This is a genomic window from Erwinia endophytica (assembly GCF_009295515.1).
GTDB lineage: Bacteria > Pseudomonadota > Gammaproteobacteria > Enterobacterales > Enterobacteriaceae > Erwinia > Erwinia endophytica.
In genome coordinates this window covers 1-230,686 of sequence record NZ_RQVV01000057.1, presented here as the reverse complement: position 1 = coordinate 230,686, position 230,686 = coordinate 1, and the positions used below count along the sequence as shown (strand labels likewise).

Here is a 230,686-nt window from a genome sequence, read left to right as displayed (position 1 = left end):
CACGCGCTCAAGTGCGCTGTCCACTACCAGCCGGATCCCTTCAATCGTCAGGCTGGTTTCAGCGATATTCGTCGCCAGCACCACTTTTCGTCGGTGAGTCGGGGCCGGAAGCAGCGCTTTGCGCTGTTCAGCCAGCGGTAATGCGCCATATAAAGGACAGAGGTCAATATCGTTGGCGATCAATGCGCTAAGTTGATTTTGTACGCGTTGTATCTCCGCCACGCCAGGAAGAAAAACCAGTAACGATCCGCGTTCTTCACGCAGCAACTGACTGACCTGACGGGCCACCGCTTCATCAAAACGCAGGTGAGTCGGGAGAGAAGCATAGCGACGTTCAACCGGGAAAGTGCGACCGGCTGAACTGATCATCGGCGCCTCCGGTAGCAGCGCCTGTAACCGCGAATTATCGAGCGTCGCCGACATCAGCAAAATTTTTAAGTCGGGGCGCAGTCCCTGCTGGACATCCAGCAGCAAAGCGAGCGCCAGATCAGCCTGCAGGCTACGCTCGTGGAACTCATCCAGCATAACCAGCGACACGCCTTCCAGCATCGGATCCTGCTGCAACATCCGGGTCAGGATCCCTTCGGTCACCACCTCCAGCCGGGTATTGCGGCCACAGCGACTTTCCGAACGCATGCGATAACCCACGGTCTCGCCCGGTTGTTCACCCAACTGTTCCGCCAGACGTTGCGCCACATTACGGGCAGCCAGTCGGCGAGGCTCCAATAATAAAATTCGCCCACTGAAATCCGTCTGGTGCAGAATTTGCAATGGCAACCAGGTCGATTTTCCCGCGCCGGTGGGGGCCGCCAGCAAGACCTGGGGCGACTCACGCAAGGCGGAGAGTAGCTCAGGCAACACCGCGCTGACCGGTAATGAACTCACGTGTACTCCATAACGTCATGGTCTAACTGTGCCGAACATTGTAGCATCCCTCTTTCTGGAATACCGGAGAGCACCATGAGTGAGCAAAAAAGGCTGTTTTTTGGCATCAGCTTGCCGGAAGAGTGCAGGCAAAGCGTCATACGCTGGCGGGCTGAGACCTTTCCTGCTGAGGCGGGGCGTCCGGTCGTTGCCGCCAACCTCCATCTGACACTGGCATTTCTTGGTACCATCAGCACCGAGAAAACCCGCGCGTTACAGCAACTGGCGGGAAGAATTAAGCAACCCGACTTCACCCTGACGCTGGATGACGCCGGACACTGGCCACGCTCTGGCGTGGTATGGCTGGGCCCGAAACAGTCGCCACGCGGGCTACTGCAACTGGCGGACATGCTACGCGCGCAAGCGGCCCGATATGGCTGCGTTCAAAGTCCGCCGCCCTTTCATCCCCATGTCACATTACTGCGTAACGCGCTGAAAACCGTCACTTTACCGCCGCGCAATTTTCACTGGCAATTTCGCGTTGAACGTTTTGCTTTATTCGAGTCCGTTTTCGCGAAAGGCCGGACACAATACCGCGTTGTCGCGGACTGGGAGCTCAGGCAGGAATAACATGAATTTTAATCCCGCATTACAACCGGCCACGTTGATTTCGCGCTATAAACGCTTTCTGGCCGACGTGATAACCCCCACGGGTGAAAAACTGACCCTGCACTGCGCCAATACGGGCGCGATGACCGGATGCGCGACACCCGGTGATACCGTCTGGTACTCAACATCAGACAACCCGACGAGGAAATATCCGCACAGTTGGGAACTGACGGAAACACAGCAAGGGCACTGGATTTGTGTGAATACACTACGTGCCAACAACCTGGTCAAAGAGGCGCTGAGCCGCCAGATTATTCCAGAATTATCCGGTTATTCCACCCTGCGTGCTGAAGTGAAATACGGCGTGGAAAAAAGCCGCATTGATTTTCTGTTACAAGCAGAGGATCGCATCAACTGCTATATTGAAGTCAAATCCGTCACGCTTTTACAGCTTGGTAAAGGATATTTTCCGGATGCGGTCACCGTGCGGGGTCAGAAGCATCTTCGCGAACTGGCAAAGATCGCTGAAAATGGTGAACGCGCGGTGTTGTTTTTTGCCGTTCTGCACTCGGGGATTGAGGACGTAGCCCCGGCACGCCATATTGACGCACATTACGCAGAACTACTGGTACAGGCACAGATGAGCGGGGTTGAAGTACTTTGCTATAAAGCGCAGTTATCCCCCGTTGGACTCTCATTAAAAAAGGCATTGGTTATGGAGTTGTAAAGTGTGGCGCAATTTGCTGTTATAAGCATGGCCTTAGCGTTGCGTCGAATACGCTTTTACTCACAGGCTTGTCAAGGGATGTTCAGGAATAATTGCCAACCTTGATCGCTTCTGTTATTTATAGCGGCCTGTTTTTATCCCCTTTGGGGATCGATAGTGCGTGTTATCCAGGAGAAACAACATGCAAGAAGGGCAAATCCGTAAAACCTCGTCCCTGAGTATTCTCGCCATCGCTGGGGTGGAGCCTTATCAGGAGAAGCCGGGCGAAGAGTACATGAATGAAGCCCAGCGGGAGCATTTCAAGAAGATCCTGGAGGCCTGGCGTAACCAGCTTCGCGATGAAGTTGACCGTACAGTTTCCCATATGCAGGATGAAGCTGCTAACTTCCCCGATCCGGTAGACCGGGCTGCACAGGAAGAAGAATTTAGTCTTGAACTGCGTAACCGAGACCGCGAGCGCAAGTTGATCAAAAAGATCGAAAAGACGCTGAAGAAAGTGGAAGATGACGATTTTGGCTACTGTGAATCCTGTGGCGTTGAAATCGGTATTCGTCGCCTTGAAGCGCGTCCTACTGCCGATCTGTGTATCGACTGTAAAACGCTGGCGGAACTCCGCGAAAAACAAATGGCCGGTTAATGGCCTGTAGATAACGCAGTGAGGCGGTTTCTCACCCGCTTCACTGCCTGTCTAAACACCTATGCTATCTGCTTATATCGGGCGTTTTGCCCCATCCCCCTCTGGTGAATTACACTTTGGCTCGCTGATAGCGGCTCTTGGCAGTTACCTGCAGGCCCGCGCGCAACATGGTCAGTGGCGAGTGCGTATTGAAGATATCGATCCGCCCCGTGAAGTGCCTGGTGCCGCCAGACGTATTCTTCAACAGCTTGAGCAGTACGGCTTGCACTGGGATGGCGAGGTGCTGTGGCAATCACAACGCCATCAAGCCTATCGCGAGGCGCTGGCCTGGCTACAACACCACCATTACAGTTACTACTGCACCTGCACACGTAGCCGCATCCAGCAAATAGGGAGGATTTACGATGGTCACTGCCGTGAGCGCAACCATGGTCCGGCCCATGCCGCATTACGTCTGCGGGTCGATAACCCGGTCAGTCGCTTTCATGACACACTGCGTGGCGAGGTAATAGCCGACGCCCGACTGGCGCAAGAAGATTTCATTATTCACCGCCGCGACGGGCTATTCGCCTACAATCTGGCGGTGGTGGTCGACGATCATTATCAGGGCGTGACGGAAGTGGTCAGAGGGGCTGATCTGATCGAGCCGACCGTTAGACAAATCACCCTTTATCACCAGTTCGGCTGGCCGGTTCCCGGCTATCTTCATTTGCCGCTGGCGACCCATAGCACCGGCAATAAACTGTCGAAGCAAAACCATGCGCCTGCGCTACCCAAAGGCGATCCACGCCCGACGCTGGTGGAGGCCTTACGGTTTCTGGGGCAGCCCGTCAGCGCTGACTGGCAGGATTTGTCGCTATCATCCCTGTTGCAACACGCAGTGACACAATGGCAGGGGGCGGCGATCCCCCGTCAGGATGCGGTATACCCGAGCGTAGCGGCACCCTTAATGAACGCTGGCCGCTTGAAAGATCGAGAGGATGAGAGATGAGCATTCTCAAACGTCCCACACTGAGCTATGATTAGCCGCTGTTTTTTATCGCCCAGCTTTTAATGTCACTATCGAGGTGTCCTATTTTTACCCGAGTTGCTAATTTTTGCCGAAAAGTTTTAAGTCGTGAAGAAAAAACGCCAGCCGAGGTCGGTGAAGTGCATCAGATGACCGTTATCCCGCGCGACGGCCATCAGATTTCGCGTAAAGACATCAGTGAAAATGCCCTCAAGGTGCTGTATCGGCTGAATAAAGCCGGTTACGAAGCCTATCTGGTGGGAGGTGGCGTTCGTGATTTATTGCTGGGGAAAAAACCAAAAGATTTCGATGTCACCACCAATGCCACGCCGGAGCAAATGCGTAAGTTGTTTCGTAACTGCCGTTTGGTAGGGCGTCGCTTCCGCCTGGCTCATGTGATGTTTGGCCCAGAGATAATCGAAGTTGCCACTTTCCGCGGACACCACGAAGCCGAACAGGTCAGTGAAGATCGCAACAGTTCGCAGCGCGGCCAAAATGGCATGCTATTGCGCGACAATATCTTCGGTTCGATCGAAGACGATGCCCAGCGTCGTGATCTGACCATCAACAGCCTTTATTACAGCGTGGCCGACTTCACCGTACGTGACTATGTCGGCGGCCTGAATGATTTGCGGCAAGGCATTATTCGCCTGATTGGCGATCCGGAAACGCGTTATCGCGAAGATCCGGTCCGAATGCTGCGCGTGATCCGCTTCGCCGCTAAGCTGGAAATGTCCATCGCGACGGAGACGGCAGCGCCGATCCCCCGCCTGGCCACCTTGTTGCATGACATTCCGCCGGCCCGCCTGTTTGAAGAAACGCTGAAACTCCTGCAGGCGGGCTATGGCCATCGTACCTACCTGAAACTCTGCGAATACCAACTGTTTCAACCCCTGTTCCCCACCATCACCCGTTACTTTACGGAAAGGGGCGACAGCAATATGGAACGGATGATAATCCAGGTACTGAAAAATACGGATAACCGCATTCATAATAATATGCGTGTTAATCCCGCTTTCCTGTTCTCGGCCATGTTCTGGTATCCACTGCTTGAAAATGCCCAACGCATCGCGCAAGAAGGTGGCCTTGCCTGGTACGATGCCTTCGCACTGGCCATGAATGACGTACTGGATGAAGCTTGCCGTTCACTGGCGATCCCGAAACGTATCACCGCCTTAGTCCGTGATATCTGGCAACTACAACTTCGCCTGCCACGCCGCCATGGTAAGCGTGCATGGAAACTGATGGAACATCCTAAGTTCCGGGCGGCCTATGATTTGCTGGCACTGCGCGCTGAAGTGGAAAACAATCAGGAACTGCTACGCCTGTCAGCCTGGTGGAGTGAATTCCAGGTAGCGGCCCCGCCAGTGCAGAAAACCATGCTGAACACGCTGGGTGATGATCCGGCGTCACGTCGCCGCCCTCGCCGCCCTCGCAAACGCGTTGCTGGCCCGCGCCGTGACGGTAACGGCAGCAGCAATGCATGAACCGCGTTTATCTCGCGCTAGGCAGTAATCTGGCCGATCCATTACATCAGGTGCAGGCGGCACTTGATGCACTGGCAACCCTGCCGCAGACTGCCCGGGTTATCACCTCTTCTTTCTACCGTACGCCGCCTTACGGCCCCCCCAACCAACCCGACTATCTGAATGCTGCCGTGGCCCTGGATACTGAGCTGACACCGGAAGATTTGCTGGATCAAACCCAACGTATCGAGCGAGAACAGGGGCGTGTGCGTAAAGACCAGCGCTGGGGGCCCCGTACGCTGGATCTGGATATTATGTTATTCGGCAACCTTACGTTGAACACGCCGCGTCTGATCGTTCCACATTACGACATCCGTAACCGGGCCTTTATGCTGGTTCCCTTACTGGAAATAGCGCCGGATATCACCTTCCCTGACGGTTGCCGTGCTGCGGAAATCCTGGCGATGCTGGATGCCAGCGCCATTCGCCCCTGGTAGTGCAAAGCCCTTTTTCTTCCAGTAAGATACGCCCAACAAAACATATCTTCAGAGGTTGCGATGAAACCAACGACGGTCTCTACCCTTCGCCAATGGAAAAAGAGTGGGCGCAAATTTGCCTCCATTACCGCTTACGACTTCAGCTTTGCCCGCCTGTTTGCCGATGAAGGTATCCAGGTCATGCTGGTTGGCGACTCACTGGGCATGGTGGTGCAAGGTCATGACTCCACACTGCCCGTCACCCTGGCGGACATCGTTTACCATACCCAGGCGGTCCGCCGTGGCGCGCCTGCCGCATTACTGCTATCAGACCTGCCCTTTATGACCTACGCCACTCCGGAACAAACTTGCGCCAGCGCCGCGCAACTGATGCGCGCCGGGGCCAATATGGTGAAGCTCGAAGGCGGCCAATGGCTGGCGGAGACAGTCAGGCAGTTAACCGACCGTGCAGTACCCGTCTGTGGCCATCTTGGCCTGACGCCGCAATCCGTCAATATTTTTGGCGGCTACAAAGTGCAGGGACGAGAAAGCGAAGCCGCAGAAACCCTGCTGGCCGATGCGCTGGCCCTGGAAGACGCCGGCGCGCAAATGGTAGTGCTGGAGTGCGTGCCGGTCTCGCTGGCTCAGCAAGTGACCGAGGCGCTAAGCATCCCGGTGATTGGCATTGGTGCAGGCAATGTAACCGACGGACAGATTCTGGTGATGCACGATGCGTTCGGCATCACTGGCGGTCATATCCCGAAATTCGCCAAAAATTTCCTCGCTGAAAACGGTGATATACGCGCCGCAGTCAGGCAGTATGTCGCGGAAGTCGAAGCGGGAAGCTATCCTGCCGAAGAACACAGTTTCCACTAATAAGGAGAACACGGTGCTGATTATTGAAACGCTGCCGATGCTGCGTCGGGAGATCCGCCGTTGGCGGCAGGAAGGTAAACGCATCGCACTGGTACCGACCATGGGTAACCTGCATAACGGGCATATGACGCTGGTCGATCAGGCGCGGGAACACGCTGATATTGTGGTGGTATCGATTTTCGTTAATCCGATGCAATTTGAACGTCCTGACGATCTGGCCCGCTACCCGCGCACCCTGCAGGAAGACTGTGAAAAATTGAACCGCCGCAAAGTCGATCTGGTGTTTGCCCCCGCGCCAGCAGAAATCTATCCGCAAGGATTGAGCGACCAGACTTTTGTCGAGGTTCCTGGCCTCTCAACCCTGCTCGAAGGGGCCAGCCGGCCAGGTCACTTCCGTGGTGTTTCCACCATCGTCAGTAAACTCTTCAACCTGGTACAACCCGATCTGGCCTGCTTCGGTGAGAAGGATTATCAACAGTTAGCGTTGATCCGCAAGATGGTTGCTGATATGGGCTACGGCATTGAAATTGTCGGCGTGCCAACCGTCCGTAACAAAGATGGCCTGGCCCTGAGTTCACGCAACGGTTATCTGACTGCCGATGAGCGAAAAATAGCCCCAGGTCTGAGCAAAGTGATGAACAGCCTCGCTGATCGGTTGTCCAATGGAGAACGAGATATTGACACCATGCTGGCCGATGCAGAAACCGCTCTGGCAGAAAAGGGACTGCGGGCCGATGGGCTGGCAATCTGTGATGCCGATACTCTGCTACCGCTGAATGTAGACAGCCAGCGCGCGGTGATCCTGATGGCCGCCTGGCTGGGCAAAGCACGGTTAATTGATAACCAGCAGGTCGAGCTCTACGCATAATAATATGTCTGCCATTTGCAATATGCTGCGCATGACACCGTCACCGGGTCGTTATGCTCGAGCGATACTGGCGTGTTTTTTCTGATTTCCGGGAAAGGTAAATAAGGTAGAAGGTTATGAATCGTACAATGTTGCAGGGCAAACTGCACCGGGTCAAAGTGACGCTGGCGGATCTGAATTATGAAGGTTCCTGCGCCATCGATCAGGATTTTCTCGACGCTTCCGGTATCCTGCAGTATGAAGCGATCGACATCTACAACGTGACCAATGGTCAGCGTTTTTCCACCTATGCCATCGCGGCAGAACGGGGCTCTAAAATTATCTCCGTCAATGGTGCCGCAGCTCGTTGCGCCTGCGTCGGGGATATTTTGATTATCTGTTCCTATGTGGATATGCCCGATGATGAAGCACGCCAGTGGCAGCCAAAAGTCGCTTACTTCGAAGGCGACAACGTCATGAAACGCCTGGCGAAAGCCGTACCGGTTCAGGTAGCCTGATCCGCATGGGCTGACACATGTTCAGCCCATCCCTCCTTATTACTGCGCTGGCACGGGAATCTTCACCGACCGTTTTGCCGTGAACAGGAAATTCAGCCATCCGCGTTTGCGTAACCAGCAAACCAGCAGCGGAACAGTCAGCGCCGAAGCAAAAGCCAGCATAAACTTCAGATCACTCATTAGCATGCTCTCGTCGCCAGATCTGAGTACTTTGGCAAAAAGTTGTATCACCAGGTAATGCACCAAGTAAAATACAATTGAGTTTTGACCTATATAAAAAATCATCGGGTGTTTTATTTTCACCGCAACACAGATAAACAGCGGTATCGCCAGAAGCGCAAGCGGCGCCAACAGAGAAGGCGCAATCTTTTGTTCTATAAAAATATTCAGACATGATAACGCAATAAAAGCCGCCAGAGAGACTGCCTTCAGACTCTCTTTCTGACAAAACTGGAGGATATCGACCTTTTTCCTGATCAGAAAATCACCCAAATAAAAGAACATAAAGAGATAAATAGATTTATTTATATGCATATTATCAAAACTGGAGAAAAAGCCCTCAGGAATCGCAGGCAACCGCCAACTCAATAGCATACAGCCCAAAATGACCCAGTAAAAAGCAATACGTCTGAGTGGGATTATCACCATAAAAAATAAAAAGAGAGAATGCAAAAACCAGGTGATATCACCGCCGCCAGTCAGATGGGAAAGCAGGATAGCAAGCGGTGACTGGGGATGATTTGAATAATGACTAAAGAATATTTTTATTCCACCGTAAATGGCCACCCACACCACAAAAGGATACAAAATACTCTGTATTTTATTGCGCAGAAACAACCGCATCCCTTTTCTCAAACCACTTTCAACAAATAACCCGGAGACAAAAAACATCAGCCCCAGGCGCATGGGTTGCAACAGCGTGTTGATCAGCGTACTGAGACCACCAAAATGCCCCGTATGACCATTAACGGCGATAGTGCAATGCAGAAATATCACTGCAAGGATGCTAAGCCCTCGCAGGTTATCGATCCAGGTAATTCTGTTCACATTTCAATCCCTTGATTATATTCTTGCCTTGATAGCATTCTCAGGCGCGTCCTTATCGCTTGATTATATTACGCTTAACCTGTGCTAAAAAAAAGCTCACAAAAAACGGCGCTACGGTTATTTAATTTTTCCTGAGCAGTAAAAAAGCGAGCGGGTAAAAGCCCGCTTTTATTTTCATTATCAACATCGACGCTTACCCAGCCCCAGTGCGACCTGCGTCGCCTCTGCGCCACAGCCCCCCATCACTGGGATCGGTGATTAAGTCCGTAAACCGCGTCCTCGCTGGATAAGCCACCACACCAGCAGGTAAAACACCACGATAAAAGCCACCAGCACCGCCAGAGTAAACACCCGCGGGACATCGGAAATACCAAGGAAACCATAGCGGAAGCCGCTAATCATATACACGATGGGATTAAGCCTGGACACCTGTTGCCAGAATGGCGGTAACAAGGTCAGCGAATAAAAAACACCGCCCAGATAGGTCAGCGGCGTCAGCACAAAGGTCGGGATCAGGCTGATATCATCAAAGGTACGGGCAAAAACAGCATTCAGCAGCCCCGCTAACGAAAACAAAATGGCCGTTAACAGCAGCGTTACCCCCACCATCAACCATGAATGCACCTGAAACGACACGAAAAACAACGAAATAGCCGTCACCAGAATACCGACACAGATCCCCCGCGCGACACCGCCGCCGACATAACCCGCGATAATGATGTGGGTGGGGACCGGTGCGACCAGCAGTTCTTCAATATTGCGCTGAAATTTGGCGCTAAAGAATGACGACGCAACATTGGCATACGCGTTGGTGATGACCGCCATCATAATCAGCCCCGGCACAATAAATTGCATGTAGCTAAAACCATGCATATTGCCAATCCGCGACCCGATCAGATTACCAAAGATAATAAAATAGAGCGTCATGGTAATCACCGGTGGCACCAGCGTCTGGATCCAGATGCGGGAAAAACGGTTAACCTCTTTTCCCCAGATGCTCTTCAGGGCAACCCAGTACAAATGCATCATGCTGTTTCTCCTTTGCGACCATTCACCAGGTCGACAAACAACTCCTCAAGACGGTTGGCCTTATTACGCATACTCAATACCTGTATCCCCTGGTGACTGAGTTGGCTGAATACACTGTTCAAGCCCTGCTCACGCCGCACTTCCACTTCCAGCGTTGAGGTATCCACCAAACGATACTGGAACCCTTCCAACTGAGGCAGCGGACTTTTCGCCGCCAAATCGAGAATAAACGTTTCTGATTTCAGATTGGAGAGCAGTCCCTTCATGGTGGTGTTTTCCACCAGTTCACCACGCTGAATAATGCCGATATTGCGACATAGCATCTCGGCTTCTTCCAGATAATGGGTGGTCAGGATAATGGTGGTGCCTTCAGCATTCAGTTCCTGCAGAAACGCCCACATGGAACGTCGCAGCTCAATATCCACCCCGGCGGTCGGTTCATCGAGGATCAGTAGTTTTGGCTCATGCATCAGTGCACGGGCAATCATCAGGCGACGCTTCATCCCGCCAGAAAGCATGCGCGCCCGCTCATTACGTTTCTCCCAAAGATCGAGCTGCCTGAGGTATTTCTCCGCCCGTCCCACTGCAACCTTTTTCTCCACGCCATAGTAGCCCGCCTGGCTGACGACAATTTGCAGTACAGTCTCGAACTGATTGAAGTTAAACTCCTGCGGCACCAGGCCCAGTTGACGTTTGGCGTTGACCACATCCTGCTGCAAGTCATAACCGAACACCCGCACCTTGCCGCTGGTTTTGTTGACCAGCGAGCTGATAATACCAATGGTGGTGGATTTGCCCGCGCCGTTTGGCCCGAGTAGCGCATAGAAGTCACCGGCTTCGACGGTAAGATCAATCCCCCTAAGGGCCTGAACGCCACCCGCATAGGTTTTGGTCAGTTTTTCAAGCTCCAGAGCATAAGTCATAGGTTTAAAGAGGCCTTGTTTTCAGTAGATTTCTTATTTACCGTTTTAAATCGGGTTTTGATAGCCTATATTACGTCAATACAGCTACGCATTAACCGAGTAAATATGAACGATATTGATACCTTGATCGGTAATAACCGCGAGTGGTCCAGGCTGCTTAAAGAGGAAGATCCGGGCTTCTTTGAGCGTCTTTCTCTGGCGCAAAAACCCCGTTTCCTGTGGGTTGGCTGCTCTGACAGTCGAGTCCCGGCTGAACGCCTGACCGGCCTGGAACCGGGAGAACTGTTTGTTCACCGCAATGTGGCCAATCTGGTTATCCATACTGATCTAAACTGTCTTTCGGTGGTGCAGTATGCTGTTGAAGTCCTCGAAGTGGAACACATCATTATCTGTGGTCACTACGGCTGTGGCGGTGTGCAGGCAGCGGTAGAAAACCCTGAGTTGGGTCTGATCAATAACTGGCTGCTGCACATCCGCGACCTGTGGTACAAACACAGTTCACTGTTGGGCGAACTGCCGCCGGAAAAACGCTTCGATAAACTGTGTGAAATCAACGTGATTGAGCAGGTGTATAACCTGGGTCATTCCACCATCATGCAGTCCGCCTGGAAGCGCGGTCAAAAAGTAACCATTCACGGCTGGGTTTACGGCATCCATGACGGCTATATACGCGACCTGGAAGTGACTGCCACCAACCGTGAAATCCTCGAGCAACGCTACCGTCACGGTATTGCTAACCTACTGAACGACCTGCAAACCCCACACGATTAAAACTTGCCGCATGATATAACAGGCCGAAAAATCCGGCCTTAGTCGATTGTGCTGCATGGTTCTCCACCTGAAAACAGGCGTTTTATTCGTCCAGCAACACCACTTTGCCAACGTAAGGCAGATGACGATAACGCTGGGCATAATCAATACCGTAACCCACCACAAATTCATCAGGAATGGTGAAACCGACATACTCGACCAGCACGTCCACTTCGCGACGTTCGGGTTTATCCAGCAAAGTACAAATTGCCAGCGACTTTGGCTGACGCAGGCTGAGGATTTCACGTACCTTGCTCAGCGTGTTGCCGGAATCGATGATATCTTCAACAATAAGCACATCTTTGCCACGAATATCTTCGTCCAGATCCTTGAGAATTTTGACGTCCCGTGTGGTCGACATACCACTGCCATAACTGGAAGCGGTCATAAAATCGACTTCATGCGTCCTCTCAATCTTACGACAGAGATCCGCCATGAACATAAAGGAACCGCGTAGCAGACCGACCAGCACCATATCACTGCCGCTATCGCGATAGTGTTCCGTTATCTGCCTGCCCATCTCAGCGATGCGTTTGGCGATCTCGTCTTCAGAGATCATGACTTCTACAGAATGTTTCATTAATTATATATCTCACTGATTTTATTCAGTTTAAATCATATTTTTCGAGTATAAAGACCCGGGGTTGCACATCGATTTCCAGGCGGAGTATCGCATAATCATGTACAACAGCGATAGCATGAGAACCTTTAATCACCGTCATTATTTTTCAGATTTTACAGTCCGGCGGCATATCTTCCGTTTCAATAAACGGTGTCACTGATTTCAGACGACAGCCAGGAATATCGACATCACTGAAAGCCAGAATTTCCTGGGGGGGAGGCCATTAAATCTTTTTCTATATCACACAGGCGTCTACCTCGCGCAGCCTGACTTAACGGCCGGTGGCGGCTCACGTCTGAGTATCCCCTTTCAAGATATATGTACCTTCTGGTCTGAAGCTATGTGGATTGTATTCGTGTGATTACCAAGGGATACTTCCTGTTCAAGCCATTGCAGAAACAGATTGAATGCTGATGACTTGTCAACATCGGGGGCGATTAAAGCCACGTATTGGCTTCTCTTAACCTCAACAGGAAAGGGGCTCTTATTCGGTCCCCTCCCCCACGTTTAACGGAGGACTTAAGTCGAATCAGACCATACGCGGTATATGCTGCATCGGAATATAACCGTTCAGTGTCCTACTGGGTCTTTCGTGATTTTAAAACCATTGCCACTGCGTTGCATAAAGCTGTAGCTCATCCAGAGATGATTAAACAGACGCCGCCCAGATAATTCAGCTAACCTCATCAAGGCCTGCGCCAGCGCATCTTAAAAACACCAGATGTTTTCATCCTGAGAGGCAAATACTCAGGGTATAACAGTCGTCCGTTATTTAGCGATTGTTAACGGCCCTTCATGTAGAGTCAATAATGTATTCTATTCTCATGCCTTACGGGATCTTATTAGCATTATGAAGAAATTACCTCTGGCCTTATTCATTACCACCTTATGCGGCTGCGTCGATCTGGGGCGTGTCGGGCTACATCCCGACACCAAAACCGTTTACTTCGACGGTCATCCTTATCAGATTGCAAACTGTCTTGATACCGCTGCGCTGCGGCAACACCTCTCGTTAATGCCGGATGATCCTTTACCCGGAGGAACGAAAAGATACAAATTACAGGATAAGAATGATCAAGACGTGGCATGGATTGACGTTGCTGCGTTTAATGACCAACAGACGAATGTCGATTTCTTTTATGCCCCTCACGCTCCGGATGTCAGCGCGGCGATTGTTGCGATGATTTCTCAGTGCAAGAATTCACGTTACTGAGTCCCGTTCAAGAAAGCCCTGGTGGATGATAACCAGGGCGTTATACCTTCCGCACACCCGATGAATCAGAGCACAGTTATCCACCGATAACTGCTGTTGATTACGTTCTACAATATCATCTGTCGCAATCAACCAACGTTTACGGGGTAAAACATCGACGATTACTCCCTGCTCTGCAACAGGAAACGATAAATGAGTCCACCTAAAACCCCACCGACCAGCGGCACAATCCAAAAGACCCACAGCTGCTGCAGAGCCCAGCTCCCCTGGTAAACCGCCACCGCCGTGCTTCGTGCCGGATTTACTGAGGTGTTAGTCACAGGAATACTGATAAGATGAATAAGCGTCAGCGCCAGACCAATAGCGATGGGCGCAAAACCAGCAGGAGCGCGTTTATCTGTCGCGCCATGGATAACAATCAGGAAAAATGCGGTCAGGACCAGTTCAATCATCACCGCGGACTGAAGTGAATATCCGCCTGGAGAATGTTCACCAAAACCATTAGATGCAAATCCACTGGCGGTGGCATCAAAGCCCGCCTTACCGCTGGCTATCAGATACAACACGCCACCGGCCACGATGCCCCCGATAACCTGGGCGATAATATAAGGTATAACATCTTTAAAACCAATCCGTCCCCCCGCCCATAATCCCAGCGTCACCGCTGGATTGAAATGACCTCCGGAAATATGACCAACAGCAAATGCCATAGTTAAAACGGTCAGACCGAAAGCGAGAGATACCCCCACAAACCCTATGCCAAGCTGTGGGAACGCGGCGGCTAAAACTGCACTGCCACACCCTCCCAACACTAACCAAAAAGTACCGAAAAATTCGGCGGCGGTTTTTTTAAACATTTCATACTTCCTTCTGTTTGCTAACAATTAACAGCGCACTTATAACATTAGTTCATAATAGTCAACAAAAGGCAGCAGAGTACTCATTTATACAACTATAGCGATACCCTCATAATGGTTATGACATGAAGGCAGCAAAGCCGGTAGCCCGTAGCAACAAGGATAAAACGGTCGCTTATTGCGAATAATCGTAGTGGCCACACCCAACATCCCGTGGCAGAAGAAATAAAATACGGTGACGGAGATGACCGGATACACCCCACACCGCTGCAACGAACAGTATGCCGGGTATAACGCGCTGCCGGTTCAATCGACTACGCTAATCAGAGATGATGGGCAGAGCATTCCCCATGGCCGCATCCCTGCAACTATCTGCCCCCTGTCGGTCTCAACAATGTATTGAGCATGCCTCGATTGATGACGGAAATAAAAACAACACTATTTATAAAGCAAAGAACAGTCAATACAAAATGAAGTTCATTGTTGCAAAAAAAACACATTAACTCAAAATCATTAAAATAAAGATAAAATCAATAGATAAAATTGCATGATTAGTGTTTAAACCAGCGCGTCAATTGCATACATTGGGGGTTAAAATACTTCATTTATTTTATTAAACTTTAAAAAGTAAAATATATAAAAAAATCATATGTATTCTTCAATATGCCCCTGCCTCTCTATAAATACCCCTTTAAGACTTTTCTTGAAAAGAGCCATTACATCATTCAGAATACTATGTAATTTATAATCGAATTATAAAAACCACGTTAATCACACGGAAGTCCTGATTTATTCAGCGATGGAGAGGAAACTTAACCTCTGCAGATGACAGACCCACCATACTTCAAGCCACTGATTGCATAAATACCGGAGGATTGACTCGCAGAACATGTGATTTATTTTGATAGCTTTACCCCGCAGGGGCCAGTGCAGACGAGAGTTAAAATGCCTGACGTTTTGTCCCGTAAGCCAAATATTTTGGGGTCTAGCTCATGGAATAATTTTTAAGGATAACCATTTTGAAAATAAAAAATATTGCTTATTGTTGTTCTTTCTTTGTTACTTTGACTTCCTCAGCCGGGATATTAAACCCATTCGTGGCGGTTCAGGACTATCGTGATTTTGCAGAAAACCTTGGAAAATACACCGTCGGCACAACAAATATTCCCGTTTATAAAACAGATGGCTCGTTGGCGGGTTATCTGGAATTCCCAATGCCTGATTTCAGCTCAGTCGCATCATTGGGGTATGCCACGCTGGTTTCGCCTTCTTACATTGTTAGCGTAAAACACAATAGCGGCTATAAGAACGTGACATTTGGCAATGGAGCGCAATATGCCGCGACCTATACTCTGATTAATCGTAATGAATACAGTACACAGGATTTCCATGCCCCCAGACTGAATAAAGTCGTCACCGATGCTGCGCCGAGCGATACCGTAACACAATCGGATTTCGTCTCTAACCGGTCGCGTTATCAGTGGTACACCCGTGTGGGCGCTGGCGCGCAGAGCCAGGTCAACGAAGAGGGTACTAAACGAGTCTCCCTCTCAGGGGCTTATAACTGGAAGACCGGCGGCACCATTAGCAAAACAAGTCTTCTTAGCGTCACTAACAGTAATCGACTGCGTTATTACAATCTCGGCCCTGACGATCCCAATACCACTCTACTGTCCATTGGAACAAGTGGTGGAGACAGCGGCAGTCCAGTATTTGCCTGGGATGAGATTGATCAGCAATGGAAACTGGTTGCAGTGCATATGGGCTATGACCAGGATATCGGTATCTATCAGAAACGCGCCGTGGCAGGCTATATTCCGGATGACTTCATTGCTTCCATTCAGCAAGCCAATACCTCGCCTGACGTCACTGACAGTAGCGCAGACGGCATCATTTACTGGGGTGACACCGCAATTACCCAGGCTGACCATAGCTGGTCATGGCAGGGGCTGGCGGAACAATATAACAGCCTAGCGCCAGCCAATGCGACCAACGATGAACTCGATGCCACTAAAGATCTGCGCTTCAATGGTGATGGTGGCGTGATAACGCTGGAAGACGCAGTCAATTTGGGCGCCGGTAAGCTGCAGTTTTCTGCCGACTACACACTGAAATCAGCCGATGGCGTCAATGCCACCTGGGTTGGCGGCGGGGTGGAAGTCGATGCCGGTAAAGAAGTACTCTGGCAGGTTAATGGCCTGGCGGATGATGCGCTGCATAAAATCGGTGATGGCACGCTGCATATCAATGCGACCGGGATTAACGAGGGCAGCCTGAATACCGGGGCCGGTACGGTCATATTGGATCAACAAGCCGATGCTTCAGGGCAGAAACAAGCCTTCTCCTCCGTCACACTGGTCAGCGGCCGCCCAACGGTTGTCCTGGCGGATGCACAACAGGTCAGCACCGATAATATCTTTTTTGGCTATCGGGGAGGCACGTTAGATCTCAACGGCAACGCGCTCTCGTTCAAAAAAATCAATCATACCGACAGCGGTGCAACGCTGGTTAACCATAACAGCGAAGAAGCGGCAACGCTGACGCTGGCGGGCTATGGCGATGAAGATGTTACCTTTAATCGCTGGGCATCTTCAGGGACAGGGAACATCGGTGACATTTATAAATACGGCAACCCCTACTCAAAGCAGGCTGAATATTTTCAGTTACTGACCAGCAGTTATGGTGGTTATCCAATCAACCAGACCAGTACCGACATCTGGCAATATCTGGGGACAGATCGAGAGGTAGCGGCTGATCTGGTGTTGTCACAACTGAATCAACAGGTATTCCGCGGCTTTATTGGTGAGACCGACAGTGACAAAACCAATGGGAAACTGGACGTTAATGTCGATATCAGCGGAACCAACGCTAAAATGGCGCTAACGGGCGGCATGAACCTGAATGGCAACCTGAATATAGAGCAAGGTCTGGTTCTTCTGTCCGGTCAGCCCACAGCACACGCTGCCGGCGTGGTTGTGGACGATGACTGGGCAACGTCTTATTTCAAAGCCAACCAAATCGTGGTGAATAAGGATACAACATTCCAGGTGGGCGAATACGCGCAGGTCACCGCAGAGGTTATCGCGGGCGAATCCTCACACCTCATGTTTGGCTACAATAACAGCACGACTGAAGCGGACAAAATCTGGCGCTGCTATTCGGTAATTTACAGTGATACGGTGAGCTGCAGCCAACCCGAACGCAGTGAGCAACAGCAATCAACGCTGCCATCCAGCGCGGTAACCGGGGATGTTTCTCTGGCCAACGCCGCCAGCCTGTATCTGGGTAAAGTGGATTACCAGGGCAGTATCACCTCAACAGGCAGCACCTCTGTGACGCTGGACTCATCCGCTGACTGGACGATGACCGGCAACAGCAATATCACCACTCTCAATGCACTCAGTGGCTCTCACCTGTCCATGTTGCCATCCGGAAGTTGGTCGGCGAAACAACTTGAAGTGGATACGCTAAACGCTACCGCGATGACGCTGAGTCTGGGAGTGAAACCAGAAACAGCGGAGAGCGATAAGCTGACCATCAAAACCTCCGCCACTGGCGACAGCAATATTCTGGATGTCTCTCTGCTGCTGGATACCTCGCAATCGGTCACGCTGCTGGACGATGTGGTGATGATTGATGCGCCATCGGGAACGCCTCATGACTATTTCACCCTGCCGGATATTGCCATGGGATTCAGCCTCTATACGCCTAACTATGCGGTTGAAGAAAACAATGACCGCGTTTTATGGGTTCTGCAACATAATGCCGAGCCAGAACCGGAGGTCGTACCCGACATCACTCCTGACGAGCCTGAAGTAACGCCTGATGTTCCTGATAGTGAGCCGGACGAAGCAGAACCGGTGGTTGAAACACCGGACACCCCTGATCTGATCGAAGAAACAACCGTGGTTGCAACACCAGACACCCCCGAAAAGGCCGCAGACGCATCCGCGGTTGAAACGGAGGAAACACCTGATGAAACATCAACGACCGAAGACACCTCCCAGACTCAGCAGGAATTCTCCCCTGATGACTGGTTTACTATTCAGGATAATAAACCGCTTATCCGCAATACTCGCGCGCTGATGGCATCACGCCAGTATATCTTCAGCGAAGCGCTCAGCCAGTTGAATAGTCGTGCGTCGTTGTTGCGTCACCAGCCGGAGAAAAGTGGCCAGTGGGTAACCATTGAGCAAAACAAAGGTGGATATAAAGGCTTTGACGTCACCCAACAGACGTTGAGTCTGGGCTGGGATACCGTCCGCGACCAACAGATGTTTGGTTTCAACGCCAGCCATACCCAGGGGAAAACCAAAGGCCCTGGTCAGGCAACGCACCGCATGACCACCATTGGCGTCGACTATTCATGGTCATCGCCAACAGGCTGGTTCGTCGATGCCGCCAGTCGCTATATGCATCTGAATCAGGAATTCAGTTTCGACCCGCTGCTCGCTATCCATGGCGCGAGTCCCAATACTCATATCGTGGCCGGCAGCGTCAAAAGCGGATATGCATTTACCAACAGTGACAAAACACTCACCCTTTCACCTTATGTCGGTATCAGCGGCGGCTACCTCTCCGGTTATTCCGTACAGAGTGAAGAGGCGAAAATCGCGCTCAGTTCCAGCACGCCTTATGCAGCCATCGCCGGTTTGGAAGTGAAGAAACAGGCATTCTGGAGCCGTAACCCAAATGTGATGCTCACAGCAGGGATCGAATATCAGTACTCGCCGGGGCGATCTGGATCGGAACTGACGCTGGCGGACAGCCATTCACACCGGACCTTCAGTGCCTTATCGGATAACCGCTATCGAGCCCAACTGGGTATTGAAGGTAAAATCAGTGACAACTGGTCAGTGAATGCCAAAGTGAAAACCAGTTTTGGCGGCACATTCCATACCGACTACAGTGGGGTGGCCGGGCTGACCTGGCATTTCTAATCCCGGTGATGTTCTGCCGGGGTGACAATAAGCATAACGGGGAATCGCCGCCGCCATTCCCCTTACCTTACTCCGAGGCCCGCAAGGGCCTTTTCCCTTCAGGCGCTCACCGTGAACCCCAGCATCATTCCGGTATCCTCATGTTCCAGCAGATGGCAGTGAGCCATATAGGCCTGGTCTTTGGATGCAAGATGATTAAAACGAACCAGCACCTCACTGCGCCCTCCTTCAACACACACCATGTCTTTCCAGCCACAGCGATGGGCGACGGGCGGTTTACCATTTTCGGAAAGAATACGAAACTGCGCGCCGTGAATATGGAACGGATGCAACATGTCGTCACCTTCACCAGAAATCGTCCACTTCTCAAGCGCACCTTGTTTCACGTCGAACAAAGGGGTATTCATATCAAAGGCGACCCCATTGATTTTATTAATATTATGGAAATCATCAGGTTTCTGAGCGAGAGGGGTGTGCTCCATGCCGGGCATGGAACCATTATCCATCCCGGACATCGTGTTCTGAGCCATTTTTTTGCCAGTAGCCGATGAGGTATCGCCGTCAGTGCCATGAATCTCACTGCGCATCCCCGCCAGCGCTGAGCGGCCATATTTGTCCATCAACGCCTGCATCCCACGACGGTCAAGTTCTATATCCATCATCAGTTGCAACCAACGCTCTTTAACCCCGTCATACGAGGGCAATGCCGGCATATCCACCAGCTTATCAGGCAGAGTCCCGCTGGAGAGGATCTGCAATGGCTGAATAGTCAGCAGCGGCAGCGGCTGGTCAAACGGCGCCAACGTCATGCCCACCTGCCGAACGGGCAGCGTTTGCAGGTCAAAGGTTTTGCCATCGTGAGTGTTGACCAACACTTCAAAGCGTTCGCCCGGCATCATCGACAATTCGGTCAGTTTCACCGGTTCCGTCAGCAGTCCACCATCACTGCCAATCACGTACAGAGGACGCTGGTCACTGGTGGTCAGATTCAGCGATCGCGCATTACAACCATTCAGCAAACGTAAGCGTAACCAGCCTCGGGGTACCGCTTGCAGCGGATAAATCTCCCCGTTAGTCAGCATGGTATTGCCAAACCATCCCACCGCCGCGCTCATCATATCCAGCGCATAATCAATCTTACCGCCATCAGCACTCAGCCGTTTATCCTGCAGGATCACCGGAATATCATCCACTCCCCAGACTTTCGGCAACAGCAATTTCTCACCCACATCATCTTTCAGGATAACCAGCCCGGCCAGTCCCTGCGCGACCTGATAACCGGTACATCCATGCTGGTGGGGATGGAACCAGCAAGTCGCGCCGGGTTGATCAGGCGTAAAACTGACACGGCGGAAGGCGCCAGGGGCAATCACCGCCTGCGGTCCCCCGTCTGCCTCACCGGGTAGAGCAAGACCGTGCCAGTGAACCGTGGTCGCTTCCGGCAGTTTGTTATGCACATTCATCGTCACCGGTCTGCCGCGGTCCAGTTGAATAGCCGGCCCCAGCAGATTGCCGTTATAACCCCAGGTGGTAACAGATTTCCCTCGCCATTGCGTCTGTCCCTGCTGCACGGCAATATTGATCATCCCACGCGGGTCCGCCGTCAATAACGCCGGAACAGGGAGCTCCGGGCGTACCTGTTCCGCCATCAGCGAACGACTCCATAATGGCAGCGCGCTGGCTGCGCCCATCGCGGCACTCAATTTAATAAAATCACGACGTTGCATCAGCCTTTCCTTAACCTGCAATCATTTGCAGTCCGCAGCATAAACCTTGCCCTTGAGGGGAAGTCAAGTAAATTCCCCCACATTACCTGCTGTCGCCCTCCCTCCTTTTAAGACAGTCAACTTTCCATGTCACATTGCACGTACCACGCGAAAAAATCGTCGTCAGGGGGGATTTTCCTGGCAAAATTGTCTGTAGGCTGACGCTAACTGTGTTAACGTCAGGTTATTGCAATTGGTTGAGGGTAATTATGAAGAAAAGCATCAAGGCCCTGGTTGTACTGGGCCTGTTTAGCTTCTCATCGACAAGTTTTGCGCTTAGCGAATCGGAAGCGGAGGATCTGGCAGATTTGACCGCGGTGTTTGTCTATCTCAAAAATGACTGCGGCTATCAGAGCTTACCCGACAACCAGATCCGCCGGGCACTGATCTTTTTTGCCCAACAAAATCGCTGGGATCTGAGCAACTACAGCAGTTACAACATGAAGGCGCTGGGAGAAGACAGCTATAAGGATCTCAGCGGCATCGCCCTCCCGAACGATGCAAAATGCAAATCACTGGCTCGCGACTCTCTGAGTCTGTTGGCTTACGTGAAATAATCCTGCTTCAAACGTCCTTTCCTGCTGATAATTTGACCGTGCAACCACGGTCATTGTTAGCTATTATACCGCGCCCATTTTTCGTGGCTGTTTTGACCAGGAGAACTCTAATCATGGCCGAAAATGAAATGTGGTATGAAACGCTTCATGCCGGTTTCGGACAGTATTTTTCTGTCGACAAGGTACTGTACCGTGAGCAGACCGAACACCAGGACCTGATCATTTTTGAAAATGCCGCGTTAGGTCGCGTCATGGCGCTGGACGGCGTAGTGCAAACGACCGAACGCGATGAGTTTATCTATCATGAGATGATGACGCACGTTCCGTTGCTGGCTCATGGTGCGGCTAAGCGCGTGCTGATTATCGGGGGCGGTGATGGCGCCATGCTGCGTGAAGTCAGCCGCCATAAGAATATTGAACAGATAACCATGGTGGAAATCGATGCCGGCGTGGTGACATTCTGCCAGCAATTTCTGCCGAACCACAGCGCGGGAGCCTATGAAGATCCACGTTTCAATTTGGTAATTGATGATGGCGTGAACTTTGTCCGCCAGTGTAACGACAAATTTGACGTGATTATCTCTGACTGTACCGATCCCATCGGTCCCGGCGAAAGTCTGTTTACGTCGGAATTTTATGCCGGTTGCCGTCGCTGCCTCAATGAAAATGGCATTTTTGTGGCACAGAATGGCGTGTGCTTCCTGCAACAGGATGAAGCGGTAAACAGCCATCGTAAATTAAGCCATTATTTTGGCGACGTCAGCTTCTATCAGGCGGCGATCCCAACCTATTATGGCGGCATTATGACCTTTGCCTGGGCCAGTGATAATCCGGCGCTGCGTCAGCTGGATCGCGCCACATTACAGGCTCGTTTTGACGCCGCAGGTTTGACGTGTCGTTACTATAATCCGGCAATCCATACTGGCAGCTTTGCCCTGCCGCAATATCTGTTGAATGCGCTGGCCGACTGACCAGGCATCTTAAGGGGGTGAACGAAATTGCAAAAGCTTAAACTACATGGCTTCAATAATCTGACGAAAAGCCTGAGTTTTTGTATCTACGATATCTGTTACGCGAACACCGAAGCGGAGCGTGACGGCTACATTGCGTATATTGATGAGCAATACAATGCTAACCGCCTGACGGAGATCCTCAGCGAAACCTGCTCGATTATCGGCGCTAATGTGCTGAATATCGCCCGACAGGATTATGAACCACAAGGGGCCAGCGTCACTATTCTGGTCAGCGAAGAACCGGTCGATCCGCAAGATATCGACACCTCTGAACATCCCGGCCCGCTGCCTAATTCGGTCGTTGCACACCTGGATAAGAGCCATATTTGCGTCCATACCTATCCAGAAAGTCACCCCGAAGGCGGCTTGTGTACTTTCCGTGCGGATATCGAAGTATCAACCTGCGGCGTGATCTCCCCACTGAAGGCGCTGAACTATCTGATCCACCAGCTAGAATCCGATATTGTCACCATTGACTATCGCGTGCGCGGCTTTACCCGCGATGTCAACGGGGTGAAACACTACATCGATCATCAGATCAATTCGATCCAGAACTTTATGTCCGAAAGCATGAAATCGATGTACGACATGATGGATGTCAATGTCTATCAGGAGAACATCTTTCATACCAAGATGCTGCTGAAAGAGTTTGATCTGAAACACTATCTGTTCAACACCCGACCTGAAGATTTGAGTCCGCAGGAACACAAACGCATTACCGATCTGCTCTGGAAAGAGATGCGTGAAATTTACTACGGACGCAATATTCCGTCCGTCGGGTTGAAAACATTGTAAGACGCGAAGACAGACAGGAAGCGCGGGTGACCTCAGGGTCGCCCGTTTTTATTCGCCTTTCAGAACCCGGCGACGGGCATTGACCAGTAAATCCTCTTTCAGCCCCGCTTTTTCTTCCGTCGGGGTGGTGATACCTTTCACCAGGCTCCATGAGTTACAACTGACAAACGCCATCTCCGGATAGATACTTCTCAGCAATCGGCGACCATGATCGACTATCCGGCATGCTTCTCTGACTCTGGCACAATATTTCATTTTTATACTTTTTTTACACCCTGCCCCCGGACTTTTACGACATCTTTTCACCCTGAATCCTATTCTCCTGCCACAGGCTAAACACACTGTGGAGGTGGATTATGAATACAGGCGTACTCATCGGCATAACGTTGGTATTAGTGCTGTTAGGTTATTTAATTTATGCCTTGATTAATGCGGAGACGTTTTAATGGTCGTATCCGCATGTTTGTTGATAGCCAGTTTCATGCTGCTGTTGTTACTTCTCGCACAACCGTTGGGGAGCGTGTTAGCACGGCTGATCGCAGGCCCGCCCCTGCCAGTCATCGGGCGTCAGGAAAACATTTTATGGCGTCTGATTGGCAACCAAAATGATGATATGGATTGGAAGCACTACCTGACGGCCCTGCTGGTGTTTAACATTTTTGGCTTCATCATGCTGTTTACCATACTGATGCTGCAGGGATACTTGCCTTTCAATCCACAGCACCTGCCAGGGCTTTCATGGGATCTGGCGCTTAACACCGCCGTGAGTTTCGTTACCAACACTGACTGGCAAGCTTATAGCGGGGAAACCACGATGAGCTATTTCAGCCAGATGGTCGGACTGACGGTACAAAACTTCGCTTCCGCCGCGACTGGCATTGCCGTGGCATTCGTGCTGATCCGTAGTTTTGCCCGTCATTCCACTACGACACTGGGCAATGCATGGACAGATTTAACTCGCATTACACTGTATGTCTTGTTGCCCCTTTCATTGATTATTGCGCTGTTCTTTATCAGCCAGGGAACCGTGCAAAACGTTGCTGCCTGGCAGCCATTCACCACACTGGAAGGCGTTTCACAGCTATTACCTATGGGGCCCGTCGCCTCGCAGGAGGCGATCAAAATGCTGGGCAGCAACGGCGGTGGTTTCTTTAATGCAAACTCAGCCCATCCATTTGAGAACCCCACAGCATTAACTAACGTGGTGCAAATGTTGGCCATTTTCCTGATCCCAACAGCGCTGTGTATTGCGTTTGGCAAAGTGGTGGGAGACCGTCGACAGGGCCGTGCGCTGCTGTGGGTGATGTCGGTAATTTTCGTCATCTGTGTACTGGTGGTGATGTGGGCCGAACTGCAAGGCAACCCGCATTTCACCCAACTCGGCGCGGACAGTAATAGCAATATGGAAGGAAAAGAGAGCCGCTTCGGCATCCTCGTCAGCAGCCTGTTTGCGGTCATCACCACGGCCGCATCCTGTGGGGCGGTAAACACCATGCTCGACTCCTTTACCGCCACAGGCGGCATGGTCCCCATGTGGCTGATGCAGATTGGCGAGGTGATATTCGGCGGGGTGGGATCCGGGTTGTACGGTATGTTGCTGTTCGTGCTGCTGGCGGTATTTGTTGCCGGATTGATGATTGGCCGCACGCCGGAATACCTCGGTAAAAAAATCGACGTCGCGGAAATGAAGATGACAGCGCTGGCGATTCTGGTCACACCGGTGTTGGTATTATCCGGTTCCGCTCTGGCGATGATGACGACAGCGGGGCGTAGCGGAATGCTCAACCCTGGCATTCACGGTTTCAGCGAAGTGCTGTATGCCGTCTCCTCCGCCGCCAACAACAACGGCAGCGCTTTTGCGGGCCTCAGCGCTAACACCCCCTTCTGGAATGTGCTGCTTGCCGTATGCATGTGGCTTGGCCGGTTCGCGGTCATGGTGCCGGTAATGGCGATTGCCGGATCGCTGGTGACGAAAAAATCGCAGCCTGTCGGTAACGGTACGCTGCCGACTCACGGGCCGCTGTTTATAAGTCTGCTGATGGGGACGGTGCTACTGGTTGGCGCCCTGACCTTTATCCCCGCCCTCGCCTTAGGCCCGATAGCGGAATCCCTTTCCCCGGCTAATTTTTAATAACGAGGCAGCCATGAACCGTAAACAACCGACGCTGTTTGCCCCCGGATTGATCCACCCGGCGCTCATTGATGCTTTTAAGAAGCTCATGCCGCAGGTGCAGTGGCATAATCCCGTGATGTTTATCGTCTGGGTCGGCAGCATGATGACCACGCTGCTGGCAATCGCGATGTTCAGTGACAAACTGCAAGGCAATGCGCTGTTTACCGCCGCCATCAGCGGGTGGTTATGGTGTACCGTGTTGTTCGCCAACTTCGCCGAAGCATTGGCGGAAGGGCGTAGCAAAGCTCAAGCCAACAGTCTGAAAAACATCAATAAAACCAGTTGGGCGCGCAAGCTTCGCACGCCACAGTACCACGCGCCACAGGAACGCATTCCGGCGGCGGATTTGCGCAAAGGCGACGTGGTGCTGGTTATCGCAGGCGATATCATTCCGTGTGATGGCGAAGTGCTGGAAGGCGCCGCCTCAGTGGACGAAAGCGCGATAACCGGCGAATCCGCGCCGGTTATCCGCGAGTCAGGCGGCGACTTTTCCTCGGTAACCGGCGGGACAGGGATCCTTTCCGACTGGCTGATCGTACAGTGCAGCGTTAATCCTGGCGAAACGTTTCTCGACCACATGATTGCGATGGTTGAAGGCGCACAGCGCCGTAAAACACCGAATGAAATCGCCCTGACCATCCTGTTGCTAGCATTAACCATTATCTTTTTACTGGCAACCGCTACCCTGTGGCCATTTTCTCAATACGGCGGTACAGCCGTCAGCGTGACGGTGCTGATAGCATTGCTGATTTGCCTGATCCCAACCACGATTGGCGGTCTGCTTTCCGCTATCGGCGTCGCGGGCATGAGCCGTATGCTCGGGGCGAACGTCATCGCTACCAGTGGTCGAGCCGTTGAAGCCGCGGGTGACGTGGACGTGCTGCTGCTGGACAAAACCGGCACCATTACGCTCGGCAATCGCCAGGCATGCGCATTTCTACCCGCCCCCGGCATAGATGAAAAAATACTTGCTGATGCTGCACGACTGGCTTCTCTTGCCGATGAAACCCCGGAAGGCCGCAGTATTGTCGCGCTTGCCTGTCAGCGTTTTCATCCAGGTGAACATAACATACAGACCCGGCTCGCCACCTTTGTCCCCTTTACCGCGCAAACCCGGATGAGCGGTATCAATATGCAAGATCGCATTATCCGTAAAGGTGCGGAGGATGCCATTCGTCACTACATTGAGGCGAATAACGGTCTCTTTCCAGCACCGGTGACTAAGCTGGTTGAAGGGGTCGCACGCCAGGGCGGCACGCCGCTAGTGGTTGCCGAGGGCACGACGGTACTCGGCGTTATTGCGCTGAACGATATTGTAAAAGAAGGAATTAAAGAACGTTTTGCTCAACTGCGTCAGATGGGGATTAAAACGGTGATGATCACTGGAGATAACCGACTGACCGCCGCTGCGATCGCCGCAGAAGCGGGCGTGGATGATTATCTTGCCGAAGCCACGCCAGAAGCTAAGTTGGCGCTGATCCGTCAATACCAGACCGAAGGACGTCTGGTGGCCATGACCGGCGACGGCACCAACGATGCCCCAGCGCTTGCCCAGGCCGACGTCGCGGTGGCCATGAATTCGGGGACTCAGGCCGCTAAAGAGGCCGGAAATATGGTGGATCTGGACTCTAACCCCACCAAACTGATTGAAGTGGTGCATATCGGTAAACAAATGTTAATGACCCGCGGCTCATTAACCACGTTCAGTATTGCCAATGACGTGGCGAAATATTTCGCCATCATTCCGGCAGCCTTTGCGGCGACCTATCCGCAGCTTAATGTGCTGAATGTCATGCATCTGCACTCCCCCGACTCGGCTATCCTGAGCGCGGTAATTTTCAACGCGCTGATCATTATTTTCCTGATCCCTCTGGCACTGAAAGGAATCGGCTATCGGCCGCTAAACGCCGCCGCTATGTTGCGCCGTAACCTGTTGGTCTACGGCCTCGGCGGGCTGGTGGTACCGTTTATCGGTATCAAAATCATTGATGTAATGTTGACCCTGTGCGACCTGGTTTAAGAGGAGATTAAAATGGCGACGTTACGCCCGGCTTTACGGTTGCTGATCGTACTAACATTAATTACCGGTGGCCTGTACCCACTGGTAACCACCCTGTCTGCCCAGTGGTGTTTTGCGCAACAGGCCAACGGCTCGTTAATTATCGAACAGGGTCAGATTCGTGGTTCATCGCTGATCGGCCAAAATTTTACCGCGGCGAAATATTTCCAGGGTCGACCTTCAGCCACAGCGGGAAGCCCCTATAATACAATGGCATCGGGCGGCAGCAACCTGGCAGGCAGCAATCCGGAACTGGATCAGCAAATTAAAACCCGCGTTGCCGCCCTACGGGCCGCAAATCCGCTGGCGCCATCGGGTATTCCGATCGAACTGCTCACCACCTCCGCCAGTGGCCTGGATCCGCAGCTGACGCCCAGCGCTATCCTGTGGCAGGTAACACGGGTGGCGCAGGCAAGAAATTTGCCCGTCGGGCAGGTCTTACAGTTGGTGGCGGAGCAGACTTCAACACCGCTGGTGAATTTTATCGGCAACCCGGTGGTCAATGTTATTGAACTGAACCTGGCGCTGGATGATCTCCCGTCTCGCGCAACAGACGAATGATGGATGGCGCAACAGATTATCCCCCTGGCAATAAAGGATGTGTTATGACCGAGGAGCCGCTACGCCCCAACCCGGATAAACGGCTGGAGAAGGTCAGCCGCCAGCCGCGCGGAAAACTGAAAACCTTCTTTGCCGCCTGTGCCGGAGTGGGAAAAACCTACGCCATGCTCCAGGAGGCCCAGCACCTGCAATCGCAGGGTATGGACGTATTGGTCGGCGTCGTGGAAACACATGGACACCGGGAGACGGCCGCCAAAAGATCCGATACACGGAGTCTGAGCGAAAAATGGCGCGTTCAGCTCTGTGGCTGCGCGGTGGCGGTACTGCTTTGCACGGTTATCAGCTTTATCGCCAGTCAGTGGCTGGTCGCCTTTGACGCAGCCAATCTGGTGATGATTTATCTGGCAGGCGTCGTCATCGTCGCGCTGTTTTACGGGCGCTGGCCATCGGTCCTGGCGACCATCATCAACGTCATCAGCTTCGACCTGTTCTTTATTGCGCCCAGGGGCTCGCTGGCGGTTTTTGACGCGCAGTATCTACTGACTTTCGGCGTCATGCTCACCGTCGGGCTGGTGATTGGCAATCTGACCGCCGGGGTTCGCTACCAGGCGCGAATCGCTCGTTACCGTGAACAGCGCACCCGCCATTTATACGAAGTGTCCAAAGCCCTGGCGGACAACCGTACGCCGCAGGACATTGCGACCACCAGCATACAATTTATCAATAATACCTTTCAGGCCCGCTGTCAGGTGCTGCTTCCTGATAACCACGGCGTATTAAGCGCCCTATCGTCTCAGGACCCACCCACGAACTGGGATGAAGCCATTGCCCGCTGGAGCTTTGATAAAGGCCAGCCCGCCGGCGCCGGGACCCATACATTACCCGGCGTGTCCTATCAAATTTTACCGCTACGTACCCCCGAGAAAATATTCGGCCTGTTGATCATTGCTCCAGATAATCTGCGCCAGTTAATGCTCCCGGAGCAGCAGCGTCTGCTGGAAACCATTACGCTGCTGATCGCCACCACGCTGGACCGGCTGTTCCTGACGGCCAGCGAGGAACAGTCGCGATTATCCAGCGAGCGAGAACAACTGCGTAATTCGCTACTGGCAGCCCTCTCTCACGATCTGCGGACGCCGCTGACCGTGCTGTTTGGCCAGGCGGAAATCCTGACGCTGGATTTAACGCGCGAAGGTTCGAGACATGCGCCGCAGGCTAACGAAATTCGCCAGTACGTACTGAATACCACGCGGCTGGTCAACAATCTGCTGGATATGGCCCGTATCCAGTCCGGGGGATTCAGCCTTCACAGGGAATGGCTTACGCTGGAAGAGGTGGTCGGCAGCGCGCTGAAAATGCTCGAACCGGGGCTGGGCGGACGACACATCGCTCTCACCCTGCCGGATCCGCTGATGCTCATTAACGTGGATGGCCCGCTGTTCGAACGCGTGCTGATCAATTTGCTGGAAAACGCGGTCAAATATGCCGGTTCGCAGGGCGAGACCGGACTGCGCGCGACATCAATGGCGGACAAGCTGGACCTGGAAATATGGGATAACGGCCCTGGCCTTCCGCCAGGCAAAGAACAACTTATTTTTGATAAATTTACGCGCGGTAATAAAGAATCAGCCATTCCTGGCGTGGGTCTGGGACTCGCCATCTGTCAGGCAATCGTCGGAGTACATGGCGGTCATATTTACGCCGTCAATCGACCAGAAGGCGGAGCCAGCTTCCACGTGGTACTACCGCTCACCCCGTCCCCTGAGTTGCCTGAAATGAGTGAGATAATATGATATCGGTTCTGATTATCGAGGATGAAAAAGCGATTCGTCGCTTTCTGCGCACAGCTCTGGAAGATCAAGCGTTGCGCGTGTTTGAAGCGGAAACGTTACAGCGTGGTTTGCTCGAAGCCGCCACCCGCAAGCCTGATCTGGTGATCCTCGACCTCGGATTGCCAGATGGCGATGGTATCGACTTTATCCGTGATTTTCGCCAATGGAGCCCAATACCGATAATTGTCCTGTCGGCCCGCAGTGACGAACAGGTAAAAATCGCCGCGCTGGACGCGGGCGCAGATGATTATCTGAGTAAACCTTTTGGTGTTGGTGAGCTGCAGGCCCGACTGCGCGTAGCGCTTCGCCGCCATCCCGGCACACTTGATCCGCAACCGGTGTATCAATTTTCCGCCATTAACGTTGACCTGTCCTCCCGTCGTATCACCCGTGGCGAGGAACAAATCCATCTTACGCCTATCGAATTTCGCCTGCTCGCCACGTTACTCAACAACCACGGTAAGGTCCTGACCCAGCGCCAACTGCTAAATCATGTGTGGGGCCCTAACGCCGTTGAACACAGCCATTATCTGCGTATCTATATGGGCCATCTGCGTCAAAAGCTGGAGAGAGACCCAGCGCGTCCACAGCATCTGCTGACCGAAACCGGGATCGGTTACCGTTTTATGCTGTGATCCAGTCTGCCACCACCAATGAACAACCCGACATTAACGCATTAAACCGGACTAACGCCCTTGTAAAAAAGCCCGGTAAGCGGCGGCAACCGCCAGAAAATCTTCCACGCCACAGAAGCACAGGCTTTCTTCATCGTAGTAACTCATCCCTTCTTCCATCTCATCGCCCGTAAAACTGAGCTGATTGGCGCGGATAATCACTTCTTCTTCATCCAGCCACAGCGTGTACTCATGCCCTACCCGCTGCCACTGCCGCTCACTGCCTTTCACCGCCGCCACGGCGGCTTCCACCTCATCCAATACCGCCAGGTCGCCTTGCACCTCTTCATTAAACCAGTGAGCCGCCGCTTCATGCCCCATTGACATCGAGACCGTCACCCCACCGGCGAGGTCGCGTAAAAACTCATATTCCACTCTGTTGTCCTCTTGCCAGCCAACCGTAATGCACAGCCATAGTGCATTTTCTGCGCTCTTTGCGCGTTCAGTCAGGAATACCTCGCATTATCGCAGCCTGTCCGACGAATAACAGCGCTTGCCTGGCCTTTTCGCACAGTGGCGCGCTTTTTGCGTGTTGCTGATCTCAGTCGTCCCTTCCCTTTTCATCCAGAACGAGGCTTTATTATGGAATTGAAATGGTTTGAAGATTTTCTGAGCATTGCACGCTGTTGTACCTTCACCCGTGCCGCCGATGAACGGCACATTACCCAATCAGCACTCAGTCGCCGGATCCGCCAGTTGGAAGCGTGGTTGGGCGTGCCGTTATTCGATCGTAAAACCTACCCAGTGACCTTAACCCCTGAGGGACAGGCTTTCCTGCTCACCGCCAGTGAAACGGTATTCGCCATCAATCATCTGCGCAGCGATTTGCACCGGCGCTATGAAAAACGCACCTCAGTATTACGTTTCGCCATGTTAAACACGCTGTCGCTGACCTTTTTCCCCACCTGGATAGAGCAGCTTAAACAGCGACAGCCATTAGGCTACATCCGGCTCTGTGACCAGAAACCGACTTTCGTTGAACAGATAGCCCTACTTCATGGCAACGAAACCGATTTCCTGTTGACCTATGCCCATGACTCAGTGGCATTGATTCAGCAGTTGCAACACTACCCAATGTTGTCACTGGGGACAGAACGCGCCATTGCAGTGTGCCGCCCGGACAGCACAGGTAAACCGCTCTATGCCGTCGGCGTCAGCAACGAGCCGATTCCCTTTCTCAGTTATGGCGATCACTCTTTCTTTGCCCATGCCCTGGCGCGCTCGGAAGCCATTCAGTCGCTGCCATTGGTGGCTATCTATGAAAATGGGATGTCGATTAACCTGAAAGCCATGACCATGGCCGGGAGCGGGGTGGCATGGCTACCGGAAAGCCTGTTGCAAGCGGAGCTGGAAAGCGGCGCGCTGGTGCGGGCGGGAAACACCAGCTGGGATGTGCCGCTGGATATCCGCCTGTATCGCCAGCCGGTCCTGCGCGCCGAATCCGCCAGACTGTTATGGCAGTGCGCCGCGGACAGCGAGAAAATCCCGTCGCCCGCCTGATGCGGAAAAACTATGCAGTTTTGGAATGGGTCAGTCAAATTGCTCATTGGTATTTAACCGCTTTTCTCTTGCATGCTGAAACCAGCCGGGTCATCGCAGACCCGTTTCTTACCCAATCATCTTCTCTGGGGACAACCATGAAAAACAAAGCGTTAGTCTGGAAGTTAGTGGATAAGCACCGCACCGAATTCTGTGACCTGAGCGATCGGATCTGGGATATGCCAGAGATTTGTTATACCGAATATCGTTCTGTGGCGGAGCACACCGCCATGTTGCAGCAACAGGGCTTTCGCGTGATGGAAAATGTCGCCGGGATCCCAACCGCGGTCATGGGAGAAGCGGGCGAAGGCGGTCCGATTATTGCCATTCTTGGTGAGTATGACGCCCTGCCGGGACTCAGCCAGGCAGCGGGCGTGGCTTACCCATCGCCGCTGCCTGGCAATGGCCAGGGGCATGGCTGCGGACACAATTTGCTGGGTTCCGCCGCCATGCTGGCAGCCACCGCATTAAAAGAGTGGCTGGCTGAAACCGGTGTCCCCGGCCGTGTCCGTTACTACGGTTGCCCGGCAGAAGAAGGCGGCGCGGCAAAATCCTTTATGGCGCGCGCAGGAGCGTTTGATGGCGTTGACGTGGCGATTACCTGGCACCCCAGCAGCCAGCATGAAGTGGCCAAAGCCCGCTCGCTGGCGAATACCCGTATGGACTTCTTCTTTACCGGACGCGCTTCTCACGCCGCCGCCTCCCCCCACCTTGGCCGCAGCGCTCTGGATGGCGTCGAACTGATGAATGTTGGCGTACAGTACCTGCGGGAGCATATTCCTCAGGACTCGCGTATCCACTATGCGATGCTGGACTCTGGCGGCATTGCCCCCAATGTCGTCCAGGCCAAAGCCGCAGTACGTTATGCCATTCGATCACGCGATGTACACGCGATGTTTGAACTGAACGAACGGGTAAAACGGGTCGCGCAGGGCGCGGCGCTGATGACGGATACGCAGGTCGAGATCAGCATTATGAGCGCGGTATCAAATCTGCTGGGCAACCGCCCGCTGGAAGAAGCCATGCAGCGCAATTTTGAAGTACTGGGCACCGTGCCGTTTGATCAGGCGGATCTGGCCTTTGCCGCCGAGATCCAGGCCTCGCTCAGTGCCGAAGATATCGCCAATGATTACCGCAAAGCAGGCATTAAACCCGCCGCGCCTAAGCCGCTGAGCGATTTCATCATTCCACTGGATACACACGGTGAAGTAATGATCGGCTCCACTGACGTCGGGGATGTCAGTTGGGTGTTGCCGACCGTACAGGCGCATGTGCCAACGATGGCGATTGGTACGCCAGGCCACTCCTGGCAACTGACGGCTCAGGGAAAAATGCCAGCGGCACATAAAGGTCTGACGCATGTCGCTAAAATCATGGCCGCAACCGGCATTGATGTTCTTACCGACAAAATTCTGCTGGCGCAGGTGAAAAAAAACCATTTTGAGCAGACCCGGGAAAATCCTTATCACTGCCCGATCCCGGCAGAAGTTAAACCGCCGATACAGCCACGTCCGCAAACCTTGTAATTCGGAGTTAGCAATGCCAAAAATACCGATGATTACCGCCACTCTACTGGTCGTGGGTTGTTACAGTGCGGCTTCGCAGGCCGCCACGCCGCCAGATTCACTGGTAATGGCCTGGAATATCGATGCGATCAGCACCTGGGACCCGGCCCAGATTGGTGAAGTGGTCACCAATGAGTTAATCCTCAATACTTGCGATACCCTGGTGTCGTTTGACGCCAGGGACGAGAAGAAAGTCGTGCCCAGTCTGGCCAAAAGTTGGGATGTGTCCGCTGATCGCCAGCAAATAACGTTCCACCTGCAGCCCAACCTGAAATTCCCTGATGGTACCGCCGCCAGCGCCAGCGATTATGCCTGGTCACTACAACGGGTGGTAAAACTGGGCTATGGCAACGCCGCTACCCTGCAAGAGTATGGTTTCAACAAAGAAAATGTTGACCAGATGATCACCGCGCCGGATGCGACCACCCTGGTGATGAAATTCGATAAAGCCTATCCGACCAACCTGGTGCTCCAGGCCATCGCCGCCAATGAGGTCTCCACGCTGCTGGAACGTAGTTTGTTAGAAAAACAGGCGCTGAATAACGATCTGGGACATAAATATCTCTCCACGCATACCGCCTGTGTCGGCCCTTATCAGCTCATGAGCTGGAATGCGGGTGAAGGGGTGGTGCTACAAGCCACGGCGAACTATTGGGGTACCCCACCCAACCTGAAACGCATCCTGATCCGGCATGTTGCCGAAACCGGCACCCAACGCCTGTTGCTGACCCAGGGCGATGTGGATATCGCCCGCGACCTTTCCGCTGACGACCTGAAAAACCTGGATGCCGGCGGCAAGGTCAAGGTGGAAAAGGTCCTTAAACCCCAGTTGTTCTTCTGGACCTTCAACAATGAGGATCCTGTTTTCAAAAACGAAAACGTCCGGCTGGCCATGCGCTACCTGATTGATTATGACGGACTGGCGAAAAGCGTTATGCCGTATCTTGGCGTGCCTCGCGCCAGCTTTGTGCAACTGGGGGCGTTTGGCGCGCTGGATGCCAAAGCGGGTCAGCCATTCAAGCTGGATCTGGTCAAAGCGAAGCAACTGCTGACGGCAGCCGGTTATCCCGATGGTTTTTCAGCATCGGTGATTTTCGGCACGCTGCCTCATTCCGCGCCCATCGCGCAAAATATCCAACAGAATGCCGCGAAAGTCGGCGTGAAACTGTCGCTGGAACGCATGGCTAACGCCCAACTGTTCAGCCGGGTTCGCGGACGGGAGTTCCAGAGCGCGATGATGGCCTGGCAGACCTCCGTACCGGATGCTTACGGCAATGCCTCCCGTCTGGTCTATAACCCGGATAATCGCAAAGAGGCGCGCGCCACGCAGTATCCCAGTTGGCGTGCCGCCTATTACGATCCGGCGATGAACCACGCGGTCAAAGCCGCATTGCTGGAGCCGGACGATAATAAACGGGTCGCCATGTACGCCGACCTGCAACGTGAACAGATGCAGAAAGGCCCGTTAGCTATCATGTTCCAGATGTACAACACCGCAGGCATCAACCCGGCGGTGAAAAACTGGACCTGGAATGGTTTTCGCGTGTGGTACGGCGCGGCATCGAAATAAAGGGGACGGTTATGTCGCAACAAACCTTAACCGAAGCCGCCGGGCCAGCCCCCTGGCTCAGCGGCCTGAAACGGGTGCTTAAAGGTATTTTCTCGTTATTCTGCACCCTGCTGGGACTGGCGGCGCTGACCTTTTTTATCGGCCGCCTGTTGCCAATCGATCCGGTAGTGGCGGCGATCGGCGACAACGCCAGTCAGGAAGCCTACAACCAGATGTTTCATCAGTTAGGGCTGGATCAGCCGCTATGGCGACAGTTTAGCGACTATCTCTGGCAATTGGCGCATCTGCATTTGGGCATCGCCCTGACCACCAGCCAGCCAGTAGCCCATGATATTGCCCGTGTTTTTCCGGCCACGCTGGAGCTGGCGACTGTCGCGGCGATCATGGGCGTGGGGTTAGGGATCCCCGCTGGCGTGCTGTCGGCGATGTACCGCAACTCGTGGTTTGACAATCTGATCCGTTTTGTGGGTCTGCTCAGTTACTCCACGCCGCATTTCTGGCTGGGGTTGATGGGACTGTTGGTGTTTTACGCCACCCTGGGCTGGATTGGTGGACCCGGCCGCATTGACTTTATCTATCAATTCGACTTGCGCCCGGTGACCGGCTTCTGGCTTATCGACAGCGCGCTGAGCGGCAATATGGCGATGTTTAAAAACGTCTTCAGCCATCTGATCCTGCCCGCGTCGATTCTGGGGCTCAGTTCACTCGCCTGGATCAGCCGGATGGTGCGCAGTTTTATGCTGGAGCAGCTCTCCCAGGAGTACATCATTACCGCACGGGTCAAAGGCCTTTCCTGGGCGCGCTGCGTCTGGGGTCATGCCTTGCGCAATATTGCCGTGCCGACCCTCACCGTCGTCGCCCTCTCCTGGGCCTGGTTGCTGGAAGGCGCGGTCCTGACCGAAACCGTCTTTGCCTGGCCGGGTTTTGGTCGTTACCTGACCAATGCCCTGCTCGCTGGCGACATGAATGCGGTCATGGGCTGTACCCTGCTGACCGGGACTATCTTTGTGGCGCTTAATCTGATCTGCGATCTGCTCTACCGCCTTTTCGATCCCCGTACACAGTTGGAGAACGCATGACTGACACGGTAAAACGATCATTATCCGCGACAGGCTGGTCAGCGTTACGCCACTGGCTAAGCGCTCCAGTCCCCAAAACGCCTTTCCAGGCCCGGATGCAACAACTGTGGTTGCAGTGGTTGCGCTTTTGCGCCAATCACTCCGCATTATTTGGTTTGGCAGTACTGGCGGTTATCGTCTTCGCCGCGCTGTTTGCCCCCTGGCTAAGCAACCACGATATCTATACGCAAAATCTGGCGCATCGCCTACAGCCCCCCAGCGCCGATTTCTGGCTGGGGACCGATGAACTGGGCAGAGATATTTACAGTCGCCTGTTGTATGGCGCCCGCATCACCCTGTATATAGCCAGTCTGACCGCCGTGATTATCACTCCACTGGGTCTGTTAATCGGCACCAGCGCTGGCTATCTCGGCGGCTGGGTGGATACGGTATTGATGCGCCTGGTGGATATTTTCCTCGCCTTCCCCAGCCTGATCCTGGCGCTGGCGTTTGTTGCCGCGTTAGGCCTCGGTATTGAGAATGCCATTATCGCTATTTCGCTCTCGTCCTGGCCCGCGATTGCCCGCCTGGCAAGAGCCGAAACACTGTCGGTCCGTAAAATGGACTACATTGCCGCCGTGCGATTGCAGGGCGCCAGCGCATGGCACATCATTCTGCACCACATTATCCCGATGTGCCTGCCCTCGGTGGTCGTTCGCGTCACGCTGAATATGGCGGCAATTATCCTGACCGCTGCCGGACTGGGTTTTCTTGGACTCGGCGCCCAGGCGCCCAGCCCGGAATGGGGCGCGATGCTGGCCTCGGGTCGTGAGTTTATGCTGAGCAACGGCTGGATTGCCGCGATCCCGGGTTTAGCGATCCTGTTTACCAGCCTGGCTTTTAACCTGCTGGGCGATGGCCTGCGTGACATCCTGGACCTCCGCCATGAGTGATACCCTGCTGCAGGTGCAGAACCTGAATATCGTTTTCACCGGGCCGCATGAAAACCACCATGCCGTCCGCAATGTCTCTTTTACTGTGGGGCGCGAAAAGCTGGCGATTGTCGGCGAATCCGGATCCGGCAAATCGCAAACCTGCCGGGCATTACTAAAACTGACACCGAAATGCGCTCATCTCAGCGCCGGGATGCTGCGCTTTGGCGATATCGATCTGTTACATGCCAGTGAGCGACAGATGCGCGCCATCCGCGGCAACCGCATCTCAATGATCTTGCAGGATCCCAAGTTCTCGCTTAACCCGCTCATGCGTGTTGGCGATCAAATCAGTGAAGCCTTCCGCCTGCATAACAAAACCGCCAGACGAGTCGCCAAAGCACGCGCGCTGGCGATGCTTGAGTCGGTACATATTCGTAATGCAGAGCACGTTTACCGTCTCTACCCGCATGAAGTCTCTGGCGGGATGGGACAGCGGGTGATGATTGCGATGATGCTGATCCCCGAGCCAGACCTGATCATCGCCGATGAGCCCACTTCCGCGTTGGATGTCACCGTGCGTCAGCAAATCCTGAGCATTCTTGATGAACAGTTGTCGCGACGAAATACCGGACTGCTCTTTATCACCCATGATCTCAATCTGGTTGCGCGTTTTTGCGATCGGGTACTGGTGATGTATGCCGGACGGATTGTCGAGGAAATTGCCGCCAATCGTCTGCACCTCGCACAACACCCCTATACTCAGGCCCTGCTCGCCAGCCAGCCACGTTTGCATCACCCGGTTGAAATGCTGCAGGTGCCAACACGTGATCCCGCCTGGCTGGATGGCCCGGTTTATCGCCATGGAGTCGCCTTATGATCCCCCCACAACAACGTAGTATCGAAACGGTGGATCTGACCATCGCTTTTGGCCGGGGCAACCAGCGCCGCCAGGTCGTGGATAAGGTCAGCTTCACACTGGAAAACGGTGGTTCCTACGGCTTGATTGGCGAGTCCGGTTGTGGGAAGTCCACTATTTTGCGCGCGCTGGCTGGGCTGAACAGCGATTATCAGGGCGCAATATTGTTCGCTAACCAGGAGCTGCCGCCGATCCGCGCCAAACACTTCTATCGCCAGGTACAGATGGTCTTTCAGGATCCTTATGCCTCATTGCATCCGCGTAAGATGGTGTACAACACCCTGCTTGAACCATTGAAGTTGCACCGGCTCGATTGCCATGAAGATCGCATCACCGAGGTGCTACAGGCGGTTGGACTGAGTAATGCGTTCCGTTACCGCTATCCACACCAGCTCTCCGGCGGGCAGCGCCAGCGCGTGGCTATCGCCCGGGCGCTGATCAGCGAACCCTCCGTCCTGCTGCTGGACGAACCCACCTCGGCACTGGATGTCTCGGTGCAGGCCGAGATCCTCAACCTGCTCGTCCGGATGCGCCAACAACGTCAACTCACCTACCTGATGGTGACGCACGATCTGGCCGTGGTGACCCATCTGTGCCAGCGTATCGCCATCATGCACCAGGGAAAACTGTTGGAAGAACTTAGCGCGGATGCCGTACGCAATGGTCTTGCGCATCAGGCCTACACCCGGCAATTCCTTGCGGCCAGTGAAACCTGAAGGAAAAAATATGTTCACTCGATTAACCACCTACCTGAATACCATCAATACCGAGGCGATGCTGGTGCTGCAACATGGCAAGCCCCTCTTTTGCTACGGCAATCTTACGCAGCGTTATCAGTGCCACTCAATGCGTAAAAGTTTTCTCAGCGCGATGACAGGTCAGGCAGTGGCTGAAGGCCGTATCGACCTGTCGCTCACTCTGGCTGACCTTGGGATTGATGATCGACAACCGCTGTCAGCGGTGGAAAAAACCGCCACACTGTACGAGCTGCTGACCGCGCGTTCAGGCATTTATCATCCGGCCAATTATGAAACCGCCTGGATGAAACGCATTAAGCCCGCGCGCAACAGCCACGCTCCCGGCGAAAACTGGTGTTACAACAACTGGGATTTTAATGCGCTGGGTACCGCGTGGCGTCAGTTGACGGGAGAAGATATTCATCCGGCTTTCGGCCGGCGCATTGCCCAGCCGATTGGGATGGAAGATTTTCGCCCGGATGAAGATGGCTGGTATGAGCCCGGCGAATTTTCCGACCATCCCGCTTACCCTTTCCGCCTCTCAACGCGTGATTTAGCCCGCTTTGGTCAGCTTTTTCTGCAAAAAGGAGACTGGAATGGACAATCGGTGATCCCCGCGGCCTGGGTGCAAACCAGCACGCTGCCGATCTCGCATGCCGGGGACCGGGGAGCTTATGGCTATATGTGGTGGGTAAGCCGCGATGGCGTGGCGTGGCCGGAAGTGGTGCTGCCGACAGGCAGTTATGCCGCCAGGGGGGCAGGCGGCCATATCTGTCTGGTGATACCAGCGCTCCAGATGACGGTGGTCCACCGGGTCAATACCGATCTCCCCGCCAGGGAAGTGAATCGCTTCCAAATCGGAAAGTTGCTGCAACACCTGTTGAACTGTCTTGAGGAACCACAGTGATGACCGCGATTGAAACCATTGCCGCCTGGTGCGCCCGCGAGCCACGCTTCAGCCCTACAGCCCGTCGCCTGGCGCGGGAAGCGATGAGCGACACGCTGGCCTGTCTGTATGCCGGACGGGATGATTTTTCCACCCGCGCCGTACAACAGGCCTGGGCCCACTATACCAGCCAGCCAGCCGCCGTGGTGGCGTTGCTGAACGCCACCGCCGCCCATGCGATTGACTACGATGATAACTTTAGCCCGGGAATGTCCCATGCCTCGGCGGTGCTGGTTCCGGCCCTGCTGGCCGTGGCGCTGGCAGAATCGGCGAATGGCGAAGCCCTGGTGAATGCGTATCTGATCGGCCTGCAGGCGCAGGCTTTTGTTGGGGCGGTGGTCAGCCCAACGCACTACACCGCGGGCTGGCACGGCACCTCCACCGTTGGCTGCATTGGCACGGCTGCCGGTGTCGCCTGGCTCAAAGGACTGGACCAGGCCGGGATCGCCCGCACGCTGAGCATTGCCGTCAGTCTCGCCAGCGGCGTGAAAGGCCAGTTCGGCACCGCGCTTAAACCTTTCCATGCCGGGATGGCGGCCCGCAATGCCGTGGATGCCGCGGAACTGGCCGCCTGCGGGATGAGTGGCAGACTGGATATCCTGGAAGGCGAAATGGGCTTTTATCAGTTGTTTGCCGGGAGCGGTTTTTCGGCAGAAAAAAGCGCCGACTGGCTGCGTACCCCGCAACATATTATCGAAACGACGGGCGTTATGCCGAAAAAACACCCCTGCTGCGGCTCCACGCACCGGATACTGGATGCGATCGCAGACTTGCAAGCCGCCAGGGAATTCAGCGCGGCGGATATTGTCTCGGTCAGTTGTAAAGTGGGCGTCTCTAATTTTCGTAACCTGGCCTACCCTGCGCCCAAAGATGAGATGCAGGCCAGATTCTCAATGAATTATTGCGTCATGCGCATGCTGGAAGCAGGTTCGCTCAGCGTGGCGGACTTTACCCAGGAACGGGTAAAAGCGCTGGCTGACCACCCGCAGATGACACGCATCACCATGGAGAGCTGGCAACCAGAAGAGGAAGCGCTGGCGGTGAATCTGCCCCATATTGTGACCCTGACACTGCGGGATGGCACGGTGCTGCGACAGCAACGCCTCAGTGCTAAAGGCTCACTGGCTGAACCGTTTAGCGAGGAAGAGCGCCGACAGAAATTTACTGACTGCTGTACAACGTTAGCGACCGCCGATGCTATCTATCAGCGCCTTAGCCAACTGGAGCAACAGGACAGTCTGCACTTTCTACAGGCAATGATGGTGTAGGGAGAGGGCATAAAATAAATAAGGGAGACCGGTTGATCTCCCTTGTTGGCCATTATACGGCGGTCTGGAATATCACGCCGTCAGCTTTGTCAGTGTACTGACTCAACTGGTCGAAGTTGAGATAGCGATAGGTGTCCACCGCGGTCTTATCAACCTGCGCCATAAACTGCTGGTACTCATCCGGGGTGGGCAATTTACCCAGCAACGCCGCCACCGCCGCCAGTTCAGCTGACGCCAGATAAACATTGGCTCCGGTGCCAAGACGGTTCGGGAAGTTACGGGTTGAAGTGGACACCACCGTCGCCCCGTCCTGTACCCGCGCCTGGTTCCCCATACACAGCGAACAGCCCGGGATCTCAATACGCGCCCCACTCTTACCGAAGACGCTGTAATAGCCCTCTTCCGTCAGTTGCGCCGCATCCATCCTGGTCGGCGGCGCCACCCACAGACGGGTGGGTAGCTGGCCTTTGTGGCTGTCCAGCAGTTTACCTGCCGCACGGAAATGACCAATATTAGTCATGCAGGAGCCAATAAAGACCTCATCGATCTGCTCACCCTGTACTTCTGACAGCAGGCGGGCATCGTCCGGATCGTTCGGCGCGCACAGGATCGGTTCGTTGATCTCCGCCAGATCTATCTCGATAACCGCAGCGTATTCCGCATCCGCATCGCCTTCCAGCAATTGCGGGTCAGCCAGCCATTTTTCCATGCCCTGGATACGACGTTCCAGGGTGCGACGGTCACCGTAGCCTTCGGCAATCATCCATTTCAACAGCACAATATTGGAGTTCAGGTACTCGATGATCGGCGCTTTATCCAGTTTGATAGTACAACCGGCGGCAGAACGCTCAGCGGAAGCATCGGAAAGCTCAAACGCCTGCTCGACTTTCAGATCCGGCAGACCTTCAATTTCCAGAATGCGGCCGGAGAAGATGTTTTTCTTCCCTTTCTTCTCAACCGTCAACAGCCCTTGCTTGATGGCATACAAAGGGATGGCGTGCACCAGGTCTCGCAGGGTGATCCCCGGCTGCATTTTTCCTTTGAAACGCACCAGCACTGATTCCGGCATATCCAGCGGCATCACGCCGGTCGCGGCAGCAAAAGCAACCAGACCGGACCCCGCAGGGAAAGACAGCCCAATCGGGAAGCGGGTATGCGAGTCACCGCCAGTCCCCACGGTATCCGGCAACAGCATACGGTTCAGCCAACTGTGGATGATGCCGTCGCCCGGACGCAGGGACACCCCGCCACGGTTCATAATAAAATCCGGCAGCGTGTGGTGAGTCGTGACGTCAACCGGCTTAGGATAAGCGGCGGTATGACAGAAAGACTGCATCACCAGATCAGCGGAGAAGCCCAGACAGGCCAGATCTTTCAGCTCATCACGGGTCATTGGCCCGGTGGTGTCCTGAGAACCGACGGAGGCCATTTTGGGTTCGCAATAGGCGCCAGGACGAATACCGTCAGTGCCACAGGCGCGACCAACAATTTTCTGCGCCAGCGAGAAGCCACGACTGCTGGCCGCCACGTCTTTCGCCTGACGGAAGACCTTGCTGTGCGGCAGACCGAGAGACTCACGCGCTTTGCTCGTCAGGCCGCGACCAATAATCAACGGAATACGACCGCCGGCACGGACTTCATCCAGCAGAACGTCGGTCTTCAGCGCAAAGGTCGCCAGCACTTCACCGCTCTCGTGGTGCTTCACTTCGCCTTGGTATGGATAAATGTCGATAACATCACCCATATTCAGTTTTTGTACGTCCAGTTCAATCGGCAGCGCGCCTGCATCTTCCATGGTATTGAAGAAAATCGGCGCGATATTGTTGCCCAGCACCACACCGCCGCTTTTTTTATTCGGCACATACGGGATGTCATGCCCCATAAACCACAGTACTGAGTTAGTCGCGGATTTACGCGACGATCCGGTGCCAACCACATCGCCGACATAGGCCAACGGGAAACCTTTTGTCTTCAGGGCTTCGATCTGTTTGATCGGACCGATATTGCCAGGCTCGTCTGGTTCTATGCCTTCACGGGCGTTTTTCAACATGGCCAGCGCATGCAATGGGATATCAGGACGGGACCAGGCATCAGGAGCGGGAGACAAGTCATCGGTATTGGTTTCGCCGGTGACTTTGAAAACGGTGACAGTAATTTTTTCAGCCAGTTCAGGGCGGGAAAGAAACCATTCGGCATCGGCCCATGACTGCAGGATTTTTTTCGCGTGCGGGTTACCGGCTTTGGCTTTTTCTTCCACATCGTAGAAGCTGTCAAACATCAGCAGCGTGTGAGACAACGCTTTTACTGCAATGGGCGCCAGTTTTTCATCATCCAGCGCCTCAATCAGCGGGTGAATATTGTAGCCGCCCTGCATGGTGCCCAATAGCTCTACGGCTTTTTCTGGCGTCACCAGCGGAGAGGTCGCTTCGCCTTTGGCCACCGCCGCCAGGAAGCCCGCTTTCACATAGGCCGCTTCATCAACACCTGGCGGGACTCGATTAACTAACAGATCGGTAAGAAATTCTTCTTCACCCGCTGGCGGGTTTTTCAGCAGTTCAACCAGCGCGGCCATTTGGGAAGCATCTAATGGTTTAGGAACGATCCCCTGGGCTGCACGCTCGGCAACGTGCTTACGGTATTCTTCTAGCACGACGTTCTCCTCGCTCACATTGTATTGGCTTACCAGGCGCCCTCTGGTTCAGTGTGACGTGATGTGCTCATGCTGTAGGGTAAAGCGCCCGGTTCCGCGTGGGCCAGCATAGCAGGATTTCCTCGCCATGTTAATCCGTTTACAAAAAAGCAACATTATTTCGCCGCCAGGCCCCAGCGCAGAGGCAAAGCATAACCTGACGCTATTTCCAGTGGGAAATACCTCCCGGTGAGTGAGGGTGATTCACTACGCGCTATCAGGTACGCAAAACCCCAAAACATCAAACGGCTCATAATCCGTCTCTGGTTTAACTTTCGCCGGTTACCGCAATAACAGAGAGCATCCGCCAGCCTGTTCCTGGTGTGGGGAACGCTGTCGATTTACGTGATGAATTAGCTAAAAACGCGGTTTATCCCCGCTGGCGCGGGGAACACGGTATTATCGAGCACCACAACAACCGAAAACCCGGTTTATCCCCGCTGGCGCGGGGAACACCAAAAGCGTGGCCGCATTGGCTGAATAAATATCGGTTTATCCCCGCTGACGCGGGGAACACGTCGCATATCCAGCCTGGAGACCGATCTGAGGCGGTTTATCCCCGCTGGCGCGGGGAACACTGTTTCAGCAGACAGAGAGCCGCTTTTTCTCGCGGTTTATCCCCGCTGGCGCGGGGAACACCCCTGCGGGTGCGCGTGAATAACAATTACGCATGGTTTATCCCCGCTGGCGCGGGGAACACTTCGTCGTTAGATGGAAACGTGACGGGACTAACGGTTTATCCCCGCTGGCGCGGGGAACACGGTAAGATAACGGCCACTCGCGAACATGCGCCCGGTTTATCCCCGCTGGCGCGGGGAACACAGTCGTTCTCTTCCTATTTTAACCCTCGGTGGCGGTTTATCCCCGCTGGCGCGGGGAACACATACGTCCACGCCCGGCTAACTCCGGCAATTTCGGTTTATCCCCGCTGGCGCGGGGAACACACCGCCCTCCGATTAAGGCTGATGACAACGACCGGTTTATCCCCGCTGGCGCGGGGAACACGATTTCCGGCCTTTTCTTTTGCCTAAATAACCCGGTTTATCCCCGCTGGCGCGGGGAACACGTGAATAAAGTGGCTTATGCGTTCGGTGTTGGCGGTTTATCCCCGCTGGCGCGGGGAACACAATGGCGCGGCTGAACTCGCGACTCTGCCAGGCGGTTTATCCCCGCTGGCGCGGGGAACACGAATGTTGGCGAGTCTTCCCAGTCCCGCCGAGCGGTTTATCCCCGCTGGCGCGGGGAACACTCTAAATATATATCACTGATCTATAATGCTTTTTATAACGACATAAATTCTACCGATTTTTCCTGATTTTTAAAGATCGCTAACTTATTGATTATTAATGGGACTAAAAGATACTAATCTGATGCCATCCATTTCCACCGGCAAACGTCGGTTTTCCCCTAATGTCTGAAACTCAAAACCAGATTCATTATTACTTGCCCAGGCCATAACGACATTGCCTGACTCTGACAGGGAAGTGATCTGCTGCCAGATCATTTCCCTGCTACGCCGCGAAACATCTCCAACATAAACTCCAGCCCGCACCTCCAGCAACCAAACGGCCAATCGCCCTCGCAAACGAGGAGGAACGTTTTCAGTCACTACCATTAGCATGCTCATACTCATGCACTCCGGTGACCTGAATCACCAAAAGGCGCAGGTTCAGGAATGGCAACAGGCTGCGCATCTGCAGGTGGTGGCGGCGGCGATATCCCCCCTGCCGCGAGTACCTCTTCGATTAACGGAATAAGACGAGCCAGTGTTTTACTGGTCCGAAACAAATCACGACAAGCCAGCCTGACCTGCTTTTCCGGATCTTCTGGCTGGCGAGTCGCAATTTCAAATGCAGCAGGTACGACGGTTTCAAATTTAATAATATCAGCAATATCATAGATAAAAGACAATGGTTTACCACTATGAACAAACCCAATTGCCGGAGCATACCCAGCCGCCAGTACCGCTGCTTCAGTAATGCCATACAGGCAAGCAGTGGCAGCACTGATGCACTGATTAATTATGTCGCCTTTCTCCCAGTCTTTAGGATCATAGCGCCGTCCTTGCCACTTTACGCCATATTGTTTTGCCAGTAGCTGATAAATACCTTTAACCCGGACACCTTCAATACCTCTCAATTGTTCAACAGAACGTCGGGCTGGCGCTTCTTCACCAAAACGTAATTCAAACATTTTACGCACAACTTTAAGCCGTAAGTTTTCGTCAAGCGCCAGTTTGGCCTGATAAAGAAGTTTATCTGAACGCGCTCCTCCTGGCTGTCCGGAGGCATATAAACGCACACCCGCTTCGCCAACCCATACCAGTAATGTGCCAACTGTTGCTGCCAGTCGTACAGCAGCATGTGATACCCGAGTACCCGGCTCCAGCATGATGCAAGCCACTTTCCCTACCGGTATATGAGTTCGGATACCTACCGCATCGATCAGCACAAAGGCCCCATCAAGGACATCAATCTGACCAAACTTGAGAAATATCAGAGAAATACGATCTTTAAGAGGGAGTGGAACTAATGGCACAAAGGTCATACATACATCCTGTAAAAGTAGCATCAAAGCGCTTAATCTTTATTTTCAGGCCCGGGCAAGGGAAAGCAATCCGCACCCCATACTTTTGGCTGGGCCGATCCCAGAACGGACCAGTGAAATAAATTCTTCTACATGATTAACGACCAGCATTCCCTCAAAACACACGGTCTGAATTTTGCCGCTCATCCCTTTTTTATGAAATAACAGGGCGGGTTCTTTCACCATCCGGGATGATTGAAGCTGTGCGGAAACGGCCATTTTTCTCGCCAGCCACTGCATACATTCTTCCTCACTGAGTAAGGGTACACGGCAAGTTTTAATCTCTCCCCGACAATTCAATCGTCCTTGCTCGTCTTTAATACTTTTTATCGGATTAGCGCGTAAGCGAAAATAACAACGCATTCCCGCGGACAAAGACAGCTTGATCTCCTTACTGACTGACACAGTGGCGACCTTAGCTGACCGCGGTGAATGAATGGACTGAAGTAATACGTTAAGCCCACCGCTAACACTCCCCTCTTCCACTCTGAACAGGAAATCACGCTGATCCTGCGGACGATCAGGGAACAATTGCCACAGTGCGCGGTGTAACTGATAGGGATCTTTTGCCCAGCGCCAGTCAACAATCACTTTACTCAGAAACATTTTCTTCTCCCTGAATGACAAACCATGAACGTCTGGCAAACTGTCTTGGCAGCATGATTATCGGTTCATCCCGTACCGATAATCGTTGTTCATGACCGGTTAATGGCTCCTCACTATAAATTACCCCTCTGCCCGGCGTCCCAATCGCTAATGCTGAGACAGGGTTCTCAGCCATCTGAATCGTGTGAAACAAGGGTCGTGACAACGGACAACTTCGTCGCCCGAGGTAGGGGGTATAACGAGGTCGCTGCACCGCTTCACTAAGCTCAGACAATGCATAATGTTGCTCCGATGAAACAACTGTCCAGACTGCGACAGTGAAACTCGCGTCATAAAGATATTCACGCCGGGTGATGATGGTATCGTGCATCTTCAGACTTCCCTGTTTTTCTCTGGCATCTTTAACCGTATGGAAATCCGTCAGGTTAACGCAAACATAGTCAGTATGACTGTCGCAACGAACAGCAAACCGCGTGGTTTCAGCCAATTTTTGTAATGAAGCACCATCATTACGTTTAATACCGAGGCAGGCTGCCAGTAACCCCAACAGACCGCTACGGCCAGGAAAAGGAGCACTGGGACGAATGCCTTCAAATGTCGGTAGCCCCCAAGACTGCATCGGCCCGCTTAACTGCAAAATCAGATAATCTTGCATCTCAGACCTCGCCGTCTTTTCCTATCCACTGTTTAATCGCCTGCAAATCCGGCATAGATACCACCTGTTCTACCGGGGTCACCTCATCTAACACAAACTGGGCTGCTGGCCCGTTCAATCCATAACCACGAGATACTTTTGTCCAGTAGGCATTGAAAGCCTCAATGGAAGGATGGAGAAAACCTTCTTTTTTAGCTGCCACCGGTTTCTCAAAGGCATTGGCCATGGAAACCGGTAAATCAGAAAAATTAACCATCACTAAATCCGCCGGGTTAAAGGCGGCAAAGCTATGCTGTTTGGCACCGGGAATTTCCGTTGCCAGCAAATGCGCTAAATGAGCCGCAATCTCCAGTGCCTGCTGCCTTGTCGCCCCGCCCAGATTCTCCTGAAGTTGCGCCAGATTCAGGCTGGCATAACGATAAAATACGCCCGATGAAAACTCCTGAGTGCCCAGATGCGCCGCTCCGGTGCTTTCCTGCAAGTCATCAACAGCGGTAAACCAGTCAATATCCGACTCAACCGCATGAGTGGTAATGGCATGGGCCAGCGACATCGCACCGTCGACTTTACCCAGTTCACTCATCAATCCGCTGGTCGCCATCCGGCCGCTCAGCGCAACATCCACTGCGCTATTCAGCGTGGCACGGAGTCCCATTACCTGATCCTTCAGGGTCTTAGCCCATTTCTTTTCATCAGTTCCCAATGCGGCATTTTCAGGCGCACTGATTTGCTGACAAAACCAGTCGATCTCATCAATTAACCAGGGAGAAATCGCATCGTCAGCGATTTTCTCTTCATGCACCATTTTTTTGCCGCTTAGCAGGCTCAGTGTCGTATCAATAACTTCAGCAGAATATTTGTCTGACAGTTCCTGATGTACCCGATCACGCAATAACTCCAGATGAATAGTCCGGATGCTGGATCCGCTAATATGACGCTGGTAATACTCACTTTTACGAATAGCCCGTTTCAGGCTTTGACTGGAAATGCGTACACGGCGTTTACCGCCAAATACCGCATCTTTTTGCATGTTCATGTCATCACGGTTAAGACATGAAGGGCTGTGAGAGATCAGAATATGGAAATTGATAAAGTTATTCATTGCGTGTCCTTACCGGGTTATTTTTTGGAAAAAGAGAGTACAAAATCTTCCATTACAGTACGGCGATCATATTTGCTCCACCATTGCAGCTGTTTCGCCAGTGATGGCCAGTGCAATACAGGTTCTGCATGGTTCAACAGACGCCGCAATTGCACCATATCGTTGGGCGATTCCTGGCGGATTAATTGAATTATCCGCTGCATAGAAATTTTTTCGTTTTTCGCCAGCGCCTTACCCAGGCTCAGATCTTTATCATCGCTATGCTTGATAACGCCAGCGGCAAGACAAAAAATCATTCTTTGCAAAGCATAACGCTGCTCCGGCCAGCCAAACTGGCCTGCCAGCAGATAAAAAACGGGGATCTCCATCAGTTTATCTGGCGTGTCGGCTCGCCTTAATTTCGCTTTACTCCCTTTATCCAGGTCAGACCAGGCGTTATATAACGCCATTGCATCAATGGTTCGCTCCATCGTCTGGCTCTCCTTACATTTTTAAAGCGGACAATTGCTTAATTAATACTCTGCGGGCAATCGCCAGAGTAAGAATAAGTTTGGGATGATGGGTATAAGGATCAGTGATACGTTCAAATAACTGCAAACACAACATCGAAAGATGTTGATGTAACGTCTCCAATCCTTTCAGCGGTTGTTCATAATTAATCGTCGCCAGAATACGGGACACCGTTGCATCGCTTTGACGATAATACTGGCGATCCGCGACTTCATGCAGGGGTAAACCTGCACCAATGACATTGCTTTCCCGCATTCCTTCAACAAAAAGATACAGCGCTTTACGCAATGCGCTACGATATGCCAGACCAACATCAACAATCTCATTAATAATATCCAGATGGCGGTCCCAACCCTGATTAAATACCATCACTTCATGACGCCTTTCGATAATCGCCGCCTGGTTATTACGGTAACCGCCAATACTCAGATGCAGTGTTTTACCATTAGCCAGTTGCCGCCCCTGTTTAACCACCAGCGCCGGACTCCGGCCTTCCTGTTTCTTCTCTAATTGCTGAGTGATCAACAGCCGACTCACTTGTGTCCAGCACGGTACTGGTTGCGTGAAACCAATATGGCGTGTTTCTGTTATTCCCTTTTTTATTTGCATAACAACCGGAGAATGAGGATGAAGCCAGAATCCTTCAATGGTGTAATTGAATTTAGCTTTCAGAAAACTCAGATAACGCGTTTCAACTATCGCGCCACAGCCGCTGCACTGGCCGCCAGATGCGGGTGGCGATAATTCAATATGGGCAGGCTGCCAGAACAGGCCGCGCGCCAGCCCGATACTTTGCGCATGAATTTTTTCATTACTGGCTATCGGCTGCTGCCAGGTGAACGAGTGGTGAAGTTGTTGCTGCCAGTCAGGATAATGTTTATCCAGATTTTCTGCGGTTAATACATTCATCCATAGCGTCGTACGCAGGCACCGTTGCTGAATCAACGTTGTCATCGGGGCCCCACCCCGCAGACCACTTTTAAACCCGCCGCCAAAGCCCGGCGCATTATTCGCCTGATTAAACAAGGCGATGGCAGCGCAGCCACCGCAGAGTGCGTCTCCCTGTCCGGGTTGATTGACGAAAGCACAACTGGTGGATCCGGTTAAACCAACCAGTAATTTATCCATCCCGGTTAATTCTTTGGCCGTTACCCCTCTGACCTGCATAAAAGGATGCTCTGGATGGTTTAAATCGAAGCTTTGCTCCCAGCCCGCAATGCCAGCGATAAATTCATGTTCAGAGAGCGGCTGCTGGATATGCTGTAATATCTGCGCCAACTCTTCGGGCGGCCAGAGCAGCTGTACCATGCTGATTAACAACTGGCAAGCCGCCATTTCCATATCGTCACGAGGGAGAGCAAGTAACCACGGCTGTGGATCACACAGCAGGGTCTGTAAGTTGATCTGCCTGAATTCCCCGCCAGTCAATGGCCTGACCGGGATCCAGCTGTCGGTAAGTAAATTCATGAAACTCCTCCCTGAGGATTAATGTTGCCAGCCGTCATGCCCACTTCTTCCGAATAAACCAGTCGGCAATCAGTGATTTCGGCGATCCACTGATTTTGCTGTATGGTTCCGGCAAGCCACACGACACCGTCCTGATCAGGCTCCAGTCTGAATTTTCGTTGCCAGCTTCCCGGCACATTAACCCGATTCAACGCCAATTCTTCCGGCATAGAGAACTCTGGCAAGCTGTCGAAAATTTGCCCATTGAGCAATTGTCTGCCACTGGTTGTTGCCACATAAGGGATCAGTGGCAGGCTCATCTCGCCATCACGGGTGACCGCACGAATATGGCTGTCATCATCTGCAAAAGGAATAACCTGCGCAGCCTGATTCAATACCAGCCTGGCGTTATAGCGTTTCGCCAGCTCCTGGTTTGCAAAACGTTCCATTCCTTCCGCCACCCAGGTTGGTTCCTCATCCTCACTATCATCCTGATAAACGTCATCGATCCAGTCCCGGTATGCCTGTGGAAATACCAGTGGTGATTGATCCAGCCGCTCCAGTAACTGCTGGGTACGCCACATGGCGCGAGTATTGGTGTAGATATAATTACTGTTGCCATAATCATCAGTCGGGGGAAGGATTACCGTCAGCACCGGTTGCTGACAGCCCTGGGGTCGGGACGGGCGAAAATGGCGGTGCAGACGCCCGGCGCGCTGGAACAGCAAATCGGCCGGACAGTGTTGCGTCATCAGCCAGTCAAAATCGACATCGAGAGATTGTTCCACCACCTGTGTTGCCACCAGAATACGTCCACAGCTGCGATCTCCCGATGCACCAAAATAATCCAGCGTGCGCCGTTCTTTTTTCTCGCGATCAATTAAGGTAAAGCGGGAGTGGAACAGGATTATCTCCAGTTCCGTGCTGGCGCACAGTTGCTGATATACCTGTTGAGCGACATCGACCAGGTTACAAATAAAACAGACCTGAGCACCTGATTGCGCGGCAGCTATCATCTCTTGCAATAGCTCATCGTCAGGTTGCATATCGGGAAGGTAACGTCGATCGATATTGAGATTAAAAGGCGTCGGCAGATGTTGCGGTGTCGCATTGAGATCAAAACACCGCCACTGTTCTTGCTGCTGCCAGGTCACTAATGGATATTCAACCGAGGGAGGCACGGTATTTTTATTACCATAAGTCGCCAGTAGCCGCTGTTTCAGGCCAACCGGTAAGGTAGCGGATAATAGCAGCGCACTTTGCCCAACTAAATATTGCTGCCGTAAGACTTCTGCTAACAGGTTGTGCATATAAGTGTCGTATGCATGTACCTCATCCACCAGCAAGATACTACGACCAATGCCGAAACCACGAATAAAACGGTGTTTTACCGGTAGCACAGAAATCAGCACCTGATCGATAGTGCAAACGCCTATCTGCCCTAAAAATGCACGTTTATTACTGCGACTAAGCCATTCACAACACTGTACCCAGGCTTCCTCATCCTGCACGTTTTTAGCACGTGATTTAATCGCAGCAAAATCACTACTGAGACGGGAATGACCATGAGCCAGAATTAAATTGGGATGCTTAAACAACCTTACCGCCAGTTTTTCCAGACGATTTAACATAGCGTTTGCTGTCGCCTGGGTGGGGAGCGCAAAGATAATACTGTCGGCATTACCGCTGGCTAACAACCGCCAGGCATAGGCCAGGGCCGTTTCCGTTTTTCCCGACCCGGTCGGGGCTTCAATAATGGTCAGTCCCGGCTGTTGCGGTAAATCATCAACCAGTGTCTGGAGCTGGCGAGGCTGCTGCCCCTTATCCAGTAATCCCGCCAGACCGCGCCAGGGATTGACAATCCCGAGCAGGCCGCTGCGTTGCAACACGGCTGGCGCATCCACTGTATAGCGGCGAGAGAAATACTCATCCAGGGGGGCCGGCTCCGACTGATAGCAAAACGTATCTTCAGTGCTCCAGGAACCCAGCCAGTCAGAGACAGAACAGAACCCTGCCAGTAATGGTGAGCAGTCAGGGGGATCGTCATTTAAAGAAAGATCTGCCGGGTGTAAAAATAACGCTGCCAACGCGTCCACCCATGCCAGACGGGCCTGTTTATCCTTTTCACCCGGTGATTTCTGCGAGAAAGGAAGGGCCAATTCAGCAATATCGGTATCGGTATGCCGATAGATATAGCCATGATGCCCGGCGACAGCTTCCATCCAGAAAAGCCATTGCTGTTTAGGATGAAGATTAAACGAAATAAGAGAACCGTCGTAATCATCATCACTGTCAAAATCTTTTTTGAACCAGTACAATCCGCCCAGGCCATGATCCCATTTTGTTCCAGCCGCTTTTCCCCCTGCCTGCTCTGGGTTTAATGCCGTCCACGCAGACCAACATTTCGCCTGGAAACGTATATCCCATTTACCCAAATCATGTAACGCAACAAAAAAAAGTAGCCATCCACGATATTTTTGCTCGGAATAACCACGGCAAAACTGTTTTCTCAGCGCAGGGGCATGATCCCACCAATATGCAGCAACTGACGCAACATCCAGGCAATGGTAAGGTAATAAATGACAATTAACAGAGCCATTATCATTATCCCGAACTGCTTTCCCCCAATAACGGTAAAGCGCCATCGCCGCAGACATCATAAAAACCCCATTTTTATGCAATGAGATATTTATAAACAAAACAAAAAAAATAATCAATAAGGAAAACTCTTCCTCAAAAAATAAATTAATTTGACATAGTTACATTTTGGAATGAAGATTGCGTACAGAAACTTCGCATTTATTGTTATTTATTTAAACGTATTTAGTTTATTTGTAGTTTGTGCATTTCCAGATAGTAAAAAGAAAATAGTATTTTTCAGGCGCCGGTTCTGGTGTAACACTTTTCGTTCTGTCAGCATCTCATCTTCGATTTCATACGCCAGCCGGAAGACTTCGTTTTCCTGGATTAGCCTGGCGTGACCATGCCAGCTGAACCGGAAGGTGCCTGGTCTTCATTTTTCTCCGCAGCGGCAGTTGCGGTGATCCAGTCGCGAAAACGTCGGCTCATCCGCTGCAATATCGCCGACTCGTCATAGACCAGGTAGTAAGCAATCGGTGAATCTATCGCCATCCGTAAAGGATTAACCAGCGTTCCATTGTTCAATTCCTCCTGGATCAATGCACTGCGGATTAGTGCGATTCCTTTCCCGGCAATAGCGGCTTCCAGTACACCATTTGAATCGACAAAAACAGGGCCTTTATCCGTGTCTGCATCGGGAATATCGACAGCATTAAACCAGAGCGCCCAATCCATCCGATGTTCATCGTGAAGCAATGTGTAGCCTGTCATCTCAAGGGGCGATGAAAGCCGGTACTCTGGCGCAATCAGCCTTGGGCTACATACGGGTCGGAGCCGGTCATTCAGCAAACATTCTGATTCCAGACCAGGATAGATACCACGGCCATGCCTGACGGCAAAATCTATTCCCTCAGACAACAGATCAACCCGCCGATTTGTTGTGTTGATCTGTACTTCCACGCCTGGATTGGCTTGCTCAAAAACCGGGAGGCGTGGCAACAGCCACTGAATCGCAAAACTACTGGTGCAACTGACGGTTATTTTATTTGATTTCCCTTCGTTCATGAGACGCTGCGTGGCTTCTGCAATCTGACCGAAGGCAGGACGAATGGCCCGCAGATAAATGCGCCCTTCGGTGGTCAGCTCAAGGCTTCGGGGACTGCGGATAAACAGACGAATATTGATCATGCCTTCCAGCTTGGCTATCTGCTGGCTGACCGCGCTGGAAGTCACACACAGCTCTTCCGCTGCTTTTTTCATACTCATGTGCCTCGCAGCCGACTCAAAACACATAAGTGCATGTAAAGGTGGTAGTTTTATCATCAGCCCAGTTTCATGCGTTAGGAAAACTTAATCGTGAAAGAAAAACTTGTTTGTCTGCTGTTCAGTCCCGGCTTTAAAGTTACGGGGACGGTTAAATTCCATCAAAACTGACATTATATCTCTTTCCTGACTAATTCAAGTTACAGGCAGGCGATAAATGAAGGGATCCTGAATCACTTACCCGGGTAAGTGATTCGGGTGACTAAACGCAGCCAATATATCTGTAGTCTGAAATATGACGGGCAGACTCTCTATTTCTTTACATAAAAAGGGTAACAGGTTCGCTATGCGTATATCAGACTATATCCGATTATTACTTCTTGCCGCGATATGGGGAGCCAGCTTTCTGTTCATGAGGATTACCGTTCCTGAGATTGGTGCAATTAATAGCGCATTTCTAAGAGTATGCTTTGGATTTTTGGGCCTGGCCATTATTCTTTTTATACTTAAATGTCCATTTAGTTTCTCAGGAAGGTTTAAATTTTCATTAGCTATTGGGATTATTAATTCAGGATTACCGTTTTTTATGTATTGTCTTGCGGCAAGGTGGTTGCCTGCGGGATACTCTGCTATTTTAAATGCCACCACCCCATTAATGGGGGCATTAATTGGCTGCTCATTTTTTGGTGAACGGTTAACTGTCAGAAAATGGACAGGCGTTATACTTGGACTGGCCGGAATAATGGTTATTACCACAATTGGAAGAACGCAGTCAACCAGTGGAACCATTGCCGGGATTATTACCTGTCTGGTTGCAACGGCCTGCTATGGTATTGCGGGCTTTCTGACTCATCGATGGTTTTCTGACCAAAAGGAACTTGACCCAAAAATAATCGCATTGGGTAGCCAGATTGGCGCCACGCTTTTTTTACTGCCTTTTTTTGCCTGGAGTGTCGTCAACAACGGTTCGTCGATAAACTGGCTACAGCGTAACATCTGGCTAAGTATTCTGGCGTCAGGCATTATTTGTACCGCTTTGGCTTATATTATTTATTTTCGCCTGATTGCTGATATTGGGCCTTTACGCTCTTTAACCGTAACATTTTTAATCCCACCATTCGGTATTTTATGGGGTTATATTGCGTTAGGAGAAACACTCAGTAGTGGGTATATTTTGGGGGCATTGATTATCTGCATCTCTGTCTGGCTTGTTGTCAGCCCCCCAAAATCGCATAAAAAGATGAAATAATAACATCATCACCTGATAACTATAGATAATGATACTGCACGAAAATAACAGATAAGGCAGGTTTCATCCGTTCGTGGGCCAAAGGTCCAGGCCAGTAACCACCATTTTTGGTGTTATATGCACACCAGAGCCCGTGTTGTCGGACTTATTGCCAACAAAACTCCCCTGCTCATCAAGTTCACAAATGAGCTCCACGTCACCATATTGGAAGATACCGCTCAGACCACAAGATTGATCATCAGGTACATCCGCCGCTGAAATGCCCCAAAAACTGTTTACACATAAAACATAAAAACACATAATAACGTTGGTTAATCAGAGTATTAGAGAGTCCCTTTCCTGCCACCAATAAGTTGCCATCCAGGCGCTGTCTGAAGATTCAGTAACACTCAATTCATGAGGGATCATGGCGAAGGGATTTTTTCTGTATCACCTGGATGAAACCACCTGTGGTGGGCGCGTCCGACGACACCTACACCATCGGCGGCGTCGTACGGCAGCAGGCGACCCGGTGACCTGTGGGATACATGAAGGGGTATTCCGCGTCTGTGGCGGAATGGGGGACACCTACTCAGTGAATGAGTGCCCCGAAAGAGTGGGCGGGCTCTATTGAAAGTTTCAGCTCCTGCCCGTGTCGCGCCCGGTTTATTCCCACCGTCCGTACACACACCTATGATTACAATTGTAATGCTGGACGGGCGGCTGAGCGTGCACGCGAAGCTGAGAAAAAGATACAGAGAGACAGTGATGGTACGCAGTCCGGTAACGCCTCCTCTCCTGGACAGGAGCAGGCACCAGTAATACCGGTCTTTGCAAAATCGTGCCTGCGGGGCGCGGGCTGTACGGACGCAGGAACGGAAGAAGAGCCGCAGGATAAGAGAGATTGTTTTCCCTCTTCAGTGACATATTCCACTCGCCCGCCATTGACCAATACCCGACAATATTGCAGATAATAAATATTGCTGCGTTTTGAATGAAGAATAGTTTTTAAGTCAGATGGTTTAATAAATTCCAAATGGCATTCCTTTACCCAGAGGAACATTCTTAATATTGCGCGAAATAATAACGTTATTTTATTTTTATTCTGCGAGCGTTATAACACATTCCACCTTTTTCGGTCGGGTCAGCCGACCTCCCGCCACGCACGGTGATAAAACATTTCGCGCGCATTCATATCACCGTCTGAGCGAATCCAGCCACTGTTGTAAATGTTTCTGGCGTCCACGCCACAGGTCTTCCGCTTTCTCAACCGTCACCGCTTCAAAGCTCAGCTTATCGCCCGGTTTCATCTGCCCCAGGCGGGCATGATCTGCACGAATAATGGTGGCGATTTTGGGATAACCGCCGGTGGTCTGGCGATCATTCATGGCGATGATCGGTTGCCCATTGCCCGGGATCTGAATACTGCCGCGCGCGATGGCATCCGAAACAATGTTATAGCCCTTCAGGTGCGATAACGGCTGGCCCGTTAAACGATAGCCCATGCGATCACACTGACTGGAAAGCGCCCAGGTCTGCGTGGTGAACAGGTGTCGGGCCTCAGGGGAGAAATAATCATCCTGTGGTCCCCAGACTACCCTGACTGGCCGCTTCTCCTGCTGCGGTAAAATACGTTGCACGCGCGTATGGCTGAGCACGGGTTTTCCGCTGTTGTTGAGCGGAAGTTGATCGCCTTTCATTAACGGGCGTCCGGCAAAACCGCCTAATCCCGCGCGCGTCAGCGTGGATACACTGCCCATCACCGGCGTGACGGAAAAACCGCCTGCGATCGCCAGGTAACCGCGCGCGCCACTCAACACGCGCGGCACAGCCAGCACATCGCCCGGCATCACCTTAATACATTGATAGCCAGACTGTGGCTCACCATTAAGTGTGATAGCCAGGTCGCCGGTCAGGGCGACAGATACTGCCTGCTCCCCCGTCAGGCGCAGCGTCGGTCCGGTCAGGGTGATTTCCAACACGCCATAATCATCCGGGTTATTAACCAATGCATTAGCGATGGCGGCACTGAATTCATCCATCGCACCCGCCGGCGGGATGCCCTGATCTTCAAAACCAAAGCGCCCGGAATCCTGCAACGTGGTCAATAAGCCGGAAGAAAGCACCTCAAATGTCAGCATCTTGCCAACTCCATTGCGGAACATAGTCTGGTTGTGCACTTAACGCGGCATATTCCTCATCATCGATGACATAAAAATTCACCGCATCGCCCGTTTGTAATAATACCGGCGGCTCCCGACTGGGGAGAAAACTGCGGAACGGCGTGCGGCCAATCAAATGCCAGCCGCTGGGGGCCTCCACTGATCCCACTGCCGTTTGCATACCGCCGATGCTGATGCTGCCAGCTGGCACCTTAAGCCGTGGCGAGTCTCTACGCGGCGTATGCAGTGCCTCATGCAATCCACCGAGATAAGCGAATCCAGGCATAAAACCAATCATATAGACCTGATATCGGCTGTTTATATGCAGATCAATGACCTGCTGAGGCGATAAATTATGCCGCTCAGCCAGTGCGGTCAGATCAATACCATATGACCCGCCGTAACATACCGGTATATGCCAGGATCGTACCGGTGGTGATGTTCTGCATGGCTGGTCCAGTAAATGTTGCAGATAGTTAATCACGGCCTGCTGACGAATCATCAGCGAATTATAATTAACCATCAATGAACGGTAAGTGGGGATCGCTTGCGTAACCCCGGCCAGCGGATTTTCCTTTATCAGCATGGCAAGCTCGGTTACACGCTTATTTATCTGCGGATCAATATATTCACCAAAATCAATGTAAACAGCCTGATCGGCAACCGAAAATATTTGCCACGAGGGAGCCTGTCCGCTGCCTTTCACTCAACATTCCTGCCAAAAGTTAAAACGATTTGTCGATGAAATACATTTGGCATACCATCGGTACGGTGTCAACTGATTCCAAAAACCGGTTATATTGTTGTCATAACCAAATTATATGATCGCTTAATGAGCACGACGGTGAGGCGTAATGAAATTAGATCTGAATTGCGATATGGGCGAAAGTTTTGGCGCCTGGACTATGGGGCGCGACAGTGAAATGTTCGAAATCATTACCTCAGCCAATATCGCCTGCGGCTTTCATGCGGGGGATCCTGATGTCATGGCAAACACCCTGGCAGGCGCGGCAAATAACCAGGTGCATGTCGGCGCACATCCCAGCTTTTTTGATCTTTATGGCTTTGGCCGTCGGCCCATTCTGGGAGAAAGCCCCCGTCAAATTGAAAATCAGGTCATTTACCAGATTGGCGCATTACAGGCGCTGGCACACAGTCAGGGACTCGTCTTATCCCATGTTAAAACCCATGGCGCGCTGGGTAATATGGCGGCGGAAGACCCTGAACTGGCCTGCGCAGTGGCCCAGGCCATTTATAAAGTGGATAAAGATTTAATGATGGTGGTGATGCCGGGCATGGAAACGGAACGCGCCGCCTTAAAAAGGGGATTGGCCGTCGCGCGGGAAATTTATCTCGATCGTGCTTATGCCGATAACGGTAATTTATTATCGCGTAAACTGCCTGGCGCGGTATTGCACGACGCAGAACAGGCCAGTCGCCGCCTGGTGCAAATGCTGGATGCCGCGGCCATTATTACGGTGAGCGGCAAAAAAATACCGGTCTCCATTGATACCGTCTGTGTCCATGGCGATACCCCTGGCGCGGTTGAGATGGCGCGCCAGGTTCGGCAAAGTCTGGAAAAACAGGGCGTCACGTTCGCGCCGATGCGAGAGGTCGTCGCCCAACGCTAAGACGGTATTATTGCCTGCGTTGCGGCCAAACCGCCGGGTTGATCAACGACAGCGGCGGCGTATTCGCCATCACCCGTAGTACGCCATCGACGGCGGCGGTCGCCATATTGATCAACGCCTGCTCTGAAGACGCGGCGGTATGCGGCGTGACGATCAGATTCGGCGCCGCCAGCAGCGGATCATCCGCCGGTAACGGCTCACAATGAAACACATCCAGCGCCGCCCCCGCGATCTGTCGATTAATCAAGGCATTCGCCAGCGCCTGCTCATCCACCAGCGCCCCCCGACTGGTGTTGATGAGAAAGGCATGTGGCGGCAGGTATGACAGCGTTTCGGCATTGATCAAATGATGGGTCTCCGCGACCGCTGGCAAATGCAGGGAGACGGCGTCGCTTTCCGCCAGCAGCGCGGTAAAATCCGCCGCTTTGCGGTAACCCGCCTGCTCAATGTCCTGCTGCGACTGACGGCTGTGTACCAGCACCTTAATACCGATAGCCCGGGCGAGCGCCGCCGTGCATTGACCAATCGCGCCAAACCCAACGATGCCTAAGGTCGACCCCTGTAGCTCACGCAAGCCACCAACAGATTTAAATGCCTGATAACGGTTTTCTCTGATCGCCTGATCACTGGCCAGCAGATGTTTATTTAAGGCAAACAGTAACGCGATGGCATGTTCAGCGACTGAGCGAGTGTTCGTTCCTGGCGTATTTAACACCACGATCCCCTGCTGCGTCGCGAACGGAATATCAATGCCATCGGTACCAACACCGTGCACAGCGATCACTTTAAGGTGCGGCAATTGCGCCATCATCGAGCAGGAAAATGTGCCGCTACGAAAAATAACGGCCTCAATTTGTGCGCATAAATCTGCGGCCGGTAACGTCGGCTGTCGCAATGGTACGAAATTATTTTCCGTTAACTTATTGATTCCAGATGAATGTATCGCCTGTGGTATCCAGCATATCTTTGCCAATTGGAAATCCTCTGCGTTGGTATACTTTTGGCATTCTCTTTGCTTTTTAATTGAGTGCCAAGAAAAAACGTTAGTCTTCACCACGTTGAGCGATGACCTTCCATGATGAAAGAACAAAACCGTCTTGATCCGTTCTTACTCCTCAAAGCCAGCCATGGTATTGCGCTGCCGTTGAATAAAGGGCAGGAAATCATTATTGAAAATATTTCAGGTAATCAGGTTGTCGATACCTGGGCAATCAATCAGCACGACCGGCATGAATATATGGCGATGGAACACACTCGTTCCCTTAATAGCCATATTTTCTTTGAGCAGGGCATGAAAGCCTACAGCAATTTACGCCACCCGATGTTTACGCTGCTGTCTGATCAGACGCCAGGTCATCACGATACGCTGCTCTGCCCCTGTACCGAACAACTTTATCAGCAACTGGGCGTTAAGCAGTATCACCGCAATTGCAGCGATAATTTCCACGAAGCACTGAGAGAGGTCGGTATCGAACTGTCATTTACGCCAGCATCACTCAATCTGTTTATGAATGTGCCTTTTAAAACCAGCGGCGAACTGGATCGTCTCCCGCCGGTATCACAAGCCGGAGAATGTATTACGCTGGCCGCCGACATGGATATCTGGCTGATCCTCTCCGCCTGTCCGCAGGATATTACCCCGATCAACGGCGCCAGCCGCACCCCTCAGGATATTGCCTTGTACCTGCCAAATACCCCGGAGGGAAAACATGAATAGCGCCAGTAAACCGTTACTGCATATCAGAGAGCTGAACAAAAGCTACGGTGATTTGCATGTTCTTAAAAATATCGATCTGGCTATCTGGCCCGGTGAAGTTATCGCAATCATCGGCGCCAGCGGTTCAGGAAAGAGCACCTTTCTGCGCTGCCTGAATGTCATGGAAATGCCGCAAAGTTGCTTTATGGACTTTGCCGATTTCTCTTTCGATTTCCGCGAAGGCGCCCGGGCCAGACCGGACGTACAGCAGTTGCAGCAGTTGCGCACGCAAATTGGCATGGTGTTCCAAAGTTATCACCTGTGGCCACATATGACGGTGCTCGAAAACGTGATTGAAGCTCCGGTCCGGGTGAAAAAAATGCCACGTAAGGCAGCGATTGAACAGGCGGATGCGTTACTGACGCGAGTGGGAATGTACGCCAAACGCGACAGTTATCCGGCGAAGTTGTCCGGCGGCCAACAGCAGCGCGTGGCGATTGCGCGGGCGCTGGCGATGAAACCCCAGTTAATGCTGTTTGATGAGGCGACCTCGGCGCTGGACCCAGAGATGGTTGGAGAAGTGTTGTCGCTGATTGCCACCCTGGCGGAAGAAGGCATGACCATGCTGCTGGTGACGCATGAGATTGCTTTTGCCCGGGAAGTGTCCAACCGCGTGCTGTTCTTCGACCAGGGCGTGATTGCCGAGGATGGGCCACCAGAGGAACTGCTGGTTAAGCCGCAGAGCGCCCGGTTACAACAGTTCCTGCGTCGGATTTTGCATGAGGATATTATTGCCAGTCAGGAGAATAGCCGATGAATCAGATTTTGCAGGATGTACAGGTTTACGGCATGGGTTTTCTCGACGCTTCATTGACAGTGTTGTGCATTACCATTTTGACCATTTTTTTGAGTTGGATATTCGGCCTGCTGGCCGCGTTAGGCAAATTATCATCAGTAAAGTTTTTCCGGGCTATCGCCCGTTTCTATATCTGGTTTATCCGTGGAACACCGGCGCTGATTCAGGTTTTTATTGTCTATTTCGGTGTTCCGCAATTTGGCATCCACTTTTCTCCCTTTTTTGCTGGCGTGGTTGCACTGGCATTAAACAGTGGCGCTTATGTGGCGGAAATTATTCGCTCTGGTCTTAATGCGATCCCTCGCAGTCAGATGGAATCTGCCTTTGCATTAGGCATGTCGCAACGAGTGGTGATGATACGCATCATTTTACCGCAGGTGTTTCGTATTATCTTGCCTCCGCTGACTAACGAAGCGATATCGGCATTAAAAAATACCTCTCTGCTTTCCACCATTACGGTCATTGATATCACCCTGTATGCTCAGACCATTATTTCCGCCACCTTCAGACCGTTTGAATTCTATATTGCCGCATCGCTGATCTATTTGCTGCTGACCACCGTTCTGACCGAACTGGCCGCGCGTATTGAACGCAGTCATGAAAAATATCATTGATTTGGGAGCTACTATGACCGCTTTACTTTCGGATTCACTGCTCACGCCGCGCTTTTGCGGGTTACCGACTTTTATGCGCCTGCCGCTACGCGATGACCTGTCAGGATTGGATGCCGCTATTGTCGGCATTCCCTCCGACTCCGGTGCGCCTTATCGCAGCGGCGCCCGATTCGCGCCGAATGCGGTACGCTCAATGTCAGTGATGCTGCGACCAATTAACCCCTCGCGTAACAATATTAATGTGTTTGAGACCCTGAATGTCGCTGACGTCGGTGACTCGCCGGTGGTGCCGGGCTATGAAGTGGAGTCATTAGCGTTAATTGAAGAGACCATTCACCATATTGCCGCAGCCGGCGTGGTGCCTTGTGCCATTGGCGGCGATCATTCAGTCACGCTGGCGGAATTACGCGCCCTCGCGCGAGTCCATGGCCCACTGGCGTTGGTGCAATTTGATTCACACAGCGACACCTGGGATAAATACTTCGCCGATCAGCGTTACAGCGCCGGCACCCCGTTTCGCCGGGCGGTCGAGGAAAATATTGTCGATCCTCACCATTCAATACAAATTGGATTACGTGGTTCGCTGTTCCGTACCACGGATATTACCCAGTCGATTGATCTTGGCTATAAGGTATTAACCACCGACGCGCTGTTCCAGTGCGGTATCAGCGCGGTGGCTCGTCAAATTGCTGAACATACCGCCGGACGCCCGGTGTTTATTACCTTCGATATGGATTTTGTCGATCCGGCATTCGCCCCGGCAGTGGAAACGCCGGAAGCGGGCGGCCCGTCATCCCGTGAAGCATTGCAGTTATTGCGTGAATTAAAAGATATCAATTTAGTGGGCTGCGATGTGACTGAAATCAGCCCGGCCTATGATGGCCCAGGACAAATCACCTCATTACTCGGCGCTACCGTGATGCTCGAATTACTGTCGCTACTGGCCAGTTATCGCTCAACACCCCGGACTTAAATAACCCATCCCCCATCAGGAGTTGCTGTTCATGAAATTAAAATCCATCCTTTTATTTGCCACCATGGTGACCGCCAGTCTGCCATTTTTCGCCGCGAATGCGGCCAGTGACGATCTTGAATTACTCAAACCCGGCGTCTTACAGGTCGCGACGGAAGGGACTGACCCACCGTACAGCATGCGGATGCCGAATGGTCAGTTGGATGGTCTGGAGATTCGGGTGATGAAAGAAGTCGCGCGCCGTCTCCATCTGCAATATCAACCCGTTATCACCAAATGGGATTCGATCCTGGTCGGTTTGCAGGCCAACCAGTTTGATATGAGCAGCGCCGCGATGGATATTACCCCGGCACGTCAGAAAGCGATTGTCTTTTCCGATGGCTGGATTGAGTCTGGCGGACGCATTATCATTCCTAAAGATTCCGCGATTAAATCAGCGCAGGATTTAAAAAATAAACGTATTGGCGCGCAGGTCTCTTCCACCTATGCGCAACTCGCGGTTGATCATGGCGCGATATTAAAGAATTACGTCGATGTCACGGCGGCGGTTCAGGATATGGTGAATGGCAATATCGATGGGGTGATTAACGACTCGATTGGCAATGCTTATCTCATCCAGGATATGCATCTGCCCTTTACCCAAACCCCGGATTATGTCAGCCGCATCCAAAAAGGTTTTGCGTTTAAAAAGGGTAAACCGCATCTGGTCGCCGCTGTGAATAAAGCGCTGGCAGAGATGAAAGCGGATGGCACTTACGCCAAACTGGTCACACCGATTGTCGGCTTTGATCCCGCACCGAAAAATCCGGTACGGACGCTGCCACAGTAAAATGCGCGTATCGTCTGAAGTCTGAAGCCATCGCCAGTCAGACAATTTAACAGGTGAGCCCCTCAACAGGCAGCCGAATATATCTGCTGCCTGTTATTCATTTGCTAACGCAGAAGACTATTTATGAACGATATCTATCGCTTAAATAATGAAGAAAATGAACCTAATTTAAGCCGGAAAGCGTATGACACCCTGTTACAGATGATCATTAACCGTGAATTACCCACCAATACGGTGCTGCTGGAACGTAAGCTGGCCGAATTGCTGAACATTTCACGGACGCCCGTGCGTAATGCGTTAACCCGGCTGGAAAATGAAGGTTTTATTGTGCGCAATGGCGGCCGAACGCCGGTGGTAAAAGAATTCTCCATTCAGGAACTGGTGGAAACCCTGCATGTCAGACGCACGCTGGAAGGTGAGGCCGCCCGACTGGCGGCGGGGCGCATACCGCCCGCCATACTGGATGAGATTACCTCGCAAATTAACGTCTTGCTGCAACAAGATATTCCTGACCCCAATGACGACTGGGCGGTCGACAGTCGTCTGCATGACGCTATCGCGCATTACAGCGGCAACCGGCTGTTAAAAGACTATATCCAGGCACTGCGCTTAAAAACCCGGATGTTCAACCTGCGCCAGGTACCGGAACGCTTTACGATTGGCCATAACGAGCATCTGGCCATTATTACGGCATTGCGCAATAACCATCCCGCCGAGGCGCAACGTCTGCTGATGGCGCATATCGACAATGTGCGTGAAAGTATTATTAAGCGCTTCAGTTCGTTCTAACCCATCAGCATGTTCCACAGGGCAAGGTTCAACACCTGTACCGCCTTCGCCAGGTCAGGCAGGTTCATGGCTTCTTCCGGGTTATGACTACCGTTTTGGTTACGCACAAAAAGCATGGCGGTGGGTACCCCACTGACAGCAAACATGGCGCTGTCATGCCCCGCGCCGCTGGGCAGGGTCAGTACGGGGATCGCTAATGCATCAGCCGCCTGCTGCAGTCGCGCCTTGAGTTCTGTTGACATCGTCGCCGCCTCGCTACGGCTTTGTTCGCCAGGGGTAATCGTCACACCATAACGTGTGGTTAAGCGGGCAATACAGTGCGCCAGGTAACTATCGATCGCCTGCAGGCTGGCGCGATTTTCAGAGCGGAAATCAAGGCAGAAATCCACCGTGCCACTCACTTTGCTCATGTCTGCGGCCAGTGGATCGGTAAAGAAACGACCACAGGTAAAGGTCAACTGATGCCCCTGACGCTCCATCTGTCGCCATTTTCGCTGCAACAGGCTGATCAACATGGCGGTTGCCACGACCGCATCCTGACGCCACTGGCGTGGGGTCGCGCCAGAATGTGCATAACGCCCCTGCGTATGGGCGAAGCGATAACGCAAGCTGCCGCAGATGCCACTCACCACCCCTACCGGGATCTGCTGTTCTTCCAGCTGCGGCCCCTGTTCAATGTGAATTTCAAAAAATGCCTGAATCCTCTCTGGCGGATAGAGTGCATGGCCTTGCGCCACCGCCGCCGGATCGCCGCCACATTGCCGCATATGCTGTGCCAGACTGAGCCCACTATCGCGCCTTGTCACCGCGAGATCTCGCTCGGTTAAGCGGCCCAGCGCCGCTTTACTGCCCACATAAGAAACGGGGAACCACGCGCTCTCTTCAGCCCGGATGGCCAGGACAATCACATCCACCGGCGGCTGCACGCCCGCGGCTCGCCAGCCAGATAAAATCGCCAGACCGGCCAGCACCCCTATCGCTCCATCATAGTTGCCGCCATTAGGCACCGAATCAAGATGTGAACCGATCATTACCGGTTTCTGCTGGCGATCCTCGCCCGGTAAAATCAGATACATGTTCAGTGCCGCATCTTTTTTGACTTCAAGCCCCAGCTTCAGCGCCAGTGCTTCCGTTAACTGGTGTGCCTGCTGTTCCCCCTCGCCATAGGCGTCACGCGTGATGCCGATACCATCAAAACTCTGTTGTTTTAATACCCTGAGCATCTCTTCACACAGGGTGATATCCGGCTCAGGGCACGCTGTCGCGTGATTCATTGCAGTGTCTCCAGTAACCGGACTATCTGTTCGCAGGCGTTGAAAACGTCCTCATCGGCCAGACTGAAGGTCAGCCGCACATAGCCGGGCGCACCAAAGGCACTGCCTGGCACGGTCGCCACGCCCGCCCGTTCCAGCAGATAGCTGGCCAGTTGCTGATCACTTTCCAGCCGGTCACCTTCCGCGGTACGTCGGCCCAGGACGCGCTGGCAATCCACAAACAGATAAAACGCGCCGGCTGGCGAGGTCAGGCGTAAATACGGGGATTGTTGTAAACGCGCGACGGCACCATCACGACGCTGACGGAGTATTTTTTGCCAGCCCGGCAGAAATTCCCGCTCGCCGTTCAGTGCGGTTAATGCGGCCATCTGACTGACGGAACTGGGATTAGAGGTGCTTTGGCCCTGCAAGGTGCCCATGGCCTGGATAAGTGATTGCGGACCGGCGGCATAACCGATACGCCAGCCAGTCATCGCATAACTTTTGGACACGCCATTTAAGGTCAGCGTACGCGCAAACAGTTCAGGCGCCGCCTGGGAAAAAGAAATAAAATCGCCGTCCCAGCAGAGATATTCATAGATTTCATCGGACAGAATTAACACCTGCGGCCAGTTTTTCAGTACCTCTGCCAACGCCTGATATTCTTGCTGACTGTATAGCGAGCCAGAGGGATTACCGGGAGAGTTAAGAATAATCCAGCGGGTTTTACTGCTGATGTAACGGGATAAACCGGCTGGGGTGAGCTTGAAATCAACGGTCTCCTTCTCAGGGATAATAACCGGCGTGCCGCCCGCCAGCGTCACCATGTCCGGATACGAGACCCAATAAGGCGCCGGGATCAGCACTTCATCCCCCGCATCCAGGGTTGCCATAAAGGCGTTGAAGATAAGCTGTTTGGCCCCGGTGCCCACGATGACCTCATCTGGCTGATAGCGAAGATGATTATCAACCAGAAACTTTCGGCAAATGGCCTCTTTCAACGCGGGGATACCACTGACGTTGGTATAGCGCGTGGCTCCGGCATGAATAGCCTCTATCGCCCCGGCGCAAATAGTGTCTGGCGTGTCGAAATCCAGTTCGCCGGAGGCCATATTGATGATTTTATGGCCCTCCTGCTGTAACTGCCTGGCGCGCTGAGCAATGGCCACCGTCATCGAGGTGCTGACTTTCTTCATCCGGGCTGACAACTTCAGCGCCGTGGCTCCGCTAATCTTTAAATCCATACTGTATATGCCCTGTTTGTTCTGAATATTTTTGACATACAAACGGCATACCATATGTATTTCACAGCAGATTAAATTTTTATCTGATTGTTTTAAAATGAATTTAATACGTTATGCAGTACAGACACCGGCAGAAAGCCATCAGCAATGTCGCGTCATATTGCCCGGTAATAAGGCGGGTTGCCTCAGGGTGGTGCGCAAAGTGGAGAAAAAGATGCTTTGCGCGTGAGGGAGAAAAACAGCAAGGCATTGGTTGGCGGTAAAAAAATAGCCAGTCAGTGGCTTCACTGACTGGCGTGGCTCCGCGACAGAGGGGCTTTCACCCGTAGCGAAACTTACTTTTTCTTCGCTTTCGCATTTGGCAGGTCGGTGATACTGCCTTCAAAGATTTCCGCGGCCAGGCCAACCGATTCGTGCAGCGTCGGGTGAGCATGGATTGTCAGCGCGATATCTTCAGCGTCACAACCCATCTCGATAGCCAGCCCGATTTCACCCAGCAACTCGCCGCCGTTAGCGCCGACAATCGCCCCACCGATGACGCGGTGAGATTCTTTGTCGAAAATCAGTTTGGTCATGCCATCCGAGCAGTCAGAGGCGATAGCACGGCCCGATGCCGCCCACGGGAAGGTCGCCGTTTCATAGCTGATGCCCTTCTCTTTCGCTTCTTTCTCGGTCAGACCCACCCAGGCAACTTCTGGCTCAGTGTAGGCGATAGAAGGGATCACTTTCGGGTCAAAGTAATGTTTCTTACCAGAAATCACTTCTGCCGCTACGTGGCCTTCGTGGACCCCTTTGTGCGCCAGCATTGGCTGACCGACGATATCGCCGATAGCATAGATGTGCGGCACGTTGGTACGCATCTGTTTGTCAACGCGGATGAAACCACGGTCGTCCACTTCCACGCCCGCTTTGCCCGCATCCAGACTCTTACCATTTGGCACACGGCCAATGGCCACCAGCACCGCGTCGTAACGCTGTGGTTCCGTTGGCGCATTTTTGCCTTCCATCGACACGTAGATGCCGTCGTCTTTTGCTTCCACCGCGGTGACTTTGGTTTCCAGCAACAGATTAAATTGCTTACTGATACGTTTGGTGAACACTTTCACCACATCTTTATCCGCGGCAGGAATAACCTGGTCAAACATCTCGACCACATCAATCTCAGAACCCAGCGCGTGATACACGGTGCCCATTTCCAGCCCAATAATCCCGCCGCCCATAATCAGCAGACGCTCCGGCACTTCTTTCAGTTCCAGCGCATCGGTAGAGTCCCATACGCGCGGATCGTCATGGGGAATAAAGGGCAACTGAATCGGACGGGAACCTGCGGCGATAATGGCGTTATCGAAATTGATGGTCGTCGCGCCACTTTCACCTTCAACCACCAGAGTGTTAGCGCCAGTGAATTTGCCGATACCAGTGACCACCTTCACTTTGCGGCCTTTCGCCATTCCCGCCAGACCACCGGTCAGTTGGGTGATCACTTTTTCTTTCCAGGTACGAATTTTATTGATATCGGTTTGCGGCTTGCCGAACACGATACCATGCGCTTCCAGCGCTTTAGCTTCTTCAATCACTTTCGCCACGTGCAGCAGCGCTTTGGAAGGGATACACCCCACGTTCAGACAAACCCCGCCCAGGGTGCTGAAACGTTCAACGATGACGGTCTCCAGACCTAAATCAGCGCAACGGAAGGCTGCAGAATAGCCTGCAGGACCTGCCCCAAGTACCACGACCTGAGTGTTAATTTCTGTACTCATCATGACCTCTTAGTTAACTGGAGGATGTCCATCCACCGGCCCGTATCAGGGCAAGAGTTTACAGAATTGTTAAAAAACTGCAAACAACTTGACTTCGCTGACTGCCGGTACCTTGATCCATGTCAGGTTAGACAGCCCGGTAAACCTGCTATGCGAGAAGGCCGGCATCAGCCGGCCTTGTTGCGGTTACATCACCAGACGGCGGATGTCCGCCATGACAGTGGCGATGTAGGCCGCAAAGCGCGCACCCGCAGCACCATCAATCACCCGATGGTCGAAGGAAAGTGACAACGGCAGCATCAGACGCGGAACAAACTCTTTACCGTTCCAGACCGGTTCCATCGATGATTTGGACACGCCGAGGATCGCCACTTCCGGCGCGTTGACGATCGGGGTAAACGATGTGCCGCCAATCCCACCAAGACTGGAAATGGTGAAACATCCTCCCTGCATATCGCCAGCGGTCAGCTTGCCGTCGCGGGCTTTCTTCGAAATCACCGCCAGTTCCTGCGACAGTTCAACAATACCTTTCTTGTTAACGTCTTTGAACACCGGAACCACCAGACCGTTTGGCGTATCCACCGCCACACCGATATTGATGTATTTCTTCAGCGTCAGTCTCTGACCATCTTCAGACAGTGAACTGTTGAAACGCGGGAACTCTTCCAGCGCTTTGGCAGCCGCTTTCATGATAAACACCAGAGGGGTTATCTTCAGATCCAGTTTCTTCTTCGCCGCTTCCTCGTTCTGCTGCTTACGGAAAGCTTCAACGTCGGTGATATCAGCTTTATCGTGTTGGGTCACGTGCGGAATGACCACCCAGTTACGGCTCAGGTTGGCGCCAGAAATTTTCTGGATACGGCCCAGTTCGACTTCTTCCACCTCGCCAAACTTGCTGAAGTCTACTTTTGGCCATGGCAACATGCCCGGCAATCCGCCGCCGGTCGCTGCCGCAGGGGCTGTCTCGGCACGTTTCACCGCGTCCTTCACGTAAGCCTGGACGTCCTCTTTCAGGATACGGCCTTTACGCCCCGTCCCTTTCACCTTCGCCAGATTGACCCCAAACTCACGGGCCAGACGACGAATAACCGGAGTCGCGTGGATATAAGCGTCGTTCTCAGAGAACTCGCCCGCAGATTCCGCTTTCGCCGGAGTTGGTGCTACTGGCGCAGCCTGCTTCGCTGGCACGGCGGTTTCCTGTTTCGCCGCAGGCGCTGCTGCTGGAGCCGCGCCCTCCACCTCGAACACCATGATCAACGAACCGGTTTTCACTTTATCGCCCGTGGCGATTTTGATCTCTTTAACCGTACCGGCGAATGGTGCAGGCACTTCCATTGAGGCTTTATCGCCTTCAACCGTGATCAGTGACTGCTCGGCGGCCACTTTATCGCCCACCTTCACCATCACTTCCGTCACTTCAACTTCATCACCGCCGATATCCGGCACCGCCACGTCTTTCGTACCGCTGACGGCGGCAGGTGCAGGCGCCGCGGCTTCCTGTACTGCAGGTTTAGCGGCAGCGCCTGATCCGGCCGTTTCGAATACCATGATCAGCGAACCGGTTTTCACTTTATCGCCCGTGGCAATTTTGATCTCTTTGACCGTACCGGCAAATGGCGCAGGCACTTCCATTGAGGCTTTGTCACCTTCCACGGTGATCAGCGACTGCTCGGCTGCCACGGTGTCGCCGACCTTCACCAGCACTTCCGTGACTTCCACTTCGTCCGCACCGATATCCGGTACGTTAACGTCTTTGCTTTCTGCTTTGGCCGCCACCGCAGGTTGCGCTTCTTGTTGCGGCTCTGCGGCTTTAGCCGGTGCCGCTGCGGCACCGTCAACGGATTCGAAGATCATAATCAGCGATCCGGTTTCCACTTTGTCACCGATCGCGACGTTGATCTCTTTCACCACGCCAGCCTGGGGCGAAGGAACTTCCATTGAGGCTTTATCACCTTCCACGGTGATCAACGACTGTTCTGCCTCAACCCTGTCACCCACCTTGACCAGGAGTTCGGTGACTTCCACTGCGTCTGCACCGATATCCGGTACTTTGATTTCGATACTCATTAATCTTTTACCTCTTATGCCAGACGTGGGTTGACTTTATCGGCATCGATATTGAATTTGGTAATGGCGTCAGCCACCACTTTCTTATCGATCTCACCCCGTTTAGCCAGTTCACCCAACGCCGCGACCACCACATAAGACGCATCCACTTCAAAGTGGTGACGCAGGTTCTCACGGCTGTCGGAACGACCGAAGCCATCCGTGCCCAATACGCGATAATCACTGGCGGGGATAAAGCTACGGATCTGCTCGGCGAACAGTTTCATGTAATCGGTTGATGCCACTGCTGGCGCATCATTCATGACCTGAGCGACATATGGCACGCGTGGCGCTTCCGTCGGGTGCAACATATTCCAGCGCTCACAGTCCTGACCATCACGCGCCAGCTCAGTAAAGGAGGTGACGCTGTAAACGTCAGAGCCGACACCGTAGTCCTTCGCCAGGATCTGCGCCGCGTCGCGTACGTGGCGCAGGATGGAGCCTGACCCCAACAACTGCACTTTGCCTTTACTGCCCGCGACCGTTTCCAGCTTGTAGATACCCTTACGGATACCCTCTTCCGCCCCCTGCGGCATCGCAGGCATGTGGTAGTTTTCATTCAGCGTGGTGATGTAGTAGTAGACGTTTTCCTGCGCTTCGCCATACATCCGCACCAGACCGTCATACATGATAACCGCCACTTCATAGGCATAGGCCGGATCATAAGAGATACAGTTAGGGATGGTCAGCGCCTGAATGTGGCTGTGACCGTCTTCATGTTGCAGACCTTCGCCGTTCAATGTGGTACGCCCGGAAGTACCGCCAACCAGGAAACCACGCGCCTGCTGATCGCCTGCGGCCCAGCACAGATCGCCGATACGCTGGAAACCGAACATTGAGTAGTAAATATAGAACGGGATCATCGGCAGGTTGTTGGTGCTGTAAGACGTGGCCGCCGCCAGCCAGGAGGCGCCAGCCCCCAGTTCATTGATGCCTTCCTGCAGAATCTGGCCTTTCTCGTCTTCTTTATAGTAAGCCACCTGCTCGCGGTCCTGCGGGGTGTATTGCTGACCGTTAGGGCTGTAGATACCAATCTGACGGAACAAACCTTCCATCCCAAAGGTACGCGCTTCGTCGGCGATGATCGGCACCAGACGATCTTTAATCGACGGGTTCTTCAGCATCACGTTCAGCGCGCGAACGAAAGCGATAGTAGTGGAGATCTCTTTGTTCTGCTCCTCCAGCAACTGGCGGAAGTCTTCCAGCGCAGGCAGTTCCAGCTTCTCGCTGAACGTCTTCTGACGGGATGGCAGGTAGCCGCCCAGCTTTTCACGCTGACCGTGCAGATATTGGTATTCTTCCGAGCCTTTTTCGAAGGTGACGTACGGCAGTTTTTCAAGGCTGGCATCATCAACCGGCACGTTGAAACGATCACGAATGTAGCGTACGCCATCCATGTTCATTTTCTTCACCTGATGGGCGATGTTTTTACCTTCCGCAGTGTCACCCATACCATAACCTTTGATGGTATGCGCCAGAATCACTACTGGCTTGCCTTTGGTGTCCTGCGCTTTTTTCAGGGCTGCGTAGACTTTCCTCGGATCGTGACCGCCACGGTTCAGCGCCCAAATCTCGTCATCGCTCATATCGTTGACCAATGCGGCGGTCTCCGGATATTTGCCGAAGAAGTGCTCACGGACATAAGCACCATTACGGGATTTAAAGGTCTGATAATCACCGTCAACCGTTTCATTCATCAGTTGAATAAGCTTGCCGCTGGTGTCTTTACGCAGCAGCTCGTCCCAACGCCCACCCCAAATAACCTTGATAACTTCCCAACCGGCGCCGCTAAAGATGCCATCCAGTTCATTAATGATTTTGCCATTACCGGTAACCGGACCATCCAGACGCTGCAGGTTACAGTTGATAATGAACACCAGGTTATCCAGTTTTTCACGGGTAGCGATGGTGATCGCCCCTTTGGATTCCGGTTCATCCATCTCACCGTCGCCAAGGAAAGCGTAAACCGTCTGCTGTGAAGTATCTTTCAGCCCACGGTGTTCCAGATATTTCAGGAACTTGGCCTGATAGATTGCGCCCAGTGGCCCCAGGCCCATTGATACGGTCGGGAACTGCCAGAATTCAGGCATCAGTTTAGGATGCGGGTAAGAGGACAAACCTTTACCATGCACTTCCTGACGGAAGTTGTTCATCTGCTCTTCGGTCAGGCGACCTTCCAGGAAGGCTCGCGCGTAGATACCTGGCGAGATGTGCCCCTGGAAGTAAACCAGGTCGCCGCCATCTTTTTCGCTGCGCGCACGGAAGAAGTGGTTGAAGCACACTTCATAGATGGTCGCGGAAGACTGGAAAGAAGACATGTGTCCCCCCAGTTCCAGATCTTTCTTCGATGCACGCAGAACCGCCATGATGGCATTCCAGCGGATCGCGGAACGAATGCGTCGCTCCAGTGAGATATCACCAGGATAATCTGGCTCATCCTCAACAGAGATAGAGTTAATGTAGTTGCCCGCTCCCGCGCTCGCAGCCACTTTCACACCGCCTTTGCGTGCTTCGCTCAGTACCTGGTCAATCAGGAACTGCGCACGCTCAACACCTTCTTCTCGGATGACCGATTCGATCGCCTGTAGCCAGTCGCGAGTTTCGATCGGATCCACGTCATTGAGCAAACGTTCTGACATGGGGGATTCCTTATCTGTGCCTAATACGTTGAATTGTCCGGGACCTGTCTCCGTGTGTTCTGGTTGAAAAAGCACAAGGAGACAGGCCCATCGTTATACCCAAATCCCTGACGTGACCTACGCCGGTGAATTTGGGCCGAGTTGCCGCGTATCTTTACGCGTTTTATTCGTTACGTTGCTGTAAACGTCGCAAGGAGCGTTCTCTACGGCTCTGCTCCCGACTTCTGTCCAGCAATATTTCCTCGATAAACGCCAGGTGGCGGTGTGAGGCCTCACGGGCCTTTTCAGGTTCGCGTGCCACAATCGCCTCAAAAATACTGGCGCGATGACCGCTCACTTTTGCCAGCATTTCGCGGCGCGAGTAGAGCAATTCAAAATTCTGTCGGACGTTCTGTTCCAGCATCGGCCCCATTGAGCGGAGCAAATGCAGCAGCACCACATTGTGCGCGGCCTCGGTGACGGCTATCTGGTACTGCATGACGGCATTCGCCTCGGCGTCATGGTCGCCGCTGTCCTGCGCGGCCTGAATCTGTACATGGCAGTGGCGGATCCGCTCAATATCATCTTCCGTCCCACGCAACGCGGCATAATAGGCGGCGATCCCTTCCAGCGCATGACGCGTTTCCAGCAAATCAAACTGGGATTCAGGATGACCCGCCAGGAGCGTCACCAGCGGATCGCTCAGACTTTGCCATAAATTTTTTTGTACAAAAGTGCCACCGCCCTGACGGCGCAGTAGCAAGCCTTTTGCTTCCAAACGTTGGATAGCTTCACGAAGAGAAGGGCGAGAGACATCAAACTGTTTAGCCAGTTCGCGTTCAGGGAGCAGCTTTTCACCCGGGCGCAGAGTTCCTTCCATGATCAGGGATTCGAGTTGTTGCTCAATTGCGTCGGATAGCTTTGGTTGGCGGATTTTACTGTAGGCCATCGTCCCTTCTTCTACTATCTGCCAGAGTAAATTGGTAATACCAATTGCAAAAAGATGCTCGTAAAGTAACAAAGTATTCACCTGATGTCTATATGGCAACTCACCAAAATCGGACGATAGTATTGTTATTTCTTCACAATAGCCGGGATTAAAACAATCAGGGTCAGAGCAATGTTGAATGTTAAGTTTTTATTAATTTCCTGAAACACTGCAAATAGTTATGACAAAAAATCGCCCGGTTATAGCAGGGGGTACCGCAACTTCTTTTTTACCCCAGGTTGATGACCGGAAGACCGTGGCTGGATGGCGGCTGTTTTTTTAAGCATTCCCCCGCCCAACAAAGAGAAAGCGTGTGCAATGCGCCGCACTTATCACTATTCTTGTCGCGAAGATAGCACCCTCTCATTTTTATTACTGACAGTACTGTACATATTTCAGTACATTGGCTAATTAAAAGACCGACAAAGGCATGTCCTGAGTTAAAAAAAATAACGAGATAACGAGGTTTATTATGCAACAACAGCAGGGTGATACGCTGAAGCGCGGGCTTAAAAACCGCCATATTCAGTTGATCGCGTTGGGAGGTGCCATCGGTACCGGCCTGTTTCTGGGGATCGCACAGACGATAAAAATGGCCGGTCCCGCCGTACTGTTAGGCTATGCCATCGGCGGCTTCATCGCCTTTATGATTATGCGGCAACTGGGCGAGATGGTGGTGGAAGAACCTGTAGCCGGTTCCTTCAGCCATTTCGCCTATAAATACTGGGGGAATTTTGCTGGTTTCGCTTCTGGCTGGAACTATTGGGTCCTGTATGTCTTGGTTGCGATGGCCGAGTTGACCGCGGTGGGTATCTACGTACAGTACTGGTGGCCGGAAATCCCTACCTGGGTTTCAGCTGCTGTGTTTTTCCTGCTGATCAACGCCATTAATCTGACTAACGTTAAAGTCTATGGCGAGATGGAATTCTGGTTCTCCATTATCAAAGTGGTGGCAGTAGTCGGGATGATCCTGTTCGGCGGCTGGCTGCTGTTCGGTGGCCGGGCCGGCCCTGATGCATCAGTGTCTAATCTGTGGGATAAAGGCGGCTTCTTTCCGCATGGTCTCTCCGGCCTGGTGATGGCCATGGCGGTCATTATGTTCTCCTTCGGCGGACTTGAGCTGGTCGGTATTACCGCAGCTGAAGCGGATAACCCGGAAAAAAGCATTCCCAAAGCGACCAATCAGGTACTGTACCGCATCCTGATTTTCTATATTGGCTCATTGACCGTGCTGCTTTCTCTCTATCCGTGGACCAAAGTGATTGAAGGCGGCAGTCCGTTTGTAATGATTTTCCATGACCTCGGCGACAGTCTGGTGGCCAACGCGCTAAATGTGGTTATCCTGACGGCCGCCTTATCGGTTTATAACAGCTGCGTGTACTGCAACAGTCGTATGCTGTACGGTCTGGCGAAACAGGGCAATGGCCCTAAATCATTGCTGAAAGTGGATGCGCGTGGCGTCCCGGTCGTGGCGATCGGCGTTTCCGCTGCGGCAACCGCGATTTGCGTGCTGATCAATTATCTGATGCCGGGAGAAGCCTTTGGCCTGCTGATGGCGCTGGTGGTTTCAGCGCTGGTGATCAACTGGGCGATGATCAGCCTGGCACACCTGAAGTTTCGCCGCAAAAAGCAACAACAAGGCGTACAAACCCGCTTTAAGGCACTGTTTTATCCTGTCGGCAACTGGATCTGTCTGCTGTTCATGGCCGGAATCCTGCTCATCATGGCGCTGACGCCGGATATGGCGATCTCAGTCTGGCTGATCCCGGTCTGGCTGGTAATTCTGGCTATCGGTTATGCGATTAAAAATCGCGCCGTAACCGTTAAATCTTAAAGCCGGTCAGGATCACTTCTTATACCGCCATTAACCCCACGCATTAACGTGGGGTTTTCTCGCCCGGTATCGCCGGAAATGAATACCACACAACATGTTATACCGTTCATCCTGCACGCGGCAGATTCATTGACCGCACGAAAGTCCGACTCTCACTTGCCAGGGTAAGCGCCTTGATATTTGCTCACTCTCCCCCTTTCCGATAGCTTAAATTATTCAGATTATAACGATAAAAGTCAGAAAATATATTTCTTGAACGCATAAGAAAATAATAAATCAATAACTCCAAAAGAGATTAGATAATATTTATTTCAGCCGAGTAATTAAATTTTAAGATAAGTAAACATTGTACTTAGGTACAATATTGCACTATAAAACAGTCTTCATTTTCACTTTCACTCCTGGAAAATAACTTCCGGGAACATTAGCAATGTAAATAATACAAGGCGGTCATTAAATGAGAGAACTCTCTACGCAGGAAATTGAAGTTATTAGTGGTGCCGGTACTGACTCTGATACCTCTGACTGGGTGATAGGCGGCGTTATTATTAGCAGTCTGATCGTTATTCCTGTGATTGGCACTGTGGTGTCAAATCTTATTAGCTCTGTCGGCGAAACAATTAGCAGTGCGTTTGGTAATACCATCGGGGCATTTGTTGATGCTCTGTTCAATAGCGATAGCAGTAGCAGCAGTAGTAGCAGTAGCAGCAGTAGTAGCAACAGTGGCAGTGGCTGTAAGGGCAGTAAAACTCATTGAGGTGCTGTTCAGTAACAATGAAAATACATCAACCTGATTTACCCTGTTGACTGAAACAATAAATCACTGATTTTATTATTTGGATCGCTTTTTTCTCATCTCCGGCCCGGTGGGCCGGAGATACCTGTTAAACCAGCGTGCCATATATCGTCAGCAGCGCAACAGCCACCACCACCACCAGTGACACTTTCTTAGCCAGCGCAACGGCAACACGGGGAGTTTCCACTTTATCCATGTGCGGATCTCGAGCCAGTGAAAACTGTGCTAATCGGGTCAATACCTGATATTGCGGCGTATGACGGTCTCCCAGAGAAGCGAGCCAGGCGGGCAATGCACGTTCACCATGTCCCAATAAAGCATACGCTGCCCCCACCAGACGAACCGGGATCCAGTCAATAACATGGAGGATGGCATCAACACCCGACTGGGAACGTTCAAGGGGAGAATGATGACGCGCCAGCCAACTCTGCCAGGCGCGCAGAAAAGCATAGCCGACCAGTAACACAGGCCCCCAGGCCCCACCGACGACAAACCAGAACAACGGCGCCAGATAGAAGCGATAATTAATCCACAATAAGGCGTTTTGCAACTCGCGGAGGTATTCACGCTCATCACACTCTACGGGTAAACCATGGATCAACGTCAGTTCTTCAGCCATGGCTGTGTGGGCTGCAATATCATTATCACTGGCCGCTTTGAGATAGGCGTGATAATGCAAGCGTACTGAACCCGCACCAATACACAGCAGACCCACGCCCACCCAGAAAATCAGCAGCAAAAAGCCAAAAAACAGCCCCTTTAACACCACCAGGCACAGCACAATGATTGCCATGGTCAGCAGCAACATGATCAACGTCTGCGACATTGAAAAGTGCTTTCTTCTGCGGAAAATAACCGCCAGATGGTGATCCAACTGCCAGTGCTCACCCATTTTAAACAGGCGCTCCCAACCTAACACCAACAACAAACTAAAAAGCGTCATGCCTGCTACTCCTGCTTTGACGTACAACCGGGATGGGTCAGAGCTTGCCGGAATCTTGTCCAGTCAAACGCTGGGCCAGGATCCGTCTTTCTTCCCGGTGCAATATCACTATGCCCGGTTATATGTTCTGCAATTAGCGGATAATGCTTAATCAGCAACCGGGTCAACTTTTCCAGCGCCAGGTACTGTGCATCGGTATAAGGCAGTGTATCCGTTCCCTCAAGTTCAATGCCGATTGAAAAATCATTACAGGCTTCACGTCCCCGGTAACAGGACACACCAGCATGCCAGGCACGAAGATGGAAAGGAACATACTGGACAATTTCACCATCGCGATGAATCAAACAATGAGCAGAGACCCGCAGATGCGCAATCTCCGCAAAATAAGGATCGGCTTCAGGATCGAGATTACCGGTAAACAACGCGTCAATCCACGGTCCGCCAAACGTCCCCGGTGGCAGGCTAATATTGTGGAGCACCAGAAGCGATGGCGGTTCGTTTTCCGGACGTTCATTGAAATGGGGAGACACAACCCGCTTCACTCCGCGGATCCACCCTGCTTGCAGTTGCATGCCCTGCTCTCCTTTTATAAAGATTTCATCAGAGTAGCATGATTCTCTTTTTCGAAAAGCACATTGCGCGGTCAGAAAAATCCAGCCAACTGGCATGCCACAGATAAACAGGCTAGCATGGGCGAATTCTCTATCCGGCCTTTCGGAGTTCAATTATGACCACTCGTCGCTACGATCCAGACAGCCGACGCATCACCCTGCTCGATCGCGTTAAAGATGATATTCCACCCAGCGTCGCTCAGGCTCTACGTGAAGATCTGGGGGGAGAAGTGGATCCCCATAACGATATCACCGCCGGTCTGTTACCGGCTGATTCCACCTCCCGCGCAGTGGTTATCACCCGGGAGAACGGCATTTTCTGCGGTAAATGCTGGGTGGAAGAAGTCTTCATTCAATTGGGTAACAAAACGCAGATTACCTGGCATGTTGAAGATGGCGATGCCATTACCGCCAATCAACCACTATTTGAAGTCAACGGTCCTTCAGCCCTGCTCCTGACAGCTGAACGTACCGCCCTGAACTTTGTCCAGACACTTTCTGGCGTGGCGACTGAAGTCAGCCGCTATGTCGCACGCCTGAAAGGCACCAGAACCCAGCTACTGGATACACGCAAAACACTACCGGGGCTGCGTACCGCGCTGAAGTACGCCGTACTGTGCGGAGGTGGCGCCAACCACCGCCTTGGGTTGTCCGATGCTTATCTGATTAAAGAGAACCACATCATTGCCAGCGGTTCAATCCGCCAGGCGGTGGAGAAAGCCTTCTGGCTGCATCCTGATATCCCCGTCGAAGTGGAAGTCGAATCACTGGAAGAACTGGACCAGGCAATTGATGTCGGCGCCGATATCATCATGCTGGATAACTTCAGCGTAGAGCAAATGCGTGAAGCCGTTAAGCGAACGGCGGGTCGTACCCTGCTGGAAGTCTCCGGCAATGTGACCGATGAGACGCTACGCACTTTCGCCGAAACCGGTGTCGATTACATCTCTGTCGGCGCGCTAACCAAACATATACGTGCATTAGACCTCTCCATGCGCTTCTGTTAAGCCCGCCCTCTTTATACCCCAACGCCATCGTGCAACGATGGCGTTTTCCTCCTTCCTTTGCCACGTTGCGAGCCATATTCACCCGACGATGTATTTTTATGCAACATACTGAAAGGTTTTCCATGCCTGCTCGATAAACGACTTTCATCTGCTGGTCACAGGCTGCCACTGACGCTACCTTGCAAACCTCTTATCAATAAGGAGGTCCGTGATGGAAAAGCAACAAGGATTTACCCTGATTGAACTGATGATTGTCATTGCCATTATCGCCATTCTCAGCGCAATTGGTCTGCCTGCCTATCAGGGTTACCTGCAGAAAGCCGCATTGACCGACATGTTGCAAACGGCCATGCCGTTTAAAACCGCCGTTGAACTTTGCGCAATTGAACACGGCGGGACCGGGGATTGCAGTGAAAACAGCAATGGTATTCCGTCCGCTAAAGGTTCCCGTTACGTTTCTGCCGTGACGGTCCTCGCCGGGTCAGTCACGCTAACCGGGCAAGAAAGCTTGAGTGGCCTGACCGTCACGATGTCCCCCCTTTGGGATGGCGCAGCAGGGCAAATGAGCTGGCAACGAAGCTGTACCGCCACGCAATCAGGGTTACAAGAAGCATGTGAAAATGTCTTTCGTTTTGCTGACCAGGCCAGCGAGGCCAGCCAATGATCACGCCAGCGACACGTCACGCTGTTGAAAACCTCTGCCAGCGCAATCAGGCAGTGATCCTTGACTTCACCACTGAACGGCTGCATATCGCCGCGGTGGAACCACTCCCACAGGAAATAATAGCGGCGCTGCGCTTTGCCGCCCACTGCGCCATTGATGTCGAGTACTGGCCACCCGCGCGTCTGGAACAGTTCCGCCAGGAACAGGGGCATCCCTCTTCAGGACACCGTACCGATATCACCGAGAGAAACAGCGAAACGGCAACAGAGCGGATTGATCACCTGCTGTATTTAGCGATCGAGCAGCGTGCTTCTGATGTGCATATTGAACCACAAGCAAATGACCTGCGTATCCGCTTTCGAGTGGATGGCGTGCTACAAACTGTCTCGCCGAACGGTAGCGACAATGGCAACGCACTACTGGCCCGACTGAAGATCATGGCCAGTCTGGATATTGCCGAGCGTCGGATGCCACAGGATGGGCAATTCACACTGACATTAAGAGGTAAACAAGCTTCATTTCGCCTCGCCACCCTGCCCACCGGTTTTGGCGAAAAAGCCGTTGTCCGCCTGCTGCAAAGCGAAACACAGTCCGTCGCGCTGGAGAATCTCGGGATGTCGCTAACCTCACTGCGGCGTTTTCGCGAGGCGCTGGCGCGACCGCAGGGGATGATCCTGGTGACCGGACCAACCGGCAGCGGTAAAACTTTCACATTATACAGTGGGCTGAGCTCGCTTAACGAACCGGGCCGGAATTTATGCAGTGTGGAAGACCCGATCGAAATCCCGTTACCCGGTGTCAATCAGACCCAGACCCACCCCAGAAACGGACTGGATTTCAATCGCGTACTGCGCGCCTTGCTACGTCAGGATCCGGACGTAATCATGGTGGGCGAAATCCGTGACAGCGAAACGGCGGAGATCGCTATCAAAGCGGCACAAACAGGCCATCTGGTTCTGTCTACTCTGCATACCAATTCCACTACTGAAACGCTAACGCGCATGGGACAACTGGGCATTCCCGGCTACTTACTGGCTTCAGCCTTGAAACTGGTCATTGCCCAACGCCTGGTTCGTCGTCTCTGCCCGCACTGTCGGGAACCCGCGGAGGCTTTAGCGCATTTTCCCAGGGCTCTCTGGCCTGGAACAGTACAAAACTGGCGAGCAGTAGGCTGTGAACACTGTTACTCCGGCTATTATGGGCGACTGGCGCTGTTTGAACTGCTTCCCATTACCGCACAATTACAAAATGCTATCGCTGCGGAATGCTCACACGAACAGTTGCTGGCACTGGTACACCAACAGGATTTCAACTCGCTGTTTGTGGAAGGATTACACTGTGTTAATCGTGGAGACACCACACTGGCGGAACTGAACCGTATTGTGGGGACTGACGATGGCTGATCCGTTGCTGTTTCGCTGGCAGGCTGTCAGTAACGAGGGGCAGTTACAGCAAGGCGCTTTTTTCTGCCTTCACCGGCACGAGGCAATGGAACGGCTGGTGGCCCTGGAGTTACTTCCTCTTAAGCTGACCGCTGGACGGCGTTACCGTGCCAGCGACTGGAAATGGCAGGATAAAATCATCTTCTTTCGCCAATTAGCCACTCTGCTGAAGGCGGGGATGACACTCTCCGACAGTCTGCAACTGACTGGTGAAGGACACCGAGAACCGGGCTGGCAGGCGTTGCTCGGTCATATTCAACAGCGAGTAACAGAAGGAATGCCTTTTTCACAGGCGCTGGCGGACTGGCCGACCGTCTTTCCTGCTCTGTTCCCCGCACTGATGGCGGTTGGCGAGTTAACCGGGCAGTTGGACGAGTGCTGCCTGCAGCTTGCCCGCCAGCAGGAGCGGCAACAACAGTTGCAAAAGAAAGTGATCAAAGCGCTGCGCTACCCGGTGTTCGTATTAGCTATCGCCCTGCTGGTCAGCATCGGGATGCTACTCTTTGTCCTGCCTGAGTTCATCGCCATTTATCAGACTTTTGACGCACCTCTGCCGCTATTCACTGCGGCAATCATTTCTCTCTCCACGGGAATACAGCGTTACGGCCTGCTTCTATTGGCCATACTGTTTACAGCACTGTACTGCTGGCGCTGGAAAAGCCGACATTCGCCGGACTGGCAACGCTGGCAGCAGCGACTATTGCTGAAGCTACCACTGATTGGCGAGCTTTATCGCGGCGGACAATTGAGCAGGATCTTTACCACCCTGGCGCTGACTCAGCAGGCGGGACTGACACTGCTACAAAGTTTACAGGCTGTGGAAAAGACCCTGAGTCAACGGCTGTGGCGAGAGGCGATTGCCGATCTACAGCAGCATATCTCGGGTGGCTATCCTCTGCACCAGGCTCTGAGTGGGCACCTGTTGTTCACGCCGTTGTGCAGTCAGTTAATCACCGTAGGCGAAGAAGCAGGATCGTTAGACAGTATGCTGTCCCGACTGGGAGAACTGTATGATAATGCCACCCACGAGCGGGCGGATAATCTGGCTGCCGCGCTGGAACCGCTGATGATGGTCATCACCGGAGGGATTGTCGGAACACTGGTGATTGCCATGTACCTGCCTGTTTTCAATCTTGGCAATGCTCTGGGTTAATAATTCAGCATGCCATAGCGTAATGGGCGAAAAAATTCAGATTTTTACGGTTAAACACCCGGTTCTCCTGCTCTGTGATACAAATGAACGTGGTACATTTGGTCAGTTCTTTCAACGACTCTGCGCCGACACAAGTACGGGCTGAACGCAAACCACCGGGAATATCACCGGTGCGATTGTCAGCGCCAGTAAAGTGACCATTCGCGCTAAAAACCCGCCGACAAAACTGCGATAACCGATTTATTTACACTACAATCGTATCAATTTATCTGGCATTCTCTTATCTGAAACGGATCGTATTCTTGCGCCAGTATTCGTTGTGGTTCGTCGCAACCAATACTGGCGATACTCTATCAGAGCCGCAGGAAAAGAGGCCTATGCGTTATACTGTTGCGCTAACGGGTGGGATCGGCAGTGGGAAAACGACCATCGCCAATGCCTTTGCCGCGCGGGGTGTGGATATTGTCGATGCCGATGTCATCGCTCGTCAGGTCGTGGAACCTGGCCAACCAGCCCTCGCGGCTATTCGAGCCAGGTTTGGTGAAAATATATTACACCGCGATGGCACACTAAACCGGGCCGCGTTACGCCAGTGCATCTTTTCCTCCCCAACGGATAAAAACTGGCTGAATGCCCTGCTGCACCCGCTGATCCATGCGGAAACACGCCGTCAACTGGCGCTCACTCAATCCGCCTGGTGTTTGTGGGTAGTACCACTGTTGGTGGAAAATAATTTACAGCATCTGGCTAACCGGGTGCTGGTAGTGGATATTGATCGCGACACGCAGTTGACGCGAACCATAGCCAGGGACGGTATCAGCCGCGAACAGGCTGAACATATTCTGGCTGCTCAGGCAACGCGCGAACAGCGTCTTGCCGTAGCTGATGACATAATTTATAACGGCGGTTCGATTGATGATGTGACCGCCCGTGTTGCCCTGCTTGACCAGCGTTATCGTCAACTGGCTGGGGCAACAGACCAGGATTAACAGCATGAGCACAACTGTTTTATTTGAATATCCCCTGAATGAAAAAATGCGTACCTGGCTGCGAATTGAATTCCTGCTCGCCCAGTTGGAAAGCAGCCGGGCGATTACCGATCATCGTGACGCCTTGACCTTTTTCCGTAATACTGCGGAATTATTAGACGTTTTTGAACGCAGTGAATTACGTACCGAAATCGCGAAAGAGCTTGATAAACAACAACAGAAACTACGCGCCTGGGCTGAAGTCCCTGGGGTGGACATGGATCTGATTAACCAACTGCGTAGTAGCCTGAAATCACACTCAACCACGCTGATGGCCGCACCACGCATAGGGCAAATGATGCGAGAAGACCGTCTGATTGGACTGGTGCGCCAACGCCTGAGTATTCCCGGCGGCTGCTGTAGCTTCGATTTACCCACACTGCATATCTGGCTGCATATTGAACAGCAAATACGTGATGCCCAGGTGACGCAATGGCTGGACTCGCTGACCCCCATCCGCGACGCATTGACATTGATCCTCAGCTTGATTCGTCAGTCTGGTGAATTCCGTAGCCAGACCAGTCTGAACGGTTTTTTCCAGGATAACGCCGAAGGCGCTGAATTGCTACGTCTGCGGTTGCAACTGGGCGATTCACTTTATCCACAAGTTTCCGGCCATAAAAACCGCTATGCTATCCGCTTTCTCCCGCTCGACAGCGAACGCGGTGAAGTGCCGGGACGTCTCGATTTCCAACTTGCCTGTTGCTAAGGTTTTTTTGCTGATGAATGATGAAGTCATGATTGTGAACTGCCCAACCTGCTCGAAAAAGGTTATCTGGGACGAGTTAAGTCCGTGGAGACCGTTCTGTAGCAAACGTTGTCAGTTGATAGACCTGGGTGAATGGGCTAACGAAGAGAAACGCATCCCCAGCGAAGGGGAACACTCAGAAAGTGATGACTGGAGCGAACTTCCCCGTGAGCGTGACTAATCCCACCCCGCCACTTTTTCAATGGCGGGAGTGAATCATTCGGCTTCAGCTAACAGACGGGCGACAATCGGCACGTTAGCGGGCGGAAACTCCGTCGCGACCAGATCCCGTTGCGCCACCCAGCGCTGAGGCTGCCCCTCTCGTCCATAAGGGGTGCCCTGCCACTTTTCTACCATAAAGAAATGCAGCGTCACCCGCAGTTGACTGTCCTCATGTTCGGACTGATCCCAGGCAACGGCGCTCATGACCTCAATCCCGGTCTCTTCGTATAGCTCACGTTTCAATGCCTGTTCCGGCGTTTCGCCTGGCTCGATTTTACCACCAGGAAACTCCCAAAGATTGCCCATATGCGACTGAGCTGAACGCTTCGCCAGCAAAATATTTTGCTGTTGATCGCGGATGATGCCGACTGCCACTTGCAGATGCTTCATTGACGGTTTCTCTGAACGACTTTACACCCCGTCACTATTCCAGCGATCTCGCTGGATAACAAGCCTGAAACAGCGTGTTACGCGCCTTATCGCAGATTTTTTATGCAACGTCCTGTAATACCGCATAGCCGCCGTCCGCCATAAAGATCCGGTGTATAGTCCTGGCTCAAGGGAACGCTCAGTTGCGACATCAAGGTCAAAAGGAGTAATAACAATGCGCTTTACATGGCGACAGGTTGGGGTTTTCTGGCGCGTGCTGCTGACCCTCCCGGTGGCGTTATTCGTTATCTGGTACATTCCTGGCGACATGCTTCTACAGACTCTGCTGCTAAGCGGGATACTGCTGTACTTATCAATGATCGATATCCGTTTTTTGTTATTACCGGACACGCTGACATTACCGCTGCTGTGGCTGGGACTGCTCAGCAGCGCCCTGGGGCTGTTACCAAAATCGCCACTGGATGAGGCAATTTTCGGTGCTGCGGCAGGCTATTGCTCACTCTTTTTGCTGGCAAAGGGCTATCAACTGTTAAGAGGTCGGGCAGGACTGGGATTGGGAGATGCCAAGTTGCTGGCGGCTCTTGGCGCCTGGCTGGGGCTATACTGGCTTCCCTGGCTGCTGCTGATTGCCTCAGCTATGGGGCTGCTTACGATTATGGCTACCCGTGTGGCCACGGGGCGGCCATTGAATCAACCACTCGCTTTTGGACCATTTTTGGCGCTGTCAGGATGGTTACTGTTTCTCTGGCAATACAGCCGATAACGCGTGGCAATAAAAAAGGGCCGGAAAAAATCTCCAGCCCCTTTAGCCTCACGACCTGCAGTTATGCCAGGCGACCATGGCACTGTTTGTATTTTTTACCGGAACCACATGGGCAAGGATCGTTACGTCCGACTTTACGCTCGCCGGTTTGCTCCGCCAGCGCGATCGCCGCTTCAGTTTCAGTGTCGATGTGACTCAACTGTTGCCGCTGCGCCAGACGCTCAGCTTCTTCGCGACGATGTTCTTCCATCGCCTCCACTTCTTCCGGCATCCGAACCTGAACCTTGCTCAAAGTGCTGATCACTTCATACTTCAGTGATTCCAGCATCGCAGCAAACATCGCGAAGGATTCTCGCTTGTACTCCTGTTTCGGATCTTTCTGCGCATAACCACGCAGGTGGATCCCCTGACGCAGGTAGTCCATCGCCGCCAGGTGCTCTTTCCACAGGCTGTCCAGCGTCTGTAGCATCACCCCTTTCTCGAAGTTACGCATCATCTCGCTGCCGACAATTTCTTCCTTACGCTGATACTGCTCTTTCGCCTGTTCCATGATCCGCTCACGCAGCGTTTCTTCATGCAACTCGGGCTCTTTATCCAGCCATTCAGCAATCGGCAGCACCAGATCGAAATCGTTGCTCAAACGCTCTTCCAAACCAGGAACATCCCACATTTCCTCCAGAGACTGTGGTGGAATGTAGTTGTCTATAGTCGTCTTGAAGACATCGTCACGGATGCTGGCAATGGTTTCAGACACATCAGCCACATCCAACAGCTCGTTACGTTGCGCATAGATCGCCCGACGCTGGTCGTTGGCCACATCATCATATTCCAGCAGTTGCTTGCGAATATCAAAGTTACGGCTTTCTACTTTGCGCTGTGCGTTAGCAATAGCTTTGGTCACCCACGGATGTTCAATGGCTTCACCTGGCTTCATACCCAGTTTCCGCATCATGTTAGTGACCCGGTCAGAAGCAAAAATACGCATCAGCGCATCTTCCATCGACAGGTAGAAACGGGAAGAACCATTATCCCCCTGGCGACCAGAACGACCACGTAGCTGGTTATCAATACGGCGGGATTCATGACGCTCGGTACCGATAATGTGCAGACCGCCTGAAGCGAGTACCGCATCATGCCGAACTTGCCAGGCGCTCTTAATCGCTTCGATCTGTTCGGCAGTGGGTGATTCCAGCGCGGCAATCTCCGCCTGCCAGCTTCCCCCCAGCACAATATCCGTACCACGACCCGCCATGTTGGTGGCTATCGTCACCGCCCCCGGTTGACCCGCCTGCGCAACAATATCCGCTTCACGGGCATGGAACTTGGCATTCAGAACTTCATGCTTAATGCCTTCGCGGGTCAGCGCTTCTGACACGACTTCGGATTTCTCGATCGATATGGTACCCACCAATACGGGCTGGCCCTTGCCGGTACGCTCACGGATATCTTCGATGATCGCATCGATCTTCTCTTTTTCGGTCATGTAGACCAGATCTGGCAGATCTTTACGCACCATTGGGCGGTTGGTCGGTACCACAATGGTTTCCAGCTTGTAGATCGAGCTGAATTCAAATGCTTCGGTGTCAGCAGTACCGGTCATACCCGCCAGTTTCTTGTACAGACGGAAGTAATTCTGAAAGGTAATGGAAGCCAGTGTCTGATTTTCATTCTGAATTTCCACACCTTCTTTGGCTTCCACCGCCTGGTGTAAGCCGTCAGACCAGCGACGCCCCTGCATGGTGCGCCCGGTGTGTTCATCAACGATGATCACTTCACCGTCTTTCACAATGTAGTCAACATCGCGGGTAAACAGTACGTGGGCTCGCAGTGCGGCGGTCACGTGGTGCATCAACATAATGTTGCCTGGTGAGTACAAAGACTCCCCTTCTTCCATGATGCCTTCGCTGACCATCAGTTCCTCAATCGCCACCAGGCCGCGTTCAGTCAGGTGGACCTGCCGCGATTTTTCGTCAACCGAAAAGTGACCTTCCCCCTGGAAGGTGTCGGAGTCTTCTTTGTCCTGACGGATCAGATTCGGAATGATTTTGTTAACTTTGATATACAGTTCAGAACTGTCTTCTGCCGGACCAGAGATAATTAGCGGTGTACGCGCTTCATCGATCAGAATCGAGTCAACCTCATCCACCAGCGCATAATTCAACTTACGCTGCACCCGATCTTCCGGGCTAAAGGCCATATTGTCACGCAGGTAGTCAAAACCGTATTCGTTGTTGGTACCGTAGGTGATATCTGCAGCATAGGCTTCGCGTTTAGCCGGAGCGGGCATACCCGGCAGGTTGATGCCAACCGTCAGTCCGAGGAATTCGAATAAAGCGCGGTTGTTTTCCGCATCACGCTGCGCCAGATAATCGTTCACGGTTACTACGTGAACACCTTCTCCGCTCAGGGCATTCAGATAAGCTGGCAACGTTGCGGTCAGCGTTTTACCTTCCCCGGTACGCATCTCCGCAATGCAGCGATCATTCAATACCATCCCGCCCAGCAACTGGACGTCAAAATGGCGCATACCGAACACGCGTTTACTGGCTTCACGTACTGTCGCAAAAGCTTCCGGGAGCAGGTTTTCCAGCACTTCCCCTTGTTTCAGACGTGCCCGGAATTCACTGGTTTTCACTTTCAGCTCATCATCAGAGAGCTTTTCGAAATCCGGTTCCATCTTGTTAATTTGCTCTACGACTTTGCGCATACGGCGCAACGTACGGTCATTGCTGCTACCAAAAACTTTGGTTAATAATTTGATTAACATAGTAAATACATTCTCTTAGCCACCGCGTTCCGCGGTAAAGCACTAAACCTGGATAGGATAGACAAACAACCTTATGCACCAGAAGTCGGTCCGGCGCGAATACCCCGAACCTCGGCCAGCCACCGGCCAGCCTGATAGTTAGTTTGTACCGTCGCCGGGAGCTGTTCTGTCTGACGGATGATCGCCGGTGGCTTCGCCTCATGGGTCAGCAATGCGTTGAGTGAATCCAACAGCGCCAGCTTCTGCGCGTCGAGCGGCATGACCAGCTCAGCTATGGGCAGGCTGGCAGGTGTTAGCGTGAAGGAGAGATGACGGATAACGGTGCGGATGGCATGCTGATGCCAATAGTCCACATTAAAATTCGGTCGGCGGGCGCTTTCCTGTAGCAAAGCAAGGCTGTCAAAACGCACTACACTGCTAATATTCAGGCTTCGGGATGCGGTTTCTGGTAAGGTAGAGCGATCACTATCCGCGACGTGAGGCAGACCAAGGCTCGCCGCGACCATCCCCAACAAGAGATGCGGCCAGAAATAACGTCTGCCAAATTGTCGCCAACGATTTAGAATACCGATCACTGTTTTCCGCCGGAGTCTGCTATGCGTGATAGTCGCCCGCAATCTATAGAAAATTTATTCGAAGCAACTGAAGGTCAGGGAATGTTGCTATCCATTCAGCAACGCGCCATCGCGCTAAACAAGCTGAACCGTGCGGTGCAGGGGATTCTCCCGGCACAGTTGCATCCCTGGTGCCGCGTGGCAAACTTCCGCCAGGGCATTCTGGTGCTCGAAACCGCTAATGCCAGTTGGATGATGCGCTTACGTTATGAACAATCCAATTTGCTGTCAGCTTTACGAGCGCAAATATTACCATCATTGACGGCAATCGACATCAGGATAAATCCATCATTAGCCGCAAAAGGTCAGGAAAGCAGCAAACCGTCCACCACTGAAAGCCAGTCAACAGGACCAGGACGTCAGCTCAGTGAGCACAGTGCGGAAATTTTACGGAGTGTCGCGAGCCAAAGCCCGGAAAAGTTGAAAAGGACAATAGAACGACTGGCCTCACTGGCCGGAGAGAGTACCAACTCAACCAGTCGTAATAAATAGCGCTGACTTCTTATGCCAGAACCAGATTGGGTGCTCTGAAAGTCACCGGCAGCTCAGCTTCATCTTCGAAGGTTGCCCATTCCCAGGCTTCCTGCTTAGCCAGAACAGCTTGCAGCAACTTATTGTTTAAAGCATGACCACTTTTGAATGCGGTAAACGCGCCAATGATATTATGACCACACATAAACAGATCACCAATGGCGTCCAACATTTTGTGACGGACGAACTCGTCTTCAAAACGTAAGCCATCTTCATTCAATACACGGTAATCATCAACCACGATGGCGCAATCGAAGCTGCCGCCGAGACACAGGCCACGGGATTGCAGTGCTTCAATGTCATGCATAAAGCCGAACGTGCGGGCGCGACTGATTTGACGCGCAAAAGCTTCAGCAGAGAAATCCATACTGTAGCGTTGCGAACTGGCGTCAATAGCCGGATGTTTAAAGTCGATCGTAAAATCCAACGTAAATCCGTTATGCGGCTTCAGTTCAGCCCATTTGTCGCCATCTTCAACCTTGACAGGCTGCTTGATGCGCACAAATTTTTTCGCGCTGTTCAGTTCTTCAATCCCGGCATCCATAAGCAGATAGATAAAAGGGGCGGCGCTACCATCCATAATCGGGATCTCAGGCGCGTCCACTTCCACTACGATATTATCAATGCCAAGGCCCGCAAGCGCTGCATTCAAGTGTTCGACTGTCGAAATACGTACGTCATGCTCATTAACCAGGCAAGTACAGAGCATGGTATCACGCACGGATTTTGCATCAGCCGGGAAATCAACCGGTGGATTCAAGTCAGTGCGACGATAGATGACCCCGGTATTAGCCGGCGCAGGGCATAACGTCAGTGTGACCTTTTTGCCGGTATGTAAACCGACGCCAGTCGCCTGAACCATACGTCTTAATGTCCGTTGTTTGATCATCGCATTATCTCGCAAAGTTACTGATCCGCTCGCCAGCATCATTATAATGCCTGGCGGGCGAGCATTTTAGCACAAAGAGCGGGGAATTCAAATTCCCACTAAACGCCTAGTCCGCCTGCTTGCGCAGGAAGGCTGGAATATCCAGATAATCAGGCTCTTTGTTCGGTTGCGTGCCCGGATCGTTGACCACTTTAGCCGCAGGCTTCTGCTCCTGAGGCAGCGGCGCCATACCGTGCTGCTGGTAGCGATGATCCATCACTGGCTGAGGTTGCTGCTTGTTGGTCACCAGGGTGATTTCAGGACGCTTGTCCATGCCGATACCGGTAGCCACCACGGTGACGCGCAGTTCGTCGTTCATTTCCGGATCCAGCGAAGTACCAATTACCACCGTCGCATTGTCGGAAGCAAACGCACGGATGGTGTTACCCACCGTTTCAAACTCGTCCAGACGCAGATCAAAGCCCGCAGTGATGTTAACCAACACGCCACGCGCGCCAGACAAATCGATGTCTTCCAGCAGTGGGCTGGAGATCGCCATTTCGGCCGCTTCTTCAGCACGATCTTCACCACCCGCCACGCCAGAACCCATCATCGCGTAACCCATTTCAGACATTACAGTGCGCACGTCAGCAAAGTCGACGTTCATCAGCCCTGGACGGGTGATCAACTCGGCAATCCCCTGCACCGCGCCTTTCAACACGTCGTTGGCGGCACCGAACGCATCCAGCAGAGAAATGCCACGGCCCAGCACTTTCAGCAGCTTGTCGTTCGGAATGGTAATCAGAGAATCGACATGCCGGGACAGTTCAGCAATACCTTGTTCGGCAAACGCCATGCGCTTTTTGCCTTCAAAATTGAAAGGCTTGGTCACCACCGCAACCGTCAGGATGCCTAAGTCTTTTGCCACTTCAGCAACAACAGGCGCCGCGCCGGTACCGGTACCGCCCCCCATACCTGCGGCAATAAACACCATGTCGGCGCCTTCAAGTGCCTGACGCAGCGCTTCTCTATCTTCTTCCGCAGAGGTACGGCCCACTTCCGGGTTCGCGCCAGCGCCCAGACCTTTGGTAATCCCGTTACCGATCTGGATAGTCTGACCCACTGCCGTCTTACGTAACGCCTGAGCGTCGGTGTTAACGGCAAAGAACTCTACACCTTCGATGCGTTCACGCACCATGTGCTCTACGGCGTTACCGCCGCCGCCGCCGACGCCGATGACTTTAATCACCGCGTCATTGGTTAATTCCATAGGTTCAAACATAATTTCTCTCCGTTATGTGCCTGTCGCCGGGAGATCATCAATAAGTCTAGCATGATCCCCTTTTCTCAAAATTAAAACTCTTTTCTCAGCCAGCTGTTGATTCGCTTAAACCAGTTGCCCACTGAGGCTCTTTTTTCTACATCAGCCTCACCGTTCAGGTGAGACTCTTTTCCATAATGCAGTAAGCCAACTGCCGTTGAGTAATACGGCTCCTGCGCGTAATCCGTTAATCCAGTAATATTCAGCGGCTGTCCGATACGCACCTGCGTGTGAAACACACGCTGGGCGCACGCTGCCAATCCTTCAATCTGCGCCGCGCCCCCCGTCAGAACGATACCCGCCGCCAGATGATGCTTAACACCTTGCTGGCGCAACTGTTCCTGTAACTGCAGAATCTCGTCATTGACCAGATTCAGCAGTTCGGTGTAACGCGGCTCAATCACCTCTGCCAGCGTCTGACGTTGCAGGCTTCTTGGTGGACGGCCGCCGACGCTCGGAACCTCGACATTTTCGTCTTTACCGACCATTGAACCCAGCGCACAGCCGTGACGAACTTTGATCGTTTCCGCATCGGTTGGCGGTGTACCAAACGCATAAGCGATATCGCTGGTCACCACGTTGCCGGCATATGGAATCACCTTGGTATGACGCAGCGCGCCACCGGTATAAACCGCAATATCCATGGTGCCGCCACCAACATCCACCACGCAGACCCCCAACTCTCGCTCATCTTCTGTCAGCACGGAAAAGCTGGAGGCCAGACCGGCAAAAATCAGTTGATCAACTTTCAGGCCACATCGTTCAACCGCTTTAACGATGTTTTTCGCCATATCGTTGTGGCAGGTGATCAGATGCACTTTCGCCTGCATACGCACACCGGACAAACCCACCGGATTCTTGATCCCTTCTTGATAATCGATCGCGTATTCTTGCGGGATAACATGAAGAATGCGGTGTTCATCACGAACACGGACAGATTTAGCGGTATGTACCACATTCTCCACATCTTCTTGGGTCACTTCCTCTTCGGAAATAGGAACCATCCCTATTTCGTTCTGGCAACTGATATGTTTTCCCGATAATGCAAGGTATACCGAAGAAATCTGGCAGTCTGCCATCAGCTCTGCCTGATCAATCGCGCGCTGTACGCACTTCACGACAGATTCCAGATCGTTTACACCGCCTTTGTCCATTCCACGAGAAGGACAACTGCCCACCCCAATGATGTTAACCATACCATCGGGCAGAATTTCCCCAACCAAAGCAGCGACCTTCGCGGTGCCGATTTCGAGTCCAACTACCAGTTTTCTGTCCGTCGCTTTGATCATTGTTGTTTAGCCTGTGCCTGATTCTGTTGCTTATTACCGTCAGTGGTCTGAATTAATGGCGGTGCCCATCCTACTGCCGCGCCAGAGTCATATCGCAGGTCCACGTAACTGATACGCTTATTTCCTGCCTGTGCCTGTTGTTGCAACGTAGGATAGAGCTGGATAAAGCGCTTCAGCCGCTTCATATCCTCGTTACGCCCCAATTCCAGACGCACATCGTCGCTCAACACCAGTTGCCAGGACCGCCGGGCCGTCATCGACGCCGCTTTTAACTTAAATTTATTGGCTGCCAGCAGGTCGCTCATCTGGTGATATCCGGCCAGAACCTCTGATTCGCTGCCTTCCGGGCCATACAACATCGGCAAATTTTCTTTGGCGATACGGTCCGCCGGCACACTGAAAGATTTTCCTGTAGCATCAACCATATGCAAATCATTCCAGCGAGCTACCGGCACATACTCGACCAGGTGAATTTTTAATTCGTCCGGCCACTGCTTGCGCACACTCACCTGCTGAATCCATGGCAGGCGCTCGATTTGTTGCTGGATAACATCCACGTTCTGCGACATGAATGTTCCCGGCGAACCAAGCGATAAAATCGCCTGGCGGATATCATCATCGGTGGTGAAATGCATCTGCCCGGTCACCACCAACCGTGACAATGGCAGGCGAGAAGCATCGTTCATCCACTTCAGCACCACCAGGCCTCCCGCCAGCATCACTCCCAGCACCATCAATAGAAAAACGATCCCCGCCAGCCGTGTACCATTACTGCGACCAGAGCGCGCTTTTTCCTGCGCTTCGCGGTTGCGGACATTCAGAGCAGCCTGTGACATATCAGTCGGCCAGCTCCAAAATGCGGGCAACCAGTTGCGAGAAACTCATGCCTGCCTGCCTGGCCGCCATCGGCACCAGGCTGTGGCTGGTCATGCCTGGAGAGGTGTTAACTTCCAGCAAGTAAAACTGGCCGTCCCCCCCCATCATCACATCCACCCGTCCCCAACCACTGCAGCCAAGCGCACGCCAGGCCTGCAACACAATGTTATTCAATTCCGCTTCTTTTTCTGCTGACAAACCGCTGGGACAGAAGTATTCAGTCTGGTCAGAAAAGTATTTCGCTTCATAATCATAGAACTCAGAAGCAACCTGAATACGAATAGACGGTAAGATCTCATCGCCGATCACACCAACGGTGTATTCCGGACCGCTTAAAAAAGCCTCGATCAATACCTCATCATCGTGACGGAAAGCTTCATCCAGTGCCGCCTGCAGCGCATCAGCCTGATTGACACGGGTGATACCGACGCTGGAACCTTCACTGCCAGGCTTCACGAACAACGGCAATCCCAGCGCCGCGATACGCGCTTGTGTCTCGCGGCTCAGCCCCGCATCCATTTCCTGACGGTTGATGGCCACGTAAGGCGCAATCGGCAATCCACAGCCCTGCCAAAGCAACTTGGTACGCAGCTTATCCATGGTGATAGCGGATGCCATTACGCCACTGCCGGTATAAGGGATAGCCAGGAACTCGAGCACCCCCTGCAGCGTACCGTCCTCACCACCACGACCATGCAGCGCGATAAAGGCTTTATCGAAGCCTTCTTCTTTCAGACGCATGACCGGGAAATCACGAATATCTACCGCGTGCGCATCGACCCCGGCTTCTTTCAGCCCGGCCAACACCGCGTTGCCTGACATCAGCGAAACTTCTCGCTCAGCAGAAGTCCCCCCCAGCAATACCGCTACTTTCTCAGCCATGATTTTCCCCTTCTTGACTCTGCGGTCGTAATTGCTGATCGGCCAGATTGCGCGCGATGCGCCCAATATTGCCAGCGCCCTGCACCAGGATTAAGTCATTACCGCTCAACTTCGGCGCCAACATTTCCGCGACCGCATCATGATCAGACACCATAATCGGGTCGACCTTGCCACGCCCCCGAATAGTGCGGCACAGTGAACGACTGTCTGCGCCAGGGATTGGCGTTTCACCTGCGGGATAAACATCCAGCATCAGCAACACATCGACCTGCGACAACACGTTAGCAAAGTCATCGTAAAGGTCACGGGTACGCGTATAACGATGCGGCTGAAAAATCATCACCAATTGACGATCAGGCCAGCCCGCACGCGCGGCTTTAATCGTCGCATCAACTTCCGTCGGGTGATGGCCGTAGTCATCCACCAGCATCGCGGTGCCTGCCACGCCATTCACTTCCTGCAATGGATATTCCCCCAGGAAATCAAAGCGACGACCGGTCCCCTGGAAGCTCTCCAGCGCACTGAGGATTTCATCATCATCAATGCCTTCTTCCGTTGCCACCGCAACGGCCGCCGCCGCGTTGAGCGCGTTATGGCGACCCGGCGCATTCAGTGTGACACGCATCAGCGGCTTATCGTGGCGAGCCAGGGTAAAATGTCCCTGCGCGCCATGCTGCTCGTAACTGGCAATCCGCACATCGGCATCTTCACTAAAACCGTACGTGGTAATTTGACGCCCGACACGGGGGATTAAGTCGCGGATAACGGCATCATCGATACAAAGCACAGCACGACCATAAAACGGCAGGTTGTGCAGGAAATTGATAAACGTCTGCTTCAAATTTTCGAAGTCGCCCTGATAGGTGTCCATATGGTCGGCTTCGATATTGGTGACAATCGCCACCATCGGTTGCAGATGCAGGAACGACGCATCACTCTCATCCGCTTCCGCAATCAGGTAACGGCTGCAACCCAGTTTCGCATGGGTACCTGCGGCTTTTACCAGGCCACCGTTCACAAAAGTCGGATCCAGACCACCTTCAGCGTAAATACTGGACACCATCGCGGTAGTGGTGGTTTTCCCATGGGTGCCCGCCACTGCAATGCCATGACGGAAACGCATCAGTTCGGCCAGCATTTCTGCCCGACGAATAACCGGGATACGGGCTTCCCGAGCCGCAATAATTTCCGGATTATCCTGCGCAACGGCGGAGGACATCACCACCACGCTGGCATCACTGACATTCTCCGGTCGGTGGTTAAAATAAATGGTCACGCCAAGTGCGGTCAGATGCTGAGTCACCGCATTAGGAGCCAAATCCGAACCGCTGATTTCATAACCTTCATTCGCCAACACTTCGGCAATACCGCCCATGCCGGCACCACCGATGCCAACAAAGTGAATGTGCCGGACGCGACGCATCTCGGGCACGATAGAACGCAGTTTTGCCAATTGTTGTGTATTCATCTCTTCTGCCTGTCGATATCTCCTGCGCCTTTCACGTGGCCAACACATGGTGCCGCGCGAAATCGCCGGGAGAACACTGCTCGTATAACCATTTTCTGGTCGGCATACCCGACCCTACTCATCCTGTTTGCCGTGCCGCTTTGCTGACGGCCACCGCCACCCGTTCGGTCGCATCGGGAATCGCTACTGCACGCGCTTTTTCAGCCATTTGCCGTAAAACTGGACGATCCCAGCCCACCAGCGTTTCCGCTACCGCCTCCGCAGAAAACTGCGGTTGTTCATAAATCTTCGCTGCGCCGGCTTTTTCAAGCGGCAGCGCATTCCAGTATTGCTGACGATCTTTATGCTGGAACGGAACAAAAATGGCAGGTAGCCCTGCTGCTGCCACTTCACTGACCGTCAGCGCACCTGAGCGACACACCACTACATCAGCCCAGGCGTAAGCCGCAGCCATATCATCAATAAACTCGGTCACTTTATGACCGGTTTGGTTTACCTGCTGGTAAGCCTGATTCACACTGGCCAACGCGCCCTTCCCCACCTGATGCCAGAGCGTAATTTTATCGCCAAGTCGCTCAGCCACTTTGGGCATAGTCAGGTTCAACACGCGCGCGCCCTGACTGCCACCAACCACCAGGACGCGAATCGGACCGGTACGTTCAGCCAGCCGTATTTCAGGCGGAGGCAACGCCAGCACATCCGTCCTCACCGGGTTACCCACTACTTCTGCATTAGGGAAAGCCCCCGGGAACGCCTGCATCACTTTTTTGGCAATCCTGGCCAGCCATTTATTGGTCAGCCCGGCGATACCATTTTGTTCATGCAACACCACGGGAACACCGCAACTCCACGCCGCCAGGCCTCCGGGTCCGGAAACATAGCCTCCCATCCCCAGCACCACATCCGGCTGATAGGACTTGATAATCGCCCTGGCCTGCCGTACCGCGTTGAAAATACGCCAGGGGGCGGCGACCATCGCCCGCAAACCTTTACCGCGCAGACCGCTAATGCGAATAAAATCAATCTCAATACCGTGCTTCGGCACCAGTTCGGCTTCCATACGATCCGCCGTACCAAGCCAACGCACTTGCCAACCCTGCGCCATCAAATGGTGCGCAACCGCCAGCCCGGGGAACACATGTCCGCCTGTTCCCCCCGCCATCACCATCAAACGCTTCCCTTTCATCGACTACCTCGAGTAAACGCCTGCGCTTTGGTCAGTCGCGTTTCATAATCTATACGCAACAAAAACACGATGGCGGTCGACATGATGATCAGGCTGGATCCCCCATAGCTGATCAAGGGCAACGTCAGACCTTTAGTCGGCAACATCCCAGCTGCGGCGCCCACATTAACCAGCGCCTGGAAGCTAAACCACACGCCGATGGAACAGGCAAGAAAACCAGAAAAACGCTGGTCAATCTCCAGTGCGCGACGACCGATGGACATCGCACGAAAAGCGACGAAGAATACCATTAACAACGCTAAAACCACACCGATATAACCCAGTTCCTCGCCAATAATGGAGAAGATGAAATCGGTATGCGCTTCTGGCAGATACTCCAGTTTTTGCACCGAATTACCCAGCCCCTGGCCCCAGAACTCACCGCGACCAAACGCCATTAGCGATTGGGTCAGCTGGTAACCACTGCCGAATGGATCTTCCCAGGGATTCCAGAAAGATGTTACACGGCGCATACGATAGGGCTCAGCCATAATCAGCAGGCAAACCGCAAAAATTCCCGAACCGATAATTGCCAGAAACTGCCACAACTTCGCCCCCGCGAGGAACAACATCGCCAGCGTGGTGACAAATAACACCACTACCGTACCCAGATCCGGTTGTGCCAGCAGCAGAACAGCCAGTACCACCATCACACCCATTGGTTTGCAGAAGCCCCAGAAGTTATTTCGCACTTCATCAACCTTGCGCACCAGATAGCTGGCGAGATAACAAAACAGTGACAACTTCGACAATTCCGCCGGCTGAATACGCAGCGGCCCCAAAGCAATCCAGCGGGATGCGCCGTTGACTGAACTCCCCACCGCCAACACAATCAACAGCATCACCATGGCAACCAGCAGCATGATGTTGCTGTAACGTTGCCAAAAGTCCATCGGCACACGCAGCGTTACCAACGCCATGACAAATGCCAGCGCGATATAAAAAGCATCGCGCTTGGCGAAATAGAACGGATCATCCGACAGACGCTGCCCGACCGGCATCGACGCTGACGTCACCATCACGAAACCGAAAATGGCCAGGCCCAACGTCAACCACAACAGGGTACGATCGTAGAGCACCATTGCGTTGGTATCGTTTTCGCGCGATCCCATTACCCAATCTTTCACCCGGGTGCTCAACCCGCTCACAAGGCTTAGTCCTGTCAAGCGCATCAGCCAAGCTCCTTAGCCAGTTGAGTAAACACATCGCCACGCTGCTCAAAGTTTTTAAATTGATCCAGGCTGGCGCAGGCTGGAGACAGTAAAACCATGTCCCCCGGCTGCACCTGGGCAGCAATTTTCACCATCGCGTCAGCCAGTGTCGCTGTTTGTACCGCTTTCTCTGGGCGCAATGCTGCCAGAGCGGCGCCATCGCGACCAAAACAATAAATCTGCAGGTTATCGGCCTGTAAAAAGCGGGACAACGGGCTGAAATCAGCCGATTTACCGTCACCGCCCAGCAGCAGCCAGAGCGTGCCTTTGACCTGTAGCCCGTTCAGCGCCGCCTCAGTGCTGCCGACATTGGTCGCTTTGGAATCATTAATCCAACGCACACCGTTATGCTCATAAGCCAGTTGGAAACGGTGAGCCAGTCCGGTGAAGGCGGTCAGCGCCTGCAGGCTGGTATTGCGTGGTAAGCCCACCGCATCCGCCAGCGCCAGTGCAGCCAGAGCGTTAGTGAAGTTATGCTGTCCCACCAGCGTCATCTCGTCGGTATTTAACACTTTCTCGCCGTTAACCCGCAGCCAAATGCTGCCCTGTTGATGGTTAAGATGATAGTCGCCCACATCCACCCCAAAGCTGACGCACCGCTTATCCGCACCGCGAACCGGCATAGTCATCGCATCATCAGCGTTAACCACGCACACGGTCGCCTGCTCGTAAATTCGCAATTTGGCGGCGCGGTATTGCTGCATGCCCAAAGGATAGCGATCCATATGATCCTCGGTCACGTTGAGGATCGTGGCGGCGGCGGCCTTCAGGCTACTGGTGGTTTCCAGTTGGAAACTCGACAGCTCCAGCACGTAAAGCTGCGCGGGTTGCTCAAGCAGACTCAACGCAGGCAGGCCAATATTCCCCCCCACGCCGACTTGCCAGCCGGCGGCTTTCGCCATCTCGCCCACCAGAGAGGTAACCGTGCTTTTGCCATTGGAGCCCGTAATCGCCACAATCGGCGCCTGCGCTTCACGGCAGAAAAGTTCAATATCGCCGACAATTTCCACACCGGCATCAGCGGCATCCATCAGGGAAGGATGCGTCAGAGCGAGACCCGGGCTGGCGACAATCAGGTCGGCTTCCAGCAACCAGTGGTCATTCAACGAACCGAGCCAGCATTCAACACTGGAAGGTAATTTGTTCAGTCCTGGCGGCACGACACGGGTATCCATCACGCGTGGCGTCACGCCACGTGCTAAAAAGAAATCAACACAGGACTGGCCAGTAAGACCAAGCCCGATAATGACGACTTTTTTACCCTGATAGTCAGCCATAGTTACCTTACCTTCAGCGTTGCCAGGCCAATCAGCACCAGCATCAGCGAAATAATCCAGAAGCGCACGATAACGCGCGGTTCCGGCCAACCTTTAAGCTCATAATGGTGATGAATCGGTGCCATGCGAAAAATACGCTGACCACGTAATTTGAACGACCCGACCTGCAAGATAACCGACAGGGTTTCCACCACGAACACCCCGCCCATAATCACCAACAGGAACTCCTGACGCAGCAGTACCGCGATAGTTCCCAGCGCCCCGCCCAGTGCCAGGGAGCCCACATCGCCCATGAAGACCTGCGCCGGGTAAGTGTTAAACCACAGAAAACCCAGCCCTGCCCCGACAATGGCGGTACAGACAATCACCAACTCACCGGCGTGGCGCAGATAAGGAATATGCAGGTATTCAGCAAACTTGACGTTACCCGTTGCCCAGGCCACCAACGCAAAACCCGCCGCGACAAACACCGTCGGCATAATCGCCAGCCCATCCAGACCATCGGTCAGGTTGACCGCATTACCGGTCCCCACGATGACAAAATAAGCCAATACCACATAGAGCAGCCCCAACTGCGGCATGATGTCTTTAAAGAAGGGCACCACCAACTCAGTGGCCGGCGTCCCCTTACCGGCGATGTATAACGCAAATGCGACGCCCAGCGAGATAACCGACATCCAGAAATATTTCCAGCGGGCAATCAATCCCTTCGTATCTTTGCGAACGACTTTGCGGTAATCATCGACGAAGCCGATAATGCCAAACCCCACTAACACCACCAGAACACACCATACATAAGGGTTGCCAGGATAGGCCCACATCAATACCGACACTGTGATGGAGAACAGGATCATCACCCCGCCCATGGTTGGCGTACCGCGTTTACTGAAATGTGATTCCGGGCCATCGTTACGCACCACCTGGCCGAAAGACAATTCCTGTAAACGGGCGATCATCCGCGGCCCCATCCACAATGAAATAAACAGGGCAGTCAGCAGGCTGACAATGGCGCGAAACGTCAGATACGAGAAGACGTTAAAGCCAGAATAAAGATTGACCAAATGTTCGGCCAGCCAGACTAACATGTTCCTTTCTCCTGTAAGCTCTGTACTACCTGCTCCATGGCGGCACTACGCGAACCTTTAATTAAAATGGTAATAATGGGCTGCTGCGAGAGCAGGGTTCTGAGACGCGCCGTGACAGTTGCCTTATCGTTGAAATGCTCACCAACGCCGCTGGTATCGCTAATGACTTTACTGAGTGTTCCCACGCTGAGGACTTTATCAATACCCGCCTGACGAGCCGCTTCACCTACCTCACGGTGGCACTTTTCGGCCTCGTCACCCAGCTCAGCCATATCGCCCACCACCATCACACGATAGCCCGGCATGTCGGCCAGTACCTGTACGGCGGCGGTCATTGAGCCAACATTGGCGTTATAACTGTCATCCAACACCAGTTTGCCGTCTGCCAGCGGCAGCGGAAACAACCGCCCCGGCACAGCTTTCAGGCTGGATAATCCTTGCTGGATAGCCTGGAGCGGCACATCAACAGACAGAGCCAGCGCCGCTGCCGCCAGGGCATTCGCCACATTATGGCGACCGGGTAGCGGCAGTTGGATATTGATGCTGCCAGCCGGGGTCATCATCACGAAATGCGTCCCATTGCTGCCCACCTGAATATCGCTGGCTGAGAAATCACTGTCAGCCTGCGGCTGCACCGAGAAGCGCCAGACTGTTTTGCCGTGCAGCACAGACTGCCAGTGTGACCAGTCATGACTATCCGCATTGATGATTGCCGTGCCGTTAATCGGCAATCCCTGAAAAATTTCACCTTTCGCTTTCGCCACGCCCGCCAGCGAGCCAAACCCGGCTAAATGAGCCGCGGCCAGGTTATTGACCAACGCGGTTTCGGGACGCGTAATATGACTGGTATAAGCAATCTCGCCCTGATGATTAGCCCCCAGCTCAATGACTGCGTACTGATGCTGCGGGGTCAGGCGCAACAGCGTAAGAGGCACGCCGATATCATTATTCAGATTACCGGCGGTATAGAGGGTCTCGCCGCATTCACGCAGGATGGCGGCAGTCATCTCTTTGACTGAGGTTTTGCCAGAAGACCCCGTCAGGGCCACCACCCGGGCAGGGGATTGCTGGCGAACCCAGCCAGCCAGTTGGCCGAGCGCGATACGGGTATCGGCCACCACCACTTGAGGAACCGTCACAGGTAAGCGCTTACTGACCAGTAGAGCTGCCGAACCAGCGGCAATCGCCTCACCGACAAAATCATGGGCATCAAAACGCTCGCCCACCAAAGCGATAAACAGGCAACCCATGCTGACGTTACGCGTATCGGTGGTGACTTCAGTGATGTTCAGGTCAGCACCGAACAATTTGCCGCCCGTCAGTTCAGCCAGAGTTTGCAGAGAAAGTGCAATCATGCCAGCCCCCCGATCAGGTTAGCGACCGTAAGCCGGTCTGAATAATCCAGTCGGCGGCTGCCAACAATCTGATAATCTTCATGGCCTTTCCCGGCCACCAGAACAATGTCGCCATCCTGCGCCTGCATTACCGTGTGAGTCACCGCTTGCGCACGTCCCGGCATCACACGCGCCCGTCCGGGATCCAGCAGACCGCTCAGCACGTCAGCCACTATCGCCGCCGGATCTTCACTGCGCGGATTATCATCTGTAATCACCACCACATCTGAGAACTGCTCAGCAATAGCGCCCATTAGTGGGCGCTTACCTTTATCACGATCGCCACCACAGCCGAACACACACCACAGTCGCCCTTTACAATGCAAACGTGCAGCCAGCAGCGCTTTTTCCAGCGCGTCCGGCGTATGCGCATAATCCACCACCACAGTAGGCTTGTCCGGCGCGGTGAATACTTCCATCCGCCCCATGACCGGTTGCAACTGGCGGCTACTGGCAATCAACGACGCCAACGGGTAACCCAGCGCCAGCAAAGTAGCAAGTGCGACCAGCAAATTGCTGACGTTAAACGCGCCCAGCAAACGGCTGTCAATGACGCCATGACCCCAACTGGATTCAAACATCACGCTAGCGCCGTTAGGACGATAATCGACGCGGGTCGCCTTCAACCAGCGCCCACGGCAACCTGGCTGTAAATTATTTTCCATAGTGACGGCAACCGCATCCGGCAGTTTTTCCAACCAACGGCGCCCCACTTCATCATCGGCGTTAATGATAGCCTGCCCCACCTGATGCTCAGAAAACAGCCGCCATTTCGCCGCTTCGTAATGCCTCATCTCACCATGGTAATCCAGATGATCACGGCTGAGGTTGGTAAACGCCGCCGCGGCAAATGGCAACGCGGCCACACGATGCTGGACCAGACCGTGAGAAGAGACTTCCATCGCCGCCAGCGTCGCACCCTGCTCAACCAACGTGTGCAATGTATGCTGAATGTCTACCGCCGAACCCGTGGTGTTCTCTACTGGCACCAACTGGCCATACAGGCCATTGCCGACCGTGCCCATCACTGCCGCGGTTTCACCCAGTAACTGAGCCCACTGCGCCAATAGTTGGGTGGTGGTAGTTTTACCGTTAGTTCCGGTCACCCCAATCAGACGCAGGTTCTCGCCAGGCTGCTGATAAAAACGGCCAGCCAGCGCAGAAAGGCGCTGAGAGAGTTGGGCCAGATAAATCACAGGTACGCCGTGCATCAATGTGATGTCGCCGTCTTCCGCTTCGCCTTCCGCATCCGCGACCACCGCCGCCACGCCCTGGGCGATGGCCTGGGGTATAAAGCGTCGGCCATCCGCCGCATGGCCTTTAACAGCCACAAACAAATCACCGGACGCCGCCAGACGGCTGTCCAGTATCATTTCACGCAGTATCCGCTCCGGGGCGCCAGACACCCAGGGAGCCAGTAAATCGCGCAGATTACGATCGGTCACTTGGTCCCTCACGTCGGTTCTCTACCATGTCGTTTTTGTCATTTTGGGGCAGTGCATCAGGCTCGATGTTCATGGTGCGTAAAACGCCGCCCATAATGGCGCCAAAAACCGGTGCAGAAACTGCACCACCGTAATATTTACCGGCCTGGGGGTCGTTAATCACCACCACCAGCGCAAAACGAGGATGACTTGCTGGCGCTACGCCAGCCGTGTACGCGATGTACTTGTTAACGTATTTGCCGTCCGGCCCAACCTTTTTAGCCGTACCGGTTTTAATGGCGATGCGGTAACCCTTGATGGCCGCTTTCACACCGCCGCCGCCAGGCAACGCCACGCTTTCCATCATGTGCATGACGGTGCGCACCAGGCCTTCATCAAATATGCGCTGACCCGCTACTGGCGGGTCGACTTTGGTAATTGACAGCGGGCGATAGACGCCATAACTGCCTATCGTTGCATAGACTCGCACTAACTGTAACGGCGTTACCATTAGTCCATAGCCGAAAGAGAAGGTGGCCCTCTCTATGTCAGACCACCGTTGTTTTTGAGGATATAAGCCACTGCTTTCTCCGACCAACCCCAAATTGGTCGCCTTACCCAATCCAAAGCGTGAGTAGGTATCCACTAACGCTGAGGATGGCATCGCTAATGCCAGCCTGGAAACGCCGACATTACTCGATTTCTGCAAAACCCCGGTCAGGGTCAGCTCGTTGTAACGGGCCACGTCTTTAATCTCATGGCCGTTAATACGATAAGGAATGGTATTCAGCACACTGTTCTCTTTCACCACACCGCGCTGCAAGGCAGTCATAACCACCATTGGCTTCACCGTTGAACCGGGCTCGAAGATGTCGGTGATCGCCCGGTTACGCATCACATCTTTGGTGACGCCGGACAAGTTGTTCGGGTTATATGACGGACTGTTCGCCATCGCCAGCACTTCCCCGGTATTCACATCCACCAACACCGCCGTGCCTGATTCCGCCTTGTTAAACGCCACGGCATTGTTCAATTCACGGTAAACCAGCGCCTGTAGGCGCTCATCAATGCTCAAGGCAAGGTTATGCGCCGCCCGGCTGTCCACCGAAGAGATATCTTCAATCACCCGGCCATTGCGATCTTTACGCACGGTACGTTCACCGGGCTGACCGGTAAGCCATTTATCAAAACTTTTTTCAACACCTTCGATCCCCTGACCATCGATATTGGTGAAACCGATCAGTTGCGAGGTGACCTGTCCGGCAGGGTAATAGCGGCGGGATTCTTCACGCAGTTTGATGCCGGGGAGCTTAAGCTTTTTGATGTAATCGCCAATGGCTGGATTGACCTGGCGGGCCAGATAAACAAAACGGCTTTTCTGATTGGCGTTAATTCGTGCAGCCAGTTGATCCAACGGGATAGATAGCGCATCCGACAACGCCTTCCAGCGGCTGTCCATGGTAATGCCGCCTTTATCGTTAAGTTCTTTCGGATCCGCCCAGATTGCATTAACCGGCACACTGACCGCCAGGGGACGTCCGGATCTATCGGTTATCATGCCGCGAGAGCTGGGAACAGCCTGCACGCGTAAGGAACGCATATCCCCTTCACGCACCAATCGGTCAGGGTTAATCACTTGCAAATAAGCCATACGAACCAACAATCCTGTCAGTCCGAGGGTGATACAGACGCAAAGCAACGCAAAACGCCAGCTGACAAAGCTGGCTTGATCTTCCGGGCGTTTTAACTTCAGTGTCTTGGCTGCGGCTTTCATTCAGTCCCTAATGGCTGTACCACGATGTTTTCCTGCGATGGATCGACATGCTGCATTTGCAGCTTTTCCGTCGCCATCTTCTCAACCCGGCTATGATCACCGAGAGCATTCTCTTCCAGGATCAAGTTACGCCATTCAATATCCAGCGCATCACGCTCCAGTACCAACTGTTCACGTTGGGCGGTCAGCAGACGGGTTTTATGCGCCGTGGTCACCACCAAAATCGACGAAACCAGTACAGCGACAGCGAGGATCAGTGGAATTTTGCCATGGCGTAACAGATCGCCAGCAATGACTCCCGGCAGGCTATGCCTGTCGTTACTAATCATCTGTTGATCCTCTCAGCGATGCGTAACACTGAACTACGGGCTCGCGGATTTTCAGCCACTTCAGCTTCGCCTGGCATCATCTTACCCAGTACCTTCAGTTGACGACCCCCTAACTGATTTAACTGTTCCTCTGTCATCGGCAAACCTGCGGGAACCTGCGGTCCCCGGCTCTGCTCACGCATAAAACGCTTCACAATACGGTCTTCCAGCGAGTGGAAGCTGATCACCGATAAACGCCCCGCCGGTGCCAACACTGACACCGCGCCTTGCAGTACCTGCTCGACTTCTTCCAGCTCGCTGTTCACCCAAATGCGGATCGCCTGAAAACTCCGGGTCGCCGGATGTTTGAATTTGTCTTTTACTGGCGTAGCGGCATAGATAACCTCCGCCAGTTCTTTAGTGCGTGTCATCGGCTGTTCACGGTTGCGCTCAACGATAGCGCGAGCAATACGCCTGGCGAACCGCTCTTCACCAAAGGTTTTCAGGACGAAAGCGATATCGCTCTCTTCGGCCTGAAGTAGCCACTGCGCGGCCGACAATCCCCTGGTCGGGTCCATGCGCATATCCAGCGGTCCGTCACGCATAAATGAGAAACCCCGCCCGGCATCATCCAACTGCGGCGAAGAAACGCCCAGATCCAGCAAAATACCATCGATCTTACCGGTCAGTCCCCAGGCATCGACATAGTCCGCCAACGCAGAAAAAGGCCCATGGGTGATAGTAAAACGCGAATCGGTAATACCGGCAGCGACTTCTATAGCTTGCGGGTCACGGTCGATGGCATACAGACGCCCTTGTTCTCCCAACTTCGAGAGGATCAGGCGTGAATGTCCACCCCGGCCAAAGGTGCCATCAATATAGATGCCGTCAGATTTGATATTGAGGCCGTTAACCGCCTCGTCCAACAGCACCGTGATATGTTTGAAATTATTTGGCATAGCTATAGTGACAAGCCCTGCAAACGCTCAGATAACGGTTCCTGAGTCGACTGCTCCGCGTCAATATCCTCCCTGACTTGTTGATACCAGGTCTGTTCATCCCACAGTTCAAACTTGTTGAACTGCCCCACCAGCATCACTTCTTTGGTCAAATTTGCATGCTGACGTAAAGTATTCGCCACCAGCAGACGACCTGCGCTATCCATCTGACATTCACTGGCATGCCCAAGTAAAAGGCGTTGAACGCGACGCTCAGCCGGGTTCATGCTGGATAAACGGGCCAATTTACGTTCAATAATTTCCCATTCAGGCAAGGTATAAAGCAGCAGGCATGGCTGATGGAGGTCAATGGTACACACCATTTGCCCTTGAGACTCCCCGATCAGCGTTTCGCGATAACGCGTAGGCACGGCCAGCCGCCCCTTGCTGTCGAGATTGACTAACGTTGCTCCACGGAACATGCCAGTCTTATCCTCCAGTTACCCCGTTTCACCACTTTCCACCACAAATTCCCACTAAAGGAGTTTACGGAGCGAAGGAAAACATTGTCAAGCTACAGCGGACGCCGAATAGAATTATTTCTCAGTAGATAAAAACGCAGAAGAGTTAAAAAAACGCGGTTTACTCAGAAATTTTAAATTAAGCCGATGAATAATAGTAGGAAATTTCGGAAGAATTTTACATTGTTCAAAAATATGCCAGTTTATGGCCACAAAATTCGTCAGCCTGACTTTGCGACGCGGGCGGCATTTTAGGCTATTTCCTAAAAAAATCCCAGCCCACTCACCTAACCTCGGTACTCACACGCAATGTCGAAGTACAAGTCTCTAATAAATATGATGGGTTATATAAAAAAGATTAATCCTCCGGGTTTTATTTACGCAACAAGCGGAGAGGATCATGTTAACAATTAAAAATGGATACTGGATTGCCAAAGGGAAAGGGAAAGAGAAAGGGAAAGATAAAAGGGCAGCGGGTTTAACTGCCTTTTTAGTCAAACGACTAACTGAGCTTACGGCTTAATCGGCCACGACGATAGAGATTACGGCGAATTCGGGTCAAACCGGGTTTCGGCTTACGCGGTTCATCCAGACTGGCCAACACTAATTCCAATACGCGCTCTGCCACGTCGCGGTGACGTTGCCCCACAGCCAGTACCGGACATTCCAGGAAATCCAGCAGTTCATGGTCACCAAAGGTGGCTATCGCCAAATCAGAAGGCAGGCGCCCTTCACGCTTGAGCGCCACATCCATCACGCCCTGCAACAAACCAAAAGAAGTGGTGAACAACGCATCCGGCATCACATGCGTTTCCAGCCATGTTTCAAACAACGCCGCAGCAGCAGTCCGCTCAAAACTATTGGCATAAATAAAATCTATCTTACGTTCATCATCTTTCCACGCCTCGCGAAACCCCATTTCACGCAGGAAACTCACTGACAGTTCGGGTAACGCCCCCAGAAAGAGTATCGAGTCAACTGGCTGCTTACGCAGTTCCGCCGCCAGCATGACGGCGTCATCCTGATCCGCACCCACCACGCTGATAAAGTGTTCGCGATCCAGCGCGCGGTCCAGTGCAATAATCGGTAACGGATCGTTAATCCAGCGCTGATAGAAAGGGTGCTCCGGCGGCAAAGAGGTCGACACAATGATGGCATCCACCTGACGCTGCAGCAGATGCTCAACACAACGCATCTCGTTATCAGGCTGATCTTCTGAACAGGCAATCAACAACTGATAACCGCGCTGACGGGCCTGCCGCTCAAGATAGTTGGCAATGCGGGTGTAGCTGGTATTCTCCAGGTCGGGAATAACCAGGCCGATTGAGCGGGTACGACCTGCTCGTAATCCTGCCGCCACCGCATTGGGATGGTAATTATGCTCACGCACAACCGTCATCACCTTCTCAACGGTTTTGTCACTGACACGATACTGCTTAGCTTTACCATTGATAACGTAACTCGCCGTTGTACGCGATACACCGGCAAGGCGCGCAATTTCATCCAGTTTCACAAGAACCCCACGCATCAGGCACCAGAACGGCGCAAAAAATAGCCGCGGCGCGGCTATGAATAAGATATTTGTTACATCTAACAGTAGAACAGTTTAGCGAGCAACTGCTTTTATTTCCGTACCGAAATTTTCTGACAAAAGTAAAAAAACCCGACCTGATGCCGGGTTAGTCAACCACAGTGAACGTCACCCAACAGCATTAGCGCATAATGCGATCGCCTCGGGAGACGCCGACAATCCCGGAACGGGCAACTTCAACAATTTCAGCCACCTCGCGCACCGCGCCGAGAAAAGCATCCAATTTGTCACTGGTCCCGGCGAGTTGCACCGTATACAACGATGGCGTTACGTCGACAATCTGACCACGGAAAATTTCCGCACTGCGCTTAACTTCTTCACGGCCGTAACCGGTCGCCTGAATTTTAACCAGCATAATCTCACGTTCGACGTAATCCCCCTGTCCCAATTCGCTGACACGCAGGACATCCACCAGCTTGTGCAGTTGCTTTTCGATCTGTTCCAGTACCTTCTCATCGCCGACAGTCTGGATGGTCATTCGCGATAACGTGGGATCGTCAGTCGGTGCAACGGTAAGGCTTTCAATGTTATAGCCGCGTTGGGAAAACAGCCCCACCACACGCGACAATGCGCCGGATTCGTTTTCCAGCAGTACCGATAAAACTCGACGCATAATTAAGTCCTCTCCGTTTTGCTCAGCCACATTTCGTCCATCCCGCCACCACGAATCTGCATAGGGTATACGTGCTCAGTGCCATCAACATTAACATCAACGAATACCAACCGCCCGGTGCCCAACGCTTCCAACGCCTGGGTCAGCTTCGGCTTCAGCTCATGCGGATGGTCGATGCCAATGCCGACATGACCATAGGCTTCCGCCAGGCGGACGAAATCAGGCAGCGACGCCATATAAGATTGTGAATGGCGTCCCGAGTAAATCATATCCTGCCACTGCTTAACCATGCCAAGAAAGCGGTTGTTCAGGTTCAACACCAGTACCGGCAGATCATATTGCAATGCGGTGGACAGCTCCTGAATATTCATCTGGATACTGCCATCACCAGTCACACAGATAACCGTTTCTTGCGGCAGCGCCAACTTAACGCCCAATGCCGCAGGCAAACCGAATCCCATGGTGCCGAGGCCGCCTGAGTTGATCCAACGACGCGGCTTATCAAACGGGTAATAGAGCGCGGCAAACATTTGATGCTGCCCCACATCAGAGGTGACGTACGCTTCGCCTTTGGTCAGCTGCCAGATGGTTTCAATCACCGCCTGCGGTTTGATCTTCTCGCTACTACGATCAAATTCCAGGCAATGGCGTGCACGCCACTGATCAATCCGTTGCCACCAGTCGCGCAGGCTGTCGAAATCCTGCTCATTCTCTCCCTGCGCCAGCAGCTCAAGCATCTGGCCCAGCACCTGCTTCGCATCGCCGACGATCGGCACATCTGCCGGCACGGTCTTCGAAATTGACGTCGGATCGATATCAATATGCAACACGGTAGCATTCGGGCAATATTTAGCCAGATTGTTAGTGGTACGATCATCAAAGCGTACGCCAATAGCAAAAATCACATCGGCGTTATGCATGGTCATGTTGGCCTCAAAGGTGCCATGCATCCCCAGCATCCCTACACTCTGGCGATGCGTTCCTGGAAATGCCCCCAGTCCCATCAGTGAACTGGTCACCGGCAGATTCAGTTGTTCGGCCATCTGACGCAGTTCAGCATGGCATACCGCGTTAATCACCCCGCCACCGGCATAAATTACCGGTCTTTTCGCCGCGAGAAGCACTTGCAGCGCTCGCTTAATCTGCCCCTTATGCCCCTGGGTCGTTGGGTTATAAGAACGCATACTGACCGATGTCGGCCAGACGTAGGGCAGCTTATTCGCTGGGTTCATCGCATCTTTTGGCAGGTCAATAACCACCGGCCCCGGACGTCCGGTAGAAGCCAGCCAGAAGGCTTTTTTCATCACCGTGGGAATGTCTTCGGCCTGTTTAACCATAAAACTGTGCTTCACCACCGGACGAGAAATCCCCACCATGTCGCATTCCTGAAAAGCGTCATAGCCAATCAGCGAGGAAGGTACCTGACCAGAGAGCACCACCAGCGGGATGGAATCCATATAAGCAGTAGCGATACCCGTGATAGCATTGGTGGCACCGGGGCCGGAAGTCACCAGCACCACGCCCACTTCGCCAGTGGCCCGGGAATACCCATCGGCCATGTGTACGGCGCCTTGCTCATGGCGCACCAGCACGTGCTCAATACCGCCGACGGTCTGCAACGCATCGTAGATATCGAGAACCGCTCCGCCGGGGTAGCCGAATACATGTTTAACGCCCTGATCGATCAACGATCGGACGACCATCTCGGCTCCTGACAACATCTCCATTTTTGCCTCCAGGCTTTTAAGGTGCTGAGTTATCCGCAAATCGCAAGCCCCCACAGGATTCGCGTGCGGATAAGGTCAAAACCGGTGTTTAGTAAGGGTAAGAAATCATTTCCAACATCCAGGCGTAGCCTGGCACTCTGGTTTTTTTGCTTTTAGTTGAGAAGTACCATAACCGCAGAAAAGTTAGCAGGCAAACGCCATACCACGCACTGGAGTCAGTTGCTGCATGGAAAGACACGCCTCCTGACGGAGCATCGACGACAATTACACTGAAAAGTAAGCAAAATAGCAGTAATTTACTCTGCAATTTAATTCATTTTCAGTTCATCATCTTACTTACCAAAACAAAGCTAAAGAGAACAAACGCTCACCTGTTCAAATATCAAACAAATTTTAGTTTTATATACTTAATTTTTAACAACCAATAAAATAATCAACCAACCTTAAGGTTATTATCACGCAGGCAAATTCATAAGATTTACCGATATAACAGATAAATTAAAAAGTTTTTACCGCAAACCGCCGCAGGCTTACGACCCGTTTCAGCAAACGGTAAACCGGGACATTCCCCCGACAATGGGAAGAATGACGGCGAGATGCCTTACTGTTTATGGTTGACATTCCCCCCCTGTTTCAAGTATCAATATGGGAACAGCAAATTTATGAGGTCTGATTCAATGATTCATATCACTCGCCTACCAGGTCTACTACTAAACGCATTTTTTGTGCGCGGTAGGCTGGTGGGCGAAATGAATCACTGATTCAGGCTTGCAAACTAAAAAACCCGCGCCAAGGCGCGGGTTTTTTTATGCCCGCTGTTATGGCGAAGCAAATATGACAAGGAATACCCGATGAGCCAACAAGTTATTATTTTCGATACCACTCTGCGAGACGGTGAGCAGGCATTACAGGCAAGCCTGAGCGTAAAAGAGAAACTGCAAATAGCGCTGGCGCTGGAACGCATGGGCATTGACGTAATGGAAGTGGGTTTTCCTGTCTCTTCTCCCGGCGACTTTGAATCAGTACAGACCATTGCCCGCCAGGTTAAAAACAGCCGTGTTTGCGCGCTGGCCCGTTGTGTCGAAAAAGACATTGATGCCGCCTATGAAGCCCTGAAAGTCGCCGAGGCTTACCGTATCCACACCTTCCTGGCAACCTCACCAATGCACATCGCCACCAAACTGCGCAGTACGTTGCCAGAGGTGATTGAGCGCGCGGTAGCCATGGTGAAATACGCCAGAAATTACACCAATGATGTCGAATTCTCCTGTGAAGACGGCGGGCGTACGCCGATTGATGATCTGTGCCGCGTGGTGGAAGCCGCGATTGATGCCGGAGCGACCACCATCAACATCCCGGATACCGTGGGTTATACCCTGCCAGGCGAATACAGCAACATCTTCGCTCAGTTGCGTAACCGCGTCCCCAATATTGATAAAGCCATTTTGTCTGTCCATACCCATGACGATTTAGGCATGGCAGTCGGTAACGCGCTCGCCGCCGTACAGGCTGGCGCGCGCCAGGTTGAAGGCACCCTCAATGGACTGGGCGAACGTGCCGGTAACTGTGCGCTGGAAGAAGTGATTATGGCGATCAAAGTCCGCCATCAGTTGATGAAGGTACACACCGCTATCAACCATCAAGAAATTTATCGTACCAGCCAAACCGTCAGCCAGATTTGTAATATGCCGATTCCGGCGAATAAAGCGGTAGTCGGTACCGGCGCCTTCGCCCACTCCTCCGGTATTCACCAGGATGGGGTGCTGAAGAACCGTGAAAACTACGAAATCATGACGCCGGAATCCATCGGCCTGAACCAAATCCAGTTAAACCTGACCTCCCGCTCCGGTCGCGCCGCGGTAAAACACCGTATGGATGAAATGGGTTATAAAGAACATGACTACAACCTGGATGCGTTGTATGACGCCTTCCTGAAGCTGGCGGATAAGAAAGGCCAGGTATTTGATTACGATCTGGAAGCGCTGGCCTTCATCAACAAACAGACCGAAGAACCGGAACACTTCCGCCTGGATTATTTCAACGTGCAGTCTGGCTCCAGCGTGATGGCGACCGCCTCGGTGAAACTGGGCTGTGGTGAAGAAGTGAAATCCGAGGCTGCTACGGGTAACGGCCCGGTCGATGCCGTTTATCAGGCGATCAACCGCATTACCGATTTTGATGCTGAACTGGTGAAATACCAGTTAACCGCGAAAGGCCACGGCAAAGATGCGTTGGGTCAGGTCGATATTGTCGTGAACTACAATGGCCGTAAATTCCACGGCGTCGGTCTGGCAACCGATATTGTGGAATCTTCAGCCAAAGCAATGATTAATGCGCTGAACAACATCTGGCGTTCCCGTCAGGTTGAGCAAGAACTGCAGCGTAAGGCAAAAGCTAAAGACCAGAAGGAAGCAGTGTAATCATGTCCAGGACTTATCATATTGCCGTGTTACCCGGAGACGGCATCGGCCCAGAAGTGATGGCTCAGGCCAGTAAAGTGCTTGATGCCCTGCGTCAGCGTTTCGACATGCGCATCACCACCAGCGAATATGATGTGGGTGGCATTGCCATCGACCGTCACGGTGAACCACTGCCGCCAGCGACGATTGCCGGTTGCGAACAGGCTGATGCTATTCTGTTCGGTTCAGTCGGCGGCCCGAAATGGGAGCATTTACCGCCTGCGGAACAACCTGAGCGCGGCGCCCTGCTGCCATTACGCAAACATTTCAAACTGTTCAGCAACCTGCGGCCAGCCAGTCTGCATCAGGGACTGGAAGCTTTCTGCCCACTGCGCAGTGATATTGCCGCCCAGGGTTTTGATATCCTGGTGGTGCGTGAACTGACAGGCGGTATCTATTTTGGTCAGCCTAAAGGTCGTGAAGGTAGCGGCCAGCACGAACGCGCGTTCGATACCGAGGTATATCACCGCTTTGAAATTGAGCGTATCGCCCGAATCGCCTTTGAGTCAGCCCGTAAACGCCGTAACAAAGTCACCTCAATCGATAAAGCCAATGTGTTGCAATCTTCGATTCTGTGGCGGCAAATCGTCAATGAAGTGGCGGCGGATTATCCGGACGTCGAACTGAGTCATATGTATATCGACAATGCCACCATGCAACTGATCAAAGCGCCGTCTCAGTTCGATGTGATGCTGTGTTCAAATCTGTTCGGCGACATTCTCTCTGATGAATGCGCCATGATAACCGGCTCCATGGGTATGTTGCCCTCTGCCAGCCTTAACGCTCAGGGTTTTGGCCTGTTTGAACCCGCCGGTGGTTCCGCCCCGGATATCGCCGGTAAAAATATTGCCAACCCGATTGCCCAAATCCTGTCGTTGTCGCTGTTGCTGCGCTACAGCCTGGAAGCGGCCGACGCCGCCGACGCAGTCGAGCAGGCCGTTAGCCGGGCGCTGGCGGAAGGTTACCGCACCGGTGATTTAGCCGGTAATGGTCCCGCCACCAGCACCGAGGAAATGGGATCAATCATTGCCCGATTTATCAGCGAAACCTGATCATGAAAACATTATACGAGAAGCTGTTTGATGCCCATGTCGTGTATGAAGCGCCCAACGAAACGCCGCTGTTATATATCGACCGGCACCTGGTCCATGAAGTAACGTCAGCGCAGGCCTTTGATGGCTTGCGGGCGCATGGTCGCGCCGTTCGTCAGCCATCAAAAACCTTCGCGACGATGGATCACAATGTCTCCACGCAAACCCGTGATATCAACGCCAGCGGCGAGATGGCCCGCATCCAGATGTCGTTGCTGATCAAAAACTGTGAAGAATTTGGCGTCCGCCTGTACGATCTTAAACATCCTTTCCAGGGCATCGTGCATGTCATCGGCCCTGAGCAGGGGATGTCTCTGCCTGGCATGACCATTGTCTGCGGTGACTCGCACACCTCCACCCACGGTGCTTTCGGCGCGCTGGCTTTTGGTATCGGCACCTCGGAAGTAGAGCACGTGCTGGCGACGCAAACGCTGAAACAGGCCCGGGCGAAAACCATGAAGATTGAAGTGGTGGGTCAAACCGCGCCGGGGATCACCGCCAAAGACATCGCATTGGCCATTATCGGTAAAACCGGCAGTGGCGGCGGTAACGGTCATGTTGTGGAATTCTGTGGCCCGGCGGTGGAAGCGTTGAGTATGGAAGGCCGCATGACCCTGTGTAATATGGCGATTGAACTGGGCGCGAAAGCGGGACTGGTGGCGCCGGATGACACCACATTTAACTATGTCAAAGGTCGCCAGTTCGCGCCGACAGGCGAGGCATGGGATCAGGCTGTCGCCTGGTGGCGTACCCTGAAATCCGACAGCGGCGCGCATTTCGACAAAGTTATCACCCTGAATGCCGCGGATATTGCACCGCAAGTGACCTGGGGCACCAATCCAGGCCAGGTCATCGCCGTCAATGAATGCATTCCTGATCCGGCCTCGTTCAGCGACCCGATTGAACGCGCTTCGGCGGAAAAAGCGCTGGCGTATATGGATCTCAAACCCGGTGTCAAACTGACCGACGTTAAAATTGACAAAGTGTTTATCGGTTCCTGCACCAACTCGCGTATCGAAGATTTACGGGCCGCTGCCGCAATAGTGAAAGGGCATAAAATCGCGACTGGCGTACAGGCTTACGTCGTGCCTGGCTCTGGCCCGGTAAAAACCCAGGCGGAAGCGGAGGGTCTGGATAAAATATTTCTGGATGCCGGTTTCGAATGGCGTTTACCCGGTTGCTCCATGTGCCTGGCGATGAACAATGACCGTCTCAGTCCCGGCGAACGTTGCGCTTCCACCAGTAACCGTAATTTCGAAGGTCGTCAGGGACGTGGTGGCCGTACTCATCTGTTGAGCCCAGCGATGGCGGCGATGGCGGCAATCGCCGGACACTTTGCTGATATTCGCGAGTCAAACAACAGGGCGCCGTTGTCTACTGTAACGTCCCCTTCCCTGACTTAAGGAGCCGTATCATGGCGAAAAAATTTACCCAGCATACCGGTATCGTCGTACCGATGGATGCTGCCAACGTGGATACCGATGCCATCATCCCCAAGCAGTTTCTGCAAATGGTGACACGTACCGGTTTTGGTCGCAACCTGTTCTATGACTGGCGTTATACCGATGCGGAAGGGCAGATCCCTAACCCCAATTTTGTCCTGAACAAACCCGAGTTCCGTGGTGCCAGCATTATGCTGACCCGTGAAAACTTTGGCTGTGGTTCTTCCCGCGAGCATGCGCCCTGGGCGTTAACCGATTATGGTATTCAGGCCATTATCGGCAGCGGTTTTGCGGATATTTTTGCTAATAATTCCTTCAACAACCAGTTGTTGCTGGTGACGCTGAGCGAAGAGGAAGTCGATGAACTGTTTCAACGGGTGGCGGCCGAGCCGGGGGGCAGTTTTACCGTCGACCTGGAAAATCAGCAGGTGATCGCCGGAGAAAAGCACTACGCGTTTAGCATTGACAGCTTCCGCCGTCACTGCCTGCTCAACGGACTGGATAACATCGGCCTGACGTTACAACATGATGCTGCTATCCGCGCTTATGAGCAGAAACAGCCGGCATTTTTGCGCTAATCCGGGACAGCACAGTGCCTGGCGCGCAGGAAAAATATCAGGTAAAAGCCTCTCTCAGCGCCGCAATAAGCCGTGAACAACGGTTGGGAATAAGCCTCCCGCCATGGACGGCGAGGGTTGGGCGGTGATGGATGACGCCTGTCGACTCTGATGAGTTTCTGTACTCCCCCTGTTCAGCGGGCTGATCTTTCTTTCAGACATCCTTCACTTTCACCACCATCGCCAACGATAGCAGCGAGAGGATTAATGCTGCCCAGTACACCGAGTAGTGGCCAAACATCTCTGCCAACGCCCCCTGCACCACCCCTGCCAGGATCATTCCAGTGGAGATACTGTTGGTAAACAACGTCGTCGCGGCTCCCGGCCTTCCTGGCATCAAATCCTGAAACCAGAGCATGCCAATCCCCGCCACAATCCCGATGAACACGGCATTGAAGAGCTGCAAGACCAGCAATGCCATCCGTGAGTGGAACAGTACCAGCCCGAGGTAAAACACCGCCCCCGCCACCACGGCAAATAACATCATATTTCGCTTACCCAAACGCTTAACATAATGCCCGGCCAACAACATGGCCGGAATTTCCAGCCCAGCAGCCACCCCCATCAGCAGCCCGGCCAAACGATCAGACAGCCCTAACACGCTGCTGATATACAGCGGCATGTCAATGATATACATCGTATTACAGGTCCACATCAGCAATGAGGCGACAAACAGCCACCTGACGTCCTTATTCTTCCACACCTGAATCTGCGTACTGACCGCTTCCGTCGGCTGTTCAACCCGCGGCACTGAAGGCAATGCAACCCAAATCAGCACCATACAGATCACAAACAACCCAGCGGCAATCACAAACATGGTGGTGAAACCGTAATTCAGCGCCAGTGCGAAAGAGAGCGGCGGCCCGACAACCCATGCCAGAGAGAGTTGCGCACGCATCACTGAACTGAACATCACCACTTCTCGTGCCGAGCTGTCGGCATATTCCCGGGCCAGCGCGAAGATTTGCGGCATTGATACGTTCGCAATCGCCGATAGCAACACCCCCACCGTGATCAACGTGAGATAATTCCGGCTAAACGCAAACAGCAACGCATTGCCCACCGCCATCAGGCAGCAAAACAGGATCAGCATCCGGCGGTCGCCACGGTTATCAGAGCGTTTGGCCACCAGCAAGCTGACCACGATGCCCGCAATCGCGTTGACGGTATAAAACAGCCCCACCCAGAATGGACGCACATCCACCTCACGGGTGAGAAACAGACTGAGAGTGGGTGCCTGTAGCGCGCCTGCCACACCCACCATAAAAGACACCACCATAAATGCGAAATAGACCGGATTGAGACGACGGCGAGGTAAAAGAAGCGATTTCATAGCGGGTCCTTCAAGGAAATATCTCGGTACAAGGCGTACAGCAAACAAAGAGGATGCATATATCCCCGCCATACTTCAAGTCACCGGGAGGCACCTCCATTTAGCACAGGTGCGTTGGTATCCCACAGGCACGGCAAACTAGCGGCCTCACACCACATCGCGACGGAGCTGTTGGAGAACATGACAGGAACAGGTGTAGCAGGCACAGAGTCAGCATAAGTTGCTTTCAAATCCGCCAGGTTGGCGTCGTCTGTATCACGACGCTTTCGCTATCGCCGGGAAATCACTAGAATAAGCCGTTCTCAACGGGGTGCGAAAAAAGATGCCGCGAGCCGGTGTGTAATCAGTGAAGGACAGCGTACAGAAACCGCCTCATGCCGCGTATGTGAGGATTTCGAACACAGTCCAACGTTATTAACACACCCGATGCTGACCGTTTTTTCGCTGAGACAGACCCGTCGAACCTGATCCGGTTAATACCGGCGTAGGGATTTGAGAGTGTTTCGTCTGCTCAGATCCTTTGCGATACCCTCACTGTTAAGGAACGCAAAGTGTTAAACAAAGTCATTCCCCTGCTGATGCTGTGTGCCCTTCCTGCTTTTGCAGCCAAACCGACACTGACGATTTACACCTATGATTCATTCGCGGCTGACTGGGGCCCCGGTCCGGCGATTAAAAAAGCCTTTGAAGCCGACTGTGATTGCACGCTGAAATACGTCACGCTGGAAGATGGGGTATCACTGCTTAACCGACTGAAAATGGAAGGGAAAAACAGCAAAGCTGATGTCGTGTTGGGGCTGGATAACAACCTGCTGGATGCGGCCGAGAAAACTAACCTGTTTGCCAAAAGCAACGTCGATACCCGTAAAATTACCATTCCCGGCGGCTGGAAAGATCTCACGTTCGTGCCTTTTGACTATGCCTGGTTCGCCTTTGTTTATGACAAAACCAAACTGCCGAATCCGCCAAAGAGCCTGAAGGAACTGGTTGAGACTGACCGACCGCTGAAGGTGATTTATGAAGACCCTCGCACCAGTACACCGGGTCTGGGCCTGCTGCTGTGGATGCAGAAAGTGTACGGTGACCAGGCACCTGATGCCTGGCAAAAACTGGCGAAGAAAACGGTCACGGTCACTAAGGGTTGGAGCGAGGCTTATGGCCTGTTCCTGAAGGGGGAAAGCGATATGGTGCTGAGCTACACCACCTCTCCGGCATACCATCTGATTGCCGAGCATAAGTCGCAATATGCGGCGGCCAATTTCAGCGAAGGTCACTACCTGCAGGTAGAGGTGGCTGGCCAGTTGAAAAGCAGCCAGCAACCGCAACTGGCGCAGGCATTTATGCGCTTTATGCTGGATAAACCTTTCCAGGACGCCATTCCAACCGGCAACTGGATGTATCCAGCCGTGAAAAGTCCGTTGCCGGCTGGCTTTGCCACTCTGACTATTCCGGCCATTTCATTGCAATACACGCCGCAGGAAGTCGCCCGCTATCGCAGCCAATGGATCAATGCATGGCAACGCGCCGTCAGCCGCTGAATATCGCAGTCTTAGTCCCCGGCGTCCTGACGGCAATAGTGCTGGTCGCCGTGGCGCTGTTGGCGTTATTCGCCCTCTGGCACAATGCGCCAGAGATCAACGGGCTTGATGTCTGGCGTGACGACTATCTGTGGCACGTATTGCGTTTTTCCTTCCTGCAAGCGTTTCTTTCCGCGACTCTGGCCGTGGCGCCTGCTATTCCCCTCGCCCGCGCCTTATACCGGCGTCGTTTCCACGGCAGGGAAACACTACTACGGCTGTGCGCCATGACCCTGGTATTGCCGGTTCTGGTGGCGGTATTTGGCCTGCTCAGTGTTTATGGCCGTACTGGCTGGCTGGCCACGCTCTGTACCCTGCTGGGTGTGAACTATACCTTCACACCCTATGGTCTGTCGGGCATCCTGTTAGCTCATGTCTTCTTTAACCTGCCGCTGGCGGCACGCCTGCTGTTGAAGACGCTGGAACACATTCCTGGCGAACAACGCCAACTGGCCGCCCAGTTAGGCATCACCGGTTGGGATCACTTTCGCATTGTGGAATGGCCGTGGCTGCGTCGCCAAATCCTGCCCACTGGCGCGCTGATATTTATGCTGTGCTTTGCCAGTTTTGCCACCGTGCTGTCACTGGGCGGGGGGCCGAAAGCGACCACCATCGAATTGGCTATCTTTCAGGCGTTGAGCTTCGATTACGATCCTGGGAGAGCGGCGCTGTTGGCACTGATTCAAATGACCTGCTGCCTGGGGTTGGTGTTACTCAGCCAACGCCTCAGCAAAGCGATACCCTCCGGCACCGCCAGCATTGAGGGTTGGCGCAATCCACAGGACAGTCGATTGGCCAGAGCTATCGATAGCCTGCTGATCGGGCTCACCGTGTTGCTACTGCTGCCCCCTCTGCTGGCCGTGATAGTTGACGGCCTTAATCGCGATTTACCCACCGTTCTGCGGCAACCCGCACTGTGGCAAAGCACATTCACGTCAATACGTATTGCCGTGGCCGCAGGCATCCTCTGCGTAATCCTCACCACAATGTTGCTGTGGAGTAGCCGGGAGTTACGCCTGCGCCAGCGGGTATTCGCTGGTCAGATGCTGGAACTGAGCAGTATGCTGATCCTCGCTATGCCGGGCATCGTGCTGGCAACCGGCTTTTTCCTGTTGCTCAATCAAACCGTCGGCCTGCCGCAATCGGCGGATAGCATCATTATTTTCACCAATGCGTTGATGGCGCTGCCTTACGCAATGAAAGTGCTGGAGATCCCGCTACGCGACATTGCCGAACGCTATAACCGTTTATGTCTGTCGCTGGATATTCGTGGCTGGAACCGACTGCGGTTGATCGAACTACGGGCGCTGAGGCGGCCGCTGGCTCAGGCGCTGGCTTTCGCCTGTGTGCTGTCGATGGGTGATTTTGGGGTGGTGGCGTTATTTGGCAACCAGGACTTCCGTACGTTGCCGTTTTATCTCTATCAGCAGATAGGCTCTTATCGCAGCAATGATGGCGCGGTCACCGCCCTGCTGCTGCTGCTGCTGTGTTTCATTTTATTCACCGTGATTGAAAAACTACCGGGCCGCCATGCTGACACTGAGTAACCTTACCTGGATCTATCACCACCTGCCGATGCGCTTTTCATTCAGTCTGCAGGCAGGGGAAAGACTTGCTGTACTGGGGCCGAGCGGCGCAGGCAAAAGTACCCTGCTAAACCTGATTGCCGGTTTTCTGACCGCAGACAGCGGCAGTCTGTTACTTAACGGTGAAGAGCATAACAAGACGCCACCGGCCAGGCGCCCGGTCTCAATGCTGTTTCAGGAAAACAATCTCTTTCCCCATCTGACCGTGGCGCAAAACATTGGTCTGGGGCTTAATCCGGGGCTGAAGCTGACTCAGCAGCAACATCAGGAACTGCAAACTATCGCGCAGCGAGTCGGGCTGGGAGATTACCTGTCGCGCCTGCCGGCGGCGCTCTCAGGCGGGCAACGTCAGCGTGCCGCGCTCGCACGCTGTCTGGTGCGGAAACAACCGATACTGCTGCTGGATGAGCCGTTTTCCGCACTGGACCCCGCACTGCGTCAGGAAATGCTGCAACTGGTGGATGAAGTCTGTCTGGAGCGTAATATCACCCTGCTGATGGTCTCGCACAGCATTGCCGACGCGGTGCGCATTACGCCGCGCAGCATGCTGATTGTCGATGGCCGGGTGTACTGGGACGGCAGCACGACCGCACTGCTGAAGGGAGAAGTCAGTGAGGCGGGCATTTTAGGCATCACTACCCATGCCCAATAAAGACCTGCGACAGTAACTGACGGAATATCGGCATCATCGGATCAAACTGGATAGCCACCACGCTGGCGATAGCAAGCATCACCATCAGTGGCGCCAACCAGCGCAGACGAGTGGCAGGTAGCCAGGCCGATGCCCAGTCCGCCGTTTTTTTCACCCGACCCCAGCGCCAACACAGCCAGCCGCTCAACCATATCAGCAATGCCACCGCCAGCAGCAACCATTTAAACATGCCGCTACTGGTTCCCTTCGGCACATCAATCGCCACTCCGGCCAGAATCCCCGGCAACAGGTACAGCGGTGGCCACAGCAGACACCCGATAATATTCGGCGGAATAAATTTCCTCACGGGGAGTTCAAGCATCCCCGCCATCAGCGGGATCAACGGACGGGTCGGGCCGACAAAACGCCCCACAATAATGGTAAACACGCTATGCTGATACAGCGCGTGTTCCGTTTTATCCATCAGCGCCTTATGCTTTTTAATAAACGCCCAGCGATGTAGCGGCCCTTTAAATTGCCAGCCAAGCAGATAAGAGATCCAGTCGCCCACCAGGCAACCTACGCTACCCGCGATCCAGGCTGGGTACAGTCCAATCTGTCCGCTGCCAATCAACGCGCCAAACGAGGCCATCAATACCGTTCCGGGGAGCAGCAGGCCAACCAGCGCCAGCGACTCAAAAAAAGTAATCAGCCCTACAGCCAGCAGTGACCAGGCAAGAGACTGCGTTATCAAATGTTGTAGCCAGGCTTCCATACTTTTCACATTCTGTCTTTCAGAAGGACGGATTGTCCAGAGACGCTCTGAATCCGTCAAGCGTTGATTTGTATGCGAATGCGGCCAGGCTGACTCACTGACCAACAGACACTCAGGACTCTCCCTCCCGCACCTCCCGGTATTGCGTTCGTCCACGGTGATTTTGTTGGCGATCATCTGGTCAGTGGTCGGTGCGACTGACAAAATTTTCTGTGGTTTTCGTTTACGTTGGATACTGTATAAATAAACATGTTATTATTACGTATTAATTACCGTCACAAGGACGCCCGTTGAACGACACGCGCGCAGGTTTTCTACTTACCCGACACTGGCGGGATACGCCTTCAGGTACGGAAGTGGTGCTGTGGCTGGCGACAGATACTGGGCCGCAGCGCGTGGTGCTGCCGCCGCAAGAGTCTGTCGCTTTCATTCTACAAGAATCCCTGACGCAGGTGGCCACGCTACTGCAACAGGAGCGTAATTGCCGCCTGGCACCACTGGAGCTGAAAGATTTTCGCCACCGTCCTGTCGCGGGTCTTTACTGCAAACAGTATCGTCAGTTGCAAAAACTGGAAAAACTCCTGCGCGAAAACGGCGTGAAAGTTTATGAGGCGGATATCCGCCCGCCGGAACGTTTTCTGATGGAACGCTTTATCACCGCGCCAGTATGGTTCAGCGGCCAGCCCGCAGGCAGCAGCCTGATCAATACCCGTCTTAAACCCAATCCCACCTATCGACCACCGCTGAAGTGGGTCTCACTGGATATCGAAACCAACCGCCACGGCGAGTTGTACTGCATCGGGCTGGAAGGCTGCGGCCAGCGCGATGTGTATATGCTGGGGCCGGAAAATGGTGAGGCCAGCAAACGGGATTTTCATCTGGAATATGTCGCCAGCCGGCCACAATTACTGGAAAAACTTAATGCATGGTTTACACGGCACGATCCTGATGTCCTGATTGGCTGGAACGTAGTGCAATTTGATCTCAGGACGCTGCAAAAGCATGCTGATCGCTACGCGATCCCACTGCGCCTGGGCCGCAATAACGAAAATCTGGAGTGGCGCGAGCATGGCTTCAAACCCGGCGTGTTCTTCGCCCAGGCCACCGGTCGCCTGATTATTGACGGTATTGAGGCGCTAAAATCAGCCTTCTGGAATTTCGCCTCGTTCAGTCTGGAAGCGGTCGCACAGGCATTGCTGGGCGAAGGCAAAGCCATCGACAATCCGTGGGACAGAATGCAGGAAATCGACCAGCTCTTTGCCGAAAATAAGCCTGCGCTGGCACGGTATAACCTGAAAGACTGCGAACTGGTCACGCGCATTTTTCAGCATACCGAACTGATGCCTTTCCTGCTGGAGCGGGCCACGGTTAACGGACTGGCGGCCGACCGTCACGGCGGCTCCGTCGCCGCCTTCAGCCATTTGTATTTCCCCCGCATGCATCGGGCTGGTTTTGTCGCGCCCAATCTGGGAGAGGTCACGCCAGAGGCCAGTCCCGGCGGTTATGTGATGGATTCTCGTCCTGGATTGTATGACTCCGTACTGGTACTGGATTACAAAAGTCTGTATCCCGCCATTATTCGTACTTTTCTGATCGATCCGGTTGGACTGGCTGAAGGTATGGCGCATCCTGATGATGCTGATTCAGTCAGCGGTTTTCTCGGCGCGCGCTTCTCGCGCACCCGCCACTGCCTGCCAGAAATTGTCAGCCAGATTTGGCAGGGGCGTGAAACAGCCAAAAAACACGGCAACCAACCGCTGTCGCAGGCGTTGAAAATCATCATGAACGCCTTTTACGGCGTGCTGGGCACCAGCGCCTGCCGCTTCTTCGATCCCCGCCTCGCGTCTTCTATTACCTTGCGCGGCCACGACATCATGCGTCAAACCAAAACGCTGATCGAGGCCGAGGGATATGACGTCATCTATGGTGATACCGACTCAACGTTTGTCTGGCTGAAAAAAACGCACGATGAAGCGCGCGCCACGGCCATTGGTCGCCGCCTGGTGGCAAAAGTCAACACCTGGTGGCAAGATCACCTGCGAGAAACGCTCGGCCTCGACAGCGCGCTGGAGCTGGAATACGAGACGCATTTCAGCCGTTTTCTGATGCCAACAATCCGCGGTGCCGAACAGGGCAGTAAAAAGCGTTATGCCGGGCTGATCCGTGAGAGTGAGCAAGAGCGAATGGTGTTTAAAGGTCTGGAGACCGTACGTACCGACTGGACACCGCTGGCACAAAATTTCCAGCAAGCGCTGTATCTGAAGATCTTCAAAAAATTGCCTTACCAGGATTATATTCGCGAAACCGTACGCCAACTCCTGGACGGTGAACTGGACGACCAACTGATCTATAGCAAAAGGTTACGTCGCCCGTTGAAAGACTATCAACGCAACGTTCCCCCGCATGTCCGGGCAGCACGTATCGCGGATGAACAAAACCAAAAACTTGGACGGCCACTACAGTATCAAAATGGCGGAAAAATTCGTTATGTCATGGCGACATCCGGTCCGGAACCTCTGGAAGTTCGCCTTACCCCTCTGGACTATGATCACTATCTGGCAAAACAGCTGCAACCCGTCGCCGATGGCATACTACCTTTTCTCCAGGATGACTTTGCTACACTGGTCACTGGTCAATTGGGGCTTTTTGACAGGTGACGAACGCGTTGCCTTCCAGTACCATAACGCCCTTCCTGATGTTCTGAATTTTTCTGCCGGGCAATGACTGCCAGGCGGAAGTGCTGTTGCCTGCAACAACCTCTAAGAGAATCGAGCCGAATATTTATGCCTTTTACACTTGGTCAACGCTGGATCAGCGATACGGAAAGCGAACTGGGATTGGGAACCGTTGTCGCAGTAGATGCGCGCATGGTGACACTGCTTTTCCCCGCCACTGGCGAAAACCGCCTTTATGCTAAAAATGATTCACCGATAACCCGTGTGATATTTAATCCAGGCGATACCATCACCAGCCATGAAGGCTGGCAGTTGGAAGTGAGCGAGGTCCTCCACGATAACGGCGTGGTGACCTACACCGGCACTCGCCTGGATACCGAAAAGACGGGCGAGCTACTGCGGGAAGTGATGCTCGACAGCAAGCTGGTATTCAGCAAACCGCAGGACCGACTGTTCGCGGGGCAGTTGGATCGGATGGATCGCTTCGCCCTGCGTTTTCGCGCTCGCAAATATCAAAGTGAACAGTATCGTTTGCCGGTCAGCGGACTACGCGGAATGCGTACCAGCCTGATCCCTCACCAATTGCATATCGCCCACGATGTGGGTCGCCGCCATGCTCCTCGCGTTCTACTGGCTGATGAAGTGGGACTGGGTAAAACTATTGAGGCGGGGATGATTATCCACCAGCAGTTGCTGGCAGGCCGTGCCGAACGTGTACTGATTATTGTACCGGAAACGCTACAGCATCAGTGGCTGGTCGAGATGCTGCGCCGTTTCAATCTGCATTTCTCCCTGTTCGACGATGATCGCTATACCCAGGCGCAGTTGGACAGCGATAACGCCTTTGAGACCGAGCAGTTGATCATTTGCTCACTTGATTTTGTACGCCGTAATGAGCAACGCCTGACAATGCTGGCTGCGGCCGCCTGGGATCTGATGGTTGTTGATGAGGCACATCACCTGGCCTGGCAAGAAGGACAGCCCGGGGATGAATATCGGGTGATAGAACAACTGGCTCAACAGATCCCTGGCGTGCTGTTATTGACCGCCACACCTGAGCAACTGGGAATGGAAAGCCATTTCGCCCGTCTGCGTTTGCTCGATCCGAACCGCTTCCACAACTTCACCGCCTTCGTGGAGGAACAGCAACATTTCCGCCCGGTCGCTGACGCGGTAGCAGGCCTGCTGGCCGATAAAGCGCTTAGCGAGCAGCAAATGAACCTGCTTAACAATCTGCTGGCCAAACAGGACATTACCTCCCTGTTGCAAACCGCCAACGGCAATGACCACGACACGCTGGCCGCGCGTCAGGAACTGGTCAGTATGCTGATGGACCGCCACGGTACCAGCCGCGTCCTGTTCCGTAACACCCGTAACAGCGTAAAAGGTTTCCCACAGCGCAAACTGCAGACGGTCCGTTTAGCATTGCCCCCGCAGTACCAGACCGCCTTCAATGTTTCCAGCATGATGGACGCCGGTAAAGCGCCAGAGGCGCGCGCACGCGATATGCTCTATCCGGAACAGATTTATCAGCAATTTGAAGGCAACAGCGGCACCTGGTGGAATTTCGACCCACGCGTCGAGTGGCTGATGAATTTCCTGACCAGCCACCGTGAGCATAAAATACTGGTGATCTGTGCCAAAGCCGCCACTGCCCTGCAACTGGAACAGGTGCTGCGTGAGCACGAAGGTATCCGTGCTGCCGTCTTCCATGAAGGCCTGTCAATTGTTGAACGTGATCGGGCTGCAGCCTGGTTCGCTTCTGAAGAAAACGGCGCTCAGGTTTTGCTGTGTTCGGAAATCGGTTCAGAAGGTCGTAACTTCCAGTTTGCCAGCCAGATGGTGATGTTCGATCTGCCGTTTAACCCGGACCTGCTGGAGCAACGTATTGGTCGCCTGGATCGTATCGGTCAGGCGCACGATATTCAGATCCATGTACCGTATCTGGAGAACACCGCCCAATCCGTGCTGGTACACTGGTACCACGAAGGGCTGGACGCGTTTGAGCACACCTGCCCGACCGGCCGCGCGGTCTATGACCGGGTTTACCCGCAGTTGATCGGGTTTCTGGCTGCGCCGGAAAACCCACAAGGGCTGGACGCGTTTATCACCGAATGCCGCCAGCAGCATGAAAGGCTGAAAAACCAGTTGGAGCAAGGCCGTGATCGCCTGCTGGAACTGAACTCCAATGGCGGTGAACAGGCTCAGGCGTTGGCAGCGCAGATTGGCGAGCAGGACAATGACGTCGAACTGGTCAACTTCGCGCTGAATCTGTTTGATATCGTCGGGATAAACCAGGAAGACAGCAGTGATAACCTGATCGTGTTGACGCCAGGCGATCATATGTTGGTACCGGACTTCCCGGGGGTGCCGGAAGATGGCTGTACGGTAACATTTGACCGCAATCAGGCGCTGTCTCGTGAAGATACACAGTATCTCACCTGGGAGCACCCGATCATTCGTAACGGTCTGGATCTGATCCTCTCCGGCGATACCGGAAGCTGCGCGCTGTCACTGCTGAAGAACAAGGCCCTGCCAGTGGGAACGCTACTGGTTGAATTGATTTATGTTGTGGAAGCGCAAGCGCCTAAGCACCTGCAATTAACCCGTTTCCTGCCGCCAACCCCGGTACGTTTGCTGGTTGACCGCAAAGGTACCAATCTGGCCGATAAAGTTGAGTTCGAAAGCTTCAATCGCCAATTGAATGCCGTTAACCGCCACACCGGCAGTAAACTGGTGAATGCGTTACAGCAGGACGTCTATGCCATTCTGCAATTGGCAGAGAGCAAGGCGTCGGAGCAAGCTCGTCAGTTGATTGATATTGCCCGTCAGGAAGCGAACGAAAAGCTGAGTGCCGAGCTGTCGCGTCTTGATGCGCTTAGCACCGTCAATCCCAATATCCGTCAGGATGAAATTGACGCGCTGGAAAGTAACCGTGAGCAGGTGTTAGCTGCGTTGGATAAGGCTGGCTGGCGCCTTGACGCATTGCGTCTGATTGTCGTCACGCATCAGTAAACATTAATGGGATAGCGTCTCCCCTGACAGGCAAAAAGATGGAACCCTACAACCCACCACAGACCCCCTGGTTACATATTTTGTATCAGGATCAACATATTATCGTGGTCAACAAGCCCAGCGGCCTGCTGTCCGTACCCGGCCGCCTTGCTGAACACAAGGATAGTGTGATGACCCGTATTCAGCGTGATTTTCCCACGGCGGAATCGGTTCACCGACTGGATATGGCCACCAGCGGGGTCATGGTGGCGGCGCTGACCAAAGCGGCTGAGCGTGAGCTTAAGCGGCAGTTTCGTGAACGCGAGCCGAAGAAAACGTATGTGGCGCGCGTGTGGGGCCAGCCTGATAAGGAGAAAGGGGTTATCGATTTACCCCTGATTTGCGACTGGCCGAACCGACCGAAGCAGAAAGTGTGTTTTGAGAACGGAAAGGCGGCGCAAACAGAGTATGAGGTGCTGGAATATGAGGCGGGAAACAGCGCCCGTGTACAACTAACGCCGATCACAGGCCGTTCTCATCAGCTCAGGGTCCATCTGCTCGCGTTAGGACACCCGATCCTCGGCGATAACTTCTATGCCCATGAACAGGCCCGAGTCATGGCGCCACGCCTGTTGCTCCATGCCCAGACATTGACTATTACCCATCCGCAGTACCAGACGTCGATGACCTTCCGGCAACCAGCAGATTTTTGATGGTGATTCGTAACGGGCGGAATACATCCCGCCCGTCCACTATTTAAACCCCTTTTCACGCTTGATCAAATCGTAAGCGGCCTGAATTTCCTGTGCCTTCTGCTTGGCCATTTCCATCATCTGCGGCGGTAATCCTTTCGCCACCAACTTGTCCGGATGGTGTTCACTCATCAGTTTACGGTAGGCGCGTTTAATGGTGGCGGCATCATCGCTACTTTTCACCCCCAGTACGCTACAGGCATCCTCCAGCGTCGGCCCACGTTGTCGGGCATTGAAACCGCCTTGCGACCCCGAACCGCCCCAGGACTGGCTGCCGCCGCCAAATTGCTGGCCACCTTCCATCATGCGCAAGAACTGATCAAACTGCAGGCGGGAAATCCCTAACTCTTCAGCTATCACATACAGTACCTGGCGTTCATTCGGATGAAGCGAACCATCGGCGAAAGCGGCCTGGATCTGAATTTCCAGAAACATCCTAATCAGATCAAAGCGACCAAAGCAGGCGCTGCGTAATTCACGCAACTTAGTGCGCAACGGATAATCGCCCTCTTTTCCTTCACGAAAGGCGCGCTGGGCGGAGAGTCTGGCCTCACCGTGCAATTGCATGCGATCCATTAGCAGAGAAGCCATCTGAATATCCGCATCGGTCACACGACCTTTCGATTTGGTCAAATGCCCCATCACCTGAAAAGTGGTACGGAAAAACAGCGCCTGTCGGGTCTGTTGATTGGTAAAATAGCCCTGCCCCTGAACCGCTCGCGCTTTATCAATCAGGTGCCCAATCAGCAGGCCAAACGCTAATCCCCAAAAGCCGGTACCGCTTAATAAACCCAACACCAACCCAATTACTTTTCCCCAATAGCGCATATACTCCTCAATTCGCCATGCTGAAGGCTAAAAATTGCATTATCATACCTGTCATTTATCTCATAGCCTAACGGCAACGCGGTCAAACTGTCAGGAGTTACCCTACATTTTCATCCACTCAATTTGAAAGATGAAGGGTATAACACTAGCGCAACTCAGTTGAGTACGTTAGTCTCTGACCGTTTGTCGGCATGATGCCTGCTATCACGGAATTTTCGATACCGCGTATGAAAAAACGATTACCTACTTTGCTGGCCTCGCTTATCGGTTCAGCATTTTATAGCCAGCAAGGCCTGGCCGATGACCTGGCATCGCAATGCATGCTGGGGGTACCAAGCTACAACCGTCCTTTGGTGCAAGGAAAAAATACCAACGAATTGCCGGTAACGATTAACGCAGATAGCGCGAAAGGCACTTATCCTGATAATGCGGTTTTCACCGGCAATGTTGATATTATGCAAGGCAACAGTCGTCTACAGGCCGATGAAGTGCAACTGCACCAGAGGCAGCAGCCGGGACAAACCACGCCCGTGCGTACTGTCGACGCGCTAGGTAATGTGCACTATGACGACGATCAGGTCATCCTGAAAGGTCCGAAAGGCTGGTCGAACCTGAACACCAAAGACACCAACGTCTGGAACGGAACCTACCAAATGGTGGGACGTCAGGGACGTGGTAACGGCGATCAGATGAAACTGCGCGGAGACAATCGCTATACCATTCTGGAAAACGGCACCTTTACCTCTTGTTTGCCGGGTGATAACAGTTGGAGCGTGGCGGGGACCGAGGTCATCGAAGACCGCGAAGAGCAGGTGGCGGAAATCTGGAATGCCCGCTTTAGAATCGGCTCGGTTCCGGTGCTGTACAGTCCATATCTGCAACTGCCCATTGGCGACCGTCGCCGTTCCGGTTTCTTGATTCCCAATGCGAAATACGACAGTAAAAGCGGTTTTGAATTCATTCTGCCTTACTACTGGAATATCGCGCCGCAAGCCGATGCCACCATCACGCCACACTACATGAGTGAGCGTGGCTTGCAGTTGCAGAATGAATTCCGCTATCTGTCTAAAGCGGGAGCCGGTCTGATGGAGTTCGATTATCTGCCGTCAGATAATCAATATGCTAAAGATGCCCCCGCCCGTAATATTAACAGTGATAAAGATTCCGATCGCTGGTTGTTCTATTGGAGACATTCCGGGGTCTATGACCAGAACTGGCGTTTCAACGTCGACTATACCAAAGTCAGTGATGTCTATTACTTCACTGACCTTGATTCGCCCTATGCTAACTCAACCGATGGCTATGTAACGCAGAAATTCAGTATCGGCTATAGCGATACAAACTGGAATGCGACACTGTCAAGCAAACAGTTCCAAATTTTCTCTACCCAGAGCAATAACGACGTTTATCGCGCTGAGCCGCAATTTGATTTTAACTATTACCAGAACAATGTCGGACCATTCGACACCCATCTGTACGCACAGGCAGTGAGATTCACCAATGTTAACGACGAGTATCCGGATGCCACACGTCTGCATCTGGAACCGACGATTAATCTGCCGCTGTCTAACCGCTGGGGTAGCCTGAATACCGAAGCCAAATTGCTGGCGACGCACTACCAGCAGAGTAACATCGATTACTGGAACGAAAGCGTTGACACCACCAAAGTTAACCAGCTGAAAAGCAGCGTAAACCGGGTAATGCCACAGTTCAAAATTGATGGCAAGATGGTCTTTGATCGCGATATGGACTGGTCTCCGGGTTATACACAAACACTGGAACCGCGTTTACAGTATCTGTACCTCCCTTATCGCGATCAGAGTGATATTCGCGCTTACGACTCCACCTTGCTGCAGAACGACTATACCGGTCTGTTCCGTGACCGCACCTATAGCGGTCTGGATCGTATCGCTTCTGCTAACCAAATCACCAGCGGTATCACCACGCGAATATTTGATGATGATCGGGTTGAACGTTTTAATGCTTCTGTTGGTCAAATCTATTCGTTTACTCCATCCCGTACCGGGCTGGAGACCGCCGACTCTGACAATCGTGGCAGTATTGAGTGGGCCGGAGACACTTACTGGAAAATCAGCGATCACTGGAATGCGCGCGGTGGCGTGCAGTACGACACTCACCTTAACGAAATTTCACAAGGGAATGCGGTGCTGGAATACCGTCGTGATGCAGACCGCATGGTGCAGTTGAACTATCGCTACACCAGCCCGGAATACATCCAGCAGACGTTAAGTCAGATAACCAATCCAGGCTACCAGCAAGGGATCTCACAGGTAGGCGCGACGGCCAGTTGGCCGATTGCCGATTCCTGGGCGGTAGTGGGAGCGTGGTATTACGACACTAAAGCGAAACAACCGGCTGATCAATTGCTTGGCGTGCAGTACAGCTCCTGCTGTTATGCTATCCGCCTTGGATACGAACGTAAAATCACCAGTTGGGATAGCCTCAACAGTAAAAGTAATTACGACAATAGAATCTCATTCAACATTGAGCTTCGTGGCCTGAGTCCGTCTTACAGTCTGGGCACCGGTGAAATGCTGCGTCAGGGCATCTTGCCTTATCAGCGCTCTTTCTGATGTTGTGATAAAAATAGTAGGCAAACCCGCAAGAATGGAAAATGTATGAAGAACTGGAGAATGCTGATCCTTGGTGCCGCGCTGACAGCCAGCACCGCGTTTGCAGCCCCACAAGTAGTTGATAAAGTCGCCGCCGTAGTGAATAACGGCGTGGTCTTAGAAAGTGACGTCGACGGCATGATGCAATCGGTAAAAAGTCAGGCTCAGGAAGCGGGTCAGCAACTTCCTGACGATAAAACCCTGCGTCATCAGATAATCGAGCGTCTGGTGATGGATAACATTTTGCTGCAGATGGCTAAACAGGCTGGCATCCAGATTCAGGATGACCAGCTTGATCAGGCGATCAGTAATATTGCCCAACAAAACAAAATGACCGTCGATCAGTTGCGTAGCCGCCTGGCTTATGACGGCGTAAACTATGCCTCCTACCGCGAACAGATCCGTAAAGAAATGACGATTGCGGAAGTGCGTAACAACGAAGTTCGCCGTCGCATCACCATTCTGCCACAGGAAGTCGACTCTCTGTCGAAGCAAATTTCTTCTCAGAACGATGCGTCAACCGAGCTAAATCTGAGCCATATCCTGCTGCCTCTGCCGGAAAATCCGACCCAGCAACAGGTTGATGAACAAGAAAAATTAGCGAACCAACTGGTCAGTGAAGCGAAAAACGGCGCTGACTTCGGCAAGCTGGCGATCACCTACTCCGCAGACCCGCTGGCGCTGAAAGGCGGCACCATGGGATGGGGACGTATTCAGGAGTTGCCTTCCCTGTTCGCTCAGGCGCTGGTCACCGCTAAAAAAGGCGATATCATTGGTCCGATCCGTTCCGGCGTGGGCTTCCATATTCTGAAAGTCAACGATGTACGCGGCGATAATCAGAGCATCTCCGTCACTGAGGTGCATGCCCGTCACATTCTGCTGAGGCCGTCACCGGTGATGACCGACGATCAGGCACGTCAGAAACTGGAGCAGATTGCGGCAGACGTTAACAGCGGTAAAACCACCTTTGCCCAGGCGGCGAAGGATTTTTCACAGGACCCTGGCTCCGCTAATCAGGGCGGCGATCTGGGCTGGAGCTCTCCGGAAATCTTCGATCCCGCGTTTCGTGATGCCGTGTTGAAGCTGAAAAAAGGCCAGATGAGCGCGCCGGTTCACTCTTCCTTCGGCTGGCATCTGATCCAGTTGCTGGATACCCGACAGGTTGATAAAACTGATTCGGCGCAGAAAGAGCGGGCTTACCGTCTGCTGTTCAACCGTAAATTTGCTGAAGAAGCGCAGACCTGGATGCAAGAACAACGTGCCTCGGCCTACGTGAAAATTCTGGATGCCAATGCTCAGTAACCCGCGTGTGGTTTTAACCTGCGGCGAACCCGCTGGGATTGGTCCGGATGTCACCCTGCAACTGGCCCAGCGCGACTGGCCGGTTGAGCTGGTGGTGTGTGCCGACCCAGCGTTGCTGCGCCAGCGTGCAGCAACGCTGGGACTTCCCCTGACGTTGCGGGAATATCGCCCCGACGGTGCAGCACAGCCGCAAGCGGCAGGCACGTTGACCGTATTACCCATCGCCACCTCACAGCCGGTTAAAGCGGGTGAACTGTGTGTGGCAAACAGCCATTATGTACTGGAAACGCTGGCGAGAGCCTGTGACGGTTGTCTGAACGGTGAGTTTGCCGCGCTGATTACTGGTCCGGTGCACAAAGGGGTGATCAACGATGCCGGGATCCCGTTCAGCGGTCATACGGAATTTTTCGCCGAACGTGCCCATTGCTCACGCGTGGTGATGATGCTGGCGACAGAGGAACTGCGTGTTGCCCTGGCAACCACTCATCTGCCGCTGAAAGAGGTATCTGCCGCCATCACGCGCGAAAGCCTGCATGAAGTGATCAGCATCCTGCATGCCGATCTGCAAAGCAAATTCGGCCTTACCGCCCCCCATATCCTGGTGTGTGGTCTGAATCCTCATGCGGGCGAAGGCGGTCATATGGGACGGGAAGAGATTGATGTTATCATTCCCGCGCTGAATGAGTTACGCCAACGTGGTATGCAACTGACCGGCCCGTTGCCGGCGGACACCTTGTTTCAGCCCAAATATTTACAGCACGCCGATGCGGTTCTGGCCATGTACCACGACCAGGGGTTGCCGGTGCTAAAATATCAGGGATTTGGTCGTGCGGTAAATATCACCCTCGGCCTGCCCTTTATCCGTACGTCTGTTGACCATGGCACTGCTCTGGAGCTGGCAGGTCAGGGCAACGCCGATGCGGGCAGCTTTATTACGGCGCTTAACCTCGCCATCACCATGATCAAAGAAGTCAATGAATAATCGTGTCCACCAGGGCCACTTCGCCCGTAAACGTTTCGGACAGAACTTCCTTAACGACCCATACATTATCGACAGCATTGTCTCGGCTATTTACCCGCGGCCCGATGAGGCAATTGTTGAGATTGGTCCCGGTCTGGGTGCCTTAACCGAACCCGTGGGCGAGCGTCTGGACGCCATGACGGTTATCGAACTCGACCGTGATCTGGCCGCTCGTCTGCAGACCCACCCTTTTCTGGGATCCAAGCTGACCATTTACCAGCAGGATGCCATGACCTTTGACTTCGCCGCATTAGCCCAGGAAAAAGGCCAGCCCTTGCGCGTATTTGGTAACCTGCCGTACAACATCTCAACCCCGTTGATGTTCCATCTTTTCAGCTATACTGAGGCTATCCGTGACATGCATTTCATGTTGCAGAAAGAAGTGGTTAACCGTCTGGTTGCCGGCCCAGGTAGCAAAGCCTATGGTCGTCTAACGGTAATGGCGCAGTACTACTGCCAGGTGATCCCGGTACTGGAAGTACCGCCGGAATCGTTTACGCCAGCTCCTAAAGTAGACTCCGCCGTTGTGCGTCTGGTTCCCCATACCAACATTCCTCATCCGGTACAGGACATTCGCGCCCTCAGCAGGATAACCACAGAAGCCTTTGGTCAGCGTCGCAAAACGCTACGTAACAGTCTCGGTCATCTGTTCTCACCGGAGACGTTACAGGAGATGAATATCGATCCGATCTTGCGGGCAGAAAACATCTCCGTGGCACAATACTGCCAACTGGCCAACTGGCTGACTGCGCATCCCCAGCCGTAGGAGAGCGACTACCATGATCGATACACCCCGGATTTGTGTTCAGGTACAAAGTGCCTGGATTCCGTCGCAATCTGTTGCGGAAAAGGATCGTTATGTGTTCGCCTATACGATAACCATCCGTAATCTGGGGCGTACCACCGTGCAATTGCTGAGCCGTTACTGGTTGATAACCAACGGCAACGGTCATAAAACCGAAGTTCAGGGCGAGGGCGTGGTCGGAGAGCAACCGCATATCCAACCCGGCAGCGAGTTTCAGTACACCAGCGGCGCGGTACTCGAAACCCCAATGGGCACTATGCAAGGACATTTTACGATGATCGACAGCGAGGGGGAGACATTCCTGGCCGAGATCCCGGTATTCAGGCTGGCCGTCGCCAGCCATATCCACTAATTCATCCTCAGCGACTGACCCTGACAGCATCGCGATACAGGCCGGACGATTTATGAGTACTTATCTGATTGGCGACATTCACGGTTGCTACGATGAACTGCAATCTCTGTTAGCACAGGCTGATTTCAATCCTGTGCAGGATACGCTGTGGTTGACCGGCGATTTAGTCGCGCGTGGACCGGATTCGCTAGAAGTCCTGCGCTTTGTCCGTTCACTTGGCGATGCGGTGAGGATGGTGTTGGGTAACCACGATCTGCACCTGCTGGCGGTTTTTGCCGGGATCAGTCGCAACAAACCCAAAGATCGTTTGACGGCCCTGTTGCAAGCAGAAGACGCCGATCAACTGATCAACTGGCTGCGGCGCCAGCCACTACTACAGGTTGATGAAGAGAAAAAGTTGGTTATGGCGCACGCCGGGATTACCCCGCAGTGGGATCTGGCGACAGCACAAACCTGCGCTCAGGAAGTCGAAACGGTACTTGCCAGCGATACCTATCCGTTGTTTCTGGATGCCATGTACGGCGATATGCCAAATAACTGGACGCCGGAGCTGAGTGGCCTTGCGCGCCTGCGTTTCAGTACCAATGCGCTGACCAGGATGCGTTTTTGCTTCCCTAACGGCCAGTTGGATATGATTTGCAAAGATACGCCGGCGTTAGCCCCACCGCCGCTGAAACCGTGGTTTACCCTACCCGGCCCAGTCTCTCGCGACTACACCATTGTCTTTGGCCACTGGGCGGCGCTGGAAGGTAAAGGAACGCCGGAAGGCATTCTGGGGCTGGATACCGGCTGCTGCTGGGGAGGCTCGTTGACGATGTTGCGCTGGGAAGATAAAGCGTGGTTTGTTCAGCCCTCGAACCGGACGCAGAGTGTGGAAGTGTAAAAACCCGCGCGGAACATTCCGCGCAGGTGGGAGGATAACCCGCATCGGTGTAGCACTCCGCTCAGGATGCGGGTTATCATCAATAGTTATGCCCGACGACGATCGAGGATTTCCCAGCAGCAACTGTGGCTATTGTGCTCATCCGCATCGTGGAACTCGCTAAACGTCGACTGCCATTCGTCTGGTTCATAGTCCGGGAACGTGGTATCACCTTCCACTTCTGCATCAATATGGGTCAGATAAAGCCGGTCCGCCCGCGGCAACAGTTGTTCATAGATACGGCCACCGCCGATCACCATGATCTCTTCAGCCTCTCCCGCCGCACGGAGAGCGTCGTCAATTGAACTCACCCAGGTTACCCCTGCCGCCGTCCCTTTCTGACGACTAATGACAATATTCAAACGTCCCGGCAACGGACGACCAATCGATTCAAAGGTACGACGCCCCATGACGACGGGCTTGTCCAGCGTTTGACGTTTGAACCAGGCCAGATCGGCTGGCAGGTGCCAGGGCATGGCATTTTCCATCCCAATAATGCGATCGGCCGCCATGGCCGCAATAAGGCTTATCATCTGAAATACTCAACAGGGTACAAAATTGGCGACATCATACGGAAAGGTGAAAGTTTCGTCGATAGCAAAGCGCCAGGAAATGCGTAAAGGTTCTTAAAGAGCGTATTGGCATGTTATTTACCGATGCACCGCGCTAAAATAAACGCGATTTCTGACACCCATTGCGCTTTTTTAATCGTTACCGAGAATACCATGGTAGAAACCAGTTTATTCGTTGCCACTATCGCGATGCTGGGGATGCTTTCACCCGGCCCCGACTTTTTCTTGATCATCAAAAATGCGTCGCGTTATCGCCGTAGTGCGGCACTGATGACCACCCTGGGAGTAAACTGCGCCGTGGCGACCCACATGACCTACTGTGTGGCGGGTCTGGCCGTGGTTATCACCACCACTCCCTGGCTGTTTATGCTGCTGAAATATGCCGGTGCGGCCTGGTTAATCTATCTCGGTATACAGGCGCTGTTTTCCCATAACAACAGTAAAATGAATCTGAGCAATATCACGCCAGAATCAACCTCGCTGAAAACAGCTTTTCTGCAAGGTTACTTGTGTAATCTGCTGAATCCGAAAGCAACGTTATTTTTCCTGGCGATGTTTACTCAGGTACTGAACGTTAATTCCAGCCTGGATGAAAAGGGGATTATCCTGACGCTCTCATCCCTGTGGTGGCCTCTGCTGGTCTTGCTGATCCAGTGTGCGCCGGTGCGTCGCGGGCTGGCGAAAGCGCAGAAGTGGCTCGACAAACTACTCGGCGGCGTGCTGATCGCTCTGGGGATCAAAGTCGTCCTTTCCTGACGGTTTCCCATCCCGGCTTCTGAACCGGGATGAGGTGTCCTATCGCTCTCACCGGCCAGACAACAACCTGAAAGCCACAGCGATCACTTATGACGCCACAACAGGCAGGTGTTTAAATTCCTCTTTCGCTTTCTGCAATTGTTGCGCGAAACCGTCATCGGCATGCAATCGCGCCACAATAGCGGCACCGACAATCCGCGCTGCCGTCACATCGCTCTGCCAGTGATAGCCACAAATCACCCGGCTTTGCCCCAGATCGTAACCCCGTTTGAGGATGATATCTTGTCGGGTCGGATTGATTTCCGCCAGCACCAGCGCTGTCGCCCACCCTATGGTGGTGTGACCGGAAGGATAAGAGCCATTTTTGGACAGCTTACCCTCATCATCGGCGCGGCAGGTTGGCTCATGGTAATAAGCGAAGGGACGGATACGCATATAATGTTGCTTGGCACTGCGGGTCGCGAGATCGCCCGCATCCTCACGCATTTTAACCACCAGACGATAAATTTCCGGCGTGGTTCCCGGGCTGATGGTATGACCAAAAGCAGCGGAAAACGCCTCTGCCACACCGTTACCCTCGACATACGCATCCCGCCATGCCTGCTTACCACGCGGCGTATCCCGCAGTAATTTAGCAGCTTCATACTGGGCTTTGTCATTGAGAAAATCGATACTGTCTCCCGCCGGTGGCGGTGGCAGTAAGGCCTGGCTGTCAACAGACTGTGATTCCTTCAGGAAAAAAACATCTGGGTTAGTCGTAACATCCATAGTGGCAAAAGCCGGACACATCACCGCCCAGGTCAGCGTGGCCAGTAAGACTTGTTTCATTTATTCAATCCCTTTAATTTCTGCATGATGCGCAAGACACTTTACGCCCAGCAATAATAAAGGATTAGCGACTGATACGCTGTTGCTAAGCTCACAAATTCAACAGCGGATAACACGGGGCATGTCAGTAATAACAAAATCCCCGCCGAAGCGGGGAGGATCTCACGACTAAACTAACCGTTAATCTGCGCATGCATTTCCTGTACGGAAATCACCTTATCGGTCGGATCGGCATTCAGCGACATCGTGGTGGCGAAACCGCCGTTCAGCGTGGTGTCATAATGCACTTTATACTGCAACGCACTGCGGCGAATCGCCCGGGAATCTTCAATCGCCTGACGCCCAGCGGTGGTGTTAACAATATAGGCATATTCACCGTTCTTCAGACGATCCTGAATGTGTGGACGACCTTCATGCACCTTATTGACCAGACGTGGGTTAATCCCCGCTTCGCCCAGGACCACCGCGGTACCATGAGTGGCATCCAACTCAAAACCGAATTTCTGTAGTTTCGCCGCCAGATCCACGATGCGTTTCTTGTCGCCGTCACGGACTGACAACAACGCCCGCCCCGTTTTCTTCATGTTGCTCTGCGCACCCAGCATCGCCTTGGCAAAGGCTTCAGCGAAGTTGCGTCCCACCCCCATAACTTCCCCGGTAGAACGCATTTCAGGCCCAAGGATCGGGTCGACGCCCTGGAATTTATTGAACGGTAGAACCACTTCCTTCACCGAGTAGTACGGTGGAATAACTTCCACGGTCACGCCCTGCTCAGCCAGCGTTTTACCGGTCATAACCCGGGCAGCCACTTTAGCCAACGGTACGCCCGTCGCTTTAGAGACGAAAGGTACGGTACGCGCGGCTCGTGGATTGACTTCAATCAGGTACACTTCGTTATCTTTTACCGCGAACTGCACATTCATCAGGCCACGTACGCAAAGTTCAAAGGCCAGCTTCTCAACCTGATGACGCATCACGTTCTGGATCTCTTTGCTCAGGGTATAGGCAGGCAGAGAACAGGCGGAATCACCTGAGTGTACGCCAGCCTGCTCAATATGCTCCATGATGCCGCCAATCAACACACGCTCGCCATCGCAGATAGCATCGACATCCACTTCCACCGCATCATCCAGGAAACGATCCAGCAGCACCGGGGCATCGTTAGAAACGGACACCGCGGTCTGAAAATAACGCTTCAGGTCGATTTCATCATAAACGATTTCCATGGCACGGCCGCCCAGCACATACGAAGGACGTACCACCAGCGGGTAGCCAATGCTCGCCGCCCGCTCAACGGCCTGCTCCAACGCGGTAACCGTGGCATTGGCCGGTTGTTTCAGGCCCAGGCGCTCCACCGCCTGCTGGAACCGCTCACGGTCTTCCGCACGGTCAATCGCATCCGGGCTGGTACCGATAATCGGCACCCCCGCCGCTTCCAGTTCACGGGCCAGTTTCAGCGGAGTTTGACCGCCGTACTGCACGATGACCCCCCTGGGCTGCTCAATGCGGACAATTTCCAACACGTCTTCCAGGGTTACCGGTTCGAAGTACAGGCGGTCAGAGGTATCGTAGTCAGTCGATACCGTTTCAGGGTTACAGTTGACCATAATGGTCTCATACCCATCTTCACGCAGCGCCAGCGACGCATGCACACAGCAGTAGTCAAACTCGATACCCTGGCCAATACGGTTCGGACCACCGCCCAGCACCATGATTTTTTCACGATCATGATGCGGATTAGCTTCGCACTCTTCTTCATACGTTGAGTACATGTAAGCCGTGTCAGTGGAGAACTCCGCCGCACAGGTATCCACACGTTTGTAAACCGGATGAAGATTATACTGCTCACGCCGCTTACGCACTTCAGACTCGGCCACACCGGCCAGTACCGCCAGGCGCGCATCGGCAAAACCTTTACGCTTAAGCGTACGCAGAAAGTCAGCCGTCAGGCCGTTCACACCTTCACGGGCGACCTGCTCTTCCAGCTCAACCAGCTCTTCAATCTGCACCAGGAACCAGCGGTCGATATTGGTCAGGGTGAACACCTCGTCGACTGACATCCCCGCGCGGAACGCATCGGCCACATACCAGATCCGATCAGAACCCGCATCCTTCAGCTCACGACGGATGGTGGTCAGCGCCTGGGCATCATGCAGATCGACTTTCGGGTCGAAACCATGTACCCCCACCTCCAGACCACGTAACGCTTTTTGCATTGATTCCTGCAATGTGCGGCCAATGGCCATGACCTCGCCGACCGATTTCATCTGCGTGGTCAGACGGTCGTTGGCGCCGGCGAATTTCTCAAAGTTGAAGCGTGGGATCTTGGTAACCACATAGTCGATAGAAGGCTCGAACGACGCCGGAGTACGGCCCCCGGTGATATCGTTCATCAACTCATCAAGCGTGTACCCCACCGCCAGCTTGGCGGCGATTTTAGCAATCGGGAAACCAGTCGCTTTTGACGCCAGCGCGGAAGAACGGGAAACACGAGGATTCATCTCGATGATTATCAGGCGGCCATTCTGCGGATTAACCGCGAATTGCACATTAGACCCGCCCGTTTCCACGCCGATTTCACGCAGGACCGCCATCGAGGCATTACGCATTACCTGGTATTCTTTGTCGGTCAGGGTCTGCGCAGGCGCCACGGTAATGGAGTCTCCGGTATGGATCCCCATAGCATCGACGTTTTCAATAGAGCAGACAATGATGCAGTTGTCGTTTTTGTCACGCACCACTTCCATTTCATACTCTTTCCAGCCGATCAGCGATTCATCAATCAGCAGCTCGTTGGTAGGCGACAGATCCAGCCCTCGTTCACAAATCTCTTCAAACTCTTCACGGTTATAAGCGATGCCGCCCCCCGTCCCGCCCATGGTGAAGGACGGACGGATGATGCATGGGAACCCCACCTCTTCAGCGACTTTCAGCGCGTCTTCCATGCTGTGTGCGATACCGGAACGCGCGGTTTCCAGACCGATTTTTTTCATCGCCACATCGAAACGGCGGCGGTCTTCGGCCTTATCAATCGCATCCGCAGTGGCGCCAATCATGGTGACGCCGAACTCAGCCAGCACGCCCTGCCGTTCCAGTTCCAACGCACAATTTAGCGCCGTCTGGCCGCCCATGGTGGGCAGTACGGCGTCAGGACGCTCTTTCTCAATAATTTTGCGTACCACTTCCCAGTGAATCGGCTCAATATAGGTCGCATCGGCCATATCGGGATCGGTCATGATGGTGGCCGGGTTGGAGTTAACCAAAATAACGCGGTAGCCTTCTTCACGCAGCGCCTTGCAAGCCTGGGCGCCAGAGTAATCAAATTCACAGGCCTGGCCGATGACTATCGGACCAGCGCCAAGGATCAGGATACTTTTTATGTCGGTACGTTTTGGCATGGTCTCGCTCCTGATTATTTTGCAGTAGAACGGTAGGCTTCGATCAACTCGATAAAGTGATCGAATAACGGTGCCGCATCGTGCGGTCCCGGGCTGGCTTCAGGGTGCCCCTGGAAGCTGAACGCGGCTTTATCAGTACGATGGATACCTTGCACCGTCTGGTCAAACAGCGAGATATGCGTTACCCGCAGGTTGTCCGGTAAATGACTGCCATCGACGGCAAAACCATGGTTTTGCGCGGTGATCATCACGGTATTGTTATCCAGATCTTTCACCGGATGGTTACCACCGTGGTGTCCCAATTTCATCTTGACGGTTTTCGCCCCGCTGGCCAGCGCCAGCAATTGATGCCCCAGGCAGATGCCGAATACTGGCACGTCGGTTTCAAGAAAGCGCTTAATCGCCGCTATCGCGTAGTCGCAGGGCTCCGGATCACCCGGTCCGTTGGAGAGAAAGATACCGTCCGGATTCATTTTCAGTATCTCTTCCGCTGGCGTTTGCGCCGGAACGACGGTCAGGCGGCAACCACGATCAACCAGCATACGCAGGATGTTGCGCTTCACGCCGTAATCACAAGCGACCACATGAAAAGGCAATTGCTGCTCTTTCTTTGCGGTCGGCAATCCGCCAGCCAGCGTCCAGCTACCTTGCAGCCAGTGGTAGGTTTCAGCGGTAGTCACTTCTTTTGCCAGATCCATGCCTTTCAGACCCGGGAACACTTGTGCTTTCTGCAATGCCAGTGCGGCGTCCGGCGCATCACCAGCAATAATGCAACCGTTCTGAGCCCCTTTTTCACGTAGCAGACGAGTCAACTTACGTGTATCGATATCGGCAATAGCGACAATGTTGTGGCGTTTCAGGTAAGCAGACAAGCCTTCTTCATGACGGAAATTGCTGGCTATCAGCGGCAGGTCACGAATAACCAGCCCTTGAGCATGTACCTGAGAAGATTCATCGTCAGCGGAGTTGGTGCCGACATTGCCGATATGGGGATAAGTAAGAGTAACGATTTGGCGGGAATAGGAAGGATCAGTGAGGATTTCTTGATAACCGGTCATTGAAGTATTGAAAACCACTTCTCCCACTGCCGATCCTGTCGCCCCGATGGCCCGACCGTGGAATTGGGTTCCGTCTTCCAGAACCAATAGCGCTGACTTAATCAAAACATCCTCCAGGGAATAAACAGTCACATTATTTGCATATTAATTCATATTAAAGCCTTAAATCAATGCAAAAACCGCCTGACTGCTCGATTTTTGGCAAATTGCGCGCATTCTAATGATCGCCTCAGTTATTGTCTACCCTGCATCATGGTTTTCCTTATATTTTCACTGCATTGAGCGGTAATTAGGATGATTCACGCTAAAAACAACAACCTTCCTGGTCATTTAACCGGTTGCTTTGATCACCATGCATAAACAGGGAGTCTGACAGGGGGAAAAGTGGACCAAATGGTCAAAAACAGCATTTTTAATGGTTAAAAAACAATAAAAAAAATCACAAATATCAGTTTAATAGTAAAAACACAAACTAAGCATTAAAAACAAAAAACAAAATGGGCAACATAAATATTGCCCTTTAAAATCAATTCACTAAAAAACAAACCATCACAAAATCAGGACAAATAAAATTATAAATTATCGAGATCAAGCACATTTCTCATGTCATAAAGGCCTTCTTTACGTGAACTTAACCACATTGCTGCCTTTATTGCCCCTTTTGCGAAAGTCATACGACTTGAGGCTTTGTGGCTAATCTCTACACGTTCACCTGTATCCGCAAACATCGCCGTGTGCTCACCAACAATATCGCCAGCCCGAACAGTAGCAAAACCTATAGATTGTGCTTTACGTTCACCTGTGTGACCTTCACGGGCGTATACCGCGTGCTGGTTTAAATCCCAGTCCATCGCATCAGCAATCGCTTCTCCCATTGCCAGGGCGGTGCCGGAAGGCGCATCCACTTTATGTCGGTGATGAGCTTCAATAATCTCAATATCAGCATAGTCCCCCATCACTTTGGCGGCTTTTTCCAGCAACTTCAGGACCAGGTTGACCCCCACACTGAAGTTAGCCGCAAACACGATGCCAATCTCTTCAGCCGCGGTTTTAATCGCCGCTTTACCCGCTTGATCAAAACCTGTGGTGCCAATCACCATCGCCTTATGGTGCTGACGGCAGATAGCCAGATAGCCCAGCGTCCCTTCCGGACGGGTGAAATCAATCAGCACGTCAAAATCATCCATCACGGCGGCAAGATTATCGCCAAGCTTAACGCCCAGCGGACCGGTTCCCGCCAATTCTCCCGCATCCACCCCCACCAAAGAGGATCCCCCACGAACCAGCGCGGCACCCAGACTCACCCCTTCCGTCTGCTGGGTAGCCTGGATCAACTGACGCCCCATGCGTCCGTCGGCGCCAACGATAGCAAGGCGGATTTGTGCATCTTTCATAATGAATCCTTTAAGTCTGTGCATGCAAAACGCAGTCAGGTTAACCACGCGTTAAATCGTGCGCCACCATAAAAATGAGTAATAAGAATTTTATGCCATGCGCAATGGATTATCAGTAAAACAAATTCAGCCGCAGAGCGTCAGACCAGGACGTACGCAGTTAGCGGGATGTCGCCATGCATCGCTACCGTGATTGACTCGGAGAAGAAGATAATTGTGGGGAATTGTCCCCACAAGACGGTGCCCGCCAGACCAGAAGGGCCGCAATACCCACGATTATCGCCGGGCAGATAAATCAGGCCGCAACCGTGATCCTGGTTTGCACCGCACCGCTGAGCAAACCAGGATCACACCGGAAGGGCAATACCGACAATCATCGTGGCCCCGGAAAGCGCCGTGCCGACAATGCCTAAAACCATAGCGACAAAGGCTAACCCCAGCGTTGGGACGCGCCGAGGATCGCGCCGCCGACAATCACCGGGACAGACACCAACAGGCCCAGTCATCCAACGACCAACAGCCCTCCTGCACCACTTACAGATTGAATTTCTACTAAAGTCAGATCTCTCATCATTAACGCCTTTTAAGATATGAAACCATCCATCGTATTAACTATGAAAACAAAACAGTCAATATGTAGAAAAATCATACAAACAGTGTGGCGATGAAAATATAATCATAAAGCTATTTTAATGAATCAGGAAGATATCAACCACAGCCATTCCGCCGTTGACCCGCTATCAGTTGACCATTTTAACGTCAACGCGTAGCTCTTTGGGCACTTCGAAGACAATATTCTCTTCACGACCCATCAGCTCGACAGCTATGTCTCCCCCCAAATCACGCAGGCGCTGGATCACTTCCTGCACCAGGACATCAGGGGCGGAAGCGCCCGCCGTTACACCAACACAGCTGATCCCCTTGATCCATTCTTCCCGAATATCATCAGCAGAGTCGATCAACCGCGCCAGTTTGCCCGCTCGCTGCGCCAGTTCCGCTAAACGGTTGGAGTTGGATGAGTTACGGGACCCCACCACCAGCACTACATCAGCCTCTTTTGCCAACGTACGCACCGCTTCCTGACGATTGGTAGTGGCGTAGCAGATATCATCTTTACGTGGTCCGACGATCTTCGGAAAACGCTCGCGCAGGGCATCAATCACGGCGGAAGTATCATCCACCGAAAGGGTGGTCTGCGTCATAAAACACAGGTTTTGTTCATCCTTCACCTGTAATTTATAAACGTCTGCCGGTGATTCAACCAGGTACATGCCCCCTTGTGGGTTACTGTACTGGCCCATAGTGCCTTCCACTTCCGGGTGGCCGGCATGACCGATGAGAATCGCCTCTGTTCCTTTGCGACTGGCGCGCGCGACTTCCATATGTACTTTGGTGACCAGTGGACAGGTCGCATCAAACAGCATTGTCAGATTGCGAGCCCGGGCTTCAGCACGTACTGCCTGAGAAACACCATGAGCGGAGAAAATCAGGATCGAATCGTCCGGCACTTCGTCAATCTCTTCGATAAAGACCGCCCCCCGTTCACGCAGAGTGTTAACGACATACCGGTTATGTACCACTTCATGACGCACGTAGATCGGCGCACCGTACATTTCCAGCGCCCGTTCCACGATGCTGATGGCGCGATCGACTCCCGCACAAAAACCACGGGGATTAGCCAACAGGATTTGCATTCGTCGCCTCCCGTGCCGGATCTATCTCCAGCACTTCAACATCAAAGTGGATAACTTGCCCAGCCAGAGGATGGTTAAAATCTACGGTAATCGAATCACCGGAGATTTCACGGATCACCCCCGGCATCTCATTACCATCCATCCCACTGAACAACATGATCGTCCCGATTTCCGGTTCTCCCGCCTGGATAAAGTCCCGGCGAGAGAAATACTGAATCAGATCCGGACTGGACGCCCCGAAAGCCGCTTCCGGCTGCAGTGAAAAGGCTTTTTTATCGCCCACCTTCAGCCCCAGCAACTCGGCCTCCAGTCCTGGCGACAGGCTACCATCGCCCAGGTTGAACAGCGCTGGCTTGCCATGGCTACGCGTGGATTCCGCCGTTGAACCATCCGCAAGTTTCAAGGTGAAATGCACCAGCACCGCGCTGTCTCGCTGTACAGAATCAGTCATGCCCTGCCCTTAACTTTTAGCGTGTTTGCCTGCCGGACTGAGAAAACCCTCCAGCACAATCAGCGCAGCACCGATACAGATAGCGCAGTCAGCAACATTAAAGGTAGCAAAGTGCCAGTCGCCAACATAGAAGTCGATAAAATCGACCACAAAACCGTGATAAGCCCGATCAAACAAGTTACCCAACGCACCGCCAATGATCAGCGCGTAAGCAATGTTATTCAACTTCTTGCTGGCCTCGGTGCGATACATCATCACCACCAGCGCGATGACAATTGCCACCGCAATGCCGGCAAAAAACCAGCGCTGCCAGCCCCCTTTATCCGCCAGGAAGCTGAAAGCTGCACCGTAGTTATGCGCATAGAAGAAGTTGAAAAACGGCATCACGGCCATCGACTCATGCAACATCAGCGTATTCATTATCCACTGCTTGCTGGCAAAATCGATGGCGATCACCACCAGCACCAGCCATAGCCAGCGCAATCCGGTTGAAAGAACAGGCTTCATCATGCGAATTTACGCTGTTCACCAGCCCCGGCAATGTTAGTGACACAACGGCCACAAATCTCCGGATGTTCTGCACTCTGACCGATATCCGTAGTGTAATGCCAGCAGCGTGGACATTTATCGCCTTCTGCCTGGTGCAGCGCAATTTTCAGACCTTTCAGCAATTCGCTCTGCTGAGCGTCTGCCGTTGCCTGGGCGTAATCCGCCACCTGAGCGCCAGAGGTCAGCAGGACAAAACGCAGTTCATCACCCAGACTGGTCAATTTTTCAGCCAGCGACGCATCAGCATACAATGTCACCGCCGCCTCCAAAGCCCCGCCCACGCGTTTGTCAGCACGAGCCTGTTCGATAACTTTGTTTACTTCGCCACGGACTTTCAGCAACTCGTCCCAATAGCTGTCGTTCATCGGCTCGTTTTCTGCCAGACCGAACAACCCGCCGAACCACTCTTCAGTGAAGACATACTTTTCACGCTTACCCGGCAGTTCATTCCAGATTTCATCGGCGGTGAACGAGATAATCGGCGCCATCCAACGCACCAGCGCTTCAGCAATAAAATACAACGCGGTCTGGCAGCTACGGCGCGCCAGGCCATCAGCCTTCGCGGTGTACTGGCGGTCTTTAATGATGTCCAGATAAAACGAGCCCATCTCAACTGAGCAGAACTGCATCAGGCGCTGGACGACTTCATGGAAGTCATAACTGGCGTAAGAGGCGATAATAGCGTCCTGCGCGGCCCGGGCCCGCCCGACAGCCCAGCGATCCAGCACCACCATTTCTTCCGGCTTAACAATATCCGTTTCAGGATTAAAGCCATTCAGGTTGGCCAGCAGGAAGCGGGCGGTGTTACGGATACGGCGATAGGCGTCGGCAGACCGCTTGAGGATCTCGTCAGAAACCGCCATTTCGCCGGAATAGTCGGTTGACGCCACCCACAGACGCAGGATGTCGCCCCCCAGCTTATCCATCACCTCTTGTGGTGAAACGGTGTTGCCGATTGACTTCGACATTTTGCGACCCTGGCCATCGACGGTGAAGCCATGTGTCAGTACCTGACGGTAAGGAGCGTTGCCCTTCATCGCTGTCGAAATCATTAATGAAGACATAAACCAGCCACGGTGCTGGTCCGAACCTTCCAGGTACATATCCGGCGTATGCCCTTCAAATTCCGGGCGTACATCCACCACTGAGTAGCTGGTTGATCCTGAGTCGAACCACACATCCAGGGTATCCGGCACTTTAACGTAGTTTTCGGCATCGGCTCCCATCAGATCTTTCACCTCCAGATCCCACCATGCCTGGATGCCGTCCTGCTCCACGCGCTGCGCGACTTTTTCCATCAACGCTAACGTATCCGGGTGCAATTGCTCGGTTTCTTTATGCACGAACAACGCCATCGGCACGCCCCAGGTACGCTGACGCGAGATGCACCAGTCTGGACGGTTAGTCACCATGGATTCGATCCGCGCCTGCCCCCAATCCGGGATCCACTGCACGCCTTTAATCTCTTTCAATGACTGCTCGCGCAGACCTTTCTGATCCATGCTGATGAACCACTGTGGCGTCGCGCGGAAGATGATTGGCGTTTTGTGACGCCAGCAGTGAGGGTAGCTGTGCAACAGTTTTTCCACATGCAGCAACGCGCCTTTTTCACGCAGCAGCGCCACAACCATGTCGTTGGCTTTAAATACGTTTACGCCATCCAGCGTTGGGTAAGTCCCCGACAGATAGTTACCATCAGGCCCAACCGGATTCGCCGCTTCAATGCCATATTTTTGGCAAATCACATAGTCATCCGGACCATGGGCGGGAGCGGTATGTACAGCCCCCGTACCGGCATCCAACGTTACGTGCTCGCCCAGAACCACCGGCGAGGTTAAATCGAGGAATGGATGCTGGAATCCCATCAGCTCAAGGTCGGCCCCTTTCGCCTCACCCAGTATCCGCCAGTCGGTAATACCGGTGCGTTTCATCACGCTGTCGACCAGATCTTTCGCCAGGATCAGCGCACGCCCTTCAATCTGCACCAGTTGATAATCGAACTCCGGGTGCAAAGAGATGGCGCGGTTAGCCGGCATAGTCCATGGCGTAGTGGTCCAGATAACCATGGAGACAGGGCCGTCAACACTGCCAGCGCCAAATTTGGCCTGTACCGCATCCTGATCAACAGCATTAAACATCACGTCGATGGACAGCGAAGCCTTGTCGTCATACTCCACCTCCGCTTCCGCCAGCGCTGAACGGCAATCCAGACACCAGTGCACCGGTTTCGCGCCTTTGTGCAGATGACCATTACCGATGATTTTACCCAGCGCACGGATAATGTTGGCTTCAGTTTTGAAGTCCATCGTCAGATACGGATGCTCCCAGTCGCCCAGCACCCCCAGACGGATAAAGTCTTTCTTCTGACCTTCAACCTGCTTAGCCGCGTACTGACGGCACGCTTCACGAAACTCAGCCGCCGTCACTTTCTCGCCAGGCTTACCAATCATCTGCTCAACTTTGTGCTCAATGGGCAAGCCATGGCAGTCCCAGCCTGGCACATAAGGTGAATCGAAACCTGCCAGCCCTTTGGACTTAACAATAATATCTTTCAGAATCTTGTTAACGGAGTGACCAATATGAATACTGCCGTTGGCGTAGGGAGGGCCATCATGCAGGATAAAGATTTTTTTCCCTTTTTTGGCTGCGCGGATAATGCCGTACAGATTGTCTGCATACCAGCGTTGCAACATTCCCGGCTCGCGTTTGGCCAAATCGCCACGCATCGGGAACCCCGTTTCCGGCAAGTTCAGGGTGGATTTATAGTCACTCATCAGCTTCTCGATTCCGTATTTCGATTCTGTTTAAACTGGTGTTTTCAGCCCAAAAAACTGTCGGGCCGTCACCACATCTTTAGCAATTTGCTCTTTAAGCGCATCCAGTGAAGCAAATCGCTGCTCATTACGTATTTTTTCACGGATCACCACATCTATATGGCGACCATACAAGTCCATCACAACATCCAGCAAATGAACTTCCAGTTGCTGACGCATTCCGGACACCGTAGGGCGGGTACCAATATTGGCAACGCCGGGCAAAGGCTTCTCGCCGAGGCCATAAACCTCAACAGCATAAACCCCTTTAACTGGCGAAACATAGCGCCTTAGCGGCAGGTTAGCGGTAGGGAAACCTATAGTCCGGCCCAGCGCGTCACCGTGCGTCACCCGGCCTGAAATGCTGAAAGGATGCCCCAAAAAAGCGGCCGCCAGCGGCAAATTGTCTTCTGCTAACGCCTGACGTATCGCGGTACTGCTGATACGCCGACCATCATCACAAAAGGTCTGGGTACTGATGACATCAAAGCCATATTCAGCACCCGCATCCTGTAATAACAGGAAATCCCCCTGGCGACCAGCGCCAAAGCGGAAATCATCACCCACGGCGAGAAATTTGACGCCAAGCTTGTCCACCAACAAATCAGCGACAAAACTTTGCGCGGTCTGTGCGGCAAAACGACGGTCGAAGCGCACACACAACACCGCGTCTACACCCGCGTCACTCAGATAACGGACTTTTTCACGCAGACGCGTCAACCGGGGCGGCGCTTTATCAGCCGCAAACAACTCCTGTGGTTGCGGTTCAAACAACATCACCACCACCGGCAGGTTGCGTTGACGTCCTTCTTCGCACAGACGGAGCAACAGTGCCTGATGGCCGCGATGAACCCCATCGAAATTACCGATAGTCAATACGCAACCGCGATGCTGCTCCCTGAGATTATGTATGCCGCGGATAAACTTCATGGCTGGCTCAAATTTGTGGAAATCGGCGGATTATACCTTGTACAGCGATGAAGGTTAACCCGCGAATGTGGCTTTCCCATGTTCCCGGAAGCATTTTCTGCGGCAAAAAGCGCGCTGAGCCCGCAAGAGACATTTATCTGCTGAATAAGCTGTATTCATCTGCACGAAGCTGGTAGAATCCTGCGCCATCGAAACGTAACCAGGTGCCGTTTTTTTATCGGCGCTTATTTGCACAAATCCATTGACAACCACAGGCTAAAAGAGGCATATTCCTCGGCCTTTGAATTGTCCTCATAGAACTATTTGGGAGTTGGACCTTGGCTAATATCAAATCAGCTAAGAAACGCGCAGTAACGTCTGAGAAGCGTCGTAAGCACAACGCTAGCCGTCGTTCAATGCTGCGTACTTTTATCAAGAAAGTGTATGCAGCTATCGCTGCTGGCGATAAAGCAGCTGCACAGAATGCATTTAATGAAATGCAACCTATTGTGGACCGCCAGGCTGCTAAAGGCCTGATCCACAAAAATAAAGCAGCGCGTCATAAAGCAAACCTGACAGCACAGATCAATAAACTGGCTTAATCGCCATGTTGTTAATTGTGCGTTGATAAAAAAACCGGCCTGGCCGGTTTTTTTATTGGCTGGACAAACATCTCCGCTCAGAACACACGCCCCGTGATTAGCGAAGTTTAATCCGCAACAGCGTATACCCCACCACGGCGGAAATCACCGACCCCGTGAGAATACCAAGCTTCGCTAACTTAACCATTTCAAGGTGCTCTGCATCAAAAGCCAGCGAAGCGATAAATATCGACATAGTAAAACCGATACCGCACAGCACCCCGATGGCTGCAATGTCCTGCATACGGGTGTTTTCCGGCAACGCAGCCAGTCGCAGCTTTACCGCCAGCCAACAAATCACGGTAATACCTACCGGCTTGCCAATAAACAGACCAAGGATAATGCCCACCGACACGGTAGGGAGTCCCCCATCCAGAGAAATACCGCTTAGCGAAACCCCGGCGTTAGCAAAGGCAAACAACGGTAAAATCAACCAACTGACCCACGGCGCCAGGCTACGAGCAAGGTGGATAGCGGGGGAATGCCCATTCTGTTTCTCAAGAGGGATAAACAAACCGACAATCACACCAGCAAGCGTCGCGTGAATGCCCGATTTCAGCACGGCGACCCACAACACCATCCCGACCAACATATAGACCGAAAGGTTGCGCACGCCAGAACGATTCAACAATGCTAATATCACTATCGCTCCGGCAGCCACGCACAATGAGACGACAGAAAGGTTCTCCGTATAGAAAAAGGCGATAATCAGGATCGCGCCAAGATCATCAATCACCGCCAGCGCCATCAGAAACATCTTCAGCGCCGGCGGCACACGACTTCCCAGCAAGGTCAGGATCCCCAGCGCAAAAGCAATATCAGTCGCGGTAGGGATCGCCCACCCCTGGATCGCCTGCGGATCGCTATGGTTCAGCAGCGCAAAGATGGCCCCCGGCGCGATCATCCCACCAATCGCCGCTATCAGTGGAAATATCGCGCGCTCACGCGTAGCAAGAGAACCAGACACCAGTTCATGTTTCACTTCCAGCCCAATCATCAAAAAGAACAAGGCCATCAACGCATCATTGATCCACAACTGCAGGTTTTTGCTAATATCCACCGCGCCAAAACGGAATTCGACGGGCATATTAAGCATCGACTGGTAGGCCGGTTGTGTACCCGTATTGTTCGCCAGGAACATCGCTACTGCCGCGGCAACGATCAACACCACACCGCCGGTGGCTTCATTTTTCAGTAGTCGTTTAAGCACTGATTGCATTGGAACCGTCCCTGTACAAAGAGATAATTGAAGGAGCTCAGCATACCGATTTTTCTCTCACCTAAGAAACCGTTTGTCCGTGGTCTGCGGTATAACAAAACATCCATCAGCAATAGATGGAAAGAGGTCATAAAAGTGAGATCCCGACGACAAAAAAATGGGCAGCGTATCAGGCTGCCCGATTTGGCTATTGGCGTTAAATTAACGGGTCAGATCGTCAAAGAATTTCTTCACACCGTCGAAGAAACTTTTAGAACGCGGGCTGTTTTTCTCGCCGCTCGGACCACCAAAGCTCTCTTCCAGCTCACGCAGCAGCGCTTTCTGCTTCTCGCTCAGGCTCACCGGGGTTTCCACCACCACCCGGCACAGCAAGTCGCCCTGCACGCCGCCGCGCACGGATTTAACCCCCTTGCCGCGCATCCGGAACAACTTGCCCGTCTGCGTTTCTGCCGGCACTTTCAACTTCACGCGGCCATCCAGGGTCGGCACTTCAATTTCCCCCCCTAATGCAGCCATCGCGAAATTAATCGGCACTTCGCAGTACAGGTTATTGTCTTCACGCTCAAAGATAGGATGTTTGCGCACCGAGACCTGCACATACAGATCACCCGCTGGCGCGCCATGCTCACCCGCTTCACCTTCTCCGCTCAGACGAATACGGTCGCCGGTATCCACACCCGCCGGAATTTTCACCGACAACGTTTTGGAGCGCTCCACGCGCCCGTGACCATGGCAGGCATGACAAGGATCTTTGATCATCGAACCGCGTCCGTGACAGGTTGGACACGCCTGCTGCACGGTAAAGAATCCCTGACGCATCTGCACCTGTCCCTGACCATGGCAGGTTGAACAGGTTTGCGGCTGTGTCCCGGGTTTCGAGCCACTGCCGTGGCAAACGCCACACTCTTCCAGCGTAGGGATACGGATCTCTTTGGTCACGCCGCGGACGGCTTCTTCAAGCGTCAGCTCCATGTTATAGCGTAAATCGGCCCCTCGCGCGGCTCGCTGCTGACGGCGGCCCCCGCCAAAAATATCGCCGAACACGTCGCCAAAGATATCACTGAAATCGGCTCCGCCGCCGCCAAAACCGCCGCCACCGCCCATACCACCTTGTTCAAAGGCAGCATGACCGTACTGATCGTAAGCCGCACGCTTCTGCGCATCGGTCAGGATTTCATAAGCTTCCTTGACCTCTTTAAATTTGGCTTCAGACGCTTTATCACCTGGATTACGGTCAGGATGGTATTTCATCGCCAGGCGTTTATAGGCCTTTTTGATTTCACGCTCTTCCGCTGATTTGGAAACGCCTAAAATCTCGTAATAGTCTTTCTTCGCCATTCTGGTGGTCCTGCCCTTAACATGCGTGCACGGGCGTGGAAAAACTCCGACGCCCGTGGGTTTAATCGGTGGCCTATCATCAGCCACCGTGCCCGCTCAAGGGCGATTATTTTTTATTGTCTTTGACTTCTTCAAATTCAGCGTCAACAACATCGTCATCTTTTTTCGCGGAAGCGTCGGTCGCCTCTGCGCCGCCAGCCGCCGCAGCTTGCTGTTGAGCAAACTCCATCAGCTTACTGGAGACTTGCATCAACGCCTGCATCTTCGCTTCGATTTCAGCTTTGTCTTCACCTTTCAACGCAGTATTCAGTTCAGTCAGGGCTGCTTCAATAGGCGCCTTGTCGTCTGCCGGCAGCTTATCTCCCGCTTCATCCAACTGCTTACGAGTACTGTGCGCCAGATGATCGGCCTGGTTACGAATCTGTACCAGTTCTTCGAACTTACGGTCGGACTCAGCATTCATCTCCGCGTCACGAACCATTTTTTCGATTTCATCATCGTTCAGACCAGAAGAAGCCTTAATGGTGATTTTCTGCTCTTTACCGCTGTTTTTATCTTTCGCCGACACATGCAGGATACCATCCGCATCAATGTCGAAGGTGACTTCGATCTGCGGCATACCGCGCGGCGCCGGCTGGATACCGTCCAGGTTGAACTGGCCGAGAGATTTGTTATCTGCCGCACGTTTACGCTCACCCTGCACCACGTGAATGGTCACCGCCGACTGGTTGTCTTCTGCCGTGGAGAACACCTGACTGTGCTTCGTCGGGATCGTGGTGTTCTTGTTGATCAGCGGGGTCATCACGCCGCCCATGGTTTCGATACCCAAAGACAACGGCGTCACATCCAGCAGCAGCACGTCTTTCACATCACCAGCCAGCACACCACCCTGCACCGCCGCACCCACAGCAACGGCTTCATCCGGGTTCACATCTTTACGTGGCTCTTTACCAAAGAACTCGGCAACTTTCGCCTGTACCAGCGGCATACGCGTCTGACCACCGACCAGGATAACATCATTGATGTCAGACACTGACAAACCGGCATCCTGCAAAGCCACTTTCAGTGGATCGATAGAACGCGCCACCAGGTCTTCTACCAGCGATTCCAGTTTCGCACGAGTCACTTTAATGTTCAGGTGTTTAGGACCGGTGGCATCAGCCGTGATGTACGGCAGGTTAACGTCGGTCTGCTGAGCGGAAGACAGCTCAATTTTCGCTTTCTCCGCCGCTTCTTTCAGACGCTGCATCGCCAGCGGATCATTGTGCAGATCGATGCCCTGATCTTTCTTAAATTCTGCCACCAGATAGTTGATCATACGGCTGTCGAAGTCTTCACCACCCAAGTGGGTATCGCCGTTGGTCGCCAATACTTCAAACGTTTTTTCGCCTTCAACTTCATCGATTTCAATGATAGAAATATCGAAGGTACCACCCCCCAAGTCATAAACCGCAATAGTGCGGTTTCCCTGGCCTTTATCCAGACCATAAGCCAGTGCAGCAGCGGTGGGTTCGTTGATGATACGCTTCACATCCAGACCGGCGATACGCCCGGCATCTTTAGTTGCCTGACGCTGCGCATCGTTGAAGTAGGCGGGTACAGTGATAACCGCTTCCGTTACCGGCTCGCCCAGATAGTCTTCCGCCGTTTTCTTCATTTTTTTCAGCACTTCTGCAGAAATCTGCGGCGGTGCCATTTTTTGGCCCTTCACATCCAGCCAGGCGTCGCCATTGTCAGAAGCGATAATCTTGTAAGGCATGATTTTGAGATCACGCTGTACTTCTTCATCCTGGAAACGACGACCAATCAGGCGTTTGATCGCAAACAGGGTATTCTGTGGGTTGGTCACCGCCTGACGTTTAGCCGGCTGACCGACCAGGATCTCACCATCCTGCGTATAAGCAATAATGGAAGGAGTGGTACGATCGCCCTCCGCATTATCCAGTACGCGAGGTTTGCCGCCATCCATAATCGCAACACAAGAGTTAGTCGTACCCAGGTCAATACCAATAATCTTACCCATCTAAACGTCTCCCACTTAAATTCATTTCAAATCAGGTATGCACACTAAATGCGGTCTGTTTTCGCTGTTTCAACGCCTGACGCCGCGCTTTTTTCCGGGTACATATCCTCGGATGCCAAATAAGATGGGGCCATCCCTTCAGGCATCAAGGGGGAAGGTAAAAAAAATTTCAAATTTATCATTCTTCAGATCAATGTTTCCCTCCCGGCGGCTCATTATCATGCCGCGTACACAGACAAAGCTGGCCGATTTTGCCTTATGCAAACCAGCGGGGACGTGACGATATTATTCCATTTGTTCTTTGAAAATTGAGGGAATATGCACATTAACAAACTGGCGAACCCTGGCCCTTTAGGGCTGATGGGCTTTGGAACCACAACCATTTTACTGAACCTGCACAACGCCGGTTTTTTCCCGATGAACTCGGCCATTATCAGTATGGGCATTTTCTTTGGCGGGCTGGCGCAGATCCTCGCGGGCCTGCTGGAATATAAAAAAGGCAATACCTTTGGTCTGACCGCGTTTACCTCTTACGGCTGTTTTTGGTTAAGTCTGGTCGGTATTTTTGTGCTGCCGAGAATGAATCTGGCTGAACCGGCCGATGCCACTATGTTGGGGATGTATCTGGCGCTGTGGGGCGTATTCACCCTGTTTATGTTTTTTGGCACCCTGAGCAGTAATCGCGCGTTGCAGTTCGTTTTTGCCAGCCTGACTGTCCTGTTCGCCCTGCTGGCTTATGGCAACATCAGCGGTAATCATCGTGTGATCATTTTCGCCGGTTATGAGGGCATTCTCTGCGGTGCCAGCGCGATTTATCTGGCGATGGCCGACGTGATCAATGAGCAACGAGGTCGTCAGTTGCTGCCGATCGGCGAATTGGTTCACGCCACGCCGCTAAGCGAAGAAATGCGTCAGGTATAGAACCCGGCAGCGCAGTTTCAGAAACTGTCGCGCATAAAGCGCTCTGTTGCCCGGGTCATGGCTCGTTCTGCGGGCCATGACCCGGTGCTGAATCAGTCCACGCAAATTTATTTTAACTGTAACTGTCGACTCGCTCACCCCGGTCACGATAAGCAAAATCACGCCGTAGCCAGCTCCCCAGCAGTACCCCGATAACGGACAACGCCAGTATATAATAAGCGGGCGCCAGTGGCGTCACGGCCATGATTAGCGTGACGAAAATAGGGGTCAAACCACCAAAAATGGCATAGGCGACATTGTAAGAGAAGGAAATACCGCTAAACCGCACTGCTGCCGGGAACGCCCGCACCATCACATAAGGTACCGCACCCACCACTCCCACGCTGTACCCCACCAGAGCATAACTGGCGAAAAGCCAGTGCGGATGCTCACCTACCGTCCGGTAAAACACCCAGCTACAGACCGCCAACAGCACGCTACCAAAAACAAATGTCTTGCTGGCGCCAAAGCGATCAGCAGACAGTCCCGCACTGAGACAACCGGCGATCAGGGCGATAGTCGCGAGGCTGTTAGCCTGCAGTGCCTGAGCCGTGGCGATACCGTACACTTTTTGTAGCCAGGCTGGCGTCATCAGAATAACCACCACAATCCCCGCCGAAAGCAGCCAGGTCAACAACATACACACCACGACTTCTTTCTTGTGATTCACTATCACTGCTTTCAGCGGCAGTTCTCTCGCCAGGGCCTTACGCGCCTCAAGCTCAATAAAAATCGGGGTTTCCTTGAGCCAACGGCGCAGATACATCGTGATCAGTCCAAACACGCCGCCCAGCAGGAAAGGTATACGCCAGCCGCCTGCAACAATACCATGCGGACTAAAACCTTTATTAATCAGGGTGGCGACCACCGACCCCAACAGGATCCCGATCGTCAACCCCGCGGTCAGCATGCCACAGGCAAAACCGATGCGCTTCTCCGGCACGTGTTCGGCAACAAATACCCAGGCGCCGGGGACTTCACCGCCTACCGCAGCCCCCTGTAGCACACGCAGCAACAGCAGCAGAACCGGCGCCGTAATACCGAGCGTGTCATAAGTGGGCAGCAAGCCCATCGCCAGTGTTGGCAACGCCATCAGCAGGATACTGAGGCTGAACATCTTCTTACGCCCTTTACTGTCGCCAAAATGCGCCATAATTATTCCCCCCAGGGGACGGGCTAAATAACCGGCGGCGAAAATCGAAAAAGTCTGCACCTGACGGAGCCAGTCGGGAATATCCGCAGGGAAAAAGAGATTGCCAATCACCGCGGCGAAAAATACAAAAATGATGAAGTCGTAGAACTCCAGCGCGCCACCCAGCGCCGCCAGAGAGAGGGTTTGGTAATCCTGCCAGTTCAACCGGCGCATATTGTCGGCTTTCATATTGATTCAGGCGCATCCCGAAGTGGAAAAAAAGTCTCATCAGAAACTGTAAAGCTGAACGTACTATAGCGTTCATTTTTCGCCACACCAGAGGTGCTGAATTTTATGCCTGAATCAGATAATTTTTAGCTGTTTGTCTCGCGTCGGGCGCTTTTAGGACGAAATGCTGCTACCACCGCCGCATTGGTCTCCACATAGGGCCCCTCCAGCAGTTGGATACAATACGGTACGCTAGCAAAAATACCGTGAACGTGTACCCGTCCTTCCGCGTCCTTCAACCCTTCCAGAGTTTCTTTGATCGATTTCGGCTGGCCCGGCAAATTGATGATCAACGACTGTTTACGGATGACCCCCACCTGACGTGAAAGGAGCGCGGTCGGCACAAAGTGTAAACTTATCTGGCGCATTTGCTCACCAAAACCCGGCATCTCCCGATCGGCGATCGCCAGTGTGGCGTCGGGTGTGACATCACGCCGTGCCGGACCTGTACCGCCCGTGGTCAGTATCAGATGGCAGAACAACTCATCCACCAGCTCACAGATCGTCTGCTCAATGATTGATTGCTCATCCGGCACCAGGCGCTTTTCCAGGGTGAACGGGGTAGTCAGAGCCTGGGCCAGCCATGCTTCCAGCGCAGGCAACCCCTGGTCCTGGTAAATGCCATTGGCGGCGCGATCGGAAACAGAAATTAATCCTATGCGTAATGTATTCATCGTGTCGTCACCGTGATTGCGACCATCTGAGGTACGCGGACGCGGGATTATAAGGGGAATTGAAGAGAAAGCATAAACATTGCAACGCAGGATGTACAGCGAGGGAAAAGCGTGGCCGGGAATCCCCAGCCACGACATACTTTACTTACAGCAAGTCAGCGATCATCTTGTCCAGTTTGCCCTGGTCGATGGCAAAGTTACGGATGCCCTGCGCCAGTTTGTCCACTGCCATTGGATCCTGATTGTGCTGCCACAGGAATTCAGATTCGGTCATTTTCGCCGGACGCGCTTTCACGTCTCCGCTCCAGAACAGTTTACGCTCCAGCGTACCTTCGCTCTCGGCCAGTTCTTTCAGTAAGCCTGGGGAGATAGTCAGACGGTCACACCCCGCCAGCTCGATGATTTCGCCAATGTTACGGAAGCTGGCACCCATCACCACGGTCTCGTAACCATGCTGCTTATAATATTTGTAGATTTCAGACACCGAAACCACGCCGGGATCTTCATGCGCGGCATACTCTTTCTTGTCGGTATTGGCTTTGTACCAGTCCAGGATACGGCCGACGAACGGAGAAATCAGATACACGCCGGCTTCTGCACACGCCCGCGCCTGAGCAAAGGAGAACAACAGCGTCAGGTTACAGTTGATACCTTCTTTTTCCAGTTGCTCCGCCGCGCGGATCCCCTGCCAGGTTGAGGCCAGTTTGATCAGGATACGATCGTTACTGATACCGGCGTCGTTATACAATTTGATCAGAGAACGCGCTTTATTAATACTGCCTTCAGTATCATATGACAGACGGGCATCCACTTCGGTAGAAATGCGACCAGGCACCAGCTTGAGGATTTCCAGCCCGATGTTCACGGCCAGCTTATCCGCAGCATACTGAATCTGCTCTTCCTTCTTGCTGCTCTGCTGGCGAGCCCAGGCTACCGCCTCGTCAATCAACTTACGGTATTCAGGAAGCTGTGCGGCGCTCAGGATCAGGGAAGGGTTGGTGGTGGCATCTTGTGGCTGGTACAGCTTCATCGCGGCAATGTCGCCGGTGTCAGCAACCACGGTAGTGAGTTGACGCAGGGAAGTCAGTTTGTCCGTCATAGTTGTCATTCTCATCAAAGTAGCGTTATCGGGGTCTTGAATATCTCTGTAATGGATGATATCACGCGCCACCTGCCATGCAAGGTAAGGTTGCCATGAGGCCACTGAGTGCTAAATTAGCCTGACAGGCACCTCATCCGTCGCCGGAAATAAGTGGCGGCAATGGCAGCGATTTATCTTTTCATCGCCCTTTTTTGTTACAGTAGCGCCTTGCTCATTGTTGCCTTATCGGGCGTTGTTATAAGGATCCTGTCATGTTGATGGTTATCTCCCCGGCTAAAACGCTGGATTTTACCAGTCCGCTGGCCACCGACCGTTTCACCCAACCGGCGCTGCTGGATGATGCCCACAAACTGATTGCGGTGGCGCGAAAACTCACGCCCCGGCAGATTGGCTCACTGATGAGCATCAGCGACAAGCTGGCTGATTTAAACGCGGGACGTTTCCAAAACTGGCAAACGCCCTTTACGCCGGACAACGCTCGTCAGGCTATCCTGGCGTTTAAAGGGGACGTTTACACCGGCCTGCAGGCTGAAACCTTCAACGAAAAAGATTTCGATTTCGCTCAGCAGCATCTGCGCATGTTATCTGGCCTGTATGGCCTGCTACGCCCGTTGGATCTGATGCAGCCGTACCGTCTGGAAATGGGCGTCAAACTGGAAAATCCAGCCGGGAAAGATCTCTACAGCTTCTGGGGAGAACGCCTGACTGATGCGCTGAATGCGGCGCTCGCCGAGCAGGGGGACGATATACTGATAAACCTGGCTTCCGACGAATATTTCAAAGCCGTGCAGCCGAAAAAACTGCAGGGTCGCATCATCAAGCCGGTGTTCCTGGATGAGAAAAACGGCAAATTCAAGGTAATCAGTTTCTATGCCAAAAAGGCGCGCGGCCTGATGAGTCGTTACATTATTACCCACCGTCTGACGAAACCAGCGCAGCTGCAGCAATTCGATGTGGATGGCTATTGTTTTGCTGCGGACGAAAGCAGCGACCATGAGCTGGTGTTCAAACGCCCAGAAATGGCCTGATGCTCCCCCTCATGCGACAGAGCACCGGTGCTGCTGGCTACGGTCCGGCGGGACAGCGCACCTGCGCATACTGCGTGATTCAGCCTGCTGACCTCGCTTCTTCGGGGTCAGATCTGTTCACGCTTTTTATCCTGAGGCTGAAATGATTCAAGAAATACCGTGCTGAAAAGGCCCTGACCAGATAGTCAGGGCCGGCGGGCTTATTTGTGCAGCAAGAACGCACGCAGTTCAGCAAAATTCGCCGCCATCTGATGTGACAATAGCGGCAGATTAGCGCGTTCAGCTAATGCTTCTGGCAGGGACAATGTCTGACCGAGGATCGCTTCCACGCTCTCCTTAAATTTCGCCGGATGAGCCGTTCCCAGGAACAGACCAAACTCCCCTTCCTGCAGTTGATCGCGTAACAGACGATAAGCGATAGCCGCATGAGGCTCAGAGATATACCCCAGCGAGGCCAGTTCACGAAGGGTGGTTTTGGTGGTTTCATCATCTACCGCACCGTAGCCCAAATCAGTCAACCGCCAGGTTTTACGACGGAAAATTTCCTCCACGCGCGGCCAGTTGTTCGGCTGGCTGACATCCATCGCATTCGACAACGTGGCAACCGTGGCATTGGGTCGCCACTCACCCTCAGCCAGGAACCGGGGAACGGTATCGTTAGTGTTGGTGGCGGCGATAAAACGCTTCACTGGCAATCCCAGGGATTTCGCCAGCAAACCTGCCGTCAGATCGCCAAAATTACCACTCGGGACGGAAATCACCAGTTGGTTACGTTTTTCCTGTGGTAGCTGGGCCACGGCTTCGAAGTAATAGCAAATCTGCGCCAGCAAACGACTGATATTGATTGAGTTGGCGGAGTTGAGGCCAATAGCTTTTTTCAACAACTGATCATCAAAGGCTTGTTTGACCAGCGCCTGACAGGCGTCAAAATCGCCATCAATCGCGATGGTCTGGATATTGCCGCCCAGCGTACAGAACAATTTTTCCTGCAACGGGCTGATTTTGCCTTGCGGATAGAGGATAACCACGCGCACGTTATCCATCCCGTAGAAAGCATGGGCGACAGCGGCCCCGGTATCGCCAGAGGTCGCGGTCAGAATGGTTATCTTCTCATCGGCTTCGCTAGCCCAGGACAGCATCTGGGCCATAAAGCGGCCACCGAAATCTTTAAAAGCCAGCGTCGGGCCATGGAACAGTTCCAGCGAAGAGATATCATCGGTGACTTTGGTCACCGGGGCGGGGAAAGTAAACGCACTTTTCAGGCGCTCATGCAATTGATGCGGCGCAATTTCGTCACCGATAAAAGCCGAGAGAATTTTGCTACTCCGGCTGACGAAATCCATGTCGAGCATCTCGTCAATATCGGTCAGCTCAAACTCAGGCAACTCAAGTGGGAAAAACAGCCCCTGCTGTTTGCCCAATCCCTGTTTCACCGCCTGCGAGAAGCTCACCTGCTCGTTATGATCCTTTAGATTATACAGTTTCATGCGTTATCCCAGTTTACGTGCGCCTGCCGTGTCAATGCGGCAAATATGAACGAAGCCTTCATCATTTTGTAGATAGTGCTGACGAAGCCAGTCTGCCATGTGCTGAGCCGTATCCGCTTGATCGCTGACGGCAAACAACGTTGGACCGGAGCCAGAAATGCCGCAGGCCAGAGCGCCGATATGATTAAGCGCCTGACGGGCTTCAGCAAACCCCGGTAAAAGTTTAGTGCGGTATGGCTCGGCGATCACATCCCGCATCAGCTTCACCGCCAGTTCAGGCTGCTGTGTATGGCAGGCATGAATAAATCCGCCCAGATAGCGACCATGTTTAATAATGTCTTCTTTGCGGTATTCCGCTGGCAGAATAGCCCGAGCTTCCGCTGTGGAAACCTTGATGCCTGGGTAAGCCATCACCCATAACCAGTGCTCAAAATCCGGCACTTGCTGGCTGATAATGCCATTTTCTTCCAGCATCAGTTGCATACCGCCAAGGAAGCAAGGCGCGACGTTATCATAATGCACACTGCCGGAAATCCGCCCTTCCAGTTCGCCCATCAGTACCAGCAGTTCAGTCTCATTCAGCGGCTTACCACAGTGTTCGTTCATCGCCATTAAACCCGCCACCACTGAACAGGCGCTGGAACCCAGACCGGAACCAATTGGCATGTTTTTTTCCAGCGTCATCGCCACCGGAACCCGTTTGCCAATAGCGTTACAGAAACGGTCCCAGCACTGCCAGACAATATTTGCCTGCGGGTTCGTCGGCAGCTTGCTGACAAAGCGCCCCTCGTTGCGTAAGCTGAACTCACTGGCCGCTTCCACCGTCACACAATCCCCCAGCAACGAACCATCCACCGGGGAAACGGCCGCGCCCAGCACATCAAAGCCCACGCTCACATTGCCGATTGAGGCAGGGGCATAAATCTTGACCATTGTTAAACTCCCAACTTCCATGACAAGGTTCGCAGTAGATCGGCGAACACACCTGCGGCAGTCACATCATTACCCGCACCGTAACCGCGCAGAACCAACGGAATAGGCTGATAATAACGACTATAGAAAGCCAGCGCATTCTCGCCGTTTTTCACTTTATACAGTGGATCATTGCCGTCCACCGCATCAACTTTTACCCGACAGCGCCCACCTTCTTCAATGACCCCGACGAAACGCAGCACTTTACCCTCTTTTGCCGCACTGGCCACACGGGAAGCAAAAATATTATCGAGCTCCGGCAACCGGGCCATAAAGGTTTCCACGTCGTTAATGGCGATGAACTCTTCTGGCAGGATAGCCTCAATCTCAATGTCGCTCAGTTCCAACTGATAACCCGCTTCACGCGCCAGGATCAGCAGTTTGCGCGCCACATCCATTCCGGAAAGGTCATCACGCGGGTCCGGCTCGGTAAAGCCCATTTCACGCGCCATTTTGGTGGCGTCTGACAGTGAAACGCCTTCATCCAACTGACCAAAAATAAAGGACAGCGAACCGGAAAGAATACCGGAGAAACGCAGCAACTCATCACCGGCATTCAACAGATTTTGCAAGTTTTCGATAACCGGCAGGCCCGCGCCCACATTGGTATCGTACAGGAATTTTCGACGTGATTTCGCCGCCGCCGCACGTATTTGCTGATAGTAATGATATGAAGACGTGTTGGCCTTTTTATTCGGCGTCACCACATGGAAACCATCCGCGAGGAAATCCGCATACTGGTCGGCTAATGCCTGGCTGGAGGTACAGTCAACAATCACCGGATTAAGCAAATGATACTCTTTCACCAGGCGGTTCAGACGCGGCAAATTAAAGGGTTCTTTCGCTTGCTGTAATGCCTCTTTCCAGTTATCCAGTACAATGCCATGAACATGGGTCAGCAACGCTTTTGAGTTAGCGATGCCGCAGACTCGCAGGTCGATGTGTTTATTCTTCAACCAGGCCTGCTGACGATGCAACTGTTCGATCAGCGCCGCACCCACGCCACCCACGCCGATAACAAACACTTCTATCACTTGATCGGTAGCAAACAGCATCTGGTGTACAACCCGCACACCGGTAGTGACATCTTCGTTATTCACCACCACTGAAATGGATCGCTCAGACGAGCCCTGCGCAATCGCTATGATATTAATATTGGCCCGCGCCAGCGCCGAGAAGAATTTAGCCGAAATCCCCCGCTGAGTACGCATGCCATCACCGACCACGGAGATAACCGCCAGATTTTCCATCACGTCCAATGGCTCCAGCAGACCATCTTTCAATTCCAGATAGAATTCATCTTCCAGCACGCGACGCGCCCGCTGCAAGTCGCTCTGCGGCACGCAAAAGCTAATGCTGTATTCAGAAGAGGATTGCGTTATCAATACCACGGAAATACCGCTGCGTGACATGGTCGCAAACACCCGGGCCGCCATGCCGATCATGCCTTTCATCCCCGGGCCGGAAACGTTGAACATCACCATATTATTGAGGTTGGTAATCCCCTTCACCGGATTATCGTCATCCGGACTATTACCACCGATTAACGTACCCGGCGCCTGCGGATTAGCCGTATTTTTAATCCGGCAGGGGATCTGGAACTGGGCAATTGGCGCGATGGTACGGGGATGCAACACTTTTGCGCCAAAGTAGGACAGCTCCATTGCCTCCCGATAAGACATCGATTTGAGGAGTCTGGCATCTGGCACCTGGCGCGGATCGCATGTATACACCCCATCAACGTCAGTCCAGATTTCGCAGCAGTCGGCGCGCAGGCAAGCCGCCAGCACAGCGGCAGAATAATCGGAACCGTTACGTCCCAGCACCACCAGTTCGCCTTTATCATTACCGGCGGTGAAACCCGCCATCAATATCATGTTTTCTGCCGGGATTTTACTGGCGGCGATTCGCCGGGTTGATTCAGGAATATCAACGGTGGATTCCAGATAATGCCCTACAGCCAGCAGCTTCTCGACGGGATCGATAACGCTGACGCCATGACCTCGCGCCTGCAGCAGAGCCGCCATAATCGCGATAGAGAGCTTCTCGCCGCGGCAAATAATAGCGGCGTTCACACGGTCCGGACACTGGCCCAGTAGGCTGATACCATGCAAAACCTGTTTTAACTGGACGAACTCCTCGTCCACCACCGCTTTCAACCTGTCATAGTTGAACCCCGGTTGCGCCGTCGCCAGCCCCTGCAACAACGCCGCGAAAATGCCCTCCGCATCGCGAATATTCGCTTGTGCATCCTGTCCGCTGATGGTCTTCTCAATCATCGCCACCAGATGGTTAGTAATTTTTGCTGGCGCAGACAATACGGTAGCAACTTGTCCCTGCTGCGCATTACTTTCCAAAATGTCAGCCACGCGCAAAAATCTTTCCGCATTGGCTACTGAAGTTCCACCGAATTTCAGCACTCGCATTTTCAAACTCTCCTGAATTTTCGCCGAAAAAAAAGCCCGCACTGTTTAGGTGCGGGCTTTTTTTTGTTTTTCCTGAATGCGTCAGCCCACACCGTTACCTGTAGTAATGGTGGTGATAATAATGATGGTTGTCATCCGGCTGTTTGTACGCATGGTAAATTTATCGTCTGTCTGTGAATTCTGTCGAGTATCAGAAGTAAAGCAAACGCCCTTACAAGTCAATTTTTTTATCGCCCGACGACCGTCCAGTGCTAATAGCCGGCCCCCGAAATCTTGTCATATTTTTGCTCAAAATCGTCACGACACATTAAAAAAATAAAAAAAAACAGAATATTTTTCTAAAAAATACGAACTCACCAGGCCTTTTATCCAAACACTTTTCTGCTCACCACGACGCCTGTGGACCGGCCATTCCAATCACTGGGCGAGGCCATCAACGCCTCTTCGGGCATGGCATTATCCTGATCCAGAATTTATCCATTTCAGTATGATCAGAGGATAGCCGTAATTAAGAAGAACACAGAATTGCCTGCTGGTCGTTCAAAGGCGGCAATATTGACACGGACGAGAGATTAAAAAAACACGATGTACCATTTAACAATTTTTAAACATGAGTCAAAAATACTAATCTGTTATAACCAAAAGATATGACATATTTTCTCTTAAATCAGAGATAAAAACATTTATCTCTCTATAATCCTATTTACTTCAAACAATTAATAAATGTTAAATTTTAGCTATCCACTCTCCAGAAGAGTCCGACCCAATACCCACTAAATAATCAATTTTGTGAGCTAAACCAGCATTCCATGAAGGGTTTTTCATAAATGAGTTAACGTGCTACAATTGGTTTGATATAAGTCAATTAAGCCTTAATTATCGCTGGTTGCTTGTGGCTTGTGCTGTTATGTCGCTGTTAATGAGGTTAGGATATACGCCATTTTGATCGTGCCGTGACGGGGATAAGCCCTTATCGACAGATTACACTGCCCGGTCTTTGATGGCTTTTGAACATATTCTGTACGACGACTGAAATACGCATGATAATGCCCCTGTTTTATAGCAGGTTATTTAGCCGTTGTATGCCCCATATCGTTTTGTTGGCAATTTAGGTAGCGAACACATGCAGACCCCGCACATACTTATCGTTGAAGACGAACTAGTTACTCGTAATACTCTCAAAAGTATTTTTGAGGCCGAAGGCTACATGGTTTATGAAGCTACGGATGGCGCAGAAATGCATCAGGTCTTGACTGAAAATGATGTCAATCTGGTAATCATGGATATCAATTTGCCTGGTAAAAATGGCCTGCTGTTGGCACGTGAATTACGTGAGCAAGCCAATGTGGCCTTGATGTTTCTGACCGGACGCGATAACGAAGTCGACAAGATCCTGGGTCTGGAAATTGGTGCTGATGATTACATTACCAAACCGTTCAACCCACGAGAACTGACTATCCGCGCCCGTAACCTACTGTCGCGAACCATGAATCTGGCACCGCAAAGCGAAGAGCGTAAACTGGTTGAAAGCTATCGCTTCAACGGTTGGGAGCTGGATATCAATAGCCGTTCGCTGATCAGCCCACAGGGCGAGCAGTACAAGTTGCCGCGCAGTGAGTTTCGCGCCATGCTGCACTTTTGTGAAAACCCAGGCAAGATCCAGACCCGTGCAGACCTGTTGAAAAAAATGACAGGCCGCGAACTGAAGCCGCATGACCGCACTGTAGATGTGACTATCCGTCGTATTCGTAAGCATTTCGAATCCACGCCGGATACACCAGAAATTATCGCCACCATCCACGGCGAAGGCTATCGTTTCTGCGGTGATTTACAAGACTAAGTCTCAGCATTGAGCTTGACAGCAAAAGGGCCATTCTTCTGGCCCTTTTCTTTCCAGATTATTTATTCCACGGAATAATGGGTACGGCACTCAGGGCATTTTTAGGCGACCCATCCACAACCTTATCGGAATAACTCAGATAAATCAGCGTATTACGTTTTTTATCATAAAACCGTACCACCTGCAGTTTTTTAAACACCAGGGACGTACGCTTACGAAATACCACCTCGCCCTCTGATTTCCCCTGGACAATATCATCGCTGAGTTCGACCGGGCCAACCTGCTGACAGGAAATGGCTGCGTCGGCGGTATCTTCCGCCAGACCCAGACCTCCCTTGATACCACCGGTTTTTGCCCGACTGATATAACAAGTTACATTTTTTACGTCCGGGTCATCAAACGCTTCAACAACAATTTTATGATCTGGCCCAAACATTTTGAATACCGTATCAACAGACCCCACCTCTTCTGCCTGGGTGGAAAAGGATGTTAATATTACCGAAGTGACTATTAACAATTTTCTCATTGCCATAACGTTACCATTGTAAAGAAAATAGAGGACATTGTAAGTTAAAACCGCCTTAACACTTAAGGTTTTCGCACAGGTGGAGACAATCACTGCAGATTTGGCTCATACTGGTATAACATAGTTAGCGCTGTAAAAAACCGTGTGTATGTGACGTTAGTGCGACGTGAAATTTTTTCCATTGCACCAATTTTGAGTAGGATGAGGACGATTTATGGATCAAGCCGGTATCATCCGTGACTTGCTAACCTGGCTTGAAAGCCACCTTGACCAACCCCTGTCCCTGGACAATGTGGCCACTAAGGCTGGTTATTCAAAATGGCATTTGCAACGCATGTTTAAGGAAGTCACAGGACACGCGATTGGTGCTTATATTCGCGCCCGTCGACTGTCAAAAGCCGCTGTGGCACTCCGTCTGACCAGCCGTCCAATTCTGGACATTGCCTTACAGTATCGCTTTGACTCACAGCAGACGTTTACCCGTGCGTTCAAGAAACAGTTCAACCAGACCCCGGCTTACTACCGCCGTTCGTCAGACTGGAACTCATTCGGGCTGCGTCCGCCCATTCGACTGGACGACTTCAACGTGCCGGAAGCGACCTATGTTACCCTGCCGGAAACCGTGCTGATCGGGCAAACACAGAACTACACCTGTACTCTGGAGCAAATCTCCAGCTACCGGGACGAGATGCGCCATCACTTCTGGAATCAGTTCCTGACGGAAAGGGATAAGGTGCCTCCGGTGTTATACGGCCTACATCAGGCTCGTCCCAGTGTGGAAAAAGACGACGAGCAGGAGATCCTGTATACCACCGCGGTACCTTCAGACCAGTTGTCACAGCCGATGCAGTCAACCCAGACGGTATTACTGGAAGGCGGAGAATACGTGCAGTTTACTTACGAAGGGCCCCGCAAAAATTTGCAAGATTTTATCCTGTTGCTCTACGGCACCTGCATGCCGACATTACAGCTGACACGCCGCCAGGGCCAGGATATCGAGCGCTTCTATACCCATGGGGGGATAACCCCCCACGAGCCGCCAGCGGATATCCACTGCGAGTATCTGATCCCAATCCGTACGCTGGCAGATTCAAAAACGGCGTGATCATGGCCAAAATAATTCGGGTGATAAGAACAAAATACTCACTGCGTTTTTGAACAGGTCTGCTCGTCAGCTTCGCAAGAGATAAGGCCGTCAGAATGAATCAGAATCTGACGGCAGCGAACAACAAACCGATCAGTACGCCCCCATCAGAATAAATTCATGGCAGGTGTATGGCCCATTGATCATGGCGCGTTTGCTCAAATAAGTCCCGTGAACATCCAGGCTACAATCAACGTCCCTGCCACTGGCAGTATGCAGAGTATTTCAACGCTGTAATTCGTCCAGCGCAGGCAACGCCAGATGCGAGACATCCCCTGCGGTTTCTACCACCCACCCCTCAGCCAGCCAGGCGCTTTTTTGGTGATCCACGCGGGAAATTGAGCAGTTGCGTAAACGTAGACGACGCTCAGCATGGGCCGGCAGCCCCAGCAATGTACTGACCAGCACGCCCAGCGCCATCCCGTGGCTAACCAACAGCGGACGACTCCCCTTAGGCAGCTTGAGGCAGGCATTCAACGCTTCATGCATCCGGGCCGCCATTTCCGCCATCGATTCACCATTGGGGATACGGCCATTTTCCGTTCCATCCACCAGCGTCTTGCGCCACCGCTCTTCTTCTTCCGTTAGCGAATCAATCGGCCGTTGCTCCAGCACGCCCATGTTCAGTTCGCGCAGACGCGGGTCAAACGTAACATTGCAACCACAAGCATCAGCAATAATTTCAGCCGTACGCTTTGTGCGTCCCAAATCACTGGAGATAACGTGGGTGATACCGAGATTCTTTACCCGCTCCCCCACCTGATATGCCTGCTGCTCTCCTTTTGCAGTCAGCGCGCTGTCCGACTGCCCTTGAATGCGTCGCGCTGCATTCCATAGTGTTTCCCCGTGGCGAACAAGATAGACCTGTAACATTGCTATTTTCCGTTATACTGCGACAAATTTGCGTAAAGGGTTCAAACAATTATGTACCATGTTGTCGCTGCTACCACCAATCCAGCCAAAATTAAGGCAATTTATCAGGCATTCAGCGATATCTTCGGAGCGGGATCTTGCCAGATTGAGGGGGTCGAGGTCGACAGTGGCGTCGCACTCCAGCCCCTGACAAATGGTGAAACGAGAACTGGCGCACGTCAGCGCGTCATGAATGCTCGCCAGGTCCGTCCGGAAGCCAATTTCTGGGTAGCCATTGAAGCCGGTATCGAAGACGACAACGCCTTTGCGTGGATAGTCGTGGAAAACCATAAACTGCGCGGAGAATCTCGTTCCGCCAGTTTTACACTACCTGCCGTGGTGATGAAAGGCATCCATGAAGGCCGTGAACTGGGTGAAGAGATGGCACATCTGACCGGCATTGAAAACATCAAGCACCAGGGCGGCGCTATTGGGGTATTTACCGCCGGACATCTGACGCGCACCAGCGTGTATCATCAGGCACTCATCCTTGCATTGTGCCCGTTTCATAATGATATCTACCAATGGAAAGCGCACGAATCAGAGCGTATCTGAGCCACTGAGCAACTGCGCCTCCAGCCACGCCTTCAACGCTGGCGGCGCGCTTTTCAGACTGTTCGAACCTCGCGTAATCGTCGCAATGCCCACGCCCAGATCATTTTTCAGCTCACGCTGACTTAATGCGCCGCGCATCAATTCTTCAATAATCCGTAGACGCGTACCCAGCGCTTCGCGCTCATCCGGCGTCATCATCAGTTGCAACAGCGGCAAATGCAGCTCGTCTTTAAAAGCACGTTGCAGCAGCGTTACAAAACGCTGCCACTCTTCATTGTGCGGTTCCATGGTTAAGGGTACGGAAGATTCGCTCATGTGTAGCCCATACTCGTCAACGAGTACATCAGCATAGCACAAGCCACCGCAGATCAATAGCGGCGCTGCCACTCGCTGTCGGATAGAATTTTGTCCTGTTTATCCATGAAATGACGGTAGTAAGCGTCATAGGCCAGCACGTTCTTCACGTAACCACGCGTTTCCGAGAATGGAATCGTTTCAATAAAAGCCACAGAATCCAGCCGTCCGGCACTGTTGCTCAGCCAGCGTCGGACGCGTGACGGCCCCGCGTTGTAGGCTGCCGAGGAAAAGATACGGTTCTGGCCGAACTGCTGGTAAACCGATTCCAGATACTGCGTACCAATCTGAATATTGGTTTCCGGATCCAGCAACTGACTACTGTTACTGTAGCCAGGCAAACTGTAAACCTTCACCGTATGCTGCGCCGTGGCAGGCATGATCTGCATCAGACCAGAAGCGCCAACCGGCGAGCGGGCTTTCGGATTCCAGGCGCTTTCCTGACGGGCGATGGCCATCGCATAGCTAACCGGAATCGCTTTTCCCTGACTGTAACGGTTGAATTGCGGCTGATACGCCAGCGGAAAGCGCTCCTGCAGGCTGTTCCACAACTTACCCACAATGGTCGCCTGCACACTCAGATCCCACCAGTTTTGCTCACGAGCATAGTGTGCCAGTTGCTGTTGCTGGCGACTGGTTTTACTGGCAACAAGGTAACGCCACTCCGTACGGGCCAGGTTGTCCATTCCCCAGTACATCAACTCACGCACACGGGCAATTTCTGTCCCCTGAGTCAGGCTGCTGTCCGGCTCCGGCGCTTTATCGATTTGCATGGTGTAATCCACCCCCAACCGTTGCGCGGCCACCATTGGGTAGAAACCCCGCTCCTGCATTAATTTACGCAGGATGGTCTCAGCCTCATCTTTACGGCCTTCGCCGAACAATAAGTCGGCCTGCCAGTACTGCCACTCATCCTTCTCTTTCGCTTCCACCGGCAGACGAGCTATCCAGGTGTTCAAGCCTCGCCGGTCATTATTGCCCAGCGACATTCTGACCCGCCGTTCAATCAGCGAGGTGGAATTGCTGCGCATCACCACATCATCGCGCCAGTGCGCCTGCTCTGAAGTGACATCATTCCCCATCAGCCGCCAGGCCACGGTCTCTTTCAGCGCCTGCTCTTCCTGCTCACTCATTTTCTGCAAGCGAACCAGGGTGGGGATCATCGTGCGGGCATTTTCAACATCGTCACGCGCCACGCGCTCAAAAGCGATAGAGGTCGCCTGGCGGGTAAAATCAGTTGGGCCGACATTGCGGGCAAAGGATTCCACATTTTGCGGATTGTTCTGCAAATCCATCACCGCGTTAGCCATGGTCTGGTAATCCGCCGGGAGCTGCCTGGCGAGAGCATTAACCAGACTGGTATTTCCCTCCTTCATTGCCAGACGAATACGTTCCAGGGTGGTGATCGGTGTTTGTTGCCCCGCGCCCTGCCAGACACTGAACAGCTTGTCACAAGCCGTCGGTGTCGTGGTACCACGCAGCCAGACAGACTTAGCGCCGTCATAAGCCACTTGTTGCTGACCGGTTGCCCACTTGGCGTAATACCAGTTACAGCGCGCCGCTACCGGTTTTGGCGGAACAGGACTAAACACCAACAGCCCTCGCCAGTCCTGACGGCGGGCCAGCTCGTTAACGAAACGCGCCGAGAGGGAGCTGACTGGTGGTAAGGTCGGATATTTTTTGATGAAGTCTGCAATTACAAAACTGCTTTGTTGATCCAGGTCCTGCGCTAATTGACGATATTCAAGGTAAGGATAAAGGGGATAATCTCGCAACGTGGGCATCAACTGTGCCACCGTCTCCATTTGATTGCTGTCCCATGCCTGCTTGATTTGCAGATAACGGCTACGTTGCGCATCCAGAGAGTCCGCATGTGCCATACCTGTAATAACGGTTAAACAGGCTCCTGCTATCCACAACTGCCACTTGTCTACCATGACTTTCCCCACGTTAACGCCTCGCTTTATACGGTTATGACTCATGCAACATCCTTTATGCTAACCAGGCTAAGCACATCTCGCTATCTTAAGCACAAATATTTACTCCACTACCGTACTTTAAACGGTTATTAAACCTTCAGCATATCGCTGGAAAAAACGAGTTGCGATCACGAAGTGTTTATCATCGTTCCTGCAACATAGCTTCCATCAGCGAATTTTTAATTTAATAACTTATCTGAAGGAATATCTATGTCGCGATTACCTCCAGCCTCTTCCTGCGAGAAACCTACCGTTGACTGGTATCGTTACGATACTGCAACAGTACTGAAGAGATTAACCAGTGCTCCGACAGGATTATCTGCGGAAGAAGCGAAAAAACGTCTGGCCGAAGAGGGCCCGAACCAACTGCCCCAGCGCGAAGGAAAAAACGCGCTAATACGTTTTCTGGCCCATTTTAACGATGTATTGATCTATGTGTTGCTGGTCGCTGCGGCGTTAACTGGCATCATGGGGCATTGGGTGGATACCGCGGTGATCCTGGGCGTGGCGGTTATCAATGCACTGATTGGTTTCGTGCAGGAAAACAACGCCGAAAAATCACTGAAAAGCATTGAAAATATGCTGCCTACCCAGACACAGGTGATGCGCGACGGTCAGATACAAACCATTGAAGCCAGCGAACTGGTGACCGGCGATATCGTGATTCTGCGGGCAGGCGATCGCATCCCTGCCGATCTACGTCTGATTGAGGCCCATAATCTGCGGGTTGAAGAGGCGATCCTGACCGGTGAATCCACCGCCGTCACCAAGCAAACCGCGATAATCGAAGCCGAAGTGATGATTGGTGATCGCGACAACCTGGCTTTCTCCGGCACCACCGTCAGTGCGGGCAGCGCCACCGGTATTGTTATCGCGACCGGCGGCAAAACCGAACTGGGGAAAATCAACCATATGATGGCTGACATCCAACCGCTGCGCACGCCGCTGCTGGTACAGATGGATAAGCTGGGTAACATGATTTTCCTGATAATTCTGGCAATGATGGCCTCCCTGTTCGTCTTCAGCCTGGTGATGCGCGATATGCCATTGGGCGAACTGCTGTTGTCGCTGATCGGTCTGGCTGTGGCCTCCGTACCCGAAGGTCTGCCGGCAATCATCTCGATTATTCTCTCCCTTGGCGTACAAGCAATGGCCAGTAAGCGAGCCATTATTCGTAAGCTGCCTACGGTTGAAACACTGGGTGCGATGACGGTGGTATGCAGCGATAAGACCGGCACGCTGACCATGAATGAAATGACGGTAAAAGCAGTGCTGCTGGCGGGTGAAAACCTTCGGGTGGAAGGCAACAGCTATCGTCCTGAAGGCCGTTTCCTCAGCGAAGACGGACAAATGCCGATCGATCCAACTGCACATCCTCTGCTCAGTCAGTTCCTGCGTAACGTCGATTTATGTAATGAAAGCACCATTATCCAGGATGCCCAGAGCAACTGGAGCATTACCGGCGGTCCGACTGCGGGTGCACTGAAGGTACTGGCGGCGAAAGGGCATTTGCCTGCGAAAGAAATTCAACTCATTGATAAAATTCCTTTCGACTCCGCCTGGAAATATATGGCGACTCACCACCAAATTGCTGGGGAAGACAAAATTTTAGTGACCGGCGCACCGGATGTGCTGCTGAAACTGTGTGAATCGCAAATGACGATGGAAGGCATCGCCCCCCTCGATCTGCAGTACTGGGAACATGAGATTGCGCGCTTCGCCCGCGAAGGTCTGCGTATGGTCGCCAGCGCCTGTAAACCCGTTGCAGCCGACCAGTCCGCACTGACTCACCAGTGCCTGCAAAACGGCCTGATTTTCTGCGGGATTGCCGCAATGATGGATCCACCACGGCCGGAAGCGGTTGAGGCCATTGCCGACTGCCATCGTGCCGGTATCCGCGTGAAAATGATCACCGGCGACCATCAGGAAACAGCGATGGCAATCGGCAGAATGCTGGGCATCGGCGATGGTCGCAACGCGCTGACAGGCTACCAATTGGAGCACATGACAGACAGCGAACTGGCCGATGCGGCGATCCGCTACGATATCTTCGCCCGCACCAGCCCACAGCATAAGCTGCGTCTGGTCAAGGCGTTGCAGGATAAAGGTGAAGTCGTCGGTATGACCGGTGATGGCGTCAACGATGCACCGGCGCTGAAACAGGCTGATGTCGGCATCGCGATGGGCATCAAGGGGACCGAGGTGACGAAAGAAGCCGCCGATATGGTACTCACCGATGACAACTTCGCCACCATCGCCAACGCGGTGAAGGAAGGCCGCCGCGTCTACGATAACCTGAAGAAAACCATTCTGTTTATCATGCCAACCAATCTGGCCCAGGGACTGTTGATTATCATTGCCATGTTAATGGGCAACCTGCTGCCGCTGACGCCAGTGCAGATTTTGTGGATGAACATGGCGACATCCGCCACGCTGTCATTCGGTCTGGCCTTTGAGAAAGCCGATAAAAATGTGATGCGCCGGAAACCACGAGACGCCAAACGGCACGTTATGGATGGTTATGCTATCTGGCGCGTCGGTTTTGTGGGCATCCTGATTGCGGTCAGTGCCTTTATGCTGGAAGCCTGGCTTCAGCCTCGCGGCTACAGCGCTGAATTTATCCGCACCGCGCTGTTACAGACTCTGGTAACCGCACAGTGGGTATACATGCTGAACTGCCGTGACACTGAGCGCTTCTCGCTGAGCCGCGGCCTGTTGAAAAACCGCGGAATATGGATAGTGAGCGGCGTGCTGGTACTGCTCCAGTTGGCGATTATCTACCTGCCGTTTATGAACACGCTGTTTGGCACCGTGCCGCTGCCGCTGAGCTTCTGGTTAGTTCCACTGGCCGTGTCTGCCGTGCTGTTCCTGATTGTTGAGATAGAAAAACCGCTGACGCGCAAATGGCGTAAAAAATAATACGGCGTCAGTGCAGGTGATACTTCAAACCTCCGGCGCGTTAGTCGCACCTGGAGCATAGAAACGTCAATCCGCTATTGCCTGTCTCACTCGTCTCGCGCCATCCCTGGCGCGAGACATTTTATTAGCCCATCCATACTCCCGCTACCCGGTCTGAAAACGCCAGGCGCCAAACCACTCCGCGCCCTCTCCTGACGCCCCATTTTTGCTCATTCATTGCACACTTATTGTGCACAATATTGGCCAATCCATCACAATTACTTACCAATTCATCACGTTAGTCATATGGCATGGATTTTGCTTACTTGAATACCAACTGGTATACAAGATGGAATTCAACTTATGGCTCTGACCACTGGCTTCACCCTGAACGACTGGCAGCAGCACCATCAGCAACATCCCCAGGATGTGCTGGCAACACTTGAGTCCCTGCTGTCCACTTTATCTGCCGAGGATAACGCCTGGATTTACCTCGCGACGCCTGCTCAGCTCCGCGCTCAGATAGAACCACTGTTGGCCGCCTGGCAGCAAAATCCGGCTTCGCTGCCGCTGTTTGGCGTGCCGTTCGCGGTGAAGGATAATATTGATGTGGCAGGCTGGCCCACCACGGCAGCCTGCCCGGCGCTGACCTACCTGGCCGATGCGGATGCCACCGCCGTCGCGAATCTGAAAGCGGCAGGTGCGGTGGTACTGGGTAAAACCAACCTCGATCAGTACGCGACGGGCCTGGTTGGCACCCGTTCCCCTTTTGGCGCGGTGAAAAACACCTTTAATCCTGACTATGTCAGCGGCGGTTCCAGCTCAGGTTCCGCATCCGTTACCGCACGCGGCCTGGTGTGTTTTGCGCTGGGCACCGATACCGCGGGTTCCGGACGCGTGCCCGCAGGATTCAATAATATCGTCGGCCTGAAACCAACCAAAGGCTGGCTGTCCGCCACCGGCGTGGTTCCGGCTTGCCGTCTGAACGACACGATTTCGGTCTTTGCGCTGACAGTGGAAGATGCGTTTCTTGCCACCACCTGTGCAGGCGGCTATGACGCCAGCGACGCCTATTCCCGTGTGAATCCAGGCCTGGCGCCCGCGGCGCTGTCCACCGCACCCAGACTGGCCATCCCGGCGCATCCAACCTTCTTTGGCGATACTCAGGCTGAAGCCGCGTGGGAAAAATCACTGGTCGCCCTGCAGGCGATGGGCGCCACACTGCATCCGATTGATTTCTCCCTATTCCATCAGTTAGCAGAGCAGCTCTACTATGGCCCATGGGTCGCGGAACGTACCGCTGCCGTAGGCCAGATGCTGGATCGTAAAGACGAGATGGATCCGGTGGTGTATGGCATCGTCGCCAACGGAAAAAACTACAGCGCGGTCGATGCTTACAAAGCGGAATACCTGCGGGCGGAACTGAGCCGCCAGATCCAACAGACGCTCAGCCAGTTTGATGCGCTGGTGGTGCCAACCTCACCGACCATCCACACGCTGGAAGAGATGAAAGAAGAGCCGGTGCGCTATAACTCACAGTTTGGCACCTATACCAACTTCACTAATCTGGCTGACCTGTCCGCACTGGCGCTACCGGGTCCCTTCCGTGAAGATGGCCTGCCGGCGGGCATCACGTTGATTGCTCCGGCCTGGTATGACCGCGCCCTGGCGACCCTCGGACAAAAATGGCAGGCCCAGTTGGCGCTCACGCTTGGCGCGACCGGCAAAGCCCTGCCGGCTATCCGTCCCGCCCTGCCAGCCTCTGCACTGCATGTTCAGGTTGCCGTGGTCGGCGCCCACCTGACCGGCATGCCACTCAATCACCAGTTGACCAGCCGCAATGCCGTGCTGGTTGAAGAGACAAAAACCGCCCCCTGCTACCGCCTGTACGCTCTGGCCAACACCACCCCTGCCAAGCCAGGCCTGGTAAAAAGCCGTGACGGCGCCCCGGTCATCGTCGAATTGTGGGATGTCCCACTGGCTCGCTTCGGCGAATTCGTGGCGGAGATCCCCGCACCATTAGGGATAGGTACGTTGGAACTGATCGATGGCCGACAGGTAAAAGGTTTTATCTGTGAACCAGCCGTGCTGGCACACGCCACCGACATTACCGAATTTGGCGGCTGGCGCAACTGGCTGGCCCGCAAGGAGACCCCACATGTTTAATACCGTTCTGATCGCCAACCGCGGCGAAATTGCCTGTCGCGCCATTCGTACGCTAAAGCGACTGGGCATCACCAGCGTAGCGATATATTCTGCCGCAGATAAGAATGCGCAACATGTTAAAGACGCTGACCTCGCCATTGCGCTGGGCGGCGAGAAAGCCAGCGACAGCTATTTGCGCATCGACAAAATCCTTGCGGCGGCCAAAGAAACGGGCGCACAGGCAATCTGGCCGGGATATGGCTTTCTTTCAGAAAGCCTGCCGTTTGCCGCCGCCTGCGAAGAAGCCGGGATCGTCTTTGTCGGCCCAACCGCGCAGCAAATCGGTGAGTTTGGCCTGAAACATCGCGCCCGTGAACTGGCTGCCGCCGCTGGCGTGCCAATGACGCCCGGTACACCGTTACTGAACTCACTGGAAGAAGCGCTGAGCGCGGCGGATAACATTGGCTATCCGGTGATGCTGAAAAGCACCGCGGGCGGCGGCGGTATCGGTCTGACACGCTGCGCGGATGCCGATGCGCTGCGCAATGCCTGGGAAAGCGTACGCCGCCTGGGCGAACAATTTTTCAGCGACGCGGGTGTATTTCTAGAGCGCTGCATCGATCGCGCCCGCCATGTTGAAGTGCAAATCTTTGGCGATGGTAAAGGCAAGGTAATCGCCCTTGGCGAACGCGACTGTTCATTACAGCGCCGTAACCAGAAAGTGGTGGAAGAAACACCGGCCCCCAACCTGCCGGAAAATACCCGCGCCGCCCTGTTAGCGTCGGCGGTGAAGCTGGGCGAGTTGGTTAACTACCGTAGCGCGGGTACCGTTGAATATATTTACGATGCGGAACGTGATGAGTTTTTCTTCCTGGAGGTCAATACGCGCCTGCAGGTTGAGCATCCGGTCACCGAATGCGTTACCGGTCTGGATCTGGTGGAATGCATGCTGCGCGTGGCGGCAGGCGACGCTCTGGACTGGGCGCGCATGGCGCAGGCACCGCAGGGCGCAGCAATTGAAGTCCGTATCTATGCCGAAGATCCGCTGAAAAATTTCCAGCCCAGCCCCGGTGTGCTGACCGAAGTTCACTTCCCGGCAGGGGTACGGGTAGACGGGTGGATCAGCACCGGTACTGACGTGTCGGCGTTTTACGACCCGATGATCGCCAAACTGATCGTGCATGCCGAAAATCGCGAAGCCGCGCTGGCCAAAATGGCCCAGGCACTCAATGAAACCCGCCTGCACGGCATCGCCACGAATCTCGATTATCTGCGTCAAATTGTGGCGACTCAGGCGTTCCACCGTGGTGACGTCTGGACGCGGATGCTGGACAGCTTCACCCCAGGCGCCAACGTGGTGGAAGTGTTACAGCCCGGAACCTGGAGCAGCATTCAGGATTACCCTGGCCGCCTCGGGTACTGGGACATCGGGGTACCACCTTCCGGCCCCATGGATGATTTCGCCTTCCGTCTGGCAAACCGTATCGTTGGCAACGCCGAACAAGCCGCCGGACTGGAATTCACCCTGCAGGGCCCAACGTTGCGTTTTCACAGCGACACGGTTATCGCCTTAACCGGCGCAGAATGCCCGGCGACGCTGGATGACGCCCCCGTCAGCTACTGGCAACCCGTCACAGTGAAAGCCGGGCAAACCCTGACGATAGGTCGGGCGCCGATGGGCTGCCGCACTTACCTGGCGGTACGCAACGGCTTTGACGTACCGGAGTACCTTGGCAGTCGTTCGACTTTCGCGCTCGGTCAGTTTGGCGGCCATGCCGGACGGACGTTACGCGTGGCGGATATGCTGGCTATTTCTCAGCCAGAACTGGCCGCCTGCACCACTCCCGCGCCGGTGAGCGCACCACAAGCAGTGGATGCTTCATTGATCCCGACTTACGGCGATGAATGGCGCATTGGTGTCCTGTACGGGCCGCATGGCGCGCCGGACTTCTTCACCCAGGAATCCATCGACGAATTTTTTGCCAGCGAGTGGCAGGTTCACTATAACTCTAACCGTCTGGGCGTTCGTCTGGTTGGCCCCAAACCGAGCTGGACCCGCGCTAACGGCGGTGAAGCGGGACTGCATCCTTCCAACGTCCACGACTGTGAATACGCTATCGGCGCGGTGAACTTTACTGGCGATTTCCCGGTCATTCTCACCCGTGACGGACCCAGTCTTGGCGGCTTCGTCTGCCCGGTCACCATCGCCAAAGCCGAATTGTGGAAAGTCGGCCAGGTCAAACCTGGCGATCGTATTCGCTTCCATCCCATTAGCTTTGACGAAGCCCTCGCCCTGGAAAAAGCTCAGCAAGAGAGCGTGGACTGCCTGCGTAGCACCAGCATGCCAGGCTTCGACGCGCCCTCGCTGGCGACAACGGCCAACGGTTCCGCTACCGTGCTGGCGGCGATTAAAGCCACCGCCCTTACCCCAACCGCGGTCTATCGTCAGGCTGGCGATAACTACATCCTGATAGAGTATGGCGACAACGTGCTGGATCTGGCGCTGCGCCTGCGGGTACACCTGCTGATGACCGCGCTGCGCGAAACCGGCCAGCCAGGCATCGCAGAACTGTCTCCGGGCGTTCGCTCGCTACAGATCCGCTACGACAGCCGCATTATCGGCCAGCAACAGTTGCTGAACCTGCTGCTGGATCTGGAGAAAAATCTCGGCGACGTCCGCCAGATGAAAGTGCCCTCGCGCATTGTGCATCTGCCGATGGCCTTCGAGGACAGCGCCACCCTGGGTGCTGTTGAGCGTTATAAAGAAACCGTGCGCGCCACTGCGCCGTGGTTGCCGAACAACGTCGATTTTATCCAGCGGATTAATGGGCTGGCGACGCGCGAAGACGTTCGCCGGACTATTTTCGATGCCAGCTATCTGATCCTCGGCCTGGGTGACGTTTATCTGGGCGCCCCTTGCGCCGTACCGATTGATCCACGTCACCGTCTGTTGAGTTCAAAGTACAACCCAGCCCGGACCTTCACCGCCGAAGGCACCGTCGGTATTGGCGGTATGTATATGTGTATCTACGGCATGGACTCTCCCGGCGGTTATCAGTTGGTTGGCCGCACGTTACCTATCTGGAATAAATTCCTGAAAAACGAGCAATTCGCCGCCAGTGAACCGTGGCTGCTGCACTTTTTTGATCAAGTGCGCTTCTATCCGGTCAGTGAAGCCGAGCTGGATGTGCTGCGCGAAGATTTCCGTGAAGGCCGCGCCACCATCACGGTCGAAGAAAGCGTGTTTGATTTTGCTGAACATACCCAGTTCCTCAGTGATAACGCGGCGTCCATCGCCGATTTCCGCCAAAAACAGGCCACGGCCTTTGAGGCTGAAGTCGCACTGTGGGCACAGGAAGAAGAAGGCGCGCCACTGACCAGTGAAGAAAACCTGCTGCCAGAGGAAGAGGACGACAGCGCACTACAGATCAGCGCGGATCTGAACGGCAACATCTGGAAAATTCTGGTGAAACCGGGTGATGAAGTGGCAGCCGGACAGCCGGTGATCATCGTCGAAGCCATGAAGATGGAGTTGGCAATCAATGCGCCGCAGGCTGGCCGCGTGAAACGCATTACCTGTCAACCTGGCCGTCCGGTCAGTCCTGGCGACGCACTATTGTGGCTGGAATAGAGAGGTGAGCATGCAGGAGCGTCACACCCGACGCAGCAAAAGTCGCCCGGAAGCGCTGGCGGAAAAAGTGTATCAGGCCATCAAAAACGACATCTTCGACTTTCGCCTGATGCCCGGTGACCGCTTTAGCGAAAGTGAAATGGCGGAACGCATGGCAGTCAGTCGCACGCCAGTACGACAGGCGCTGTTCTGGCTGGAGCGCGAAGGTTACGTCGAGGTGTGGTTTCGCAGCGGTTGGCAGGTCCGTCAGTTTGATTTCGCCTATTTCGAAGAACTGTATGACCTGCGCATTGTGCTGGAGTGCGAGGCGGTTCGACGCCTCTGCGCGATGCCTGCTGGCCGGGCCGGCGACCTGTTAAGCGAACTCAAGCGCTTCTGGATAGATAAGCCAGAGCTGCAGGAAGGCCTTGCTGTTTCCCTGCACGACGAGGCCTTCCATATGGCGATAGTCGCGGCGGCAGGCAACAGTGAAATGGCCCGTATCCATGCGGAACTGACCGAAAAAATCCGCATCATCCGCCGCCTCGACTTCACCCGTGAGGACCGGATCGCCGCAACCTATAACGAACACGCCCGTATTTTACAGGCGGTATCACAGCAACAAAGCGAGGAGGCGCAGCGCATTCTGACCGCCCATATCTCCGTCAGTAAGGCCGAGGTCAGAAAGATAACACTACACAGATTACAGCAGGCAAGGTTTCAACTGGATCCACCCCAATAATTCAACGATATCCTGAGGGTTCGCCAAATGAAAAGACGTTCGTTACTGAAGGCATTCGCACTTTCCGCCACCGTGATGAGTATGGGTTTAGCATGGGGTGCGCAGGCCGCGGACACCATTAAAGTCGGTATTTTGTCCTCACTTTCCGGCACCATGGCCATTTCAGAAACACCGCTGAAAGACGTGGCGCTGATGACCATTGATGAGATCAACGCCAAAGGCGGCGTGCTGGGGAAAAAACTGCAGCCCGTCGTGGTTGACCCGGCGTCTAACTGGCCGCTGTTTGCAGAAAAAGCCCGCCAGTTGCTGACCCAAGATAAAGTTGCCGTGGTGTTTGGTTGCTGGACCTCAGTATCACGCAAATCCGTGTTGCCGGTATTTGAAGAACTGAACGGCCTGCTGTTCTACCCGGTACAGTATGAAGGCGAAGAAATGTCACCAAATGTGTTCTATACCGGCGCGGCGCCTAATCAGCAAGCGATCCCGGCGGTGGAATACCTGATGAGCGAAGATGGCGGCAGCGCGAAACGCTTCTTCCTGTTGGGTACCGACTACGTTTATCCGCGGACCACCAACAAAATCCTGCGCGCCTTCCTGCATTCTAAAGGCGTGAAAGACAGCGATATTGAAGAGGTCTATACCCCGTTCGGCTATAGCGATTACCAAACTATCGTCTCCAATATCAAGAAATTCGCGGCGGGCGGTAAAACCGCCGTGATTTCCACCATTAATGGCGATTCCAACGTGCCGTTCTACAAAGAGCTGGCCAACCAGGGCATCAAAGCGACCGACGTGCCGGTCATCGCCTTCTCAGTCGGCGAAGAAGAGCTGCGCGGTATCGATACCAAACCCCTGGTCGGCAACCTGGCCGCCTGGAACTACTTTGAATCTCTCGATAATCCGGTCAACAAGCAGTTCGTAGCCAACTACCGTGCTTACGCCAAAGCACATAACCTGCCGAACTACAGCACCACCGTGACCAACGACCCGATGGAAGCGACCTATGTCGGCATCCATATGTGGGCACAGGCCGTGGAGAAAGCAGGCACCACCGACGTGGATAAAGTACGGGCGGCGATGGCCGGACAAACCTTTAAAGCGCCGAGCGGTTTCACCCTGACCATGGATCAGACCAACCACCACCTACATAAACCAGTGATGATTGGTGAAATCGAAGATAACGGTCAGTTCAACGTGGTGTGGCAAACGGACAAAACTATCCGCGCCCAGCCATGGAGTCCGTACATCGCTGGCAATGACAAAAAACCCGATTATCCAGTGAAGTCAACACAATAACATCGACATTCCTGCGCGGGGTGGGTGACTCGCCCCGCGTCCTGAACCTGACTGAATGGGCATTGCGATGATCAACCGTCGACTGTTTACGTTCTTACTTTCGCTGTGCCTGTTGGCACCTTTGTCTGCTCTCGCCGGGCCTGCGGCAGATTTCGCTGCCGCCAGTCGAGCAGAGCAGATCAAGCTATTACAAACATGGGCTGCCGCCCCCGATGCTGCACGTCTGCCTTTCCTGCAAGCGCTACACCAGGAAAACGTGGTGCTGGATGAAAACAAACAACCGTTCAGTGAAACCAATGGCAAACTAACGCCGCTCGACAGCGTAGCGCACCCCACGGGCAGCACTAAAAAACTGTTTATGAACAACCGACTGCGGGTGCTGATTGCCACCACGCTGGCCGCTCATCAACTGGTGAGTGATCACGTGGAAACGCGCCTTGCCGCCGCCCACGAGCTACAAAACGACGCACAGGCCGATCAGTTACCGTTGCTCAGCCAGCGTCTGGCCGCCGAGAAAGATGCCCATGTCCACGCGGTGCTGGCACAAGCGGTCGCCGGGCTACAGATTGGCGACGCTAACCCGCAGGTTCGGTTGAGGGCGGTTAAATTGCTTGGCGAAACCAGCGATCCGCAAACCCAGGCCGCACTTGACCGCCTGACCCAACCGCAAAATGAACCGGATGCCAGCGTACGTGCCGCGGCGGTCGACAGCCTGAAACAAATCAAACATCGACTGATATTAGGCGATTTACTCGGTCAGGCATTTACCGGCCTGTCGCTGGGTTCAGTGCTGCTGTTGGCCGCACTGGGACTGGCGATTACTTATGGTCTGCTGGGCGTTATCAACATGGCCCACGGTGAAATGCTGATGCTCGGCGCTTACGCGACCTGGGTAGTACAGACCCTGTTCCAGCGCTTTGCCCCGGAATGGCTGGCCTTCTACCCGCTACTGGCGCTTCCGGTGGCCTTTATCATTACCGCCGTGATGGGGATGGCGCTGGAAAGAACCATCATCCGCCATCTGTATGGTCGCCCACTGGAAACACTGTTAGCCACCTGGGGGATCAGCCTGATGTTGATCCAACTGGTACGGGTGCTGTTCGGCGCGCAAAACCTTGAGGTGGCTAACCCGCCCTGGTTGTCTGGCGGGATGCAAGTGCTGCCCAACCTCGTGCTGCCGTATAACCGTATCGCGGTTATCCTGTTCGTATTCGGTGTGTTGTTCCTCACCTGGCTGCTGCTGAACAAAACCCGGCTGGGGATGAACGTACGTGCGGTGACGCAAAACCGGGCGATGGCCGACTGCTGCGGCGTGCCGACCGGACGGGTGGATATGCTGGCCTTCGGTCTGGGTTCCGGCATTGCCGGACTGGGCGGCGTGGCGCTGTCGCAATTGGGCAACGTCGGCCCGGAACTGGGACAGGGCTATATTATCGATTCCTTCCTGGTGGTGGTGACCGGCGGCGTTGGCCAGTTGGCCGGAACGGTGGTTGCCGCATTCGGGCTGGGGATCCTTAACAAAGTGCTGGAGCCGCAAATCGGCGCCGTGCTGGGAAAAATCCTGATCCTGATCCTGATTGTCCTGTTTATCCAGAAACGACCTCAGGGACTGTTCGCCTTTAAAGGGAGGGTGATTGACTAATGACACAACCTATGACGCTCACCCTGGCGAAAAGAGCGCCGCGCCTTAGCATCGGTATCGGCCTGTTGGCGTTGCTGATCCTGCTGGCGCTGCCTTTTCTCGCGCTACTGCCAACGAATAATCCGCTGGCGATATCAACGTATACCCTGACCCTGGTTGGCAAAATCCTCTGCTATGCCATTGTCGCCGTCGCGCTGGACCTGGTGTGGGGCTATGCTGGACTGTTGTCGCTGGGACACAGCCTGTTTTTCGCATTGGGCGGTTACGCCATGGGCATGTACCTGATGCGCCAGGCCGCCGGGAATGGACTCCCCGCCTTTATGTCCTTTCTTTCATGGGACCACCTGCCATGGTTCTGGCAGGGAACACAATACTTTGCCTGGACGTTATGCCTGATTGTGTTGGTGCCGGGCGTACTGGCGCTGGTGTTCGGCTGGCTGGCTTTCCGTTCAAAAATCAAAGGCGTTTATTTCTCGATAATGACCCAGGCGCTGACCTATGCCGGCATGCTGCTATTTTTCCGCAATGAAACCGGTTTTGGCGGCAATAATGGTTTTACCGGCTTCACCACCCTGCTCGGTTTCCCGGTCACCGCCACCAGTACGCGCATCGGCCTGTTCGTCGCCACCGTGCTGTTGCTGGTCGCCAGCCTGGGGATCGGTTTTGCACTGGCCCGCAGCAAGTTTGGCCGCGTACTGACCGCGGTGCGCGATGCCGAAAACCGCCTGATGTTCTGTGGTTACGATCCCCGGGGTTTTAAGCTGTTTGTCTGGACGCTGTCTGCGATGCTTTGTGGGCTGGCCGGGGCGTTGTATGTTCCCCTGGTCGGGATTATCAACCCCAGCGAGATGTCACCCACTAACTCAATTGAGGCGGCAATTTGGGTCGCGCTCGGCGGCCGCGGCACGCTGATTGGCCCGCTGCTCGGCGCCGGGATCGTGAACGGTGCCAAAAGCTGGTTTACCGTCGCCTTCCCGGAGTACTGGCTGTTTTTCCTCGGCCTGATGTTTATCCTCGTGACGCTGTTCCTGCCACGGGGCGTGATTGGCCTGCTGCGCAGGAGGAAACATGACTGAATCACTTTTTACCCAACCGCAGCGCGCTGATTATCACCGTAAACAAACGGACCCGGTGTTGCAGTTGGAAAACATCAATGTCTCCTTTGATGGCTTCCAGGCGTTAACTAACCTGTCCCTACAAATTGGGGTGGGTGAATTGCGCTGTATTATCGGGCCGAACGGCGCGGGAAAGACCACCCTGATGGATGTGATCACCGGCAAAACCAGGCCGGATGATGGCCGGGTGCTTTACGACCAGGATACCGATTTAACCACACTATCGCCGGTGGAGATCGCCCGCATCGGCATCGGTCGTAAATTCCAGAAACCAACGGTATTTGAAGCGTTGACGGTGTTTGAGAATCTGGAAATTGCGCTGAAAACTGACAAATCAGTATGGGCCTGTCTGCGTAGTAAGCTGAACGGTGAGCAGCAGGATCGTATTGATGAGGTGCTGAAACTGCTGCGACTGGGTGCTGAACGTCATCGTCCGGCAGGTTTGTTGTCACATGGCCAGAAACAGTTTCTCGAAATCGGCATGCTGCTGGTACAGGATCCCCATCTGCTGCTGTTGGATGAACCCGCGGCAGGGATGACCGACGCGGAAACCGAATACACCGCGGAGTTGTTTCGCAGCCTGGCCGGACAGCATTCTCTCATGGTGGTGGAGCACGATATGGGCTTTGTCGAAACCATCGCTGACCACGTCACCGTACTGCACCAGGGCCAGGTACTGGCGGAAGGTTCGCTACGCGAGGTGCAGGCCAATGAGCACGTTATCGAAGTTTATCTGGGGCGCTAATATGTTACAGGTATCGGAACTGAATCAATATTATGGCGGCAGTCACATCCTGCGCGGCCTCTCTTTTGAAGCGAAACCCGGCGAGATAACCTGCCTGCTGGGCCGTAATGGCGTGGGGAAAACCACCCTGCTGAAATGCCTGATGGGGCTTATCCCGGCGAAATCCGGCACCATTCGCTGGCAGGATAAACCCCTCAACGGACGTAAACCGCACCAGCGGGTGCAGGCGGGTATTGCCTATGTTCCACAAGGTCGGGAGATCTTTTCGCGCCTGACGGTGGAAGAAAATTTACTGATGGGTCTGGCGCGCTTTTCCGGCGCCCAGGCAAAACAAGTACCGGAAGATATCTATCAGCTTTTTCCGGTGTTGAAAGAAATGAAGCAACGGCGTGGCGGCGATCTGTCCGGCGGCCAGCAACAACAGTTGGCAATTGGACGAGCATTGGCGTGCAAACCGCAATTGTTGATCCTTGATGAGCCGACCGAGGGGATCCAGCCTTCAGTTATTAAAGAAATTGGCGCGGTGATCCGCCAACTGGCACAGCGCGGCGATATGGCGATCCTGCTGGTTGAACAGTTCTATGATTTTGCCGCCGAGCTGGCCGACAGCTATCTGGTGATGTCGCGTGGAGAGATAGTGCAACGTGGTCGCGGAGAGACAATGGAGGCCGATGGCGTACGCGGATTAGTGGCTATCTAAAACGCGTAAAGATTTGTACCGTGGGGCACGCGTTTGAGGTTTTGTCGCATTAAGCGGTTCATCAGGTAAGCGAGTTTATCGACCACACACGGCTGGCGGCAGACGCCACGAGGCAGCAAATATCTCAGTTGTGTATAAACATGGTCATCAATATCGGCAATATCGGCTGGTGGAAAAGTGGTCAAATACACGCCATCCATCACTGCCGATATTGTGTCTATGCGGGAAGTTTGCGGCCCGATCCCATTGAAGGTAATATTGGAAAACTGCCTGCTCAACAAAGCACAACGCATTAAAATCTTTGAGATTTGTCGCGAGCTGCAGGCCGCCTTCGTTAAGACGTCTGGCGGTTTCAGCGCCGGTATCGTCATTGTGCAGGGCAGCAGCGCGTCTGGAGAAGGCTATTAACTGACCATCAGGAATCATTGACCATGGAAACCCGGCGCGATGAGCGCATAAAAAAGTTGGTACACGCCTTGCGGCGAACCGACAAGCTCCACCTGAAAGAGGCGGCGCGACTGCTTGGCGTTTCCGAGATGACCATCCGCCGCGATATCAGCGAACCCTGTTCCACGGTGGTGGTGCTTGGCGGTTATATCGTCAACGATCCGAAAAACAGCCAGGGACACTACTTTGTGTCCGATCAGCAGAGCCACAATGTGGAAAAAAAGCGCCAGTCGGGTCAACTGGCGGCCGCACTGATACAACCGGGCGATACGGTATTTTTTGACTGTGGCACCACCACGCCATGGATCGTCGATGCTATCGACGAACCGTTGGAATTTATCGCCATCTGCTGCGCGGTGAATACGTTCCTTGCACTGAAAGAAAAACCGGCCTGTAAGGTTATCCTTAGCGGTGGGGAGTTTCATGCCGATAATGCGATCTTCACCCCGCTGGGTCAGGGTTCGGTGATGGACAGCCTTTGCCCGGACAAGGCCTTTATCTCCGCGGCAGGGGTTGATGCCGTCCAGGGGGCCACCTGCTACAACCTCAACGAGCTGCCGATGAAACACCAGGCGCTGCAACGCGCCCGACAAAAGATCCTGGTGGCCGACAGCAGCAAGTTTGGTAAAGTGCTGCCCGCCCGTATCGGCGAACTCAGCATGTTTGACACGCTGATTAGCGATAGCGCCGCCCCCAAGAAACTGGCACAGCATCTGGCCCAGTTGGGTATCGAGCACTTACACCCTTAAGCCAGAGCCATCCATCTGTGGTGCTTTACGCCCTGCGGGATGCTATCGCTCGCATTCAACGACTCATCAGGCAACATGCCGTTTTTTACGTACGCCGCTTTCGCAAGGCCATCCGCCCCGATGGCGAACCCGAAGCGTCGACCCGCGAAAAAAGACAGGACGTCTCTCAGTAACCGACGGTGAAACGCTCACGCGAATGCGCAGGCCGTTCTATTTCGTCAACCAACGCCACCGCATAGTCCTCGAAAGAAATACGGCTGCCCGCCTCATTACTCAGCAGAGTGTCTCTGCCCAGACGGAACTTACCGCTGCGTTCGCCCGGTAAAAATTCAGCCGACGGCGAAAGAAAGACCCAGTCAAGAACCCTTTCCTGTCGCAGGATGTCGAGAAACACAACGCCCTTGCTGGCTTCCGGACGATAAGCATCGGGAAAGCCAGGCTGGTCAATCAGTTTATGGCCGGGCGCCACCTCAAGGCTGCCAGCGCCACCCACCACCAGATAGCGCGGTACGCCAGCCGTGCGCACGGCGTCAATCAAGGCGTGCGGGTCCGTGTCACTGAAGCGAACCGCGCTTACCGCCACATCGTGTCCGGTCAGTAATTCGGTCAGCGCCTTAGGATCAGAGACATCCCCCGCCCTGGACGTGACGCCAGGCAACGAGGCAATCTTTTCCGGATGTCGGGCAACAGCCGTCACGGTATGACCGCGGTCCGAGAGTTCTTTGAGAATTCGTGAACCGACATTCCCGGATGCGCCGATGAGCGCAATACGTGCCATATAATGCTCCTGTGTTGAAAATACCGGTAAGTCACAAAAATAGACCTATGCGTTTCCGGATGGTACATTCACGCCATATCCATAGCAAGAAGTCATCTTTCAGTGAACAGGTCACCTGAAAGTGACTGAAAAAACAGAGAGTCATATCAACGATGACAAAACAGCCCCCACATGACCCCCTTAAATACGGCCATCCCTGCCCGATTCGTGACGTCCTCGATCGGATCGGCGATCAGTGGAGTTTGCTGATTTTACAAGCACTGAGCGCGCGAACACTGCGCTTCAATGAACTTCATCGGGAAATCGGCGATGTTTCGCGGCAAGTACTTTCCCGGACGCTCAAACGACTTGAGCAGGATGGTTACCTCAACCGCGTGGTTTATGCAGAGGTACCGCCACGCGTCGAATATTCGCTGAGTGACCTCGGTCAGTCTTTTCTCAATCCCCTGCAGCAAATAATCCAGTGGGCTGAAACCAATCATCATGCAATCTGCCGGTCCCGCAGTCGTTTCTTTCAGCAGGATGACAGCGGAGTCCCGTCGCGGTAAACCCAATATCCGGCGGTGCGGCTGAATCATCCCACACCGGATGTTCTCTTCCACCGCTATCAAAACCCTTACCCTTATCTCATTGCTTTATAAGATAAAAAAACAGCATTATTCCCAACCGTTAAAAATTAAATAGCGATCACACGCCAACATTTAGGTAGCGCTGTGATTACCCAGGGAAACCCGCTAAACTTCGTCATCTGAGAGGGCAACGAATGTCCCCATTAACACCCAGATACTAAGAGGCTGATCCTACGTGGCTCAATTCGTCTATAGCATGCATCGCGTCGGCAAGGTGGTACCGCCGAAGCGTCATATCCTGAAAAACATCTCCCTGAGCTTTTTCCCGGGCGCTAAAATCGGCGTATTGGGTCTGAATGGCGCAGGTAAATCCACCCTGCTGCGCATCATGGCCGGTATCGATAAAGATATCGAAGGGGAAGCGCGTCCACAGCCCGGGATTAAAATCGGTTACCTGCCTCAGGAGCCGCAACTGAACCTGGAGCACACCGTCCGTGAATCGGTGGAAGAGTCGCTGGCCGAAGTGGTCAGCGCCCTGAAACGTCTGGATGAAGTGTATGCCTTGTACGCGGAAGAAGACGCCGATTTCGACAAACTGGCCGCAGAACAAGGCAAGCTGGAAGAGATTATTCAGGCGCACGATGGCCATAACCTCAACAACCAGTTGGAGCGCGCTGCCGATGCGTTGCGTCTGCCAGACTGGGAGGCGAAAATCGCGAACCTTTCCGGGGGGGAGCGTCGCCGCGTGGCGCTGTGCCGTCTGTTGCTGGAAAAACCAGATATGCTGTTGCTGGACGAACCCACCAACCACCTGGATGCTGAATCCGTGGCATGGCTGGAACGCTTCCTGCATGACTTCGAAGGCACGGTAGTGGCGATTACCCATGACCGTTACTTCCTCGACAATGTCGCCGGCTGGATCCTTGAACTTGACCGGGGTGAAGGTATTCCATGGGAAGGCAATTACTCCTCATGGCTGGAGCAGAAAGATGCCCGCCTGGCACAGGAAGCCTCTGCCGAAGCCGCCCGCCGGAAATCAATTGAGAAAGAGCTGGAGTGGGTACGTCAGGGAACCAAAGGCCGTCAGTCCAAAGGCAAGGCCCGCCTGGCCCGTTTTGAAGAACTGAACAACACCGATTATCAGAAGCGCAACGAAACCAACGAACTGTTTATTCCACCTGGCGCCCGTCTGGGCGATAAAGTGTTGGAAATCCGTAACCTGCGTAAATCTTACGGTGACCGCCTGCTGATCGACGATCTGAGTTTCTCTGTCCCCAAAGGGGCGATTGTCGGCATTATCGGTCCGAACGGCGCGGGGAAATCCACCCTGTTTCGGATGATGTCCGGTCAGGAACAGCCTGATTCCGGCAGCATCGAGCTGGGCGAAACCGTTAAGCTGGCCTCGGTCGATCAGTTCCGTGACAAGATGGATAACAGCAAAACCGTCTGGGAAGAAGTGTCCGGTGGCCAGGACATCATGCGCATTGGCAACATCGAAATGCCCAGTCGCGCCTACGTCGGCCGCTTTAACTTCAAAGGCGTCGACCAGGGAAAACGCGTGGGTGAACTGTCCGGCGGTGAACGTGGTCGTCTGCATCTGGCCAAGCTGCTACAGGTTGGCGGCAACATGTTGTTGCTCGATGAACCGACCAACGACCTGGACATCGAAACGCTGCGCGCGCTGGAAAACGCGCTACTGGAGTTCCCGGGCTGTGCCATGGTTATCTCACATGACCGCTGGTTCCTCGACCGTATCGCCACTCATATCCTGGACTACCAGGACGAAGGCAAAATCGAGTTCTTCGAAGGTAACTTTTCCGAATACGAAGAATACAAGAAGCGGACGCTGGGGGCCGATGCACTGGAACCCAAACGCATCAAGTACAAGCGTATCACTAAGTAAAATAGCCACTCAGGGCGGAGAAATCCGTCCTGTTATTTTGGTAAGCAACAATAAACGCATCCCAGGTGATTTGTGCGTGCCCCCTCATCAGCGATAAAACTCACGCAGCACCGGCGATTGCAACACGTAATCGACAAAACGCGACAACGCAGGCGAATGTAACTTGTCACTCGGATACACCAGCCACAGCTCGTTCTCCATCACCGTCCATTTCGCTAATACCGCCACCAGCGGCTCTCCCTCCACCAGGAAACGTGGCAGTAAGGTGACCCCGGCATTCGCCAGCGCGCACTCCCGTGCATAAGCCAGATTATCGGTGAGATGCCCAGGCGGCGGCAGACAATGGTAATATTCCTCCCCCCTGTTCAGCAACCATTCGCTCCACGCCCGATGGACAATACAGCGATGCGCCGTCAGTTGTTGCGGATGCACAATTTCCTCATGCTGCGCCAGATAATCTTGCGATGCGACCAACAGGCGATCGCAATAACCTATGCGGCGCCCAATTAACGACGGCTCCTGTGGCTGCCGGGTACACAGAGCAATATCGTAACCATCATGTAGCCAATCCCGCCCTTCATTCGCGATCGACACCTCCAGGACGACATCCGGATACACCTGCAAAAAATCCGCGTTCAACCGCGCCAGTAAGGTGCTGCCTATTCCGCTGGGTGAGGTTATCCGCAGCCGTCCGCTAAGGTTACTCTGCAAACGTTGGATAACCTGATTTGCCCTTTCACTGGCCTGTAGCATTTCCTGGCAATGCACCAGGTAACGTTCACCGACGAACGTCAGATTGAGCTGACGGGTGGTACGGTTGATCAAACGCACGCCCAAAGCCTGTTCAAGATGGCTGATACGCTGGCTGACGCTGGACTTTGGTAATCCGCCGCGCTTTGCTGCTCCGGTGAAACTGCCGCATTCGGCCACCATCGCAAAGAGAGCCATATCCTGCAACTGTTTGCACATACATTCATTGCCCCAAAAGAAACCTTAGTTAATTATTATTAATAATAATAGTTAGCACGCTTCCGTTATGCACTGAATCACACGACTTAAAGGAAATACGCGATAAAGAAGGTGATGATTGCCCCGTCAACTGAGCGCTTTTTTCCACTCCTCCACGATTTTTGTGACCCCTCATCCACTACTTCATACAAACGCCCGAATATCTATGCCGTTATCCTCTCATTCTTATGCGTTTGTATGATGCAGCCCCTTTCTCCCCTTTTTATACTGAGTAACGATTTAGTCTTATCTCGCCGGTCAGCACGCCGCTAAGAACATAACGACAGGCCACTGACCGCCCTACACTGTGAGGTTTATGACATGAAAATCAGTCACATAGAAGTGATCCGCCTCAGTATACCTTTTGAAAGCGATCGCGCCCCACCAGCACGACCGGATACCGCCTGGAATGCCGCTTCACCCGCGTTAAAGCAGATGGAAACCCTGCTGGTGCGGGTACAAAGCGATACCGGCTTACAGGGGTGGGGTGAAGGTTTTGGTCATCTTTGCAATTCCGTTACCGCTCTGGCGTTGCAGGATCTGGTTATCCCCCTCTTTCTCGGTAAAACTGTCCCTGAAAGCCGTGAAGCGCTCACCGCGTTGATGGCTGAAGCTGAAAAAAACCTGCATGCTTTCGGCCGGAGCGGGCCGGTACGTTATGCCCTGTCCGCGCTTGATATCGCGCTGTGGGATCTGCTTGGACAACATCTGGGCCAGCCGCTGTGGCAGTTACTGGGCGGTCGTCGGGAAATCGGTCTGTACGCCAGTCTGGTGAGCTATAACAATCAACCGGAAGAAGTGGCGCGTCAGGTCAGCCGCGCCTGGCAGGCTGGTTTTCACACCCTCAAGTTGCACGAAACAGAATATGCCGCCATCGCTGCCGCTCGCGCCGCATTGCCAGCAGAAGCCACGCTAATGGTCGATGTGAACTGTCCGTGGACCGTCGATGAAGCCAGCGAACATGCCCGCCAACTGGCGGGATTGCAGTTGGGCTGGCTGGAAGAACCCGTCTGGCCACCAGACGACTGCGCCGGACTGGCACGCGTCCGGCGTGAAGGAACACCGCTCGCCGCTGGGGAAAATGCCGCCGGCGAAAACGGATTTGAAGCGCTTTTTGAGCGGGCCGCCGTCGATGTGGTCCAGCCAAGCGTGGCAAAAGTGGGCGGGATAACCGCTGCGCTACGCGTGATTGAACGCGCGCAATCGTATCGAGTGAAAGTGGTGCCGCACTGTTTCTACTACGGTGCGGGATTGCTGGCAAGCGCACATCTCGTCGCCACGCTGCCGCCGGAAATCCTGCTGGAAGTCCCCTATATCCGCTTCTCACCGTTACTCTATCCGCAGCTGGATTTTTCGCCCACGCTGGTCTTACCCGATACGCCGGGTCTGGGGTTCAATCCCGATGCGGAGATCCTGAAGCAACATACTGTCAGCCATCTGCATATTGATGCAGAAGGAGCCCATCATGTTTAAAAACTACCGTAGCGTAGTTGCCCTGTTGTTATTTTTCGCCGGGATGCTCAACTATCTTGATCGGGCGGCGCTGTCAGTCATGGCGCCACTGGTGAAAAAAGATCTGCATATCGACGATGCGCAAATGGGCATTCTGTTCAGTTGCTTCTTTATCGGTTACTGTCTGTTCTGCTTTCTTGGCGGCTGGGGCGCGGATCGTTTTGGCCCGCGTAAAGTCTTCGGCTGGGCGGCGGCTGTCTGGTCATTGTTTTGCGGCGCTACCGCGCTGGCGGGCAATTTCGCCCATCTGCTGATTATTCGCGTCCTGTTTGGCATTGGGGAAGGCCCAATGGGCACCACCACCAATAAATCTATTTCAAACTGGTTTCCGCGTAAAGAGGTGGGGCGCGCGGTAGGTTTCACCAATGCCGGACAGCCGTTAGGCGCGGCGGTGGCGGCACCGATTGTCGGCCTGGTCGGACTGCATTTTGGCTGGCGGGTGTCGTTTATCGTCATTGCCATCCTGGGCTTTATCTGGCTGAGCAGCTGGTTATGGTTGTTCAGGGACAAACCAGAGCAACATCCCCGCGTCAGCGCAAGCGAATGCCAGATGATTAAAGCACAGCGCCCCGCTACGCGCGCACCGGAAGCCATCGCCGCTCAGCCGACAAAACTCTGGCACTATGTCTTTTCCCTGCCGGTTCTCGGCGTGGCAGCGGCATTTTTCTGCTTCAACTATATCCAGTATTTTTTCCTCTCCTGGTTACCCAGCTATCTGACTGATTTTCAGCATCTTGATATTAAAAGCATGAGCCTGATTGGCGTTCTGCCCTGGCTGGGCGCGACAATTGGTTTTATCGGCGGCGGGATGATCTCCGATGCCTTGTTCAGGCGTACAGGTAAATTTTTGCAATCGCGCAAGCTGGTGATCTTTTTGGGGCTGGCGGTGGCCGCCGTGAGCGTCATGCTGACCGCCTGGGCCAGTAGCGTCACCGTCGCCGTGGCGTTGATTACGCTGGCCAGCGTCTTTGCCTATATGACGCCGCAGGCTTGCTGGTCGTTATTGCAGGATATCGTTCCGGCTGAACGCATCGGAACAGCGGGCGGGTTTGTTCATCTGCTGGCCAATCTGGCGGGGATCCTGTCACCCGGCATTACCGGTTTCCTGATCCAGTATGGCGGCGGGTATTCCTCCGCATTTCTACTGGCCAGCGTGCTGGCCCTGGTCGGTATGGCGATGCTGGCGCTGTTTGTTCGCCAGCACAGCGTCAACGCACTCCGCTCACCGGCATAAACCGCCCTTTTTCAGGCCCTGGCGAACGGGGCCTGTCAGTTGTTGCCCAGCATCTCTTTTACCAGCTCCACACAACGCAGAAAACGTTCATCGTAATTATCCTGCTCAACATGAACATAGCGGATGTTATTTTTGTTCAGCATCGAGACCAGCAACTGCTGGAACTCTTTACGGTCTACCGAGCTGCCCAGACTACGCAGGCCATCCGCCACCCAGGGAACATTGTTCTCCACCAGAATAACCAGATCAAAGCGATACTCATCAATCAGCGCCTGCACGAAAGGATGTTCACGGCCTTCGTATTTTTTGCAGAATGCCTGGGTCGTGACAAAATCGGTGTCGATAAACGCCACCTTATTGGCATATTTCACCGCAAAATCGATGTACTGCGCCTGACCCAACGCGATTTTGTCGTAGTCAGAGTATTGCAGCGCCATCTCATCGCCGCCGAGGTGCGAGAAAACATAATCACGGCCAAACTCCCACGCACTGGTGGTATTAAAGATGTTCGCCAGCTTGTTGACCAACGTCGACTTACCGCTGGACTCACCGCCGAGGATCGCCACTGTCCGCACAAAAAACGGTTTCACTTCTGTCGGGATATATTCCCAGTAGCGGAAGGGATCCTGGCGGATCTGCCCACCGCTGATGCTCATGAATGAACGCTGAGGGTCAATCAGCACCGCGTCGATGCCCAGATGCTGCTGATATTGCGGCGCATCCGCCTCCTCACTGGTGTAGACCCGGTTTGGCACAATACCGTGGTTTTCCATAAAATCATTGATCCCACGGCTCCACACATCCCACCCGTGCGGATACGGTTCCATCCCTTCTTCGTTAAACGAATGAATACGGATGTTTTTTTGATATTTGAAGGTTTGCAGCAACCAGCGCAGACGGTCGCTGACCGTGGGCTGTTGCGACATCGCGCTGTCGTCAAACAATTTGCGGTCACGTGTCTCGTCGTAGCCCAGGATGATATGCAGTTCATCAACCTGGCTACAGGCGCGCTGGATCAGGTAGATATGGCCGGTATGCAGCGGGTAAAACTTGCCGAACACCACGCCAATGGTCTTTTCACGACGCGGGAATTCCAGGCCGAGAAAACGGTGCAAGGCTTCCAGCTTTTTTGCGCTGGGACTTTTGATTTTGGCGTTCAGCAGTTGGCTAAGATAGCCCTTGGTCATGCCGCTGGCATCAGCCACCTGCTGTAACGTACACCCCTGCTGGCGTATAGCGGTTTTCAGATAATCGAATGACGACATCAACTGCCTCCTGCATCGCGGACGGAATCAACCCTGTTTTAAAGCTCTTCAAGAATAGCCAGCGCATCAGCCAGCTTCTTCACGCCATACACTTTCATATTTTCCGGCACTTTTTTCGGCACGTTGGCGGCAGGGACAATCGCCCGACGGAAACCGTGTTTCGCGGCTTCCGAAATACGCTCTTGCCCACTGGGCACCGGACGGATCTCGCCAGCCAGCCCCACTTCGCCAAAGACCACCAGATCCTGTGGCAACGGACGATCACGCAGGCTGGACACCATCGACAGCATCAGCGCCAGATCCGCGCTGGTTTCCGTCACCTTCACGCCGCCGACCACATTGACGAAAACATCCTGGTCGGCCATCTGCAGGCCGCCATGGCGATGCAACACCGCCAGCAGGATCGCCAGACGGTTCTGTTCAAGTCCTACCGCCACCCGCCTGGGGTTGCTCATCATCGAATGATCTACCAGCGCCTGAATCTCAACCAACAGCGGACGGGTGCCTTCCCACAGCACCATCACCGAACTGCCGGAGGTCACTTCATCGCCCCGGCTGAGGAAGATAGCAGAAGGGTTGCTGACTTCACGCAGACCTTGCTCAGTCATAGCAAACACGCCCAGCTCGTTAACCGCACCAAAACGGTTTTTGTGGCTGCGCAAAGTACGGAAACGAGAATCCGCATCGCCATCCAGCAGCACCGAACAGTCAATACAGTGTTCCAGAACCTTTGGCCCGGCCAGCGAACCATCTTTGGTGACATGCCCGACCATCACTATCGCCACGTCGCGCGTTTTCGCGAAACGGGTCAGATAAGCGGCAGTTTCACGCACCTGCGCCACACTTCCCGGCGACGACTGGATATCAGCCATGTGCATCACCTGGATGGAATCGATCACCATCAACTTCGGCTGTTCCTGTTCGGCTATCAGGCAGATCTGTTCGATGCTGGTTTCCGAAAGCATATTGAGGTTTTCCGTCGGCAACCCCAAACGGTGCGCCCGCATCGCCACCTGTTGTAGCGACTCTTCACCGGTGACGTACAGCGTCTTCATGCCTTCGGCCAGTTTGCACAGGGTTTGCAGCAACAGCGTACTTTTCCCCGCGCCTGGATTACCGCCGATCAGGATCGCGCTGCCCGGTACCACGCCACCGCCCAGCACGCGATCAAATTCTTTAAAACCGGTCGAGAAACGCGGTAACGCCTGCAGACTGATCTCCGACAGTTTCTGTACCCGGCTGGTACCCGCGCTGCCCGCATAACCTGAGAGCCGCTCGTTGCGGGCTACCGTCGGCGACGCCGCCAGACGGACCTCGGTAATGGCGTTCCAGGCGTGACAGGCGCTGCACTGCCCCTGCCAGCGAGGATAATCAGCACCACATTCGTTACAAACAAAAGCACGCTTTACCGCTTTGGCCAAAGTTACCCCTTATCGCTCTTCATGGATCAAGCTGCCGCTGAGGATACAGAGCACCCCCATCAAATCCGCATAACGAATAATGACGTCTGTTTTTTCATTGACTTTCGGCTTGGCATGGTAAGCGATGCCCAGCGCGGCAGCCTGGATCATTAGCAAGTCGTTAGCGCCATCACCGATAGCCACAGTCTGCTCCGGGGCAATCTCAAAACGCTTCGCCAACTTTCGCAGGGTATCCGCTTTGTATTCGGCATCAACAATATCCCCCAACACCTCGCCGGTCAGTTTACCATCGCGAATTTCCAACTGATTGGCGACAACCGCAGACAAATGAAGGGTATCACGCAGGTATTCAGCAAAATAAGTAAAGCCGCCGGAGGCGATAGCCACATGCCAGCCCAGTGCCTGTAATTGCTGCACCAGCGAGGTCAACCCCGGCATCAGCGGCAACCGGTCCCGGACCTGGCTGAGAATCGTCGCATCGGCACCTTTCAACGTCGCCACTCGCTGGCGCAGACTGGCGGAAAAATCGAGCTCGCCGCGCATTGCCCGCTCGGTCACCGCCGCCACCCGCTCTCCGCTGCCTGCCAGTTTGGCTATCTCATCAATACATTCGATCTCAATGGCGGTGGAATCCATATCCATGACCAACAGACCTGGCGTTTTCAAATGTGGAATGCGCTCCAATGGCGCCACATCCAGACCGGCATCATGAGCCAGTTTGGTGGCGCGCGGCGTCAGGGATCCCGCCAGGCATACCACCTGGTTCTCCTCTACCCGCCATGCCTTGACAATTACCATCGCTGCACCCAGTTGATGCTGTAGCGCGGTCAGGCGGCTTTTATCCAGGCTGCGCCCATACAGAAGCCAGCCGGTGCGGCCAGCACGGTAATCCAGCGGCATCACTTCATCACCACTGAGAGAAAGGGGTAAACCCGGCCAGAGAGAGATATCGGCAGGCAGATCGCACCAGGTCAGACTATTTGGCATTACAGCTCCTGTAGGGACATATTAACCACGCAAGAGGCTACCCTGTCAGGCCCGCTTCTGGCAACATAAAGCTACGGGGCGAACAGTGGTTCGTGCATAAAAGTGTGAAGGGTAAAGATGGTGGCAAAAGCCAAACTCAAATTTCGTCTGCACCGCACAGTCATCGTGTTGATCTGCCTGGCCTTACTGGTGGGGCTGATGCAGGGTGTCTCGTGGTTTAGCCTCGGTCGCCAGATGGCGCATTCTGAGCAGGTCGAAGAGCTGGCCCGAACCCTGACCCGCCAGGTGGCATTCAGTCTGATTCCACTGATGAAAAATGGCGATGATAACCATCAGGCCATCAAAGATATTCTGACTCAGTTGACCAAAGAAAGCCGTATTCTGGATGCGTCGGTCTATAACCATGACGGCACCCTGTTGGCGCACGCGGGCGAGGCGATCACCGTGCGTGACCGGTTGGCGTTAGATGGCCAACGCGCAGGCAGCTATTTTAACCACCAACTGGTGCAACCGTTGGATAGCCCGGAGGGCCCACGCGGTTTTCTGCGCGTCACGCTGGACACACACGTGTTGGCGACGGAATCCAGGCAAGTGGATAACACCACCAACATCCTGCGTCTGATGATGTTGCTCGCCCTGGCCATTGGCATCATTCTTAACCGTACACTGCTGCGCGACCGCCGCACGCGTTGGCAGCAATCCCCTTTCCTGCTCACCGCCAATAACCCACTGCCGGAAGATGATGAAGAAAACAACGACAGTCCACCGACTGGGGCCGGGAAAGATTAATCAGGCTATCCGGACGATTTGCGGCACCCGCGTCAACGCCTGCGGCCAAAAATACGCCCGAACGCCACACCCAGCGGACCGTGCAGCAATAATGACGTGATATCAGTCATTATGAATAGACTCTTGCACAGATAACGGAATAAAGACGAAAGGCTAAATCAACACCTGGCGTTATTTTACCGCAAAAAGAAGGGAAAACTGGCCGGTTCATACACCGGCCAGAGGAGACATAACCGCGATCAGTCTTTGTCGCCCAACAGCACCGACTCCAGCGCGATGTTGATCATCTCGCTGAAAGTGGTCTGGCGTTCAGCCGCCGTGGTCTGTTCATGCGTACGGATATGGTCGGAAACGGTACAGATGGCTAACGCCTTAGCTCCGAATTCCGCCGCGACGCCGTAAATCCCGGCCGCTTCCATTTCCACCCCAAGGATGCCGTACTTCTCCATCACATCAAACATCTGCGGATCCGGCGAGTAGAACAGATCGGCGGAGAAAAGGTTACCTACACGCGCCTTCACGCCTAACGCTTTCGCCGCATCTACCGCATTGCGCACCATCTCAAAGTCCGCAATCGCTGCAAAATCATGATCCTTAAAGCGCATGCGGTTTACTTTGGAATCGGTAGATGCCCCCATGCCGATCACCACGTCACGTAATTTCACATCGGCACGCACCGCGCCGCAGGAACCCACACGGATGATCTTCTTCACACCGAACTCGGTAATCAGCTCTTTCGCATAGATGGAGCAGGACGGAATGCCCATGCCGTGGCCCATCACCGAGATTTTGCGGCCTTTATAAGTGCCGGTGTAACCCAACATGCCGCGTACATTGTTGACTTCAACCGCGTCCTGCAGAAAGGTTTCAGCAATATGCTTTGCACGTAGCGGGTCGCCCGGCATCAGTACCACGTCTGCGAAGTCACCCATTTCAGCATTAATATGAGGCGTAGCCATGTTTTATCCTTATCTGGTCTTAAACCCATCGTACTTAAAGTTGCAGCGACGTTGGCTACGCGAGCGCGCCGTCACTTGACCCCGTCTGTGACGGCGCGTGGTACGCTGGCCGTTTTCCTGCAATTTTAATTACTTAGGCTATATTATTACGTTGTTCTGATTACAGCATGTTTTTGCCGTATTCCATAGCGGAAAGGCCAAAATACGTCGCGACCGTCTGCCCGATATCCGCGAAGGTATCACGATACCCCCGCGAGCCTGGCTTCACGCCTGGGCCATAGATCAACACCGGAATATGTTCCCGGGTATGATCCGTTCCCTGCCAGGTGGGATCGCACCCATGGTCAGCGGTAAGGATCAAAATATCCCCTTCTTTTACCAGTGCCATCAGCTCCGGCAGGCGACGGTCAAACAACTCCAGGCCACCAGCATAACCCGCCACATCGCGGCGATGCCCCCAGGTGGAATCAAAGTCGACAAAATTAGTGAATACGATACTGTTATCCGGCGCGATTTTCATTTCCTGTATGGTCGCATCAAACAACGCATCCAGCCCGGTGGCCTTGACTTTTTTCGTAATGCCGACATGCGCATAAATATCTGCGATCTTGCCGACAGAAATCACTTCCCCCTGCTGCTCATCGACCAGCTTTTTCAGCACGGTTGGCGCCGGAGGCTCCACTGCCAAATCGTGGCGATTACCGGTACGCTCGAAATGCCCGGCTTTATCACCGATAAACGGCCGGGCGATCACCCGCCCAATGTTATAACCGCCCTCAGTCAATGCTTCACGGGCGATTTCACACAACCGGTAGAGACGCTCAAGACCAAAGGACTGTTCATGGCAGGCAATCTGGAACACCGAGTCAGCCGAAGTATAGAAAATTGGCTTACCGGTTTTCATATGCTCCTCACCCAGTTGGTCGAGAATAACCGTACCGGAAGAGTGGCAGTTGCCCAGATACCCCGGCAGGTCAGCTTTCGCCACCAACTCATCCAGCAATGCCTGTGGGAAACTGTTCTGTTGTTCAGTGAAATAGCCCCAGTCAAACAGCACCGGCACACCGGCGATTTCCCAGTGGCCTGATGGCGTGTCTTTACCGGAAGACAGTTCGCTGGCATACGCGTAAGCGCCTATAATTTCGGCGTTTTTATCCAGCCCCGGCGGGAATCTCCCGGTTGATTCTTCCGCGGCTTTGCCCAGCCCCAGCGCAGTGAGGTTGGGCAGGTACAACGGTCCTTTACGTCCTTTGTCGGCTTCACCTTTGAAGCACGCTTCAGCAATATGCCCCAGCGTATCCGACCCGGCATCGCCGAACTTGTCAGCGTCTTTACTGGCTCCAATTCCGAAGGAATCAAGCACCATAATAAATGCACGTTTCATCCTGGTCTCCTGCGTCTTAAACGCGATGAGCTTAAATTTAATCGATCAGAACAGTATGACGCTTATCCGCTAATTCTGCGATAAATAACTGGTGTGGCGGCAGGGGTTTGTTCACCGATCGTGATAGCCTGCTTCACCGCGGCCGCCGCATCTTGCCAGCAGGCTTCCGTCGCCGCGTGGATGACCGCCAGCGGTCGTTGATTATCGACATAATCCCCCACTTGCACCATCTCACTGAAACCAACACTGTAATCGATGACATCGCTGGCACGACGACGACCGCCGCCCATGGCCACCACCGCCATTCCCAGCGCCCGGGTATCCATCACGTTGACAATCCCCGGCTGATCAGCGTAAACCGCTTTGCTCAGCATCGGTGCGGGCAGATATTTATCCATTTTTTCGATAAAATCCGCCGGTCCTTTCTGGGCTTTAACCATGCGCGAGAACACCTCAGCCGCGCGTCCGTTATCCAGTACCGACTGGAGCTTTGTCTTCGCCTCATCGGGGTCTGCCGCCAGGCCGCCGGACACCAGCATTTCCGCACTCAGCGCCAACGTCACTTCCAGCAGGCGGGGATTGCGATATTCTCCGGTGAGGAAACGCACCGCTTCCCGCACTTCCAGCGCGTTACCGGCACTGGAGGCCAGTAACTGGTTCATATCGGTCAACAACGCGGTAGTCTTGCAACCTGCACCGTTCGCCACGCCAACAATGGCCTGTGCCAGCTGTTCCGACTGTGCAAACGTCGGCATAAATGCCCCGGAACCGACTTTGACGTCCATCACTAACGCATCCAGCCCCTCAGCCAGCTTTTTCGCGAGGATTGAAGCCGTGATCAACGGGATAGAATCAACGGTAGCGGTAATATCACGGGTGGCGTAGAAACGCCTGTCAGCCGGGGCCAGCGAGTGGGTCTGCCCGATAATCGCGATACCCACCTCTTTGATAATGCGCCGAAAAACCTCATTATCCGGGAAAATATCAAACCCCGGGATCGCTTCCAGCTTGTCCAACGTACCCCCGGTATGACCGAGGCCACGACCGGAGATCATCGGTACAAACCCACCGCATGCCGCCACCATCGGGCCAAGCATCAACGAGGTCACATCCCCTACACCGCCGGTGGAATGTTTATCCACCACCGGGCCATTCAGATCCAGTCCCTGCCAACTGAGCACCGTTCCGGAATCACGCATCGCCATCGTCAGTGCCACGCGCTCCGCCAGGTTCATATCATGGAAGTAGATAGTCATCGCCAGCGCGGCTATCTGGCCTTCTGAAACCGAATTATCGCGAATACCGTTGATAAAAAACCGGATTTCTTCTTCGCTCAGCGCCTGACCCTCTCTTTTTTTGCGAATGATTTCTTGTGGCAGGAACACGTTACCCCCTGATATTTAATAGGCTGAATCACTTTTCGCGCCGGAAAAACCCGCCGCATTCAACAGGCTGGCTAACAGGCTGGAAGCCCCGAAACGGAAATGGCGGGCGTCGGCCCAGTCGCTGCCGAGGAGTGTGTCAGCCAGTCGCAGATACAGCGCGGCATCTTCTGCCGTTTTCACCCCACCAGCTGGCTTGAAGCCAACCTGATGCTTAACCCCTTTGTCCGCGATCACCCGTAGCATGATTTCGGCGGTTTCCAGCGTGGCGTTGACCGGGACTTTACCGGTCGAGGTCTTGATAAAATCAGCGCCCGCTTCAATGGCAATTTCAGAAGCTTTACGGATCAGATCGGCGGTTTTCAACTCACCGCTTTCAATAATCACCTTCAACAGCACACCCGCATCAGCACAGGCCTCTTTGCAGGCGCTGACCAACTGGTAGCCCACTTCTTCGTTACCCGCGATTAACGCACGGTAAGGAAAAACCACATCCACTTCATCAGCGCCATAAGCAATAGCGGCATGCGTTTCCGCCAGGGCGATGTTGATATCATCATTGCCATGCGGGAAGTTAGTCACTGTCGCAATGCGGATATCCGGCGTTCCCTGCTCACGCAACGTTTTACGCGCAATGGGAATAAAGCGAGGATAGATACAGATAGCGGCGGTGTTACCTGCCGGGGATTTGGCCTGATGGCAGAGGGCGATCACCTTCGCCTCTGTGTCATCATCGTTCAGCGTGGTCAGATCCATCAGTTTCAGCGCCCGAATGGCGGCGGTAGTTAAGTCAGTCATCATGTTCTCCACAGAGGAATGTTAAAATAATAACAGGCACTACTGGCTGTTATCTGTGAGTAATTTCACAGGCATGAAAATGCTGTTACATGAAAAACCCAGAACAAGTGATTAATATCACATTAAATGGCCCTGCCATCGGGTATTTCCACCATACAAGCCGTACAAAATGATCAGGAATGTTATAATAATAACATCATCACCACAGGTTCAGGTTACAGTATGCCCTGCCTGTGGGCCCATTGCAGGATGATGGCAACATTTAAGCATTCGGCCTCTCAGAGGCCAAACAACCGGCGGGTATTTTCGCGGAGTGTTTCAGCGATGTGCTGTGGGGATTCATCACGGATTTCACACAAACTCTGCCAGACATTTCTGATCCGTTCAGGTCGATTTGGCTGGCCCTGAAAACCTTGCAACGGCATATCTGGCGCATCTGTTTCCAGCAGCAAAACGCTCAACGGCAGACGGGCAATTGCTCTGCGGGTTTTACTGGCGCGTTGATAGGTGATCGTGCCACCAACACCAATAGCATATCCCGCACGGATAAAGGCCCACGCCTGCTGCTCACTACCGGCAAAGCCATGCACCACCCCACGACGAGGAAGATCGACTTTGCGTAAGTGCATGACCAATTTGTCGTGAGTGCGCCGTGAATGCAAGATAACCGGCAGATCGTAATCCCGCGCCAGTCGCAGTTGCGCATCCAGCACCGCCTGTTGCTTCGCGAACTGCGGATTATCGATATACAGATCCAGACCTATTTCACCGATCGCCCGCAATTTTTCCGGCCGCTGCCGTAGATAACCTTCCAGTTGCTCAAGGTGCGAATCCGTATGATCCGCCATCGCCATCGGGTGCGTTCCCAGCGCCGCATAAAGTGGTGGCCAACGCTCCGTCAACGCCATCACGCCAGCAAAACGATCCGCGGCGACACCGACCACAATGATTTTCTCCACCCCCGCTTCCGCCGCCCGCCTCAGGCTCGCTTCTTCATCGCCACAGAACGGCGCAAAATCAAAGTGACAATGGGTGTCGACAAAAACGGGTTTCATGCCAGTGAACCTTTACCGTAATCAGCATCGTTATCGTAATCATCAGCGTTGCCCACCAACGGCAAATCATCAGGGGCACTCGCTACTCGCGCAGAAGTCACCACCGGCTGCTGGCTGACCAGCGCGTTGCTTGCCTGCAACCACTGCCCGAGAGTGGAAAGGAAGTAACGCCCACTGCGACGGCCCAGATGATAATCCCGATTCAGCGACGAAATCCGGCTGCCTAACGCCATGCTGGCCAGCGCGCGTGGTGGGAAGATTTCTATAATGTTCAGCTTGCCGGGCGGCTTCTCAATAAATTCCTGCGTCTGACGATAGCTTTCTTCGTGTCGTTTCACAATATTCACCAGCGACTGCAACGCACTGTCGCCAAGCCAGGGTTCAACACGCTTCAGCCACTGCGGCGTATAGGTCATTTGTGAAGGTACGGTACGGATAACCACAATGGTTTCAGCACCACGCCGGGCCGCCTCCCGCACGGGGATTGCATCGCTGATGCCACCATCCAGATAACTGACGCCATCCAGGTAAACGCCTGGGCGATACATACCGGGAATGGCGCTGGAGGCTTTGATGATATCCAGCCAGTTCTCCACCGTCGGCGCGAAGTAATCCGGCGAGTAATCATCGCTGCGACAGGCACACATATAGAATTCGCGACCTGAAGCGAGCATCTTCTCCCCAACCGCTATCGCCAGCGGCAACTCTTTCATGGTAATGTCCACCAGCCAGTCGAGATCGATCAGATGACCGCCGCGGACAAAGCGTAACGGATTAAAGAACTGTTTACTGGTGGTATAACGGGTGATCACGCGTCGGGCATATCCCAACTGGCCGCAGAGATAAGCGGAGAGATTTTGCGCGCCAGCAGAGGTGCCGAGCAGCAGATCGAAAGGATTGAAGCCCGCGCGCTGAAATTCATCCAGTACACCGGCAGTGAAGATACCGCGTTGTCCTCCCCCCTCACAAACCAGAGCGAGTTTGCCAGGACGAAAAGGCGTTAATGCCAGCGGCGCAGTATTGCCGAGAGTGATGGGAATGCGTTGGCCCAAAATCGGTATCCTGTGGTCGGTGAATCTGCTGAGGATACCCGGAATACTTTAAAACTGTTCAGCGCTTGCTGCTTAAAATATTGTCATTTTGTTGCAAACAACAGAGAAACAGCGGAATTTAACAGCTGGCAGCCCCCCTCTCCCCAGACGCCATCATTTCTTCCGGCTACTAAACAAACTAATCAGGAAGATGATGATACCCACCACAAAGACAATTTTAGCTGCCCACGTGGCAGTGCCAGACAGCCCACTAAAGCCCAATGCTGCCGCGATGAGCGCGGTGACCAGAAAAATGATCCCCCAACGAAACATAAGCTTCTCCTTCCCCTGTGGTGAGCATTGAGCTGCTTGCGTTATTGACGCTGTCCGCTTAAACCCTGCCGGTATCGTCTTCCGAACATTGAATACGCTACCGTTTCCCCCGGAGACGGCTCGCATCCGCATTAAGATTTCACGACAAGATCGTTTTTGACGCTTTTCACCCCATCAATGGCTTTGGCGATACTTTCAGCTCGTTCAGCCTGTGCCTGAGACTTCACCGTACCGGACAGTTGCACCACGCCATCGCTGGTTTCAACCTTCACATTACGCGACGGCACAATGTCATCTGCTAACAGTTTAGCTTTAATTTCGCTGGTGATGGCCGCATCTCCGGCGTAACCACTGATGCTGGCTTTAGTACTGTCTTTAACCTGTAGTTTGTCACTGACGGATTGTACCCCCTCGACTTTCCTCACCTCCGCAACCACCCGTTCCGCCTGATCCTGCGACGGGATAAAACCACTGAGCGTGACGACGCCTTCCTGCGTATTGACCGAGATATCCGCACTTTTAATGGCGCTGTTATTGATCAGGGCGGCTTTCACTTTAGCGGTCACAGCGCTGTCATCAATATAGCCGCCGACTTTTTGCACAGAACGACCGATTTTGGAACCCGTGCTGTCAGACGGGACTGTCGGGGTGGTGGTGTCTTCTGCTATCGCAATACCGCCCAGCAATGAAGCACTCACCAGTACTGCCACCAGAGTTTTTGCAATATTAGTCTTGTTCATCGTGTTGACCTTTATCATGTTGATGCACCCACAACAGTGAGCGTTCAGCCACAAACGGCGTGACCAGTGATAAAACATGGCACCAACCGTGCCGCATATTTGGCGTCCTGTAGAAATAAATATAGCCGTCAATCAGGGTTTCACCGCGATTTGCAGTTGATCTGTGGGATAAAGGGGATAATGACAATATTTTTAAGAACAGCCTGTAGGCTGACGGACGGCAACCCGGCTCGCGCCCAACTTATCGCGCGAGCCGTCTGGCTGAAGTTTCTTCCGCGTTGAGCGTCCGACAGGTTGACACTCGCTAACACATTAATGTTCGCGGGTTTTCCGGAACACCACCTCAGGATAACGCTCTTGAGTAATATTCAGGTTAACCATGGTAGGAGCAATATAGGTCAGGTTATCGCCACCATCCAGCGCCAGGTTTACCTCGTTTTTACGCTGGAACTCATCAAACTTCTTCGCATCGCTGCATTCGACCCAGCGAGCAGTCGAGACGTTGATCGCTTCATAAATCGCTTCAACGTTGTACTCACTCTTCAGACGGGCAACCACCACGTCAAACTGCAACACACCGACTGCGCCAACGATCAGATCGTTATTGTGGATCGGACGGAACACCTGTACCGCGCCTTCTTCCGAGAGCTGAACCAACCCTTTTAACAGTTGCTTCTGCTTCAGAGGATCACGCAGTCGAATACGACGGAACAGCTCCGGCGCGAAGTTCGGGATACCGGTGAACTTCATGTTCTCACCCTGGGTGAAGGTATCGCCAATCTGGATAGTGCCGTGATTATGCAGGCCGATAATATCGCCCGGCCAGGCTTCTTCTACGTGTGAACGGTCACCCGCCATAAAGGTCAACGCATCGGCAATCACCACATCCTTGCCCAGACGAACCTGACGTAACTTCATGCCTTTTTCGTATTTGCCCGAGACTACGCGCAAAAACGCCACCCGGTCACGATGTTTCGGGTCCATGTTCGCCTGAATCTTGAAGACGAAACCGGTGAATTTATCCTCTGCCGCCGTTACGGTACGTAAATCGGTCTGACGCGGCATTGGCGGGGGCGCCCACTCCACCAGGCCATCCAGCATATGGTCAACGCCGAAGTTACCTAACGCGGTGCCGAAGAACACCGGCGTCAGCTGACCGGCCAGGAACGCCTCCTGCTCAAACTCATGCGAAGCGCCCTGTACCAGTTCCAGTTCTTCCCGCAACTGAAGTGCCAAATCTTCGCCAATCGCCTGGTCCAGGTCCGGGTTATTCAACCCTTTAACCACCCGCACCTCCTGAATGGTGTGCCCCAGGCCCGACTGATACAGATAGATTTCGTCTTTATAAAGGTGGTAAACCCCCTTGAACTGCTTGCCGCAACCGATTGGCCAGGTAATGGGAGCACAGGCGATTTTCAGCTCGTTTTCCACTTCATCCAGCACTTCCATCGGGTCGCGGATCTCACGGTCCAGCTTATTCATAAAGGTCAGGATTGGCGTGTCACGCAAACGAGTCACTTCCATCAGCTTACGGGTCCGATCTTCAACACCTTTAGCCGCGTCAATAACCATTAAACAACAGTCGACCGCCGTCAAGGTACGGTAGGTATCTTCGGAGAAATCTTCGTGCCCTGGGGTATCCAACAGGTTGATCAGACACTCGCGGTATGGAAACTGCATCACCGAGGTCGTGATAGAGATACCACGTTGTTTTTCCATCTCCATCCAGTCGGATTTAGCGTGATGGCTGGAACCGCGACCTTTTACCGTACCGGCGGTCTGGATCGCCTGTCCGAACAGCAATACTTTTTCGGTAATCGTGGTTTTACCGGCATCCGGGTGAGAAATAATGGCAAAAGTGCGGCGACGGGCAACCTCTGCGGTATAAGAGGGTGTGGTCATATTAATTCCTGTAATTATGTACTCACTGATGTACACAGATTCAATTTATGCCGTGTAGTGTACATGATATGGTCGAAGGTCTGCCAGAGGCGGAAAGTTAGGTTCTGTCGCATTAACAGTGTGATGTCAGTGAAAGTTGCACTGCCGTTTTTTTAGGCGGCCAACAGATAAAATTGTTCCGCTGCGGACAATCCATCACCGAGTTATCCCACCGGCCGAAGCGGAAAAAGCCTGTTATGCTTCCATCGGGAGCAGTGTTCTGGCAGCCTGAGTTCACAGACAAAACACTCTCCCGGAAAACCGGGGCGGTTCAATCGCCATCCAGGAACCATTCACCGCGAAATAGTGACAGGCGAAATTCAATCTGCTGCCTGACGCGCTCGGCACCGTCCACATACTGCACGAGGCCATCTGCAAACGAGATTTTCCCGTCAGTTAATCTGAAGTCGATCATAGATTCCTCATAAGTAAAAGACCACCTGAGTGGGCTTGGTTACGGTGACAAACTTCGAAGCTTTTCCGATACTACTTGCAGGTCATGAAGCCCTTGCGCAGCCTCAACGACATAATCAGCAAAGCCATCAACCGGTGTTATCGGCACCCCATTCATGTCCAGAAAAACCATTGCCGATGCTACAGCGGTGCGCTTGTTAGCGTCGTTGAAGCCATGCCCGCGAGCGATGGATAGCAACAGCGCTGCAGCCAGAACAAACAGGTCAGTTTCACTCTCATAAACATGAAGATTTTCGACCCGTGCGACCATCCCTTCCACCAGTCCAATATCTCTGAACCCCGGTAGCCCACCGTATGTGTCTAACTGGCTGTCGTGTATTGCAATAACCTGCCCGACGGTTAAAAAGAAAATCATTTATCAGCCAGTTCCTTAAACAGTGCCTGGTTCTTCGGCTTGCTCGTCACCTTCGCAAGGGAGGCCTCAAACTTAGCCTGCTGCAACGCTGCAAACTGTTCGGCGCTTATCACGACGACATCAGGGGCCATGCGTCTGGTAATGGTAACGGGTTGATCTACAGCTTTGTCGAGAACATCCGCTAGCTGGGCGCGGGCATCTGAGTAGGTTAACGTGATCATCTGAAACACTCCGGGGATAATGGGAATACAACTGAATTGTACAACTCAGTTGATACCCCGTCAATGTTGATGATAGCCACCATCTGGGTGGGCTGAGTGCTGTTTATAAATGCCAGGACGTAGAGTTACCCGCATTTACTGGCGATATCCTTCATATGAGACTGCCATCTCTGGCGATACGCATTTCTCTGGTGGTATAAATCACACCAAGCAGAGGGAAAATCCATCGCGTTTTGGTGAAAACATGAATGTAAAAAGGCTGGAATCCCACATATGCGCCATAGGAATTTTTGGCATTCAACTCCCCGCACACATACCCTGATTTATAGCTAGGTTTGGTGCCAATGTCTTCGATAAACCGCACACCTCGGAACTTGACACTATCTGGATCTTTAAGGGTTGACGCTAAGTCCCTGCTACCAAAAGTGATGGCTTGATCATTAGATGGCTTACACCCAAGTAATAATATAGACAGCAGAATGATTGCTGCCACTTCTGCGCCATTTTTCACATCCCTTCCCCATATACAGTAACAAGTTGCAACATAGTATCAGAGGGCGCAGGGAAGACAATGCGAGAGTCGGTGATGTAGGTATCAAAAACCCGCCAGGTGACGGGTTATATATAGATTGATGAATCTATTACCGGTAGTGATATCGGGGTGATGGTTTTGATGATTCCAGCACTCTGCGGATAAGTTATCCCGGACGCATGCGCTTTCAGCCCACAAACAGTATTTCCCGACATGCGAATACCAGCATTGTAGAGAATTTTATATCCATCGTTTAGTGTGCTGTCCCCTGTATCAGCGCCGACGCAACACAATGGTATCGCCAGTTTGCTGACAGACTGATTCGGCCCGGTGTATTGGCCGGGCGTACCATTAAATGTTACATAATTCTCCGACCACACCATGGGTGCCGTTCGGCTGGAAAATGTACATTGCCCCTGCGAGTTCCATATAGCTATTCCATACTCTGGCGGGGAGGGAGTTGTGCCGTTTGTGAATATAATGACATCCATCGTGCAATCGGCAGCGGAGGGTTCACCCGCATCTGAATATGCCTCAATATTCATGTTTGCCCGATCAAAAAAATAGTCCTGTCGCTTCTGTCTCAGTGCGCAAAAACAATGCAGTTATCCCTGTCGGGGATATCAGTTGGGATCGTCCATGTGCCACTAAATGATATTGATCCCCTCCATACGCACTGACTAACAGTTGATGTGTCAGTTATAACTGAGAAATCAGTGCTTGACTGCATCAAAATCCCGTAACCGGTGGCGCTTGACGTTCCCATAACTTGGAAAACATTAATGGTCGGCATTTTCGCCGATCCGCACGCTATAAACAATCCGCAACACGGCGTAATACACAGAAAGCGAAGATAGGCCGCAAAGCTGGTTGCTTTCGCCGGACAGGTTTGCAGTCATCGTGTGGCAGGGTAGCGATTTCGCTTAGCGCCTTCCCGCCCCGGATACTGGGTACTGGCGCTTCTTAACGTTTAATCAAACCGGACGGGCGTATCAGTTTTGCCCGCGCCGCTTCGACCTGAACGCGACACTGGCAACCAGCAAGGTGATCGTTAATCATCCCCAGCGCCTGCATCAGCGAATAAGTGGTGACCGGTCCCACCCACGTCCAGCCGCGCTTCTTCAACGCCTTCGACATGTTTATCGCTGCTGGTGACGTTTTAGTATTCTGCCAGTATGGCAGATCAACGGTGGCCGGACGATCCTGCCCGGCAGGCTCAAATTGCCAGAACCAGGCGGCCAGTGATCCCGCCTCTTCGACCAGCGCTATCGCACGCCGGGCGTTATTAATGGTGGAGAGGATTTTGGCGCGATTACGCACAATACTGTTATCTTCCATCAGACGGTTCACATCATCGTCGGTAAACTGTGCCACTGCGTGGAAGTCAAAATCCTTAAAGGCCCGGCGGAAATTCTCGCGCTTGTGATAAATCATCTGCCAGGACATTCCAGCGTGAAACCCTTCAAGGCACACTTTTTCAAACAACCGACGATCATCCACCACCGGCCAGCCCCATTCATGGTCATGATAATCCGGCATGGCGGACTGCCAGTAACAACAGACACGACCATCGTCGGTCAGGATAAGTCCGGCGGCCATCAGATCTGCCAGATAATGCTCGTCCATTCGATGACTCCTTGATGTGGGCGGGATTGCTCTTTGTAGATAAACGCAGAGTCACCAGCAATGCTATACCTGACATCTGATGTCACAACTACTTTTGGTTAATTGCGAGAATCAACGCTATTTTTAATCCATCATAGTGCAGCATCAAATGCGACGCTGCGCCGTACCATGAACAGGGGATACTGCGGTTATGAGCCACAATGATTATCAACCGACCAAAGTCTGGCAAGAGAAGCAAAACACGGGCGGTACCTGGGGCAGCCTCAATCGCCCAACTGCCGGCGCCCGCTATGAACAAGCGCTCCCCGTCGGCAAGCATCCTTTACAACTGTATTCGCTGGGCACCCCGAACGGCCAGAAAGTCACCATCTTACTGGAAGAGCTGCTGGCATTGAACATTAATGATGCAGAGTATGACGCCCATCTGATCCGTATCGGCGAAGGCGAGCAATTCTCTTCCGGCTTCGTCGCCGTGAACCCAAATTCCAAGATCCCGGCGCTGCTGGATACGTCAACCACCCCGCCCACCCGCGTGTTTGAGTCCGGCGCCATTCTGCTGTATCTGGCGGAAAAGTACGGTTACTTTCTGCCGAAAGATCCGGTCAGTCGCAGCGAAACACTGAACTGGCTGTTCTGGTTGCAAGGGGCCGCGCCCTACCTGGGCGGCGGATTCGGCCACTTCTACAGTTATGCGCCAGTGAAAATCGAATACGCGATTGACCGCTTCACCATGGAAGCCAAGCGTCAGCTCGACGTACTGGATCGCCAACTGGCAGAGAATAGCTACATCGCAGGTGAAGATTACACCATTGCCGACATCGCCATCTGGCCATGGTATGGCGCTCTGGTGAAAGGCGAACTGTATAATGCCGCCGAGTTTCTGGACGCCGCTTCCTATAAAAACCTGCTGCGCTGGGCGGATGAAATTGCCCAACGTCCCGCCGTCCAGCGTGGCCGTATTGTCAACCGCACCTGGGGCAAACCGTCAGAGCAGTTGCGTGAACGCCACGCAGCATCCGACGTTGATCTACGCACCGAAGATAAGCGGGCGAAGTAACCCTTAATCCGTTGACGACCAGCCAACAAGAGCACCAATCAGGGTGCTCTTTTTTTGCTCTGTTATGGTGCAATTTATCACCGTTTTGCCATTCCCCCTCCCAACCTGCACGCCCCACCCTCACTAAATCCCCCACAGGCGAACCATAAAAAATAATACTTATTATCATGGTGATACAGTCACATTCAGCTCCCGCACTCACCTGAAAACACGCTATGGCATATTCTTTGCTCTTAATAATTATGCATTATGCATAATCCAGAATTGATGTTCCTTAATGACCCTAACCTATCTGCGGCAGAAGGATAATTTGATGGAAAATCGGCTTGACGTCAGGAATCTCAATCACTCCTTCATCAAAAACAATGATGAAGAGATCCGCATCTTTCAGAATCTCAAATTTAGTGTCGGTAAAGCAGAAATTGTCGCGATTGTCGGCAGGAGTGGTGCAGGAAAAAGTACGCTTTTCAATCTGATTTCAGGGCTGCTTAAACCCAGTGCGGGAAAAATTGAACTCGCGCTACGTGACGATGGCAGCGAGGGCCGTATCGCTTACATGCTGCAAAAAGATTTACTCCTTCCCTGGCGCACCATTTTGGAAAATGCCGTACTGGGGATTGAACTCCAGCGCACGGTAACGCAGGCCGATCGTACACGGGCAATGGCCATGTTAGCCCGATACGGCCTAGAATCCGTCGCCAATACATATCCCCATGCCTTATCAGGAGGGATGAAACAACGCGTCGCTCTTTGCCGCACATTACTGGCCGACCCAACGATAGTACTGCTGGATGAACCTTTTTCGGCGCTGGATTACGAAACACGCCTGATGCTGGAAAATGATGTGCTGCACCTGACCCAGACGGAAGGAACCAGCGTCATTTTAGTGACCCATGACATCGATGAAGCCATCGCCATGAGCGATCGTATTGTGGTTCTGGGAGGGCGACCGGCCAATATTATTCTCGAAGAACATATCGTCCTCAATGTGCCGGGAGACGAAGGTAAGCGGGATGCCATAACCGCACGAGGCGCAGCGGAGTTTCCATTTTATCACCAGCGAATCTGGCGTGCGCTTCGTGACAATGACGTGGCGCATACGACTAACAGCACAGGTAATCCCCTCCCATGAAAAGAAAGAATAATGGCGCCACTGCTATTGTCACCCTCATTCTCCTGGTACTGATTGCGTTGTGGGAACTGGCCACGCAGGTCGGGTTAATTAACGGGCAGCTATTAGGCTCACCGGTTGGAATCTTTCACTCGGCAGTTATCGGGGTGACCCAGGGGCAGCTACTTGATGACACCTGGGTCACGTTTATTGAAACCGTCCTCGGGCTGGTCGCCGGTAGCGTGCTGGGGATCGTACTGGGGCTGGTGTTGTGGTTCTATCCACGACTTTCTGACATCGTTAAACAATTCTCCATTCTGCTTAACAGCATCCCCAAAATTGCGCTTGGGCCACTGATTATTATCTGGTTTGGTTCCGGAATGATTTCTAAGGTCTGGCTGGCCGGTATTTCAACATTCGCGGTCGCCATTATTTCGTCCTGTGCCGCAGCGGAGGAAGTGGATAAAGATTTACTTAATCTTTTTCGCTCTTTTAAAGCGAAAAAATCGATGATCTTTAGCAAGCTCATCCTCCCCGCCGCCGTCCCCTGGATCTTCTCTATTTTTCGCATCAATATCGGCTTTGCGCTGATTGGTGCCGTGGTGGGGGAGTTTATCGCTTCAGAAAACGGACTGGGACACGCGGTGTTTGTCGCCGGGTCACTGTTCGACCTCAATACCGTGTGGCTTGGCGTCATTATTTTGACGCTGATGGCCGCGGCTCTTACCTGGGTTGTCCAACTAATTGAAGAGAGGATCGTGACATGGAAAAGCGCACCATGAAGTATCTCCGTAATGCATTTGCCTCACTGTTTGTTACTGCCAGTCTGAGTGGTATCGCCCAGTCTGCTGAAGCAAAAGAACAGGTCGTCATCTTCCAGGCATTTCAGTCTATTCAGTATCTGCCTCTATATATCGCAATGGATGAAGGTCTTTTCGCCAAACGCGGACTGGAGGTCAAAAAAGTCACCGCAGGGGGCGGCGCCCAGGGGGTTGCCGCCGTCATTGGCGGTCATGCAGATTTCTCTTTACAGGATCCGATGACCGCGGTACTGGCAAATATCAAAGGGGCTTCTCTGGTTAATGTGGCGATGGTGGTATCCGGCGTACCGGTGTGGATGGTCGCGCCAAAAGATTCCCCCATAAACACCCTTAACGATGCAAAAGATAAGACCATCTCGACAGCCATTCCCCCTTCTACCAGTACTTATCTGATGCAAAATCTGGTGAAGGAAAAAGGGATTACTGGCGTTAAAGTCGATACGGTAGCCATCGGTACCGAGATATCCCCCGTCGCCGCACATCGCGCCGATATTGCCACACTCTATCAGCCACAGGCTGAACAGGCCTTATCCAATGGTTATAAAATCGTTTACGACTTCGCCAAACAATATAATGGCGTTTTTGCTTTCTCGACGATTGATACGCTGAAATCTACGGCGGAAAAACGCCCAGAAATGGTGCAAAAGTTCGTCAGCGCGATTGCCGAAGCCGAATCGCTCATGCAGAAGTCGCCCGATATTGCCTATCGCGTGGCCGAGACCGAATTCACCTCTCTGGATAAGAACGTCGTGCATTCCGCCATTAAACGTATGCTTGACCAAAAAATCTATCCAGCCGCCCCGGTCATCTCCAGACAAGCCTTCCAGCAAGGGCTGGATGTGCAAATATCCGTTGGCAATATTAAACCCGGAGAAGTGACGTGGGAAAACTCAGTGGATAACGACTTTGCGGAAAAGGCCGGACATTTCTGATTATTGGCATTGATAACAAAGAAGATGCCCGTAAACCAAACTGACCATAACACTCATACCCGATTGTTCTGCGGATAACGGATGATATGATGCACAACTCAAACATTGAAACAAACACCAGATTACATACGGCTATCGCCGCCGCGGACCGGCTCGATAATACCTTGCATTGCTTTACTTTTCGGCCTGCAGACTATGCGTCGCAAATCACCGCCGCTGTCTGCGGGCCGCTGACGGGCATCCCCATCGCCGTCAAGGATTTAATTGATACCGCAGATATGCCGACCACTTATGGCTCAGCGGTTTTTCAGGATAATCAGCCCGAGAAAGACGCCTGGATTGTCACAAAACTGAAAGAAGCCGGCGCCATTATTTTTGGTAAGACCGTGACCACAGAATTTGCCTGGCGTGATGCAGGGCCGACGGTCAATCCCTGGAATACAGCTCACACTCCCGGGGGTTCGTCCAGCGGTTCCGCCGCCGCGGTGAGTGCGGGTATCGTTGATATTGCGCTGGGAACGCAGACCGTCGGATCGGTGATCCGCCCCGCCTCTTATTGCGGCGTTTACGGTTACAAACCGACTTTTGGCCTTATCCCAACCGAAGGCGTGCACGAGTTAGCCGGGTCGCTGGATCACCTGGGATTTATTGTCTCTGACCTGTATTGGGCGGCAGTTTGCTTCGCCCATATCGTCTCTGACGGAGCCATTAGTGCGCCGTCGTCCCCCGGGCAATTCGCACCAGGAATCAAACCTCGCCGACTGGGCATTTATCGCTCGTCTCAGTGGCCCTACGTACAATCTGACGTACAACAAAATTTTGATGGTGTAATACGCCGACTTGCAGCCCAGGGGGTTGAATGTGTGCCGGTGGACCTCGGTCACGATATCCTGACGTTCAGTGCCTTGATCAGCAAAATTTTGGCCCGGGAAGCATACATGGCGATCAGTGAGGGGATCGCTGGACGTGAAAACCTCGTGGGGCCTTATCTTCGCGAACTCATTGCGTTCGGTAAAACCATCAGCGCTCAGCAGCATGAGGCTGCTCTTAATCAGCTAACTGACCTACGCGCTGAACGGGATATTGCCTTGCAGGGCGTGGATGCCATCGCCACTATCACCTCCCCCACCACCGCTCTGAAAGGGCTGGAAAAAACGGGCGATGCCTCATTCTGTATGCCGGCAACCTTGCTGGGTTTACCCGCGGTCAGTGTTCCCTCCGGTTTTTCAGATGATTTCCTTCCTTATGGCCTGCAGTTAATCGGTCGCAGTCATGATGATTTAGCACTTCTCAATACAGCACAATGGGTTAGCACAATATTGCCCACCCTGGCTGCCCCTGCGCTTCCGTCAGACAAAATGTAATCTGGCACCCCGTCGTGGGCATTCATCGCCGCTCAGCGACGGGGAATTAGGTCGGATATCACCTATATAATGCCTGAAACAGCCGATATAATAGCCATTCGTTATGGCTGCCTGCGCTGCTCAGCGCTGGAAATGCGGTTGTGCGTTGATGACAGCCATCCAACTGACACAATGTGAGCTATCCGCATATGCAAAATGTCTTTAAGACGTTAGAACAGCGTGTTCTCACGCTTTTGCGCAATGATATTCTCTCTGGCAAATACCGCCCTGGCGACCGGCTTCGCCAGGATGAAGTGGCGAAGCGTTTTGATATCAGCACGACCCCAGTGCGTGAGGCTTTTCGTGGGTTGCGTTCAGAAGGTTTGATCTCCATCGATGCAAACAAAGGCGTGGTGGTCAGGGGGCTGACCATTGATGATGTCACGGAGATCTACGAACTGCGTATCATTCTGGAACCGCTGCTGGCGAAAAAAGCCGTGGGGTCGATGAAAACCGAATCACTGGTGCTGGCAGGTAAAATCCATGACGAGATGTGTGCCGCGACGGCCCCTCACCAGTGGTCATCGCTGAATCGCGATTTCCACCTGCAACTGATGGTGAGCGAATCACACACCCGGCTCTTTGAGATGGTCAAGAATTTACTGGTGGTGGCGGAACCCTATGTGTCGCTCTCCATTTTTGTCCACCCAAAGATCCTGCTGACCGACAATAATGACCACTTCAATATACTGGAAGGCTACCGGCAAAAAGACGCGAACCGCGTCGAAAAAATCGTCAGGAAGCACTTGCAGCATACTCTGGAAACTATTCAGGCTTCGGTCAACAAAGGGTAATATCCGCCCCCCGCCTCCGGGGTCAGCGGCAACCATCACGCCAGCAGAGCACCTCTGAACGAGAGGATATGCGCGCGAACCGCGGTTTCAGCCGCCCCGACATCGCGAGCCACCAGACCGTCGATAATGGCATTATGTTCAGCAATGACCTCATGGATATGGCTCTCACGCGAGAGCGTGGTAGCCCAAAAACGCTGCGCCTGGGCGTTAATCACGCTCAGAATATCTTCCAACCGGCTATTTCCCGCGATGGTCGCCAGCCGCTGATGAAACTGTTGATCCAGCAACAGCAGCCCATAGCGATCATGATCCTCACTGGCGATGGCAATGCGCTCATTCAGCGCCCGCAACTCAGCAATATCGGCATCGGTGATGCGGTGACAGGCCAGCCGGACACAGAGCGATTCATTCGCCAGCCGGACTTCAACAAGCTCCAGCGCATCATCGATTGACAGCGGAGACACCATCACGCCCTTACGCGGAATGACCTGAAGTAATCCCTCGCCAGCCAGACGGTGAATGGCTTGATTAATCGGAGTACGGCCCAATGCCAAATCCGCCATAATCTGAGCGGTATTCAGATAATCACCAGGACGATAAGCCAGAGTGATTAGCGCCTGTTTAAAGCGCTGGTATGCCAGTTCATTCAGGGACAGAACGCGATCTTTTTGCCCTTCCTCGCTCGATTGCAGCTGTTCAGCAGACACGCAATTCTCCAACAACAATAACCTGCCCAACATTCTACACAAAAACATGGCACAGAAATCGCTTTATTGAAATCAGTGTGAAATTTCACTCTAATTTCAACTCTGGGAGAGTAACGCATGAATCTGTCATTTAGCGTGTCGGATAACCATAAAAAAGAAATTAATGTCGATATTAATCATCTTGTTATAGCTGGATGGACCGGCAGGGACGAACAGGCGATCCTGCACCATATCAGGGAGCTTGAAGCGCTTGGCGTGCCTCCTCCTGGTGCATTTCCGCTGTTTTACCGGGTGGCAGCGAACCAGTTGAGCCAACAAAAAACGCTGGAAGTGCTGGGAGAAAATACCTCAGGTGAAGCCGAACCCTTCATCTTTAGCTATGAAGACGAACTGTATGTTTCGCTGGCCTCGGACCATACCGACCGCCAGTTAGAAACAGTGAGTGTGGCGATGTCAAAGCAGGTTTGTATCAAACCCGTCGCCAGTGAAGCCTGGTCACTCAGCAGTATTCGCGCGCACTGGGATCAACTGCGGTTGCGTGCCTGGATCCATGAAGCAGGAGAATGGCGCCTGTATCAGGACGGACTGCTGGCCAGCCTGAGAACGCCGGATGACCTGCTGGCACGCTATCGTGATACGGCTGGCCCATTAGCCACCACCAACAACGGGATGGCCATGACCTGCGGCACCCTGGCGGCGATTGGCGGCATCCGTCCAGCGGTGGACTTTCGCATGGAATTAATCGACGAGGTGCTGGGTCGCACCATCCGCCATCAGTATCACACCCCCCTTTTGCCGGTTGTTGCCTGAGGAGCGGCAGATGAAAACATTAACGTTAGCGAATGCCCGCTCTCTACTGGCGGAAGGAACGCTCACCGCCCGGCAACTGACAGAGCAGGCACTGGAAAATAGTTTGCGCACGGAGGGCGAAGGCAAACGGGTCTTTCGCCAGATAGCCCCACACTCTCTGCGCGAACAGGCGGTTGCAGCAGACCTTCGCCGTGCGAATGGCGCGCCCTTATCCGCACTGGACGGCATCCCCGTCTCGATTAAAGACCTCTTTGACGTCGCCGGCGAAACCACGCTGGCAGGTTCCCTGGCGCGGCAGGATGCGCCCCCCGCCCAGGAGGATGCGGCCGTCGTCAAGCGTCTGCGCGCGGCGGGGGCCATTATTATGGGGAAAACAGCCATGACCGAATTTGCCTTTTCTGGTCTTGGCATTAATCCCCATTACGGTACCCCCGCTAATCCCTGGGATCGCGTTTCACGCCGGATCCCTGGGGGCTCCTCTTGCGGAGCCGCTGTTTCCGTCAGTGATGGCATGGCGCTGGCAGCGGTAGGCAGCGATACCGGCGGTTCCATCAGGATCCCTGCCGCGCTGTGCGGTCTGACTGGATACAAGCCAACGGCCAGCCGTATTTCCCTGGCTGGCGTGTTGCCGTTGTCTCCTTCGCTGGACTCAGTCGGCGTCATCGCGCATGACCTGGCAAGCTGTCTGGCGCTGGATACAGTCATTGCCGACGCCCCTTTGCACCCCACAGAAAAAAGACTCTCCCGCGCTCGATTTATCGTACCGCAAACCGTGGTGTTGGATAGTTTGGATCCCGCCGTCGCCACCGCATTTGCGCAAACACTGGAACGCCTGAGATCGGCCGGTGCGATGATCAGCGAACGGCCCATCAGTGAGTTTCGCGAACTGGCGGAGATCAATGTTTCCGGCGGTTTTACCGCGCTGGAATCATGGCAATGGCACCGGAACTTAATCGCCCATCATGCGGAAAAATATGACCCCCGAGTACTCTCACGCATACAACGCGGTGAAGCACTGACCGACGCCGACGCCATTCGTCTGCGCGAACAGCGGCAAGACTGGCAACAGCGGGTCGTACAGTGGATGAACGGCTATGACGCCATGCTGATGCCGACCGTTCCGCTGATTGCACCGACTATCGCCGAACTGGAAGCGGATACTGAGCGCTATTTTGCCGTCAATAGCGCGATGTTACGCAACACGTCAATCATCAATTTCCTTGACGGCTGCGCCGTCTCTTTACCCTGCCAGCCACCGGCTCAGGCACCGGTAGGGCTGATGTTGGCCGCACCGGCCTTACACGACAACGCGCTGATCAGTTGGGCACTGGCTGTTGAGCATTGCCTGCTAACCCCCCGTTCACCTGATTCTGGAGAAGCATAATGACGCAGTTAACCCATGGCATATTGTTTGTCGCGACAGATATTGCTGCCGAACATGAGGTTGATTTTAACCGCTGGTACGACCGCGAACATGTGGAAGAACGCGTGGCAATTGACGGCTTCCTCACCGGAACACGCTACCAGGCGCTGGGAGAAGGGAAAAAATACCTCGGATTGTATAAAACACGCTCACTGGAAAGTTTCACCTCAGCGGCTTATCACGCGGCGTTTACCCGCCAAACCGCCTGGTCGGTACAAAATCTTAACCGCATGATTGATCCCATGCGACGTGTCTGCGCCATCCAGGCGCGGGTGGGTAAAGGCAGTGGCAGCTATCTGGCGGTATGCCAGCCGGAAACCGCCCCTTCGGTCAAACAGGCCCAACAGGCTGGCAAGGTGTTGGCGCAGCGGGACGGATTTGTCAGTTCCAGCCTGCTGACGCCAGATATTGCGCTCAGTACACCGTTACCGAAAGAACATCGTCAAAATGCACCCATACAGTCGATCTGGCTGTTGGAGGCCAGTAGTGAAGCGTACTGCCGACAGTTGATTACCGATGCCGGTCAGTTATTATCCCTGGGGCAGGTCCATTTCTATCAACTCAGTTGGCAGTTAACTGCCCAGGAGCTCGGCGTATGAGCCTGTCGAATACTGAAGCAACCGCGCTGCACGAACGTTCGCAAAAGCCGCATACCGTTCGTCTGGCTGCCGCCAGCTCAATCGGTACCGCGCTGGAATGGTATGACTTCACCGTCTATAACATTATGGCCGCGCTGATTTTTAACCATGTGTTCTTCCCTTCGTTTGATCCGCTGGTGGGCACTATCCTGGCGTTCTCAACCTATGCGGTAGGTTATGTCTCAAGGCCGATTGGCGGGATGTTTTTTGGTCATTTAGGCGATGTGCTGGGACGACGCTTTGTGCTGGTGGCCACGCTGGTAATTATGGGCCTGACCACGGCGCTGATGGGCATCCTGCCAGGTTACGCCAGTTGGGGGATTTGGAGCCCGATACTGCTGGTCGCGCTACGCTTCATTCAGGGCATCGCGCTCGGCGGCGAATGGGCTGGCGCAGTCCTGCTGTCAATGGAACACGGCAAAGATAATCAACGTGGGAGAAACGCGTCTTTCGCCCAGGTCGGTCCTTCCTGTGGCACCATTATCGGCACCGGCGTTATCACGCTGATAACCGTGCTGCTCTCCGCAGACAGTTTTCAACTGTGGGGATGGCGCATTCCATTTCTGATCAGTCTGTTACTGGTCTTTTTTGGATTGTGGGTACGGCGTGGCGTGGGAGAAACGCCGGCTTTTCTTCAGTTAGAACAGAACCAAAACACTACCCACACGCCGCTTAAAGAGGTGTTCACGCAGCACCCGCGAGCACTGCTGATTGCCGGTGGTTCGCGTATTGGCTCCGATGTGCTGTATGCGCTGGTCGTGGTATTTACGCTAACCTATGTCACCACCGTACTGCACCTGCCGCGCCCACTGGCGTTAGCCGCCACCATGCTGGGCGCGGTGGGGAATGCGCTGACCGTACCGATGTTCGGCGCGTTATCTGACCGCTTGGGTCGGCGTCCGGTTTACCTGACCGGCGCGGTGCTGGCTATGATCTGGGCGTTCGTCTTTTTTAGCCTGCTGAACAGCAGCCAGCCACTGCTTATTTGCCTGGCGGTGATTGGCGGACTATTGATTCATGCCATGATGTATGGCCCACAGGCGGCGTTTGTCACCGAGCAGTTCCCGGTACGCGTACGCTATGCCGGCTCAGCGCTGGCTTATACCCTGGCGGGCATCATCGGTGGCGGCTTCGCCCCTTTGATTATTACCTCGCTGTATAAAGCATACGGCAACACGCTGGCCGTTTCGCTGTACATCTGCCTGGCGTTGCTGCTGACGTTCTTCTCAGTATGGCAAGCCAAAGAAACCGCGCACCAACCACTGTAACGCCCCATCATCCAGAGCCCCGTGCTGCGGGGTTCGACCGCCTGTGGAAACAATAGCGCTCCTCGTGGATACCCTGCGCGATAAACATGGGGTCGGACCGGTATGCCATGAGCTGGATATCGCCCCGTCAACTTAGTACCGGCAACAGCAACTGCGCCGGCATCCGGAAAAATGTTGTCAGCGGGAACGGCGTGACGACCTTCTGAAGGTGGAGATACAGCGCGTGTACGATGAAAACCCCAGTGTGTATGGCGTCCGTAAGGTCTGGCGTCAGTTGCTCCGGGAGAATATCAACGTGGCCCGATACACGGTAGCCCAGCTGATGAAAGCCGCGAGACTTTACGGCATTCGCCGTGGTAAAAAAGTGCACACCACGCTCAGCCGTAAGGCTGAAGCCGCCATGACCGGGTAAACAGGCAGTTCGTGGCTGAACCTCCCGGTGGCAGACTTCACTGATGTCAGCACCTGGCAGGGCTTTGCTTACGTGGCATTCATTCTCGACGACAACCGCCGGCTGCTGGAAAGGCTGGGTCACATCCCACCTGCTGAAGCGGAACAGGCATATTATGCTTCCATCGGTCAATTTTGCCACTCTGTTACCTGTTCTTTAACCGCATCGGTGACTTTAGATATCAGCGTGGGAGACACGTCCGCATCGTACATTTCCCTGAACGCGGCGACGATTTCGCGGGTCGTCATGCCTTTGGCGTACAGGGACAAAATCTGACTATCTATCTGCGTGATACGCGTCTGATTTTTTTTCACCAGTTGCGGTTCGAAAGCACCATCACGATCGCGTGGAGTACGCAGTTCCAGAGGCCCATCACCAGTCATTACCATTTTTGTGGAATAACCGTTACGGGCATTGGCCCCAACGGCAGGCTTATATTTTCTCATACCCAAGATGGTGAGTCATTTCAGCGTTAAGGGCGGCCTCAACGCTGATTTTCTTCAGCAGGCGGTCGAACTGGTTAAGAGCCTCAGGGGTTTTAAGATTTTTGGCCAGCTCGTTAGCCAGCGCTTGCAATTGTTTTTCGTCCATAAATTAACCTTCATTTGATGAAAATCAGGCAATTACACAATCTCGTGTACAGGCTCTTGCTGACCTGAAGAGTACGCCGCCACTGAGGGCTGGCCGGGTGGCCGTTTACCCCCGCACACGCCGCGCTCTGACCGCACAGCCTCTCCCTGCGCTTTACAGGGCTGAGCTGACTTTGCTGTTCAACATGAAGCTCAGTCCGTTTCATCCGGCATCAGGCTACTCTCATAGTCCCGCCCACCGTACCAGACCCCCACCACCCTGACCTGGCCGTCTTCCACCATGAACGCGATGGTTGTCCGTTTACGATAGTTCGTCACTCTCAGCCCCGTTAGCAGGTCATCTCTGGCGTTTCCCCTGTGCGGGAACAGGCTCAGGCTTTCACAGTAGCTGACGATGCCATCGGTATAGGACGCTGCCGTTGCGACACCTGCGGCCTCAGCGATGTAACGCCACAACGCCATGACCTGTACTTCAGCTTCCGGTGCGAAGACGACCTGATAATGCTCCATGCTGATCTATTTTTCCTTATGCATTGCCGCCAGGGTTGCACGCAACTCCGTACTGCTGATGCCGCTGGCCGGACTGGCCCTCAGTTTTTCCGCCGCAGGGACAACTTCTTCCCGCAGCCAGTTTTCCACGGCCCGATCGCGGGCGGTCAGCGCCCGGATACCTTCACGGATCACTTCGCTTTCTGAGGCATATTCTCCGCTGGCCACGCGGGCTTTTATCTGCGCGGCCATTTCATTGGGTAAGGTGATACTCATCTGTTGTGTGGTACGCATCGGCTGTTCTCCCCGCTAAGTATGATTTAATCATACTCATTTTTTTCGCTGCTGTCAGGTGCTGCTCTGACTGGCTGTGGCTGTGGCTGTGGCTGTGGCTGTGGCTGTGGCTGTGGCTGTGGCTGTGGCTGTGGCTGTGGCTGTGGCTGTGGCTGTGTGATTCATAGACATCGTTTCACTTTGTCAATACCGATCGAATAGTGCCCCACCCTGCCAAAGTAAAACTGCCCCCCCTGTCAGTGGTCAGCCAGAAACGTCGGCGGTTGCCGACTTCTTCAATTGCCCACTTTTTAACTTGTCCTTCAGCCGGTAACTTTGCCCGCTAATCTGAACAATGTGGGCGTGATGCAGCAGACGATCCAGCATTGCTGCTGTCAGCATCTCATCATCCCCAAATGTTCCCGATCACTGTGTGAAGGGCAGATTACTGGTCAGTATCAGACTGCCAGACTCGTAGCGTCTGGCGACAACCAGGAAGAATAAGTTGGCCTCCTCTTTGCCAAATGGCAGGTAGCCTATCTCGTCAATCACCAACAACCGTGGCTTGTGAATGATACGGTTCAGATAACCTTTAAGTTCTTATAGATCAGATTCAACTAATTAGAATCATCACCCTTTTATCTATGAAGCCCGTAAGCCCGGCGTACAGGACAAAATCGTCGATATGGCCTTTAATGGTGCAGGTGTCCGTGAGACCGCCAGAACGCTGAAAATTGGTATCAATACTGTCATTCGGGCTTTAAAAAACTCTCGCCGCGTCGGGTAACCACCTCTCCGGTTGCTCATGCCGATATAGCGCTCATCTGCGAACTGGATGAACAATGGAGCTTTGTCGGCAATAAAGCCCGGCAACACTGGTTATGGTATGGCTATAACACAAAAAATGGCGGCGTTCTGGCTTATACATTTGGCCCGCGAACCGATGAAACCTGCCGGGAGCTACTGGCGTTACTGGCTCCCTTTACTGTCGGTATGTTTACCAGTGATGACTGGGGCAGTTACGGCAGAGAAATTCCGAAGGATAAACATCTGACAGGAAAGGTTTTTACTCAGCGTATTGAGCGCAATAACCTGACATTGCGTACCCGTATCAAACGGCTGGCTCGCAAGACAATTTGTTTTTCGCGCTCTGTCGAACTCCACGAAAAGGTCATCGGCGCTTTTATTGAAAAATACATGTTCAACTAATTGGAGGCATCACCAATAAAGCCGGAAGGATTGGGGGATCGCTTCCGGCTTTTTATTAGCTTAAACAGTCAATGACCAACGCATCTAATTCAATCCAAGCATCTTCTAATCTGAATGCGATTTCAGGCTTATTTTCTTTTCCATCAAAACTAACATATGCATTTCGTATCATTTGTGGAATAGTATATAAATAAAGCGCCAACTTTTTATCAATGAAATCACTGCCTTTCAATATATTAGATAACTCATCCAAAGACGATATTAATGCCATATAAGCATCTTCATTGAACGCCATATTGGTTCTAATTTCATCAACAAAGCTGTTTTTTATGATCTTTTCTTTTATTTCTTCCAACATATTGTTCACCTATAAAAACCCAATGATTGCTTCCGACGGTATTTCTCCAAAGACCAATACTTCTTGGTGAGCTGCTGCTACATTTCGTGTGAATGGAGTTTGCAAATGTTCAGCAGCCTTTTGAGCATTTGATACATCTAAAATATTATCACTCGAAATTTTAGACAGATCGTAAGCGTCCGGCGAACTCATATTGTTAACAAAACTCTGCTGCCACATGCTGCCC

204 protein-coding genes, 9 pseudogenes, 1 CRISPR repeat array and 2 other annotated features (1 of these 216 cut by a window edge) are annotated in these 230,686 nt (G+C 53.3%); of the genes and pseudogenes, 103 read left to right on the top strand and 110 right to left on the bottom strand.

Annotated elements, in window-relative coordinates; all coding sequences use genetic code 11:
- Nucleotides 1–885: the 5' end (the start) of an ATP-dependent helicase HrpB gene (gene hrpB, locus EH228_RS18450; protein ID WP_152323079.1), read on the bottom strand. Its footprint begins 1,557 nt before the window's first position; 885 of the gene's 2,442 nt are visible here — the first part of the coding sequence; its start codon is at nt 883–885; its stop codon lies off the left edge, out of view.
- 75 nt (nt 886–960) lie between these two features.
- Here hrpB and thpR point away from each other — a divergent pair, with 75 nt between their 5' ends.
- The 9 genes from thpR (at nt 961) to panD (ending at nt 8,029) form a co-directional block, all read left to right on the top strand.
- The gene (gene thpR, locus EH228_RS18445) at nt 961–1,494 is read left to right on the top strand and encodes an RNA 2',3'-cyclic phosphodiesterase (protein WP_152323078.1); all 534 of its coding nucleotides are present in this window, start codon (nt 961–963) and stop codon (nt 1,492–1,494) included.
- Between the two features lies 1 nt (nt 1,495).
- Nucleotides 1,496–2,200, top strand: a complete 705-nt coding sequence (sfsA, locus tag EH228_RS18440; RefSeq protein WP_152323077.1) for a DNA/RNA nuclease SfsA — start codon at nt 1,496–1,498, stop codon at nt 2,198–2,200.
- Nucleotides 2,201–2,381: 181 nt separating this feature from the next.
- Nucleotides 2,382–2,837, top strand: a complete 456-nt coding sequence (dksA, locus tag EH228_RS18435) for an RNA polymerase-binding protein DksA (protein ID WP_152323076.1) — start codon at nt 2,382–2,384, stop codon at nt 2,835–2,837.
- 61 nt (nt 2,838–2,898) lie between these two features.
- The gene (gluQRS, locus tag EH228_RS18430; protein WP_152323075.1) at nt 2,899–3,828 is read left to right on the top strand and encodes a tRNA glutamyl-Q(34) synthetase GluQRS; all 930 of its coding nucleotides are present in this window, start codon (nt 2,899–2,901) and stop codon (nt 3,826–3,828) included.
- A gap of 83 nt (nt 3,829–3,911) precedes the next feature.
- Entirely contained in the window at nt 3,912–5,333 is a 1,422-nt protein-coding gene (gene pcnB / locus EH228_RS18425; RefSeq protein WP_204902673.1) for a polynucleotide adenylyltransferase PcnB, read from the top strand.
- Nucleotides 5,330–5,809: a 2-amino-4-hydroxy-6-hydroxymethyldihydropteridine diphosphokinase gene (gene folK, locus EH228_RS18420; RefSeq protein WP_152323073.1), complete on the top strand. Its 480-nt coding sequence runs from the start codon at nt 5,330–5,332 to the stop codon at nt 5,807–5,809. Before pcnB ends, folK begins: the two co-directional genes overlap by 4 nt.
- A 60-nt stretch (nt 5,810–5,869) precedes the next feature.
- Complete coding sequence (panB, locus tag EH228_RS18415; protein WP_152323072.1) at nt 5,870–6,664, top strand: 3-methyl-2-oxobutanoate hydroxymethyltransferase; 795 nt, start codon at nt 5,870–5,872, stop codon at nt 6,662–6,664.
- 13 nt (nt 6,665–6,677) lie between these two features.
- Nucleotides 6,678–7,532, top strand: coding sequence for a pantoate--beta-alanine ligase (panC, locus tag EH228_RS18410; RefSeq protein WP_152323071.1), 855 nt, complete (start codon nt 6,678–6,680; stop codon nt 7,530–7,532).
- Nucleotides 7,533–7,648: 116 nt separating this feature from the next.
- Nucleotides 7,649–8,029 carry an aspartate 1-decarboxylase gene (gene panD, locus EH228_RS18405; protein WP_152323070.1) on the top strand — a complete coding sequence of 127 codons (381 nt, stop codon included), beginning with the start codon at nt 7,649–7,651 and terminating at the stop codon, nt 8,027–8,029.
- A 39-nt stretch (nt 8,030–8,068) separates the two neighbouring features.
- Here panD and EH228_RS18400 read toward each other — a convergent pair whose 3' ends face one another.
- The 3 genes from EH228_RS18400 to EH228_RS18390 form a co-directional block, all read right to left on the bottom strand.
- Nucleotides 8,069–9,076, bottom strand: a complete 1,008-nt coding sequence (locus tag EH228_RS18400; protein WP_152323069.1) for an acyltransferase family protein — start codon at nt 9,074–9,076, stop codon at nt 8,069–8,071.
- A 258-nt stretch (nt 9,077–9,334) separates the two neighbouring features.
- Complete coding sequence (locus EH228_RS18395) at nt 9,335–10,102, bottom strand: ABC transporter permease (RefSeq protein ID WP_193323387.1); 768 nt, start codon at nt 10,100–10,102, stop codon at nt 9,335–9,337.
- Nucleotides 10,102–11,028, bottom strand: coding sequence for an ABC transporter ATP-binding protein (locus EH228_RS18390; RefSeq protein ID WP_152323067.1), 927 nt, complete (start codon nt 11,026–11,028; stop codon nt 10,102–10,104). The genes EH228_RS18395 and EH228_RS18390 overlap by 1 nt, the downstream gene beginning before the upstream one ends.
- Before the next feature lie 105 nt (nt 11,029–11,133).
- On the opposite strand from EH228_RS18390, the gene can reads away from it, so the two are divergent.
- Complete coding sequence (can, locus tag EH228_RS18385; RefSeq protein WP_152323066.1) at nt 11,134–11,799, top strand: carbonate dehydratase; 666 nt, start codon at nt 11,134–11,136, stop codon at nt 11,797–11,799.
- An 82-nt stretch (nt 11,800–11,881) separates the two neighbouring features.
- On the opposite strand, the gene hpt is transcribed toward can, so the two are convergent.
- Nucleotides 11,882–12,418 (bottom strand): hypoxanthine phosphoribosyltransferase, encoded by a 537-nt coding sequence (hpt, locus tag EH228_RS18380; RefSeq protein ID WP_152323065.1) that lies wholly within the window; start codon nt 12,416–12,418, stop codon nt 11,882–11,884.
- Nucleotides 12,419–12,989: 571 nt separating this feature from the next.
- Nucleotides 12,990–13,106 (bottom strand): annotated as a pseudogene (locus EH228_RS18375) (IS3 family transposase); the annotation flags it as partial.
- Between the two features lie 204 nt (nt 13,107–13,310).
- Here EH228_RS18375 and EH228_RS18370 point away from each other — a divergent pair.
- A complete protein-coding gene (locus EH228_RS18370; protein ID WP_152323064.1) occupies nt 13,311–13,673 on the top strand; it encodes a hypothetical protein in 363 nt (120 codons plus the stop codon).
- Nucleotides 13,674–13,834: 161 nt separating this feature from the next.
- On the opposite strand, the gene aqpZ is transcribed toward EH228_RS18370, so the two are convergent.
- Complete coding sequence (aqpZ, locus tag EH228_RS18365) at nt 13,835–14,530, bottom strand: aquaporin Z (RefSeq protein WP_152323063.1); 696 nt, start codon at nt 14,528–14,530, stop codon at nt 13,835–13,837.
- Between the two features lie 1,019 nt (nt 14,531–15,549).
- Here aqpZ and EH228_RS18360 point away from each other — a divergent pair.
- Nucleotides 15,550–19,470 (top strand): S6 family peptidase, encoded by a 3,921-nt coding sequence (locus EH228_RS18360; RefSeq protein ID WP_193323381.1) that lies wholly within the window; start codon nt 15,550–15,552, stop codon nt 19,468–19,470.
- 98 nt (nt 19,471–19,568) lie between these two features.
- Here EH228_RS18360 and cueO read toward each other — a convergent pair whose 3' ends face one another.
- Nucleotides 19,569–21,197: a multicopper oxidase CueO gene (cueO, locus tag EH228_RS18355; RefSeq protein ID WP_152323061.1), complete on the bottom strand. Its 1,629-nt coding sequence runs from the start codon at nt 21,195–21,197 to the stop codon at nt 19,569–19,571.
- A 248-nt stretch (nt 21,198–21,445) separates the two neighbouring features.
- On the opposite strand from cueO, the gene EH228_RS18350 reads away from it, so the two are divergent.
- The 3 genes from EH228_RS18350 (at nt 21,446) to speD (ending at nt 23,601) form a co-directional block, all read left to right on the top strand.
- Nucleotides 21,446–21,793 (top strand): YacC family pilotin-like protein, encoded by a 348-nt coding sequence (locus EH228_RS18350; RefSeq protein ID WP_152323060.1) that lies wholly within the window; start codon nt 21,446–21,448, stop codon nt 21,791–21,793.
- A gap of 113 nt (nt 21,794–21,906) precedes the next feature.
- Nucleotides 21,907–22,764: a polyamine aminopropyltransferase gene (gene speE / locus EH228_RS18345; protein WP_152323059.1), complete on the top strand. Its 858-nt coding sequence runs from the start codon at nt 21,907–21,909 to the stop codon at nt 22,762–22,764.
- Nucleotides 22,765–22,791: 27 nt separating this feature from the next.
- Nucleotides 22,792–23,601: an adenosylmethionine decarboxylase gene (gene speD / locus EH228_RS18340; RefSeq protein ID WP_152323058.1), complete on the top strand. Its 810-nt coding sequence runs from the start codon at nt 22,792–22,794 to the stop codon at nt 23,599–23,601.
- A 60-nt stretch (nt 23,602–23,661) separates the two neighbouring features.
- Here speD and EH228_RS18335 read toward each other — a convergent pair.
- Nucleotides 23,662–23,820, bottom strand: a pseudogene (locus tag EH228_RS18335) (DeoR/GlpR transcriptional regulator); the annotation flags it as partial.
- Between the two features lie 137 nt (nt 23,821–23,957).
- Between EH228_RS18335 and kdpF the strand changes: the two are divergent.
- From kdpF to kdpE, 6 genes are read left to right on the top strand one after another with little or no spacing between them, the layout of a single operon-like run.
- Nucleotides 23,958–24,047: a K(+)-transporting ATPase subunit F gene (gene kdpF / locus EH228_RS20910; protein ID WP_152323057.1), complete on the top strand. Its 90-nt coding sequence runs from the start codon at nt 23,958–23,960 to the stop codon at nt 24,045–24,047.
- Entirely contained in the window at nt 24,047–25,732 is a 1,686-nt protein-coding gene (gene kdpA / locus EH228_RS18325) for a potassium-transporting ATPase subunit KdpA (RefSeq protein ID WP_152323056.1), read from the top strand. Before kdpF ends, kdpA begins: the two co-directional genes overlap by 1 nt.
- A 13-nt stretch (nt 25,733–25,745) precedes the next feature.
- Nucleotides 25,746–27,794: a potassium-transporting ATPase subunit KdpB gene (gene kdpB, locus EH228_RS18320; RefSeq protein ID WP_152323055.1), complete on the top strand. Its 2,049-nt coding sequence runs from the start codon at nt 25,746–25,748 to the stop codon at nt 27,792–27,794.
- Between the two features lie 12 nt (nt 27,795–27,806).
- A complete protein-coding gene (gene kdpC / locus EH228_RS18315) occupies nt 27,807–28,394 on the top strand; it encodes a potassium-transporting ATPase subunit KdpC (RefSeq protein ID WP_152323054.1) in 588 nt (195 codons plus the stop codon).
- Nucleotides 28,391–30,187, top strand: a complete 1,797-nt coding sequence (locus EH228_RS18310; RefSeq protein WP_420841476.1) for a DUF4118 domain-containing protein — start codon at nt 28,391–28,393, stop codon at nt 30,185–30,187. The genes kdpC and EH228_RS18310 overlap by 4 nt, the downstream gene beginning before the upstream one ends.
- The gene (gene kdpE / locus EH228_RS18305; RefSeq protein ID WP_152323052.1) at nt 30,184–30,861 is read left to right on the top strand and encodes a two-component system response regulator KdpE; all 678 of its coding nucleotides are present in this window, start codon (nt 30,184–30,186) and stop codon (nt 30,859–30,861) included. The genes EH228_RS18310 and kdpE overlap by 4 nt, the downstream gene beginning before the upstream one ends.
- Before the next feature lie 51 nt (nt 30,862–30,912).
- On the opposite strand, the gene yacL is transcribed toward kdpE, so the two are convergent.
- Nucleotides 30,913–31,275 (bottom strand): protein YacL, encoded by a 363-nt coding sequence (yacL, locus tag EH228_RS18300; RefSeq protein ID WP_152323051.1) that lies wholly within the window; start codon nt 31,273–31,275, stop codon nt 30,913–30,915.
- Nucleotides 31,276–31,482: 207 nt separating this feature from the next.
- Between yacL and EH228_RS18295 the strand changes: the two genes are divergently transcribed.
- The 9 genes from EH228_RS18295 to EH228_RS18255 all read left to right on the top strand — a co-directional run bounded on the left by EH228_RS18295 (nt 31,483) and on the right by EH228_RS18255 (nt 41,434).
- Complete coding sequence (locus EH228_RS18295; protein ID WP_152323050.1) at nt 31,483–32,400, top strand: LysR family transcriptional regulator; 918 nt, start codon at nt 31,483–31,485, stop codon at nt 32,398–32,400.
- A 137-nt stretch (nt 32,401–32,537) separates the two neighbouring features.
- The gene (locus tag EH228_RS18290; RefSeq protein WP_152323049.1) at nt 32,538–33,965 is read left to right on the top strand and encodes a M20 family metallopeptidase; all 1,428 of its coding nucleotides are present in this window, start codon (nt 32,538–32,540) and stop codon (nt 33,963–33,965) included.
- Between the two features lie 13 nt (nt 33,966–33,978).
- On the top strand, nt 33,979–35,574 hold the full coding sequence (locus tag EH228_RS18285; protein ID WP_152323048.1) for an ABC transporter substrate-binding protein: 1,596 nt from the start codon (nt 33,979–33,981) through the stop codon (nt 35,572–35,574).
- Nucleotides 35,575–35,585: 11 nt separating this feature from the next.
- Nucleotides 35,586–36,653 (top strand): ABC transporter permease, encoded by a 1,068-nt coding sequence (locus EH228_RS18280; protein WP_152323047.1) that lies wholly within the window; start codon nt 35,586–35,588, stop codon nt 36,651–36,653.
- Complete coding sequence (locus tag EH228_RS18275) at nt 36,650–37,585, top strand: ABC transporter permease (protein ID WP_152323046.1); 936 nt, start codon at nt 36,650–36,652, stop codon at nt 37,583–37,585. Before EH228_RS18280 ends, EH228_RS18275 begins: the two co-directional genes overlap by 4 nt.
- A complete protein-coding gene (locus EH228_RS18270; protein WP_152323045.1) occupies nt 37,578–38,444 on the top strand; it encodes an ABC transporter ATP-binding protein in 867 nt (288 codons plus the stop codon). Before EH228_RS18275 ends, EH228_RS18270 begins: the two co-directional genes overlap by 8 nt.
- Nucleotides 38,441–39,199, top strand: coding sequence for an ABC transporter ATP-binding protein (locus tag EH228_RS18265; protein WP_152323044.1), 759 nt, complete (start codon nt 38,441–38,443; stop codon nt 39,197–39,199). The genes EH228_RS18270 and EH228_RS18265 overlap by 4 nt, the downstream gene beginning before the upstream one ends.
- 10 nt (nt 39,200–39,209) lie before the next feature.
- Complete coding sequence (locus EH228_RS18260) at nt 39,210–40,127, top strand: serine hydrolase domain-containing protein (RefSeq protein WP_152323043.1); 918 nt, start codon at nt 39,210–39,212, stop codon at nt 40,125–40,127.
- A complete protein-coding gene (locus EH228_RS18255; RefSeq protein ID WP_152323042.1) occupies nt 40,127–41,434 on the top strand; it encodes an MmgE/PrpD family protein in 1,308 nt (435 codons plus the stop codon). Before EH228_RS18260 ends, EH228_RS18255 begins: the two co-directional genes overlap by 1 nt.
- Nucleotides 41,435–41,486: 52 nt before the next feature.
- On the opposite strand, the gene acnB is transcribed toward EH228_RS18255, so the two are convergent.
- The 10 genes from acnB to gcvA form a co-directional block, all read right to left on the bottom strand.
- The gene (gene acnB / locus EH228_RS18250) at nt 41,487–44,084 is read right to left on the bottom strand and encodes a bifunctional aconitate hydratase 2/2-methylisocitrate dehydratase (RefSeq protein ID WP_152323041.1); all 2,598 of its coding nucleotides are present in this window, start codon (nt 44,082–44,084) and stop codon (nt 41,487–41,489) included.
- A 405-nt stretch (nt 44,085–44,489) separates the two neighbouring features.
- A CRISPR array of direct repeats spans nt 44,490–45,372; the repeat unit is 29 nt; unit sequence CGGTTTATCCCCGCTGGCGCGGGGAACAC.
- Between the two features lie 84 nt (nt 45,373–45,456).
- Complete coding sequence (gene cas2e, locus EH228_RS18245; protein ID WP_152323040.1) at nt 45,457–45,750, bottom strand: type I-E CRISPR-associated endoribonuclease Cas2e; 294 nt, start codon at nt 45,748–45,750, stop codon at nt 45,457–45,459.
- 2 nt (nt 45,751–45,752) lie between these two features.
- Nucleotides 45,753–46,670, bottom strand: coding sequence for a type I-E CRISPR-associated endonuclease Cas1e (gene cas1e, locus EH228_RS18240; RefSeq protein WP_152323039.1), 918 nt, complete (start codon nt 46,668–46,670; stop codon nt 45,753–45,755).
- A 45-nt stretch (nt 46,671–46,715) separates the two neighbouring features.
- The gene (gene cas6e / locus EH228_RS18235; RefSeq protein ID WP_152323038.1) at nt 46,716–47,315 is read right to left on the bottom strand and encodes a type I-E CRISPR-associated protein Cas6/Cse3/CasE; all 600 of its coding nucleotides are present in this window, start codon (nt 47,313–47,315) and stop codon (nt 46,716–46,718) included.
- Nucleotides 47,302–47,970: a type I-E CRISPR-associated protein Cas5/CasD gene (cas5e, locus tag EH228_RS18230; protein ID WP_152323037.1), complete on the bottom strand. Its 669-nt coding sequence runs from the start codon at nt 47,968–47,970 to the stop codon at nt 47,302–47,304. Before cas5e ends, cas6e begins: the two co-directional genes overlap by 14 nt.
- Nucleotide 47,971: 1 nt before the next feature.
- Nucleotides 47,972–49,072, bottom strand: coding sequence for a type I-E CRISPR-associated protein Cas7/Cse4/CasC (cas7e, locus tag EH228_RS18225; RefSeq protein ID WP_152323036.1), 1,101 nt, complete (start codon nt 49,070–49,072; stop codon nt 47,972–47,974).
- A gap of 17 nt (nt 49,073–49,089) precedes the next feature.
- A complete protein-coding gene (gene casB, locus EH228_RS18220; RefSeq protein ID WP_152323035.1) occupies nt 49,090–49,542 on the bottom strand; it encodes a type I-E CRISPR-associated protein Cse2/CasB in 453 nt (150 codons plus the stop codon).
- A gap of 13 nt (nt 49,543–49,555) precedes the next feature.
- Nucleotides 49,556–51,049, bottom strand: a complete 1,494-nt coding sequence (gene casA, locus EH228_RS18215) for a type I-E CRISPR-associated protein Cse1/CasA (protein WP_152323034.1) — start codon at nt 51,047–51,049, stop codon at nt 49,556–49,558.
- Nucleotides 51,046–53,685 carry a CRISPR-associated helicase/endonuclease Cas3 gene (gene cas3 / locus EH228_RS18210; RefSeq protein WP_152323155.1) on the bottom strand — a complete coding sequence of 880 codons (2,640 nt, stop codon included), beginning with the start codon at nt 53,683–53,685 and terminating at the stop codon, nt 51,046–51,048. Before cas3 ends, casA begins: the two co-directional genes overlap by 4 nt.
- A gap of 310 nt (nt 53,686–53,995) precedes the next feature.
- Nucleotides 53,996–54,928 (bottom strand): transcriptional regulator GcvA, encoded by a 933-nt coding sequence (gene gcvA / locus EH228_RS18205; protein WP_152323154.1) that lies wholly within the window; start codon nt 54,926–54,928, stop codon nt 53,996–53,998.
- Nucleotides 54,929–55,217: 289 nt separating this feature from the next.
- On the opposite strand from gcvA, the gene EH228_RS18200 reads away from it, so the two are divergent.
- Together EH228_RS18200 and EH228_RS18195 are read left to right on the top strand one after the other, a co-directional pair.
- Complete coding sequence (locus EH228_RS18200) at nt 55,218–56,120, top strand: DMT family transporter (RefSeq protein WP_152323033.1); 903 nt, start codon at nt 55,218–55,220, stop codon at nt 56,118–56,120.
- A 406-nt stretch (nt 56,121–56,526) separates the two neighbouring features.
- Nucleotides 56,527–56,733, top strand: a complete 207-nt coding sequence (locus EH228_RS18195) for a hypothetical protein (RefSeq protein ID WP_152323032.1) — start codon at nt 56,527–56,529, stop codon at nt 56,731–56,733.
- Nucleotides 56,734–56,895: 162 nt separating this feature from the next.
- Here EH228_RS18195 and EH228_RS20905 read toward each other — a convergent pair.
- The 3 genes and pseudogenes from EH228_RS20905 to pxpB all read right to left on the bottom strand — a co-directional run.
- Nucleotides 56,896–57,162: pseudogene (locus EH228_RS20905) on the bottom strand (hypothetical protein); the annotation flags it as partial.
- Between the two features lie 133 nt (nt 57,163–57,295).
- Nucleotides 57,296–58,240, bottom strand: coding sequence for a 5-oxoprolinase subunit C family protein (locus tag EH228_RS18185; protein ID WP_152323030.1), 945 nt, complete (start codon nt 58,238–58,240; stop codon nt 57,296–57,298).
- Complete coding sequence (pxpB, locus tag EH228_RS18180) at nt 58,227–58,967, bottom strand: 5-oxoprolinase subunit PxpB (RefSeq protein ID WP_152323029.1); 741 nt, start codon at nt 58,965–58,967, stop codon at nt 58,227–58,229. The genes EH228_RS18185 and pxpB overlap by 14 nt, the downstream gene beginning before the upstream one ends.
- A 148-nt stretch (nt 58,968–59,115) precedes the next feature.
- On the opposite strand from pxpB, the gene EH228_RS18175 reads away from it, so the two are divergent.
- Nucleotides 59,116–59,892 carry a LamB/YcsF family protein gene (locus EH228_RS18175; RefSeq protein ID WP_152323028.1) on the top strand — a complete coding sequence of 259 codons (777 nt, stop codon included), beginning with the start codon at nt 59,116–59,118 and terminating at the stop codon, nt 59,890–59,892.
- A gap of 7 nt (nt 59,893–59,899) precedes the next feature.
- Here EH228_RS18175 and EH228_RS18170 read toward each other — a convergent pair whose 3' ends face one another.
- Nucleotides 59,900–60,865, bottom strand: a complete 966-nt coding sequence (locus EH228_RS18170; RefSeq protein WP_152323027.1) for a hydroxyacid dehydrogenase — start codon at nt 60,863–60,865, stop codon at nt 59,900–59,902.
- Between the two features lie 102 nt (nt 60,866–60,967).
- Here EH228_RS18170 and EH228_RS18165 point away from each other — a divergent pair, with 102 nt between their 5' ends.
- From EH228_RS18165 to EH228_RS18140, 6 genes are all read left to right on the top strand, one after another.
- A complete protein-coding gene (locus tag EH228_RS18165; RefSeq protein WP_152323026.1) occupies nt 60,968–61,609 on the top strand; it encodes a DUF1989 domain-containing protein in 642 nt (213 codons plus the stop codon).
- Nucleotides 61,602–62,405 carry an amino acid ABC transporter ATP-binding protein gene (locus EH228_RS18160; RefSeq protein WP_152323025.1) on the top strand — a complete coding sequence of 268 codons (804 nt, stop codon included), beginning with the start codon at nt 61,602–61,604 and terminating at the stop codon, nt 62,403–62,405. Before EH228_RS18165 ends, EH228_RS18160 begins: the two co-directional genes overlap by 8 nt.
- The gene (locus tag EH228_RS18155; protein WP_152323024.1) at nt 62,402–63,058 is read left to right on the top strand and encodes an amino acid ABC transporter permease; all 657 of its coding nucleotides are present in this window, start codon (nt 62,402–62,404) and stop codon (nt 63,056–63,058) included. Before EH228_RS18160 ends, EH228_RS18155 begins: the two co-directional genes overlap by 4 nt.
- Before the next feature lie 13 nt (nt 63,059–63,071).
- Nucleotides 63,072–64,031, top strand: coding sequence for an agmatinase (speB, locus tag EH228_RS18150; RefSeq protein ID WP_152323023.1), 960 nt, complete (start codon nt 63,072–63,074; stop codon nt 64,029–64,031).
- A gap of 31 nt (nt 64,032–64,062) precedes the next feature.
- Nucleotides 64,063–64,860, top strand: coding sequence for a transporter substrate-binding domain-containing protein (locus tag EH228_RS18145; RefSeq protein ID WP_152323022.1), 798 nt, complete (start codon nt 64,063–64,065; stop codon nt 64,858–64,860).
- Between the two features lie 123 nt (nt 64,861–64,983).
- Complete coding sequence (locus tag EH228_RS18140) at nt 64,984–65,649, top strand: GntR family transcriptional regulator (protein WP_152323021.1); 666 nt, start codon at nt 64,984–64,986, stop codon at nt 65,647–65,649.
- Here the strand turns inward: EH228_RS18140 and EH228_RS18135 are convergent.
- The 6 genes from EH228_RS18135 to pdhR all read right to left on the bottom strand — a co-directional run bounded on the left by EH228_RS18135 (nt 65,646) and on the right by pdhR (nt 75,579).
- On the bottom strand, nt 65,646–66,923 hold the full coding sequence (locus EH228_RS18135) for a Zn-dependent hydrolase (protein ID WP_152323020.1): 1,278 nt from the start codon (nt 66,921–66,923) through the stop codon (nt 65,646–65,648). The two genes, EH228_RS18140 and EH228_RS18135, sit on opposite strands and share 4 nt — an antisense overlap.
- Nucleotides 66,920–68,146 carry a pyridoxal phosphate-dependent aminotransferase gene (locus EH228_RS18130; protein ID WP_240116324.1) on the bottom strand — a complete coding sequence of 409 codons (1,227 nt, stop codon included), beginning with the start codon at nt 68,144–68,146 and terminating at the stop codon, nt 66,920–66,922. The genes EH228_RS18135 and EH228_RS18130 overlap by 4 nt, the downstream gene beginning before the upstream one ends.
- A gap of 335 nt (nt 68,147–68,481) precedes the next feature.
- Nucleotides 68,482–69,906 carry a dihydrolipoyl dehydrogenase gene (gene lpdA / locus EH228_RS18125; protein WP_152323019.1) on the bottom strand — a complete coding sequence of 475 codons (1,425 nt, stop codon included), beginning with the start codon at nt 69,904–69,906 and terminating at the stop codon, nt 68,482–68,484.
- Nucleotides 69,907–70,092: 186 nt separating this feature from the next.
- Nucleotides 70,093–71,973 carry a pyruvate dehydrogenase complex dihydrolipoyllysine-residue acetyltransferase gene (gene aceF / locus EH228_RS18120; RefSeq protein WP_152323018.1) on the bottom strand — a complete coding sequence of 627 codons (1,881 nt, stop codon included), beginning with the start codon at nt 71,971–71,973 and terminating at the stop codon, nt 70,093–70,095.
- A gap of 14 nt (nt 71,974–71,987) precedes the next feature.
- Entirely contained in the window at nt 71,988–74,651 is a 2,664-nt protein-coding gene (aceE, locus tag EH228_RS18115; protein WP_152323017.1) for a pyruvate dehydrogenase (acetyl-transferring), homodimeric type, read from the bottom strand.
- A 163-nt stretch (nt 74,652–74,814) separates the two neighbouring features.
- Nucleotides 74,815–75,579, bottom strand: coding sequence for a pyruvate dehydrogenase complex transcriptional repressor PdhR (pdhR, locus tag EH228_RS18110; protein ID WP_152323152.1), 765 nt, complete (start codon nt 75,577–75,579; stop codon nt 74,815–74,817).
- A 511-nt stretch (nt 75,580–76,090) separates the two neighbouring features.
- Between pdhR and aroP the strand changes: the two genes are divergently transcribed.
- Together aroP and EH228_RS18100 are read left to right on the top strand one after the other, a co-directional pair.
- Nucleotides 76,091–77,452 carry an aromatic amino acid transporter AroP gene (gene aroP / locus EH228_RS18105; RefSeq protein ID WP_152323016.1) on the top strand — a complete coding sequence of 454 codons (1,362 nt, stop codon included), beginning with the start codon at nt 76,091–76,093 and terminating at the stop codon, nt 77,450–77,452.
- A gap of 457 nt (nt 77,453–77,909) precedes the next feature.
- Nucleotides 77,910–78,209 carry a hypothetical protein gene (locus EH228_RS18100; RefSeq protein ID WP_152323015.1) on the top strand — a complete coding sequence of 100 codons (300 nt, stop codon included), beginning with the start codon at nt 77,910–77,912 and terminating at the stop codon, nt 78,207–78,209.
- 127 nt (nt 78,210–78,336) lie between these two features.
- Here the strand turns inward: EH228_RS18100 and ampE are convergent, their stop codons facing one another.
- On the bottom strand, nt 78,337–79,191 hold the full coding sequence (gene ampE, locus EH228_RS18095; RefSeq protein WP_152323014.1) for a beta-lactamase regulator AmpE: 855 nt from the start codon (nt 79,189–79,191) through the stop codon (nt 78,337–78,339).
- A 5-nt stretch (nt 79,192–79,196) separates the two neighbouring features.
- Complete coding sequence (ampD, locus tag EH228_RS18090; RefSeq protein WP_152323013.1) at nt 79,197–79,763, bottom strand: 1,6-anhydro-N-acetylmuramyl-L-alanine amidase AmpD; 567 nt, start codon at nt 79,761–79,763, stop codon at nt 79,197–79,199.
- Between the two features lie 155 nt (nt 79,764–79,918).
- Between ampD and nadC the strand changes: the two genes are divergently transcribed.
- The 4 genes from nadC (at nt 79,919) to hofC (ending at nt 84,068) form a co-directional block, all read left to right on the top strand.
- Nucleotides 79,919–80,809 (top strand): carboxylating nicotinate-nucleotide diphosphorylase, encoded by an 891-nt coding sequence (gene nadC / locus EH228_RS18085; protein WP_152323012.1) that lies wholly within the window; start codon nt 79,919–79,921, stop codon nt 80,807–80,809.
- A 211-nt stretch (nt 80,810–81,020) separates the two neighbouring features.
- Entirely contained in the window at nt 81,021–81,473 is a 453-nt protein-coding gene (ppdD, locus tag EH228_RS18080) for a prepilin peptidase-dependent pilin (protein ID WP_152323011.1), read from the top strand.
- Complete coding sequence (gene gspE / locus EH228_RS18075; protein ID WP_152323151.1) at nt 81,473–82,876, top strand: type II secretion system protein GspE; 1,404 nt, start codon at nt 81,473–81,475, stop codon at nt 82,874–82,876. The genes ppdD and gspE overlap by 1 nt, the downstream gene beginning before the upstream one ends.
- Nucleotides 82,869–84,068, top strand: coding sequence for a protein transport protein HofC (gene hofC, locus EH228_RS18070; RefSeq protein ID WP_152323010.1), 1,200 nt, complete (start codon nt 82,869–82,871; stop codon nt 84,066–84,068). Before gspE ends, hofC begins: the two co-directional genes overlap by 8 nt.
- Nucleotides 84,069–84,072: 4 nt before the next feature.
- Here hofC and EH228_RS20600 read toward each other — a convergent pair.
- Nucleotides 84,073–84,249, bottom strand: a pseudogene (locus EH228_RS20600) (hypothetical protein); the annotation flags it as partial.
- 196 nt (nt 84,250–84,445) lie between these two features.
- On the opposite strand from EH228_RS20600, the gene coaE reads away from it, so the two are divergent.
- The 3 genes from coaE to yacG are packed head-to-tail and all read left to right on the top strand — an operon-like array spanning nt 84,446 to nt 86,025.
- Complete coding sequence (gene coaE, locus EH228_RS18065) at nt 84,446–85,057, top strand: dephospho-CoA kinase (protein WP_152323009.1); 612 nt, start codon at nt 84,446–84,448, stop codon at nt 85,055–85,057.
- Nucleotides 85,058–85,061: 4 nt separating this feature from the next.
- Nucleotides 85,062–85,805 (top strand): cell division protein ZapD, encoded by a 744-nt coding sequence (zapD, locus tag EH228_RS18060; RefSeq protein ID WP_152323008.1) that lies wholly within the window; start codon nt 85,062–85,064, stop codon nt 85,803–85,805.
- A 13-nt stretch (nt 85,806–85,818) separates the two neighbouring features.
- Nucleotides 85,819–86,025: a DNA gyrase inhibitor YacG gene (yacG, locus tag EH228_RS18055; protein WP_152323007.1), complete on the top strand. Its 207-nt coding sequence runs from the start codon at nt 85,819–85,821 to the stop codon at nt 86,023–86,025.
- Between the two features lie 35 nt (nt 86,026–86,060).
- Here yacG and mutT read toward each other — a convergent pair whose 3' ends face one another.
- Nucleotides 86,061–86,456, bottom strand: coding sequence for an 8-oxo-dGTP diphosphatase MutT (gene mutT / locus EH228_RS18050; RefSeq protein ID WP_152323006.1), 396 nt, complete (start codon nt 86,454–86,456; stop codon nt 86,061–86,063).
- A gap of 214 nt (nt 86,457–86,670) precedes the next feature.
- Here mutT and EH228_RS18045 point away from each other — a divergent pair, with 214 nt between their 5' ends.
- Nucleotides 86,671–87,219 (top strand): prepilin peptidase, encoded by a 549-nt coding sequence (locus EH228_RS18045; protein WP_152323005.1) that lies wholly within the window; start codon nt 86,671–86,673, stop codon nt 87,217–87,219.
- Nucleotides 87,220–87,280: 61 nt separating this feature from the next.
- On the opposite strand, the gene secA is transcribed toward EH228_RS18045, so the two are convergent.
- Nucleotides 87,281–89,986 (bottom strand): preprotein translocase subunit SecA, encoded by a 2,706-nt coding sequence (gene secA, locus EH228_RS18040; RefSeq protein ID WP_152323004.1) that lies wholly within the window; start codon nt 89,984–89,986, stop codon nt 87,281–87,283.
- Nucleotides 89,987–90,057: 71 nt separating this feature from the next.
- A complete protein-coding gene (secM, locus tag EH228_RS18035) occupies nt 90,058–90,561 on the bottom strand; it encodes a secA translation cis-regulator SecM (protein WP_152323003.1) in 504 nt (167 codons plus the stop codon).
- 21 nt (nt 90,562–90,582) lie between these two features.
- Here secM and EH228_RS18030 point away from each other — a divergent pair, with 21 nt between their 5' ends.
- A complete protein-coding gene (locus EH228_RS18030) occupies nt 90,583–91,092 on the top strand; it encodes a DUF721 domain-containing protein (RefSeq protein WP_152323002.1) in 510 nt (169 codons plus the stop codon).
- A gap of 10 nt (nt 91,093–91,102) precedes the next feature.
- On the opposite strand, the gene lpxC is transcribed toward EH228_RS18030, so the two are convergent.
- From lpxC to mraZ, 16 genes are all read right to left on the bottom strand, one after another.
- Nucleotides 91,103–92,020: a UDP-3-O-acyl-N-acetylglucosamine deacetylase gene (lpxC, locus tag EH228_RS18025; RefSeq protein ID WP_152323150.1), complete on the bottom strand. Its 918-nt coding sequence runs from the start codon at nt 92,018–92,020 to the stop codon at nt 91,103–91,105.
- Between the two features lie 106 nt (nt 92,021–92,126).
- Entirely contained in the window at nt 92,127–93,281 is a 1,155-nt protein-coding gene (gene ftsZ, locus EH228_RS18020; RefSeq protein ID WP_152323001.1) for a cell division protein FtsZ, read from the bottom strand.
- 71 nt (nt 93,282–93,352) lie between these two features.
- The gene (gene ftsA / locus EH228_RS18015; RefSeq protein WP_152323000.1) at nt 93,353–94,609 is read right to left on the bottom strand and encodes a cell division protein FtsA; all 1,257 of its coding nucleotides are present in this window, start codon (nt 94,607–94,609) and stop codon (nt 93,353–93,355) included.
- Nucleotides 94,606–95,445 carry a cell division protein FtsQ gene (ftsQ, locus tag EH228_RS18010; RefSeq protein ID WP_152322999.1) on the bottom strand — a complete coding sequence of 280 codons (840 nt, stop codon included), beginning with the start codon at nt 95,443–95,445 and terminating at the stop codon, nt 94,606–94,608. Before ftsQ ends, ftsA begins: the two co-directional genes overlap by 4 nt.
- A gap of 1 nt (nt 95,446) precedes the next feature.
- The gene (locus tag EH228_RS18005; protein ID WP_152322998.1) at nt 95,447–96,367 is read right to left on the bottom strand and encodes a D-alanine--D-alanine ligase; all 921 of its coding nucleotides are present in this window, start codon (nt 96,365–96,367) and stop codon (nt 95,447–95,449) included.
- A complete protein-coding gene (gene murC / locus EH228_RS18000) occupies nt 96,360–97,835 on the bottom strand; it encodes a UDP-N-acetylmuramate--L-alanine ligase (protein WP_152322997.1) in 1,476 nt (491 codons plus the stop codon). The genes EH228_RS18005 and murC overlap by 8 nt, the downstream gene beginning before the upstream one ends.
- 118 nt (nt 97,836–97,953) lie before the next feature.
- A complete protein-coding gene (murG, locus tag EH228_RS17995; RefSeq protein ID WP_152322996.1) occupies nt 97,954–99,021 on the bottom strand; it encodes an undecaprenyldiphospho-muramoylpentapeptide beta-N-acetylglucosaminyltransferase in 1,068 nt (355 codons plus the stop codon).
- Nucleotides 99,018–100,232, bottom strand: a complete 1,215-nt coding sequence (gene ftsW / locus EH228_RS17990) for a cell division protein FtsW (RefSeq protein ID WP_152322995.1) — start codon at nt 100,230–100,232, stop codon at nt 99,018–99,020. Before ftsW ends, murG begins: the two co-directional genes overlap by 4 nt.
- Entirely contained in the window at nt 100,232–101,548 is a 1,317-nt protein-coding gene (gene murD, locus EH228_RS17985) for a UDP-N-acetylmuramoyl-L-alanine--D-glutamate ligase (RefSeq protein ID WP_152322994.1), read from the bottom strand. The genes ftsW and murD overlap by 1 nt, the downstream gene beginning before the upstream one ends.
- A gap of 2 nt (nt 101,549–101,550) precedes the next feature.
- Nucleotides 101,551–102,633 carry a phospho-N-acetylmuramoyl-pentapeptide-transferase gene (mraY, locus tag EH228_RS17980; RefSeq protein WP_152322993.1) on the bottom strand — a complete coding sequence of 361 codons (1,083 nt, stop codon included), beginning with the start codon at nt 102,631–102,633 and terminating at the stop codon, nt 101,551–101,553.
- Nucleotides 102,627–103,988, bottom strand: a complete 1,362-nt coding sequence (murF, locus tag EH228_RS17975) for a UDP-N-acetylmuramoyl-tripeptide--D-alanyl-D-alanine ligase (RefSeq protein WP_152322992.1) — start codon at nt 103,986–103,988, stop codon at nt 102,627–102,629. Before murF ends, mraY begins: the two co-directional genes overlap by 7 nt.
- Complete coding sequence (gene murE / locus EH228_RS17970) at nt 103,985–105,472, bottom strand: UDP-N-acetylmuramoyl-L-alanyl-D-glutamate--2,6-diaminopimelate ligase (RefSeq protein WP_152322991.1); 1,488 nt, start codon at nt 105,470–105,472, stop codon at nt 103,985–103,987. Before murE ends, murF begins: the two co-directional genes overlap by 4 nt.
- The gene (locus EH228_RS17965; protein ID WP_152322990.1) at nt 105,459–107,225 is read right to left on the bottom strand and encodes a peptidoglycan glycosyltransferase FtsI; all 1,767 of its coding nucleotides are present in this window, start codon (nt 107,223–107,225) and stop codon (nt 105,459–105,461) included. The genes murE and EH228_RS17965 overlap by 14 nt, the downstream gene beginning before the upstream one ends.
- Entirely contained in the window at nt 107,222–107,554 is a 333-nt protein-coding gene (ftsL, locus tag EH228_RS17960; protein ID WP_152322989.1) for a cell division protein FtsL, read from the bottom strand. Before ftsL ends, EH228_RS17965 begins: the two co-directional genes overlap by 4 nt.
- On the bottom strand, nt 107,551–108,492 hold the full coding sequence (rsmH, locus tag EH228_RS17955) for a 16S rRNA (cytosine(1402)-N(4))-methyltransferase RsmH (RefSeq protein WP_152322988.1): 942 nt from the start codon (nt 108,490–108,492) through the stop codon (nt 107,551–107,553). The genes ftsL and rsmH overlap by 4 nt, the downstream gene beginning before the upstream one ends.
- A 2-nt stretch (nt 108,493–108,494) precedes the next feature.
- A complete protein-coding gene (gene mraZ, locus EH228_RS17950) occupies nt 108,495–108,953 on the bottom strand; it encodes a division/cell wall cluster transcriptional repressor MraZ (RefSeq protein WP_152322987.1) in 459 nt (152 codons plus the stop codon).
- A gap of 439 nt (nt 108,954–109,392) precedes the next feature.
- Between mraZ and EH228_RS20675 the strand changes: the two genes are divergently transcribed.
- Nucleotides 109,393–109,515, top strand: coding sequence for a hypothetical protein (locus EH228_RS20675; protein ID WP_275065368.1), 123 nt, complete (start codon nt 109,393–109,395; stop codon nt 109,513–109,515).
- Here EH228_RS20675 and cra read toward each other — a convergent pair.
- From cra to ilvI, 3 genes are all read right to left on the bottom strand, one after another.
- Nucleotides 109,495–110,505 carry a catabolite repressor/activator gene (gene cra, locus EH228_RS17945; protein ID WP_152323149.1) on the bottom strand — a complete coding sequence of 337 codons (1,011 nt, stop codon included), beginning with the start codon at nt 110,503–110,505 and terminating at the stop codon, nt 109,495–109,497. The genes EH228_RS20675 and cra overlap by 21 nt on opposite strands.
- A 199-nt stretch (nt 110,506–110,704) precedes the next feature.
- Nucleotides 110,705–111,196 (bottom strand): acetolactate synthase small subunit, encoded by a 492-nt coding sequence (gene ilvN / locus EH228_RS17940; RefSeq protein ID WP_152322986.1) that lies wholly within the window; start codon nt 111,194–111,196, stop codon nt 110,705–110,707.
- 2 nt (nt 111,197–111,198) lie between these two features.
- Nucleotides 111,199–112,923, bottom strand: a complete 1,725-nt coding sequence (ilvI, locus tag EH228_RS17935) for an acetolactate synthase 3 large subunit (protein ID WP_152322985.1) — start codon at nt 112,921–112,923, stop codon at nt 111,199–111,201.
- A gap of 596 nt (nt 112,924–113,519) precedes the next feature.
- On the opposite strand from ilvI, the gene leuL reads away from it, so the two are divergent.
- From leuL to leuD, 5 genes are all read left to right on the top strand, one after another.
- Nucleotides 113,520–113,684: a leu operon leader peptide gene (gene leuL, locus EH228_RS20900; protein ID WP_152322984.1), complete on the top strand. Its 165-nt coding sequence runs from the start codon at nt 113,520–113,522 to the stop codon at nt 113,682–113,684.
- A gap of 90 nt (nt 113,685–113,774) precedes the next feature.
- Nucleotides 113,775–115,343, top strand: a complete 1,569-nt coding sequence (gene leuA, locus EH228_RS17925) for a 2-isopropylmalate synthase (RefSeq protein WP_152322983.1) — start codon at nt 113,775–113,777, stop codon at nt 115,341–115,343.
- 2 nt (nt 115,344–115,345) lie between these two features.
- Complete coding sequence (gene leuB, locus EH228_RS17920) at nt 115,346–116,434, top strand: 3-isopropylmalate dehydrogenase (RefSeq protein WP_152322982.1); 1,089 nt, start codon at nt 115,346–115,348, stop codon at nt 116,432–116,434.
- A gap of 2 nt (nt 116,435–116,436) precedes the next feature.
- The gene (gene leuC, locus EH228_RS17915; protein ID WP_152322981.1) at nt 116,437–117,876 is read left to right on the top strand and encodes a 3-isopropylmalate dehydratase large subunit; all 1,440 of its coding nucleotides are present in this window, start codon (nt 116,437–116,439) and stop codon (nt 117,874–117,876) included.
- Nucleotides 117,877–117,887: 11 nt separating this feature from the next.
- Entirely contained in the window at nt 117,888–118,493 is a 606-nt protein-coding gene (gene leuD / locus EH228_RS17910) for a 3-isopropylmalate dehydratase small subunit (protein ID WP_152322980.1), read from the top strand.
- Nucleotides 118,494–118,686: 193 nt separating this feature from the next.
- On the opposite strand, the gene EH228_RS17905 is transcribed toward leuD, so the two are convergent.
- Nucleotides 118,687–119,865 carry an MFS transporter gene (locus tag EH228_RS17905; protein ID WP_152322979.1) on the bottom strand — a complete coding sequence of 393 codons (1,179 nt, stop codon included), beginning with the start codon at nt 119,863–119,865 and terminating at the stop codon, nt 118,687–118,689.
- A gap of 551 nt (nt 119,866–120,416) precedes the next feature.
- On the opposite strand from EH228_RS17905, the gene thiB reads away from it, so the two are divergent.
- Genes thiB through thiQ form a run of 3 tightly spaced genes read left to right on the top strand, consistent with a single transcriptional unit; the run spans nt 120,417 to nt 123,680 of the window.
- Nucleotides 120,417–121,403, top strand: a complete 987-nt coding sequence (thiB, locus tag EH228_RS17900; RefSeq protein ID WP_152322978.1) for a thiamine ABC transporter substrate binding subunit — start codon at nt 120,417–120,419, stop codon at nt 121,401–121,403.
- Nucleotides 121,379–122,989, top strand: a complete 1,611-nt coding sequence (gene thiP, locus EH228_RS17895; RefSeq protein ID WP_152322977.1) for a thiamine/thiamine pyrophosphate ABC transporter permease ThiP — start codon at nt 121,379–121,381, stop codon at nt 122,987–122,989. The genes thiB and thiP overlap by 25 nt, the downstream gene beginning before the upstream one ends.
- The gene (thiQ, locus tag EH228_RS17890; protein ID WP_152322976.1) at nt 122,973–123,680 is read left to right on the top strand and encodes a thiamine ABC transporter ATP-binding protein ThiQ; all 708 of its coding nucleotides are present in this window, start codon (nt 122,973–122,975) and stop codon (nt 123,678–123,680) included. The genes thiP and thiQ overlap by 17 nt, the downstream gene beginning before the upstream one ends.
- On the opposite strand, the gene EH228_RS17885 is transcribed toward thiQ, so the two are convergent.
- Nucleotides 123,664–124,434, bottom strand: a complete 771-nt coding sequence (locus tag EH228_RS17885; protein WP_152323148.1) for a DedA family protein — start codon at nt 124,432–124,434, stop codon at nt 123,664–123,666. The genes thiQ and EH228_RS17885 overlap by 17 nt on opposite strands.
- 290 nt (nt 124,435–124,724) lie before the next feature.
- On the opposite strand from EH228_RS17885, the gene polB reads away from it, so the two are divergent.
- The 3 genes from polB to rluA all read left to right on the top strand — a co-directional run bounded on the left by polB (nt 124,725) and on the right by rluA (nt 130,816).
- On the top strand, nt 124,725–127,091 hold the full coding sequence (gene polB, locus EH228_RS17880) for a DNA polymerase II (RefSeq protein WP_152322975.1): 2,367 nt from the start codon (nt 124,725–124,727) through the stop codon (nt 127,089–127,091).
- Nucleotides 127,092–127,217: 126 nt separating this feature from the next.
- Nucleotides 127,218–130,124 carry an RNA polymerase-associated protein RapA gene (gene rapA / locus EH228_RS17875; protein WP_152322974.1) on the top strand — a complete coding sequence of 969 codons (2,907 nt, stop codon included), beginning with the start codon at nt 127,218–127,220 and terminating at the stop codon, nt 130,122–130,124.
- Nucleotides 130,125–130,162: 38 nt separating this feature from the next.
- Entirely contained in the window at nt 130,163–130,816 is a 654-nt protein-coding gene (gene rluA / locus EH228_RS17870) for a bifunctional tRNA pseudouridine(32) synthase/23S rRNA pseudouridine(746) synthase RluA (RefSeq protein WP_152322973.1), read from the top strand.
- 39 nt (nt 130,817–130,855) lie between these two features.
- Here the strand turns inward: rluA and djlA are convergent, their stop codons facing one another.
- Complete coding sequence (gene djlA / locus EH228_RS17865) at nt 130,856–131,683, bottom strand: co-chaperone DjlA (protein ID WP_152322972.1); 828 nt, start codon at nt 131,681–131,683, stop codon at nt 130,856–130,858.
- 191 nt (nt 131,684–131,874) lie between these two features.
- On the opposite strand from djlA, the gene lptD reads away from it, so the two are divergent.
- The 6 genes from lptD to apaH are packed head-to-tail and all read left to right on the top strand — an operon-like array spanning nt 131,875 to nt 138,679.
- Entirely contained in the window at nt 131,875–134,277 is a 2,403-nt protein-coding gene (lptD, locus tag EH228_RS17860; protein ID WP_152322971.1) for an LPS assembly protein LptD, read from the top strand.
- A gap of 45 nt (nt 134,278–134,322) precedes the next feature.
- Nucleotides 134,323–135,618, top strand: a complete 1,296-nt coding sequence (gene surA / locus EH228_RS17855) for a peptidylprolyl isomerase SurA (protein ID WP_152322970.1) — start codon at nt 134,323–134,325, stop codon at nt 135,616–135,618.
- The gene (gene pdxA / locus EH228_RS17850; RefSeq protein WP_152322969.1) at nt 135,608–136,600 is read left to right on the top strand and encodes a 4-hydroxythreonine-4-phosphate dehydrogenase PdxA; all 993 of its coding nucleotides are present in this window, start codon (nt 135,608–135,610) and stop codon (nt 136,598–136,600) included. The genes surA and pdxA overlap by 11 nt, the downstream gene beginning before the upstream one ends.
- Nucleotides 136,593–137,405 carry a 16S rRNA (adenine(1518)-N(6)/adenine(1519)-N(6))-dimethyltransferase RsmA gene (rsmA, locus tag EH228_RS17845; protein ID WP_152322968.1) on the top strand — a complete coding sequence of 271 codons (813 nt, stop codon included), beginning with the start codon at nt 136,593–136,595 and terminating at the stop codon, nt 137,403–137,405. The genes pdxA and rsmA overlap by 8 nt, the downstream gene beginning before the upstream one ends.
- 13 nt (nt 137,406–137,418) lie before the next feature.
- The gene (gene apaG / locus EH228_RS17840) at nt 137,419–137,796 is read left to right on the top strand and encodes a Co2+/Mg2+ efflux protein ApaG (RefSeq protein WP_152322967.1); all 378 of its coding nucleotides are present in this window, start codon (nt 137,419–137,421) and stop codon (nt 137,794–137,796) included.
- Between the two features lie 52 nt (nt 137,797–137,848).
- Entirely contained in the window at nt 137,849–138,679 is an 831-nt protein-coding gene (apaH, locus tag EH228_RS17835; RefSeq protein WP_152322966.1) for a bis(5'-nucleosyl)-tetraphosphatase (symmetrical) ApaH, read from the top strand.
- 86 nt (nt 138,680–138,765) lie between these two features.
- Here the strand turns inward: apaH and folA are convergent, their stop codons facing one another.
- Nucleotides 138,766–139,251 carry a type 3 dihydrofolate reductase gene (gene folA, locus EH228_RS17830; RefSeq protein ID WP_152322965.1) on the bottom strand — a complete coding sequence of 162 codons (486 nt, stop codon included), beginning with the start codon at nt 139,249–139,251 and terminating at the stop codon, nt 138,766–138,768.
- Between the two features lie 192 nt (nt 139,252–139,443).
- Between folA and EH228_RS17825 the strand changes: the two genes are divergently transcribed.
- Entirely contained in the window at nt 139,444–140,046 is a 603-nt protein-coding gene (locus EH228_RS17825; RefSeq protein WP_152322964.1) for a LysE family translocator, read from the top strand.
- A gap of 87 nt (nt 140,047–140,133) precedes the next feature.
- On the opposite strand, the gene EH228_RS17820 is transcribed toward EH228_RS17825, so the two are convergent.
- From EH228_RS17820 to ribF, 10 genes are all read right to left on the bottom strand, one after another.
- The gene (locus EH228_RS17820; RefSeq protein ID WP_152322963.1) at nt 140,134–140,874 is read right to left on the bottom strand and encodes an acid phosphatase; all 741 of its coding nucleotides are present in this window, start codon (nt 140,872–140,874) and stop codon (nt 140,134–140,136) included.
- A gap of 173 nt (nt 140,875–141,047) precedes the next feature.
- Nucleotides 141,048–144,272, bottom strand: coding sequence for a carbamoyl-phosphate synthase large subunit (carB, locus tag EH228_RS17815; RefSeq protein ID WP_152322962.1), 3,225 nt, complete (start codon nt 144,270–144,272; stop codon nt 141,048–141,050).
- Between the two features lie 14 nt (nt 144,273–144,286).
- Nucleotides 144,287–145,435 (bottom strand): glutamine-hydrolyzing carbamoyl-phosphate synthase small subunit, encoded by a 1,149-nt coding sequence (carA, locus tag EH228_RS17810; RefSeq protein WP_152322961.1) that lies wholly within the window; start codon nt 145,433–145,435, stop codon nt 144,287–144,289.
- Between the two features lie 467 nt (nt 145,436–145,902).
- Complete coding sequence (dapB, locus tag EH228_RS17805; RefSeq protein ID WP_152322960.1) at nt 145,903–146,724, bottom strand: 4-hydroxy-tetrahydrodipicolinate reductase; 822 nt, start codon at nt 146,722–146,724, stop codon at nt 145,903–145,905.
- A 347-nt stretch (nt 146,725–147,071) separates the two neighbouring features.
- Nucleotides 147,072–147,230, bottom strand: coding sequence for a hypothetical protein (locus EH228_RS20280; RefSeq protein WP_193323379.1), 159 nt, complete (start codon nt 147,228–147,230; stop codon nt 147,072–147,074).
- Between the two features lie 234 nt (nt 147,231–147,464).
- Entirely contained in the window at nt 147,465–148,418 is a 954-nt protein-coding gene (ispH, locus tag EH228_RS17800; RefSeq protein WP_152322959.1) for a 4-hydroxy-3-methylbut-2-enyl diphosphate reductase, read from the bottom strand.
- A complete protein-coding gene (gene fkpB / locus EH228_RS17795) occupies nt 148,399–148,869 on the bottom strand; it encodes an FKBP-type peptidyl-prolyl cis-trans isomerase (RefSeq protein ID WP_152322958.1) in 471 nt (156 codons plus the stop codon). The genes ispH and fkpB overlap by 20 nt, the downstream gene beginning before the upstream one ends.
- A 9-nt stretch (nt 148,870–148,878) precedes the next feature.
- Nucleotides 148,879–149,379: a signal peptidase II gene (gene lspA / locus EH228_RS17790; RefSeq protein ID WP_152322957.1), complete on the bottom strand. Its 501-nt coding sequence runs from the start codon at nt 149,377–149,379 to the stop codon at nt 148,879–148,881.
- A complete protein-coding gene (gene ileS / locus EH228_RS17785) occupies nt 149,376–152,192 on the bottom strand; it encodes an isoleucine--tRNA ligase (RefSeq protein WP_152322956.1) in 2,817 nt (938 codons plus the stop codon). Before ileS ends, lspA begins: the two co-directional genes overlap by 4 nt.
- Before the next feature lie 30 nt (nt 152,193–152,222).
- On the bottom strand, nt 152,223–153,161 hold the full coding sequence (gene ribF, locus EH228_RS17780) for a bifunctional riboflavin kinase/FAD synthetase (RefSeq protein WP_152322955.1): 939 nt from the start codon (nt 153,159–153,161) through the stop codon (nt 152,223–152,225).
- 317 nt (nt 153,162–153,478) lie between these two features.
- On the opposite strand from ribF, the gene rpsT reads away from it, so the two are divergent.
- Complete coding sequence (gene rpsT, locus EH228_RS17775; protein WP_152322954.1) at nt 153,479–153,742, top strand: 30S ribosomal protein S20; 264 nt, start codon at nt 153,479–153,481, stop codon at nt 153,740–153,742.
- Between the two features lie 97 nt (nt 153,743–153,839).
- On the opposite strand, the gene nhaA is transcribed toward rpsT, so the two are convergent.
- The 3 genes from nhaA to dnaK all read right to left on the bottom strand — a co-directional run bounded on the left by nhaA (nt 153,840) and on the right by dnaK (nt 158,361).
- A complete protein-coding gene (nhaA, locus tag EH228_RS17770; RefSeq protein ID WP_152322953.1) occupies nt 153,840–155,000 on the bottom strand; it encodes a Na+/H+ antiporter NhaA in 1,161 nt (386 codons plus the stop codon).
- 201 nt (nt 155,001–155,201) lie between these two features.
- Complete coding sequence (dnaJ, locus tag EH228_RS17765; RefSeq protein WP_152322952.1) at nt 155,202–156,338, bottom strand: molecular chaperone DnaJ; 1,137 nt, start codon at nt 156,336–156,338, stop codon at nt 155,202–155,204.
- A gap of 106 nt (nt 156,339–156,444) precedes the next feature.
- Nucleotides 156,445–158,361, bottom strand: coding sequence for a molecular chaperone DnaK (gene dnaK, locus EH228_RS17760; protein ID WP_152322951.1), 1,917 nt, complete (start codon nt 158,359–158,361; stop codon nt 156,445–156,447).
- Nucleotides 158,362–158,679: 318 nt separating this feature from the next.
- Here dnaK and satP point away from each other — a divergent pair, with 318 nt between their 5' ends.
- A complete protein-coding gene (satP, locus tag EH228_RS17755) occupies nt 158,680–159,282 on the top strand; it encodes an acetate uptake transporter (protein WP_152322950.1) in 603 nt (200 codons plus the stop codon).
- A 112-nt stretch (nt 159,283–159,394) separates the two neighbouring features.
- Here satP and EH228_RS17750 read toward each other — a convergent pair whose 3' ends face one another.
- The 3 genes from EH228_RS17750 to tal form a co-directional block, all read right to left on the bottom strand.
- Nucleotides 159,395–160,702: an MFS transporter gene (locus EH228_RS17750; RefSeq protein WP_152322949.1), complete on the bottom strand. Its 1,308-nt coding sequence runs from the start codon at nt 160,700–160,702 to the stop codon at nt 159,395–159,397.
- Nucleotides 160,703–160,827: 125 nt separating this feature from the next.
- Nucleotides 160,828–161,415 carry a molybdopterin adenylyltransferase gene (gene mog / locus EH228_RS17745; protein WP_152322948.1) on the bottom strand — a complete coding sequence of 196 codons (588 nt, stop codon included), beginning with the start codon at nt 161,413–161,415 and terminating at the stop codon, nt 160,828–160,830.
- 145 nt (nt 161,416–161,560) lie between these two features.
- Nucleotides 161,561–162,514, bottom strand: a complete 954-nt coding sequence (gene tal / locus EH228_RS17740; protein WP_152322947.1) for a transaldolase — start codon at nt 162,512–162,514, stop codon at nt 161,561–161,563.
- 254 nt (nt 162,515–162,768) lie between these two features.
- Between tal and yaaA the strand changes: the two genes are divergently transcribed.
- Nucleotides 162,769–163,545 carry a peroxide stress protein YaaA gene (gene yaaA / locus EH228_RS17735; protein ID WP_152322946.1) on the top strand — a complete coding sequence of 259 codons (777 nt, stop codon included), beginning with the start codon at nt 162,769–162,771 and terminating at the stop codon, nt 163,543–163,545.
- A 200-nt stretch (nt 163,546–163,745) separates the two neighbouring features.
- Here the strand turns inward: yaaA and thrC are convergent, their stop codons facing one another.
- Genes thrC through thrA form a run of 3 tightly spaced genes read right to left on the bottom strand, consistent with a single transcriptional unit; the run spans nt 163,746 to nt 168,430 of the window.
- Entirely contained in the window at nt 163,746–165,032 is a 1,287-nt protein-coding gene (thrC, locus tag EH228_RS17730; protein ID WP_152322945.1) for a threonine synthase, read from the bottom strand.
- Nucleotides 165,033–165,035: 3 nt separating this feature from the next.
- A complete protein-coding gene (thrB, locus tag EH228_RS17725; protein WP_152322944.1) occupies nt 165,036–165,965 on the bottom strand; it encodes a homoserine kinase in 930 nt (309 codons plus the stop codon).
- 2 nt (nt 165,966–165,967) lie between these two features.
- Nucleotides 165,968–168,430: a bifunctional aspartate kinase/homoserine dehydrogenase I gene (gene thrA / locus EH228_RS17720; protein WP_152322943.1), complete on the bottom strand. Its 2,463-nt coding sequence runs from the start codon at nt 168,428–168,430 to the stop codon at nt 165,968–165,970.
- Nucleotides 168,431–168,455: 25 nt separating this feature from the next.
- Nucleotides 168,456–168,573, bottom strand: a sequence feature (Thr leader region).
- Nucleotides 168,574–169,553: 980 nt separating this feature from the next.
- Here thrA and arcA point away from each other — a divergent pair.
- Complete coding sequence (gene arcA, locus EH228_RS17715) at nt 169,554–170,270, top strand: two-component system response regulator ArcA (RefSeq protein ID WP_034936458.1); 717 nt, start codon at nt 169,554–169,556, stop codon at nt 170,268–170,270.
- A gap of 58 nt (nt 170,271–170,328) precedes the next feature.
- Here arcA and creA read toward each other — a convergent pair whose 3' ends face one another.
- Nucleotides 170,329–170,802 carry a protein CreA gene (gene creA, locus EH228_RS17710; protein ID WP_152322942.1) on the bottom strand — a complete coding sequence of 158 codons (474 nt, stop codon included), beginning with the start codon at nt 170,800–170,802 and terminating at the stop codon, nt 170,329–170,331.
- Nucleotides 170,803–171,010: 208 nt separating this feature from the next.
- Here creA and robA point away from each other — a divergent pair, with 208 nt between their 5' ends.
- Nucleotides 171,011–171,901, top strand: coding sequence for an MDR efflux pump AcrAB transcriptional activator RobA (gene robA, locus EH228_RS17705; RefSeq protein WP_152322941.1), 891 nt, complete (start codon nt 171,011–171,013; stop codon nt 171,899–171,901).
- 264 nt (nt 171,902–172,165) lie between these two features.
- Here the strand turns inward: robA and gpmB are convergent, their stop codons facing one another.
- Nucleotides 172,166–172,813, bottom strand: coding sequence for a 2,3-diphosphoglycerate-dependent phosphoglycerate mutase GpmB (gene gpmB, locus EH228_RS17700; protein ID WP_152322940.1), 648 nt, complete (start codon nt 172,811–172,813; stop codon nt 172,166–172,168).
- Nucleotides 172,814–172,864: 51 nt separating this feature from the next.
- On the opposite strand from gpmB, the gene yjjX reads away from it, so the two are divergent.
- Nucleotides 172,865–173,407 carry an inosine/xanthosine triphosphatase gene (gene yjjX / locus EH228_RS17695; RefSeq protein ID WP_152322939.1) on the top strand — a complete coding sequence of 181 codons (543 nt, stop codon included), beginning with the start codon at nt 172,865–172,867 and terminating at the stop codon, nt 173,405–173,407.
- On the opposite strand, the gene trpR is transcribed toward yjjX, so the two are convergent.
- Both trpR and sltY read right to left on the bottom strand, forming a co-directional pair.
- On the bottom strand, nt 173,393–173,722 hold the full coding sequence (trpR, locus tag EH228_RS17690) for a trp operon repressor (RefSeq protein WP_152322938.1): 330 nt from the start codon (nt 173,720–173,722) through the stop codon (nt 173,393–173,395). The genes yjjX and trpR overlap by 15 nt on opposite strands.
- A 53-nt stretch (nt 173,723–173,775) precedes the next feature.
- Nucleotides 173,776–175,698, bottom strand: a complete 1,923-nt coding sequence (gene sltY / locus EH228_RS17685) for a murein transglycosylase (RefSeq protein ID WP_152323147.1) — start codon at nt 175,696–175,698, stop codon at nt 173,776–173,778.
- A 252-nt stretch (nt 175,699–175,950) separates the two neighbouring features.
- Here sltY and EH228_RS17680 point away from each other — a divergent pair, with 252 nt between their 5' ends.
- From EH228_RS17680 to deoR, 11 genes and pseudogenes are all read left to right on the top strand, one after another.
- Entirely contained in the window at nt 175,951–178,659 is a 2,709-nt protein-coding gene (locus EH228_RS17680; protein WP_152322937.1) for a cation-transporting P-type ATPase, read from the top strand.
- A 342-nt stretch (nt 178,660–179,001) separates the two neighbouring features.
- The gene (atzF, locus tag EH228_RS17675; protein ID WP_152322936.1) at nt 179,002–180,804 is read left to right on the top strand and encodes an allophanate hydrolase; all 1,803 of its coding nucleotides are present in this window, start codon (nt 179,002–179,004) and stop codon (nt 180,802–180,804) included.
- Nucleotides 180,797–184,414 carry an urea carboxylase gene (gene uca / locus EH228_RS17670; protein ID WP_152322935.1) on the top strand — a complete coding sequence of 1,206 codons (3,618 nt, stop codon included), beginning with the start codon at nt 180,797–180,799 and terminating at the stop codon, nt 184,412–184,414. The genes atzF and uca overlap by 8 nt, the downstream gene beginning before the upstream one ends.
- Before the next feature lie 10 nt (nt 184,415–184,424).
- Entirely contained in the window at nt 184,425–185,135 is a 711-nt protein-coding gene (locus EH228_RS17665) for a GntR family transcriptional regulator (RefSeq protein ID WP_152322934.1), read from the top strand.
- Nucleotides 185,136–185,162: 27 nt separating this feature from the next.
- Nucleotides 185,163–186,431: an urea ABC transporter substrate-binding protein gene (gene urtA, locus EH228_RS17660; protein WP_152322933.1), complete on the top strand. Its 1,269-nt coding sequence runs from the start codon at nt 185,163–185,165 to the stop codon at nt 186,429–186,431.
- A 67-nt stretch (nt 186,432–186,498) separates the two neighbouring features.
- Nucleotides 186,499–188,073 carry an urea ABC transporter permease subunit UrtB gene (urtB, locus tag EH228_RS17655; protein ID WP_152322932.1) on the top strand — a complete coding sequence of 525 codons (1,575 nt, stop codon included), beginning with the start codon at nt 186,499–186,501 and terminating at the stop codon, nt 188,071–188,073.
- Complete coding sequence (urtC, locus tag EH228_RS17650; RefSeq protein ID WP_152322931.1) at nt 188,073–189,149, top strand: urea ABC transporter permease subunit UrtC; 1,077 nt, start codon at nt 188,073–188,075, stop codon at nt 189,147–189,149. Before urtB ends, urtC begins: the two co-directional genes overlap by 1 nt.
- Nucleotides 189,142–189,933, top strand: a complete 792-nt coding sequence (gene urtD, locus EH228_RS17645; RefSeq protein ID WP_152322930.1) for an urea ABC transporter ATP-binding protein UrtD — start codon at nt 189,142–189,144, stop codon at nt 189,931–189,933. Before urtC ends, urtD begins: the two co-directional genes overlap by 8 nt.
- 1 nt (nt 189,934) lies before the next feature.
- The gene (gene urtE, locus EH228_RS17640; RefSeq protein ID WP_152323146.1) at nt 189,935–190,633 is read left to right on the top strand and encodes an urea ABC transporter ATP-binding subunit UrtE; all 699 of its coding nucleotides are present in this window, start codon (nt 189,935–189,937) and stop codon (nt 190,631–190,633) included.
- A 77-nt stretch (nt 190,634–190,710) separates the two neighbouring features.
- Nucleotides 190,711–190,996, top strand: a pseudogene (locus tag EH228_RS17635) (hypothetical protein); the annotation flags it as partial.
- A gap of 68 nt (nt 190,997–191,064) precedes the next feature.
- A complete protein-coding gene (gene deoR / locus EH228_RS17630; protein ID WP_152322928.1) occupies nt 191,065–191,829 on the top strand; it encodes a DNA-binding transcriptional repressor DeoR in 765 nt (254 codons plus the stop codon).
- A 166-nt stretch (nt 191,830–191,995) separates the two neighbouring features.
- Here deoR and EH228_RS17625 read toward each other — a convergent pair whose 3' ends face one another.
- Entirely contained in the window at nt 191,996–192,607 is a 612-nt protein-coding gene (locus EH228_RS17625; protein WP_152322927.1) for an NAD(P)-dependent oxidoreductase, read from the bottom strand.
- A 152-nt stretch (nt 192,608–192,759) separates the two neighbouring features.
- Here EH228_RS17625 and EH228_RS17620 point away from each other — a divergent pair, with 152 nt between their 5' ends.
- Entirely contained in the window at nt 192,760–193,155 is a 396-nt protein-coding gene (locus EH228_RS17620) for a winged helix-turn-helix transcriptional regulator (RefSeq protein ID WP_152322926.1), read from the top strand.
- 256 nt (nt 193,156–193,411) lie between these two features.
- Nucleotides 193,412–195,079, top strand: a complete 1,668-nt coding sequence (ettA, locus tag EH228_RS17615; protein WP_152322925.1) for an energy-dependent translational throttle protein EttA — start codon at nt 193,412–193,414, stop codon at nt 195,077–195,079.
- Nucleotides 195,080–195,166: 87 nt separating this feature from the next.
- Here the strand turns inward: ettA and EH228_RS17610 are convergent, their stop codons facing one another.
- On the bottom strand, nt 195,167–196,048 hold the full coding sequence (locus EH228_RS17610; RefSeq protein ID WP_152322924.1) for a LysR family transcriptional regulator: 882 nt from the start codon (nt 196,046–196,048) through the stop codon (nt 195,167–195,169).
- A gap of 360 nt (nt 196,049–196,408) precedes the next feature.
- On the opposite strand from EH228_RS17610, the gene EH228_RS17605 reads away from it, so the two are divergent.
- Nucleotides 196,409–197,560, top strand: a complete 1,152-nt coding sequence (locus EH228_RS17605; RefSeq protein WP_152322923.1) for a mandelate racemase/muconate lactonizing enzyme family protein — start codon at nt 196,409–196,411, stop codon at nt 197,558–197,560.
- Nucleotides 197,553–198,833 (top strand): MFS transporter, encoded by a 1,281-nt coding sequence (locus EH228_RS17600; protein WP_152322922.1) that lies wholly within the window; start codon nt 197,553–197,555, stop codon nt 198,831–198,833. Before EH228_RS17605 ends, EH228_RS17600 begins: the two co-directional genes overlap by 8 nt.
- 35 nt (nt 198,834–198,868) lie before the next feature.
- Here EH228_RS17600 and nadR read toward each other — a convergent pair whose 3' ends face one another.
- From nadR to serB, 3 genes are read right to left on the bottom strand one after another with little or no spacing between them, the layout of a single operon-like run.
- Nucleotides 198,869–200,098: a multifunctional transcriptional regulator/nicotinamide-nucleotide adenylyltransferase/ribosylnicotinamide kinase NadR gene (gene nadR, locus EH228_RS17595; protein ID WP_152322921.1), complete on the bottom strand. Its 1,230-nt coding sequence runs from the start codon at nt 200,096–200,098 to the stop codon at nt 198,869–198,871.
- Between the two features lie 38 nt (nt 200,099–200,136).
- Nucleotides 200,137–201,519, bottom strand: coding sequence for a DNA repair protein RadA (gene radA / locus EH228_RS17590; protein WP_152322920.1), 1,383 nt, complete (start codon nt 201,517–201,519; stop codon nt 200,137–200,139).
- Between the two features lie 9 nt (nt 201,520–201,528).
- A complete protein-coding gene (gene serB, locus EH228_RS17585; RefSeq protein ID WP_152322919.1) occupies nt 201,529–202,506 on the bottom strand; it encodes a phosphoserine phosphatase in 978 nt (325 codons plus the stop codon).
- A 120-nt stretch (nt 202,507–202,626) separates the two neighbouring features.
- On the opposite strand from serB, the gene EH228_RS17580 reads away from it, so the two are divergent.
- The gene (locus EH228_RS17580; protein WP_152322918.1) at nt 202,627–203,295 is read left to right on the top strand and encodes a YtjB family periplasmic protein; all 669 of its coding nucleotides are present in this window, start codon (nt 202,627–202,629) and stop codon (nt 203,293–203,295) included.
- 239 nt (nt 203,296–203,534) lie between these two features.
- Here EH228_RS17580 and deoD read toward each other — a convergent pair whose 3' ends face one another.
- The 16 genes from deoD to EH228_RS17515 form a co-directional block, all read right to left on the bottom strand.
- Nucleotides 203,535–204,254: a purine-nucleoside phosphorylase gene (deoD, locus tag EH228_RS17575; RefSeq protein ID WP_152322917.1), complete on the bottom strand. Its 720-nt coding sequence runs from the start codon at nt 204,252–204,254 to the stop codon at nt 203,535–203,537.
- A 160-nt stretch (nt 204,255–204,414) separates the two neighbouring features.
- The gene (gene deoB, locus EH228_RS17570; RefSeq protein ID WP_152322916.1) at nt 204,415–205,638 is read right to left on the bottom strand and encodes a phosphopentomutase; all 1,224 of its coding nucleotides are present in this window, start codon (nt 205,636–205,638) and stop codon (nt 204,415–204,417) included.
- 62 nt (nt 205,639–205,700) lie between these two features.
- Nucleotides 205,701–207,023, bottom strand: coding sequence for a thymidine phosphorylase (deoA, locus tag EH228_RS17565; protein ID WP_152322915.1), 1,323 nt, complete (start codon nt 207,021–207,023; stop codon nt 205,701–205,703).
- Between the two features lie 15 nt (nt 207,024–207,038).
- Nucleotides 207,039–207,818: a deoxyribose-phosphate aldolase gene (gene deoC, locus EH228_RS17560; protein WP_152322914.1), complete on the bottom strand. Its 780-nt coding sequence runs from the start codon at nt 207,816–207,818 to the stop codon at nt 207,039–207,041.
- Nucleotides 207,819–208,096: 278 nt separating this feature from the next.
- Entirely contained in the window at nt 208,097–208,873 is a 777-nt protein-coding gene (locus EH228_RS17555) for a TatD family hydrolase (RefSeq protein ID WP_152322913.1), read from the bottom strand.
- Nucleotides 208,870–209,925, bottom strand: coding sequence for a patatin-like phospholipase family protein (locus EH228_RS17550; protein WP_152322912.1), 1,056 nt, complete (start codon nt 209,923–209,925; stop codon nt 208,870–208,872). The genes EH228_RS17555 and EH228_RS17550 overlap by 4 nt, the downstream gene beginning before the upstream one ends.
- 153 nt (nt 209,926–210,078) lie before the next feature.
- Complete coding sequence (locus EH228_RS17545; protein ID WP_152322911.1) at nt 210,079–210,237, bottom strand: DUF1328 domain-containing protein; 159 nt, start codon at nt 210,235–210,237, stop codon at nt 210,079–210,081.
- A gap of 131 nt (nt 210,238–210,368) precedes the next feature.
- Complete coding sequence (gene osmY, locus EH228_RS17540; protein ID WP_152322910.1) at nt 210,369–210,977, bottom strand: molecular chaperone OsmY; 609 nt, start codon at nt 210,975–210,977, stop codon at nt 210,369–210,371.
- A 312-nt stretch (nt 210,978–211,289) separates the two neighbouring features.
- On the bottom strand, nt 211,290–212,879 hold the full coding sequence (prfC, locus tag EH228_RS17535) for a peptide chain release factor 3 (protein ID WP_152322909.1): 1,590 nt from the start codon (nt 212,877–212,879) through the stop codon (nt 211,290–211,292).
- Between the two features lie 310 nt (nt 212,880–213,189).
- Entirely contained in the window at nt 213,190–213,333 is a 144-nt protein-coding gene (locus tag EH228_RS20275) for a contractile injection system sheath initiator (protein WP_193323389.1), read from the bottom strand.
- 39 nt (nt 213,334–213,372) lie between these two features.
- On the bottom strand, nt 213,373–213,747 hold the full coding sequence (locus tag EH228_RS17530; protein ID WP_152322908.1) for a type II toxin-antitoxin system death-on-curing family toxin: 375 nt from the start codon (nt 213,745–213,747) through the stop codon (nt 213,373–213,375).
- A complete protein-coding gene (locus tag EH228_RS17525) occupies nt 213,744–213,968 on the bottom strand; it encodes a type II toxin-antitoxin system Phd/YefM family antitoxin (protein WP_152322907.1) in 225 nt (74 codons plus the stop codon). The genes EH228_RS17530 and EH228_RS17525 overlap by 4 nt, the downstream gene beginning before the upstream one ends.
- Nucleotides 213,969–214,119: 151 nt before the next feature.
- Nucleotides 214,120–214,479 (bottom strand): hypothetical protein, encoded by a 360-nt coding sequence (locus tag EH228_RS17520; protein ID WP_152322906.1) that lies wholly within the window; start codon nt 214,477–214,479, stop codon nt 214,120–214,122.
- Nucleotides 214,480–214,586: 107 nt separating this feature from the next.
- The gene (locus EH228_RS20895) at nt 214,587–215,045 is read right to left on the bottom strand and encodes a DUF6453 family protein (protein WP_420841475.1); all 459 of its coding nucleotides are present in this window, start codon (nt 215,043–215,045) and stop codon (nt 214,587–214,589) included.
- Between the two features lie 38 nt (nt 215,046–215,083).
- Entirely contained in the window at nt 215,084–215,293 is a 210-nt protein-coding gene (locus EH228_RS20890) for a DUF6453 family protein (protein WP_420841474.1), read from the bottom strand.
- Between the two features lie 170 nt (nt 215,294–215,463).
- Entirely contained in the window at nt 215,464–216,126 is a 663-nt protein-coding gene (locus EH228_RS17515) for a DNA-3-methyladenine glycosylase I (RefSeq protein ID WP_152322905.1), read from the bottom strand.
- 190 nt (nt 216,127–216,316) lie between these two features.
- Here EH228_RS17515 and yghU point away from each other — a divergent pair, with 190 nt between their 5' ends.
- From yghU to EH228_RS17485, 6 genes are all read left to right on the top strand, one after another.
- Entirely contained in the window at nt 216,317–217,183 is an 867-nt protein-coding gene (yghU, locus tag EH228_RS17510) for a glutathione-dependent disulfide-bond oxidoreductase (RefSeq protein ID WP_152322904.1), read from the top strand.
- A 313-nt stretch (nt 217,184–217,496) separates the two neighbouring features.
- A complete protein-coding gene (locus EH228_RS17505) occupies nt 217,497–218,315 on the top strand; it encodes an ABC transporter ATP-binding protein (protein WP_152322903.1) in 819 nt (272 codons plus the stop codon).
- Nucleotides 218,312–219,076, top strand: coding sequence for an ABC transporter permease (locus tag EH228_RS17500; RefSeq protein ID WP_152322902.1), 765 nt, complete (start codon nt 218,312–218,314; stop codon nt 219,074–219,076). Before EH228_RS17505 ends, EH228_RS17500 begins: the two co-directional genes overlap by 4 nt.
- On the top strand, nt 219,058–220,047 hold the full coding sequence (locus tag EH228_RS17495; protein WP_152322901.1) for an ABC transporter substrate-binding protein: 990 nt from the start codon (nt 219,058–219,060) through the stop codon (nt 220,045–220,047). Before EH228_RS17500 ends, EH228_RS17495 begins: the two co-directional genes overlap by 19 nt.
- 86 nt (nt 220,048–220,133) lie before the next feature.
- The gene (locus EH228_RS17490) at nt 220,134–221,411 is read left to right on the top strand and encodes an amidase (protein ID WP_152322900.1); all 1,278 of its coding nucleotides are present in this window, start codon (nt 220,134–220,136) and stop codon (nt 221,409–221,411) included.
- 188 nt (nt 221,412–221,599) lie between these two features.
- Nucleotides 221,600–222,244, top strand: coding sequence for a GntR family transcriptional regulator (locus EH228_RS17485; protein ID WP_152322899.1), 645 nt, complete (start codon nt 221,600–221,602; stop codon nt 222,242–222,244).
- 35 nt (nt 222,245–222,279) lie between these two features.
- On the opposite strand, the gene EH228_RS17480 is transcribed toward EH228_RS17485, so the two are convergent.
- Nucleotides 222,280–222,951 carry a GntR family transcriptional regulator gene (locus tag EH228_RS17480; protein WP_240116322.1) on the bottom strand — a complete coding sequence of 224 codons (672 nt, stop codon included), beginning with the start codon at nt 222,949–222,951 and terminating at the stop codon, nt 222,280–222,282.
- A 117-nt stretch (nt 222,952–223,068) separates the two neighbouring features.
- On the opposite strand from EH228_RS17480, the gene EH228_RS17475 reads away from it, so the two are divergent.
- The 5 genes and pseudogenes from EH228_RS17475 to EH228_RS17455 all read left to right on the top strand — a co-directional run.
- Nucleotides 223,069–223,761, top strand: a complete 693-nt coding sequence (locus EH228_RS17475) for a DUF2848 domain-containing protein (RefSeq protein WP_152322897.1) — start codon at nt 223,069–223,071, stop codon at nt 223,759–223,761.
- A 10-nt stretch (nt 223,762–223,771) separates the two neighbouring features.
- Nucleotides 223,772–225,145: an amidase gene (locus EH228_RS17470; RefSeq protein ID WP_152322896.1), complete on the top strand. Its 1,374-nt coding sequence runs from the start codon at nt 223,772–223,774 to the stop codon at nt 225,143–225,145.
- Nucleotides 225,145–225,783 carry a DUF4286 family protein gene (locus tag EH228_RS17465; RefSeq protein ID WP_152322895.1) on the top strand — a complete coding sequence of 213 codons (639 nt, stop codon included), beginning with the start codon at nt 225,145–225,147 and terminating at the stop codon, nt 225,781–225,783. The genes EH228_RS17470 and EH228_RS17465 overlap by 1 nt, the downstream gene beginning before the upstream one ends.
- Nucleotides 225,780–227,090 (top strand): MFS transporter, encoded by a 1,311-nt coding sequence (locus EH228_RS17460; protein ID WP_152322894.1) that lies wholly within the window; start codon nt 225,780–225,782, stop codon nt 227,088–227,090. Before EH228_RS17465 ends, EH228_RS17460 begins: the two co-directional genes overlap by 4 nt.
- Nucleotides 227,091–227,112: 22 nt before the next feature.
- Nucleotides 227,113–227,217, top strand: a sequence feature (AL1L pseudoknot).
- Nucleotides 227,117–227,641 (top strand): annotated as a pseudogene (locus EH228_RS17455) (IS3 family transposase); the annotation flags it as partial. Its footprint overlaps the feature before it by 101 nt.
- 31 nt (nt 227,642–227,672) lie before the next feature.
- Here the strand turns inward: EH228_RS17455 and EH228_RS17450 are convergent.
- The 4 genes and pseudogenes from EH228_RS17450 to EH228_RS17435 all read right to left on the bottom strand — a co-directional run.
- Nucleotides 227,673–228,132, bottom strand: a pseudogene (locus EH228_RS17450) (transposase); the annotation flags it as partial.
- Nucleotides 228,133–228,323: 191 nt separating this feature from the next.
- The gene (locus EH228_RS17445; RefSeq protein ID WP_152322893.1) at nt 228,324–228,641 is read right to left on the bottom strand and encodes a type II toxin-antitoxin system RelE/ParE family toxin; all 318 of its coding nucleotides are present in this window, start codon (nt 228,639–228,641) and stop codon (nt 228,324–228,326) included.
- Between the two features lie 6 nt (nt 228,642–228,647).
- Entirely contained in the window at nt 228,648–228,914 is a 267-nt protein-coding gene (locus tag EH228_RS17440) for a type II toxin-antitoxin system ParD family antitoxin (RefSeq protein ID WP_152322892.1), read from the bottom strand.
- 243 nt (nt 228,915–229,157) lie between these two features.
- Nucleotides 229,158–229,490 (bottom strand): annotated as a pseudogene (locus tag EH228_RS17435) (ATP-binding protein); the annotation flags it as partial.
- Between the two features lie 40 nt (nt 229,491–229,530).
- Here EH228_RS17435 and EH228_RS17430 point away from each other — a divergent pair.
- Nucleotides 229,531–230,102, top strand: a pseudogene (locus EH228_RS17430) (IS1 family transposase); the annotation flags it as partial.
- Nucleotides 230,103–230,157: 55 nt separating this feature from the next.
- Here EH228_RS17430 and EH228_RS17425 read toward each other — a convergent pair.
- Both EH228_RS17425 and EH228_RS20270 read right to left on the bottom strand, forming a co-directional pair.
- Nucleotides 230,158–230,460 carry a hypothetical protein gene (locus EH228_RS17425; protein ID WP_152322891.1) on the bottom strand — a complete coding sequence of 101 codons (303 nt, stop codon included), beginning with the start codon at nt 230,458–230,460 and terminating at the stop codon, nt 230,158–230,160.
- Between the two features lie 9 nt (nt 230,461–230,469).
- The coding region (locus EH228_RS20270; protein WP_193323377.1) for a hypothetical protein at nt 230,470–230,686 on the bottom strand (217 nt) is incomplete at its 5' end.

Excerpts from the sequence above, each read along its gene's own strand:
- thpR (WP_152323078.1), top strand. The coding sequence starts at position 961 with ATGAGTGAGCAAAAAAGGCTGTTTTTTGGCATCAGCTTGCCGGAAGAG.
- sfsA (WP_152323077.1), top strand. The coding sequence starts at position 1,496 with ATGAATTTTAATCCCGCATTACAACCGGCCACGTTGATTTCGCGCTAT.
- dksA (WP_152323076.1), top strand. The coding sequence starts at position 2,382 with ATGCAAGAAGGGCAAATCCGTAAAACCTCGTCCCTGAGTATTCTCGCC.
- gluQRS (WP_152323075.1), top strand. The coding sequence starts at position 2,899 with ATGCTATCTGCTTATATCGGGCGTTTTGCCCCATCCCCCTCTGGTGAA.
- folK (WP_152323073.1), top strand. The coding sequence starts at position 5,330 with ATGAACCGCGTTTATCTCGCGCTAGGCAGTAATCTGGCCGATCCATTA.
- panB (WP_152323072.1), top strand. The coding sequence starts at position 5,870 with ATGAAACCAACGACGGTCTCTACCCTTCGCCAATGGAAAAAGAGTGGG.
- panD (WP_152323070.1), top strand. The coding sequence starts at position 7,649 with ATGAATCGTACAATGTTGCAGGGCAAACTGCACCGGGTCAAAGTGACG.
- EH228_RS18395 (WP_193323387.1), bottom strand. The coding sequence starts at position 10,102 with ATGCATTTGTACTGGGTTGCCCTGAAGAGCATCTGGGGAAAAGAGGTT.
- EH228_RS18390 (WP_152323067.1), bottom strand. The coding sequence starts at position 11,028 with ATGACTTATGCTCTGGAGCTTGAAAAACTGACCAAAACCTATGCGGGT.
- can (WP_152323066.1), top strand. The coding sequence starts at position 11,134 with ATGAACGATATTGATACCTTGATCGGTAATAACCGCGAGTGGTCCAGG.
- hpt (WP_152323065.1), bottom strand. The coding sequence starts at position 12,418 with ATGAAACATTCTGTAGAAGTCATGATCTCTGAAGACGAGATCGCCAAA.
- EH228_RS18370 (WP_152323064.1), top strand. The coding sequence starts at position 13,311 with ATGAAGAAATTACCTCTGGCCTTATTCATTACCACCTTATGCGGCTGC.
- aqpZ (WP_152323063.1), bottom strand. The coding sequence starts at position 14,530 with ATGTTTAAAAAAACCGCCGCCGAATTTTTCGGTACTTTTTGGTTAGTG.
- cueO (WP_152323061.1), bottom strand. The coding sequence starts at position 21,197 with ATGCAACGTCGTGATTTTATTAAATTGAGTGCCGCGATGGGCGCAGCC.
- EH228_RS18350 (WP_152323060.1), top strand. The coding sequence starts at position 21,446 with ATGAAGAAAAGCATCAAGGCCCTGGTTGTACTGGGCCTGTTTAGCTTC.
- speE (WP_152323059.1), top strand. The coding sequence starts at position 21,907 with ATGGCCGAAAATGAAATGTGGTATGAAACGCTTCATGCCGGTTTCGGA.
- kdpF (WP_152323057.1), top strand. The coding sequence starts at position 23,958 with ATGAATACAGGCGTACTCATCGGCATAACGTTGGTATTAGTGCTGTTA.
- kdpA (WP_152323056.1), top strand. The coding sequence starts at position 24,047 with ATGGTCGTATCCGCATGTTTGTTGATAGCCAGTTTCATGCTGCTGTTG.
- kdpB (WP_152323055.1), top strand. The coding sequence starts at position 25,746 with ATGAACCGTAAACAACCGACGCTGTTTGCCCCCGGATTGATCCACCCG.
- kdpC (WP_152323054.1), top strand. The coding sequence starts at position 27,807 with ATGGCGACGTTACGCCCGGCTTTACGGTTGCTGATCGTACTAACATTA.
- EH228_RS18310 (WP_420841476.1), top strand. The coding sequence starts at position 28,391 with ATGATGGATGGCGCAACAGATTATCCCCCTGGCAATAAAGGATGTGTT.
- kdpE (WP_152323052.1), top strand. The coding sequence starts at position 30,184 with ATGATATCGGTTCTGATTATCGAGGATGAAAAAGCGATTCGTCGCTTT.
- EH228_RS18295 (WP_152323050.1), top strand. The coding sequence starts at position 31,483 with ATGGAATTGAAATGGTTTGAAGATTTTCTGAGCATTGCACGCTGTTGT.
- EH228_RS18290 (WP_152323049.1), top strand. The coding sequence starts at position 32,538 with ATGAAAAACAAAGCGTTAGTCTGGAAGTTAGTGGATAAGCACCGCACC.
- EH228_RS18285 (WP_152323048.1), top strand. The coding sequence starts at position 33,979 with ATGCCAAAAATACCGATGATTACCGCCACTCTACTGGTCGTGGGTTGT.
- EH228_RS18280 (WP_152323047.1), top strand. The coding sequence starts at position 35,586 with ATGTCGCAACAAACCTTAACCGAAGCCGCCGGGCCAGCCCCCTGGCTC.
- EH228_RS18275 (WP_152323046.1), top strand. The coding sequence starts at position 36,650 with ATGACTGACACGGTAAAACGATCATTATCCGCGACAGGCTGGTCAGCG.
- EH228_RS18270 (WP_152323045.1), top strand. The coding sequence starts at position 37,578 with ATGAGTGATACCCTGCTGCAGGTGCAGAACCTGAATATCGTTTTCACC.
- EH228_RS18265 (WP_152323044.1), top strand. The coding sequence starts at position 38,441 with ATGATCCCCCCACAACAACGTAGTATCGAAACGGTGGATCTGACCATC.
- EH228_RS18260 (WP_152323043.1), top strand. The coding sequence starts at position 39,210 with ATGTTCACTCGATTAACCACCTACCTGAATACCATCAATACCGAGGCG.
- EH228_RS18255 (WP_152323042.1), top strand. The coding sequence starts at position 40,127 with ATGACCGCGATTGAAACCATTGCCGCCTGGTGCGCCCGCGAGCCACGC.
- cas2e (WP_152323040.1), bottom strand. The coding sequence starts at position 45,750 with ATGAGCATGCTAATGGTAGTGACTGAAAACGTTCCTCCTCGTTTGCGA.
- cas1e (WP_152323039.1), bottom strand. The coding sequence starts at position 46,670 with ATGACCTTTGTGCCATTAGTTCCACTCCCTCTTAAAGATCGTATTTCT.
- cas6e (WP_152323038.1), bottom strand. The coding sequence starts at position 47,315 with ATGTTTCTGAGTAAAGTGATTGTTGACTGGCGCTGGGCAAAAGATCCC.
- cas5e (WP_152323037.1), bottom strand. The coding sequence starts at position 47,970 with ATGCAAGATTATCTGATTTTGCAGTTAAGCGGGCCGATGCAGTCTTGG.
- cas7e (WP_152323036.1), bottom strand. The coding sequence starts at position 49,072 with ATGAATAACTTTATCAATTTCCATATTCTGATCTCTCACAGCCCTTCA.
- casB (WP_152323035.1), bottom strand. The coding sequence starts at position 49,542 with ATGGAGCGAACCATTGATGCAATGGCGTTATATAACGCCTGGTCTGAC.
- casA (WP_152323034.1), bottom strand. The coding sequence starts at position 51,049 with ATGAATTTACTTACCGACAGCTGGATCCCGGTCAGGCCATTGACTGGC.
- cas3 (WP_152323155.1), bottom strand. The coding sequence starts at position 53,685 with ATGTCTGCGGCGATGGCGCTTTACCGTTATTGGGGGAAAGCAGTTCGG.
- EH228_RS18200 (WP_152323033.1), top strand. The coding sequence starts at position 55,218 with ATGCGTATATCAGACTATATCCGATTATTACTTCTTGCCGCGATATGG.
- EH228_RS18195 (WP_152323032.1), top strand. The coding sequence starts at position 56,527 with ATGGCGAAGGGATTTTTTCTGTATCACCTGGATGAAACCACCTGTGGT.
- EH228_RS18185 (WP_152323030.1), bottom strand. The coding sequence starts at position 58,240 with ATGCTGACATTTGAGGTGCTTTCTTCCGGCTTATTGACCACGTTGCAG.
- EH228_RS18175 (WP_152323028.1), top strand. The coding sequence starts at position 59,116 with ATGAAATTAGATCTGAATTGCGATATGGGCGAAAGTTTTGGCGCCTGG.
- EH228_RS18165 (WP_152323026.1), top strand. The coding sequence starts at position 60,968 with ATGATGAAAGAACAAAACCGTCTTGATCCGTTCTTACTCCTCAAAGCC.
- EH228_RS18160 (WP_152323025.1), top strand. The coding sequence starts at position 61,602 with ATGAATAGCGCCAGTAAACCGTTACTGCATATCAGAGAGCTGAACAAA.
- EH228_RS18155 (WP_152323024.1), top strand. The coding sequence starts at position 62,402 with ATGAATCAGATTTTGCAGGATGTACAGGTTTACGGCATGGGTTTTCTC.
- speB (WP_152323023.1), top strand. The coding sequence starts at position 63,072 with ATGACCGCTTTACTTTCGGATTCACTGCTCACGCCGCGCTTTTGCGGG.
- EH228_RS18145 (WP_152323022.1), top strand. The coding sequence starts at position 64,063 with ATGAAATTAAAATCCATCCTTTTATTTGCCACCATGGTGACCGCCAGT.
- EH228_RS18140 (WP_152323021.1), top strand. The coding sequence starts at position 64,984 with ATGAACGATATCTATCGCTTAAATAATGAAGAAAATGAACCTAATTTA.
- EH228_RS18135 (WP_152323020.1), bottom strand. The coding sequence starts at position 66,923 with ATGAATCACGCGACAGCGTGCCCTGAGCCGGATATCACCCTGTGTGAA.
- EH228_RS18130 (WP_240116324.1), bottom strand. The coding sequence starts at position 68,146 with ATGGATTTAAAGATTAGCGGAGCCACGGCGCTGAAGTTGTCAGCCCGG.
- lpdA (WP_152323019.1), bottom strand. The coding sequence starts at position 69,906 with ATGAGTACAGAAATTAACACTCAGGTCGTGGTACTTGGGGCAGGTCCT.
- aceF (WP_152323018.1), bottom strand. The coding sequence starts at position 71,973 with ATGAGTATCGAAATCAAAGTACCGGATATCGGTGCAGACGCAGTGGAA.
- aceE (WP_152323017.1), bottom strand. The coding sequence starts at position 74,651 with ATGTCAGAACGTTTGCTCAATGACGTGGATCCGATCGAAACTCGCGAC.
- pdhR (WP_152323152.1), bottom strand. The coding sequence starts at position 75,579 with ATGGCCTACAGTAAAATCCGCCAACCAAAGCTATCCGACGCAATTGAG.
- aroP (WP_152323016.1), top strand. The coding sequence starts at position 76,091 with ATGCAACAACAGCAGGGTGATACGCTGAAGCGCGGGCTTAAAAACCGC.
- EH228_RS18100 (WP_152323015.1), top strand. The coding sequence starts at position 77,910 with ATGAGAGAACTCTCTACGCAGGAAATTGAAGTTATTAGTGGTGCCGGT.
- ampE (WP_152323014.1), bottom strand. The coding sequence starts at position 79,191 with ATGACGCTTTTTAGTTTGTTGTTGGTGTTAGGTTGGGAGCGCCTGTTT.
- ampD (WP_152323013.1), bottom strand. The coding sequence starts at position 79,763 with ATGCAACTGCAAGCAGGGTGGATCCGCGGAGTGAAGCGGGTTGTGTCT.
- nadC (WP_152323012.1), top strand. The coding sequence starts at position 79,919 with ATGACCACTCGTCGCTACGATCCAGACAGCCGACGCATCACCCTGCTC.
- ppdD (WP_152323011.1), top strand. The coding sequence starts at position 81,021 with ATGGAAAAGCAACAAGGATTTACCCTGATTGAACTGATGATTGTCATT.
- hofC (WP_152323010.1), top strand. The coding sequence starts at position 82,869 with ATGGCTGATCCGTTGCTGTTTCGCTGGCAGGCTGTCAGTAACGAGGGG.
- coaE (WP_152323009.1), top strand. The coding sequence starts at position 84,446 with ATGCGTTATACTGTTGCGCTAACGGGTGGGATCGGCAGTGGGAAAACG.
- zapD (WP_152323008.1), top strand. The coding sequence starts at position 85,062 with ATGAGCACAACTGTTTTATTTGAATATCCCCTGAATGAAAAAATGCGT.
- yacG (WP_152323007.1), top strand. The coding sequence starts at position 85,819 with ATGAATGATGAAGTCATGATTGTGAACTGCCCAACCTGCTCGAAAAAG.
- mutT (WP_152323006.1), bottom strand. The coding sequence starts at position 86,456 with ATGAAGCATCTGCAAGTGGCAGTCGGCATCATCCGCGATCAACAGCAA.
- EH228_RS18045 (WP_152323005.1), top strand. The coding sequence starts at position 86,671 with ATGCGCTTTACATGGCGACAGGTTGGGGTTTTCTGGCGCGTGCTGCTG.
- secA (WP_152323004.1), bottom strand. The coding sequence starts at position 89,986 with ATGTTAATCAAATTATTAACCAAAGTTTTTGGTAGCAGCAATGACCGT.
- EH228_RS18030 (WP_152323002.1), top strand. The coding sequence starts at position 90,583 with ATGCGTGATAGTCGCCCGCAATCTATAGAAAATTTATTCGAAGCAACT.
- lpxC (WP_152323150.1), bottom strand. The coding sequence starts at position 92,020 with ATGATCAAACAACGGACATTAAGACGTATGGTTCAGGCGACTGGCGTC.
- ftsZ (WP_152323001.1), bottom strand. The coding sequence starts at position 93,281 with ATGTTTGAACCTATGGAATTAACCAATGACGCGGTGATTAAAGTCATC.
- ftsA (WP_152323000.1), bottom strand. The coding sequence starts at position 94,609 with ATGATCAAAGCGACGGACAGAAAACTGGTAGTTGGACTCGAAATCGGC.
- ftsQ (WP_152322999.1), bottom strand. The coding sequence starts at position 95,445 with ATGTCACAGGCTGCTCTGAATGTCCGCAACCGCGAAGCGCAGGAAAAA.
- EH228_RS18005 (WP_152322998.1), bottom strand. The coding sequence starts at position 96,367 with ATGGCTGAGAAAGTAGCGGTATTGCTGGGGGGGACTTCTGCTGAGCGA.
- murC (WP_152322997.1), bottom strand. The coding sequence starts at position 97,835 with ATGAATACACAACAATTGGCAAAACTGCGTTCTATCGTGCCCGAGATG.
- murG (WP_152322996.1), bottom strand. The coding sequence starts at position 99,021 with ATGAAAGGGAAGCGTTTGATGGTGATGGCGGGGGGAACAGGCGGACAT.
- ftsW (WP_152322995.1), bottom strand. The coding sequence starts at position 100,232 with ATGCGCTTGACAGGACTAAGCCTTGTGAGCGGGTTGAGCACCCGGGTG.
- murD (WP_152322994.1), bottom strand. The coding sequence starts at position 101,548 with ATGGCTGACTATCAGGGTAAAAAAGTCGTCATTATCGGGCTTGGTCTT.
- mraY (WP_152322993.1), bottom strand. The coding sequence starts at position 102,633 with ATGTTAGTCTGGCTGGCCGAACATTTGGTCAATCTTTATTCTGGCTTT.
- murF (WP_152322992.1), bottom strand. The coding sequence starts at position 103,988 with ATGATTGCACTTTCTCTGCAAACTCTGGCTGAACTGACGGGCGGCAAA.
- EH228_RS17965 (WP_152322990.1), bottom strand. The coding sequence starts at position 107,225 with ATGAAAGCCGCAGCCAAGACACTGAAGTTAAAACGCCCGGAAGATCAA.
- ftsL (WP_152322989.1), bottom strand. The coding sequence starts at position 107,554 with ATGATTAGTAACGACAGGCATAGCCTGCCGGGAGTCATTGCTGGCGAT.
- rsmH (WP_152322988.1), bottom strand. The coding sequence starts at position 108,492 with ATGCCAAATAATTTCAAACATATCACGGTGCTGTTGGACGAGGCGGTT.
- mraZ (WP_152322987.1), bottom strand. The coding sequence starts at position 108,953 with ATGTTCCGTGGAGCAACGTTAGTCAATCTCGACAGCAAGGGGCGGCTG.
- EH228_RS20675 (WP_275065368.1), top strand. The coding sequence starts at position 109,393 with ATGTTAACAATTAAAAATGGATACTGGATTGCCAAAGGGAAAGGGAAA.
- ilvN (WP_152322986.1), bottom strand. The coding sequence starts at position 111,196 with ATGCGTCGAGTTTTATCGGTACTGCTGGAAAACGAATCCGGCGCATTG.
- ilvI (WP_152322985.1), bottom strand. The coding sequence starts at position 112,923 with ATGGAGATGTTGTCAGGAGCCGAGATGGTCGTCCGATCGTTGATCGAT.
- leuL (WP_152322984.1), top strand. The coding sequence starts at position 113,520 with ATGCCTTACTGTTTATGGTTGACATTCCCCCCCTGTTTCAAGTATCAA.
- leuA (WP_152322983.1), top strand. The coding sequence starts at position 113,775 with ATGAGCCAACAAGTTATTATTTTCGATACCACTCTGCGAGACGGTGAG.
- leuB (WP_152322982.1), top strand. The coding sequence starts at position 115,346 with ATGTCCAGGACTTATCATATTGCCGTGTTACCCGGAGACGGCATCGGC.
- leuC (WP_152322981.1), top strand. The coding sequence starts at position 116,437 with ATGAAAACATTATACGAGAAGCTGTTTGATGCCCATGTCGTGTATGAA.
- leuD (WP_152322980.1), top strand. The coding sequence starts at position 117,888 with ATGGCGAAAAAATTTACCCAGCATACCGGTATCGTCGTACCGATGGAT.
- EH228_RS17905 (WP_152322979.1), bottom strand. The coding sequence starts at position 119,865 with ATGAAATCGCTTCTTTTACCTCGCCGTCGTCTCAATCCGGTCTATTTC.
- thiP (WP_152322977.1), top strand. The coding sequence starts at position 121,379 with ATGGCAACGCGCCGTCAGCCGCTGAATATCGCAGTCTTAGTCCCCGGC.
- thiQ (WP_152322976.1), top strand. The coding sequence starts at position 122,973 with ATGCTGACACTGAGTAACCTTACCTGGATCTATCACCACCTGCCGATG.
- EH228_RS17885 (WP_152323148.1), bottom strand. The coding sequence starts at position 124,434 with ATGGAAGCCTGGCTACAACATTTGATAACGCAGTCTCTTGCCTGGTCA.
- rapA (WP_152322974.1), top strand. The coding sequence starts at position 127,218 with ATGCCTTTTACACTTGGTCAACGCTGGATCAGCGATACGGAAAGCGAA.
- rluA (WP_152322973.1), top strand. The coding sequence starts at position 130,163 with ATGGAACCCTACAACCCACCACAGACCCCCTGGTTACATATTTTGTAT.
- djlA (WP_152322972.1), bottom strand. The coding sequence starts at position 131,683 with ATGCGCTATTGGGGAAAAGTAATTGGGTTGGTGTTGGGTTTATTAAGC.
- lptD (WP_152322971.1), top strand. The coding sequence starts at position 131,875 with ATGATGCCTGCTATCACGGAATTTTCGATACCGCGTATGAAAAAACGA.
- surA (WP_152322970.1), top strand. The coding sequence starts at position 134,323 with ATGAAGAACTGGAGAATGCTGATCCTTGGTGCCGCGCTGACAGCCAGC.
- pdxA (WP_152322969.1), top strand. The coding sequence starts at position 135,608 with ATGCTCAGTAACCCGCGTGTGGTTTTAACCTGCGGCGAACCCGCTGGG.
- rsmA (WP_152322968.1), top strand. The coding sequence starts at position 136,593 with ATGAATAATCGTGTCCACCAGGGCCACTTCGCCCGTAAACGTTTCGGA.
- apaG (WP_152322967.1), top strand. The coding sequence starts at position 137,419 with ATGATCGATACACCCCGGATTTGTGTTCAGGTACAAAGTGCCTGGATT.
- apaH (WP_152322966.1), top strand. The coding sequence starts at position 137,849 with ATGAGTACTTATCTGATTGGCGACATTCACGGTTGCTACGATGAACTG.
- folA (WP_152322965.1), bottom strand. The coding sequence starts at position 139,251 with ATGATAAGCCTTATTGCGGCCATGGCGGCCGATCGCATTATTGGGATG.
- EH228_RS17825 (WP_152322964.1), top strand. The coding sequence starts at position 139,444 with ATGGTAGAAACCAGTTTATTCGTTGCCACTATCGCGATGCTGGGGATG.
- EH228_RS17820 (WP_152322963.1), bottom strand. The coding sequence starts at position 140,874 with ATGAAACAAGTCTTACTGGCCACGCTGACCTGGGCGGTGATGTGTCCG.
- carB (WP_152322962.1), bottom strand. The coding sequence starts at position 144,272 with ATGCCAAAACGTACCGACATAAAAAGTATCCTGATCCTTGGCGCTGGT.
- dapB (WP_152322960.1), bottom strand. The coding sequence starts at position 146,724 with ATGAAAGATGCACAAATCCGCCTTGCTATCGTTGGCGCCGACGGACGC.
- EH228_RS20280 (WP_193323379.1), bottom strand. The coding sequence starts at position 147,230 with ATGACTGGGCCTGTTGGTGTCTGTCCCGGTGATTGTCGGCGGCGCGAT.
- ispH (WP_152322959.1), bottom strand. The coding sequence starts at position 148,418 with ATGCAAATCCTGTTGGCTAATCCCCGTGGTTTTTGTGCGGGAGTCGAT.
- fkpB (WP_152322958.1), bottom strand. The coding sequence starts at position 148,869 with ATGACTGATTCTGTACAGCGAGACAGCGCGGTGCTGGTGCATTTCACC.
- lspA (WP_152322957.1), bottom strand. The coding sequence starts at position 149,379 with ATGATGAAGCCTGTTCTTTCAACCGGATTGCGCTGGCTATGGCTGGTG.
- ileS (WP_152322956.1), bottom strand. The coding sequence starts at position 152,192 with ATGAGTGACTATAAATCCACCCTGAACTTGCCGGAAACGGGGTTCCCG.
- ribF (WP_152322955.1), bottom strand. The coding sequence starts at position 153,161 with ATGAAGTTTATCCGCGGCATACATAATCTCAGGGAGCAGCATCGCGGT.
- nhaA (WP_152322953.1), bottom strand. The coding sequence starts at position 155,000 with ATGCAATCAGTGCTTAAACGACTACTGAAAAATGAAGCCACCGGCGGT.
- dnaJ (WP_152322952.1), bottom strand. The coding sequence starts at position 156,338 with ATGGCGAAGAAAGACTATTACGAGATTTTAGGCGTTTCCAAATCAGCG.
- dnaK (WP_152322951.1), bottom strand. The coding sequence starts at position 158,361 with ATGGGTAAGATTATTGGTATTGACCTGGGTACGACTAACTCTTGTGTT.
- satP (WP_152322950.1), top strand. The coding sequence starts at position 158,680 with ATGCACATTAACAAACTGGCGAACCCTGGCCCTTTAGGGCTGATGGGC.
- EH228_RS17750 (WP_152322949.1), bottom strand. The coding sequence starts at position 160,702 with ATGAAAGCCGACAATATGCGCCGGTTGAACTGGCAGGATTACCAAACC.
- mog (WP_152322948.1), bottom strand. The coding sequence starts at position 161,415 with ATGAATACATTACGCATAGGATTAATTTCTGTTTCCGATCGCGCCGCC.
- tal (WP_152322947.1), bottom strand. The coding sequence starts at position 162,514 with ATGACGGACAAACTGACTTCCCTGCGTCAACTCACTACCGTGGTTGCT.
- yaaA (WP_152322946.1), top strand. The coding sequence starts at position 162,769 with ATGTTGATGGTTATCTCCCCGGCTAAAACGCTGGATTTTACCAGTCCG.
- thrC (WP_152322945.1), bottom strand. The coding sequence starts at position 165,032 with ATGAAACTGTATAATCTAAAGGATCATAACGAGCAGGTGAGCTTCTCG.
- thrB (WP_152322944.1), bottom strand. The coding sequence starts at position 165,965 with ATGGTCAAGATTTATGCCCCTGCCTCAATCGGCAATGTGAGCGTGGGC.
- thrA (WP_152322943.1), bottom strand. The coding sequence starts at position 168,430 with ATGCGAGTGCTGAAATTCGGTGGAACTTCAGTAGCCAATGCGGAAAGA.
- arcA (WP_034936458.1), top strand. The coding sequence starts at position 169,554 with ATGCAGACCCCGCACATACTTATCGTTGAAGACGAACTAGTTACTCGT.
- creA (WP_152322942.1), bottom strand. The coding sequence starts at position 170,802 with ATGGCAATGAGAAAATTGTTAATAGTCACTTCGGTAATATTAACATCC.
- robA (WP_152322941.1), top strand. The coding sequence starts at position 171,011 with ATGGATCAAGCCGGTATCATCCGTGACTTGCTAACCTGGCTTGAAAGC.
- gpmB (WP_152322940.1), bottom strand. The coding sequence starts at position 172,813 with ATGTTACAGGTCTATCTTGTTCGCCACGGGGAAACACTATGGAATGCA.
- yjjX (WP_152322939.1), top strand. The coding sequence starts at position 172,865 with ATGTACCATGTTGTCGCTGCTACCACCAATCCAGCCAAAATTAAGGCA.
- trpR (WP_152322938.1), bottom strand. The coding sequence starts at position 173,722 with ATGAGCGAATCTTCCGTACCCTTAACCATGGAACCGCACAATGAAGAG.
- sltY (WP_152323147.1), bottom strand. The coding sequence starts at position 175,698 with ATGGTAGACAAGTGGCAGTTGTGGATAGCAGGAGCCTGTTTAACCGTT.
- EH228_RS17680 (WP_152322937.1), top strand. The coding sequence starts at position 175,951 with ATGTCGCGATTACCTCCAGCCTCTTCCTGCGAGAAACCTACCGTTGAC.
- atzF (WP_152322936.1), top strand. The coding sequence starts at position 179,002 with ATGGCTCTGACCACTGGCTTCACCCTGAACGACTGGCAGCAGCACCAT.
- uca (WP_152322935.1), top strand. The coding sequence starts at position 180,797 with ATGTTTAATACCGTTCTGATCGCCAACCGCGGCGAAATTGCCTGTCGC.
- EH228_RS17665 (WP_152322934.1), top strand. The coding sequence starts at position 184,425 with ATGCAGGAGCGTCACACCCGACGCAGCAAAAGTCGCCCGGAAGCGCTG.
- urtA (WP_152322933.1), top strand. The coding sequence starts at position 185,163 with ATGAAAAGACGTTCGTTACTGAAGGCATTCGCACTTTCCGCCACCGTG.
- urtB (WP_152322932.1), top strand. The coding sequence starts at position 186,499 with ATGATCAACCGTCGACTGTTTACGTTCTTACTTTCGCTGTGCCTGTTG.
- urtC (WP_152322931.1), top strand. The coding sequence starts at position 188,073 with ATGACACAACCTATGACGCTCACCCTGGCGAAAAGAGCGCCGCGCCTT.
- urtD (WP_152322930.1), top strand. The coding sequence starts at position 189,142 with ATGACTGAATCACTTTTTACCCAACCGCAGCGCGCTGATTATCACCGT.
- urtE (WP_152323146.1), top strand. The coding sequence starts at position 189,935 with ATGTTACAGGTATCGGAACTGAATCAATATTATGGCGGCAGTCACATC.
- deoR (WP_152322928.1), top strand. The coding sequence starts at position 191,065 with ATGGAAACCCGGCGCGATGAGCGCATAAAAAAGTTGGTACACGCCTTG.
- EH228_RS17625 (WP_152322927.1), bottom strand. The coding sequence starts at position 192,607 with ATGGCACGTATTGCGCTCATCGGCGCATCCGGGAATGTCGGTTCACGA.
- EH228_RS17620 (WP_152322926.1), top strand. The coding sequence starts at position 192,760 with ATGACAAAACAGCCCCCACATGACCCCCTTAAATACGGCCATCCCTGC.
- EH228_RS17610 (WP_152322924.1), bottom strand. The coding sequence starts at position 196,048 with ATGTGCAAACAGTTGCAGGATATGGCTCTCTTTGCGATGGTGGCCGAA.
- EH228_RS17605 (WP_152322923.1), top strand. The coding sequence starts at position 196,409 with ATGAAAATCAGTCACATAGAAGTGATCCGCCTCAGTATACCTTTTGAA.
- EH228_RS17600 (WP_152322922.1), top strand. The coding sequence starts at position 197,553 with ATGTTTAAAAACTACCGTAGCGTAGTTGCCCTGTTGTTATTTTTCGCC.
- nadR (WP_152322921.1), bottom strand. The coding sequence starts at position 200,098 with ATGTCGTCATTCGATTATCTGAAAACCGCTATACGCCAGCAGGGGTGT.
- serB (WP_152322919.1), bottom strand. The coding sequence starts at position 202,506 with ATGCCAAATAGTCTGACCTGGTGCGATCTGCCTGCCGATATCTCTCTC.
- deoD (WP_152322917.1), bottom strand. The coding sequence starts at position 204,254 with ATGGCTACGCCTCATATTAATGCTGAAATGGGTGACTTCGCAGACGTG.
- deoB (WP_152322916.1), bottom strand. The coding sequence starts at position 205,638 with ATGAAACGTGCATTTATTATGGTGCTTGATTCCTTCGGAATTGGAGCC.
- deoC (WP_152322914.1), bottom strand. The coding sequence starts at position 207,818 with ATGACTGACTTAACTACCGCCGCCATTCGGGCGCTGAAACTGATGGAT.
- EH228_RS17555 (WP_152322913.1), bottom strand. The coding sequence starts at position 208,873 with ATGAAACCCGTTTTTGTCGACACCCATTGTCACTTTGATTTTGCGCCG.
- EH228_RS17545 (WP_152322911.1), bottom strand. The coding sequence starts at position 210,237 with ATGTTTCGTTGGGGGATCATTTTTCTGGTCACCGCGCTCATCGCGGCA.
- osmY (WP_152322910.1), bottom strand. The coding sequence starts at position 210,977 with ATGAACAAGACTAATATTGCAAAAACTCTGGTGGCAGTACTGGTGAGT.
- prfC (WP_152322909.1), bottom strand. The coding sequence starts at position 212,879 with ATGACCACACCCTCTTATACCGCAGAGGTTGCCCGTCGCCGCACTTTT.
- EH228_RS20275 (WP_193323389.1), bottom strand. The coding sequence starts at position 213,333 with ATGATCGACTTCAGATTAACTGACGGGAAAATCTCGTTTGCAGATGGC.
- EH228_RS17530 (WP_152322908.1), bottom strand. The coding sequence starts at position 213,747 with ATGATTTTCTTTTTAACCGTCGGGCAGGTTATTGCAATACACGACAGC.
- EH228_RS17525 (WP_152322907.1), bottom strand. The coding sequence starts at position 213,968 with ATGATCACGTTAACCTACTCAGATGCCCGCGCCCAGCTAGCGGATGTT.
- EH228_RS20895 (WP_420841475.1), bottom strand. The coding sequence starts at position 215,045 with ATGAATATTGAGGCATATTCAGATGCGGGTGAACCCTCCGCTGCCGAT.
- EH228_RS20890 (WP_420841474.1), bottom strand. The coding sequence starts at position 215,293 with ATGCCGACCATTAATGTTTTCCAAGTTATGGGAACGTCAAGCGCCACC.
- EH228_RS17515 (WP_152322905.1), bottom strand. The coding sequence starts at position 216,126 with ATGGACGAGCATTATCTGGCAGATCTGATGGCCGCCGGACTTATCCTG.
- yghU (WP_152322904.1), top strand. The coding sequence starts at position 216,317 with ATGAGCCACAATGATTATCAACCGACCAAAGTCTGGCAAGAGAAGCAA.
- EH228_RS17505 (WP_152322903.1), top strand. The coding sequence starts at position 217,497 with ATGGAAAATCGGCTTGACGTCAGGAATCTCAATCACTCCTTCATCAAA.
- EH228_RS17500 (WP_152322902.1), top strand. The coding sequence starts at position 218,312 with ATGAAAAGAAAGAATAATGGCGCCACTGCTATTGTCACCCTCATTCTC.
- EH228_RS17495 (WP_152322901.1), top strand. The coding sequence starts at position 219,058 with ATGGAAAAGCGCACCATGAAGTATCTCCGTAATGCATTTGCCTCACTG.
- EH228_RS17490 (WP_152322900.1), top strand. The coding sequence starts at position 220,134 with ATGATGCACAACTCAAACATTGAAACAAACACCAGATTACATACGGCT.
- EH228_RS17485 (WP_152322899.1), top strand. The coding sequence starts at position 221,600 with ATGCAAAATGTCTTTAAGACGTTAGAACAGCGTGTTCTCACGCTTTTG.
- EH228_RS17475 (WP_152322897.1), top strand. The coding sequence starts at position 223,069 with ATGAATCTGTCATTTAGCGTGTCGGATAACCATAAAAAAGAAATTAAT.
- EH228_RS17470 (WP_152322896.1), top strand. The coding sequence starts at position 223,772 with ATGAAAACATTAACGTTAGCGAATGCCCGCTCTCTACTGGCGGAAGGA.
- EH228_RS17465 (WP_152322895.1), top strand. The coding sequence starts at position 225,145 with ATGACGCAGTTAACCCATGGCATATTGTTTGTCGCGACAGATATTGCT.
- EH228_RS17460 (WP_152322894.1), top strand. The coding sequence starts at position 225,780 with ATGAGCCTGTCGAATACTGAAGCAACCGCGCTGCACGAACGTTCGCAA.
- EH228_RS17445 (WP_152322893.1), bottom strand. The coding sequence starts at position 228,641 with ATGGAGCATTATCAGGTCGTCTTCGCACCGGAAGCTGAAGTACAGGTC.
- EH228_RS17440 (WP_152322892.1), bottom strand. The coding sequence starts at position 228,914 with ATGCGTACCACACAACAGATGAGTATCACCTTACCCAATGAAATGGCC.
- EH228_RS17425 (WP_152322891.1), bottom strand. The coding sequence starts at position 230,460 with ATGTTGGAAGAAATAAAAGAAAAGATCATAAAAAACAGCTTTGTTGAT.